General features: G+C 60.1%; 181 protein-coding genes, 3 tRNA genes, 1 other RNA gene and 1 pseudogene (1 of these 186 cut by a window edge). 111 read left to right on the forward strand and 75 right to left on the reverse strand.

Translation table 11 applies throughout. From position 1 onward, the window contains the following. Window positions 1–7, forward strand: partial view of a carbohydrate-binding protein gene (locus RAC79_RS09430; protein ID WP_174040101.1) — the 3' end only. Its footprint begins 791 nt before the window's first position; only the last 7 of its 798 coding nucleotides appear in the window; its start codon lies off the left edge, out of view; the stop codon is at window positions 5–7. 56 nt (window positions 8–63) lie between these two features. On the opposite strand, the gene RAC79_RS09435 is transcribed toward RAC79_RS09430, so the two are convergent. From RAC79_RS09435 to RAC79_RS09465, 7 genes are all read right to left on the reverse strand, one after another. Further along, window positions 64–816: a FadR/GntR family transcriptional regulator gene (locus RAC79_RS09435; protein WP_174040100.1), complete on the reverse strand. Its 753-nt coding sequence runs from the start codon at window positions 814–816 to the stop codon at window positions 64–66. Window positions 817–960: 144 nt separating this feature from the next. Next, window positions 961–1,971 (reverse strand): 2-hydroxyacid dehydrogenase, encoded by a 1,011-nt coding sequence (locus RAC79_RS09440; RefSeq protein WP_374996986.1) that lies wholly within the window; start codon window positions 1,969–1,971, stop codon window positions 961–963. Between the two features lie 60 nt (window positions 1,972–2,031). Then, window positions 2,032–3,654 (reverse strand): ABC-F family ATP-binding cassette domain-containing protein, encoded by a 1,623-nt coding sequence (locus RAC79_RS09445; protein ID WP_078052130.1) that lies wholly within the window; start codon window positions 3,652–3,654, stop codon window positions 2,032–2,034. 124 nt (window positions 3,655–3,778) lie between these two features. Continuing rightward, the gene (locus tag RAC79_RS09450; protein WP_174040098.1) at window positions 3,779–5,017 is read right to left on the reverse strand and encodes a TadE/TadG family type IV pilus assembly protein; all 1,239 of its coding nucleotides are present in this window, start codon (window positions 5,015–5,017) and stop codon (window positions 3,779–3,781) included. Between the two features lie 167 nt (window positions 5,018–5,184). Continuing rightward, a complete protein-coding gene (locus RAC79_RS09455; RefSeq protein ID WP_065656595.1) occupies window positions 5,185–6,063 on the reverse strand; it encodes a transglutaminase family protein in 879 nt (292 codons plus the stop codon). A 4-nt stretch (window positions 6,064–6,067) separates the two neighbouring features. After that, complete coding sequence (locus RAC79_RS09460; RefSeq protein ID WP_078052125.1) at window positions 6,068–8,473, reverse strand: circularly permuted type 2 ATP-grasp protein; 2,406 nt, start codon at window positions 8,471–8,473, stop codon at window positions 6,068–6,070. 1 nt (window position 8,474) lies between these two features. Further along, complete coding sequence (locus RAC79_RS09465) at window positions 8,475–11,801, reverse strand: DUF2126 domain-containing protein (protein WP_174040097.1); 3,327 nt, start codon at window positions 11,799–11,801, stop codon at window positions 8,475–8,477. Between the two features lie 292 nt (window positions 11,802–12,093). On the opposite strand from RAC79_RS09465, the gene RAC79_RS09470 reads away from it, so the two are divergent. Beyond that, window positions 12,094–13,902: an ABC transporter ATP-binding protein/permease gene (locus tag RAC79_RS09470; RefSeq protein WP_174040096.1), complete on the forward strand. Its 1,809-nt coding sequence runs from the start codon at window positions 12,094–12,096 to the stop codon at window positions 13,900–13,902. Window positions 13,903–13,932: 30 nt separating this feature from the next. On the opposite strand, the gene RAC79_RS09475 is transcribed toward RAC79_RS09470, so the two are convergent. Beyond that, window positions 13,933–14,127: a hypothetical protein gene (locus RAC79_RS09475; protein WP_003519634.1), complete on the reverse strand. Its 195-nt coding sequence runs from the start codon at window positions 14,125–14,127 to the stop codon at window positions 13,933–13,935. A 173-nt stretch (window positions 14,128–14,300) separates the two neighbouring features. Here RAC79_RS09475 and RAC79_RS09480 point away from each other — a divergent pair, with 173 nt between their 5' ends. From RAC79_RS09480 to RAC79_RS09495, 4 genes are all read left to right on the forward strand, one after another. Further along, window positions 14,301–14,690, forward strand: a complete 390-nt coding sequence (locus tag RAC79_RS09480) for an acyl-CoA thioesterase (protein WP_035260778.1) — start codon at window positions 14,301–14,303, stop codon at window positions 14,688–14,690. A gap of 173 nt (window positions 14,691–14,863) precedes the next feature. Beyond that, the gene (locus RAC79_RS09485; RefSeq protein ID WP_142845532.1) at window positions 14,864–17,107 is read left to right on the forward strand and encodes a polysaccharide deacetylase family protein; all 2,244 of its coding nucleotides are present in this window, start codon (window positions 14,864–14,866) and stop codon (window positions 17,105–17,107) included. Between the two features lie 233 nt (window positions 17,108–17,340). After that, on the forward strand, window positions 17,341–18,381 hold the full coding sequence (locus RAC79_RS09490; protein ID WP_142846625.1) for a four-carbon acid sugar kinase family protein: 1,041 nt from the start codon (window positions 17,341–17,343) through the stop codon (window positions 18,379–18,381). 4 nt (window positions 18,382–18,385) lie between these two features. Beyond that, window positions 18,386–19,093 carry a FadR/GntR family transcriptional regulator gene (locus RAC79_RS09495; RefSeq protein WP_035260774.1) on the forward strand — a complete coding sequence of 236 codons (708 nt, stop codon included), beginning with the start codon at window positions 18,386–18,388 and terminating at the stop codon, window positions 19,091–19,093. Window positions 19,094–19,138: 45 nt separating this feature from the next. Here RAC79_RS09495 and RAC79_RS09500 read toward each other — a convergent pair whose 3' ends face one another. The 3 genes from RAC79_RS09500 to RAC79_RS09510 are packed head-to-tail and all read right to left on the reverse strand — an operon-like array spanning window position 19,139 to window position 22,412. Continuing rightward, the gene (locus tag RAC79_RS09500; protein ID WP_174040095.1) at window positions 19,139–20,266 is read right to left on the reverse strand and encodes an iron-containing alcohol dehydrogenase; all 1,128 of its coding nucleotides are present in this window, start codon (window positions 20,264–20,266) and stop codon (window positions 19,139–19,141) included. After that, window positions 20,263–21,219 (reverse strand): 4-hydroxythreonine-4-phosphate dehydrogenase PdxA, encoded by a 957-nt coding sequence (pdxA, locus tag RAC79_RS09505; protein ID WP_078052116.1) that lies wholly within the window; start codon window positions 21,217–21,219, stop codon window positions 20,263–20,265. The genes RAC79_RS09500 and pdxA overlap by 4 nt, the downstream gene beginning before the upstream one ends. Beyond that, window positions 21,216–22,412: an exo-alpha-sialidase gene (locus RAC79_RS09510; protein ID WP_174040094.1), complete on the reverse strand. Its 1,197-nt coding sequence runs from the start codon at window positions 22,410–22,412 to the stop codon at window positions 21,216–21,218. Before RAC79_RS09510 ends, pdxA begins: the two co-directional genes overlap by 4 nt. Before the next feature lie 322 nt (window positions 22,413–22,734). Between RAC79_RS09510 and RAC79_RS09515 the strand changes: the two genes are divergently transcribed. The 7 genes and pseudogenes from RAC79_RS09515 to RAC79_RS09545 all read left to right on the forward strand — a co-directional run. Further along, entirely contained in the window at window positions 22,735–24,243 is a 1,509-nt protein-coding gene (locus RAC79_RS09515) for an ABC transporter substrate-binding protein (RefSeq protein WP_174040093.1), read from the forward strand. Between the two features lie 76 nt (window positions 24,244–24,319). After that, window positions 24,320–25,234 carry an ABC transporter permease gene (locus RAC79_RS09520; RefSeq protein WP_035262398.1) on the forward strand — a complete coding sequence of 305 codons (915 nt, stop codon included), beginning with the start codon at window positions 24,320–24,322 and terminating at the stop codon, window positions 25,232–25,234. 15 nt (window positions 25,235–25,249) lie between these two features. Next, window positions 25,250–26,173, forward strand: a complete 924-nt coding sequence (locus RAC79_RS09525) for an ABC transporter permease (protein ID WP_065656588.1) — start codon at window positions 25,250–25,252, stop codon at window positions 26,171–26,173. Then, a complete protein-coding gene (locus RAC79_RS09530) occupies window positions 26,166–27,809 on the forward strand; it encodes an ABC transporter ATP-binding protein (protein WP_374996987.1) in 1,644 nt (547 codons plus the stop codon). Before RAC79_RS09525 ends, RAC79_RS09530 begins: the two co-directional genes overlap by 8 nt. After that, window positions 27,806–28,687 (forward strand): dihydrodipicolinate synthase family protein, encoded by an 882-nt coding sequence (locus RAC79_RS09535; protein ID WP_174040091.1) that lies wholly within the window; start codon window positions 27,806–27,808, stop codon window positions 28,685–28,687. The genes RAC79_RS09530 and RAC79_RS09535 overlap by 4 nt, the downstream gene beginning before the upstream one ends. A gap of 197 nt (window positions 28,688–28,884) precedes the next feature. Then, a tRNA-Ser gene (locus RAC79_RS09540) sits at window positions 28,885–28,974 on the forward strand. 407 nt (window positions 28,975–29,381) lie between these two features. Beyond that, window positions 29,382–29,825 (forward strand): annotated as a pseudogene (locus RAC79_RS09545) (site-specific integrase); the annotation flags it as partial. A gap of 22 nt (window positions 29,826–29,847) precedes the next feature. Here the strand turns inward: RAC79_RS09545 and RAC79_RS09550 are convergent. Genes RAC79_RS09550 through RAC79_RS09575 form a run of 6 tightly spaced genes read right to left on the reverse strand, consistent with a single transcriptional unit; the run spans window position 29,848 to window position 35,908 of the window. Then, window positions 29,848–30,522, reverse strand: a complete 675-nt coding sequence (locus tag RAC79_RS09550; RefSeq protein WP_174040090.1) for a flavin reductase family protein — start codon at window positions 30,520–30,522, stop codon at window positions 29,848–29,850. 1 nt (window position 30,523) lies between these two features. Continuing rightward, window positions 30,524–31,948, reverse strand: coding sequence for a Xaa-Pro peptidase family protein (locus RAC79_RS09555; protein ID WP_174040089.1), 1,425 nt, complete (start codon window positions 31,946–31,948; stop codon window positions 30,524–30,526). Between the two features lie 31 nt (window positions 31,949–31,979). After that, window positions 31,980–32,801 carry an ABC transporter permease gene (locus RAC79_RS09560; protein ID WP_142845390.1) on the reverse strand — a complete coding sequence of 274 codons (822 nt, stop codon included), beginning with the start codon at window positions 32,799–32,801 and terminating at the stop codon, window positions 31,980–31,982. Beyond that, complete coding sequence (locus RAC79_RS09565) at window positions 32,794–33,621, reverse strand: ABC transporter permease (protein WP_142845389.1); 828 nt, start codon at window positions 33,619–33,621, stop codon at window positions 32,794–32,796. Before RAC79_RS09565 ends, RAC79_RS09560 begins: the two co-directional genes overlap by 8 nt. A 9-nt stretch (window positions 33,622–33,630) precedes the next feature. Next, on the reverse strand, window positions 33,631–34,671 hold the full coding sequence (locus RAC79_RS09570; protein ID WP_142845388.1) for an extracellular solute-binding protein: 1,041 nt from the start codon (window positions 34,669–34,671) through the stop codon (window positions 33,631–33,633). A 19-nt stretch (window positions 34,672–34,690) separates the two neighbouring features. Beyond that, window positions 34,691–35,908, reverse strand: coding sequence for an ABC transporter ATP-binding protein (locus RAC79_RS09575; RefSeq protein WP_374996988.1), 1,218 nt, complete (start codon window positions 35,906–35,908; stop codon window positions 34,691–34,693). Window positions 35,909–36,438: 530 nt separating this feature from the next. Between RAC79_RS09575 and RAC79_RS09580 the strand changes: the two genes are divergently transcribed. The 4 genes from RAC79_RS09580 to RAC79_RS09595 all read left to right on the forward strand — a co-directional run bounded on the left by RAC79_RS09580 (window position 36,439) and on the right by RAC79_RS09595 (window position 40,370). Next, complete coding sequence (locus tag RAC79_RS09580; RefSeq protein WP_142845386.1) at window positions 36,439–37,374, forward strand: ABC transporter substrate-binding protein; 936 nt, start codon at window positions 36,439–36,441, stop codon at window positions 37,372–37,374. Window positions 37,375–37,377: 3 nt separating this feature from the next. Then, window positions 37,378–38,232, forward strand: a complete 855-nt coding sequence (locus RAC79_RS09585) for an amino acid ABC transporter permease (protein ID WP_174040088.1) — start codon at window positions 37,378–37,380, stop codon at window positions 38,230–38,232. Window positions 38,233–38,335: 103 nt separating this feature from the next. Continuing rightward, window positions 38,336–39,466 carry a sugar phosphate isomerase/epimerase family protein gene (locus RAC79_RS09590; RefSeq protein WP_174040087.1) on the forward strand — a complete coding sequence of 377 codons (1,131 nt, stop codon included), beginning with the start codon at window positions 38,336–38,338 and terminating at the stop codon, window positions 39,464–39,466. Between the two features lie 154 nt (window positions 39,467–39,620). Continuing rightward, on the forward strand, window positions 39,621–40,370 hold the full coding sequence (locus RAC79_RS09595; RefSeq protein ID WP_065656697.1) for a GntR family transcriptional regulator: 750 nt from the start codon (window positions 39,621–39,623) through the stop codon (window positions 40,368–40,370). A gap of 271 nt (window positions 40,371–40,641) precedes the next feature. Here the strand turns inward: RAC79_RS09595 and soxG are convergent, their stop codons facing one another. The 4 genes from soxG to RAC79_RS09615 form a co-directional block, all read right to left on the reverse strand. Continuing rightward, on the reverse strand, window positions 40,642–41,190 hold the full coding sequence (gene soxG / locus RAC79_RS09600) for a sarcosine oxidase subunit gamma family protein (protein WP_174040086.1): 549 nt from the start codon (window positions 41,188–41,190) through the stop codon (window positions 40,642–40,644). Further along, window positions 41,183–44,146: a sarcosine oxidase subunit alpha gene (locus RAC79_RS09605; RefSeq protein WP_174040085.1), complete on the reverse strand. Its 2,964-nt coding sequence runs from the start codon at window positions 44,144–44,146 to the stop codon at window positions 41,183–41,185. The genes soxG and RAC79_RS09605 overlap by 8 nt, the downstream gene beginning before the upstream one ends. Further along, a complete protein-coding gene (locus tag RAC79_RS09610) occupies window positions 44,143–44,418 on the reverse strand; it encodes a sarcosine oxidase subunit delta (protein ID WP_125144996.1) in 276 nt (91 codons plus the stop codon). Before RAC79_RS09610 ends, RAC79_RS09605 begins: the two co-directional genes overlap by 4 nt. 77 nt (window positions 44,419–44,495) lie before the next feature. After that, the gene (locus RAC79_RS09615; RefSeq protein WP_174040084.1) at window positions 44,496–45,746 is read right to left on the reverse strand and encodes a sarcosine oxidase subunit beta family protein; all 1,251 of its coding nucleotides are present in this window, start codon (window positions 45,744–45,746) and stop codon (window positions 44,496–44,498) included. Window positions 45,747–45,835: 89 nt separating this feature from the next. Here RAC79_RS09615 and RAC79_RS09620 point away from each other — a divergent pair, with 89 nt between their 5' ends. The 8 genes from RAC79_RS09620 (at window position 45,836) to RAC79_RS09655 (ending at window position 53,905) form a co-directional block, all read left to right on the forward strand. Beyond that, the gene (locus RAC79_RS09620) at window positions 45,836–46,810 is read left to right on the forward strand and encodes a GlxA family transcriptional regulator (protein WP_174040083.1); all 975 of its coding nucleotides are present in this window, start codon (window positions 45,836–45,838) and stop codon (window positions 46,808–46,810) included. A 34-nt stretch (window positions 46,811–46,844) separates the two neighbouring features. Next, window positions 46,845–47,525, forward strand: coding sequence for an XRE family transcriptional regulator (locus RAC79_RS09625; RefSeq protein WP_003519605.1), 681 nt, complete (start codon window positions 46,845–46,847; stop codon window positions 47,523–47,525). Between the two features lie 96 nt (window positions 47,526–47,621). Then, on the forward strand, window positions 47,622–48,527 hold the full coding sequence (locus RAC79_RS09630; protein WP_174040082.1) for a glutamine amidotransferase family protein: 906 nt from the start codon (window positions 47,622–47,624) through the stop codon (window positions 48,525–48,527). 36 nt (window positions 48,528–48,563) lie between these two features. Then, entirely contained in the window at window positions 48,564–49,250 is a 687-nt protein-coding gene (locus RAC79_RS09635; RefSeq protein ID WP_174040081.1) for a GXGXG domain-containing protein, read from the forward strand. Between the two features lie 16 nt (window positions 49,251–49,266). Continuing rightward, complete coding sequence (locus RAC79_RS09640; RefSeq protein WP_078052083.1) at window positions 49,267–50,595, forward strand: FMN-binding glutamate synthase family protein; 1,329 nt, start codon at window positions 49,267–49,269, stop codon at window positions 50,593–50,595. Window positions 50,596–50,681: 86 nt separating this feature from the next. Next, window positions 50,682–51,989, forward strand: a complete 1,308-nt coding sequence (gene glnT, locus RAC79_RS09645) for a type III glutamate--ammonia ligase (RefSeq protein ID WP_078052224.1) — start codon at window positions 50,682–50,684, stop codon at window positions 51,987–51,989. A gap of 189 nt (window positions 51,990–52,178) precedes the next feature. Continuing rightward, the gene (purU, locus tag RAC79_RS09650) at window positions 52,179–53,063 is read left to right on the forward strand and encodes a formyltetrahydrofolate deformylase (protein ID WP_142845379.1); all 885 of its coding nucleotides are present in this window, start codon (window positions 52,179–52,181) and stop codon (window positions 53,061–53,063) included. 143 nt (window positions 53,064–53,206) lie between these two features. Beyond that, complete coding sequence (locus RAC79_RS09655) at window positions 53,207–53,905, forward strand: GntR family transcriptional regulator (protein WP_059757796.1); 699 nt, start codon at window positions 53,207–53,209, stop codon at window positions 53,903–53,905. Window positions 53,906–53,947: 42 nt separating this feature from the next. On the opposite strand, the gene hutH is transcribed toward RAC79_RS09655, so the two are convergent. From hutH to RAC79_RS09680, 5 genes are all read right to left on the reverse strand, one after another. Further along, window positions 53,948–55,456: a histidine ammonia-lyase gene (gene hutH, locus RAC79_RS09660; protein WP_142845378.1), complete on the reverse strand. Its 1,509-nt coding sequence runs from the start codon at window positions 55,454–55,456 to the stop codon at window positions 53,948–53,950. Beyond that, window positions 55,449–56,279: a glycine betaine/L-proline ABC transporter ATP-binding protein gene (locus RAC79_RS09665; RefSeq protein WP_003519594.1), complete on the reverse strand. Its 831-nt coding sequence runs from the start codon at window positions 56,277–56,279 to the stop codon at window positions 55,449–55,451. Before RAC79_RS09665 ends, hutH begins: the two co-directional genes overlap by 8 nt. Next, window positions 56,272–57,129, reverse strand: coding sequence for a proline/glycine betaine ABC transporter permease (locus tag RAC79_RS09670; protein WP_137453595.1), 858 nt, complete (start codon window positions 57,127–57,129; stop codon window positions 56,272–56,274). The genes RAC79_RS09665 and RAC79_RS09670 overlap by 8 nt, the downstream gene beginning before the upstream one ends. 95 nt (window positions 57,130–57,224) lie before the next feature. After that, window positions 57,225–58,262, reverse strand: coding sequence for an ABC transporter substrate-binding protein (locus RAC79_RS09675; RefSeq protein WP_142845377.1), 1,038 nt, complete (start codon window positions 58,260–58,262; stop codon window positions 57,225–57,227). A 101-nt stretch (window positions 58,263–58,363) separates the two neighbouring features. Continuing rightward, on the reverse strand, window positions 58,364–58,705 hold the full coding sequence (locus RAC79_RS09680) for a hypothetical protein (RefSeq protein WP_142845400.1): 342 nt from the start codon (window positions 58,703–58,705) through the stop codon (window positions 58,364–58,366). Between the two features lie 130 nt (window positions 58,706–58,835). Between RAC79_RS09680 and hutC the strand changes: the two genes are divergently transcribed. The 12 genes from hutC to RAC79_RS09740 all read left to right on the forward strand — a co-directional run bounded on the left by hutC (window position 58,836) and on the right by RAC79_RS09740 (window position 70,425). After that, window positions 58,836–59,576, forward strand: coding sequence for a histidine utilization repressor (gene hutC, locus RAC79_RS09685; RefSeq protein ID WP_065656553.1), 741 nt, complete (start codon window positions 58,836–58,838; stop codon window positions 59,574–59,576). Between the two features lie 277 nt (window positions 59,577–59,853). After that, window positions 59,854–60,456: an amino acid synthesis family protein gene (locus RAC79_RS09690; protein ID WP_080857506.1), complete on the forward strand. Its 603-nt coding sequence runs from the start codon at window positions 59,854–59,856 to the stop codon at window positions 60,454–60,456. Between the two features lie 11 nt (window positions 60,457–60,467). After that, window positions 60,468–61,313, forward strand: a complete 846-nt coding sequence (locus RAC79_RS09695) for an alpha/beta fold hydrolase (RefSeq protein ID WP_374996989.1) — start codon at window positions 60,468–60,470, stop codon at window positions 61,311–61,313. Continuing rightward, complete coding sequence (locus tag RAC79_RS09700; protein ID WP_142780790.1) at window positions 61,310–62,248, forward strand: flavin reductase family protein; 939 nt, start codon at window positions 61,310–61,312, stop codon at window positions 62,246–62,248. The genes RAC79_RS09695 and RAC79_RS09700 overlap by 4 nt, the downstream gene beginning before the upstream one ends. After that, window positions 62,245–63,285, forward strand: coding sequence for an LLM class flavin-dependent oxidoreductase (locus RAC79_RS09705; protein WP_142780789.1), 1,041 nt, complete (start codon window positions 62,245–62,247; stop codon window positions 63,283–63,285). Before RAC79_RS09700 ends, RAC79_RS09705 begins: the two co-directional genes overlap by 4 nt. Window positions 63,286–63,289: 4 nt before the next feature. Continuing rightward, window positions 63,290–64,756: an aldehyde dehydrogenase gene (locus tag RAC79_RS09710; RefSeq protein ID WP_174040075.1), complete on the forward strand. Its 1,467-nt coding sequence runs from the start codon at window positions 63,290–63,292 to the stop codon at window positions 64,754–64,756. 4 nt (window positions 64,757–64,760) lie between these two features. After that, window positions 64,761–65,075 carry an NIPSNAP family protein gene (locus tag RAC79_RS09715; RefSeq protein WP_020813480.1) on the forward strand — a complete coding sequence of 105 codons (315 nt, stop codon included), beginning with the start codon at window positions 64,761–64,763 and terminating at the stop codon, window positions 65,073–65,075. A 57-nt stretch (window positions 65,076–65,132) separates the two neighbouring features. Continuing rightward, the gene (locus tag RAC79_RS09720) at window positions 65,133–66,143 is read left to right on the forward strand and encodes an ABC transporter substrate-binding protein (protein WP_078052073.1); all 1,011 of its coding nucleotides are present in this window, start codon (window positions 65,133–65,135) and stop codon (window positions 66,141–66,143) included. 108 nt (window positions 66,144–66,251) lie between these two features. Then, complete coding sequence (locus RAC79_RS09725) at window positions 66,252–67,079, forward strand: ABC transporter permease (protein WP_244926187.1); 828 nt, start codon at window positions 66,252–66,254, stop codon at window positions 67,077–67,079. Window position 67,080: 1 nt separating this feature from the next. Further along, window positions 67,081–67,881 (forward strand): ABC transporter permease, encoded by an 801-nt coding sequence (locus RAC79_RS09730; protein WP_174040073.1) that lies wholly within the window; start codon window positions 67,081–67,083, stop codon window positions 67,879–67,881. Continuing rightward, the gene (locus RAC79_RS09735) at window positions 67,878–68,960 is read left to right on the forward strand and encodes an ABC transporter ATP-binding protein (protein ID WP_125144979.1); all 1,083 of its coding nucleotides are present in this window, start codon (window positions 67,878–67,880) and stop codon (window positions 68,958–68,960) included. Before RAC79_RS09730 ends, RAC79_RS09735 begins: the two co-directional genes overlap by 4 nt. A gap of 10 nt (window positions 68,961–68,970) precedes the next feature. Next, window positions 68,971–70,425, forward strand: coding sequence for an NAD-dependent succinate-semialdehyde dehydrogenase (locus RAC79_RS09740; RefSeq protein ID WP_125144978.1), 1,455 nt, complete (start codon window positions 68,971–68,973; stop codon window positions 70,423–70,425). Window positions 70,426–70,448: 23 nt separating this feature from the next. On the opposite strand, the gene RAC79_RS09745 is transcribed toward RAC79_RS09740, so the two are convergent. Continuing rightward, window positions 70,449–71,063 carry a TetR/AcrR family transcriptional regulator gene (locus tag RAC79_RS09745; RefSeq protein WP_078052068.1) on the reverse strand — a complete coding sequence of 205 codons (615 nt, stop codon included), beginning with the start codon at window positions 71,061–71,063 and terminating at the stop codon, window positions 70,449–70,451. 303 nt (window positions 71,064–71,366) lie between these two features. Between RAC79_RS09745 and RAC79_RS09750 the strand changes: the two genes are divergently transcribed. The 4 genes from RAC79_RS09750 (at window position 71,367) to RAC79_RS09765 (ending at window position 77,510) form a co-directional block, all read left to right on the forward strand. After that, window positions 71,367–72,443 carry an efflux RND transporter periplasmic adaptor subunit gene (locus tag RAC79_RS09750; protein ID WP_174040071.1) on the forward strand — a complete coding sequence of 359 codons (1,077 nt, stop codon included), beginning with the start codon at window positions 71,367–71,369 and terminating at the stop codon, window positions 72,441–72,443. After that, complete coding sequence (locus tag RAC79_RS09755) at window positions 72,443–73,528, forward strand: efflux RND transporter periplasmic adaptor subunit (RefSeq protein ID WP_174037026.1); 1,086 nt, start codon at window positions 72,443–72,445, stop codon at window positions 73,526–73,528. Before RAC79_RS09750 ends, RAC79_RS09755 begins: the two co-directional genes overlap by 1 nt. Then, on the forward strand, window positions 73,525–76,596 hold the full coding sequence (locus RAC79_RS09760) for an efflux RND transporter permease subunit (RefSeq protein WP_174040070.1): 3,072 nt from the start codon (window positions 73,525–73,527) through the stop codon (window positions 76,594–76,596). Before RAC79_RS09755 ends, RAC79_RS09760 begins: the two co-directional genes overlap by 4 nt. A 197-nt stretch (window positions 76,597–76,793) precedes the next feature. Then, on the forward strand, window positions 76,794–77,510 hold the full coding sequence (locus RAC79_RS09765; RefSeq protein ID WP_065656538.1) for a FadR/GntR family transcriptional regulator: 717 nt from the start codon (window positions 76,794–76,796) through the stop codon (window positions 77,508–77,510). Here RAC79_RS09765 and RAC79_RS09770 read toward each other — a convergent pair. Further along, a complete protein-coding gene (locus RAC79_RS09770) occupies window positions 77,479–78,906 on the reverse strand; it encodes an aspartate ammonia-lyase (protein ID WP_336509893.1) in 1,428 nt (475 codons plus the stop codon). The two genes, RAC79_RS09765 and RAC79_RS09770, sit on opposite strands and share 32 nt — an antisense overlap. Window positions 78,907–79,180: 274 nt before the next feature. On the opposite strand from RAC79_RS09770, the gene RAC79_RS09775 reads away from it, so the two are divergent. The 9 genes from RAC79_RS09775 (at window position 79,181) to RAC79_RS09815 (ending at window position 90,261) form a co-directional block, all read left to right on the forward strand. Beyond that, window positions 79,181–80,632: an amino acid permease gene (locus RAC79_RS09775; RefSeq protein WP_078052064.1), complete on the forward strand. Its 1,452-nt coding sequence runs from the start codon at window positions 79,181–79,183 to the stop codon at window positions 80,630–80,632. Then, complete coding sequence (locus RAC79_RS09780) at window positions 80,629–81,582, forward strand: asparaginase (RefSeq protein ID WP_174040069.1); 954 nt, start codon at window positions 80,629–80,631, stop codon at window positions 81,580–81,582. The genes RAC79_RS09775 and RAC79_RS09780 overlap by 4 nt, the downstream gene beginning before the upstream one ends. A 375-nt stretch (window positions 81,583–81,957) precedes the next feature. After that, window positions 81,958–82,047 carry a K(+)-transporting ATPase subunit F gene (kdpF, locus tag RAC79_RS09785; protein ID WP_003506089.1) on the forward strand — a complete coding sequence of 30 codons (90 nt, stop codon included), beginning with the start codon at window positions 81,958–81,960 and terminating at the stop codon, window positions 82,045–82,047. Between the two features lie 135 nt (window positions 82,048–82,182). Beyond that, window positions 82,183–83,886 (forward strand): potassium-transporting ATPase subunit KdpA, encoded by a 1,704-nt coding sequence (kdpA, locus tag RAC79_RS09790; protein ID WP_142845366.1) that lies wholly within the window; start codon window positions 82,183–82,185, stop codon window positions 83,884–83,886. Between the two features lie 9 nt (window positions 83,887–83,895). After that, window positions 83,896–84,057, forward strand: a complete 162-nt coding sequence (locus RAC79_RS09795; protein ID WP_162856846.1) for a hypothetical protein — start codon at window positions 83,896–83,898, stop codon at window positions 84,055–84,057. A 44-nt stretch (window positions 84,058–84,101) separates the two neighbouring features. Further along, a complete protein-coding gene (kdpB, locus tag RAC79_RS09800) occupies window positions 84,102–86,186 on the forward strand; it encodes a potassium-transporting ATPase subunit KdpB (RefSeq protein WP_374996990.1) in 2,085 nt (694 codons plus the stop codon). 12 nt (window positions 86,187–86,198) lie between these two features. Then, window positions 86,199–86,765 carry a potassium-transporting ATPase subunit KdpC gene (gene kdpC / locus RAC79_RS09805; protein WP_374996991.1) on the forward strand — a complete coding sequence of 189 codons (567 nt, stop codon included), beginning with the start codon at window positions 86,199–86,201 and terminating at the stop codon, window positions 86,763–86,765. 55 nt (window positions 86,766–86,820) lie between these two features. Further along, window positions 86,821–89,523 (forward strand): sensor histidine kinase KdpD, encoded by a 2,703-nt coding sequence (locus RAC79_RS09810; protein WP_174040066.1) that lies wholly within the window; start codon window positions 86,821–86,823, stop codon window positions 89,521–89,523. A gap of 48 nt (window positions 89,524–89,571) precedes the next feature. Beyond that, on the forward strand, window positions 89,572–90,261 hold the full coding sequence (locus tag RAC79_RS09815) for a response regulator transcription factor (RefSeq protein ID WP_078052059.1): 690 nt from the start codon (window positions 89,572–89,574) through the stop codon (window positions 90,259–90,261). Between the two features lie 30 nt (window positions 90,262–90,291). Here RAC79_RS09815 and RAC79_RS09820 read toward each other — a convergent pair whose 3' ends face one another. Next, window positions 90,292–91,344, reverse strand: a complete 1,053-nt coding sequence (locus RAC79_RS09820; protein WP_080857488.1) for a low specificity L-threonine aldolase — start codon at window positions 91,342–91,344, stop codon at window positions 90,292–90,294. 373 nt (window positions 91,345–91,717) lie between these two features. On the opposite strand from RAC79_RS09820, the gene gltB reads away from it, so the two are divergent. Genes gltB through RAC79_RS09835 form a run of 3 tightly spaced genes read left to right on the forward strand, consistent with a single transcriptional unit; the run spans window position 91,718 to window position 98,100 of the window. Beyond that, a complete protein-coding gene (gene gltB / locus RAC79_RS09825) occupies window positions 91,718–96,463 on the forward strand; it encodes a glutamate synthase large subunit (protein ID WP_065656529.1) in 4,746 nt (1,581 codons plus the stop codon). An 8-nt stretch (window positions 96,464–96,471) separates the two neighbouring features. Further along, on the forward strand, window positions 96,472–96,630 hold the full coding sequence (locus RAC79_RS09830) for a hypothetical protein (RefSeq protein ID WP_003519555.1): 159 nt from the start codon (window positions 96,472–96,474) through the stop codon (window positions 96,628–96,630). Window positions 96,631–96,645: 15 nt separating this feature from the next. Beyond that, window positions 96,646–98,100: a glutamate synthase subunit beta gene (locus RAC79_RS09835; protein ID WP_065656528.1), complete on the forward strand. Its 1,455-nt coding sequence runs from the start codon at window positions 96,646–96,648 to the stop codon at window positions 98,098–98,100. 73 nt (window positions 98,101–98,173) lie between these two features. Here the strand turns inward: RAC79_RS09835 and RAC79_RS09840 are convergent, their stop codons facing one another. The 4 genes from RAC79_RS09840 to RAC79_RS09855 all read right to left on the reverse strand — a co-directional run bounded on the left by RAC79_RS09840 (window position 98,174) and on the right by RAC79_RS09855 (window position 102,970). Next, on the reverse strand, window positions 98,174–99,529 hold the full coding sequence (locus tag RAC79_RS09840) for a HAMP domain-containing sensor histidine kinase (RefSeq protein ID WP_174037018.1): 1,356 nt from the start codon (window positions 99,527–99,529) through the stop codon (window positions 98,174–98,176). Then, complete coding sequence (locus RAC79_RS09845; protein WP_174040065.1) at window positions 99,526–100,200, reverse strand: response regulator transcription factor; 675 nt, start codon at window positions 100,198–100,200, stop codon at window positions 99,526–99,528. The genes RAC79_RS09840 and RAC79_RS09845 overlap by 4 nt, the downstream gene beginning before the upstream one ends. A gap of 247 nt (window positions 100,201–100,447) precedes the next feature. After that, window positions 100,448–101,683, reverse strand: a complete 1,236-nt coding sequence (locus tag RAC79_RS09850; protein WP_065656525.1) for an SGNH family hydrolase — start codon at window positions 101,681–101,683, stop codon at window positions 100,448–100,450. A 63-nt stretch (window positions 101,684–101,746) separates the two neighbouring features. Next, window positions 101,747–102,970, reverse strand: a complete 1,224-nt coding sequence (locus RAC79_RS09855; protein WP_078052054.1) for a lytic murein transglycosylase — start codon at window positions 102,968–102,970, stop codon at window positions 101,747–101,749. A gap of 195 nt (window positions 102,971–103,165) precedes the next feature. Here RAC79_RS09855 and galU point away from each other — a divergent pair, with 195 nt between their 5' ends. Continuing rightward, complete coding sequence (gene galU / locus RAC79_RS09860) at window positions 103,166–104,053, forward strand: UTP--glucose-1-phosphate uridylyltransferase GalU (RefSeq protein WP_065656524.1); 888 nt, start codon at window positions 103,166–103,168, stop codon at window positions 104,051–104,053. A 59-nt stretch (window positions 104,054–104,112) separates the two neighbouring features. Here the strand turns inward: galU and uppP are convergent, their stop codons facing one another. Continuing rightward, a complete protein-coding gene (uppP, locus tag RAC79_RS09865; RefSeq protein WP_174040064.1) occupies window positions 104,113–105,618 on the reverse strand; it encodes a polysaccharide biosynthesis protein UppP in 1,506 nt (501 codons plus the stop codon). Window positions 105,619–106,039: 421 nt separating this feature from the next. On the opposite strand from uppP, the gene RAC79_RS09870 reads away from it, so the two are divergent. Further along, window positions 106,040–106,405 carry a PAS domain-containing protein gene (locus tag RAC79_RS09870; protein WP_065656522.1) on the forward strand — a complete coding sequence of 122 codons (366 nt, stop codon included), beginning with the start codon at window positions 106,040–106,042 and terminating at the stop codon, window positions 106,403–106,405. A 112-nt stretch (window positions 106,406–106,517) separates the two neighbouring features. After that, a complete protein-coding gene (locus tag RAC79_RS09875; protein WP_174040063.1) occupies window positions 106,518–107,513 on the forward strand; it encodes an SIS domain-containing protein in 996 nt (331 codons plus the stop codon). A gap of 36 nt (window positions 107,514–107,549) precedes the next feature. On the opposite strand, the gene RAC79_RS09880 is transcribed toward RAC79_RS09875, so the two are convergent. The 6 genes from RAC79_RS09880 to RAC79_RS09905 all read right to left on the reverse strand — a co-directional run bounded on the left by RAC79_RS09880 (window position 107,550) and on the right by RAC79_RS09905 (window position 114,622). Beyond that, window positions 107,550–108,014, reverse strand: coding sequence for an NfeD family protein (locus RAC79_RS09880; RefSeq protein WP_078052223.1), 465 nt, complete (start codon window positions 108,012–108,014; stop codon window positions 107,550–107,552). A gap of 2 nt (window positions 108,015–108,016) precedes the next feature. After that, window positions 108,017–109,066, reverse strand: a complete 1,050-nt coding sequence (locus tag RAC79_RS09885; protein WP_065656520.1) for an SPFH domain-containing protein — start codon at window positions 109,064–109,066, stop codon at window positions 108,017–108,019. Between the two features lie 57 nt (window positions 109,067–109,123). Further along, a complete protein-coding gene (gene hemH / locus RAC79_RS09890) occupies window positions 109,124–110,158 on the reverse strand; it encodes a ferrochelatase (RefSeq protein ID WP_142845355.1) in 1,035 nt (344 codons plus the stop codon). A 354-nt stretch (window positions 110,159–110,512) separates the two neighbouring features. Continuing rightward, window positions 110,513–112,438, reverse strand: a complete 1,926-nt coding sequence (locus tag RAC79_RS09895; RefSeq protein ID WP_174040062.1) for a 5'-nucleotidase C-terminal domain-containing protein — start codon at window positions 112,436–112,438, stop codon at window positions 110,513–110,515. A gap of 214 nt (window positions 112,439–112,652) precedes the next feature. Further along, window positions 112,653–113,027, reverse strand: a complete 375-nt coding sequence (gene omp10 / locus RAC79_RS09900) for an outer membrane lipoprotein Omp10 (RefSeq protein WP_003506132.1) — start codon at window positions 113,025–113,027, stop codon at window positions 112,653–112,655. Between the two features lie 149 nt (window positions 113,028–113,176). Then, entirely contained in the window at window positions 113,177–114,622 is a 1,446-nt protein-coding gene (locus tag RAC79_RS09905; protein ID WP_125144962.1) for a homospermidine synthase, read from the reverse strand. Between the two features lie 258 nt (window positions 114,623–114,880). On the opposite strand from RAC79_RS09905, the gene RAC79_RS09910 reads away from it, so the two are divergent. Continuing rightward, entirely contained in the window at window positions 114,881–115,789 is a 909-nt protein-coding gene (locus RAC79_RS09910) for a GGDEF domain-containing protein (RefSeq protein WP_174040061.1), read from the forward strand. On the opposite strand, the gene RAC79_RS09915 is transcribed toward RAC79_RS09910, so the two are convergent. Both RAC79_RS09915 and RAC79_RS09920 read right to left on the reverse strand, forming a co-directional pair. After that, window positions 115,786–116,421: an aminotransferase class IV family protein gene (locus RAC79_RS09915; protein ID WP_065656515.1), complete on the reverse strand. Its 636-nt coding sequence runs from the start codon at window positions 116,419–116,421 to the stop codon at window positions 115,786–115,788. The genes RAC79_RS09910 and RAC79_RS09915 overlap by 4 nt on opposite strands. Window positions 116,422–116,519: 98 nt before the next feature. Beyond that, window positions 116,520–118,370, reverse strand: a complete 1,851-nt coding sequence (locus RAC79_RS09920; protein ID WP_174040060.1) for a M3 family oligoendopeptidase — start codon at window positions 118,368–118,370, stop codon at window positions 116,520–116,522. 169 nt (window positions 118,371–118,539) lie between these two features. Here RAC79_RS09920 and RAC79_RS09925 point away from each other — a divergent pair, with 169 nt between their 5' ends. Both RAC79_RS09925 and RAC79_RS09930 read left to right on the forward strand, forming a co-directional pair. After that, window positions 118,540–120,087, forward strand: coding sequence for a sigma-54 dependent transcriptional regulator (locus RAC79_RS09925; protein WP_174040059.1), 1,548 nt, complete (start codon window positions 118,540–118,542; stop codon window positions 120,085–120,087). A 175-nt stretch (window positions 120,088–120,262) separates the two neighbouring features. Continuing rightward, window positions 120,263–122,167, forward strand: coding sequence for a DUF882 domain-containing protein (locus RAC79_RS09930; RefSeq protein WP_174040058.1), 1,905 nt, complete (start codon window positions 120,263–120,265; stop codon window positions 122,165–122,167). 84 nt (window positions 122,168–122,251) lie between these two features. Here the strand turns inward: RAC79_RS09930 and pyk are convergent, their stop codons facing one another. Next, a complete protein-coding gene (gene pyk / locus RAC79_RS09935; RefSeq protein WP_174040057.1) occupies window positions 122,252–123,691 on the reverse strand; it encodes a pyruvate kinase in 1,440 nt (479 codons plus the stop codon). Continuing rightward, the gene (locus RAC79_RS09940; protein ID WP_020012242.1) at window positions 123,691–124,077 is read right to left on the reverse strand and encodes a DUF1036 domain-containing protein; all 387 of its coding nucleotides are present in this window, start codon (window positions 124,075–124,077) and stop codon (window positions 123,691–123,693) included. The genes pyk and RAC79_RS09940 overlap by 1 nt, the downstream gene beginning before the upstream one ends. 291 nt (window positions 124,078–124,368) lie before the next feature. Here RAC79_RS09940 and RAC79_RS09945 point away from each other — a divergent pair, with 291 nt between their 5' ends. The 3 genes from RAC79_RS09945 to RAC79_RS09955 all read left to right on the forward strand — a co-directional run bounded on the left by RAC79_RS09945 (window position 124,369) and on the right by RAC79_RS09955 (window position 125,883). Beyond that, window positions 124,369–125,157 carry an N-formylglutamate amidohydrolase gene (locus RAC79_RS09945; protein ID WP_065656510.1) on the forward strand — a complete coding sequence of 263 codons (789 nt, stop codon included), beginning with the start codon at window positions 124,369–124,371 and terminating at the stop codon, window positions 125,155–125,157. A gap of 15 nt (window positions 125,158–125,172) precedes the next feature. Beyond that, window positions 125,173–125,478 (forward strand): DUF1244 domain-containing protein, encoded by a 306-nt coding sequence (locus RAC79_RS09950; RefSeq protein ID WP_080857481.1) that lies wholly within the window; start codon window positions 125,173–125,175, stop codon window positions 125,476–125,478. A gap of 147 nt (window positions 125,479–125,625) precedes the next feature. Then, window positions 125,626–125,883, forward strand: coding sequence for a DUF2312 domain-containing protein (locus RAC79_RS09955; RefSeq protein ID WP_026364047.1), 258 nt, complete (start codon window positions 125,626–125,628; stop codon window positions 125,881–125,883). Between the two features lie 42 nt (window positions 125,884–125,925). Here RAC79_RS09955 and RAC79_RS09960 read toward each other — a convergent pair whose 3' ends face one another. From RAC79_RS09960 to RAC79_RS09985, 6 genes are all read right to left on the reverse strand, one after another. Next, window positions 125,926–126,495: a hypothetical protein gene (locus tag RAC79_RS09960; protein ID WP_065656509.1), complete on the reverse strand. Its 570-nt coding sequence runs from the start codon at window positions 126,493–126,495 to the stop codon at window positions 125,926–125,928. A 46-nt stretch (window positions 126,496–126,541) separates the two neighbouring features. Next, the gene (locus RAC79_RS09965) at window positions 126,542–127,159 is read right to left on the reverse strand and encodes a tetratricopeptide repeat protein (RefSeq protein WP_078052044.1); all 618 of its coding nucleotides are present in this window, start codon (window positions 127,157–127,159) and stop codon (window positions 126,542–126,544) included. A 101-nt stretch (window positions 127,160–127,260) separates the two neighbouring features. After that, entirely contained in the window at window positions 127,261–127,386 is a 126-nt protein-coding gene (ykgO, locus tag RAC79_RS09970) for a type B 50S ribosomal protein L36 (protein WP_003497670.1), read from the reverse strand. A gap of 147 nt (window positions 127,387–127,533) precedes the next feature. After that, on the reverse strand, window positions 127,534–128,610 hold the full coding sequence (locus tag RAC79_RS09975; RefSeq protein ID WP_142845351.1) for a 5-(carboxyamino)imidazole ribonucleotide synthase: 1,077 nt from the start codon (window positions 128,608–128,610) through the stop codon (window positions 127,534–127,536). Between the two features lie 11 nt (window positions 128,611–128,621). Next, on the reverse strand, window positions 128,622–129,122 hold the full coding sequence (gene purE, locus RAC79_RS09980; protein ID WP_065656506.1) for a 5-(carboxyamino)imidazole ribonucleotide mutase: 501 nt from the start codon (window positions 129,120–129,122) through the stop codon (window positions 128,622–128,624). A gap of 15 nt (window positions 129,123–129,137) precedes the next feature. Next, window positions 129,138–129,341, reverse strand: a complete 204-nt coding sequence (locus tag RAC79_RS09985) for a YdcH family protein (protein ID WP_003497661.1) — start codon at window positions 129,339–129,341, stop codon at window positions 129,138–129,140. A 234-nt stretch (window positions 129,342–129,575) separates the two neighbouring features. Here RAC79_RS09985 and RAC79_RS09990 point away from each other — a divergent pair, with 234 nt between their 5' ends. After that, window positions 129,576–129,752 (forward strand): YdcH family protein, encoded by a 177-nt coding sequence (locus RAC79_RS09990; protein WP_003506164.1) that lies wholly within the window; start codon window positions 129,576–129,578, stop codon window positions 129,750–129,752. A 103-nt stretch (window positions 129,753–129,855) separates the two neighbouring features. Here the strand turns inward: RAC79_RS09990 and RAC79_RS09995 are convergent, their stop codons facing one another. Further along, window positions 129,856–130,620: a sulfite exporter TauE/SafE family protein gene (locus RAC79_RS09995; protein WP_065656505.1), complete on the reverse strand. Its 765-nt coding sequence runs from the start codon at window positions 130,618–130,620 to the stop codon at window positions 129,856–129,858. A gap of 104 nt (window positions 130,621–130,724) precedes the next feature. Here RAC79_RS09995 and RAC79_RS10000 point away from each other — a divergent pair, with 104 nt between their 5' ends. From RAC79_RS10000 to RAC79_RS10025, 6 genes are all read left to right on the forward strand, one after another. Continuing rightward, window positions 130,725–131,378 (forward strand): thiamine phosphate synthase, encoded by a 654-nt coding sequence (locus tag RAC79_RS10000; protein ID WP_065656695.1) that lies wholly within the window; start codon window positions 130,725–130,727, stop codon window positions 131,376–131,378. A gap of 8 nt (window positions 131,379–131,386) precedes the next feature. Further along, a complete protein-coding gene (locus RAC79_RS10005) occupies window positions 131,387–132,487 on the forward strand; it encodes a tetratricopeptide repeat protein (RefSeq protein WP_035262893.1) in 1,101 nt (366 codons plus the stop codon). 164 nt (window positions 132,488–132,651) lie between these two features. Then, window positions 132,652–133,452 (forward strand): inositol monophosphatase family protein, encoded by an 801-nt coding sequence (locus RAC79_RS10010; protein ID WP_003520360.1) that lies wholly within the window; start codon window positions 132,652–132,654, stop codon window positions 133,450–133,452. Window positions 133,453–133,653: 201 nt separating this feature from the next. Then, window positions 133,654–134,670 carry a flagellar motor protein MotA gene (locus RAC79_RS10015; RefSeq protein WP_374996992.1) on the forward strand — a complete coding sequence of 339 codons (1,017 nt, stop codon included), beginning with the start codon at window positions 133,654–133,656 and terminating at the stop codon, window positions 134,668–134,670. A 2-nt stretch (window positions 134,671–134,672) separates the two neighbouring features. Continuing rightward, entirely contained in the window at window positions 134,673–135,704 is a 1,032-nt protein-coding gene (locus RAC79_RS10020; RefSeq protein ID WP_003520358.1) for a peptidoglycan -binding protein, read from the forward strand. Window positions 135,705–135,793: 89 nt separating this feature from the next. Beyond that, window positions 135,794–137,440: an FAD-binding dehydrogenase gene (locus RAC79_RS10025; RefSeq protein ID WP_174040056.1), complete on the forward strand. Its 1,647-nt coding sequence runs from the start codon at window positions 135,794–135,796 to the stop codon at window positions 137,438–137,440. 1 nt (window position 137,441) lies between these two features. Here the strand turns inward: RAC79_RS10025 and RAC79_RS10030 are convergent, their stop codons facing one another. After that, window positions 137,442–139,241 carry an ABC transporter transmembrane domain-containing protein gene (locus RAC79_RS10030; protein WP_142845349.1) on the reverse strand — a complete coding sequence of 600 codons (1,800 nt, stop codon included), beginning with the start codon at window positions 139,239–139,241 and terminating at the stop codon, window positions 137,442–137,444. 260 nt (window positions 139,242–139,501) lie between these two features. Between RAC79_RS10030 and rpmE the strand changes: the two genes are divergently transcribed. Continuing rightward, a complete protein-coding gene (rpmE, locus tag RAC79_RS10035; protein WP_003497640.1) occupies window positions 139,502–139,723 on the forward strand; it encodes a 50S ribosomal protein L31 in 222 nt (73 codons plus the stop codon). A 157-nt stretch (window positions 139,724–139,880) separates the two neighbouring features. Here rpmE and RAC79_RS10040 read toward each other — a convergent pair whose 3' ends face one another. From RAC79_RS10040 to RAC79_RS10050, 3 genes are all read right to left on the reverse strand, one after another. Beyond that, complete coding sequence (locus RAC79_RS10040) at window positions 139,881–140,396, reverse strand: DUF1465 family protein (RefSeq protein ID WP_003506184.1); 516 nt, start codon at window positions 140,394–140,396, stop codon at window positions 139,881–139,883. 404 nt (window positions 140,397–140,800) lie between these two features. Then, entirely contained in the window at window positions 140,801–140,992 is a 192-nt protein-coding gene (locus RAC79_RS10045) for a DUF1192 domain-containing protein (RefSeq protein WP_003506186.1), read from the reverse strand. Further along, a complete protein-coding gene (locus tag RAC79_RS10050; RefSeq protein ID WP_035262904.1) occupies window positions 140,989–142,278 on the reverse strand; it encodes an MFS transporter in 1,290 nt (429 codons plus the stop codon). Before RAC79_RS10050 ends, RAC79_RS10045 begins: the two co-directional genes overlap by 4 nt. 137 nt (window positions 142,279–142,415) lie before the next feature. Here RAC79_RS10050 and RAC79_RS10055 point away from each other — a divergent pair, with 137 nt between their 5' ends. Then, the gene (locus RAC79_RS10055) at window positions 142,416–142,571 is read left to right on the forward strand and encodes a hypothetical protein (RefSeq protein WP_003520354.1); all 156 of its coding nucleotides are present in this window, start codon (window positions 142,416–142,418) and stop codon (window positions 142,569–142,571) included. Between the two features lie 29 nt (window positions 142,572–142,600). On the opposite strand, the gene RAC79_RS10060 is transcribed toward RAC79_RS10055, so the two are convergent. Continuing rightward, window positions 142,601–143,086 (reverse strand): Lrp/AsnC family transcriptional regulator, encoded by a 486-nt coding sequence (locus tag RAC79_RS10060; protein ID WP_065656502.1) that lies wholly within the window; start codon window positions 143,084–143,086, stop codon window positions 142,601–142,603. Window positions 143,087–143,247: 161 nt separating this feature from the next. Between RAC79_RS10060 and RAC79_RS10065 the strand changes: the two genes are divergently transcribed. Together RAC79_RS10065 and RAC79_RS10070 are read left to right on the forward strand one after the other, a co-directional pair. Further along, a complete protein-coding gene (locus RAC79_RS10065; RefSeq protein ID WP_162934194.1) occupies window positions 143,248–143,814 on the forward strand; it encodes a DNA-binding protein in 567 nt (188 codons plus the stop codon). Beyond that, the gene (locus RAC79_RS10070; RefSeq protein ID WP_162934193.1) at window positions 143,801–144,199 is read left to right on the forward strand and encodes a PPC domain-containing DNA-binding protein; all 399 of its coding nucleotides are present in this window, start codon (window positions 143,801–143,803) and stop codon (window positions 144,197–144,199) included. The genes RAC79_RS10065 and RAC79_RS10070 overlap by 14 nt, the downstream gene beginning before the upstream one ends. A gap of 47 nt (window positions 144,200–144,246) precedes the next feature. Here the strand turns inward: RAC79_RS10070 and RAC79_RS10075 are convergent, their stop codons facing one another. The 13 genes from RAC79_RS10075 to tkt form a co-directional block, all read right to left on the reverse strand. Further along, a complete protein-coding gene (locus RAC79_RS10075) occupies window positions 144,247–145,140 on the reverse strand; it encodes a PCC domain-containing protein (RefSeq protein WP_174040055.1) in 894 nt (297 codons plus the stop codon). Further along, window positions 145,137–145,916 carry an SDR family NAD(P)-dependent oxidoreductase gene (locus RAC79_RS10080; protein ID WP_174040054.1) on the reverse strand — a complete coding sequence of 260 codons (780 nt, stop codon included), beginning with the start codon at window positions 145,914–145,916 and terminating at the stop codon, window positions 145,137–145,139. Before RAC79_RS10080 ends, RAC79_RS10075 begins: the two co-directional genes overlap by 4 nt. Before the next feature lie 31 nt (window positions 145,917–145,947). Then, window positions 145,948–147,573, reverse strand: a complete 1,626-nt coding sequence (locus RAC79_RS10085) for an acyl-CoA synthetase (protein ID WP_174040053.1) — start codon at window positions 147,571–147,573, stop codon at window positions 145,948–145,950. Further along, on the reverse strand, window positions 147,570–148,739 hold the full coding sequence (locus tag RAC79_RS10090) for an acetyl-CoA acetyltransferase (protein WP_142845344.1): 1,170 nt from the start codon (window positions 148,737–148,739) through the stop codon (window positions 147,570–147,572). Before RAC79_RS10090 ends, RAC79_RS10085 begins: the two co-directional genes overlap by 4 nt. Next, a complete protein-coding gene (locus tag RAC79_RS10095; RefSeq protein WP_065656496.1) occupies window positions 148,736–149,593 on the reverse strand; it encodes an IclR family transcriptional regulator in 858 nt (285 codons plus the stop codon). The genes RAC79_RS10090 and RAC79_RS10095 overlap by 4 nt, the downstream gene beginning before the upstream one ends. Window position 149,594: 1 nt before the next feature. Continuing rightward, entirely contained in the window at window positions 149,595–150,398 is an 804-nt protein-coding gene (locus RAC79_RS10100) for an SDR family NAD(P)-dependent oxidoreductase (protein WP_161987910.1), read from the reverse strand. A gap of 107 nt (window positions 150,399–150,505) precedes the next feature. Then, window positions 150,506–151,516 (reverse strand): TRAP transporter substrate-binding protein, encoded by a 1,011-nt coding sequence (locus tag RAC79_RS10105; protein ID WP_003520342.1) that lies wholly within the window; start codon window positions 151,514–151,516, stop codon window positions 150,506–150,508. Window positions 151,517–151,582: 66 nt separating this feature from the next. Continuing rightward, on the reverse strand, window positions 151,583–153,460 hold the full coding sequence (locus RAC79_RS10110) for a TRAP transporter large permease subunit (protein WP_174040052.1): 1,878 nt from the start codon (window positions 153,458–153,460) through the stop codon (window positions 151,583–151,585). Between the two features lie 621 nt (window positions 153,461–154,081). Beyond that, complete coding sequence (locus RAC79_RS10115) at window positions 154,082–155,107, reverse strand: class I fructose-bisphosphate aldolase (RefSeq protein WP_003523197.1); 1,026 nt, start codon at window positions 155,105–155,107, stop codon at window positions 154,082–154,084. A 191-nt stretch (window positions 155,108–155,298) separates the two neighbouring features. Further along, window positions 155,299–156,501, reverse strand: a complete 1,203-nt coding sequence (locus RAC79_RS10120) for a phosphoglycerate kinase (RefSeq protein ID WP_174040051.1) — start codon at window positions 156,499–156,501, stop codon at window positions 155,299–155,301. A gap of 67 nt (window positions 156,502–156,568) precedes the next feature. Further along, the gene (locus RAC79_RS10125; RefSeq protein WP_174040050.1) at window positions 156,569–158,434 is read right to left on the reverse strand and encodes a potassium/proton antiporter; all 1,866 of its coding nucleotides are present in this window, start codon (window positions 158,432–158,434) and stop codon (window positions 156,569–156,571) included. A gap of 329 nt (window positions 158,435–158,763) precedes the next feature. After that, window positions 158,764–159,774, reverse strand: a complete 1,011-nt coding sequence (gap, locus tag RAC79_RS10130) for a type I glyceraldehyde-3-phosphate dehydrogenase (RefSeq protein ID WP_059755800.1) — start codon at window positions 159,772–159,774, stop codon at window positions 158,764–158,766. Window positions 159,775–159,836: 62 nt separating this feature from the next. Then, window positions 159,837–161,819 carry a transketolase gene (tkt, locus tag RAC79_RS10135; protein ID WP_374996993.1) on the reverse strand — a complete coding sequence of 661 codons (1,983 nt, stop codon included), beginning with the start codon at window positions 161,817–161,819 and terminating at the stop codon, window positions 159,837–159,839. A 325-nt stretch (window positions 161,820–162,144) separates the two neighbouring features. Between tkt and RAC79_RS10140 the strand changes: the two genes are divergently transcribed. From RAC79_RS10140 to RAC79_RS10170, 7 genes are all read left to right on the forward strand, one after another. Continuing rightward, window positions 162,145–162,417 carry a DUF4164 domain-containing protein gene (locus RAC79_RS10140; RefSeq protein WP_035263131.1) on the forward strand — a complete coding sequence of 91 codons (273 nt, stop codon included), beginning with the start codon at window positions 162,145–162,147 and terminating at the stop codon, window positions 162,415–162,417. Between the two features lie 10 nt (window positions 162,418–162,427). Further along, the gene (locus RAC79_RS10145; protein WP_125144944.1) at window positions 162,428–162,805 is read left to right on the forward strand and encodes a cell division protein ZapA; all 378 of its coding nucleotides are present in this window, start codon (window positions 162,428–162,430) and stop codon (window positions 162,803–162,805) included. Between the two features lie 79 nt (window positions 162,806–162,884). Then, window positions 162,885–163,043: non-coding RNA, 6S RNA (ssrS, locus tag RAC79_RS10150), on the forward strand. A 230-nt stretch (window positions 163,044–163,273) separates the two neighbouring features. After that, on the forward strand, window positions 163,274–164,536 hold the full coding sequence (locus tag RAC79_RS10155) for a hemolysin family protein (RefSeq protein ID WP_020812224.1): 1,263 nt from the start codon (window positions 163,274–163,276) through the stop codon (window positions 164,534–164,536). Continuing rightward, the gene (locus RAC79_RS10160) at window positions 164,536–165,153 is read left to right on the forward strand and encodes a 5-formyltetrahydrofolate cyclo-ligase (protein WP_174040049.1); all 618 of its coding nucleotides are present in this window, start codon (window positions 164,536–164,538) and stop codon (window positions 165,151–165,153) included. The genes RAC79_RS10155 and RAC79_RS10160 overlap by 1 nt, the downstream gene beginning before the upstream one ends. Window positions 165,154–165,327: 174 nt before the next feature. Continuing rightward, window positions 165,328–166,152, forward strand: coding sequence for a TIGR00282 family metallophosphoesterase (locus RAC79_RS10165; RefSeq protein ID WP_003523211.1), 825 nt, complete (start codon window positions 165,328–165,330; stop codon window positions 166,150–166,152). Between the two features lie 114 nt (window positions 166,153–166,266). After that, window positions 166,267–167,109 (forward strand): MBL fold metallo-hydrolase, encoded by an 843-nt coding sequence (locus RAC79_RS10170; protein ID WP_174040048.1) that lies wholly within the window; start codon window positions 166,267–166,269, stop codon window positions 167,107–167,109. A gap of 38 nt (window positions 167,110–167,147) precedes the next feature. Here RAC79_RS10170 and RAC79_RS10175 read toward each other — a convergent pair whose 3' ends face one another. Then, complete coding sequence (locus RAC79_RS10175; protein WP_065656489.1) at window positions 167,148–167,651, reverse strand: pyridoxamine 5'-phosphate oxidase family protein; 504 nt, start codon at window positions 167,649–167,651, stop codon at window positions 167,148–167,150. Between the two features lie 194 nt (window positions 167,652–167,845). Here RAC79_RS10175 and RAC79_RS10180 point away from each other — a divergent pair, with 194 nt between their 5' ends. Next, window positions 167,846–168,592 carry a YebC/PmpR family DNA-binding transcriptional regulator gene (locus RAC79_RS10180; protein WP_003523214.1) on the forward strand — a complete coding sequence of 249 codons (747 nt, stop codon included), beginning with the start codon at window positions 167,846–167,848 and terminating at the stop codon, window positions 168,590–168,592. A 54-nt stretch (window positions 168,593–168,646) separates the two neighbouring features. On the opposite strand, the gene RAC79_RS10185 is transcribed toward RAC79_RS10180, so the two are convergent. Both RAC79_RS10185 and RAC79_RS10190 read right to left on the reverse strand, forming a co-directional pair. Continuing rightward, a complete protein-coding gene (locus RAC79_RS10185) occupies window positions 168,647–169,648 on the reverse strand; it encodes an LLM class flavin-dependent oxidoreductase (protein WP_174040046.1) in 1,002 nt (333 codons plus the stop codon). 130 nt (window positions 169,649–169,778) lie between these two features. After that, window positions 169,779–172,088 carry a methyl-accepting chemotaxis protein gene (locus tag RAC79_RS10190; RefSeq protein WP_142845398.1) on the reverse strand — a complete coding sequence of 770 codons (2,310 nt, stop codon included), beginning with the start codon at window positions 172,086–172,088 and terminating at the stop codon, window positions 169,779–169,781. A gap of 247 nt (window positions 172,089–172,335) precedes the next feature. On the opposite strand from RAC79_RS10190, the gene ruvC reads away from it, so the two are divergent. The 24 genes from ruvC (at window position 172,336) to RAC79_RS10310 (ending at window position 196,671) form a co-directional block, all read left to right on the forward strand. Then, window positions 172,336–172,848, forward strand: coding sequence for a crossover junction endodeoxyribonuclease RuvC (gene ruvC / locus RAC79_RS10195; protein ID WP_003523217.1), 513 nt, complete (start codon window positions 172,336–172,338; stop codon window positions 172,846–172,848). Between the two features lie 32 nt (window positions 172,849–172,880). Continuing rightward, window positions 172,881–173,498 carry a Holliday junction branch migration protein RuvA gene (gene ruvA, locus RAC79_RS10200; RefSeq protein WP_003523218.1) on the forward strand — a complete coding sequence of 206 codons (618 nt, stop codon included), beginning with the start codon at window positions 172,881–172,883 and terminating at the stop codon, window positions 173,496–173,498. A gap of 125 nt (window positions 173,499–173,623) precedes the next feature. After that, a complete protein-coding gene (ruvB, locus tag RAC79_RS10205) occupies window positions 173,624–174,664 on the forward strand; it encodes a Holliday junction branch migration DNA helicase RuvB (protein ID WP_031234297.1) in 1,041 nt (346 codons plus the stop codon). Window positions 174,665–174,716: 52 nt separating this feature from the next. Beyond that, window positions 174,717–174,935: a DUF2945 domain-containing protein gene (locus tag RAC79_RS10210; RefSeq protein ID WP_080629651.1), complete on the forward strand. Its 219-nt coding sequence runs from the start codon at window positions 174,717–174,719 to the stop codon at window positions 174,933–174,935. Between the two features lie 36 nt (window positions 174,936–174,971). Next, entirely contained in the window at window positions 174,972–175,553 is a 582-nt protein-coding gene (locus RAC79_RS10215; RefSeq protein ID WP_142845339.1) for a DinB family protein, read from the forward strand. After that, entirely contained in the window at window positions 175,550–176,074 is a 525-nt protein-coding gene (locus tag RAC79_RS10220; protein WP_078052024.1) for an NUDIX hydrolase, read from the forward strand. Before RAC79_RS10215 ends, RAC79_RS10220 begins: the two co-directional genes overlap by 4 nt. After that, window positions 176,071–176,607, forward strand: coding sequence for an NUDIX hydrolase (locus RAC79_RS10225; RefSeq protein ID WP_020812214.1), 537 nt, complete (start codon window positions 176,071–176,073; stop codon window positions 176,605–176,607). Before RAC79_RS10220 ends, RAC79_RS10225 begins: the two co-directional genes overlap by 4 nt. Then, window positions 176,604–177,044 (forward strand): tol-pal system-associated acyl-CoA thioesterase, encoded by a 441-nt coding sequence (gene ybgC, locus RAC79_RS10230; protein ID WP_065656478.1) that lies wholly within the window; start codon window positions 176,604–176,606, stop codon window positions 177,042–177,044. The genes RAC79_RS10225 and ybgC overlap by 4 nt, the downstream gene beginning before the upstream one ends. Window positions 177,045–177,305: 261 nt before the next feature. Next, complete coding sequence (gene tolQ, locus RAC79_RS10235) at window positions 177,306–178,025, forward strand: protein TolQ (protein WP_003523238.1); 720 nt, start codon at window positions 177,306–177,308, stop codon at window positions 178,023–178,025. Window positions 178,026–178,077: 52 nt separating this feature from the next. Next, window positions 178,078–178,536, forward strand: coding sequence for a protein TolR (gene tolR / locus RAC79_RS10240; protein WP_003523240.1), 459 nt, complete (start codon window positions 178,078–178,080; stop codon window positions 178,534–178,536). A gap of 9 nt (window positions 178,537–178,545) precedes the next feature. Further along, a complete protein-coding gene (locus RAC79_RS10245) occupies window positions 178,546–179,715 on the forward strand; it encodes a cell envelope integrity protein TolA (protein ID WP_003523241.1) in 1,170 nt (389 codons plus the stop codon). A 20-nt stretch (window positions 179,716–179,735) separates the two neighbouring features. Then, window positions 179,736–181,043 carry a Tol-Pal system beta propeller repeat protein TolB gene (gene tolB, locus RAC79_RS10250; protein WP_003523242.1) on the forward strand — a complete coding sequence of 436 codons (1,308 nt, stop codon included), beginning with the start codon at window positions 179,736–179,738 and terminating at the stop codon, window positions 181,041–181,043. A 210-nt stretch (window positions 181,044–181,253) separates the two neighbouring features. Beyond that, on the forward strand, window positions 181,254–181,787 hold the full coding sequence (pal, locus tag RAC79_RS10255) for a peptidoglycan-associated lipoprotein Pal (protein WP_003506243.1): 534 nt from the start codon (window positions 181,254–181,256) through the stop codon (window positions 181,785–181,787). 158 nt (window positions 181,788–181,945) lie between these two features. Beyond that, window positions 181,946–182,962, forward strand: coding sequence for a tol-pal system protein YbgF (gene ybgF / locus RAC79_RS10260; protein WP_161987909.1), 1,017 nt, complete (start codon window positions 181,946–181,948; stop codon window positions 182,960–182,962). Between the two features lie 27 nt (window positions 182,963–182,989). After that, complete coding sequence (gene tilS / locus RAC79_RS10265; RefSeq protein WP_174040044.1) at window positions 182,990–184,327, forward strand: tRNA lysidine(34) synthetase TilS; 1,338 nt, start codon at window positions 182,990–182,992, stop codon at window positions 184,325–184,327. Between the two features lie 154 nt (window positions 184,328–184,481). Beyond that, a complete protein-coding gene (gene ftsH, locus RAC79_RS10270) occupies window positions 184,482–186,446 on the forward strand; it encodes an ATP-dependent zinc metalloprotease FtsH (RefSeq protein ID WP_080819500.1) in 1,965 nt (654 codons plus the stop codon). A 189-nt stretch (window positions 186,447–186,635) separates the two neighbouring features. Continuing rightward, entirely contained in the window at window positions 186,636–187,988 is a 1,353-nt protein-coding gene (gene glmM / locus RAC79_RS10275; protein ID WP_003523248.1) for a phosphoglucosamine mutase, read from the forward strand. A 186-nt stretch (window positions 187,989–188,174) separates the two neighbouring features. Then, window positions 188,175–189,023 (forward strand): outer membrane protein, encoded by an 849-nt coding sequence (locus RAC79_RS10280; protein ID WP_065656474.1) that lies wholly within the window; start codon window positions 188,175–188,177, stop codon window positions 189,021–189,023. Window positions 189,024–189,235: 212 nt separating this feature from the next. After that, a complete protein-coding gene (locus RAC79_RS10285) occupies window positions 189,236–190,414 on the forward strand; it encodes a phosphoserine transaminase (protein WP_174040043.1) in 1,179 nt (392 codons plus the stop codon). Window positions 190,415–190,497: 83 nt separating this feature from the next. After that, complete coding sequence (gene serA, locus RAC79_RS10290) at window positions 190,498–192,093, forward strand: phosphoglycerate dehydrogenase (protein WP_174040042.1); 1,596 nt, start codon at window positions 190,498–190,500, stop codon at window positions 192,091–192,093. Between the two features lie 224 nt (window positions 192,094–192,317). Then, on the forward strand, window positions 192,318–193,391 hold the full coding sequence (locus tag RAC79_RS10295; RefSeq protein WP_125144934.1) for a Tim44 domain-containing protein: 1,074 nt from the start codon (window positions 192,318–192,320) through the stop codon (window positions 193,389–193,391). Between the two features lie 474 nt (window positions 193,392–193,865). Beyond that, window positions 193,866–195,056: an OpgC family protein gene (locus RAC79_RS10300; protein WP_080854269.1), complete on the forward strand. Its 1,191-nt coding sequence runs from the start codon at window positions 193,866–193,868 to the stop codon at window positions 195,054–195,056. A gap of 206 nt (window positions 195,057–195,262) precedes the next feature. Next, window positions 195,263–196,459: a tRNA 2-thiouridine(34) synthase MnmA gene (gene mnmA, locus RAC79_RS10305; protein ID WP_035239631.1), complete on the forward strand. Its 1,197-nt coding sequence runs from the start codon at window positions 195,263–195,265 to the stop codon at window positions 196,457–196,459. A gap of 135 nt (window positions 196,460–196,594) precedes the next feature. Beyond that, window positions 196,595–196,671 (forward strand) — tRNA-Met (locus RAC79_RS10310). A gap of 807 nt (window positions 196,672–197,478) precedes the next feature. Here the strand turns inward: RAC79_RS10310 and RAC79_RS10315 are convergent. Next, window positions 197,479–197,553, reverse strand: a tRNA-Gly gene (locus tag RAC79_RS10315). Between the two features lie 253 nt (window positions 197,554–197,806). On the opposite strand from RAC79_RS10315, the gene RAC79_RS10320 reads away from it, so the two are divergent. The 6 genes from RAC79_RS10320 (at window position 197,807) to pbpC (ending at window position 207,929) form a co-directional block, all read left to right on the forward strand. After that, on the forward strand, window positions 197,807–198,316 hold the full coding sequence (locus RAC79_RS10320) for a prolyl-tRNA synthetase associated domain-containing protein (protein ID WP_142845333.1): 510 nt from the start codon (window positions 197,807–197,809) through the stop codon (window positions 198,314–198,316). Between the two features lie 54 nt (window positions 198,317–198,370). After that, window positions 198,371–199,339 carry a thioredoxin gene (trxA, locus tag RAC79_RS10325; RefSeq protein ID WP_035261692.1) on the forward strand — a complete coding sequence of 323 codons (969 nt, stop codon included), beginning with the start codon at window positions 198,371–198,373 and terminating at the stop codon, window positions 199,337–199,339. Window positions 199,340–199,408: 69 nt separating this feature from the next. Next, window positions 199,409–200,080 carry an LON peptidase substrate-binding domain-containing protein gene (locus RAC79_RS10330; protein WP_161987908.1) on the forward strand — a complete coding sequence of 224 codons (672 nt, stop codon included), beginning with the start codon at window positions 199,409–199,411 and terminating at the stop codon, window positions 200,078–200,080. A 10-nt stretch (window positions 200,081–200,090) separates the two neighbouring features. Next, window positions 200,091–200,279: a Trm112 family protein gene (locus tag RAC79_RS10335; protein WP_003523265.1), complete on the forward strand. Its 189-nt coding sequence runs from the start codon at window positions 200,091–200,093 to the stop codon at window positions 200,277–200,279. 118 nt (window positions 200,280–200,397) lie between these two features. Further along, window positions 200,398–205,854, forward strand: a complete 5,457-nt coding sequence (locus RAC79_RS10340; RefSeq protein ID WP_174040041.1) for an alpha-2-macroglobulin family protein — start codon at window positions 200,398–200,400, stop codon at window positions 205,852–205,854. Next, complete coding sequence (gene pbpC, locus RAC79_RS10345) at window positions 205,851–207,929, forward strand: penicillin-binding protein 1C (RefSeq protein ID WP_374996994.1); 2,079 nt, start codon at window positions 205,851–205,853, stop codon at window positions 207,927–207,929. The genes RAC79_RS10340 and pbpC overlap by 4 nt, the downstream gene beginning before the upstream one ends. A gap of 149 nt (window positions 207,930–208,078) precedes the next feature. Here the strand turns inward: pbpC and RAC79_RS10350 are convergent, their stop codons facing one another. Continuing rightward, complete coding sequence (locus tag RAC79_RS10350) at window positions 208,079–208,375, reverse strand: hypothetical protein (RefSeq protein WP_142845331.1); 297 nt, start codon at window positions 208,373–208,375, stop codon at window positions 208,079–208,081. A 403-nt stretch (window positions 208,376–208,778) separates the two neighbouring features. Beyond that, complete coding sequence (locus tag RAC79_RS10355; protein ID WP_142845330.1) at window positions 208,779–209,159, reverse strand: hypothetical protein; 381 nt, start codon at window positions 209,157–209,159, stop codon at window positions 208,779–208,781. Between the last annotated feature and the right edge of the window lie 172 nt (window positions 209,160–209,331).

Raw genomic sequence — 209,331 nt, forward strand, 5'->3', positions numbered from 1 at the left:
ACCGTAGCGCCTGATCGCGGCTTACTGAGCGCAAAGCGACGACCCGGTTTTACTGAAAACCCTTTAGCTGTGCGCGATGCCGCGCATGTCGCGCATCATGTCGCGGTAGCGGTGCTGGCTACCGCGCAGATGCGCCTGCATCGCCAGCTTCGCGGCCTGTTCGTTCCGGTCCGATATGGCGATGACGATGGCTTCATGTTCCTTGTGGATCAATCGCCGGTAAGCTGTCTGGTCGTTCTCGCCGGTTTCGGAAACCACGCGCGATTGTGGAATCACGGCCTGACCGTGCAGCTCAAGGAACTGTGTGAAAAGCGTATTGTTGGTGGCCGCCGCAATGGCAAGATGCAGCGCCAGATCCGCCTCGCGAATGGAGCGGTTCTCCTCGATACACTGCAGAAGCCGGGCGTGACAGTCGAAAATCGCTTCCTCCTGCGAAGGCGAACGGCGGAGGGCGGCGAGCCCTGCCGCTTCGATTTCGAGCGGCGTCCTGATTTCCAGCACCTCCAGATCGGAAGAGAGCCGGGCGCGGTCGATACCGGGTGTGGGTGACGCGTCTTTTTCACGCTTCAGCACGAAAATGCCCGCCCCCTGACGCACCTCCACCAGCCCGTCGCAGCGTAGCGCCGTCACCGCCTCGCGCACCACGGTGCGGCTGACGCCATGGGTTTCCGTCATCTCGATTTCGCTGGGCAGGCGGTCGCCGGGTCCATATTGCCCGGAGGCAATCGCGTTTCTCAGGCTGAGGCTAACTCTGCTGACCAGAGAACCGGAGGATTTGCTGCGCTGTTTTTGCTGTTCAGGCACGTCGGTCACCATGCATTAAAATCGAGGCAGGCGTGAAGCCTGTCAAATATGTATGAAGAATTTCAGTAAAACTCAATGATCATACCAATTTTACCCGCCTTCGTGCAGAGGACGCGCAGAATGGTATTAAAAATCTCCGGCTTCTGACCGGAGTCACTAGGCCGGGCCGGCAAACTGCTCCGTGGAAACGGCATGTAGCGCCCTGCCGGTCCTGAAAAAGCTTTCGATATTGCCGATCGTGGTGTCCGCGATGTTCCTGAGGGCCTCCTGCGTGAAGAAGCCCTGATGGCCGGTGACCAGAACATTGGGGAAGGTCAGCAGCCGCGCGAAAACATCGTCGCGCAGCACGTCGTTGGAAAGATCCTCGAAAAAGAGATCGGCCTCTTCTTCATAGACATCGATGCCGAGACTGCCGATTGTGCCGTCTTTCAGACCCGCAATCGCCGCCTGCGTGTCGATGATGGCGCCGCGGCTGGTATTGACGAGCATCACGCCCTTTTTCAAAAGCGGCAGCGTCTCCCGGCGAATGAGGTGACGGGTCTCCGGTGTAAGCGGGCACATCAGCGCCAGAATGTCCGATGTTCGAAACAGTTCCTCGCGCGTGACGTAGACCATGCCCAATGCCTCGCAATCCGGATTTGGGCGGACGTCATAGCCAACGAGACGGCAGCCGAAGCCGGCCGCAATGCGCGCGAAAATCGCCCCGATCTTGCCCGTGCCGATAATGCCGACCGTCTTGCCGTGAAGGTCGAAGCCAAGCAGGCCATCTAGGGCGAAGTTTCCTTCGCGGACACGGTTATAGGCGCGATGGATCTTGCGGTTGAGCGACAGGATGAGCGCCATGGTGTGTTCGGCGACCGCATAGGGCGAATAGGCCGGCACGCGCGCAACGGTCAGGCCGAGCTTTTCGGCCGTGGCTAGATCGACCTGATTGAAACCGGCGCAGCGCAGGGCGATGAGCCGAACACCCATTTCCGCAAGCTTTTCAAGCACTGGCCGCGACAGGTCGTCATTTACAAAGGCGCAGATGGCCGCCGCTCCCTCCGCCAGCGCCACTGTCTCGAGAGACAGGCGTGCTTCGCAATATTGCATCCGCATGCCAGCGTGAGCGGCAGCGTCAAGGAACTGCCTGTCATAGGGTTTGGCGCTGTAGACCACGATCCGCATCTGTTTCTCCAGTCTCCAAACGAAAGCTGCCGTTACAGTGCGACGCGTCCGGCAGGTGGCTTAGCTGCGAAGGCCCGGTGCTTCCTGTCCCGTGCTTTCGACATATTCGGTATAGCCGCCGCCATATTGGTGGATACCATCGGGCGTCAGTTCCAGCACCCGGTTGGAAAGCGCGGCGAGGAAATGGCGGTCGTGCGAAACGAACAGCATCGTGCCCTCATAATCCGACAGGGCCTTGATCAGCATTTCCTTGGTGTCGAGATCGAGATGGTTGGTCGGCTCGTCCAGCACGAGGAAGTTCGGCGGATCGAACAGCATGGCGGCCATGACGAGACGGGCCTTTTCACCGCCGGAAAGAACACGGCAGCGTTTTTCCACGTCGTCGCCGGAAAAGCCGAAACAGCCGGCAAGGGCGCGCAACGGCGCCTGCCCCGCCTTCGGAAAACGCTCCTCCAGCCATTCGAGAATGGTGCTGTCGCCATCCAGAACATCCATGGCGTGCTGGGCGAAATAGCCGAGCTTGACGCTGGCGCCGAGCGTGACATTGCCGGAATCCGGTTCCGTCGTGCCGGTCACCAGCTTCAGCAGCGTCGATTTTCCAGCGCCGTTGACGCCCATGATGCACCAGCGTTCCTTGCGCCGCACCATGAAATCGAGCTCGCCATAGATCGTGCGGCTGCCATAGGCCTTGTTCACCTTCTTTAGCGCCACGACATCCTCGCCTGAGCGAGGAGCGGGGGCAAATTCGAAAGCCACCGTCTGACGCCGTTTTGGCGGCTCGACGCGGTCGATCTTCTCGAGTTTCTTCACGCGGCTCTGCACCTGCGAGGCGTGCGAAGCGCGGGCCTTGAAGCGTTCGATGAACTTGATTTCCTTGGCAAGCATGGCCTGCTGGCGTTCGAACTGCGCCTGCTGCTGCTTTTCGTTCTGCGCGCGCTGCTGTTCGTAAAAGCCGTAATCGCCGGAATAGGTGGTGAGATTGCCGGCATCGATTTCGATGATCTTGGTGACGATGCGGTTCATGAATTCGCGGTCATGCGACGTCATCAGCAAAGCGCCGTCGTAGTTTTTCAGGAAATCCTCGAGCCAGATCAGGCTTTCGAGATCGAGATGGTTCGACGGTTCGTCGAGGAGCATCACGTCCGGGCGCATCAACAGGATACGCGCAAGCGCCACGCGCATCTTCCAGCCGCCGGAAAGCTTGGAAACATCGCCGTCCATCATCTCCTGGCTGAAGCTCAACCCGTCCAGCACTTCGCGCGCACGGCCTTCCAGCGCGTAGCCGTCCAGTTCCTCATAACGCGCCTGCACTTCGCCGTAACGTTCGATGATGGTGTCCATCTCGTCCATCCGGTCGGGATCGGACATGGCGGCTTCCAGTTCCCGAAGCTCCGCCGCCACTTCGCTGACCGGGCCTGCCCCTTCCATGACTTCCGCGACGGCCGAGCGGCCGGACATTTCACCGACATCCTGATCGAAATAACCGACCGTCATGCCCTTTTCGACGACGACCTGGCCCTCGTCGGGCTGCTCTTCGCCGGTGATCATCCGGAACAGCGTGGTCTTGCCGGCGCCATTCGGACCGACAAGGCCGATCTTCTCACCGCGATTGAGCGCGGCGGAGGCCTCGATATAGAGAATGCGGTGACTGTTCGACTTGCTGATGTTTTCGATGCGGATCATGACAGGGCCTGTGAATGGGAGCGGCCCTCCTATGCCACGGGCCGCCGCCGCTGTCACCTGCCGCACACGTCTTGTCAGCCATGCAGCCGACAAGACGCTCCGGAGCAGCCCTCCGGAAACAGAGTTAGTTGGTGAGCGTGGCTATGCTGCCGGCAGCCTTGCGGGCGATTTCGCCAAAGGCTGTGACGATCTGCTCCATGTTTTCCGGCGCGTAATAATTGTCGAGGCTGGATGCGCAATATTGCAACAGCGACTTGCCCTTGTCCGGCGCCATGAAGGCGACGCTGAAAATCTTGATCCCGTCTTTCTTGGCGGTCTCGCAGGTGGTGCGCACGGACTGGTCGATGCTGGAATTCCACGAGGCGCTGTTGCCCGTCATTTCACCGTCGGTCATGAGAACAATGTAGCGCTCGAACGATTCACTGCCTTTGTCCTTGTGTGCTTTCGCTTCGTCAGTGTTGGATTTTTTAAGGGCGTTATAGGCGGCGTTCAGGCTGCTGCGGGCATCCGTGCCGCCGGAGGGAAATTCCGGGATCTGTTTGTTGACATAGCTGGCGACACTGCCCGTACCCCAGCTGATGGGCTGAGCAGCATATGTCTCGTGCGTATAGACCGAGGCACCGGTGCGGACGAGTTCTGAACCGCCGTTGGCCGTGTAGGTCGGATCAGCCTTGTTCAATGTTGCGACGAGGAACCCGACGGCGGTTTTGAGCGACGTGGCCTTGTTGACATAGCAGGGACTGGATGTGGCCTTCGCTTCGCTGGTACCCCAATTGTCAGCCGTATAAACCGGGCACGATTTTTTCGCGGTATTGATGGTATCCGTCTTGAATGACATCGAACCGGAACGATCAAGCGCCAGATACATGGAGATCGGTGCGCCCTTGTTGACGGTGCTCTTTGCGGTGCCCGTTACCGAAAGATCGAGTGTTTTTGCGCCAATGAACCCGAGCAGCGGATTGAGCTGTATGCGGTGGTTGATCGTAGTTTCAACAGTATAGGTCTTGCCGCGGGCATTTTCCGTCTTCGTGATATTGGTCGGAGAATTCTGCTCCAGTTCCTTTTTCTCTTCCTCGGTCAGGTTCTTTTCCATCTGGGCCGCGATGAAGTTCTTGGCGATTTCCTTGATCTGCTCGTCCGTCAGGTCGCCCATTTTCAAACGGGCCTCGGTCGCTGCTGCAAGGGCTGCAGAATCCGCGGTATTCTGCATATCCGCTTTCACCTGCATCACATTGGCCAACTCCATGCCGGCGCCGGCAAAACCCAGCAACACCGGCAGCAGAATGGCCGTCATCATGCCGAAATTCCCGCTGGTATCGGCAAGAAAACGGCGCTTCGGTTTTTGATGTGCAGAGGCGGTCATGACGGGCTCACGGATTAGAATATTCGACTGAGCACAGAGAAGCCGCAAACGATGTAAAATCCGCTAACGTGATCGGTTCAATTTTACGCAGCGATCAAATTGGAGCAGTTTTCGAAGTATTTTCAAGAATTGTTGGCGCGATGGCCGCAATAATACACATCGTGTCATTATTGGACGGGGATGACATCGACGGCCTGTTTTATCTGCTGGTTGCCATAGCTCTTCAAGACACCGATCACAGGGGCGACATCGGAATAGTCCCGGCCGTAACCGACGACGATATGGTCGCTTCCGGCGACGATGTCGTTGGTGGGATCGAGTTCCAGATAACCGGCGGCTTCTCCGCACCAGACCCGAACCCAGGCATGCATTGCATCGGCGCCTTCAAGCCGTTCCTTGCCCGGTGGCGGAATGGTGCGCAGGAAACCGCTGACATAACCGGCGGGAATGCCGAGGCTGCGCAGCGCCATGATCATGATGTGCGAAAAATCCTGGCACACGCCGCGCTTCAGCTTGAAGGCTTCCGATGGCGTCGTATCGACGGTCGTCGCCTCACCATCATAGGTAAAGTCCTTATGGATGCGTTTGCACAGAGAGCGCGCGATTTCGCGAATGGTCATTCCCGGTTTCAACAATTCCCGGGCATAGGCGGATATTGCCGCATCCATTCCGATCCTTGGGCTTGCGCCGATGAAGTGGTGCGGCGACTGGAAATCGAGCGACCAGACATCGGCCAGGTCCTGCGGCAGGCGGGAAAGCTCGGGCGAAAAATCCGCCGTCAGCGCCGGCGCCTCCACCATCACGCGGGCCTGCATACGGATATCCAGCTTTTCATGCGGCGCGCGCAGATGCACTGACGTGGCCGATTGATGAAAGAAGTCCTCGAAGGTGGCACGTTCTTCCGGCACCGGCGAAACATCGATGGAGCCGGCGACAAGCCGCTGCCGGCCGGGGATGGAGAGCGGCAGGACACGGATGATGTGGCGCGCGCCGTGGGCCAGCGTGTCGTAGGTGTAACCCATATGCAGGGAAAGATCGTAAAGCATAGGATTATCCGAGATAGGTCCGGGCCAGAACATCGGAGAGATGTTCCATGTCGGTTTCGAGCTGGCGATAGATCGCGCCGTTCATGTTTTCCGGCGTCATCACCGCAAGTCCGGAATGCAGACGCATCGCCTCGCGGTAGAAGGGCGACATCTGGCCGTTGACGAAGGCATTCGGCAGTTGCTCCACCTCGGTGCGGATCTCGTTCAGCTGGAACAGGATCGAGCGGGGATTGAGCGGGTCGAGCGCCAGAAGATCGGTCACGGTCAGGCCGGCCGTATTGACGTTGTAGCGGCGGCGATGGGTCATGACACTGTCGCCTATTTCGAGCAGCATGTCATAGGAGCCGTCAGGTGCGTCCGGGCCGGTCATATGGCCGAGAAGACGCGTCATATGCAGGCCGCGCTCCAGGTAGCGGCCGATCGACAGGAAACGCCAGCCGGTGAAGCGATACATGTTTTCGTGCACGAGACCGGCAAAGCCCGCAAGCTTGCGCAGCAGGATCGTCATGGCATGGGTAGCGTCGTCGCCGGGGGCCACTTTCGCGTGGAAACGGCGGGCGGTCTTGGCAAGGTCGTTCAGCGCCAGCCACCCGTCAGGCGAAAAGCGGTCGCGGATATTGCTGGCGGAATAAAGCGCGCTGTTGATGTTGTTCAGCAGGCTTTCCGGCACGGCATCGTTCATCTCCACATCGAGCGCTTCGAGATAGCGTGTCACATGCGCGAGCAGAGGCTGGCGCGGATCAGCGGATTCGGCATAACGCCCGTGCCAGGCGCGCAGGATGCGCAGGGCGCCTTCCGAACGCTCGATATAACGGCCGAGCCAGAAGAGATTGTCGGCTGCGCGGCTCGGCAGGCTGCCCGGCATATTGCGGGTAAAGCTTTCTTCCGCCGGCAGTAGCGTGGTGCGTTCCACCGGCTTGTCGCTGACGATCCATACATCCGCAGCGCTTCCGCCCGATTGCATGGCGATGGCGGAGACATCGTTGCTGCTGCCGATACGGGCAAAGCCGCCGGGCATGATCTGCCAGCCATCCTGGGTGCGCGCGGCAAAAACGCGAAGGCTCATCGGGCGCGGCACGAGCTTGTTGTCGATATAGGCCGGGGTTGTCGAAAGCGTCACCACTTCCTGTCCCACCAGCCTGTGGCCGTCGGAGGCAAGCCAGTCGCTGATCGATTCCTTCGCCGTTTCGCGCAGCGACGAGCCGAGCACGGATTGACCGTTATCGTCGAAGAAGGGAAGCCGGGAATAAGCCGGGCCGATGACCATGCCTTCGATATTGCCGGCGACATGGCGGCGTTCCGATTCCTGCCCGCACCACCAGGTGGCAATCGATGGCAGTTTCAGCTCCTCGCCCAGAATGTGGCGGCAGATGCGCGGCATGAAGGCGAGCAGCGCCCGCGTCTCGAGAATGCCGCTGCCGAGCGCATTGACGACGGTGAGCGCCTCATTGCGCAGCGCCTGCACCATGCCCGGCGTGCCGATATGGGATTGCTGGTTCAGTTCCAGCGGATCGGAATAGGAGGCGTCGAGACGCCGCCAGAGAACGCCAACCGGTTTCAGCCCCGCTACGGTTCTGACCATGACGCGGCCGTTGACGACAGTGAGGTCTTCGCCTTCCAGCAGCATGAAGCCGAGATAACGTGCGATATAGGCGTGTTCGAAATAGGTTTCGTTGGCGGGGCCGGGCGTCAACACGGCGATCCGGTCGTCGGGGTGCTTTCTTTGCGCCTGCAGCGTGTCGCGGAAAGCGCCGAAGAACGAGGCCAGACGGTGCACATGGGTTTCGGCATAGATATCGGAAAGTGCACGGGTGGTGGCCACCCGGTTTTCGAGTGCGAAACCCGCACCGGAAGGCGCCTGCGTCCGGTCGGCCAGCACCCACCAGTTGCCGTCAGGTCCGCGCCCGATCTCGAAGGAACAGAAATGCAGATAATGGCCGCTTGCTGGTTTCACGCCGACCATGGGCCGCAGATATTCCGGATTGGAGGCGATCAGGGCCGGGGGTACGAAACCTTCCTTGACCAGCCGGTTTTCGCCGTAAAAATCGGCGACCATGGCTTCCAGAAGATTGGCGCGCTGTTTCAGCCCCTCGGAAAGAACCGCCCACTCCCTGTCGTCGATCAGGACCGGAATATGGGAGATTGGCCAGTTTCTTTCACTGCTGCCCTTGCCGTAATCGCGGTAGAACACGCCGGCATCGCGCAGATAGCGGTCAGTGCGGGCAAAGCGTTCGTGCAATTCCCGTTCCGACATGCGCGACAGGGCGTCGAGCAGGGTCTTCCAGACCGGCCTGACCTTGCCGTTGGTATCGAGCATTTCGTCGGCAACGCCCGGCAAGGGGGAATATTCAAGCCCGCGCGGTTGCGCGCTCGTTTCCGTCTTGCGTTCCGTTGCCGGGGCTTTGGACAATTTACACTCCGTAAGGCCGACGCAGATCGAGCGTCAGCGGAAATTCTGGCGACATGGTTTCCGCCTGTAGCGGATATTGCCCTGCCGTATGTCCCCATGGTTCGAAACGGGCGAGGCGGCGTGCCTCGGCCTCATTGCCGTTGACGGGAAAGGTCTCGTAATTGCGCCCGCCCGGATGAGCAACATGGTAGATGCATCCGCCGATCGATCGCCTCGACCATGTATCATAAATGTCAAAGGTCAAGGGTGAATTGACGGGCAGAACGGGATGCAGGCCGGAAGCGGGCTGCCATGCCTTGAAGCGAACGCCGGCGACCGCGACACTGCGGTTTTCGGTCGGGGTCAGCGGCACGGCGCGGCCGTTGCAGGCAACCGCGTAACGGGCGGGGTTGGAGGTTTCCAGCCGCACCTGCAGGCGCTCGACGGAGCTGTCGACATAACGCACGGTTCCGCCGATGGCGCCCTGTTCGCCCATCACATGCCAGGGCTCCAGGGCCTGGCGCAATTCCAGCTTCGCGCCCTCATATTCCACTTCCCCGAAGAAGGGGAAACGGAATTCCTGCTGGGCGGTGAACCATTCCGGCTTGAGGTCGAAACCGTTTTCCCTGAGGTCGGCAAGCACGTCGAGGAAATCCGCCCAGATATAATGCGGCAGCATGAAGCGGTCGGCGAGCGCCGTGCCCCAGCGCACGAATTTGCCGGCGGCCGGGTTTTTCCAGAAACGGGCGATGAGGGCGCGCACCAGCAATTGCTGGGCGAGCGACATGCGCGCGTTGGGCGGCATTTCGAAACCGCGGAATTCCACAAGGCCAAGGCGGCCGGTCGGCCCGTCAGGGGAAAACAGCTTGTCGATGCAGATTTCGGCGCGATGGGTATTGCCCGTCACATCCGTCAGAAGATTGCGGAACAGCCGGTCGACCAGCCATGGCAGGGGCGGCACGCCTTCTCCGGGGGCAGGCACCTGCGCAAGCGCGATCTCCAGCTCGTAGAGACTGTCGTGGCGGGCTTCGTCGATACGCGGCGCCTGGCTCGTCGGGCCGATGAAGAGGCCTGAGAAGAGATAGGAGAGCGAGGGGTGCCGCTGCCAGTGCAGAACGAGGCTTTTGAGAAGATCGGGCCGGCGCAGGAAGGGGCTGTCATTGGGGTTGGCGCCGCCCACGACCACATGGTTGCCGCCGCCGGTGCCGGTGTGGCGGCCGTCGATCATGAACTTGTCGGCGCCGAGACGCGACTGACGCGCTTCCTCATAAACAGCCGTGGTGATGTCGACGCAATCCTTCCAGCCCGCGGCGGGATGGATGTTGACCTCGATGACGCCGGGATCGGGTGCGACCCGGATGACATTGACGCGCTCGTCATGCGGCGGCGCATAACCCTCGATATGGACGGGCAAGCCAAGATCGGCGGCTGCCGCTTCCGCTGCTGCAATCAGTTCGAGATAGTCCTCGATGCGCTCGACCGGCGGCATGAAGACGCAAAGCCTTCCGTCACGCGGTTCCACCGACATGGCGGTGCGCACCGCGCCGCCGATTTCGCCGAGCGTCTGTTCGATGCGCTCCTGCCCTGCGGCCTCGCTGGCATGGAAGGAGGCTTCGGGCATGGCGCGGCCCGATGGCGTCAGCACATCTGGAAGCGGACCGCGGGGGATCGAAGGATCGGCTTCATGAATATAGGGATAGGCGGATGGCGGCACATAGGGCAGGGTACCAAGCGGCAGGCGATAACCCACCGGGCTGTCACCCGGAACGAGGAATATTTTACCGCGCCGCGTCTTCCATTTTTCGCTGATCCAGCGTTTGCCGGCGGCGCGCGCATTCCACGCCTGAACGGGAAGAATATAACCGGTCGGTGTCGTCAGTCCCCGTTCGAAGACGCGGGCCATGCGGTTTCGCTCCTCCGGGTCTTTCAGCTTGGAATTGGACGGGTCGACATTGTCGGGAAGGCTGCCTTCCTTGATGATCCATTCGGCCGGATCCTCATAGGCCGGCAGCACCAGCTCAGGCTCGATGCCGAGATGGGAGGCTATGCCGCCCAGCAGTTTTTGCGCATCTTCCGCCTTGACGCCCGTATTTGCGCCATCCTCGGCGATCAGCGCCGGGTTCTGCCAGATCGGCAGGCCGTCCTTGCGCCAATAGAGCGAGAAGGTCCAGCGCGGCAGGCTTTCGCCCGGATACCATTTCCCCTGCCCGTAATGTAGAAAGCCGCCCGGTGCGAAACGCTCACGCAGGCGGCGGATCAGGGCATCGGCCTTTTCACGCTTTGTCGGCCCGACCGCGCCGGTGTTCCATTCGTCGGATTCGAAATCGTCGATGGAAACGAAGGTCGGTTCTCCGCCCATGGTCAGCCGGACATCATGGCTGTTCAGAACGTCATCGACCTCCTGACCGAGCGCGTTGAGTTCCTCCCAGCTTTCATCCGAAAAGGGTTTGGTGATGCGCGGCGTTTCGGCAACCCGCCGGACCTGCATGTCGAAGGCGAATTCCGTGTTGGCATGGCCGTAATAACCGCCTGAAATCGGCGCCGCATTGCGGTAATGCGGCGTTGCCGCCAGCGGAATATGGCTCTCGCCCGTCAGAAGTCCCGAGGTGGGGTCAAGGCCGATCCAGCCCGCGCCGGGCATATAGACTTCGGCCCAGGCATGCAGATCGGTAAAATCCACTTCGGTGCCGGATGGGCCATCCAGCGCTTTGAGATCGGGGGTGAGCTGAATGAGATATCCCGACACGAAACGGGCGGCGAGGCCAAGATGCCGCAGAACCTGCACGAGCAGCCAGCTGGTATCGCGGCAGGACCCCTTGCCGGAAGCAAGCGTCTCCTCCGGCGTCTGGACGCCCGGTTCCATGCGGATGACGTAACCGATCTCCTGTTGCAGGCGGGCATTGAGGCCAACGACCATATCCACCGTCTGCTGCCCCGGCGTGCGGTCGACGGTGGCCATAAAGGCGGCAAGCAGCGGGCCTGTCGGCTCCGGCTTCATGTAGATGGAGAGATCGTCGCGCAATTCCTGCGGATAGTCGAAGGGCCACTTTGTCGCCTCTTCCTCCACAAAGAAATCGAACGGATTGTAAACCGTCATATCGGCGACAAGATCGACCTCGATCTTAAATTCCGTCGCGGGCTCGGGAAAAACGAAGCGGGCGAGGTAATTGCCGTAGGGATCCTGCTGAAGGTTCACGAAGTGATTGGAGGGCGAAACCTTGAGCGAATGGCTGATAACACGGGTTCTGGAGTGCGAGGCGGGCTTTAATCTTATGATCTGTGGTCCAAGGCGAACCGGATTGTCGTATTTATAATGCGTCAGATGATAGATGCTCGCTTTGATCGCCATTAATCTGCCTTGCCCGGTTTTCCGGCTTATGCGGTTTGTCCGCCCCTCTGAAATTATTCGGATTTTGTGCAATGCAGGAAAAGAAAGCAAGGATCATTTCCGGGGGCAGCCGCATTGTTGGTCGAGGTCGCGATATTTGCCCGCGGTAAGAATTGTCCGGGCTTTTCAATCATCGCCGCTGAGATTTCGCCGGGATTGTGGACAAGGTCGAACGGCGTGTTATTGCTTGGCAATGAAAGGCGCAGAATCGCGACCCGCTTTCTTTGCCGACTGACGTTTCGGAATGGAATGAATGGCAACAACGGTGACCGACGATCAGCGCAAAAGCGCGGCTAATCTTTCGGGTTTCGATCTCGATTTCCCGGCGCAGCTGCGCATGATGGGGCGTGCCTTCTGGACCTCGCCGGTGCGCACCCGGCTGATCTTGCTGTCGATAGCGCTGCTCACGGTGATATTGCTCACCGCCTATGGGCAGATCAGGCTCAATGAATGGAACGCGCCGTTTTACAACGCGCTGGAGCGGCGCGATCTTGCCGCCTTCATTCACCAGCTGGAGGTCTTCGCCATCATCGCGGGGCTGTTGCTTCTCCTCAACGTCATCCAGACCTGGCTGAACCAGATGACGGCGCTGAACATGCGCGAGGGCCTTGCCAAGGATATGGTGGATCAATGGCTGAAACCGGGACGGGCCGCGCGTCTTGCCGGTTTCGGCACGATTGCGATCAACCCCGACCAGCGCCTGCATGACGATGTCCGCAATCTGGCTGAAAGCAGCACGGCGCTTTCCATCGGTCTCGTCAATGCGACGATCCTGCTCGTCAGCTTTATCGGCGTCCTCTGGTCTCTCTCGGCCGGCTTCGCCATCACCATCAACGGCGATACCTATGCGATCCCCGGCTATATGGTCTGGGCGGCGATCCTTTACGCCGGTTCGGCTTCCCTCCTCAGCAATCTCGTCGGTTATCGGCTTGTCGGGCTGAATGCCGAGCGTTATTCCAAAGAGGCGGAGCTTCGCTTCTCACTGATGCGGGCCAGCGAAAATCTTGCCGCCATTGCCCTTGCACGTGGCGAAAAGAACGAAAGGCGGCGGATAGGCATCGATATTGATGCGGTGCTCGGCGTCATTCGCGGGCTCGCTATGGCGCTAACGCATCTGACATGGGTTTCGGCAGGATATGGCTGGCTGGCGGTGGTGGCGCCGATCCTGATCGCGGCTCCGGTTTATTTCTCCGGCAACCTCACCTTCGGCGGGCTGATGATGGCTGTCGGTGCGTTCAACCAGGTCAACACGGCACTGCGCTGGTACATTGACAATTTCGGGCCGATCGCCAGCTGGAAGGCGACGTTGCAGCGCGTTTCGGTGTTCCGTAACGCCCTTATCCAGATGGACAGCGTCGAACAGCACGGCCTGGCGATCGATCTGCAACGCAGCGCGGAGAATGAAAAAATCCGTCTCCAGTCGGTGGTGATCTGCCGCGATGCGGGTGGGCAGGATCTGGATCGCGGCTTCCAGCTGCGCGAGAGCGAAGTCGAGATCGGGCCGGGCGAACGGCTGATGATCAATGGCGAGCAGGGCGTGAACCGAAGGCTGCTGTTTGCGGCCATGGCGGGCCTGTGGCCCTGGGGGCAGGGCAGGATTGAGATGCCCGAGCAGTCCGACACGCTTTTCATCGCCCAGCACGGCTATCTGCCGGCGGGATCGCTGCGTGAAATTCTCGCCTATCCGCGCGCGCCCCAGCGTTTCGCCGATGCGGATTATGTCTCGGCGCTCACAGCCTGCGGGCTTGGCGAGATGGCATCGCGTCTCGAGGAAAACATTCGCTGGGATAAAAAACTGGATTCGGATGAGCAGGCCAGCATTCGGGTTGCCAATGCCCTGCTGCTGAAGCCGAAATTCGTCGTTATCGACGATTTGCTCGAAGGGCTGGAAAAACAGACGCAGGATACGCTGGCGGAAGTTCTGAACGGGATCGAGGGTGCGGCGATCGTCTATATCGGCCGGTCGGAAACATTCCTGTCGGTGCTCGCCCCGGCTGTGGCGCATCTCGACCACACCGCGCAGAAGGAAAATATCTCCAGGCCCGGGAGTGCTCCGCAATAGGGCATTGGATATCGGGCTGGTCCGAGCGGACTAGAGCCGCAAATGCCATTTGTCCGAATCGAGCCGCTGCTGTTTGGCAAGGCTTATGGTGGTGTCCGGCTCTACCTGAGAACGCAGGGCAAGGGTGCCGGTCGCCAGGCTGATGGCGACGACGCTGGCGACCGCCAGGACGATACGGTCGTAGCGCTGCTGTATTGTGTTGTTTCCACTCCAGTCGTAGGCCATTCGGATGCCCTCGCGTTTTTTGGAATCGTGCCTCATCATGGTTAACCGAAGATTACGATGGCTCTGTGATTCCTTGCTGTTTTGGAAGGGCTGCCGCGACAAATCGGCTATTGGCGGATGGGGCGCGGTTGTTTAAGTCCGGCAGCGGGAGGCTTGTGAAAGGACTTTGAGATATGGACCAGCAACCGCCCGCCGATATGGAACTCACGCTCAGAACGCTTGCGATGCCCGCCGATGCCAACCCCGCCGGCGATATTTTTGGCGGCTGGGTCATGTCGCAGATGGACCTTGCCGCTTTCGTCCGCGCCAATGATGTGGCCGGCGGCCGCACTGTCACCGTCGCAGTCAATGAGATCGTCTTCAAGAAGCCGGTCAAGATCGGCGACACATTGTGTGTCTATACCAAAATCGAAAAGATCGGCCGCACCTCCGTCACGTTGAAGATCGAGGCCTGGACCCGCAGGCACTATCAGGATTCACGCGAGAAGGTGACGGAGGCCGTTTTCATCATGGTCGCGGTGGACGACAACGGCGATCCGCGTCCCGTCCGCAAGGAGGCGTGAGGCGGCATCCTCATTTTCTTTTCAAAGCAATTCCGAAGCGCCTGCAAAAGATTAAAAGCATCGGCGTTTCGGATTTTTCGCAATTCGATGTCGGTCCGCTCAATACTTTAGAAATATCCAATTTATTTATCAATTTTTGCGATCAAGATATGGAATAGGACGGGGATCAGGCTTTGACCATTCCAGGTGTTGTTATTGTCGGCGGCGCTCACGGTACGCTCGCCCTTGCCCGAAGCCTCGGCGCCCTGAATGTGCCCGTTTATTACCTCACCCACGATTCTCCTTTGCCGGGTTGGTCGCGTTTCGTGCGGAAAACAATCCGCTGGGCCGGCCCGCATGATGCCGGGGCACTGCCGTTCCTGCGTCAAATGGCCGACAAGCATGGTTTGAAGGGCTGTCTGCTGGTGCCGTCCGGCGATGGAGAGGTCCAGCTTGTTGCGCAGCATCGTGAGGAACTGTCCTCGCTCTACAAAATCATCCTGCCGGATTGGACTGCGCTGCAATGGCTCTGCGAAAAGCCGCTGCTTTACCAGCGCGCCGCAGAACTTGGCGTCAGTATTCCGCGAACCTATGCGCTGGCATCGGCCGCTGACATCGATACGCTGGACATATTGTTTCCCGTCATTCTCAAGCCGAATATGGGCGGTGGCGATACCACCATCGCCAGAGCGAAAGTCATTCGCGCCGATGACCGACATGCTCTGAAAACGGCTTTTGCCGATGCGAGTGGAGAGATCGGCGCTGGCAATGTCGTCGTACAGGAACTCATTCCGGGTGGGGGAGAAAGCCAGTTCTCCTACGCCGCGCTCTGGCTGAACGGAGAGCCGGTAGCGGAATTCACTGCCCGGCGCGCTCGGCAATATCCTGTCGATTTCGGCTATACCAGCACCAGCGTCGAGGTCGTCGACAACGGGCAGGCGGTGGATGCGGCCCGAAAAATACTGAAATCGGCCGGTCATAGCGGGCTGGTCGAGGCGGAATTCAAGCTCGACGGCCGGGACGGAAAACTGAAGCTTCTCGATGTCAATCCACGCCCATGGTCATGGTTTGGCCTTTGCTCTGCAGCGGGCATCGACCTTGGCGCCCTGCTATGGCGGGTCGCCAATGGCGAGCCGGTCGGCCAGCCCGGCAATGCGCGGCAGGGCGTTTCCTGGTCCTATCTTGTCCGCGATTCCGTTGCCGCCTTCACATTGGCCCGAAGGGGGCAGGCGAAAATCGGCGACTATTTCGCTTCTCTTCGCAATATCCGCAGCTGGGCCGCCTTTGCGCCGAACGATCCCTTGCCGGGCCTGATCGATCTGCCGTTGACGGTCTCGAGAGTCGTGAGAAAACGCCTTCTTCCCAGCCTGACATCAGGACAATCGGGGAGAATTTTCTTTCAGCCGATAAAACGCCTTGTGAAATATGGAGCCATAAGGGCGGGGCTGGAGGTGAGTTCTCTCCCGGCCGTCCGTTCGGCATTTCCGTCTTTTGCCGGCCGTGGTGTGATCTTCACGCTTCATCATGTGCGCCCCGGAGGCGCTGTTTCGGCTTTCGCACCCAATGTGCAATTGTCCGTCACGCCGCAATTTCTGGAAGAGGCGATACAGGCCGCACTCGAATGCGGTCTCGTTCCCGTGCATCTGCACGATCTGCCGGCTCTGCTTGCCGATAATCACGAGGGCCGGTCGTTCTGCGCCTTCACGCTTGATGACGGCTATCGAAACAATGCCGACTATGCCGCGCCGATCTTCCGTAAATATGCCGTTCCCTACACGATTTTCATCACGCCGGGTTTTGTGGAGCGAACACGCAGCCTCTGGTGGGAAACCGCCGCTGCCCTGACGCAGAAAGCCGCGTCGTTCGAATTCGATTTCGGGGCGGGGCCGGAGCATGTGGCATGCGCCAGCCCTTCGCAGAAAGCGGAGGCATTCATGCGGCTTGAAGATTTTGTCCAGAACTTTTCCGAAGACGAGGCGGTGGAAAGGATCGATCATGTCGCGAGGCAGCATGGCGTCGATCCCATCGCGATCGTGGACGAACTTGTCATGGATGAAGATGAGCTCAGGGCGCTGGCGAAGGACCCTCTGGTGCATTTCGGCGCGCATACCATGACGCATGTGAATATGCGTAAGGTCGATGCGGCGCGTCTGGCTTATGAGATCGCGGAATCGACGCGCCGGGTGGAAGCCTATGCCGACCATCGGCCACGGTCCTTTTCCTATCCCTATGGCTGGGTAAAGGCCGTGGGAGAACGGGAAGCGAAAGCGGTTCAAGATGCAGGATTTTCCGCGGCAGTGACCACGCAGGCGGGCGTTATCGGTCCCCACAGCCTTGAAAAGCCGACGCAGTTACCGCGTGTATCGCTGAATGGACGCTTTCAGAAAAAGCGCTTCGTCAAGGCGCTCATCTCGGGCCTGCCCTTCCGGTTCATCTAGCGACGTTGTTCGTTCGCAATCTCTCGGCCGTCTCGCCATATATGGCTGCGGCCCGCGTTTGGCGTTCTATTTGCCGTTTCCGATTTCCTATTTCGTTCTTTGAGCCTCTTTGCGGCCGAATTGGCCAATCCGAAAAGATGCGCCATAATTTTTGTTATTCACATCTATTTATCTATTGATTATAAATAAATTTATCGACGTAAAACATTACAACTTTTATGAAGGCCTCACCCGTGCTGCTGATTTTTGCCGATGATCTGACCGGAGCGCTCGACGCCGCCGCTCCCTTTGCCGGGCGCGGGCTGGCGACCGAGGTTGCGATCGGGCTTGACGGTGTGCGTGCGGCGCTGGCGGATGCGCCCGCCGTCCTTAGCGTCAATCTCGGCTGCCGCGATGGCGAAGCGGATGAAGCCCGGCGTCGCACGCAGGAACTGTTGGGGCTGGCTCCCGCCGATGCTGTCCTTTTCAAGAAGATCGATTCCCGCCTGAAAGGGCATATTGCGGCGGAAATGGATGCGATTTCCTATCGGCACGCGCTTGTCGCGCCCGCCATTCCGGATTTCGGACGTGTCGTTACTGGCGGAGCCGTTTCCGGCTTTGGCGTCGAAGCTGCCATTCCGGTTCATGAAAGGCTGGGCGGACATGCCGGCCGCTGCACGATACCCGACACGCGATCACAGGGCGATATCAGGGAAGCTCTCGCCGCTGCGCAGGCAGAAGGGGCCGATCTTCTGGTTGGCGCGCGTGGGCTTGCCGAGGCGCTGGCTGAAGCGATGACGGCGCAGGCTGTTCCTGAAGCGGCGATCATTCCACCCGGCAGGGGGCTTTTTGTCATCGGGTCCCGCGATCCGATCACGGTGGAGCAGATCGACGTTCTCAAAAGCGTTGGACCTGTCTCGATCATAGAGGCGCCGAATGGCGTCATGCCCCGCCACACCGATGACGGTGCCGCTCTGACGCTGGTTCAAGCGACGCAGGGTATGGAAAATCTGTCGCCACTTGCGGTTTCAGACCGGTTGGCGGAGGGCGTCGTGCCGCATCTTACCGCGAGCGCCGCCAGGCTGCTGTTATCGGGCGGAGCCACGGCAGAGGCCGTGCTGCGGGCCATGGGCGTTTCGCGCCTGCGTCTTGCCGGCGAATGCCTGCCGGGTCTCGGGGTCGGCTGGTCCGGAGATCAATGCATCATTGCGAAATCCGGCGGTTTTGGGCAAGCTGACACGTTGAAACGGATAGCGAAAATGATGCTTGGCGACAATGACGCTGGAGAGAGCTGACCAGATGGGGCTGATGAAAGAAACGGCGCGCAAGGCACTTCCGGACATTATTTTCGAGAGAATGCACCGGGCGATCAAATCCGGGGCCTACAAGCCGGATGAGCGGCTGCCGACAGAGCATGAACTCGCCATGGAATTCGAAGTGTCGCGACCTGTCGTGCGCGAGGCGTTACGGCGGCTGCGCGAGCAGGGGTTCATTTATTCCCGCAGGGGCTCCGGCAGCTATGTCAGGGCTTTTGGCCTGCGCGAGCCGCTTGGCTTCGGGCAGCTTGAAAACGTTGCTGATCTTCTCAACTGTTACGAATTCAGGCTGACGCTGGAGCCGGCTGCGGCGGCCGCGGCAGCCTTGCGGCACGATGGCGAGAGACTTGCGGCGATCCGGAAGGCGCTCGAACTGATGCGGGATGCGACCAATCGCCAGTCCCACCGTGAGGATGCCGATTATCAGTTCCACCTCGCCATCGCGCGGGCGGCGCGAAACAGCTATTTCTCCACCGCGATGGAAGCGCTCAAGGACCATATTGCAATGGGAATGAAGTTCCACGGCATGTCGGTGAAGCGGGAGGCATCCGGCCTGACGCGTGTTTTCGCCGAGCATGAGGCAATCGCAAAGGCGATTGCCGATGGGGACGCAGAGGCGGCGCGCCAGTTGATGCTCCAGCACCTGACCGGATCGCGCGACCGCCTGTTCGAGTCTTCGCACGCGGATTAAGCGGGCGGCCGAAGACCGATGCGCGTCCGCGCACCGGATTTTTGCTTAGAAGGCGTGGCGGTAAATGCCGAGCACGTCCTCGACGCTCATATCGACGGGATTATTGTCCATTAGCCGACGGATGGCATGCGCATCCTCGGCATATCGGGGAAGATCGGCCTCAGTCGCGCCATGCCGTGCGAGTGACATTTCGATGCCGAGCCCGGCACAGAAATCCGTTGCCGCCTTGCGCAGATCGTCCGGCGAAAGGTGCTCGCGAAGCCCGAGCGCTCCCGCCACTTCCGCCGTCTTCGCCGAAACCGCAGGCTGGTTGAAGGCCAGAACGTGCGGAAACACGATGGCGTTTGCCAGCCCGTGCGGCAGGTTGAGAAGCGTGCCGAGCGGATAGGCGATGGCGTGGCCGGCCGCCGTATTGACGGGGCCGAGGCAGATGCCGCCATAATAGGAGGCGAGCATCATGCCTTCCCGCGCTTCGGTATCCGCACCGTCGCGAACGGCGCGCGCCAGATATTTACCGACCAGTGCAAAGCCCATGCGCGCGAAACCGTCGATCATCGGATGGGCCTTGCGGTTGGTGAAGGCTTCGACGCAATGGGCCATGGCATCCACCCCGGTTGCCGCCGTAACGGCTGATGGGACGGAATAGGTGAGTTCCGGATCGAGCACGGCGAAATCCGCGATCAGATAAGGGCTTTCGACCGCGATCTTGTTGCCTTTCACCGGGTCTGTGATGAGCGAACGGATGCCGGCTTCCGAGCCGGTGCCGGCAGTGGTGGCGATCTGCACCAGCCGTGTGTCGCGCCCGGCAACCCTGTTCGGCCCGGCCACGTCTTCAAGCGACTGGTTGGAATTCCAGAGAGCAGCGACCAGCTTCGCCACATCCATTACCGAACCGCCGCCGAGGCCGATGACGAGATCTGGCCTGGCAGCGCGTGCTGCGGCAAGGGCGGCTTCCAGCGTTGTTGTGTCCGGCTCGCCGGGAATGGCGTCGAAGATCGTGAAAGGGCCCTGCAATTGCAGCCGTTCGGCAAATTTCGCCGTCAGCGGTGTGGCGATAATCAGGGTCGATGCGGTTTTTCCCGCCCAGGTGCCGATCTGTGAAATGGTGCCGGCGCCGACGGCGAGCCGTCTTGGCTGGTGGAGGAGAATGGGAGCTGTCGACATGGTGCTCATTCCTTCCGTTCCTTGCCCGCCACCAGCTTGCGCGCATAGGCGATGGCCGCATTCATGTTGCCGTGATTGGCGATGCCCTTGCCGGCGATATCGAAAGCCGTGCCGTGATCGACGGAGGTACGGTCTATCGGCAGATCGACAGAGACATTGACGGCGGTGTCGAAGGCGACAAGCTTGATCGGGATATGGCCTTGATCGTGATATTGCGCGACGACGAGATCGAAAGCGCCGGAATAGGCCCGGTGGAACACGGTATCGGCGGAAATCGGCCCCTGCACCTCGATGCCTTCGGCGCGGGCGGCAGCGACCGCTGGCGCAATCCGGTCGTCATCTTCGGTGCCGAACAGGCCGTTTTCACCGCAATGCGGGTTGATGCCGGCAACCGCGATGCGCGGCCGCTCGTAGCCGATGCGCTTCAGATGCGCGTTGCCGGCTCGGATGGTTGCCAGCACCCGCTCCGTCGTCGCCCGGCGAATGGCCTCCTGCAGGGAAACATGGGTGGAAACGTGAATGACCTTCAACCGTTCGGAGGCGAGCAGCATATAGGCGGCCGAGGAGCCGGTGAGGCTTCGCAACATGCCGGTGTGCCCGTCATAATGATGACCGGCGAGATTCAGGGCTTCCTTGTTGATCGGCGCGGTGACGATGCAGCCGATTGCGCCCGCTTCGGCATCGCGAACGGCCTTTTCGATGAAACGGAACGCGGAGTCTCCGGCCACTGGCGACAATGTACCCCAAGGCAGCGGCGCGCCTTCCACAGGCAGGTCGACCACATATTGAGTGAGATCGATATCAACACCGAGCGCATCCCGCGCCGCTTCCAGCGTGGCGAGGTTGCCGTAAATCCGCGTCGCCGCACGATCCGGGGCGGACATTTCGGCGAGCGCCCGCACCGTGATCTCGGGGCCGACGCCGCAGGGGTCGCCCATAGTGATGCCAATGATGTTGCTCATTTTTGTCTCCCGTCGTTCTCGTCAGCCCAGCCGGGCGCCAGCCGGACATATTTGATTGCGCGGCGATGATAGGTGTAGCTCGCATGCAGCGTACCGTCCGGCGCTTCCAGAAGCCACGGATAGGACATTTCCAGATTGCGCCCATCGGTCGAATCGTTCGAAAGGCAGGTGCCCGGTCCGTCTTCGATCAGTATCCGGGTGGTAAAACTGCGCCCGTCATCGTCGGACAGGCAGATAGAAACCGGCGCGCGCGGCACGCCCCAGACCGGTACACAGCCGCCGCTCGGATCGGCATCCGGCCTGTCGTCTTCCTCTCCCAGCTCGTCATAAAGCGAGGCGCGGCGGTCGCTCGACTGCGCGGCGTTGACGGGGTTGCAGATCATAGCCAGCCTGCCATCGTTGAGACTGATCACGGCAATGGAGGAATTATTGTTGGGCACATCGGTCGGCTTTGGCTTTGACCACGAGCGGCCGCCATCGGTGCTTTCGGTGCGATAGACGAAATCGGCCTGACGGCGGCGGAAGAAGGCGGCGTAGCGCCCGTCCGTCACCGCGACCGGGCTCATATGCACGCAGCCGGTCGATTCCTCCAGCTCCTGCAATTGCCAAGTCGCGCCATTGTCCGTGGATATGCCGAGCGCTGCCGTATCATGGCTGCCGTTCCATTTCTGGCCGGGGCGCTGGACGCAGCGGAAGATCGGCAGCAGCCAAGCGCCGTCATCGCGGATGCGCAGCGGTGCGCGGATGAAACAGCCCTGCGGGAGATCGAGAAAACGGCCTTCCTCGGAAATAAGCTTTTCCGGTGCAGTCGCGTCTCGGTGGATGCGCGCCATGCGAATGCGGCATTCATCCTGATTGCCGGAGGGCTGGGCTGTGTGAAACAGCCAGAGAACGCCATCTGGCGCAGTGAAGAGGACCGGGTTCTGTTCGGAATGAGCGGGGTCGTGGCTCAGGCGCTGCGGCGGTCCCCAGCGGGTTGCACCCGCTGTCAGCACGGATGCGAAAATCGAAATATCCGATTTTCCTTCCAGCGTGCCGCCGAACCATGCGCAGAGCAGGGTGCCGTCATCCAGAAGGTGCAGGAAGCTCGCATGGTTCTGGATCATGGGTGACGGCAGGAACGCTTCCTGCCGGTCTTCCGACACGGCATGGATGGCTCCGGTCATGGCTTGAGCGATGTCATCAGGGGTCATCGTGGTCTCCTCTTGTTCCGATGAAAATGACATATTAAAAAAGTTGTCAAGTTTATTTGATGAAAAAAGAGGATCAATCGTTTTTGGATTTCTGAACTAAATCTTTGTTTTTAAATAAAAAAAATAATGAATTTGGTTTGAATAAAAATTGCCTTCGAAAAATAAATTGACAAAAAATGCGATAACGTCGATGCTCTGTTTACGGGTGGAGGAGACAATCATCCGCAAGCCATGCTCCTCAATGCAGGAGATGGGGATTTTCAGATGCCCCTTGCGGCGCGCCGCCATGTTGCTGAATTTCTGAATCTGGGAGGAGAACGGAATGAAGAAGTCATTGATTGCGGGCGCCCTTGTCTTGGGTTCCCTCAGCGCCGCGGTTTCGCCGGCGCTCGCGGAATCGGGGCCGATCAAGATCGTGCTGGCGGAAGAGGCGGACCTGCTGGAGCCCTGCATGGCCACCCGCTCCAATATCGGCCGCATCATCATGGAAAATGTCAGCGAGACGCTGACCGAGCTCGATGTTCGCGGCAATAAGGGCGTTCAGCCGCGCCTCGCCGAGAAGTGGGAGCAGAATGCCGATGGAAGCTGGCGTTTCCACCTGCGTGAAGGCGTGAAGTTTTCCGACGGCACGGCATTCGATGCCAAGGACGTCAAGCACAGCTTCGAACGCATCATGAGCGACAAGAACGCCTGCGAGTCCCGCCGTTATTTCGGCGGCATGACGGTGACCCCGTCTATCGTCGATGACCACACGATAGACTTCAAGACCGACCCGGCGCAGCCCATTCTGCCGCTCCTCATGTCGCTCGTCACCATCGTTCCCGAAGAAACCAAGATGGAATTCATCCGCGAGCCTGTCGGCACCGGGCCTTACAAGCTGACCAACTGGACGCCGGGCCAACAGATTGTCCTCACCGCACGCGACGATTATTGGGGCGCCAAGCCGCAGGTGACGGAAGCGACCTATCTTTTCCGCGCCGATCCTTCGGTTCGCGCCGCCATGGTGCAGACCGGCGAAGCCGATCTTTCACCTTCCATTTCGCAGCTCGACGCTACCAATACGAAGACCGACTTCTCCTATCTCGACAGCGAGACGGTCTATATGCGTCTCGATCACAATATTGCGCCGCTGAACGATGTGCGGGTGCGCCGCGCACTCAACCTTGCCATCGACCGGCAGGCCTTCCTCGGCACGCTGGTTCCGGAAGGTGCCGTGCTGGCCACCGCTCTCGTTCCGCCGACCACGCTTGGCTGGAACCCCGACGTCAAGGTCTTCCCCTATGACCCCGAGGGCGCAAAAAAGCTGCTCGAGGAAGCCAAGGCTGCCGGTGTGAAGGTGGATACGCCGATCACCATCATCGCGCGTACCGCGAATTTCCCCAACGTCACCGAGATCATGGAAGCGATCCAGCAGCAATTGCAGGATGTCGGCTTCAAGATCGACCTGAAATTCGTGGAAGTGGCCGAGCACGAAAGCTATTACTCCAAGCCCTTCAAGGAAGGCCGCGGACCGCAGATCGTCGCCGCCATGCACGACAACTCAAAGGGCGACCCGTCCTTCACCATGTTCTTCAAATATGCCACCAAGGGCACGCAGTCCGGCTTCTCGGACAAGAAGGTGGACGATCTGATCGAACGTGCGTCCGCAGCCGTGGGTGACGAACGCGCCAAGCTCTGGTCGGAACTGATCGCTTATCTGCATGACGATGTGGTGGCGGATGTGCTGCTGTTCCACATGGTTGGCTTCTCCCGCGTCTCGGAACGGCTGGACTTCAAGCCCACCATCGCCACCAACTCGATGCTGCAGCTTTCGGAAATCGGCATCAAATAAGACCCCGCGTCTTGTCAATTGAGAAGCGGCGGCGCGGCGAAAGCTTCGTCGCCGCATTGAAAAACCGGAGGCAACCATGCTGAGCTTCATCCGAAAACGTTCCGTTGCAAGCCTGATCTCCCTGATCGGCCTCATCGTCATGGTTTTTTTCCTGTCGCGCCTGACGGGGGACCCGGCCGCACTGTTTCTGCCGGTGGAGGCTTCGGAAGAGTTGAAGCAGCAGTTCCGGGCGTTGCACGGGCTGAATGATCCGCTGATGGTGCAGTTTTTGCGTTATGCGGGCGATGTAATGACTGGGGATCTCGGAGAATCGCTCAGAAAAGCCCGCCCAGCGCTGGATGTGGTGCTGGAGGCTTTCGTCTGGACGCTGTGGCTCGCGGTCATCACCATGTCGCTCGTTACCACCGCCGCCATCGTCATCGGTTCGCTTGCGGCTTTCCGATCCGGCGGCTTCTTCGACCGCATGGCCTCGAGCATCTCGCTCATCGGTGCATCCGTGCCGGATTTCTGGCTGGCGATTGTCGCTATCGTCGTATTCTCGGTCAATCTCGCCTGGCTGCCCACGTCGGGAACGGGCTCCGTGCTGCACTGGATATTGCCGATTGCGGTCCTGTTTGTGCGCCCCTTCGGCATTATCGTGCAGGTAGTGCGCGGCTCGATGATCGGCGCTTTGTCCTCGGCCTATGTCAAAACGGCGCGCGCCAAGGGCGTGAAATCGGGTCCGATCATCTTCATTCACGCTTTGCGAAACGCCATGCTGCCGGTCATCACCGTGATTGGCGACCAGGCAGCAAGCCTTCTCAATGGTGCTGTCATCGTCGAAACCATTTTCGGTTTTCCCGGTGTCGGCAAGCTGATGATCGATTCCATTCTGCAGCGCGATTTCAACGTCGTGCTCGCTGCCATTCTCGTGACCGCGCTGGCGATCTTCCTGATGAATCTTCTGATCGATATCGCCTATGCGCTCCTCGATCCGCGTATCCGGCACTGAGGAGGCCGTTCAGCCATGAGCCTTTCCAGCGCCGACACCGAAATCATCGCCGAGCCGTCCTTCGCAAGACGCATGCTGCGCATGTTGTGGGCGGATAAATTCGCGCTCTGCGCCGCGATCTTCCTCATCATCGTTGTTATCCTCGCTTTTGTCGGCCCTGCCTGGCTTGGCGATCTGGCGACGAAACAGAACCTGCGCGGGCGCAACCTCGCCCCGTTCGACTGGCAGCGCGAGTGGTATTTCTGGCTGGGGGCGGATGCGCTCGGCCGCTCGCTTCTCGCGCGCATTGTCGCCGCCACGCAAAACACGATGATGATCGCCGCCGGCGCGGTGCTTCTTTCCGCCATCACCGGCACCGTGCTCGGGTTGATCGCCGGTTTTTCCTCCAACCGTGTCGGCCAGATCATCATGCGGCTTGCGGATGTGATCATGTCGTTCCCGTCGCTCTTGATCGCGGTCATCGTGCTTTATCTGCTCGGTTCCTCCATTCTCAACCTGATGCTGGTTCTCGCCATCACCCGCATTCCCGTTTACATCCGCACCACGCGGGCAGAGGTGCTGGAGGTGCGCGAACGCATGTTCGTGCAGGCGGCAAGGGTCATGGGCGCATCGGGCAAACGCATCCTGTTCCGCCACATCCTGCCCGTCGTGTTGCCGACGCTGACGACGCTCGCCACGCTCGATTTCGCCTATGTGATGCTGGCGGAAAGCGCGCTGTCCTTCCTTGGCATCGGCATTCAGCCGCCGGAAATCACCTGGGGCCTGATGATTTCGCAGGGGCGGCAATATCTCACCAATGCCTGGTGGCTGTCCTTCTGGCCGGGGCTTGCCATCATCCTCACCACCCTGTCGCTCAACCTGCTTTCCAACTGGCTGCGCATCGCGCTTGATCCCGTGCAGCGCTGGCGGCTGGAAATGAAAGGCAGCAAGCATGGCTGACCATCTTCTCGACGTGCGCAACCTTTCCGTGGAGTTCCACACCGCAAGCGGTGTCGTCCATGCGGTAAAGGATGTCTCCTACCATCTCGACCGTGGCGAAACGCTGGCCATCCTCGGCGAAAGCGGCTCGGGCAAGTCGGTATCGTCCTCGGCTATCATGAACCTCATCGACATGCCGCCCGGACATATCAGCAGCGGCCAGATATTGCTTGACGGTCAGGACCTACTGACCATGCCGGCCGAAGCGCGCCGCGAGATCAACGGCCGGCGTATCGCCATGATCTTTCAGGACCCGCTCAGCCATCTCAATCCGGTCTATACCGTCGGCTGGCAGATCCGTGAGGCGATGACCACCCACGGCATGGACAAGGCAAAGGCCGAAGCGGAGGCGAGGCGGCTTGTCGCCCGCGTCGGCATTCCCGACCCGGACGGGGCCTTGAAGAAATATCCGCATGAATTTTCGGGTGGCCAGCGCCAGCGCGTCATGATCGCCATGGCGCTGGCTCTTCGGCCCGATCTCCTGATCGCGGATGAACCGACCACCGCGCTTGACGTGACGGTGCAGGCCGAGGTGCTTTCGCTGCTCAAGGAATTGCAGCGGGAAACCGGCATGGCCGTGCTCATCATCACCCATGATCTCGGCGTCGTTGCCGAAATCGCCGACCGGGTGGTGGTGATGGAAAAGGGTGTTCTGGTCGAGGCCGGCACGGTGCGCGAGGTTTATCGCAATCCGCAGCATCCCTATACCCGCAAGCTCATCAGTGCAGCACCCGGCAGGGGCGACATGCACGAGTCGCAGGCGACGGGCGAAGCGCTGCTCAGCGTGCGTGATGTGCGCAAGCGTTACGGCGCCTTCGAGGCGCTGAAGGGCATTTCCTTCGACCTCATGGAAGGCGAAACCATCGCGGTCGTCGGCGAAAGCGGTTCCGGCAAATCGACGTTGGCGCGTATTCTACTTCGCCTTGACGAGCCGGATGCGGGCAGCGCCTTGTGGAAGGGTCGCGACCTCTTCAAGCTTCCGCCTGCCGAACTCTTCGCGCTCCGGCGCGATTTGCAGATGGTGTTTCAGGATCCCACCCAGTCGCTCAATCCGCGCATGACGGTGTTTCAGCTGATTTCCGAGGCCTGGGTCATCCATCCGGAGATCTTGCCCAGGGCAAGATGGCGTGAGCGGGTCGCCGAATTGCTGCATCAGGTGGGTCTCTCGCCGGAACATATGCGCCGTTATCCGCATCAGTTCTCCGGCGGTCAGCGGCAGAGGATCGCGATTGCCCGCGCATTGGCGCTGGAACCGAAGCTCATCATCTGCGACGAGGCGGTCTCGGCGCTCGATGTTTCGGTTCAGGCGCAGGTTATCGCACTGCTGGACAAGCTGCGCCGCGAAATGGGCCTCTCCTTCATCTTCATTGCGCATGATTTGCCGGTGGTTCGGGATTTTGCCGATCACGTCATGGTCATGCAGCGTGGAGAGGTGGTGGAGTTCGGCACGGTTCGGCAGGTTTTCGAAGCGCCGCGCGAGGCCTATACCCGTGCCCTTCTATCCGCGAGCCTCGATCCCGACCCCGATATGCAATCTCAGCGTCATCCGGCCGTTGCCGGTGACGCCATCGGAAATTCAAGCGGAGTTCTTTCATGAGCAAGCAAGCTTTCGTCGCGCTCGTCACCTGTTTCAACGAGGACGAAACCATCAACTATGAGGCAACCCGTGCGCAGGTGCGCCGCCAGGTGGCGGCCGGCAACAACATCATGTGTGCCGGCACAAATGGCGATTTTACCGCGCTGACGCATGCGGAAAAAATCCGGCTGACGGAAGAGGTGGTGGACGAAGTTGCCGGCCGTGCCAAGGTGATCGTGAATGCGGGTATGCCCGCCACATTCGAAACCCTGCAACTTGCCAAAGCCTTCGACCGCATCGGCGTCGACGGTATCGCCGTCATCACGCCCTTCTTCATCGCCTGCACGCAGGATGGCCTGATCCGCCATTTCTCCACCGTGGCTGACGCCGTTGAAACGCCGGTCTATCTCTATGACATTCCCGCCCGCACCCAGAACCACATAGAGCCGGAAACCGCCCGCAAACTTGCTGCCCATGGCAATATTGCCGGCATCAAGGATTCCGGCGGCGCTCAGCAGACGCTCGAAGCCTATCTTCAGGTGGCAAAGGAGATGCCCGGCTTCGAGGTTTATTCCGGCCCGGATCACCTCGTTCTCTGGTCGTTGCAGAACGGGGCGGCAGGCTGCATTTCCGGCCTCGGCAACGCGCTGCCGGATGTGCTCGCCGGCATTCTCAATGCTTTCAACGCCGGTGATATCACCGAGGCCGAACGCCAGCAGGCAATCTACGCCGACTTTCGCACCGATCTCTACGCCCTCGGCTTCGCACCGGCCATGGTTAAACGCTCACTTTATCTCCAGGACCCATCCGTCGGCGCCAGCCGCCAACCGGCCCTTCTGCCGGATAAAGAGCAGGATGAAAAAATCCTGGAAATCTTGCGGCGTTATCAACGGATCTGACGCTGCTATCGAATGTGACGCGCACCCCTGCGGATAGTGCGCGTTATCTTAAAAATATCGGCGAAAACAGCCAGAAGCCGATGCATTTCCCCAGCCTCACCCATGACGAATAATTTGTGACACAAACACGAAATTCCCCTTGTCAGCCCGGCCATTGATGTTTAAGAGAAGCGCGCAACGCAAGCGTTCGCGCATGCGGAGAGGTGGCAGAGTGGTCGAATGCACCGCACTCGAAATGCGGCATACCTGCAAGGGTATCGTGGGTTCGAATCCCACCCTCTCCGCCATAATTTGCCTTGGGTGACAAGGTTTCTCTCTCAATGTTAGATTAGTTGTATTCACTTAATTTGTGACACGCCTCATTTCGAGCGGTAGGGCCACATTGTCGGCACTGCGCCAATGATGCTGTAGGTTGGACTGAACATTGCAGGCCCGGCTAGGCATTCGAGATGAGCGCCCGCCGGTGTGCGTTAGCGCTTTTGACTTACAACGGATAGGTTACCCTCTGTGGGCCGCACCAGAGAAGACCCGGTCAGCCCAAAAACAAGCGATTCGATCTCTTCCCATGGTAGATTAATATCATTCGCAATATCGCGCTTCGTGAGGCCCTTGGACCAAAGCGTAGTGAAAACTTTTGCTAAGAGTGTAGAGGTTTCGCGGTCAACTCCAAGCGGCTCGGTACGCGTGATCGACAATGAATGTTGGAGATCACGGTGGCGACAATCGGAAACTCAGAGGGCGCTGCCAAGCACAAGTGCGAAGGCGCGGTATGAAGCCCCGCTGCAAGAGCTTCGTCACCAAACTCGAAGCCGAAAAGTGGGCACGCGACCTCGAAGCACAGGTTGATAGGTGCGGAACTGCACCGGACACAAAAATACTCGAAAGCGCCGCGCTCGGGCAGTTGCTCGAACGATATCAGCGAGAAGTGTCGCCCCTGAAACGCGGGGCCGTCCAAGAGATACAGCGCATCGACGTTTTGCGCCGCCATGATCTCGCCTACCGGACGATGGTTGGCCTGAGCCAGCAGGACATTGCGTCGTTCCGTGACGAGCGGCTTCAGAACGTAGCTCCATCTACGACTGTTCGAGAGCTTGCGATCCTTAGCCACGTTCTCGAGGTCGCAATCCGCGATTGGGGCTGCCGCTTCCTGATCCGCGCCTTTACTCAGCCGCGTCGGTCTTACAAATCTTCCGGCTCTCCCATTCTTGCGGACTCAGCGTCTTGATGTCGAACTGGTCGCGGGTGCGGGTATAGGTATGCCCGCCCATGCGGCCAACGGCGTCTATCATTTGCTGGTCGATATGCAGGTTGGATGTGTTGACGGCGCCGCTGCGCACGAAGACGCCGACGACTTCACCGAGGATGATCTCGCGGGCGGGACCTACCTGCAAGGTGGTGTGGCGACGGCACTCAAGTGCTGCGGGTGCTGCGAGAATGCGTGGGCTGCACACCATCTCGCCCGGCACGGTTTCGAGACCCGCCTCTTCCATCTCGTTGATGCCAGGACCAAATTTGATGGCGCAGATCTCCATCTGGTCCACGAGTGCGTTGTCGCAGATATGCACGGTGAATTCACCGGTCTCGCGGATGTTGCGGGCCGTATCCTTGAAGCGCATGTCGGCGTAATTTTCCACGCCGATCGCAACGATTGCCGGATCATGGGTCAGCACATTGAAGAAGCTGAACGGCCCGGCATTGGGGCGACCGTCTCTGTCGACGGTTGTTACAAGCGCGATCGGGCGCGGGATAACGGTGCCGATCAGGATCTTGTAGCGCTCGCGCTCGGTGAGCCTGGAGAAATCGAAATGGGTGTGCGCTCGGGTCGTATCGGTCATCTCAGGCCTCGGCAGCAATGCGGTGGGTTTCAAGCGGAGTGTGGCGCGACAGGTTTTCGAACCCGTTCTTGGTCACGACATACATGTCACCGACATTGCAGCCGGCCGACAGTGGCTCAAGCCACTGTGTGTGGAGCACGAAGATCATTCCCTCCTCCATCAGATCGTAGTTATGGGAGGATATATTGAAGCTGTTCTGGCCGCCGGCCATGCCGACCGAATGGCCGAGATTGGGGTTATGCGGGCCATGTGTCGCCGGATAGACATGCATGAGCGTGCGGCCCTGCGCCTCCCAGTCGATGTTCTTGACATATTGGCGCGGGATAAGCCTCGCGCTGCCGTCATCCATCGGTGCCCAGTTGTAAGGCATGGTCCGGGCTTCCGGCGACGCCAGCATGCCGCGCTCGATCATGGGCTCGAAGGCCGCATTGTTCACGTCGCGCATCAGGGCACCGGGGCGGATCAGCTTTTCCGCCCGCTTGACACCTTCGGTACAGGCGGCGAGCACCTCTTCCTGGCGCCTGGTGATCTCGCCAACGGCGATCATCCTTGCAGTCTGAGCGGTGTAACCCCGATAGGTGACGTTGGAGACATAGAGATTGATCAGGTCTCCCGGTCGCACGACATGGCCATAGGGCTTGCCGCAATGGGTGCCAAATTCGTTGATGCCGATCTGGTAACCGTCACCGGTCTCACCGCCGAAGGAAAGCTGCGCCTGGGTGAAGGCCGCGTAGATCTCGTGGTCGGTCACGCCGGGTTTCGCTACGTGATAGGCCGCCTGAGTGGCGATGCTGACCAATTGGGCGGCCGCCCGAAACATCTCGATCTCGCGTGGCGAGCGGACCTTTTGCATGCGGTCGAGAATGGCATTGTCGGCAACGAATTTCACGCCTGGCATCAATGCGTCGAGGCCTGCCCAGAAGGTGAGCGAGGTGCGGTCGCCAATGCGGCCGATCTGCGCTTTCGATAGCCCCATGCCTGCCAGCAGTTCGGCACATTTTTCGGCGGTCTTGATGACGCTGTCGCCCGGACGGTCAGCATATTCCCGCCCAATCGGGCCAATCTGCCAGATGTCCTCAACAAGAACCGGCTCGCCTCCCGGTGGCAGGAGGACGGACTGGGTAAAGAAGGACAAAAGCACCATCGGTTTGTCGGCATCCGTCGGAATGATCAGCACGCCTTCGCGCATCCAGTCGCAGATATAGCGCAGATAGTGGTTCGACGTGTGAAACCAGCCCACACCACCCGTGTGGACAATCAGGGCGTCATGCCCAGCCTCCACCGCCTGGCGGCGGATACGCCGCAGACGTTCCTCGAATTCCTCGACGGGTAAGGGCAAGGGCGCTGCGAAATCAAAATCCGGCTGAAAGTCGGCGAGCAGCGAGCCGATGCGATAGGCTCCTGTTCTGGTGGCGGTCATGTTCATGGGCTATTCCTTCCAATATTGTTCTTGTTCGTCAGGCCTGTCGCGTAGGCGCCAGCACCCGCCTTGCCACCAGCATCACCACCAGCGTCAGGCCGATCAGCAGGCCGGACATTGCCGCAACGCGCACGTCGAGCGACTCCTCGATCAGCGCAAACATCCTGAGCGGCAGCACTGTCGTCTGTGCATCGGCAAGGAAAAGCGAGACGGAAACATTGTCGAGCGACTGGATGAAGACGAGGAATGCGCCGGCGAGAATGCCGGGTGTCAGCAAGGGCAGGATCACGCGCCTCAGCGTCGTGAACCATGTGGCTCCCATCACTGTCGACGCTTCCGCCAGCGAGGGATTGATACCTTGTGCGACGACCGAGGCGGCGCGGTACATCAAAGGCCCGAAAACCACCACATGGCCGACGACCGTCAGCCAGAGCGAAGGCTGCAAGCCAACGAAATTGGCGACGATCAGCGCCGCCAGACCATAAACGAGGCTCGGCAAGACCAGCGGGGCGAGAAGCAACGGCTCGATCGTGTTGACCGACCGACGCTGCAGCCGAGCCATGCCGATCGTGGCGGGCACGGCGAAGAGAAGCGAGCCGAGAACGGCAAGGCCTGCGATCTTCAGCGAGTTGCCGGCGGCAATATGCTCCGTCCCGGAGCGGATAGGATCGAGCAACGCCTCATACCAGCGCAGCGAGAACCCTTCCGGGGGGTATTTGAGCGTCTGCCCGGACGTGAACGACATGGTGATCGCGATGACGATCGGGGCTACAAGATAGATCAGGCTCAGGCCACCAAAACCGAAGACGAATGCCTTGTAGAGAATGGCGGGGACCGGGTTTTCGGATTTTCTAGGCATGGCCGACAAGCCTCCGGTGACGGGAAATCATGGTCATGCCGACGAGAAGAATGCCGGTCGACATGAGGAGCACGACGGCGATGGCAGACGCCATCGGCCAGTCGAACAGCGTGCCGACCTCTCGATAGATCAATTGCGGCACATAGACGTTGCGCGCGCCGCCAATCACCGCCTGGGTGACAAAGGAAGCACTGGTGCTGGCAAAGACGAGAATCCAGCCCGCCAGAAGTCCAGGCAGCATCATCGGCAACAGGACCGTGACGAGAATGCGCCACGGCCCCGCGCCCGAAACCTGCGCAGCCTCGGTATAGGTGACTGGGATGCGCGACAGGATCGCCACCAGCGGAAGGATGATCAGAGGCAGGTCGATCTGGCACATGGCCATCACCAAGCCGAGTTCCGTCGACATGAGCGTGAAGGGACGGTCAGTCAGCCCAAGCGCCACGAATGTCTCGCTGATCGGTCCCTGCCGCCCGAGAATGACGATCCAGGCAAAGGTCCGAACCACATTGCTGGTCAACATCGGGATCAGCGTCAGGAAAATGATGATCTGGCGTGCGGTCTTGCCGCTGTGCCAGTAGAACAGCGCGATCGGCACACCGAGCAGCGTCGTGGTGACGATGGTCTGTATCCCGAGCTTGGCGGTGTTGACGAGAACGCGATAGTTGAACGCATCGCCAAGAAAGCGCCCGTAATTGTGCAGGGACAGGCCGTCGGGTCCAATGAAGCTGAACCCGACAAGGACGGCGAGCGGCGTCGCGAAGAACGCCACCGACAGCAGAAGCATCGGGATAACGTAGGGGAAGCCGCTCGCTTTCATGGTGCTACCTCAACCGGCGACGAGGGCGTCGAACTGGCGGATCCATTCCGGCCGGTTCTTGTTGATGGCAGCCCAGTCAGGATAAACGAGAGAGGCAAGCTGCTCGCGCTTCACATAGGCCTCGATGCCCGGCGTCAGCTCGACCTGCCTGTTCGTCGGGAACATTTCCTGCGGCGGCATCTTCAGCTTGTCCTGCGCGGCCTTGGAAATCGCGGCATCCATATAGGCATAGGCCGCGTCAACGTTCTTGGCGCCCTTGGTCAAATGAATGTTGACTGGCACTGCGGGCGAACCCGTTTCCGGCTGAACGAATTCGGCCTTCAGCCCCATCGCCTTCAACTTCGCGACATTGCCGGTCGAGCACATGAAGACTGCAATTTCACCCTGCTGGAACAGCGTCATCTGGTGGTTCGTGCTGGCCACTACGCCCTTGATTTGCTCCGGGTGTTCCTTGAACAGCTTGAAGACGGCATCCATGTCGGTTGGACCCGAGCCGTAAATCTTGGCGATTTCGGTGTAGGCCATCACGCCCGTGTTGGAGGCGAAGCCGGTCCACGATACAAGCCCTTTGTAAGCCGGGTTTTCAAAGAGATCGCGGTAGCCCTTCGGCGCCGGGACGAGATCGGGGTTATAGGCAATGCCGTTGACCTCGACCGTGACGGTTGGGCCATATTCGCCCTGGAAGGCCGGATCGAGCATTCCCCAATTTTTGAGCTTCGACGGGTCGATCTTCTGGATGAGGTCGTTCTCGACGGCGATGGCCATCTGACCGGGTGACATCAGAAGCGTGTCGTAAGGCGGGTTGCCGGGGCTTGCCATGACCTTGGCGAGTTGGTCCTGTGCCATTGCCGGGGCGACGGTCAGATCGAAACCGGCCTCCTTCACGAGCGGCGTCAGCACCGTGCGATAGCCGTCTTCCCAATTGCCTGGGAAGGTCGCGGCAATCGCCGTGCCACCAGCCGCACGGGCTGCGAAAGGAACGGTCGCTGCCACGGCCGCACCGGCGGCAAGCAGTCCGAAACGGCGTCTTGTGATGTCGAAGTCTTGCATCTGTTCACCTCTGTTGTTGTTATTCACGGAATGCTTCCGGTTCGCTCGGAAAGGCGTGACACCTCATGGTGTCTATCTCGGCAAAGAGCTGTGCTCCCGGCTCGGGAATGAAGGTCGAAGGCCCGCGGACCTCCGAGGAACGAAGGTTTGTCCCGTCTTCGAGAAGGAGATCATGGACAAGGGTAGGCCCAAGCGGCACTGACACGGTCAGTCGCGCCGGCAGGGCCGAGGCGCTCGGCGTGGCGCAGAGACGCACATCTTCGGGTCGGAAGGTGATCGTGACCTTGGAGCCGGTGGTGAAATTCAGACGACGCGGGAGGACGAAGGCCGTGCCATTTGCCAGCGAGATCGTGGTTGCTTCCGTCTCCACGCGGTCCACCGTTCCATGCAACACATTGGCCTGACCGATGAAGGTATTGACGAAGAGGGTCCTCGGCCGGTCATAAACGGCCATCGGCGTATCAATCTGCTCGACATTGCCCTTGTTCATTAGCACCAAGCGTCCAGCGAGGCTCTGCGCCTCCTCCTGGTCGTGCGTGACGATCAGCGTGGTGATGCCAAGCGTCTTCTGCAGATGGAGAAGCTCAACCTGCAGGTCGAAACGCAGTGCACGGTCCAAGGCACCGAACGGTTCGTCGAGAAGCAGAAGCGAAGGCCGTCCGGCAATGGCACGGGCCACCGCGACGCGTTGCTGCTGACCACCGGAGAGCTCACGTGGCAGCCGATGACCAAACCCTTTCAACTGTACGAGCGAGAGCATCTCCTCGACCCGTTCGCGCCGCTCGGAGCGCCCAACCTTCTGGCAAGCCAGCGGATAGGCGATGTTTTCGGCGACCGTCAGGTGTGGAAACAGCGCATAGTTCTGGAAGACCATGCCGATACCGCGCGCACGCGCCGAAACATTGGCAAGGTCCTCGCCACCGAGCTGGATCACGCCGCTTTTCGGCTGGATCAGCCCTGCGATAGCGCGCAGCACCGTGGATTTGCCGCAGCCGCTCGGGCCCAGTAGCGCAACGATCTCACCGGCTTCTATCTCGAAAGAGATGTTGCTGATCGCATTCTGTCCGCCGTAGCTATGGGTCAGGCCACGAACGCTAAGCTGCTTGCCTTCTGCTGCATTCGAGGTCTGCGACATGAATGTCCCCTTGGGTTGCGCCTGCATGGCCGAGGGCGTCGCGCTTGTCGGTCTCAGGCGGAGGTGTGGTCGATCGGCAATTTTGAGTTCGCTTTGGGTCATGGAAACAGCAGTTGCAATTGGTGTGCCAATTGCGCCTTCCATATTCCGGATAAACTGTCAAAGGACTGATTATATTTATTTATTTTTGATTTGTTCATTTTCGTAAGTTCATAATCACATAAAAACGAATTTTCGTGTGAATTCATTAATTGTGCATTCGTGATCGGCGACGGTGATTTGTTGTGCAGGTTTCTGGGTTGCAAGCCATCGAGCCGCGTCAGTTTGCGGCCTTTCGCGAGGATGGCAGTAACGGGACACGCCTGACAGACGATACTATTGTATAATTAAATCAATAATTTAACGATTTTGTTCGTGAGCAAAATGCTCAGGATTAATCGATGGATTATTTTTTCATCAGAATTTGCGAAACTTTATGCGAAAATAAAGTCGCATCGTTATGCGATCTGAGTATTAAAAAAATAAGCAATTAAAAACAGTCATATAGGATCTGATACGTCGAACTGGCATGCTGATTGCTTCGTCCAATCTGAAAATTCACGACGACAGATAATGTGAAGAAGGGGTTCCGCATGCATAGTTTCAAGAAGACTCTCACAGCCGCCCTGGCAGGCGTCGCTCTAGCTCTCCTCGCCTCAACCGCGCAGGCTGCAGAGGGTACGCCCGTGAAGATGGTGCCAGAGGCGGATGTGGCCAAACTTCCAGGCGTCGCCTTCAATCAGCAATTGGCAGATCGCTTGCCCGCCGCGATCAAGGAAAAGAAGGAGCTGAAGGTTGCGACGGATCTGACGCCGCCGATCAGCTTCCAGGACGAGGCCGGCAAGCTGATTGGCATCGATGCCGACCTCGCGGCAGCGCTCGGCGTCATTCTGGGCGTCGATGTGCAGATGACCAATGTCGGCGCGGGCGCAGCCATCGTTCCCGCCGTGCTCTCCAAGCGGTTCGACATGACGCTTTCCGGCATCAATGACGATGTGGAACTGGAAAAGCAGGTCGACGTGATCGACTACATGTATGACGCAACAACCATCATGACGGTCAAGGGCAATCCGCTCGGCATCAAGAACATGGAAGACCTCTGCGGCAAGAAGGTTGCCGTGCCGGTCGGAACCTTCCAGAACAGGCTCGTCGTTGCTGCTTCGGCAAAATGCAAGACCGCGCCCATCGAGATCATGTCCATCCCGAAAATGCCTGACGTCCTGCAGGCCGTGCGAACGGGCCGCGCCGATGCGACCGTCAATGGTTATGCAACGAGCGTCTACACCACCGAAAAGCAGACCGGCAAAGGAGTCGGTTTGCAAGCCTTGCCCGATGTCCGCCTCGCCGTCGGTTATCTTGGCATGCTGGTCTCGAAGGATAATCCAGAGCTCCGGGATGCCTTGATTGCCTCGCTCCAGCACATGGTCGACAGCGGTGCCTATCAGGCCATCATGGAGAAATGGAGCCTTGGCCCGCTTGCCGTGAAGACCGTCAAGTTCAACGATGCTGCCTCCATGCCGGTGGATTGAGCCATGGCACTCTTTGCTCAACCGATCAGTATGACCATCGTGCCTCCAGTCCGCAAGCCGATACGCTGGGGGCAGGTCGCAACCGGTAGTATTGCGATCCTTGTGCTGGCCCTCATGGTCCTGGCTGTCGGGCGAAATCAGAGCGTCCAATGGAGCGAGATCCCGCGCTACATGATCGACCCCGTCATTCTTGGCGGCGTCGTTCTGACGCTCGAATTGACGGCCGGCGCCATGGTCGCCGGCATCGTCATCGGTTGCCTCATCGCCATTATGGCGACGAGCCAGAACCTCGTTCTCAAGGCGATCGCCGTCGCCTTTGTCTGGTGGTTCCGCGGCGTACCGCTGATCGTCCAGATATTCTTCTGGTTCAACATCGCGCTCTTCGTCCCCGAGATCGGATTCGGTTCCTGGTCGGTTTCGGTAAACGACATCGTCACGCCCGCCTTGGCCGGCTTCCTGGCGCTTGGTCTGCACGAGGCGGCGAACATGAGCGAGATCATTCGTGGTGGCTTGACTGCCGTGGATCGGGGACAGCGCGAAGCCGCATCGTCTCTGGGCCTCAGACCATCACAGACTCTGCGAACGGTGGTCCTCCCTCAGGCAATAAGGCTGATCGTCCCGCCGACCGGAAACCAGGCGATCGGCATGCTGAAGGCGAGTGCCATCGTTTCAGTCATCGGGATGCAGGATTTGTTGACACAGGCGCAGGCCATCTATGCCCGCAACTTCCTCGTCATCGAGCTCCTGTGCGTTGCCTCGCTTTGGTATCTCGGGATCACCACGATTGCGTCCATCGGCCAGCACTATCTGGAACGGAAGCTCGCGCCAAAAGGCCGCTCGAACAGAGGCAAAAATTGAGCATGGGGGGCGCCAGCGCGCAGACAATGATGCCAGAAAATCAACCAACCAAGGGATCGTCACCGCAGCGAATCCCATCAGGAAACACCAAGGAGAGACTATTATGAGACTGGGTATCGATAGCCAGAAGCTTCCCGAGTTCGTGAAACGCGGGCCGCTCGCAAGCCTTGACCTTGTCAAGGAGCTTGGCCTTGCGGGCCTGTTCTTCCCGACAATTCTCGACATGAGCCCGACGCTCGACAAGGGTGCCCTTCGCGATATCCGCGAGAAGGCCGATGAACTGGGGCTCTACCTCGAAAGTGGCCTCGGCAAGATCAATCCCTATTGCAGTGCCGAGGCTCCGGAGTTCCGGGCGATCGGCGATGGCGACGTCATTCTGGGCTTTACCCGAATGATCGAGGCAAGCGTTTCCATCGGCTGCCGCGAGCTATGGATCTCGCCGGGCAATTTCAAATCGGAGTATCGTGGCAGGCTGGCAAATGACCGCTTCCGCACCGACGTCACCTGGGAAGAGCAGTTGCTCGCAATCGAGAAGGTCTTGCTGAAGCTTGCTCCCGTAGCGCGCGCCAATGGTGTCCATCTCAATATGGAAACCCATGACGAGATTACGTCCTTCGAAATCCTCAGGCTGATCGAAAAGGTCGGTGAGGATTGCATGGGCGTTGTCTTCGACACGGCGAACGGCCTGCAGCGCGGGGAACATCCGGTTTACGCCGCAAAACGCGTCGCGCCATACGTTCGCCAGACCCATATCAAGGACGCCTATGTGGGCCGCGCTCCGGGCGGCCTCGATTTCCAGACCCGCCCCGTCGGTCGCGGGATCGTTGATTTTGCCACGATCATTCCAATCCTGGCCGTTGCGAACCCTGATCTCAATCTCTCATTGGAGGTTGCCGCCTCCGTCGAAGACAAGCCGCGCAAGGCCAATCCACGTCAGTGCATCGAGATCGACGACCCTGCGTGGCGCGCTGCCCACCCGGACCTCGATGCCGAAGAGCTCGACGCCTATCTTTCCCTCATCAGCGCCTTTGAAAAACGTGTTGCTGCCGGCGAGATCCCGGATTGGGAGACCTATGAGGCGACCAACTACGGCTATCCGTCCTATGAAAAGCAGGCCTATGGCTTCGACGCGGCCATCATCTTCATCCGAAATTCGGCCAGGCATATCGAGACAATCTGCGCCGATAATGGCATCGATCTTTCCCCATCCGTGGCGAAACGGCAGGCGGCCTGATTTCGACTTACGCGATGACGGTGGAGATCTCTGCCGTCATCGTGCAAAACCCAAGATCAAGTGGATTTCCAGCGCGTATCAATGTACGCAACAATATGTGTATGGATGTGATCAGATCGAGCGACCGGCCGCTCGAATGCATGCGGAGCAGGACATGAAGAAGACTCGTCGGCAGACCCCAAAATCCGCCCCCAAGGCGCCGAGCGCAGCCGAAGCGGCAGAAAATGCCAATGACGACGTCTCTGAGCGCATTCGCACGACCCTTGCCACTGCCATCGGCGAAGGCGCGCTGAAACCCGGCACCAAAATCCTCGAAGATGCCATTGCCGACCATTTCGGCGTCAGCCGCACCGTTGTCCGTGGCGCTCTCGGCGTGCTGGAAAGCGACCATCTGCTCGAGCGCAAGCGCAACCGCGGCACCTTCGTCGCAGAGCCGGGCATCGAAGAAGCCAAGGCTTTGTTCGAGGCGCGCCGCAAGATCGAACATGCGATCCTCGACCTCGTAATGTCCCGTGCCACCACCGAACAACTGGATGCGCTGGAAAAGTTGACCGACGAGGAAGAGCACATCCACCACCACGGCGACGAAAAGTCGAAGACGGTGCTTTCCGGAAAATTCCATATTGTTCTGGCGGAGCTTGGCGGCAATGCCGTCATGACCGAAATGCTATCCAAGATCGTCGCGCGCCTTTCCCTCGTCATGGCGCTCTATGAAGAAGACAAGAAGGACGACTGTGGCGCCGACCACCACCGCCTGATCGTTACGGCGCTGAAGGCGAAAGACCTGGCGAAGGCACAGGAGTTGATGGACCACCATCTCGCCGACATCGAGGGGCGCGTTAGGCTGACTGAAGGACAGGGCGATCGGCACACGTTCCTCGCCGTGTTGGAGAACTTTTCATGATGCGCCCAGATAAGAACAAGCCATAGGTATTTCGTTGCGCCCGCCGTGCGACGCGGCGTCAGAAGAGCGGAAATAATTTCCTGCGTGCAGGTGCAGCTCTCTCCGGAAGAGTGAGACGCTGGCTCTCGGGTAAACAAAAGCGTTTCCTGCCGAGAAGGCGTCATAAAAGCGATTCAGTTGCAAACGCCGTTTGCATAAGTTTGGTAATCAGGCACAGCAGATGACGCCATCTGTTTTAGTGGCACCATCGAGCAACGCCTGACCGACGCGATTACTGGAATTCGAGGCTCATCCGGGCAAGATCGTCCCACAGGCTTTCGGCAAAACCGCGCAGCACGATGACTTCGAAGACCTGTCCGTCAAGCCGGGTGAGGTGGGCGGCGATGTGGCCGATCAGCGTCGCGGCGGAATGTCCCACCGGGAATGCTGCGAAAGACAGGTCGACCGCCGTGCCTTTGGCCAGAACCCGCTCGGCCATCTTGCCTTCGATGCGGATGCGAACGCGTCCCTGGCTCTGGTCGACACCCGTTGCCAAAGGCTCGAGCGCTGCAAGAAGCGCCTTCATATCAGCGTGAGACAGGGGGTGTTCACCGACGATGAACAATTGGCCCGGTGAGACCGCGCGTATATCGCCTGTGGCAAGGTCGCGAAGGCGGGCTTCCAAATCTGCTGCGCCGGGTGCGGCCAGAACGTGGATGATCGTGCCTTCCGGCAGGGGACAGAGCTTGATGGCGGTGGAGGCAATCGCTCGCTTTGCGCCCAGCACCGGGCGGAGCGTCGGCCGGAAGTCAGACTGGAGATCAGACTTGAAATCAGACATGGAGTTTCTCGTTTTGAGGATCGACAAAAACCGGGTTGCAAAGGCGGGCTTGGGTAAATTCGTTGCGCAGACCGTTCCAGACCATGATTTCCTCGCCATGCCGCGCAGGGCCATTCTTGACGAGGGCGAGACCGATGGTCGAACCCAGATGCGGTGAGAAGGCGCTGGAGGTCACATAACCCTGATCGTTCTCCAGCGTTGCCGTGGCATTCTTCGCAAGAATATGCGAGCCGGTGCGGAAGGACTGTTTTGGATCAAGCGGCACGACGCCGACGAGGCTCGGGCGGTCGGTGTCGGAAAGCCCCTCGCGCTCCAGCATCCGTCGGCCAATGAAATCGGTCTTCGTGGTGGAGACCATTTTGCCGAAGCCGAGATCGGCGGGCACCACCGTGCCGTTGATTTCATTGTGAGTGACGTGGCCCTTTTCGATGCGCAGCACGCCAAGCGCCTCGACGCCATAGGGCATGATATTCTCCGGCTCGCCGGCTTCCATCAGGGCATCGGCGACGCTCTCGCCGTAGCCGGCCGGGACGGCAAGCTCGTAGGCCAGTTCGCCGGAGAAGGAAATCCGGAACAGGCGTCCATGCAGTTGCCCGCCAAACAAGGAGACTTCCCGGGCTGCAACGAAGGGAAAGGCCTCGTCGGAAATATCTTCATCGACGATCCTCTGAAGAATGGCGCGCGCCTTCGGCCCGGCAATCGCCATCTGCGCCCATTGATCGGTGACGGAGGCAAGCCGCACGTCGAGATCCGGCCAGAGCGCCTGCGCGCAGAATTCAAGATGGTTCATGACGCCCGCCGCATAGGCGGTGGTGGTCGTCATGAAGAAGCGGTTTTCCTCCAGCCGGCTGGTGGTGCCGTCGTCGTAGATCATGCCGTCCTCACGCAGCATCAGGCCATAACGCGCCTTGCCGACCGGCAGTTTGAGGAAAGCGTTGCAATAAACCCGGTTCAGGAATTCGGCGGCGTCGCGGCCGCAAATCTCGATCTTGCCGAGCATCGACACATCGCAGAGCCCGGCATACTTGCGCACATTCAGAACCTCACGGTCGACGCTTTCCCGCCAGCCCCTTTCGCCTTCGCGCGGAAACCAGGAGGAGCGATACCAAAGCCCGGTTTCGACGAAGACGGCCCCGTTTTTCTCGGCCCAACCATGCAGCGGCGATTTGCGCACCGGTTGGAAATGCTGGCCATGATAGGCCCCAGTCAACGCGCCGAAGGAGACGGGCGTATAAAACGGCCGGAACGTCGTGGTGCCGACATCCGCCGGGGAGACGCCGCGCGCTTCGGCCAACAGCCCGATGGCGTTGACATTCGAAAGCTTGCCCTGATCCGTCGCCATGCCGTTCGTGGTGTAGCGTTTGGCGAGTTCGACATGGCCATAACCTTCACGGATGGCGAGGCCGAGATCCTTGCGGTGAACGTCGTTCTGATAATCGACAAAGGCTTTCGCTTTGATGCCGGGGATGGACCATAGCGGTTTTGCAGGCGGGGCTACGATATCGTTTTCCACCGCGCCGAATGTCGGTGCAGCTGATGCAAAGCCGAGCTCTTGCGCCAAGGCCGCGCCCTTCCGCGCGCCATCCTCAAGGCAGGCGGCGATACCGTTTATTGCGGAAACCGCGCCGGCGAGTTCCAGCCCCTTGAGATTGCCGGGCGCCAGGAAAGCGGCATCGTCTTCCGACCAGACCGGCTTGCCGCCGCGATGGCAGGCGAGATGGATGATGGGGCTGAAGCCGCCCGACATGGCCAGCGCATCGACATTCAGGTTCTCAGCCTGGCCATTCGCATAAATCTCGATGGCGGAAAGCGACTTGCCGCCCTTGGCATTGGAGACGACACCACCTTTGATGACGCGCGCTTTGCCTTCGTAGCCCGGATTGCCCTGCTCACGGCTGTCGATGATGGCGGCCAGAGCGACGCCCTGCGCCTCCAGATCGCGGGCGAGCGCATAACCGCTGTCATTGGTGGTGAAAATTGCCGTCGCCGTGCCGGGGCTGACGGCATATCGATTGAGATAGCTGCGCATGGCGCCCGCCATCATCACGCCGGGAACATCGTTGCCGCCGAAGACCAGCGGTCGTTCTTCCGCGCCAGTGGCAAGCAGCGCCCGCTTGGCGACGATGCGCCACAGGCGCTCCACGGGCACATGGGCTTTCGGATCTGGCAGATGTTTCTGCACCCGCTCCACCGCGCCGAAGACATTGCCGTCATACCAGCCGAAAGCCGTGGTTCGCGTCAGCACCGTCACATTCGGCAGGGTTTCGAGCTCGGCAACGCATTGCGCTGCGAAATCCGGAGCGCTCTTGCCGCCGATGGCTGCCGTTTCGGAAAGAAGCCCACCGCCCGCCACGGAATGTTCATCGACAATGATGACGCGCGCGCCGGCGCGTCCTGCGGCAAGCGCTGCCGCCAGACCCGCCGCGCCGGAGCCGATCACCAGCAGGTCGCAATGCGCCCAGCATTTGTCATAGGCATCCGGATCCGCCTCGTAGCTCGCCTTGCCGAGGCCGGCGGCTTTGCGGATGAAGGGCTCATAAACCTTTTCCCAGAAGGCGGCAGGCCACATGAAAGTCTTGTAGTAGAACCCCGCACCGAGGAAGGGAGACAGAAGGCCGGTCAAGGCGCCGATATCGAAATCGAGAGAGGGCCAGCGGTTCTGGCTGTTGGCTTCCAGCCCGGCATAAAGCTCCTGCATGGTGGCGCGGGTGTTCGGCTCCGTGCGCCCGCCGCGGCCAATGGTTATCAGCGCGTTCGGCTCGGCTGCACCCGCCGTCAATATGCCGCGCGGGCGGTGGTATTTGAAACTGCGACCGACGAGTTTCTGGCCGTTGGCGAGCAGGGCGGAGGCGAGGCTGTCGCCTTCAAAGCCTGACATCGGCTTGCCGTCGAAGGTGAAGGAAAGCGGTTTGGAACGGTCGATCAGACCGCCGGTCTTCAGGCGGTTGGCACTCATGCGTTTGTCACTTTCGTCTTGTCGGCGGCGTCGCGGCAGGCGGATATCTCATGGGTGGCGGTATCGCGGGCGACGACCAGCCAGCGGCGGCAGCCGGATGTGTGATGCCAATATTCCTCATAGGCTCCGCGCGGATTGTCGCGCAGATATACATAATCGAACCATTCCTCCGCGCCGGCATCGGCGGCGGGCCTTTGAAGGGCTGCGCCCTTGATGATGAATTCTTCCCTGGGTCTTGGCCCGCAATGCGGGCAGGGCACGAGACTTGCCATTTCAGATGTCCTTGATCCGCCAGATAGCGGGATGGCGAAAACTGTGAGCGGTTTTCGCCTGAAATCCCGCTACAGATTTAGTGAAGGTTAGGCTGGGCGCCCTGGCCCTTTTCATCGATGAGATAACCGCGCCGGAAGCGATCCAGCCGGAAGGCCGTTGCCGTTTCCTGCGGTGCGCCGCGCGCCAGAAGATGGGCGAAGCAGAAACCGGAAGCGGGCGTCGCCTTGAAGCCGCCATAACACCAGCCGGAATTCAGGTAGAGATTGTCGATCGGGGTCTGGTCGATGATCGGCGAACCATCCATCGACATATCCATGATGCCGCCCCAGGACCGCAGCACCCGGACGCGCGAGAGCGCTGGTATCATCGCCTTGCCTGCCTCCGCGACATGTTCGACCGTCGCCAGATTGCCGCGCTGGGCATAGGAGTTGTAGCCGTCTATGTCGCCGCCGAAGACGAGGCCACCCTTGTCCGATTGCGAGACGTAAAAATGGCCGGCCCCGAAGGTGACGACGCCATCGATGAAGGGCTTCAGCCCTTCAGACACGAAAGCCTGCAGCACATGGCTTTCGATCGGCAGTTTCAGCCCGGCCATGGCGGCCACCTGCGAGGAATTGCCGGCTGCCGCGAGCGCCAGCTTGCCGCAGCCGATGAAGCCCTTGGCGGTCTCCACACCCACGACCCTCCCGTTTTCGCGGCGAATGCCGGTTACCTCGCAGCCCTGAATGATATCGACACCGCGGCTGTCTGCGCCGCGCGCATAACCCCAGGCGACGGCATCGTGACGCACAGTGCCGCCGCGTCTTTGCAGCAGGCCGCCCTGCACCGGAAAGCGGGCATTGTCGAAATCGAGAAACGGCAGCATGGCCTTCACTGCGGCGCGATCCAGCAATTCGGCATCGACGCCGTGCAGCCGCATGGCGTTGCCGCGCCTTGTATAGGCATCGCGCTGTGCGTCCGAATGATAGAGGTTCAGCACGCCGCGCTGGGAAACCATGGCGTTGAAATTGAAATCCTGCTCCAGCCCTTCCCACAGCTTCATCGAAAGCTCGTAGAAGGGATTGTTACCCGGCAGCAGATAATTGGAGCGAATGATCGTGGTGTTACGGCCGACATTACCGGAGCCGATGTAGTTTTTTTCCAGCACCGCGACATTGGTGACGCCGAATTCTTTCGCAAGATAATAGGCCGTCGCCAACCCGTGTCCGCCGCCGCCAACGATGATGACGTCATAATGCGGTTTCGGAGACACCTCCCGCCAGGCGGGTTTCCACGCCTTGTTGCCGAAAAGGCCGTTCTTGAAAATGGAAAAGGCGGAATAGCGCATCTGCGTACCTCGAACGATATCGCGCAAGCTTACCGGCGTCGTTCGAAAGGGAATTGCAAATAAGGGACATAATGATTTAAAAAAGAGACATGACGACCATCGAGCAGAAGAATGTCCAGCGCATTGGTTTCATCCTGGTTCCGAATTTCGCGCTGATGTCTTACGCCTCGGCGGCGGAGCCATTGCGCGCCGCCAATCTGATCGCCGGAACCGATCTCTACGATGTGGTTCAGCTTTCTTTCGATGGCGAGGCTGTCAGAAGTTCTTCCGGCATCATTGTCGGCTGCGAGGCACTCGCCACCGCAGGCGGGAGATGCCACACGATCTTCGTCTGCGCAGGGGGCGGGCCGCAGGACTGGACCGTTGCGGAAAATTCCTACGGCACGTTAAGGCGGCTGGCGCGGCAGGGTGTCCGGATCGGGGGCATTTCCAGCGGCGCTTATGTGCTGGCGGCGGCGGGATTGCTGGAAAACCGCGATTTCACCATTCACTGGGAGCATGCGCCGGTGCTGAAAGAGGCCTTCGACCATCTGACGCCCCGGCAGGCGCGGTTTGTTTTCGACGGGGACCGCATCACCTGCGCCGGCGGCGTCGCGCCCCTCGACATGATGCATGCGATGATTTCGCAGAGAATGGGCGCTCATTTCGCACGGCGTGTCAGCGACTGGTATCTGCACACGGCCGTGGCCGAACCCGGCGCGCCGCAAAGGGGTTCCGCCGCCGAGCGTCATGGCACCAACCATCCGGCCCTGCTGGCCGTGCTGGAAAAAATGGAAACGACCATTGAAAGCCCGCTCGACCGGCAGACCATGGCGAAACTGGCGGGAACCAGCGCGCGCCACCTCGACCGGCTTTTCGCAACCCATCTGAAAACGACATTTCTGGAAACATACCGCGCGATCCGTCTCGATCACGCCCGGCGGCTGCTGGAGCAAAGCCCGCTCTCCATTGCCGAAGTGGCCTTCGCCACCGGCTTCTCGAGCGCCGGGCATTTTTCCGGAAGCTTCAAGGCCCGGTTCGGCCACACCCCAAATACACTGCGGCAAAGATTTCCTCCGAATTAAAATAGTTTTCCTGTAAGGAAGGGAAAACACGATAATGCCGGAGGACACCATGGCGAAGGATACCACCAAGACCGAAACTGCGCAGTTCCTGTCGCAGGATCCCCATGCCATCCGCGAGCCAAGGGTCAATAATCTGGAAATGGCGATTGGCCATGAGGTGCGCGCCTATCGCAAGAAACTCGGTATCACGGTCACCGATCTTGCATCGGCCACCGGCGTTTCCGTGGGCATGCTTTCCAAGATCGAAAACGGCAATATCTCGCCGTCGCTCACCACGCTGCAGACGCTCTCAAAGGCGCTGGGCGTGCCGATCACGGCCTTCTTTCGCGGTTTCGAGGAACCGCGCAGCGCCACCTTCGTCAAGGCGGGGCAGGGCGTGAATATCGAGCGCAGGGGCACTCGCGCCGGTCATCAATACAGCCTGCTCGGCCATATCGACAACAATACCAGCGGCGTAACCGTCGAGCCCTATCTCATCACGCTGACCAAGGATTCGGACGTGTTCCCGACCTTCCAGCATGAGGGGATGGAGTTTCTATACATGCTGGAAGGCGAGGTGGTTTACCGCCACGGCGAGCAGCTTTTCACCATGCAGGCCGGCGACAGCCTGTTTTTCGACGCCGATGCGCCGCATGGGCCGGAGGAATTGGTGAAGCTTCCCGCCCGTTATCTGTCGATCATTTCATATCCGCAGAGGCGGCTGGGCAACGATTGATAATTTGCCTTAGAAGAAAAAAATATTCCTGATAGTTGACGGAATGGAATTCCATATGTTAGCCCTTCATTCAGAAACGAATGGAGGTGCCTGTCGATGTGCGGCATTGTTGGACTATTCCTGAAAGACAAAAGCCTTGAACCGCAGCTGGGTGCGCTGCTTTCGGACATGCTCGTCACCATGACCGATCGCGGCCCGGATTCGGCCGGTATCGCGATCTACGGAAGCGCTGCCGATGGCCGCGCGAAAGTAACGATCCAGTCGGCCGATCCCGCCGCCGATTTTTCCGGCCTGGCCGAAGCGCTGAAGGAAAGCGGCGTCGATGCCGTGGTCACGGTGAAAAGCACTCATGCTGTTCTCGATATTCCCGCCGAGAAGCTGGATGGTATCCGCGCGGTTCTATCCGCAATCCGCCCGAATGTGCGCGTGATGGGTTCCGGCGACAGCGTCGAAATCTACAAGGAAACCGGTCTTCCGAAGGATGTCGTCACCCGTTTTGACGTGTGTTCCATGGCCGGCACCCATGGCATCGGCCACACCCGCATGGCGACGGAATCGGCGGTGACGACGCTTGGCGCGCATCCCTTTTCCACCGGTGCAGACCAGTGCCTGGTGCATAATGGCTCGCTTTCCAACCATAATAATCTGCGCCGCGAACTGGTGCGTGAAGGCATGACGTTCGAGACCCAGAACGACTCGGAAGTCGCCGCCGCCTATCTCACCGCGGAAATGGCCAAGGGCAAGGATCTGGGCGAGGCGCTGACCGGCGCGCTCGACGATCTCGATGGTTTCTTCACTTTCGTCGTCGGCACCAAATCCGGTTTCGGCGTGGTGCGTGATCCCATCGCCTGCAAGCCTGCTGTCATGGCCGAGACCGACCAATATGTCGCTTTCGGCTCTGAGTATCGCGCTCTGGTCAATCTGCCCGGCATTGAAAATGCCCGCGTCTGGGAGCCGGAACCGGCGACCGTCTATTTCTGGGACCATGAAAAGGCCGCCTGAGACCCGTGATCGGCGCCTGTTTTGAAAGTCATATCCATGCCAGTTTTCGATCTCTCCCACACGCCGCTGCGTGAACTCAACAAGGCGCTCCACGGTCTTTCCTCGGGCGCGAACGACACCGAATTCGAAGTCGTCAATCCGCGCGGCCACCATGCCGTGGCGGTCGGCATCGACAGCCCCGTCACCGTCGATGTGCACGGTTCGGTCGGTTATTATTGCGCCGGCATGAATGATGGCGGCACCGTCACCGTGCACGGCTCGGCCGGGCCGGGTGTCGCTGAGAACATGATGTCCGGCACGGTCGTCATCGAGGGCGACGCCTCGCAATATGCCGGCGCCACCGGCCGCGGCGGGCTTCTGGTCATCAAGGGCAATGCCGCATCCCGCTGCGGCATTTCCATGAAGGGCATCGATATCGTCGTGAAGGGCAATATCGGCCACATGTCGGCCTTCATGGGCCAGTCCGGCCACCTCGTCGTCTGCGGCGATGCGGGCGATGCGCTTGGCGATTCCCTTTATGAGGCGAAGCTTTTCGTGCGCGGTTCGGTGAAGAGCCTGGGTGCCGATTGCATCGAGAAGGAGATGCGGCCCGAACATCTCGAAAAGCTCGCTGAACTTCTCGACAAAGCCGGTGTCACGGATGTCGGCCCCGGTGAGTTCAAGCGCTACGGCTCGGCACGCACGCTCTACAATTTCAACATCGACAACGCCGACGCGTATTGAGGCGAGGGACATTCCGATGAGCTATCACAACCCCTTCACCCCGCCGCGCAAATCCGCAACTTTCGATGACCATACACTGGCGGAAATCCGCCGCGCGGCTGCGACCGGCATCTATGATATTCGCGGCGCGGGCACCAAGCGCAAGGTGCCGCATTTCGACGATCTCCTGTTTCTCGGCGCGTCCATCTCGCGTTATCCGCTCGAAGGTTATCGCGAGAAATGCGATACGACAGTTACGCTCGGTACGCGCTTCGCGAAGAAGCCGATCACGTTGAAAACGCCGATCACCATTGCCGGCATGAGCTTCGGCGCTCTGTCAGGCAACGCCAAGGAAGCGCTCGGCCGGGGCGCGACCATCGCCGGCACCTCAACCACGACCGGCGATGGCGGCATGACGGATGAGGAGCGCGGCCACAGCCAGACGCTGGTTTACCAGTACCTGCCCTCCCGTTACGGCATGAACCCGAAGGATCTGCGCCGTGCGGACGCCATCGAGGTCGTCGTCGGCCAGGGCGCGAAACCGGGCGGCGGCGGCATGTTGCTGGGCCAGAAGATTTCCGATCGCGTCGCCAATATGCGCAACCTTCCGAAGGGCATCGACCAGCGTTCCGCCTGCCGCCATCCCGATTGGACCGGCCCGGATGATCTCGAAATCAAGATCCTCGAACTGCGCGAAATTACCGACTGGGAAAAGCCGATCTATATCAAGGTTGGCGGCGCACGGCCCTATTACGACACGGCGCTGGCGGTGAAGGCCGGTGCGGATGTGGTGGTGCTGGACGGCATGCAGGGTGGCACGGCGGCCACGCAGGATGTCTTCATCGAAAATGTCGGCATGCCAACGCTCGCCTGCATTCGCCCCGCCGTGCAGGCGCTTCAGGATCTCGGCATGCACCGCAAGGTGCAGCTCATCGTCTCCGGCGGTATCCGTTCGGGTGCGGATGTCGCCAAGGCGCTGGCGCTGGGTGCCGATGCGGTCGCTATAGGCACTGCGGCGCTGGTGGCGCTGGGCGACAATGATCCGAAATGGGAAGACGAATACCAGAAACTCGGCACCACGGCTGGCGCTTACGATGACTGGCACGAGGGCAAAGACCCCGCCGGCATCACCACGCAGGATCCGGAGCTTGCCGCTCGCCTCGATCCCGTGGCCGCCGGCCGCCGTCTTGCCAATTACCTGAAGGTCATGACGCTCGAGGCGCAGACCATCGCGCGTGCCTGCGGCAAGAACCATCTCCACAATCTGGAGCCGGAAGATCTGGTGGCGCTGACGATGGAGGCTGCCGCCATGGCGCAGGTTCCGCTGGCGGGAACGAACTGGTTCCCCGGGAAAGGCAGCTTTTAAGCCATAAAGAACGGACGGGCGCATTTGGGAGGATGTGCCCGTCTTTTTTCGATGAAGTGTCTGATATTCAAAAAAAGGGGAATGACGTGACACTGGACCTCTCCAAATTTGCTGCCGAAAAGGGCATCAAATATTTCATGATCAGTTATACCGATCTGTTCGGCGGCCAGCGCGCCAAGCTGGTTCCTGCAGAAGCGATTGCCGATATGCAGAAGGATGGCGCAGGTTTTGCGGGCTTCGCCACCTGGTTCGATCTGACGCCCGCCCATCCCGATCTTTTTGCCGTGCCCGACGCTTCCTCGGTCATCCAGCTTCCGTGGAAAAAGGATGTCGCCTGGGTCGCTGCCGATTGCGTGATGGAAGGCCAGCCGGTGGAGCAGGCGCCGCGCGTGGTGCTGAAAAAGCTCATCGCTGAGGCGGCGAGCGAAGGGCTCAGGGTCAAGACCGGCGTGGAGCCGGAATTTTTCCTGATTTCGCCTGATGGTGCGAAAATCTCCGACGAATACGACACGGCGGAAAAGCCCTGCTACGACCAGCAGGCGGTGATGCGCCGTTATGATGTCATTGCCGAGATTTGCGATTACATGCTGGAGCTGGGCTGGAAGCCCTACCAGAATGACCATGAGGACGCGAACGGCCAGTTCGAGATGAACTGGGAATATGACGATGCGCTGCAGACCGCAGACAAACATTCCTTCTTCAAATTCATGGTCAAATCCGTCGCCGAAAAGCACGGGCTGCGCGCCACCTTCATGCCGAAGCCGTTCAAGGGCCTGACCGGCAATGGCTGCCATGCCCATATTTCGGTCTGGGACCTCGACGGCAAGGTCAATGCCTTTGCCGACAGGGAAATGCCGTTCGGTCTGTCGGCCAAGGGCAAGACGTTTCTCGGCGGCATCATGAAACATGCGTCGGCGCTTGCGGCCGTCACCAATCCGACGGTCAATTCCTATAAACGTATCAACGCGCCGCGCACCATTTCCGGCGCGACCTGGGCGCCGAATACGGTGACCTGGACCGGCAATAACCGCACCCATATGGTGCGCGTGCCCGGGCCGGGGCGGTTCGAACTGCGCCTGCCGGATGGCGCCGTGAACCCCTATCTGCTGCAGGCCATCATCATCGCCGCCGGCCTTTCCGGTGTCCGCTCCAAGGCCGATCCCGGTCCGCACTACGATATCGATATGTATCGCGAGGGCCACAAGGTCACGGACGCACCGAAGCTGCCGCTCAACCTTCTCGATGCGCTGCGCGAATATGAGAAGGATGCGGAATTGCAGCAGGCTCTCGGCACTGAATTCTCCAAGGCCTATCTGAAGCTCAAGCAGGGTGAGTGGAACAGCTATTGCTCGCAATTCACCGCCTGGGAGCATCAGACCACCCTCGACGTCTGAGCCCGATTTTCCCCGCCGCCCTTGCGGCTTTTCCCCGCGCTGATCAAGAGCGCGGGGTTTTTCACTAAAGCGCGTCGCGTCCAATCTGCTTCATGCCACGCGCTTTTGATCTTTGTTTTTAATCATGTCTCCCAAAACCGCTGCACACTTTTGGGAGACATGCTTTATCGATGACAGAAAGAGTGCCAGATGACGAACTTCGTCCTGACCGTGACATGCAAATCCACCCGCGGCATCGTCGCCGCCCTTTCAGGCTTTCTCGCTGAGAAGGGGTGCAACATCGTCGACAGTTCGCAATTCGACGATCTCGGCACCGGTCGTTTTTTCATACGTGTGGGTTTCATTTCCGAGGAGGGTGCGACACGCGACGCCTTGATGGCCGGGCTTGCTCCGATCTCGGAAAAGTTCGGCATGGAGGTGGCGCTGCACGACCAGGCAGAGCGGATGAAGGTTCTTTTGATGGTGTCGCGCTTCGGCCATTGCCTCAATGACCTGCTCTACCGCTGGCGCATCGGGGCGCTGCCGATCGATATTGTCGGCGTCGTCTCGAACCATTTCGATTATCAGAAGGTCGTCGTCAATCACGACATTCCGTTCCACCACATTCCGGTGACGAAAGAGAACAAACCGCAGGCCGAAGCCCGGATCATGGAGATCGTGGAAAGCTCGGCTACGGAACTCATCGTGCTGGCGCGTTACATGCAGGTGCTTTCCGACAGGATGTGCGAGGCGATGTCAGGCAGGATCATCAATATCCACCACTCCTTCCTGCCGTCCTTCAAGGGGGCCAACCCTTACAAGCAGGCCTATCAGCGCGGTGTGAAGCTGATCGGCGCGACGGCGCATTATGTGACTGCCGATCTGGATGAGGGACCGATCATCGAGCAGGATACCGTGCGCATCACCCATGCCCAGTCGGCCGAGGATTACGTGTCGCTTGGCCGCGACGTGGAGGCGCAGGTGCTGGCGCGTGCCATACACGCCCATATTCACCGTCGCGTATTCCTGAACGGCAGCCGAACCGTTGTGTTTCCCCCAGGTCCCGGCTCTTACGCTTCGGAAAGAATGGGATGAGCATTCTGCGTGAGCCGTGCTGATGTTGCCATAAAGAGAGCACGGCGCTAAATAAGTTGGTACGCCATAATACAAACGCCATTTCTCGCTCTTGTTCGTAACCGCGTTGCGACGAAACGGGAGGTGTCAAACGAGGTGATACCATGACAGATGCTTCCCACGGAACTGCCATTCGCGTTGAGCGCCCGACAAAGACGCTGAGGGAACTCGCGCTCGACAAGGTCCGTGACGCCATCGTGAACGGTTATTTCCGCCCGGGCGACCGTCTGGTGGAGCGCGATCTCTGCGCCCAGCTCGGCGTTTCCCGCACCATCGTTCGTGAGGTCCTGCGGCATCTGGAATCCGAGGGGCTGGTGGCGAATTTGCCGAACAAGGGCCCGATGGTCGCAATGCTCGATCTCGATGAGGCGAAGCAGATTTATGAAATTCGCGGTGCGCTGGAGGGAATGGCGGCACGCCTTTGTGCGGAGCGCCGCGATCCTGCCATCGTGGAAGCGCTCGAAGCTTCGCTCAGTCATATCCGCGAAAGCTATGTCGAAAGGGATATGCCGGGCGTTCTGGCGCATACCTCGTCCTTTTATCAGACGCTGTTCAGCAAGATCGACCGGCATGTCGCCTGGGGCGTCGTCAACCTGCTGACGGTGCGGATCAACCATCTTCGTTCGATGACGATCAAGACGAAAAGCCGCGATACCGAAGGTCCGGCGCAAATGGAAAAGATCGTCGAGGCCATCCGGCAGGGGGATGGAGACGCCGCTTACAAGGCGGCTCTGGACCATGTCGCGAGCGCAAGCGCGATTGCGGAAGCTGTTCTCATCGCCCAGAAGACCGGCAAAGAGTAACCTCTTCCGCCTCGTGTGCGGCTAAAATTTCCGGCGCAGTATCTAGTCTGCGTCGGCAACTATCCCCGCAAGCGTGGTTTGCAGCATTTCCCGAACGGCAGCTACCGGATCGTTGAGCGGCTGGTCGTCGCGGTAAAATGGCACCGCCGTCCGGACACGGCGGTAAAGCGTATCGGTGCCGGGCGCACGGCCGCCTTCGTCTGGCTGCATGTCGTAAGCCTGCGCGGCGCTCATGATCTCGATTGCGAGAATGGTTTCCAGATTGCCGATAATCGAAAGCGTCTTATCGGCGGCGGCGGTAGCATGTGTCAGTATATCCTCCTGCAAGGCGGAGGTGATGCCGCCATCGAGGCTGGCGGGGGCGGCGAGGCGGCGGTTTTCCGCGGCAAGTGCTGCGGCCGTGTACTGGATGATCATGAAACCGGAACAGACACCATCGTTTTCCGCCAGAAAGGCGGGCAGCCCGCTGACAAGCGGGTTGACGAGCCGGTCGATACGCCGCTCGGAAATCGCCGCAAGTTCGGCCGCGGCCGTCGCCAGCCCATCCATGGCAAGCCCGAGCGCCGCACCGACGGCATGGGCCTGGGAATGGACCTCGGGCGCTTGCGGCGTGCCGCCGACGACCGGGTTGTCCGTAACACTCGCGAGCTCGCGGTCTACGACGTCCGCGATCTGCGCGACGCTGTCGCGAACGGCGCCGTGCACCTGCGGCACGGCGCGCAGGCTGAGCGGATCCTGCGTGCGCGATCCGGCCGACCGGGCAAGAAGCGGGCTTGCCGCCAGAAGCTGGCGCAGGTTTGCGCCGACGGTCTGGATGCCGGGTGAGCTGCGCAGTGCCAGCGGCCCTGCGGCGAAGGGATCGGCCTGCGCACCAAGGTTTTCATAGCTCATCGCCGCTGCCGCATCGGCCCAGCCAAGGAGCGAAGTCGTGCGGGCGAGCGCGAGGCTGGCGAGGCCGGTGGCGCAGGGTGTGCCGTTGACGAGGCTCAGCCCCTCCTTCGCCTGCAGAACCATGGGTTCGAGGCCGAGCTTTTCGAGACCCTGCCTGCCGCTGATGAGTTCGCCGCCGTGGCGGGCCCGGCCTTCGCCGATCAGCACCAGCCCTATCGCCGCGGCATGGGTGAGGTAACCCACCGAGCCCTTTGACGGAATGACAGGAAGAATATCGGCATTCAGCAGGGCCAGCAGCGCTTCGACCGTTTTGACCTGCACGCCGGAATAACCATGCGCGAAGTTGTTGATCTGGGCGGCCATGATGGCGCGCGTTTCTTCGCGCCCGAGCGGTTCTCCGACGCCGCAGGAGTGGCTGAGCAGGATGTTGCGGGAGAGGGCCTGCTGCTGCGGGATGTCGACGATCACATCGCAGAGCGCGCCGACACCGGTATTGATGCCGTAACCGCGCACCCGTTTTTCGACGAGTGCATCGACGATGGCGCGGGCTTCGGCAATGCGCCGCCACGCTTTGTCCGACAGGGAAAGCGTCGCGCCCTTTGCAACAGCGGCGATCTCTTGCCAGGTGAGGGCACGATCGATGGTGATCGTATCAGCCATGCTGGCCTTCTCCCGCACCCGTGCGGCGCTCCACGAAACGGGCGACATAGTCGTTTGCGGGGCTGTTGAGGATCTGGTCCGGCGTTCCCACCTGCACCAGCTTGCCGTCCTTCAGGATCGCGATCTGCGCGCCGATACGGAGCGCCTCGTCGAGATCGTGGGTGATGAAAACAATGGTCTTGTGCAGGTTCTTTTCGAGCTGCAGCAACTGGTCCTGCATATCAGCGCGGATCAGCGGATCGAGCGCCGAAAAGGCCTCGTCCATCAGGATGACGTCAGTATCGGCGGCCAGCGCGCGGGCGAGGCCGACACGCTGCTTCATACCGCCGGAAAGCTGGTGCGGAAACTTGTCCTCATAGCCAGAAAGGCCGACGGTCTCGATCCATTTCATGCCGATGGGCCGCGCATCGGCCTTGGTCAGCCCGCGCACACGCTGGCCATAAACGACGTTCTGCAACACGGTGCGGTGCGGCATCAGGCCGAAATTCTGGAACACCATGCTGACGCGCCGGTTGCGGAAGTCGCGCAGGTCCTTCGGTTTCAGCGCAAGAACATTGTCGTCGCCGACAAGAATCTCGCCGCTTGTCGGTTCGATAAGGCGGTTGATGTGGCGCACCAGCGTCGACTTACCGGAACCGGAGAGGCCCATGATCACGAAAATGCGGCCGCCCGCTATATCGAGGCTGACATTGTCGAGCCCGACGCTGCATCCCGTCTTTGCCAGGATGTCACTTTTCTCCGCGCCCTGCTGCGCCATGGCGAGCGCGGCCTTCCAGTTGCCGCCGAAGATCTTGGACACGTTGCGGATATGGATATCAGTCATTGCCCATTTCCTTCCGGCTGGATCGGCCAAAACCCTGGGTGATACGATCGAGCACGATTGCGAGAATAACGATGCCGAGGCCCGCTTCGAGGCCCTTGCCGACATCGAGCGTCTGGATGCCGTTCAGCACCTGCTCACCAAGGCCGCGCGCGCCGATCATCGAGGCGACGACGACCATGGAGAGCGCCATCATGATCGTCTGGTTGAGGCCGGCCATGATCGTGGGCGTGGCGAGCGGCAATTCGACGCCGAAGAGGATTTGTCGCGGGCTGCCGCCAAATGCGGTTGCCGCCTCCACCACTTCGCGGTCCACCTGCCGAATGCCGAGATCGGTCAGGCGGATCAGCGGCGGCACGGCGTAAACGATGGTGGCAAGCACGGCCGGGACCTTGCCGAGGCCGAAAAGCATGATGGCGGGAATGAGATAGACGAAGCTCGGCATGGTCTGCATGACGTCGAGCACCGGCAGGGTGATGCGCCTTGCCCATTCGCTTTTGGCAAGCAGGATGCCCATGGGCACGCCGATGACGATTGAGATGAGGCTGGCAATCAGCATCAGCGCCAGCGTCTGCATCGTCAGGTCCCAGAGACCGAGTGCGCCGACGATGAAAAGCATCACCGCCACCATGAGGACGAGCGAAATCTTCTTCGCCGCGAACCAGGCGAGCACCAGGAAGACTAGAAAAATGACCCACCACGGCAGACCGCGCAGCACCCATTCCACGAAAAGGATCGCCTGCAGGATCGTCTGCGAGATCGCCTTGAAAACGGAGCCGTAATTCACCACCAGCGAACGCACGATCTCATTAATCGGGCCTCGGATGGAAATATGAAAAACTTCGGGAAACATTGGTGTCGTCCTCGCGCCTGCCGACCCCATGTCCGGTAGCCGGCCCCTGTCCTGACGGGAAAATGCGCGCCGGAAGCCCGGCGCGCCTGCGATGTTTACTTGACGGCGGCTTCGATACGCGCCTTGGCGTCCGCAGAAACCCAGCTACCCCAGATATCGGCCTTGGTCTGAAGGAAGGTTTTGGCAGCGGCTGTCGCGTCGACCTGCTTGTCGGTCATATAGGCAAGGCTGGAGTTGATCTCCGCCAGCGGGAATGTCGCCTTTTCAAGGATCGCGATAATTTCCGGCGCTTCCTTCGCAAAGGTGCTGTTCACGCCATAGGCCACCTCAACGGAAGGGAAGGCGCAACCGGCGTCGCGCTTTCCATCGGCGCTCGTCAGTTCCTTCCAGCAGGCGTCGCTATAGGCCGGCTCCTGCAGCTGGACCAGCTTGTATTTGCCCATGATTGCCGTTGGGCTCCAGTAATAGAACAGCATCGGCTCGCCCTGGAGATAGGCGGCGGCAATTGCGGCGTCGAGAGCGGTGCCTGTGCCGGGGCGGAAGTTCACATAGTTTGCTTCCAGCTTGTAGGCCTGCAGCTTGGCGGTGTTGACGCCTTCGCAGGTCCAGCCCGAGGGGCAATTGAGGAAGCGGCCCTTGGTCGGCTCTTCCGGATCCTTGAACAGTTCGACGATCTTCGGGTCGGAAAGCTGGTCGACGCTCTTCAGGTCCGGCGCCTTGGCTTCGATGCCTTTTGCCGGGTCGCCCTTGACCAGATATTCCGGCACGAACCAGCCTTCGGCGGCGCCGACGAAGGTCTTGCCGACCGATGTTACCTGACCGGCTTCCGCGGCCTTGTTCCAGACGTCGGAGCGGCCGATCCATTCTTCAGCGAAGATCTGCACATCGTTATTGGCGGTCGCCTGTTCCAGCGTCACGGAGTTGCCGGGAATGGAATCGACCTTGCAATCATAGCCCTTGGAGAGGATTTCCTTCATGACTTCGGTGATGAAAGCGCCGCTTTCCCAGTCGATGCCGGCGAAGGTGATGGTCTTTCCAGCGGCGCAATAGCCTTCCGCTTTCGCGGACCCGGCATAGGCTCCCATGATGAGCGCGGTGGTGGCCAGCGCGATTTTCAGCTTTGAATTCAGCATTGCATTCCCCTTTTGGTTTGATGATTGGCAAGTTGCTGGCATGCGTTTTGTGGCTTCAGCCGGGCGTGCCCTGGGCAGATGTCCACCCCTCAGCCCGGCGGTCATTGGTGCATTTCATGTCCCGTCGAAATCGGCGGGCGGGCGCTCGTCGAATCAATATGGAATTCGATGTTCACCTTGGAGCGGCGTGTCGGAAGTTCACTATACAACTTTGAGAAATTCATATGCTTCCCGCGCATTGGCCATTCCGAGTCGAAGGCGTATGCGGTTGGCGGGTTCTGGCAAGGGCGGTCTTTCAGCGCATATTGCGCGACCGAGCCGTCGAGCATAGCTTCGGCATCGGTATGGCAGCTCCTGCCGTTGCGCTGGGCGGGCATTCGAATATCGCCCCGACTATCGGCGGGAGACTTGCGGCCGCTGGAGATTGAGTCTTCGCTTGCCATTATTTTCCCCTCAAGTTGTATATGTAACTTCACATATTTGCGAAAGACAAGCAAGATAGGATGTGATAATTTTGTGCTTGCGCGGATTCTGGCTGCGTTTTGTGCAGTCGCCCGATTTTTAGGAGTTTCAATGCTGCCCGTCACCGAAAACGAGTTTCCTGTCTCGGGCGATCGCTCCTCCCTGCCGCTGTATGAGCGGGTGAAAGAACAGATCAAGGAAAAGATCGCCAGCGGTGAGTGGTTGACCAACCACAGGATACCCTCCGAAAACGAGATCGTCGACATGCTGGGTATCAGTCGCATGACGGCAAACCGCGCCCTGAGGGAGCTGGCAACCGAGGGGGTAATCGTTCGCGTGCAGGGGCGCGGGTCTTTTGTTGCCCCGAAAAAGCGAAGCGCCGGCATGATGGGCGTGCGCAACATCGCCGACGAGATCAAGGAGCGCGGTTCGACGCATCGGCCTAGCCTGATCCTCGCCCAGACGGAAGTTTGTGGTCCCGATCTCGCAACCGCGCTGGAGATCGCCGTGGGAGCGAAGGTTTTTCACTCTATCATCGTGCATCACGAAGACGATGTGCCAATCCAGCTCGAAGATCGCTTCGTTAATGCGGAGATCGCTCCGGATTATCTGATGCAGGATTTCAATACGCTCACCCCGAATGCTTATCTCACGGCGGCGGCACCGATTTCTCGGACCGAGCAATTCATCGAGGCGGCATCGCCCCAGCCCTGGGAATGCAAATTGATGGCCATCAGCCGAAACGAGCCCTGCCTTCTCGTGCGCCGCAGAACCTGGTCGTCGAGCCGCGCCGTCACGTCCGTACGGCTGCTCTATCCCGGTTCTCGATATCGGCTTGAAAGTCAGGAATAGAGGCCGCCGGCCTCAGTTGCCCTGATCTTCCGGAACATGAGCGCCATATAAGGCGGCCACTTGCGCATCCAGCCCGGCTGATGACGTCCCGGTCAAATCTGCCCCATTTTCCCGCCTCCAATCGTTGCTTGCCAAGTGCAATCGGTTGCCCATAGCGCTCGACTTGTCGGCGACGACAATCCTCAAAATTCAACTGCTCGCCCTTGCGAGATTACGGTACTTGACAGTCATATATTATGGCATACCATAAGCCATCATATTTACGGAGAGAGCGCTGATGTCCATCCAGATCCGCAAGACCCTGCTGCAGGTCGAAACGACGTTGATTGAGGGGGGCAAGGCTGCCGCAGCGCCGTTGAAGCTGTTCGCCGCCATTGCGGTCGTTAAGAATCCTTGGGCGGGCAAAGGTTTCGTGGTCGATCTGAAGCCGGAAATTCACGCAGGCGCGCCGGTACTTGGCGAATTGCTGACGAAGATGATCCTTGACGCTGTCGGTTCCGGCGAGGCGGTGGAGGCCTATGGCAAGGCGGCCGTCGTGGGGCTGGATGGTGAGATCGAACATGCTTCCGCGCTCATCCATACGCTGCGCTTCGGCAATCACTATCGTCAGGCGGTTGGCGCCAAATCCTACCTCGCTTTCTGCAATACGCGCGGCCCCGGCAATGCGCCGATCATGATCCCGCTGATGGACAAGAATGATGAGGGCCGCCGTTCGCATTATCTGACGATCCAGACTGCCATTCCCGATGCCCCGGCTGCGGACGAGATCGTGGTCGCGCTCGGTGCTTCCGTTGGCGGCCGGCCGCATCATCGCATCGGCGACCGTTATCAGGATCTGAAGGATCTCGGCCAGGATGTCGCCAATCCGGCCGGCGTTTGAGGCGAACGCCAATGCAAAGGGTCGCCGACACGTCACGGGTCAACGGTGCAAAGACAGGCGCCGCCACGCTCCCCCGGAAAACGACCGGAGGCGGGGCCGCCTATTTCGAAGCCGGCGCGGGCGAGAATCTGATCCTCATCCACGGTGTTGGAATGCGGCTCGAAGCCTGGACGCCGCAGATCGAGGTGTTTTCGAGGACGCACCGCGTCATCGCGGTCGACATGCCCGGCCACGGCGGCAGCGAACGTCTTGCGGCCGGCAGCACTCTTGAGGATTTCGTCGGCTGGTTCGGCCGGTTTCTCGACGACATGCGGATAGAGCGCGCCAATGTCGCCGGGCATTCCATGGGTGCGCTGATTTCCGGCGGGGCAGCCGCGACGCTTGGAGATCGCATAGCGCGTGTCGGGTATCTGAACGGTGTTTATCGCCGCGACCCCGTTGCGAAGGCGGCGGTGCTCGCTCGCGCGGCGGCGATCCGCACCACGGGCGTGGACAAGGAGGGCCCCTTGCTGCGCTGGTTTGGCGATGATCTGAAAAGCCAGCACGCGCGGGAATTGACGCGAGGCTGGCTGGAAATGGTCGATCCGGAAGCTTACGCGGTCGCCTATACCGCCTTTGCGGGCGGGGACGAGACCTATGCCGACCGCTGGTCCTCGGTCACCTGCCCGGCGCTTTTTCTGACCGGTTCGGACGATCCGAACTCCACGCCCCTGATGGCGGAACAGATGGCGGCGATCACGCCGCGCGGTTATGCCCGCATCGTCGAGGCGCACCGGCATATGGTCAATCTGACCGCACCCGAAACCGTCAATGCATTGATGGCCGAATGGCTGGCTTTAGAGGAGGAGCCGCAATGACCGTTGCAACCCTTGATCCGCGCGCCCTGCGCGACGCATTCGGCGCCTTCGTGACGGGGGTGACGATCGTTACCACCCGCGACGAAGCCGGAAAGCCGGTGGGTTTCACCGCAAATTCCTTCACCTCCGTCTCGCTCGATCCGCCGCTGCTGTTGATCTGCCTTGCTCGCAGCTCACGCAATTTCGCGACGATGACGGGTGCGAAAAATTTCGCCGTCAATATTCTGTCGGAAGGTCAGAAGGATCTGTCCAATACGTTCGCCCGGCCGGTGGAAGATCGTTTCGCCGCCGCCATCTGGTCGGATGCGCCGGCAGGCTCACCGGTCTTTACCGATGTTGCGGCCTGGTTCGAATGTTCGATGCAGGAGGTTATCGAGGCCGGAGACCACGTCATTTTGCTCGGTCGCATCGACGCTTTCGAGAATAGCGGTCTGAACGGCCTCGGTTATGCGCGCGGCGGTTACTTCACGCCGATGCTGGCCGCAAAGGCACTTTCGGCTGCGGCAGAGGGTGAAATCGCTGTCGGCGCGGTTCTTGAGCGTCGTGGCGAGATTTACCTCGTCGGCGAGGATGTGCTGTCGCTGCCCGGCTGCGTCGTGGCGGGCGGCGATCCGGTCGCGGCGCTAACGGCGCGGCTGGAAGAGCTCACCGGACTGACGGTCAGAACGGGTTTTCTTTACTCGGTTTATGAAAACAAGGCGGATGGGCGTCAGCACATCGTCTACCACGCGCTTGCGGATGGGGACGATGCGCCGCGCCAGGGCCGTTTTCTGTTGCCCGGCGCGCTGGCTTCGGCAAAGTTCGATTCCGGCGCGACGGCGGACATTGTCAACCGGTTCGCGCTGGAAAGTTCAATCGGCAATTTCGGTGTCTATGTCGGTAACGAGACTGCCGGTAGGGTCCATCCCATCTCGATGAAGGCGGCAAACCCATGAAATTCTCCCTCTTCGTCCATATGGAACGGCTGGACGCCTCGCAGGATCACAAGACGCTCTACGAGGAGTTCGTGAGGCTTTGCGAAATCGCCGATCGCGGCGGCATGCATGCCATCTGGACCGGCGAACATCACGGCATGGATTTCACCATTGCCCCGAACCCGTTCGTGACGATCGCCGATCTTGCCCGGCGCACCAGGACGGCGCGTCTCGGCACTGGTACGGTGATTGCGCCCTTCTGGCACCCGATCAAGCTTGCAGGCGAAGCCGCGATGACCGACCTCATCTGCGACGGCCGTCTCGATATCGGCATCGCGCGCGGTGCTTACTCGTTTGAATATGAGCGGCTGCTTCCGGGCCTCGATGCCTGGGGGGCTGGCCAGCGCATGCGCGAGCTGATCCCGGCTGTCAAAGGTGTGTGGGCGGGGGACTATGCGCATGACGGCGAGTTCTACAAATTTCCGGCCACCACCTCCGCTCCCAAGCCATTGCAGCAGCCCTTCCCGCCGATCTGGGTGGCGGCGCGCGATCCGAATTCGCATGAATTCGCTGTCGCCAATGATTGCAACGTGCAGGTGACGCCACTCTGGCAGGGCGATGACGAGGTGGAAACCCTGATGGGCCGCTTCAACGATGCCTGCGCCAAGAACCCGGAAAAACAGCGGCCGAAAATCATGTTGCTTCGCCACACCTATGTCGGTTCCGATGAAGCCGATATCGCCCAGGCGGCGCATGAGATGAGCGTCTATTACAATTATTTCTTCGCCTGGTTCAAAAACGAAAAACCGATCCATCAGGGTCTGATCGAGCGTATTGCGCCCGAAGACATCGCCGCCAACGCGATGCTTTCCACCGATGTCATGCGAAAGAACAATGTCGTCGGCAATGCCGATGAGGTGATTAGCCGGCTTAAAGCTTACGAGGCTATGGGCTATGACGAATATTCCTTCTGGATCGATACGGGCATGAGCTTCGAGCGTAAGAAGGCCTCGCTGGAGCGCTTCCTTTCCGATGTCATGCCGGCTTTCGGGGAGTAACGCGATGCGCAGTTTCCAGTGCTATATCGACGGACGTTTCGAAGATGGTGAGGCGCGTTTCGCAAGTCTCGATCCCGCAAGCGGCACTGCATGGGCCGAAATGCCGGAAAGCCGCGAGGCCGATGTCGGCCGTGCGGTCGAGGCCGCGCATCGGGCGCTTTACGGAGATGCAGGCTGGCCGAAACTGACGGCGACACAGCGCGGCAAGCTGCTCTACCGGCTCGCCGATCTGGTCACTGAGAATGCGAAGAGGCTCGCCGAACTCGAAACCCGCGATACCGGCAAGATCATCCGTGAGACCTCCGCGCAGATTGCCTACGTCGCGGATTATTATCGTTATTATGCGGGTCTGGCCGACAAGATCGAGGGCGCCTATCTGCCGATCGACAAGCCGGATATGGATGTCTGGCTGCGGCGCGAACCCGTGGGCGTCGTGGCGGCCATCGTGCCGTGGAACAGCCAGCTGTTTCTCGCCGCCGTCAAGATCGGCCCGGCACTCGCGGCCGGCTGCACCATTGTCGTCAAGGCCTCGGAAGATGGGCCTGCACCCCTTCTGGAATTCGCCCGGCTGGTGCATGAGGCCGGTTTTCCCGCCGGTGTGGTCAATATCGTCTCCGGCTTCGGCGCGTCCTGCGGCACGGCGCTCACCACCCATCCGAAAGTGGCCCATATCGCCTTTACCGGCGGTCCGGAAACGGCGCGTCATATCGTGCGTAATTCGGCTGAAAACCTCGCTTCCACCTCGCTGGAACTCGGCGGCAAATCGCCGATCCTCGTTTTTGCCGATGCCGATCTCGAAAGTGCCGCCAATGCGCAGGTGGCGGGAATTTTCGCCGCGACCGGCCAGAGCTGCGTCGCCGGCTCGCGGCTGATCGTCGAAAGAAGCGTCAAGGATCGGTTCCTCGAGATTCTGAAGGCGAAGGCTGAGGCGATCCGCATCGGCTCGCCGCTGGATATGGCGACGGAAGTAGGCCCGCTGGCGACGGAGCGCCAAAGGAAGCACATCGTTTCGCTGGTTTCCGCCTCCGTGGATGCGGGCGCCAAGGTTATTACAGGCGGTGCGCCGGTAGACGGCGACGGTTATTTCTATCGGCCAACCATTCTCGATTGCGACGGCATTCGTTCGCCATCGATGGAGAAAGAGTTCTTCGGTCCCGTCCTCTCGGTCGTTTCCTTTGAAACCGAAGCGGAAGCCATCGCGCTGGCCAATGACACGGTCTATGGGCTTGCCTCAGGTGTCTTCACGCAGAACCTGACGCGCGCCCACCGTTTGATGAAAGCGATCCGGGCCGGCATCGTCTGGGTGAATACCTATCGTGCGGTTTCGCCGATTGCGCCTTTCGGCGGATTCGGCCTGTCGGGCGACGGTCGCGAAGGCGGGCTTGCGGCGGCGCTCGATTACACGCGCACCAAGACCATATGGTTGCGCACCTCCGATGACCCGATCCCCGATCCCTTCGTGATGCGGTGAGCCCATGTTTTACGAAATCCGCACCTATCGGCTGAAGAACGGCGCCATTCCCGCCTACCTCAAGGTGGTCGAGGAGGAGGGTATCGAAATCCAGAAGAGCCATCTCGGCGAGCTGGTGGGTTACTTTTTCTCCGAGATCGGCCCGATCAATGAGATCGTCCATATCTGGGCCTTTTCGAGCCTGGATGACCGCGAGGAACGGCGCGCACGGCTGATGGCCGATCCGCGCTGGTTGTCCTTCCTTCCGAAAATCCGCGACCTCATCGAAGTCGCCGAAAACAAGATCATGAAACCGGCGCGGTTTTCACCGCTGGGGTGAAATGCGCCGGTCGCGACGTGCATACCAACAAGAAGCTCTAAAACGGAGTAAGGGAACATGAAATTGAAACTGGTATTGACGACATGCGCCGCTCTTTTTGCCCTTGGTGCATCTGCTGAGGCGAATGATCTGGTTTTCTCCAGCTGGGGAGGAACCACGCAGGACGCCCAGAAGGCGGCCTGGGCTGAAAAATTCATGGTGTCGACCGGCATTAACGTGGTGCAGGACGGCCCGACGGACTACGGCAAATTGAAAGCCATGGTCGAGGCGAACGGCGTGACCTGGGATGTGGTCGATGTCGAGGGCGATTATGCCGCGCAGGCCGGCCCGAAAGGCCTGTTGGAGAAGCTCGATTTTACCGTCATCGACAAGACCAAGCTCGATCCGCGCTTCGTGACGGACTACTCCGTCGGCAGCTTTTATTATTCCTTCGTCATCGGCTGCAATGTCGATGCCGTGGCCGCCTGCCCGAAGAGCTGGGCGGATCTGTTCGACACTGCGAAATTTCCCGGTAAACGAACCTTCTATAAATGGTCGGCACCGGGCGTGATCGAAGCCGCCCTTCTGGCCGATGGTGTGGCCGCCGACAAGCTTTATCCGCTCGATCTCGACCGCGCTTTCAAGAAGCTCGATACGATCAAATCCGATATCATCTGGTGGTCCGGCGGTGCGCAGTCGCAGCAGTTGATTGCATCTGCGGAAGCGCCCTTCGGCAGCGTCTGGAACGGCCGCATGACGGCGCTTGAAAAAAGCGGCGTGAAGGTGGAAACCTCCTGGGAGCAGAACATCACCGCGGCGGATTCCCTCGTCGTTCCCAAGGGAACGAAAAACAGGGATGCGGCGATGAAGTTCATCGCGCTCGCCACTTCTGCGCAGGCGCAGGCGGATATGGCGACCGCGACGGGTTATGCGCCGGTCAATATCGAATCCGCCAAGCTGATGGATCCGGAAACCGCCAAGACCCTGCCGGACCAGCAGACGGCAAGCCAGGTCAATGCCGATATGAACTACTGGGCGCAGCATCGCGACGAGATCGGCGAGCGCTGGTACGCCTGGCAGGCGAAGTAAGATAACGGCGCGGGCCGCGACAGGCGCCCGCGCGATTTTCCACGTCCGGGAGGTTTGGGCATGGTCTCGCTTACCGATGAAACAGTCAGCCCGAAAGAAAAGGTGCGGATGCCTTTCCGGCCCGGCAACTTTACGGCCACCCTGCCGGCGCTTGTCCTGCTTGTCCTGTTCTTCGTCGTTCCGGTTCTGATCCTGCTGTCGCGCAGCGTCACCGAACCCGTCCTCGGATTCGGCAACTATGCCGCCCTGCTGGGAAGCTCCACCTATCTGAAGATCTTCTTCAATACCTTCGCGGTGTCGGCGCTGGTAACGGTCGTGTCGCTGGCGATCGGCTTTCCCGTCGCCTGGGCGCTCGCCATCATGCCGGCGCGGCTCGCTTCCATCGTCTTTGCCATATTGCTCCTGTCGATGTGGACCAATCTTCTGGCGCGCACCTATGCGTGGATGGTGCTGTTGCAGCGCACGGGCGTGGTGAACAAGACGCTGATGGGGCTCGGCATCATCGATCAGCCTCTGGCGCTGGTCAACAATCTTACCGGGGTTACGATAGGCATGACCTATATCATGCTGCCCTTCATCATCATTCCGCTCTATGGCGTCATCCGCAAGATCGATCCGGCCATTCTTCAGGCGGCGGCCTTGTGCGGGGCGACACGCTTTCAGGCGCTGACCCGCATCCTCATTCCGCTGGCAGCGCCCGGCATGATTTCCGGCGCGCTGATGGTCTTTGTCATGTCGCTTGGGTATTTCGTCACCCCGGCGCTCCTCGGCGGCACGGCGAACATGATGCTGGCCGAACTCATAGCGCAATTCGTCCAGTCGCTCGTCAACTGGGGCATGGGCGGGGCGGCCGCACTGGTGCTGCTGGTGGTGACGCTGACGCTTTACGCCATCCAGCTCAAATTTTTCGGTGCGGCCGGGGCAGGGGGGCGCTGACATGCTTTTGAACTATAACAGCCTCGGCCTCTGGAAATGGCTGCTCCTCCTGATCACGGTGCTGACGATGGCATTTCTCGTTCTGCCCATCGTTTTCATCGCAGCGCTGTCCTTCGGCTCGTCGCAATGGCTGATCTTTCCGCCGCCCGGCTGGACATTGAAATGGTATGCGGATTTCTTCGCCGATCCGCGATGGCTGGAGGCCGCCTGGACGAGCCTGCGCATCGCCCTCATGGTCACGGTGCTGTCCGTGCTGATCGGTCTTGTCGCTTCCTTCGGGCTGGTGCGCGGCCGTTTCATTGGGCGTAACACGCTTCGCGCGCTGTTCATGACGCCGATGATCCTGCCTGTCGTGGTGCTGGCGGTGGCGCTTTACGCCTTTTTCCTGAAACTTGGCCTTGCCGGCACGACCGCCGGTTTCGTTATTGCCCATCTCGTCGTGGCGCTGCCCTTTTCCATTCTGGCGTTGACCGGCGCGCTCGAGGGTTTCGACAAATCGATTGAGGATGCGGCGGTGCTGTGCGGCGCAAGCCCGTTGCAGGCGAAAATCCGCATCACGCTTCCCGCCATCAGCCACGGCCTGTTTTCGGCGGCGATCTTCTCCTTCCTAACCTCGTGGGATGAGGTGGTGCTGGCGATCTTCATGGCAAGCCCGACATTGCAGACGCTGCCGGTGAAAATCTGGGCAACGCTGCGTCAGGATCTGACGCCCGTGATTGCGGCCGCCTCCACGCTTCTCATCGCGGTGACCATCATTCTCATGCTGCTTGTCGCGGCTGTGCGAAAAGGACTGAAAACATGACCAAACCGCTCCTGCAGATTCGCGGCATCCGCAAGCAATACGGACCGGTCGTCGCCGTTCAGGACGTCAATCTCGACGTGCAGCCGGGTGAGTTCATGACATTTCTCGGGCCGTCCGGTTCGGGCAAGAGCACGACGCTTTATATCCTTGCCGGTTTCGAGCAGCCGACATCGGGCGATATTTTGCTGAACGGCGAAAGCCTGCTGTCGACGCCGTCGCACAAGCGCAATATCGGCATGGTCTTCCAGCGCTACACCCTGTTTCCGCATCTGTCGGTTGGCGAGAACATCGCCTTTCCGCTGAAGGTCCGCCGCAAGAGCAAGGCGGAAATCGATGCGAAGGTGAAGGAAATGCTGCGGCTTGTCCGTCTCGAAGGTTTCGAAGACAGAAAACCGGCGCAAATGTCGGGCGGCCAGCAGCAACGTGTGGCGTTGGCGAGGGCGCTTGCCTATGACCCACCGGTGCTCTTGATGGATGAGCCGTTGTCGGCGCTCGACAAGAAGCTGCGCGAAGAAATCCAGTTCGAAATCCGCCGTATTCACCAGCAGACGGAAGTGACGATCCTCTACGTTACCCACGATCAGGAAGAAGCCTTGCGTCTTTCCGACCGGATCGCCGTGTTTTCCAAGGGGGTTATCGACCAGATCGGCACGGGACCGGAGCTTTACGCTCACCCGGCGACCCGTTTCGTGGCTGAATTTATCGGGGACAGCGACTTCATCGCCTGCGATCTCCTCGCCGCCTCGGGCGGCAGGGCGACGGTGTCGCTCGGTCGGGATATCGTTTTCGATCACATTCCGGTGCATGGCGAAGCCGCGCCGGGAAAGAAAGCGGCGCTGATGCTGCGCCCGGAGCGGCTGCAGCTCAGCCGCAGCCGGCCGGTCGCCGCCGCCGGTTTCCAGGCCACGGTCAGCGACATCACTTTCCTCGGCAACAATGTCCATGTGGTGGCCCATACCGGCTCGGGTGAGCCGCTTGCGGTTCGCCTGCCTTTCGGGCATGAGGCGATTTCTGGCCTCAGCCGTGGCGACCTCGTGCATCTCGCCTTCGATCCGGCCTCGGCGCAGGTCTTCTGTTGAGGGATGGGCCATGAATCTGAATGATCCCACACTCTTCGGCGAGAAAGTGCCGGTGGCTGGCCGCTGGGTTGGTTGCGATGGCCGTGAAACGGCGGCGATCCTCAATCCCGCGACCGGTGAGATCGTCGGACGGGTTCCAGAACTCGGTGCGAAGGAAACGAGAGAAGCAATCGCTTCCGCCGTGATCGCCCAGAAGGAGTGGGCCCGCCGCACCGCCGGCGAGCGTGCGACTATCCTGAAGGAATGGTTCCGGCTCGTCCTGGAAAACCGTGACGATCTCGGCATGATACTGACGCTGGAACAGGGCAAGCCGCTCGCGGAAGCAAAAGGTGAGATCGCCTATGGTGCGAGCTTCATCGAATGGTTTGCGGAGGAGGCGCGGCGAATCCATGGCGAGACAGTGCCCGGCCACCAGCCGGACAAACGCATTCTGGTTCTTCGCCAGCCCGTGGGCGTCGTTGCGGCCATCACGCCATGGAATTTCCCCAATGCCATGATCACTCGCAAGGTCGGCCCGGCGCTGGCCGCCGGCTGTGCGGTGGTGCTGAAACCGGCGCCGCAAACGCCGTTTTCTGCCATTGCCCTTGCCATCCTTGCCGAGCGCGCCGGCCTGCCACTTGCGCTTTTCAGCATTTTGACGGGGCCAGCCGCAGAGATAGGCGGGGAGATGACGGCAAGCCCGGACATCCGCCTTCTGACCTTTACCGGCTCGACGCGTACGGGCGAACATCTTTACCGGCAATGTGCGCCGACGATCAAGAAGCTGGGGCTGGAACTCGGCGGCAATGCGCCCTTCATCGTCTTCGATGACGCCGATCTCGATGCAGCTGTCGAGGGCGCGATCCTCGCCAAATTCCGCAACAATGGTCAGACCTGCGTTTGCGCCAACCGTCTTTATGTGCAGAGCGGCGTCTATGATGCTTTCGCTGGAAAATTCGCAGGGGCCGTCGCGCAATTGAAGGTCGGTAACGGGTTGGAGAGGGCAAGCATTCTCGGGCCTCTCATCGACGCAAACGCCGTTGCCAAAGTGGAAGCCCATATTGCCGATGCGCTTTCGAAAGGCGCCGAGATCGCCACGGGCGGCAGGAGACACGCGTTGGGCGGCAATTTCTTCGAGCCGACGATCCTGCGCAATGTCGATGCCGGCATGCAGGTGGCGCGTGAGGAAACCTTCGGGCCGCTTGCGCCTCTCTTCCGCTTCGAGGATGAGGCGGATGTGATTGCGCAGGCGAACAATACCGATTTCGGCCTCGCATCCTATTTTTATGCGCGCGATCTGTCGCGGGTCTTCCGGGTTGCCGAGGCGCTCGAATATGGCATGGTCGGCGTCAATACGGGGGCTATTTCCACCGCCGAGGCGCCTTTCGGTGGTGTCAAGATGTCTGGTCTCGGCCGGGAAGGGTCACGTCACGGCATCGAGGAATATACCGAGCTCAAATATGTCTGCATCGGTGGCGTCGGCTGAGGCCGGGCCGCGAAAAATAATGCCTATGCCAGCAGCCCACGCATGATCAGATCGAGATGAATTTTCAGGACAGCCTGTCTGTCCAGAATGCGCCGGTCGTTGAAAATCAGCCGAAACACCAATGTTCCGACCATGGGTGACATCACCACTTTGGCGAGTTCGGGAGGATTGGCCCTGAACCTTTTTTTCGCGACGCCTTCCTCGAGGACCGTATCGATGCGCGTAAAGACCGGTGCCATCAACGTGTCATGGTGCTGGTCGATGAGATCGGGAAATTTTGCGCCTTCCGCAAGGATCAGGCGGAACAGTTCCCGCATCTTCTTGTTGTCGACGAGGGAATCGAACAGGAATTCCAGCAGCAGACGAAGCTCCTCGACCGGGTCGTCGGATGTATGCGTATAGGCATTGAACGCCTCCTGGAACGGCAGGGAGGCGTGCTTCACCATCGCTTCGAAGAGCGCTTCCTTGGTTTCGAAATAGACGTAGACCGTCCCTTTCGTCACCCCCACCCGTTCCGCGATGTCTTCCACCCGCGTCGCGGTAAATCCCCTTTTGGTGAATTCCTCGAATGCGGCATCGAGAATTTGCAACGGACGTTGTATCTTCTGTTCAGCACGTGTCAGTTTTGCTTTCGCCATGGCCCCGGATCCTTCTTTATTTTCGACGCGTGCCCTTCTGTCCGTCGCGATTGGCGGAAATGAGAGATGGGTTTGCCTATAGCACCGGCGCAAAAACCGGAACGATTTTTGTGAAGGCGCGCGCATGCTTCACTATGCCGGAACATTGCCAATGCGCCCGCAGGTATGAGCCGGACGACGAGAATGATCATTCGGGAACCCGTGCCGATACTCCGGACAGCTCCCCGATCAGCGGCATAAGAATTTCATTGACTATTCAGTCAGTCAAATATTATAGGATGAGGCGAAGATCAAGAGGTCACCATGAGAACTATTCTTATCGCGGCGGCGCTTGGCGGTATTTTCGCCCTGTCGTCCTGCAGCAATGAAGAGCCGCCCGCCGAAAAGCCGCTCCGCACCGTCGATGTGGTCGCGGCTGAGAAAAAACCCGTTGATCGCGGTAGCGTCATCACGGGCGAAGTAAAGGCGCGGGTCCAGACGGACCTGTCCTTCCGGGTCAGCGGCAAGATCACCGAGCGGCTGGTGGATGTGGGCGCGCGGGTGAAGACCGGGCAATTGCTTGCCCGCATGGATCCCGAAGAGCAGAAGGCCGATCTCGATGTCGCCCTGGCCAACCTGCAATCAGCGGAAGCGCAGCAGACGCAGGCGCAATTGACGTTCGACCGTCAGCAAAGTCTTTTCAAGACGCAGGTGACCTCGCGTTCGGCGGTAGACAAGGCTCAGGAAACCCTTCTCACGACGCAAGGGGCGGTGAGATCGGCGCAGGCGCAGCTCGATACGGCGCGCGATGCCCTGTCCTATACGGAACTCAGGGCGGATGCGGATGGCGTTATCACCGCGCGCAATGTCGAAGTCGGCCAGGTGGCGCAGGCCGCCCAGCTCGTCTTCACGCTGGCGCATGACGGGCCGCGCGATGCGGTTTTCGATGTTTATGAATCCCTGTTCCTCGAGCGTGATATCGACAATCTTGTCAATGTCAACCTCCTGTCGGACCCCGCCCGCAGCGTTGCGGCGCCGGTGCGGGAGATTTCTCCGACGATCGACCCGGACAATGGAACGATCAGGGTCAAGGTCGGCCTGAACGGCGATATGACCATGCCGCTCGGTGCGCCCGTATCCGGCCATTTCCGCTTCAAACAGGTCGATGCGATTGAGCTTCCGTGGTCGGCGATGACGTCGCAGGATGGCTTACCCGCCGTCTGGGTGGTCGATCCGCAATCTTCGGAAATCGCCATGCGGCGTGTTGAGGTCGCTGACTACGAGACGGGTCAATTCGTCATCACGCAGGGGCTTAATCCCGGCGATCTCGTCGTCACCGTCGGCACCAAATTTCTCCGCGCCGGTGAAAAGGTCGCCTATGAAAAGGGGCAGGCACAATAATGTCCAGTATATACAAAAGCTTGTTTTTGGTGGCTGTGGCGATTGCGGTTTCCTCCTGCGAGGACAAGCAGGAAGCCGCCGCCGAGGCGCCGCGCCCGGTGCTTTCCGTCGTCGTGGAACAGAAGCCGGCCGATGCCCTGCGTCTGACCGGCACGGTGGAATCGCGCATTCAGACCGATCTCGGCTTTCGCGTGCTCGGGCGCATTATCGCCCGCAATGTCGATGTGGCCGATCTGGTGAAGAAGGGCGACGTGGTTGCGTCAATCGATCCGCTCGCGCTCGAGCTTGCGGTGAAGAGCGCGCAATCCGACCTCTCCAATGCGGAAGCGCAGCTGGCCAATGCAGTGACGACCGAGCAGCGCCAGCGCGTGTTGGCGGAAGCCCGCAGCGGCACGGAAGCGGCACTGGAAGAGGCCGAGCAGGCCACCCGCACCGCCAATGCGTCCGTCGCCAAGGCCCGCGCCAATCTGGACAAGGCCGAGGAGCAGCTGGGTTATGCGCAGCTGCATGCGGAATTTGACGGTGTGGTGACGGCAACTTCGGGCGAAATCGGTCAGGTCGTCTCGGCCGGGCAAACGGTCGTGACGATTGCCCGCCCGGAAGTGCGCGATGTGGTGGTCGATGTTCCGCAATTTGCGGCGCAGCGTCTGGAGATCGGCTCCGCCTTCGAGATCGCCCTTCAGCTCGACCCGAAAATTCGCACCACCGGTGTGGTGCGCGAGATTGCTCCGGAAGCCGAAACGGCGACGCGCACGCGCCGCACGAAGATCAGCCTGCAGGATGCGCCGCCGGCATTCCGGCTCGGTTCCGTCGTCACGGCCTCGGTGCTTGCCGCATCCGAACCGCAGATCATGCTTCCGTCATCTGCCCTGCTGAAAACCGACAATGGATGGGGTGTCTGGATCGTCAATGCCGATACGGCAACGGTAACGCTCCGCCCGGTCACGATAGAGGGTGAGCCAGCCGAAGGCGGCAGCGTGCGCATCACCGGCGGCGTCAAGCCCGGCGAACGTGTTGCCAGCGCCGGCGTTCACAAGCTCAAGGATGGACAGGCCATCAGGATCGATCAGGAGGTCCGTCAGTGAAGAAATTCAATCTCTCCGACTGGGCGCTCGAACACCGTTCGCTCGTCTGGTACTTCATGCTGGTTTTCGTTCTTGCCGGCGTTTTCTCCTATCTCAACCTCGGTCGCGAGGAAGATCCGAACTTCACCATCAAGACCATGGTGATCAGCGCGCAATGGCCCGGCGCTTCCGCCGAAGAAGTGGCGCGGCAGGTGACCGACAGGATCGAGAAGAAACTCGAGGAACTCGACAATCTCGATCATCTGCGCAGCCAGACGGTGGCCGGCCGCACGACGATCTTTGTGGAGCTGGTGCCGGAAACCAAGGCGCGCAACGTGGAGCCGACCTGGGTGCGGGTGCGCAACATGATCGGCGACATCAAGGGCGATTTCCCCTCGGGCGTTGTCGGTCCCTTCTTCAACGACCGCTTCGGCGATGTTTATGGCAATATCTACGCCTTCACCAGCGACGGTCTCAGCCAGCGGCAATTGCGCGATCTGGTGGAGGATGCGCGTGCGAAGGTGCTGACCGTCGACAATATCGGCAAGGTCGATGTCATCGGCGCGCAGGACGAGACGATCTATCTGGAGTTTTCCACGCGTCAGATCGCGGCGCTCGGCATCGACCAGCAGTCGATCATCAAGACGCTGCAAGCCCAGAACGCCGTTACGCAATCCGGCTTCGTCAATGCCGGGCCTGAGCGCGTGGCGCTGCGCGTCAGCGGCCAGTTCACCTCGGAAGACAGCCTGCGGTCCATCAATCTGCGGGTCAACAACCGGTTTTTCCCGCTGACGGAAGTGGCGACGATCCGGCGCGGTTATGTCGATCCGCCGTCCTCGCTGTTCCGCTTTAACGGCCAGCCGGCCATCGGCCTTGCGATCGGCATGAAAACCGGCGCCAACCTGCTGCACTTCGGCGAGGCGCTGGATGCGCAGATGAAGCGGGTGGTTGCGGATCTGCCTGTTGGCGTCGATGTGCATCGCGTGTCCGATCAGCCGGCCGTGGTCGATGAGGCGGTCTCGGGCTTCACCTCGGCGCTGTTCGAGGCCATCGCCATCGTTCTCGTCATCAGCTTCATCAGCCTTGGCCTCAGGGCCGGCATGGTGGTTGCCGTTTCCATTCCGCTCGTGCTGGCGATTACCTTCGTCTACATGGAATATACCGGCATTTCCTTGCAGCGTATCTCTCTGGGCGCCCTCATCATCGCGCTCGGGCTTCTCGTCGACGATGCGATGATCGCCGTTGAGATGATGGTTGCGCGGCTTGAGGTCGGTGACGATCTCAGGAAAGCGGCGACCTATGTTTACACCTCCACCGCTTTCCCGATGCTGACCGGTACGCTGGTCACCGTTGCCGGCTTCATTCCGGTCGGCCTCAACAACAGTGCGGCGGGTGAATTCACCTTCACGCTTTTTGTGGTGATCGCCGTTTCACTGATCGTGTCATGGATCGTCGCGGTCCTGTTCACGCCGCTGCTCGGCGTGACGATCCTGCCGAAGACGATGAAATCGCATCATGAGAAAAAGGGCCGCTTTGCCTCTGCCTTTTCCTGGCTTCTCGGCCGGGCGCTGCGCTGGCGCTGGGTGACGATCATCCTCACCATTGCGCTGTTCGGCCTTTCCGTCGGCGGCATGGGCCTTGTGCAGCAGCAGTTCTTCCCGTCATCCGACCGTGTGGAGCTGATCGTTGACTGGAACCTGCCGCAGAACAGTTCGATTGCCGAGACCAACCGGCAGATGGCGCAGTTCGAGCAGGAAATGCTGGCCAAGAATCCGGATATCGACCATTGGACAACCTATGTTGGCGAAGGCGCGCCGCGTTTCATCCTGTCCTTCGACGTGCAGACGCCTGATGTCACCTTCGGTCAGACGGTCATCGTCACCAAGGGGCTGGATGTGCGTGACAAGGTGCGCGCCGAGCTGCAGGACTATCTGAACAAGACTTTTATCGGCACCGACGCCTTCGTGAAACTGCTCGATATCGGTCCGCCGGTCGGAAAGCCGGTGCAATATCGCCTCAGCGGTCCGGATATCCAGAAGGTGCGCGAGCTCGGGCAGCAATTGTCGGGCATCGTCGGCGAACACCGGCTGCTTTCCAACATGGTCATGGACTGGAACGAGCCGACGCGCGTGGTGAAAGTGGATGTTCTGCAGGACAAGGCCCGCCAACTCGGCGTCTCGTCGGAAGACATCGCTAATGCCATGAACAGCATTGTCGAAGGCTCCACCGTCACGCAGGTGAGGGACGATATCTACCTCGTTAACGTGGTGGCGCGGGCGCAGCTTTCGGAGCGCGGCTCCATCGAGACCTTGCAGAACCTGCAATTGCCGGCAACCAACGGCAAGGCCGTGCCGCTCTCGGCAATCGCCAACTTCCGTTATGAGCTGGAGCAGCCGACCATCTGGCGTCGCGACCGGATCCCCACTGTCACCGTCAAGGCTGCCATTATCGGTCCAACGCAGCCAGCAACGATTGTGGAGCAGCTGAAGCCGAACATCGAGGCGTTCCAGAAAACGCTTCCCGTCGGCTATACGCTGGAGACGGGCGGCTCGGTGGAATCCAGCGCGGATTCGCAAGCGCCGATCGTCGCTGTCGTCCCCATGATGCTGTTTGCGATGGCGACCATCCTGATGATCCAGTTGCAGAGTTTCAGCCGGCTGTTCCTGGTCTTTGCCGTGGCGCCGACAGCCCTGATCGGCGTCGTGGTGGCGCTGCTCTTCTCCAATGCGCCGATGGGTTTCGTCGCCATTCTCGGCGTGCTGGCGCTGATCGGTATCCTGATCCGCAACTCGGTCATCCTCGTCGTGCAGATCGAGCATCTGAGAAGCGAAGGGGTCTCGGCATGGCGTGCCGTCATCGAGGCGACCGAACACCGCATGCGGCCGATCATGCTGACGGCGGCGGCGGCCACACTTGCCCTCATCCCCATCTCCCGGGAAATCTTCTGGGGGCCAATGGCCTATGCGATGATGGGCGGCATTGTGGTGGGTACGGCGCTTACCCTGCTCTTCCTGCCGGCGCTCTATGTCGCGTGGTTCCGCATCCCGCGTGAGGACGACAAGCCGGAGGCAGCGGAAATAAAGGCGTAATATCTGACGCGGAGCGAGGGTGCGGCGATACTGCACCCTCGCTCCAACAAAAATATCCGCCGTCGTTGTTCCGGCGGGCAGGATAATGTTAGGAAGGTCGGCTTGGCCGCGAGAGCGGCGGCCGTCCTTTGCGTTTGGGCGGTTGTCTGGTTTTGCGTTGATATTGCGAACATATTGAGAGTGCGGAGGGTTTAAAGATGGGCGGGTTGTCGGATTGGCTGTCGGATGCGCAGCCGATCAATCGCAAGAATGCCGCAGAAGCGGTGTTCGATGATATCCGTTCCGCCATCACCTCGGGGCAGCTTGCGGTCGGCACCCGGCTGCCTTCCGAAGCCCATCTGGCCGCCCGATATGGCGTCAGCCGGCCGATCATTCGCGAGGCTTTGCGGTCGCTCCAGACCCTGGGGCTGACACAGACCCGCACCGGAAGCGGCACCTATGTGATGACGCCGACCCCGCCTTCCGAATTGAATTACGGCGCCTATTCCGCCCGCGATCTGATCGAGGCCCGCCCCTTCATCGAAGTTCCTGCGGCGGGTTGGGCGGCGTTGAGGCGCACGAATGCCCAGCTGGAAGTCCTGCTCGACCTCTGTGATCGGATGGAAGCCGAAGAAAGGCCGCATCCCTGGGTGCTGCTGGATGGGCAATTCCATTGCGCCATTGCGGAAGCTTCGGCCAACAGGCTGTTTGCCAAGGTGGTGGCCGATGCCCGTGAGGCCCTTTCCCAACAGTCAGAGATGGTCAACCTGATGGCCGGCCGACGCGTTGCCTCGAATTTCGAGCACCGCCGGATCGTCGAGGCGATCCGGCGGGGTTCAGCGCCTGAGGCGCGGGAGGCGATGGAGCTTCACCTTGGGCAGGTGAAGCAGGTGGTGACCACGATTATTGGCGAAGATCGGCTTCGCCAGCCGTGACGGCGGGCAGGTTTGCAAGGTGTCGCGGGCTCAGCGCTTGCTGCAATTGCGCATCGGTGAGATAACCGCGTTCCAGAACCACCTGCGGCACGGTGCGGCCACTGGCAAGCGCCTCCTTCGCCACCTCTGTCGCCGCATAATAACCGATCAATGGGTTGAGCGCGGTGGCGAGACCGATGGATTCTTCCACGCGCTGCGCCATGATCGCCGGATTGGCGACGATGCCGTCGACGCAGCGTTCCGCCAGCGTGCGGCAGGCGGCGCTGAGCTGGCTGATGCTCTGTGAAAGCGCGCGCACGATGATTGGCTCGAAAGCGTTCAACTGCAACTGCCCGGCTTCAGCGGCCATGGTGATGGTGATGTCATTGCCGATCACCGCATAGGCCACCTGATTGACCACTTCCGGAATGACCGGATTGATCTTACCTGGCATGATGCTGGAACCCGCCTGAACGGAGGGCAGGGTGATTTCGCCAATCCCGGCGCGCGGGCCGGAAGAGAGGAGGCGAAGATCGTTGCAGGTCTTCGACAGCTTCACGGCGACGCGTTTCAGCACACCGGAGAGATGCACGAAGGCGCCGGGGTCCTGTGTGGCTTCGATGAGGTCTGCCGCCGTCACCAGCGGTCGTCCGGTCAGTTCCGCCAAGTGCTGGCAGGCAAGCTCGGCATAACCGCGCGGCGCATTCAGCCCGGTGCCGATGGCGGTGGCGCCGAGATTGATCTCGTGCAGAAGTGCTGCGGATTCGATGAGGCGCGCCTGATCTTCTCCCAGCATCACCACGAAGGTGCGGAATTCCTGGCCGAGCGTCATCGGCACGGCGTCCTGCAATTGCGTGCGGCCGATCTTGATGAAGCCGGCGAATTCCTGCGCCTTGCGGTCGAAGGCATCCTTCAGCACGCCCATGGAAGCGGCCAGATCGTCAATGGCCTCGATCAGGCCGACATTGATCGCGGTCGGATAGGCGTCGTTGGTCGACTGGCTGAGATTGACATGGTCATTGGGGTGAAGGCGGGCATAATCGCCTTTTTCGTGTCCGAGCAGTTCGAGCGCACGGTTGGCGATGACCTCATTGGCGTTCATGTTGGTGGAAGTGCCGGCGCCGCCCTGAATTTCATCCACCACGAACTGCTCATGCAGCGCGCCGGCGCGAATATCGCGGCAGGCCTCGGCGATGGCTTCCATGCGTTCTGTGTCCAGAAGGCCGAGCTCGTGGTTTGCGCGTGCCGCCGCCTCCTTCACATAGGCCAGTCCCCGGACGAGATAGGGGTTGTGGCCGATGGTCACCCCGGTGATCTTGAAGTTTTCCACAGCGCGTGCCGTGTGCACGCCCCAATAGACATCCGCCGGAATTTCCTTGGTCCCGAGCAAATCATGCTCCTTGCGCGTCACGCTCACTTTTTCCTCCACTGGCTTTTAAGCATCGCTATATCTGTAAAGCTGTCTTACAGATTTTTTGACCTTAATTGGGGTGGAGGAGAAGGTCAATCATATCGAATACGCTTGACGAACGGCATTATCTGCCATTATGAGGGGCGAAAAATCTGTCATGCAGCTTTACAGCGCGCATGAGCATGCATGCTGGCCATATTCCAGCGCGGACTGTGCCAGTTTCATTTTCATTTCCGGCTTATCGCCGACTGCAAGCACTTTATCGGGAGGATAAATATCCATGCATTCTGGGAAAACGGCGTCAGCCGATCGTGAGGTCTTCGTCGAAGAAGACCTCGGTTACCACAAGGCCCTCAAACCGCGTCAGATTCAGATGATCGCCATTGGCGGCGCCATCGGCACCGGGCTTTTCCTCGGTGCGGGCGGTCGTCTGGCACAGGCAGGCCCGGCGCTGGTGTTTGTTTATGCACTCTGCGGCTTCTTCGCTTTTCTGGTGCTGCGCGCGCTCGGCGAACTGATCATGCACCGTCCGAGCTCCGGTTCCTTCGTGTCCTATGCCCGTGAGTTCTACGGCGAGAAGATGGCCTTCGCGGCCGGCTGGATGTACTGGCTGAACTGGGCCATGACCTCGGTGGCGGATGTGACCGCCGTTGCTCTCTACATGAATTTCTTCAAGCAATATGTTCCGTGGCTTGCGGGTATCGATCAGTGGGTCTTCGCGATGACGGCGCTTCTGGTCGTGCTGGCCATGAACATGCTGTCGGTGAAGGTCTTTGGTGAGCTCGAATTCTGGTTCAGCCTCATCAAGGTGCTGGCGCTTGCGATCTTCCTCGTGGTCGGCATTTATTTCGTCATTTTCGGCACCCCCATCGAAGGCCATGTCACCGGCTTTAGCATCATCACCGATAATGGCGGTTTCTTCCCGAACGGTATTTTGCCAGCCTTCGTCATCATACAGGGCGTCGTCTTCGCTTATGCCTCCATCGAACTGATCGGCACGGCGGCAGGCGAGACGGAAGACCCGCGCAAGGTCATGCCCCGCGCCATCCGGGCCGTGGTCCTGCGTCTCGTGGTCTTTTATGTCGGTTCGGTGCTGCTGTTCGCGCTGCTTCTGCCCTATACCGCCTACAAGGCCGGCGAGAGCCCCTTCGTCACCTTCTTCGGTTCCATCGGCGTGCAGGGCGCTGACGTGATCATGAACCTCGTGGTTCTGACCGCCGTGCTGTCCTCGCTCAATGCCGGGCTTTATTCCACCGGCCGCATCCTGCACTCGATGGCGGTTTCCGGCTCGGCGCCGGCAGCACTTGCGAAGATGAACAAGAACGGCGTGCCCTATGGCGGCATCGCGGTGACCGCCGTCGTCACCGTTCTCGGTGTGGCGCTGAACGCCGTCGTTCCCGCTTCGGCCTTCGAGATCGCGCTCAACCTCTCAGCGCTTGGCATCATCTGCGCATGGGCCGTCATCGTGCTCTGCCAGTTGAAGCTCTGGCAGCTTTCCAAGCGTGGTGAACTCGTGCGTCCGGATTTCCGCATGTTCGGCGCGCCGTACACCGGCATTCTCACGCTCATCTTCCTGTTCGGCGTGTTGGTGCTGATGGCCTTCGATTATCCTGTCGGCTCCTGGACCATCGCCTCGCTGCTGGTCATCATCCCGGCGCTCGTCATCGGCTGGTATCTCTTGCGTGACCGCATCTACCGTCTCGCGGACGAACGTGCGGGAGCATCACAGTGAGCGGGCAGGACGCAACGCCTCTGGTGGCGGTCATCGCCACCGGCGGCACCATCGCCAGCCGGCGTGGTGCCGATGGCGTGAGCACGCCCAGCCTTTCGGGTGAGGACCTGCTGGCGCTGGTTCCGCAGATCAACGCCCGGCTGAAGCCGGTCGACCTGATGGCGAAGGATTCCTCCAGCCTGACACTGGCAGACATGCAGCGCATCAGCGATGCTGTGGGCGCCGAGCTCGATGATCCCGCCGTTGCCGGCATCGTGGTTCTGCATGGCACCGATGCCATGGAAGAATCCTCGCTGCTCGTGCATTTGCAGCGGGCCATCACAAAGCCGGTGGTCTTCACCGGCGCACAGTTTACGGCAGACCATAAGGACGCGGACGGGCCGGCCAATCTGGCCCGGGCCATAGAAACAGCGCTCGATCAGGCGAATGCCGCAAAAGGCGTGCTCCTCTCCTTCGGCGGCCGCTGTCTGCCGGCCTGGGGGCTTTATAAGCTGAGCGCGGATGAGGCGGATGCCTTCCGCTCCGCCCGGCCGCTGGCTGCTGCCGCAATGCTGCGGCTTTCCGCCCCGGTAACCGATCAGCGCGTCGATATCGTCGCCATTCATCCCGGCTGTGACGCGACCCATATCGATGCAAGTCTGCAGGCGGGCGCGCAAGGCATCGTTCTTGCCGCACTCGGTTCCGGCAACGCCAATCCGCGTATCGCCGAAGCCGTGAAGCGCTGCGCCGAACGCGGCGTTCCCGTCATCGTTTCCAGCCGCGTGCCGGAAGGGCGGCTGGTGGCGACTTATGGCGGCGGCGGCGGCGGGCATGATCTTGTCGCGGCGGGCGCCGTGCATTCATCCACGCTTCGCCCGGGCCAGGCCCGCATTTTGCTGGCAGCGCTGCTGGCCGGTAAAAGCCCGGCGGAAACCATCGTTTCCGCTTTCGGTGATAGCCCGCTCTCTTAGAGCACTTCCAGAAAAAGTGGACCCCGGTTTTCCGTCCGGAAATGCGTCAAAACTCTAAGTAGCGGCAGCGATGCCCGCGACCGGCGGGCATCGAAATTCCTATAAGATTCCTATTTTATTGCCTCTGTGGCCGTCTCGAACCTTTATGCGGTTCGGGTGCATTCTTCTGTGCGTGAAGGGATGGTGTTCCCTTCTCAGCCAGAAAGAGTGAAAAGCGACGTCCCACATGACGGCGCTTTTCTTCCTGTCCGGCTCCTCGAATAAAAAGGAGTCCCATCGATGATGGATGTTGTTCTGATCGGCGCAGCCACGGTGTTTTTCGCCCTCTGCTTTGCCTATACGCGCGCCTGCGACCGGCTTTAGACGGAGGCTGCGATGACATTCGACTATATCTTGAGCGGCGCCGTCACGGTCTTTATCGCCGCCTATCTCACCTATGCTCTCATTCGCCCCGAACGTTTCTGATCGGGAAGCGGCGGTTCGCGCGGCGGAGAGAAAAATGGAATCGGATCCGCCGCTCTCTCTTTCTGTCCGAGCATCGGATTTTCCGAAAACCGCATGACACTTTTCGGTCCGATGCTTTATTGAAAGTTCAATACCATGACCCTCACTGGATGGTTTCAGATTCTGCTTTTTTGCGGGATCATTTTTGCGCTGGTGAAGCCGCTCGGCTTCTATATGGCGCGTGTCTTTAATGGCGAGCGCACCCTGCTGTCGCCGGTTCTCGCACCCGTCGAGCGCGGCCTTTATGCCCTTGCCGGGACAAGCGAACGTGAGGAGCAGCACTGGACGACCTATGCGTTCTCCATGCTTCTCTTCAACCTGCTTGGTTTTGCCCTGCTTTATGCCCTGATGCGCTTTCAGGCGGTGCTGCCCTATAATCCGCAGGCAATGGCGGCCGTGGGACCGGAATTGTCCTTCAATACGGCGGTCAGCTTCGTCACCAACACCAACTGGCAGAATTATGGCGGCGAAAGCACCCTGTCCTATCTGACCCAGATGGCGGGTCTCACCGTGCAGAACTTCGTCTCCGCCGCAACAGGCATGGCCATCGCCATCGGCCTGATCCGCGCATTTTCCCGCGCTTCCGGCAAGGCGATCGGCAATTTCTGGGTGGATATGGTTCGCTCGACCCTCTACGTGCTTTTACCCCTCTGCATCGTGCTGACCCTCGTTTACGTCTGGCTCGGCGTGCCGCAGACGCTCGGCGCCTATGTGAATGCGCAGACGCTGGAAGGCGCGCAGCAGACGATTGCCGTCGGCCCCGTCGCGTCACAGCTGGCAATCAAGATGCTGGGCACCAATGGCGGCGGTTTCTTCAACGCCAATTCGGCGCATCCCTTCGAGAACCCGGATGCCATTTCCAACATGATCCAGATGGTGTCGATCTTCGCCATTGGCGCCGCCTTTACCAACGTCTTCGGCCGCATGGTCGGTAACCAGCGCCAGGGTTGGGCGATCCTCGCCGCCATGGGCGTGCTGTTCATCGCCGGCGTCGCCGTCACCTATTGGGCGGAAGCGGCCGGAAACCCGCTGATGCACAGCTTCGGTCTTGCCGGCGGCAATATGGAGGGCAAGGAGGTCCGTTTCGGCGTGGCGCTCTCGTCGCTCTTTGCGGTCATCACCACCGCCGCCTCCTGCGGCGCGGTCAATGCCATGCATGGCAGCTTCACGGCGCTGGGTGGTCTTATCCCACTCATTAACATGCAGCTGGGCGAGGTGATCGTCGGCGGTGTCGGCGCGGGTTTTTACGGCATTCTGCTCTTCATCGTCATCGCCATCTTTGTGGCGGGGCTGATGGTCGGGCGCACGCCGGAATATCTCGGCAAGAAGATCGAGGCCAAGGAAATGAAGATGGCGGTTCTGGCCATTCTCTGCCTCCCGCTCGCCATGCTCGTCTTCACGGCAACGGCCACCGTGCTGCCCTCGGCGGTCGCATCGATCGGCACCGCGGGGCCGCACGGCTTCTCCGAAATCCTCTATGCCTATACCTCGGCGGCCGCCAATAACGGCTCCGCCTTCGGCGGCCTCACAGGCAACACCACCTGGTACAACATCACGCTTGGCTTTGGCATGCTGATGGGCCGTTTTCTGGTCATCATTCCGGCACTCGCCATTGCCGGTTCGCTGGTCACCAAGAAGACCGTTCCGGCCTCGGCTGGCACCTTCCCGACGGATGGCCCGCTTTTCGTCGGCCTGCTTGTCGGCACGATCCTGATTGTCGGCGGCCTTACCTTCCTGCCTGCACTGGCGCTCGGCCCCGTTGCCGAACATCTGGTGATGGCGGCAGGCCAGCTCTTCTGAGGTGACACCATGAACGACAAGTCCCGAAATAACTGCATCGTCTCCGCTCGCAAAGGTGCTCCCGTCAAAGGCAGCGCCACGCCCGGCGGCTGGTGCGCTTCCAATCTCATTCTCGCGATGATGGCGACTCTCGTCGCCGCCGTTGTCGCTCTCGAAGTTATCACGGGCTGATCGACCTTTATCGGTCGCCCCGTTTCAAACGCTGGAGCCTCTTCATGAGCCAGTCCAAACAAGCGAGCATCCTCGATTCTCGCATTCTCGTGCCGGCCATTGCCGCCGCATTCAAAAAGCTCAACCCACGCACGCTGGCGCGCAACCCGGTCATGTTCGTGGTCGCGACGGTGTCAGTGCTGACAACGGTGCTGTTCATCCGCGACCTCATCATGGGCGGCACCAATCTTGGTTTCTCCTTCCAGATCAATCTCTGGCTCTGGTTCACCGTATTGTTCGCCAATTTCGCGGAAGCCGTCGCCGAAGGGCGCGGCAAGGCGCAGGCGGATTCACTGCGCCGGACCCGCACCGAAACCCAGGCGAAACTGCTCACCGGCGATGACCGCAGCCAGTACAAGATGGTGGCGGGTACCAGCCTGAAGGTGAACGATGTCGTTCTCGTCGAGGCGGGCGATATCATCCCCTCCGACGGCGAAGTCATCGAAGGTGTCGCCTCCGTCAACGAGGCGGCAATCACCGGCGAATCCGCCCCCGTCATCCGCGAATCCGGCGGTGATCGCTCGGCCGTTACCGGCGGCACGCAGGTGCTGTCGGACTGGATCAGGGTTCGCATCACCGCCGCCGCCGGTTCCACCTTCCTCGACCGGATGATTTCGCTGGTCGAAGGCGCTGAACGCCAGAAGACGCCGAACGAGATCGCGCTCAACATTCTGCTCGCGGGCATGACGCTGATCTTCGTGCTGGCCACCGCGACCATTCCAAGCTTCGCGGCCTATGCCGGCGGTTCGATCCCGATCATCGTGCTGGTGGCTCTGTTCGTAACGCTCATCCCGACTACCATCGGCGCGCTTCTGTCCGCCATCGGCATTGCCGGCATGGACAGACTGGTTCGTTTCAACGTGCTGGCCATGTCCGGCCGCGCCGTCGAGGCTGCCGGCGATGTCGATACGCTGCTGCTCGACAAGACCGGCACCATCACCCTCGGCAACCGGCAGGCGACCGAGTTTCGTCCCGTTGCCGGCGTTTCCGAGCAGGAACTGGCCGATGCGGCGCAGCTTGCCTCCCTGGCCGACGAAACGCCGGAAGGCCGTTCCATCGTGGTTCTCGCCAAGGAAAAATACGGCATCCGCGCCCGCGACATGCAGAAACTGCACGCGAATTTCGTACCATTCACCGCCCAGACCCGCATGAGCGGTGTCGATTTCGAAGGTTCCTCCATTCGCAAGGGTGCTGTCGACGCCGTTCTAGCCTACGTTAACGGTGGCGCTCCGCAACAGGGCAATGTGGCGCTTGCCGTCAAAACCGAAACGGACGCCGCACGCGGCATCCGGACAATTGCGGAAGAGATCGCCAAGACCGGCGGCACGCCGCTCGCCGTCGTGCGCGATGGCAAGCTGCTCGGCGTCGTGCAGCTGAAGGACATCGTCAAGGGCGGCATTCGCGAGCGTTTCGCAGAGCTTCGCCGCATGGGCATCCGCACGGTGATGATCACCGGCGACAACCCGATGACGGCGGCAGCGATTGCGGCCGAAGCCGGCGTCGATGATTTCCTTGCCCAGGCGACACCGGAAAACAAGCTGGAGCTTATCCGCGAGGAACAGGGCAAGGGCAAGCTCGTCGCCATGTGCGGTGACGGCACCAACGACGCGCCGGCGCTGGCGCAGGCCGATGTCGGCGTTGCCATGAACACCGGTACGGTGGCGGCACGCGAGGCGGGCAATATGGTCGATCTCGACAGCGATCCGACCAAGCTCATCGAGATCGTGAAAATCGGCAAGCAATTGCTGATGACGCGCGGCGCGCTGACGACGTTCTCCATCGCCAACGATATCGCCAAATATTTCGCCATTATCCCGGCAATGTTCCTGGCGCTCTATCCGCAGCTTGGCGTTCTGAATGTGATGGGGCTTTCGACACCGCAGAGCGCCATCCTGTCGGCCATCATCTTCAACGCGCTCATCATCATCGCGCTCATCCCGCTCTCGCTGAAGGGCGTCAAATATCGGCCGATCGGCGCGGGTGCGCTGCTGTCGCGCAATCTGGTCATCTATGGCCTCGGCGGCATCATCGTTCCCTTCATCGGCATCAAGGTCATCGACCTCGCCGTCACGGCGCTCGGTCTCGCCTGAGGAGTAAAGACAATGTTCAAACAGCTTCGTCCCGCACTGGTGCTCATCCTCGCCACCACCGCCATCACCGGCCTTGCCTATCCTCTGGGCATGACGGGTCTCGCGCAGGCGATCTTCCCTTTTCAGGCCAATGGCAGCCTCATCGAAAAGAATGGTGCTGTTGCAGGTTCGCAATTGATCGGGCAGTCCTTTGCCAGTGAGAAATATTTCCACGGCAGGCCATCGGCTGCCGGTGACGGTTACAATGCCGCTTCGTCGTCCGGCTCCAATCTCGGTCCGACGAGCGCCAAGCTTATCGACCGGGTGAAACAGGATTACGAGGCCGCAAAAGCCGAAAATCCGACGGCCGAGGTTCCGGTCGATCTGGTGACGGCCTCGGGCAGCGGCCTTGATCCGCATGTTTCGCCGGAGGCTGCTTATTTTCAGGTTCCCCGAGTCGCCAAAGCAAGGGGCGTGGATGAGGCATCCCTGCGTGCCATCGTGGAGCGCCATGTCGAAGGACCGGAACTCGGATTTATGGGAGAGCCGGTCGTGAATGTGCTGGCGCTCAACATGGCTCTTGACGCAGCCGGTTCATGAACTGAAATGGCTATGGCTTGTTCGCAAGCCATAGCCTCGACCACTGGTGGGTTAAATGCCTGACGACAATCGCGATATGCCGAGCCGACCGTCGCCCGATGCGCTGCTGGAAAACGCCCGGCGCGAGGCGCGTGGCCGGCTGAAGATTTTTTTGGGAGCAGCGCCCGGCGTCGGCAAGACCTATGAAATGCTGATGTCCGGCCGTGCGAAGCTGGCGGATGGGGTGGATGCCGTCATCGGCGTCGTGGAAACCCATGGCCGCCGGGAAACCGAAACGCTGGTGCAGGGTTTCGAGATCATCGCGCGCCGGCGTATCGATTATCGCGGTCAGGTGCTCGAAGAGATGGATCTCGATGCCATTCTCGCCCGCCGTCCCGCTCTGGTTCTGGTCGATGAACTGGCGCACACCAATGCCGCCGGCAGCCGCCACCCCAAGCGCTACATGGATGTTCAGGAAATTCTGGCGCAAGGCATCGACGTCTATACGACGCTGAACATCCAGCATGTCGAAAGCCTGAACGACGTCGTTGCGCAGATCACCCGCATCCGCGTTCGCGAAACGGTGCCCGACAGCATTATCGACCGGGCCGACGATGTCGAAATCATCGATATTACGCCAGACGATCTGATCAAGCGGCTGCAGGATGGCAAGGTTTACCTGCCCCGCACCGCCCGGCGCGCCATCGAGAATTATTTCTCGCGCGGCAATCTGACGGCGTTGCGAGAGCTTGCGCTGCGGCGCACCGCGCAACGGGTGGATGAGCAGTTGCTCAACCACATGCAGTCCCATGCCATTTCCGGCCCATGGGCGGCGGGCGACAGGGTTCTGGTTTGCCTGGACCACGGCGGCAATGGCCCGGGTCTGGTGCGTTATGCCCGCCGGCAGGCGGATCGTCTGCGTGCGCCCTGGACGGCGCTGCATCTCGATACGCCGCGTTCGCAGCAATTGTCGGAGGCGGAGAAGGACCGGCTGGCCGGCACGATGCGGCTTGCCCAGCAGCTTGGCGGCGAGACGGTGACCCTGCCGGCGCTCGACCTGACACGGGAGATCATCTCCTATGCCAACGCCAATAATTTCACCCACATCATCATCGGCCGCCCGCGAAAATCCTGGTGGCAGCGGATTTTTCAGCGCTCGCTGACGCATGATCTGATCGACCATGCGGGCGATATCAGCGTTCACGTCATTTCCGGCGATAAAAAAGAAGAGAAGCTGGGCCAGACCGCAAAGCCAGCCTCGGCGCAATCGCATGGTTCCATACGGCCTTATCTTAACAGCACCCTGTTCGTCGGTTTGGCGATCGTGGCCGGCATCGTGCTCGACCAGACGCTCGATGTCAGAAATCTGGCGCTCGTGTTCCTGATGGCGGTTCTCGCCGCCGCCGTGCGCGGCGGGCTGGGGCCAGCGCTTTATGCTTCCCTGCTCGGCGCTTTTGCATTCAATTTTTTCTTCCTTGAGCCGCGTTACACCCTGACCGTTCGCGATCCGGAAAGTGTCGTGGCGCTGCTGTTTTATCTCGGTGTGGCGCTTGTCGCCTCCAATCTTACCGCAGCCGTGCAACGGCAGGCCGCCGCCGCGCGGGCAAGGGCGCGGACGACGGAAGATTTATATCTGTTCTCGAAGAAGCTTTCGGTGACTGGAACGCTGGACGATGTCCTGTGGGCGGCCGCTTTCCAGATGGCCTCGATGCTGAAGGTGCGGATCGTTCTGCTTTTACCTGAAAATAATACGATCACGGTCAAGGCGGGATATCCGCCGGACGATACGCTGGTGGATGCCGATATTGCCGCCGCGCAATGGGCCTGGGAACATAACAAGGCGGCGGGCAGGGGCGCGGATACCCTTCCCGGCGCCAAACGGCTTTATCTGCCCCTGCGCACCGGCAGCGGCGCCGTCGGCGTGGTGGGGCTGGACGATGACCGGCTCGGCCCGCTTCTGACGCCCGAACAGCAGCGACTGTTCGATGCCCTGGCCGATCAGGCAGCACTTGCCATCGAGCGAATCCAGCTCGTCTCGGATGTCGACCGGGCAAGGCTTGCGGCGGAAACCGACCGGCTGCGCACCGCGCTGCTGACATCCATTTCCCATGATCTCAAGACGCCGCTTGCGGCCATTCTGGGCTCGGCGGGAACGTTGAAGGATTTCGCCGAGGACATCCCGCCGGATGCCCGCGCCGAACTGCTTTCGACGATCATCGAGGAATCCGAGCGGCTGAACCGCTTCATCTCCAATCTTCTTGATATGACGCGGATCGGGTCGGGAGCGATGGAGCCGAATTACGGTCTGCATTTCGTGGGCGATATGGTCGGAACCGCACTTTCGCGCGCAGCGAAAATCGTCGTCAGGCATGAGATCGTTCTGGATATTCCCTCCGACCTGCCGATGCTGAAGGTCGACCCCGTGCTTTTCGAACAGGTTCTGTTCAATCTCATCGACAATGCCGCCAAATACGCTCCCGAACACACAGCCATCGAGATTCGCGGTTGGCGGCAGGGCAAAAATATCTTCCTCTCCGTGGCCGATGCGGGGCCGGGTATTCCGCCCGACGATACGGAGCGGGTGTTTGACAGTTTCTACCGGGTGCGCAAGGCGGACCATGTGCAGGCCGGAACGGGCCTGGGGCTATCCATCTGCAAGGGGTTTATCGAGGCCATGGGTGGTTCGATCCGCGCGGAAAACAGGTCGGGCCGCACCGGTGCGCAGTTTACCGTCAGTCTGCCGGTTCCCGCCGATGCGCCGATGATAGACCATGATTAAGGCGCGATTGCCGGCGACAAGCAGCTATGCCGCTGAGGGAGATCGAGAATGACCAATTCCGCCGTTCGTATTCTGATCGTCGACGACGAACCGCCGATCCGCAAGCTTTTGCGCGTAGGGCTGTCGACCCAGGAATATGCGGTGAGCGAGGCGATGAATGCGAAGGTCGCCATGCAGCTGGTCAGTGAGGACAAGCCCGATCTCGTCGTTCTCGATCTCGGCCTGCCGGATATGTCGGGTCATGATCTTCTGGCGAAATGGCGCGGCGAAGGGCTGGCGCTGCCGGTCATCATTCTCTCCAGCCGCACGGATGAGGCGGGTATCGTCAGGGCGCTGGAACTGGGGGCGGATGACTATATCACCAAGCCTTTCGGCATGAACGAACTCGTCGCCCGCATCCGCGTCGCCCTGCGCCATCGTCTGCAAAGCCAGGGGGAGAGGCCGGTGTTCCAGACCGGAGATCTTTCCGTCGATCTGGTCCGGCGCATCGTCAAGGTGGAGGACCGGGAAGTGAAGCTCTCGCCCAAGGAGTATGACATTCTGCGGGTTCTGGTGCAGCATGCCGGCAAGGTGCTGACGCACCGTTTTCTGCTGGAGCATGTATGGGACGAACTGACCGATGTGCAATATTTGCGGGTCTATGTGCGCCAGCTTCGCCAGAAGATCGAAAAAATCCCGGATCAGCCGCGCTATATTCTGACGGAAACCGGGGTCGGTTACCGGCTGCAGGAGGTATGAGGGCGCCGCAAGGCGACGCCCTCCGATAGTTTAAACGGCAGCGCAGATCGACAGGAATTCGTCGACATCGGCCTCGGTCGTCGCAAAGCTGGTGACCATACGGATCAGCACTTCGTCCTTGCCGACCTTTTCCGGCATGTCGCGCGGCTCCAGCCAGTCATAGAACTTCGCACCCTTTGCCGTGGCGGCTTCTGCGGCAGCCTTCGGCAGAATGGCGAAAACTTCATTGGCCTGGGTCGGCCAAGCGAGGCGGGCGCTGTTCAGCGAGCCGAAGCCGGCGCGCAGCCGGTTGGCCATGGCATTGGCATGGCTTGCGAGACCGAGCCACAGGTCGTCCTGCAAATAGGCTTCGAATTGCGCGGCGATGAAACGCGATTTCGAGAAAAGTTGAGCGGTGCGCTTGCGCAGGAAGGAGAAATCCCGGGCGAGCGAAGGATCGAAAAACACGATTGCTTCCGCACACCAGCAGCCATTTTTCGTGCCGCCGAAAGACAGCACGTCGACGCCGCGTTTCCAGGTCATTTCGGCGGGCGTGGTGCCGAGGGCGGCCAGCGCATTGGCGAAACGCGCGCCATCCATATGCAGCGGCAGGCCGTTATCCTTGGCGATTTTGGCGATGGCGTCGATTTCATCGAGCGTGTAGACCGTGCCGGCCTCGGTCGCCTGCGTCATGGTGATGGCTGCGGCGCGGCCGTGATGCACGGCATCCTGCGGATAACGCGCAATGCGCTCGATGAGGTTCTCCGGCAGCATCTTGCCGTTCGGTCCCTCGACGGCGACCATGCGCATGCCGGAAAAGAAATCCGGCGCGCCGCATTCGTCCTCGATCACATGCGCTTCGGAGTGACAGAAGGTCAGGCCGCCGGCGCGGGCGATGCTGGCCAGCGAAAGCGAATTGGCCGCCGTGCCGGTGGCGACGAAAAACACCGCGACCTCGCGCTCGAAAATCTCGTTGAAGCGCTTTTCGATGGAGAGATCGAGTTCGCTGGTGCCGTAGGCGGCGGCAAAGCGCGTGGATTCCCGCGAAAGCCGTTCGTTGACGGCAGGGTGGGCGCCGGCCCAATTGTCTGAAGCAAAAAACATCTCTGAAGGCTTTCCGATGGCTGGGGTTCTGGTTTGGGAATGCGTGGCGCGATGAACGGCAAAGTTCTATGATCTAAGATTGCGATTGGCAAATCCGGCAATGAAAGCAATGGCTCCGCGGGTCTTGCGATAAGAAAGTTTCGCGCAATAGGTCAGTATCGAAACTTCGCTGCAAAATGGGGCTTTCACTAATTGGATTCGCACCCTTGCTAAATTCGCCTGTTTCTGCCAAAATCCTCTTGAATTGAGACAGCTTTGCTGTCCTAAATTTGGTCGAGCCGGATTGAATGCGGATTTTGCGGGAAGCGAAAATTCGTGGTCGAGCCGGATCTTCGCATGAAACCATGCAAGTAATTTTGCAGGAGGGACAAAAATGACGAACAAGCCGCAGGCGGAAATCGCCGCCGCCACCCTGACCACAGACTGTCCCACCGCGGCTGCGGCCGCACCCGTTTCTGCGAAAGCGCGTTTCGCGGGCGGTTTGCCGGAAAGGCAGGGTCTTTACGATCCGGCCAATGAACATGATGCCTGCGGCGTCGGCTTCGTTGCCCATATGAAGGGCGCCAAGTCGCACCAGATCGTCAAGGACGGCCTGTTCATCCTTGAAAACCTGACGCATCGCGGCGCCGTCGGCGCAGATCCGCTGATGGGCGATGGTGCTGGCATTCTCGTGCAGATTCCCGACCGCTTCTTCCGCGAGGAAATGGCCGCGCAGGGCGTTACCCTGCCGAAGGCCGGCGAATATGCCGTCGGCCACATCTTTATGCCGCGCGATCCTTCCCGCATCGAGCACTACAAGAAGGTCATCGTCGACGTCATCGGCGAAGAGGGGCAGCAGTTCCTTGGCTTCCGCGATGTGCCGGTCGACAATTCCTCGCTCTCCAAGGCGCCGGATATCGCAGCGACCGAACCGCACCACGTGCAGGTCTTCATCGGCGCCGGCCGCGATGCCGCGAGCAATGCCGATTTCGAGCGCAAGCTGTTCCTGATCCGCAAGGTACTGTCCAACCGCATCTATGACGAAGGCGGCGGCAAGGAAACGCAGGATTTCTATCCCGTTTCGCTGTCGTCTTCGACCATCGTCTACAAGGGCATGTTCCTCGCCTATCAGGTGGGCGCCTATTACAAGGATCTGGCCGATCCGCGCTTCGAATCCGCCGTCGCCCTCGTGCATCAGCGTTTTTCCACCAACACCTTCCCGTCCTGGAAGCTGGCGCACCCCTACCGCATGGTTGCCCATAACGGCGAAATCAACACGCTGCGCGGCAACGTCAACTGGATGGCGGCGCGTCAGGCGTCGGTTTCCTCCGTGCTGTTCGGCGACGATATCTCCAAGCTCTGGCCGATCTCCTATGAGGGCCAGTCGGATACCGCCTGCTTCGACAACGCGCTCGAATTCCTCGTGCGCGGCGGCTACTCCATGGCCCATGCCGTGATGATGCTGATCCCGGAGGCCTGGGCCGGCAACCAGTCCATGTCGGCCGAACGCAAGGCGTTCTACGAATATCACGCAGCGCTGATGGAGCCGTGGGACGGCCCGGCCGCCGTCGCCTTCACCGATGGCAAGCAGATCGGCGCAACGCTCGACCGCAACGGCCTGCGCCCCGCGCGTTACCTTGTCACCGATGACGACCGTATCATCATGGCGTCGGAAGCAGGCACGCTGCCGGTGCCGGAAGAGCGCATCGTCAAGAAGTGGCGCTTGCAGCCCGGCAAGATGCTGCTGATCGACATGGAAAAGGGCTCCATCGTTTCCGACGAGGAAGTCAAGCACGAGCTTGCCGCCAAGCACCCCTATCGCACCTGGCTCGACCGCACGCAGCTCATCCTCGAAGAGCTGAAGCCGGTTGAACCGCGCGCGCTGCGCCGCGACGTGTCGCTGCTCGACCGTCAGCAGGCCTTCGGCTACACCAGCGAAGATACCAAGCTCCTGATGTCGCCGATGGCGACGACCGGTCAGGAAGCCATCGGCTCGATGGGCACCGATACGCCGATCTCGGCCATGTCGGAAAAGTCGAAGCTGCTCTACACCTATTTCAAGCAGAACTTCGCGCAGGTGACCAACCCGCCGATCGACCCGATCCGCGAAGAGCTTGTCATGAGCCTCGTGTCCTTCATCGGTCCGCGCCCGAACATTCTCGACCATGAAGGTGCGGCCCGCGCCAAGCGTCTGGAAGTGCGCCAGCCGATCCTGACCAATGGCGATCTGGAAAAGATCCGCTCCATCGGCCACACGGAAGACCGTTTCGACACCAAGACGCTCGACTTCACCTATGATGTGGAGCGCGGCGCCGAAGGCATGCCTGAAATGCTCGACCGCCTGTGCGAGCGTGCGGAATCGGCCGTTCGCGGCGGTTACAACATCATCGTTCTTTCCGACCGCCAGCTCGGGCCGGACCGCATTGCGATCCCCGCCCTTCTGGCGACGGCCGCCGTGCACCATCACCTGATCCGCAAGGGTCTGCGCACCTCGGTCGGCCTCGTCGTGGAAACCGGTGAACCGCGCGAAATCCACCATTTCTGCCTGCTGGCCGGTTATGGTGCCGAGGCGATCAACCCCTATCTCGCCTTCGACACGCTGCTCGACATGCACAAGCACGGCGCCTTCCCGAAGGAAGTCTCCGACGATGAAGTGGTCTATCGCTACATCAAGGCGGTGGGTAAGGGCATCCTCAAGGTCATGTCCAAGATGGGCATTTCCACCTACCAGTCCTATTGCGGCGCACAGATCTTCGACGCCATCGGCCTTTCCTCGGAATTCGTCGAGAAGTATTTCTTCGGCACCGCCACCTCCATCGAAGGTGTCGGCCTGACGGAGATTGCCGAAGAAACCGTGGCACGTCACACAGCGGCCTTTGGCAAGGACCCGATCCTCGCCAACACGCTCGATATTGGCGGCGAATACGCCTATCGCATGCGCGGCGAAAGCCACGCCTGGACGCCGGATGCCGTCGCCTCGCTGCAGCACGCCGTGCGTGGCAACAGCCAGGATCGCTACCGCGAATTCGCCGGCATGGTGAATGAGACGGCGCTGCGCATGAACACCATTCGCGGCCTGTTCAAGGTCAAGTCGGCGGAAGCACTCGGTCGCAAGCCGGTCTCCATCGATGAGGTCGAGCCGGCGGCTGATATCGTCAAGCGGTTCTCGACCGGGGCGATGTCCTTCGGCTCGATCAGCCGCGAGGCGCATACCACGCTTGCGATTGCCATGAACCGTATCGGCGGCAAGTCCAACACGGGTGAGGGCGGCGAAGAATCCGACCGTTACATGCCGCTGTTGAACGGTAAGCCGAACCCGGAACGCTCCGCCATCAAGCAGATCGCTTCCGGACGTTTCGGCGTGACGACCGAATATCTCGTCAATGCCGATATGCTGCAGATCAAGGTGGCGCAGGGTGCCAAGCCCGGCGAAGGCGGCCAGCTGCCCGGCCATAAGGTGGATGCGACCGTTGCCAAGACGCGTCATTCGACGCCGGGCGTCGGCCTCATCTCGCCGCCGCCGCATCACGATATCTACTCCATCGAAGATCTGGCGCAGCTGATCTACGACCTGAAAAACGTCAACCCGGAAGCCGATGTTTCGGTGAAGCTGGTGTCTGAAGTGGGCGTCGGCACGGTTGCGGCCGGTGTCGCCAAGGCGCGCGCCGACCATATCACCGTTGCCGGTTTCGATGGCGGCACGGGCGCTTCGCCGCTCACCTCGCTGAAGCACGCCGGTTCCCCATGGGAAATCGGTCTTGCCGAAACCCAGCAGACGCTGGTGCTGAACGGTCTTCGCTCGCGCGTTGCCCTGCAGGTGGATGGCGGTCTGAAGACCGGCCGCGACGTCATCATCGGCGCGCTGCTCGGTGCGGATGAATTCGGCTTCGCCACCGCGCCGCTGATCGCGGCCGGCTGCATCATGATGCGCAAGTGCCATCTCAACACCTGCCCTGTCGGCGTTGCCACGCAGGACCCGGTTCTGCGCAAGCGCTTCAAGGGCACGCCGGAACACGTCATCAACTATTTCTTCTTCGTGGCCGAAGAAGTGCGCGAAATCCTCGCTTCGCTTGGCGTTACCAGGCTGGACGAGATCATCGGCGCTTCCGAGCTGCTGGAGAAGGATGAGATGCTGGCGCACTGGAAGGCCAAGGGGCTGGATTTCAGCCGCATCTTCCACAAGGTCGAAGCTCCGAAGGAAGCGACCTTCTGGACCGAGCGCCAGAAGCATCCGATCGATGACATTCTCGACCGCAAGCTGATCGAGAAGTCCCTGCCGTCGCTCGAAAACCGCGAGCCCGTGGTCTTCGAAGTGCCGATCAAGAACGTCGACCGTTCCGCCGGCGCCATGCTGTCGGGCGCGCTTGCCAAGCGCTGGGGTCACAAGGGCCTGAAGGACGACACGATCCACGTCACTCTCAAGGGAACGGCGGGCCAGTCCTTCGGCGCTTTCCTCGCCCGTGGCATCACCTTCGATCTGGTGGGTGACGGCAACGACTATGTCGGCAAGGGCCTTTCGGGTGGCCGCATCATCGTGCGTCCGCCGGAAAACACCCGTATCGTCGCGGAAAACTCGATCATCGTCGGTAATACCGTTCTTTACGGTGCGATCACCGGCGAGTGTTATTTCCGTGGCGTGGCTGGCGAGCGTTTCGCGGTGCGTAACTCCGGCGCGGTCGCGGTTGTCGAAGGTGTCGGCGACCACGGTTGCGAATATATGACCGGCGGCATCGTCGTCGTTCTCGGTGAAACGGGCCGTAACTTCGCGGCCGGCATGTCCGGCGGCGTGGCCTATGTTCTCGACGAGAAGGGTGATTTCGCCACCCGCTGCAACATGGCCATGGTCGAGCTGGAGCCGGTTCCGGAAGAGGACGACATGCTGGAGAAGCTGCACCATCACGGCGGCGACCTCATGCACAAGGGACGCGTGGACGTTTCCGAGGACATGACGCGCCACGACGAGGAGCGTCTCTACCAGCTGATCTCGAACCACTTCCATTACACGAACTCGTCGCGCGCCAAGGATATACTCGACCGCTGGAGCGAGTTCCGTCCGAAATTCCGCAAGGTCATGCCGGTCGAATACCGCCGTGCGCTTGAGGAAATGGAGCGCATGCGCATGGGCGTGGCGGCGGAGTAATCCCCCGCGTGAGGATACTACACCAACTGGTCTCGCTGATGATCGCGGTCGCCGTTCCCACGGCGATCACCTGGACGAGCGGCGAGACCGGATTTGAGTTCATCGTGCTGGGGGCGGCTTTTGGTTTCGCTTACTGGTACTGGGGCCCGACAGGCGCTCCGCTTTGATGTGAGGACATAAACGTGGGCAAGGTTACAGGTTTTCTGGAGATCGACCGGCAGGTGGGCAAGTATCAGCCCGCATCGGATCGTATTCGCCATTTCCGCGAATTCACCATTCCGATGTCGGATGCCGAGGTGCAGAAGCAGGCGGCGCGCTGCATGGATTGCGGCATTCCCTATTGTCACGGCCCGACGGGCTGTCCCGTGCACAACCAGATCCCCGACTGGAACGATCTGGTCTATAACAACAATTGGGAAGAGGCGATCCGCAACCTCCACTCCACCAACAACTTCCCGGAATTTACCGGCCGCGTCTGTCCCGCGCCTTGTGAGGAGGCTTGCACGCTGAATCTCGAGGATGCGCCGGTCGCCATCAAGACCGTCGAGCAGGCGATTGCCGACAAGGCCTATGAGTTGGGCTTCATCGTGCCGAAGCCTGCGACGATCCACACCGGCAAGAAGGTGGCCATCATCGGTTCCGGTCCTTCGGGCATGGCGGCTGCGCAGCAGCTCGGCCGCGCCGGCCACGAGGTCCATGTCTATGAGCGCGAATCCAAGCCCGGCGGCCTGTTGCGTTACGGCATCCCGGACTTCAAGATGGAGAAGAACTTCATCGACCGCCGTGTCGAGCAGATCAAGGGTGAAGGCGTCACCTTCCATTGCGGCGTCAATGTCGGCGTCGATGTGACGGTTGAGGCGCTTCTGGCCGACCACGATGCCGTGCTTTATTGCGGCGGTTCGGAAACCCCGCGCCCGGCCGGTATCGGTGGCGCCGATCTGCATGGCGTCTACGATGCCATGCCCTATCTCGTGCAGCAGAACCGCCGCGTCGGTCGCGAAAATATCGACAGCGTCGGCTGGCCGGCCGATCCGATTCTTGCCGGCGGCAAGCATGTCGTCGTTGTCGGCGGCGGCGATACCGCATCCGACTGCGTCGGTACGGCTTTCCGTCAGGGTGCGGTGAAGGTCACGCAGCTCGACATCCGCCCGATGCCGCCGGAAAAGGAAGACAAGCTGGCCGTCTGGCCCTTCTGGGCGACCAAGATGCGCACCTCGTCCTCGCAGGCCGAAGGCGCCATCCGCGAGTTCCAGGTGGCGACGCTCGAATTCGTCGGCGAAGACGGCGTGTTGACCGGCGTGAAGTGCTGTCAGGTGGATGACCGCCGCAAGCCGATTGCCGGCACGGAATTCATCATCAAGGCCGATCTCGCCTTCATCGCCATCGGCTTTTCCGGTCCCTTCACGGACAGCGTGCTGAAGGAAATGGAAGGCAAGCTGACGCTCAACACCGACCGTCGCGGCTCCACCAACGTGATCGCCAACGAAACGGACTACAAAACCTCGGTCGACAAGCTGTGGGCGGCGGGCGACGTACGCCGTGGCCAATCACTGGTGGTCTGGGCGATCCGCGAAGGCCGCCAGGCGGCGCGCGCGATCGATGAAGCGCTGATGGGTGCGACCGTTCTGCCGCGCTGAACTGGCGAAATCGATAAGAAGCGGAAGGGCCTGTTGCGTGCGCGACAGGCCTTTTTGTTAGACTGCGGCGTCGTCAGCAATAGGGAAGAGCGATGCGGAAGCAGGCGCCGCCGGTGGAGGAATCGCTGATGGTGATCTCGCCGCCGTGATAACGGACGATCTCCTGCACGAGATTGAGCCCAAGCCCGGTGCCGCGATCCTTCGGCCTCAGCCGGTGAAACGCATCAAAGACGAGTTCCCGTTCCGCCTCGGGAATACCATTTCCTTCATCGGCTATCTCGATCACCCGGTTTGAGGCCACTCTTATGGTGATGGTTCCGCGATTGCCGCCATGTTCAATGGCGTTCTGCACGATGTTCATTAAAGCGCGCTGCAGCGAGGCATCATCGGCAAGTGCAAGGATCGGTTCCTCTTCCGGCTCGAAGGACAGATTATATCCCTGTGAGATCGCAAGCGGGGCCATATCGGCGACGACGGACCTGCACAGGCCGACGATATCAAGCGGAACCAGCGGTGCTTTCTGCCCGCCAAGGCGCTGCAAATCAAGCAATTGTTCGGCCAGCACGGCGATGCGGCTGGCATCCGCCAATATTCTGCTGCGGGCCGGGCCGTCCAGCAGCGTTTCAACGCGGGTCTGGAGAATGGCGACGGGGGTTCGCAATTCATGGGCGGCATCGAGAATGAAGCGCTTGTGCCGTTCGTAACCATCGTCCAGCCGCTTCAACGCGCCGTTGACGGCATGCACGAGCGGCTGCACCTCCCGTGGAATATCGCCATCCGGCAATCGGTATCCGCGCCTGTCGATATCGATGGTTTCCGCCGCGCGGGCAATGGTGGAAAGGGCGCGAAATTCCCGGCGGATGATCCAGGGGATGGTCACGACCGTCACGATGGACATGAGAATGAGGACAGGCATGATCAATATGTTCGAGAACAAAAAAACGGGGAAGGTCATGCTGAACGGTCCGCCTTTGCCGATCATGACGAATTCTCCGGCCGGCCCCGAAGCGCGGCGAACAATGGCGATGCGCACCACGGCGAGGTAGGAATAGGACAGCGCCGCGTCGCGCACGTCGGAGACCCTGATGTCGCTCAGCTGCTGATCCATGTTGCTGAATGCCTCGGGCACCTGCCCGCCCTGCACGATCTCCCCTTTTTCGCTGACCGCGACGAACCAGAAATCGGAGGTATTGCTGCGCAGGTTGATGAATTCGGGCGTTTCTTGGAGAACCAGCCGATTGTCCTCATTCCGTATGATCGCGTTGGCGGTTATCTGGGCCGCCTCCGGGCTGAGCAGCGCGCTGCCTGCGCCGCCGCTCGACATATAGGTGACAATGGCGGCGGTGACGAAGAACAGGCTGCCGATCTGGAACAGCAGCAGTTGAATGGTGAGCCGGCGCTTGAGCGATTTTCTTCTGGCCAGCTTCACGAGGTTGCCCTCAGCAGGTAACCGACGCCGCGAATGCCGTGGACCTCAAGGCCCGCATCCGCGGCCGCCAATTTGCGGCGCAGGCGGGAGATATGGGAATCGAGTGCATTGGACTGGATCTCATCGTCGAAATTATAAACGGCTTCCTCAAGCAATGAGCGCAGCACCGTTCTGCCCTGTCGCCGCAACAGGGCCTCGAGGATCAGCAGTTCGCGTCTGGTCAGCGGAAGGAATTCACCCTTGATATGCACCTCGCGGGTTTCGAAACAAAATTCCAGCCTGCCCAGTTTTGCCGTCATCGTCACGGCGCTCGCCGGCCGGCGCATCAGGGCGCGAATGCGTGCAAGCAGTTCCTCGACGGCAAATGGCTTGGCCAGATAATCGTCCGCACCGAGGTTCAGGCCATTCACCCGATCCACAAGCGCGCCCTGCGCGGTGAGCACGATGACGGGCGGGGTGACGGGCAGGAGCCGCAAGTCTTCGATAAGCTGGATGCCGTCACCATCGGGCAATTGCCGGTCGAGCACGACAAGGTCGTGGACGCCGTCCATGATGGCGTGACGGGCAAGATCGAGCGTGCCGACCTTATCCACGATAATATCGAACCGGTGGAGCGCGGCGGACAGGGCTGCTGCCATTTCGCGTTCGTCTTCAACAAGCAGCAGGCGCATGAATTCATCTCGGTATTGTCCGGCGTACCGTCCGGAAAGGGGCGCGGCGAAAGGCAAAAAACGACGGCGCCGCTGACGCTACAAACAAGCGAGGCGTCGCCGTCAAATGGATGTCGCCATGCAAAAAGGGGACCGGGGATGGTGGATGGCCAACCCCGCATTCCTGCAAAGCTGTACCTATCCTGTCATGCGCGGATTGCCTAAACATTACGCCCGCTGCGGGGCGGTCAGGCAGCTGCGAAAGCGTCTATTGTTTTGCCTGTGTGGTATCGGGCGCCACACGATAGTCATCGATGCGGCCTGCCGGTGCATCGGCCATTTCGCCCCGCTTGGTCAACCTCTCGCGTGGCGATTCCACCACGGATACGCGTGTCGTTCCGGCGGTCAAAGGAGCATCGCCCAGCAGCTTGTCGCCGCCATCGAGATTGGGGTCGGTGAGACTGATAGGCTGGGTGCGTACCTGCCCGGCATCGATGCCGAGCGCGGGCAGGGAGGTGAGCGCCGGCAGATTGCTGCCGTCCAGTTTCACGAGGTCCGGCCCGGCGCTATCGAGGTGCCGGCGCACGAATTTTTCGACGTAAAATGCAAGCTTACGTTTGCCGGCCTGGGTCATGCCGATGCCATCAGCCTCGCGCAGGCGCGCCTGCTGGCCGTTCATGTCGTAGCCGGTGATGACGAATTTTCCCGCCTCATCGACGAAACCGTCCCAGACGTCCACGAATTCGCCACCATATTTCTCGACATGGCTGCGATAAAGCCGGTTGAAACCGACGAGATCGGCCGAAAGCGACGGCGACTGGAAGGCGGGCAGGCCAACCCACAAGAGCGGCACCTTTGGGCGTCCGGCAAGGGCCAGAAGCTCGTCGATCCGCCGCTCATATTCCTTGAACCAGACCTCCGTACCGAATTTTTCCCTGATATCGCCGATCTGCATCTGCTGGCGATCGTTCGATCCCATCATGATGACGATGGTGGCTGGTTTGGTCTCGCTGATGAATTGCGGCAGGTTGGTGAACCAGTCGTAGTAATCGGTACGGACGAGGCCGGAAGAACCATTGGCACGCACATCGACGGCGATTGCAGGCGAACTGGCGAAGGCATTGACCAGTTCTTCACCCATGCCGCCGGCGAGAAAATCGCCGATGACCAGAACGCGCCGCGCATTTTCAAGCTTGGCGGCTGGCTCCGGCTTTGCGGTTCGCATCTGCACCACCGAGGGCGCTTTTCTGGCGGGTTGCGGGCGGGTGACCGATCTTTCGCGCGGAGCAGACGGAAAGTCGCGACGGTTGCGGGGCTGGTATTCGCGCCCGGATCCGCCATCGCGGCCCACCGGTCTGCCGAAGAGCATTTCAAACAGGGTGCGCCGTTGCTCCTGCGCGAAGCTTTCGAAAGGAACGAGCGGCACGGTAAGGACAGCGCAAAGAAGGACGGCGCAGAAACGCCAGCCGGTTCTTCCGTTCTTCGCCGCAGGTTTCCTACTCATGACATCAACCTCTCCGGATGCATCGGCGGCGCTCACGCCGCCGCCGAATTCACCGGCACATTATCAATTGCGCAGGGCTCTCAGCAACCGCTGCGACGGCTGGCCGTCGGTTTCCATACCCATGCGCGACTGGATGGCGCTGATGGCGGCTTTCGAACCGGAGCCGAAGTTCCCATCCACCTCGCCGTCATAATAGCCGAGCTCCTTCATGCGGGTCTGCAGCTCGAATTTTTCACGAATGTCCAGCGTCCCATCGGGGCGCGGCCATTTCTGCTGCATGCCGCCATAACCGGCGATCTCATCCGCAAGCAGGCCGACGGCGAGCGCATAGCTGTCGGAGGCGTTGTATTTCTTGATGGTGAAGAAGTTTTTCATCATCAGGAAGCCGGGGCCGTTTGCTCCGCCCTGCAATTTCAGCATGGCGCGATCGGAACCGCGCGTGAAGTTCTTGCCGTTCGGGCGGGCAAAGCCGAGCTTCGTCCATTCCGCAATGGTCTTCGTTTGCCCTTCATAACGGGCGCCGCCACGCGGAACGGCGGTTTCATAACCCCAGGTCCGGCCGGGCTCCCAGCCGTTTTTGGAAAGAAGATTGGCAGCGGTGGCTAGTGCGTCCGGAACGGAGTGCCAGATGTCGCGCTTGCCGTTGCCATCCGCATCCACCGCATAAAGCAGGTAGCTGGTGGGAATGAACTGGGTGTGACCCATCGCGCCCGCCCAGGAGCCTGTCAGCTGTTTCGGCGTGACATCGCCCGCCTGAAGAATCTTCAGAGCGGCGATCAATTGCGTGCGCGCGAATTTGGCGCGTTTGGGATCGGAATAGGCGAGCGTTGCCAGCGCCTGCGGGATGTTGTGCAGCCGTTCCGGCTTTTCGAGAACCGCGCCGTAATTCGATTCCATCGACCAGATGGCGAGAATGATGTGCTTGTCGACATTGAAGTTACGCTCGATCCAGTTGAGGGTCGTTGCGTGCTTCATCTTCATCTCGCGGCCGATCCGCACCGTGTACGGATTGACGCGGGAATCGAGATAATCCCAGATCTGCGTGGTGAATTCCGGCTGGAAGGTGGCCTTGCGCAGCGCGTCGGGATCCGGCTCGCTGACACCGGCAAAGGCCTTCTGATAGGTCGCCTTGCTAATGCCTTCTTTCGCGGCTGTTGCATAGAACTGGTTGATCCACTGACGGAATCCCTGATCGGCGCGGGCCGAAACGGGCGCCAGCGAGATTGCCAGGCCTGCAACCAGCATGCAGCCGAATTTGCGGACATCTGAAAGGATCATCTTTGTCATCGTCTGTCTTTCGTTCTCTCGAATGTCATTTCGATTGCGAAAACGCATCGGGCGTCATCATGGATAACAAAAGAACGTCAACAAATTCTTTACCATTAATAGATGGTAGCGTCACCCTTTACAAAACGTTGTTATTTTTGAAATAACAACAGCGTGCGGGGATTGTGATCAAGTTTTATCTCTCAGGAGGGATATGTGGTAGAACAGAAGAAAATTCGGAAGGCCGTATTTCCGGTCGCAGGTCTCGGCACGCGTTTCCTGCCCGCAACCAAGGCGGTTCCGAAAGAAATGCTCACCGTCGTCGACAAGCCGGTCATTCAATACGTTGTCGATGAGGCGGCGGAAGCGGGCATCGAACATTTTGTATTTGTCACCGGCCGCGGCAAGGCGGTGATCGAAGATTATTTTGATATTCAATTTGAACTTGAACAGATGCTGCGCGAGCGCAACAAGAATGCCGAGCTGACATTGCTGGCCGGCCTTCTGCCCAAAGCGGGTACTGCAAGCTTCACGCGCCAGCAGGTGCCGCTCGGTCTTGGCCATGCGGTCTGGTGCGCCCGTGATATCGTCGGTGACGAGCCTTTCGCCGTGCTCTTGCCCGATATGATCATGCATTCGCAGAAAAGCTGCCTCAAGGGCATGGTCGAACTTTACGACCAGACCCAGGGCAACGTCATCGCGGTGCAGGAATGCGCTCCCGACCAGACGCATAAATACGGTATCGTCGGCGTGGGTGATGCCGTGGGTGAAGGTTTCAAGATCACTGAAATGGTCGAAAAGCCTGCCAAGGGTACGGCGCCGTCGAATTTCTATATCAACGGCCGTTATATTCTTCAGCCCGAGATTTTCGACATTCTCGAAAATCAGGAGCGTGGCGCCGGCAACGAAATCCAGCTGACGGACGGCATGCTGACGCTTGCCAAGTCGCAGCAGTTCTCCGGATATCATTTCCGTGGCCAGACCTTCGATTGCGGCGCCAAGGATGGTTTCATTCTTGCCAACGTCGCCTTCGCGCTGGAGCGTGGCGATATTCGCCCTGCGATCGAAGAGCCGATCAAGGCCCTGATCAACGGGCTGAAGTAATTCACCAGAACAACAACGGAATCCCGGCCTCAGCGCCGGGATTTCTTTTTGGCCGAAGCCTATCGCTTGAGGACAAGTCCTGCGCCGACGCGCAGCTCGCTGCTGTCATAAACCGGTGTCCACTGATAGCTGACGTCCGCCGTCAGGTCGAGATAGCGGTTCAGTCCCCAGGTCAGGCCGGCGCCAGCGGTATATTCAACGGCATTTTCCATGTCGGAAGAGGGGAATGTGCGATGCACGATCTGTCCCGTCAGGCGGGCAACGAGGTTGCTGCGCAATTCGTGGGTCAGGCCGGCATCCAGCCGATAGGAAACCCAGCCACCATGCGGTCCGCCGGCAAAGTCCTCTATCGTCGTGCGCAGGCCGAGATTGACATTGGTGCCCCGCTGAGGTGACCAGTTAAGTTCGCCATCCAGCGTCAATGCGCCTATCGAGGCGAGGCGATCGTCGTCATATTGCTTGCGCAGATAGCCGATGGCGGCCTCGCCACGTGTCTTCTCGCCAAGATCGACTTCCGCGCCGACCTTCGCCCCATAGGCATTGGAGGAGCGGGCATAGCCCGAATTGTCGAGACGCCTGTCATATTTGGTCGTCCCGGCATTCAGTTCGAGGAAGGGGATGAGTGCCGGCGACAATTCATAACCGATGCGTCCGCGCAGGTTCGCGCCGTTCTGGTCGCGGTCACTGAGGCTGATCGGCCGGCCGTCGACGCCTTTCGCATCCGTATAGACCGTGCGCGAGAGATCGAGCGCCGCCAGGCCGCGCAGCTTGCCGAAATCCCGCTCTATCGATGCGCTGGTGGTGAAGCGGTGTTCGCCGCCCTGCACGGCAGCGCCGGTGAGAGCATTAGGGTCCGTCGTGTCTTCGCGGCTGAATTCGTAACCGGCCTTGAGATTGGCCGTCGTTTCTTCGCCGAGATCAAGGCGCAGATCGGCCTCTACCCTTGCCCGGGGTTCTTCGCCGTCCTTGTCGCTGCCGAAGTTCCTCTCCCAGGCGCCGTCGCCGGTTACCGTTAAAGCGTGACGGGACCAGTCGCTGGTGAGCGTACCGCGTATGCCTGTCGTCAGATAATTGCGTCTGGAAGGGCCGCCAGTATTCGTCTGCTTTTCCGTATTGATCGTCTGGCTGATCGAGGGCCGCAGCAGGAATGTGCCGAGCCGGATGCCGGGCGTCTGGCCGGGTTCGGTGGCTATCCGTGGATTTTCGCCACCGTCCACCGTCGGCTCATAGGGGTTTTCGCCTTCGGCATAGGGTTGGCCCGCTTCGTCCTGCTGTTCGTAAATCGGATCGCCGGGATTGTTGGACGGACGCCAGAGTTGCGGTGCCGGCGTGGGTGTAGCTGTGGCCGGGACAGCGCCCGTGCCAGTGCTCACCCCATTGTCCGTCGCCGGTGTGGGGGAAGCTGCTCCGTCGACGGCAGAAGCGCTGCCCGGCAATACAGGTATGGCTGTCGTTGCAGTCTGCGCGAAGGTGCTTCCCTGTGGGGAAAAAATCGTGCAGGCGAGCAGCAGGGTTGCTGCTTTCCGCGACGTCGGCAGACGTGTGGCGGTGCCCTTCACGCTCATTCCTTTTCACCCGGCGAGTTTGGCCGATGCCGGATCGAAGGGCCAACAAGACATCTCCTCAGGCCCGATGAGTGACAGGCCGATGAAATGACGTGAAGAAACCAGGGACCAGACAGGCGACGCAAGTTTTAACATCGCTTTAACAATAGGTTTTTTATGGTTAACAGTTGATAAAGATCGCCGGGATTTCAGTGTTATGGCAGGCGAGGGAAAAGCAGAGACACCCCATCGCTCAATCGGGCGGCTCGATTTCACTCACCTCGGTTACTGGAGAAGAATAGTCATAAATGCAAAAAAATTCTAATATGAGAAGATTAAAACGTTTCAATTTGGCACGGAATTGCCCTATAGTTTACAGCGGCTGATCGTCTATTGCGCAGCAAGTGGTATTGAATTTTATTTTGTGTGACAGCGCCGTTTCATGAATCCCGTTTTGAACGCCAAGCAGGTCGGTTTTTATTGTTGGGATATTACCAATGACCGTTTCTACCTAGATGAAGTATGTGCTGAACTCTTCGGGATTCCGCTGCGGGAGGCGATGCAGGGCATCAGCATTTTTCAGATGCTTGAAAAAGTGGACCTCGATCATCGAAACCATGTGATCGAAACGGCGTTGACCACCCTGAAGGCCGCGAGTTTTTATAATCAGGAATATGCCGTGCGCCGCAGCGACGGCTCGGTCTCATGGGTAAGGACGCTCGGGCGATATCTGGTCGACGAGGAAAACATCCCTTTCAAGCGGCTTGGAACGATGGAGGAGATTTCTCCGCCGGACCGGCGTCATTGATGACATGTCGTCGGACTGAAACCGTCGAACATTTTTGGACGACATCGACTAAAACCCGGCGCTCACCGGCTGGAGAGTGGACTTATTCCGGCTGAAAGAGTAACAGTCGGCCATGATTACGCGCGCCGTCAAACTGGTCGAAGACAATGCCATCGAATCCGCCGTGCGGACGATTTCGATGGAGCGGGCTGGCCTTGCCGCCCTTGAGGATGCTCTGAGGAACGGTCTTTCAGACCCCTTCTGCAAGGCGATCGAGACCATCGGCCAGTCGAATGGCCGTCTCATCATTACCGGGGTCGGTAAAAGCGGCCACATAGGCGCGAAGCTTGCCGCCACCTTCGCCTCCACCGGGACGCCCGCCTTTTTTGTGCATGCGGCGGAGGCCAATCACGGCGATCTCGGCATGATCGGCGGCGATGATGTGGTGCTGGCCATTTCCAAGGGCGGCGAAAGCGCGGAACTGCGCAGCATCATCAACTATTCGCGCCGTTTCTCCATTCCGTTGATAGCGCTCACCTGCTCGGAAAATTCATCGCTGGCACAGGCTTCCGATATCGTGCTGCTGGTTCCCAATGAGCAGGAAGCCTGCCCGCTCGGCCTTGCGCCCACGACCTCTACGTTGATGCAGCTTGCGCTGGGCGATGCCCTTGCCGTTGCGCTGCTGGAGGCGCGCAATTTCACCGCGGGCGATTTCAAGGTGTTTCATCCCGGCGGCAAGCTGGGGGCGAGCCTTACGCTGGTCAGCGATATCATGCATACCGGTGATCGTGTGCCGCTGGTCAACAAGGGAACGGCCATGCCGGAAGCGGTCGGGGTTCTCTCCCGCAAGCATTTCGGCTGCGTCGGTATTCTGGACGAGGATGGCCGCCTTTGCGGCATCGTCACCGAAGGCGATATGGCGCGCAACCTGTCGCGCAACCTCGCCGAATTGACGGTCGATGACATCATGACCCGCACGCCGAAGACCGTCAAAAAATCGGTGCTGGCGACCAGCGCACTGGCGACGCTGGAAAAATTCCACATTGGTGCGCTGATTGTCATCGATGATGACAACCGGCCCATCGGGCTGGTGCATTTCCACGATCTCTTGAGAATTGGCGTGGCTTGAAGCAAGCGCCGATCCTGAAAAAATGCTCCTGAAAACCTATCGGTCCAACGGCTCGATTGTCAGCGTGCGTCCGCGCGCGGAAGCAATTCTCACACGGGTGCCGGCCGGCAGGTCTTCGCCGTTGACCGGCCACCAGGTATCGTCCAGCCTGATCCGGCCACGCCCTTCGACAATCGGCTCCTGAAGGGTCGCGGTGCGGCCGACAAGGCTTGCCTCACGCTGGTTGAGGAAGGGCTCGTCGCTTGCCGCCCGGTTCCTGCCGAAATATTTCCGGCCGAGCAGGGCGAAGACGACGGAAAGCGCGGCAAACAGCACCAGCTGCAATTGCCAGGCCCAGAATGCCGTATCCCATAAAAGCAGCGAGACCGCGCCGATGACCAGCGCGGCGAGGCCGATCCAGATCAGGAATACGCCGGGAGCGATGAGTTCGGCGGCCAGAAGCACGAAGGCGACAATCCACCAGCTCCATGGCCCCAGCTCAGTGGCAAGCCGTTGCAACATCATCACTTCTCCGATGAAGCGCCGAAGGGATTACCGGGGATCGTGACGTTGATGCTCTGGCCGGAGGGCCGCGTCGGCGGCACGGAACGGGGCGCTGTGGAGGCGGCGGGCGCAGTCGGCGCATCGCCCCTGTCACCGAAAACCTCTTTCGCAATCGTGCCGATACCGCCGAGGGAACCGATCAGCGCCGAAGCCTCCATCGGCATCAGCACGATCTTGGAATTCTTCGCCGTGCCGATCTCCGCCAGAGCCTCGGTATATTTCTGGGCGACGAAATAGTTGATGGCGTGGACATTGCCGGCGGCGATGGCTTCCGAGACCATGCGGGTGGCATTGGCTTCGGCCTCGGCCAGACGCTCGCGCGCCTCGGCATCGCGGAATGCCGCTTCGCGCTGGCCTTCCGCCTCCAGAATGGCGGATTGCTTTGCGCCTTCCGCGCGCAGGATCTGGGCATTGCGGGCGCCTTCGGCTTCCAGCACCTGCGCGCGTTTTTCACGCTCGGCCTTCATCTGCCGCGCCATGGAATCGACGAGATCCTTCGGCGGTGCGATGTCCTTGATTTCGATGCGGGTGACCTTGATGCCCCATGGTCCCACCGCCTCGTCCACCACGCGCAGCAGGCGGTCGTTGATGGCGTCGCGGTTCGACAGCAATTCGTCGAGGTCCATCGAGCCCATCACCGAACGGATATTGGTCATGGTGAGGTTTTCGATGGCCATTTCCAGATTGGCGATCTGATAGGCGGCCTGCGCGGCATTGAGGACCTGATAGAAAGTGACGGCGTCGGCGGAGACGCTGGCATTGTCGCGGGTGATGACTTCCTGTGTCGGTATATGAAGGACCTGCTCCATCACGTTCATTTTCGAACCGATGGTTTCGAAGAACGGCACGATGAGGTTCAGGCCCGGCTCGAGTGTGCGGGTGTAGCGCCCGAACCGTTCAACCGTGTAACGATGCCCCTGGGGGACGGTCTTGATGCCGGCAAACAGCACCAGAATAACGAGAACCACCGCTGCCATGACGACGATGTCGAAACCGCCCAATGCAATCATCACTTTTCCTCCTGATCGGAACCGTCCGGGTTTTACCCCGGCATCGTTATGGCAAGATTACACCCATCCTTGCAACTCCCGCCGCACAACCTTTTCGAGAACATTCATGCCCTCGGCGCTGTCGTTCAGGCAGGGAATATGGGTAAATTTCTCTCCGCCATTATGCAGGAAAATCTCGCCCGCTTCACCGGCGATTTCTTCCAGTGTCTCAAGACAATCCGAAACGAAGCCGGGATTCATTACGGCGATGCGCTTGATGCCTTCCGAGGCCAGCTTTTCCACGGTCTTGTCGGTATAGGGCTGCAACCATTCTTCCGGTCCGAAACGCGACTGGAAGGTGATCATGAAATTTTTCTCTGTCCGCCCCAGCGCCTCGCGCAGCAGCCGTGCGGTTTTCTGGCAGTGACAATAATAGGGATCGCCCTTTTTGAAATAGGATTGCGGAATGCCGTGGAAAGAGGTGATCAGCATTTCCGGCTCCCAGTCCAGCGTCGCCAGATGGTTTTTGACCGAGGCGGCGAGCGCCTCGATATAGGCCGGATCGTCGTGATAGGGCGGCACGGTGCGGATGGCGGGCTGCCAGCGCAGCTTCATCAAATGCTCGAAAGCCTTGTCGTTCACGGTTGCCGTGGTCGATGCGGCATATTGCGGGTAAAGCGGGAAAAGCAGGATTTTTTCGCAACCCTGTTCCTTCAGCGCGTCGATCTTGGAGGCGATGGAGGGCTGGCCGTAACGCATGCCCCAGTCGACCGCGACATTGGGCAGGTCCTTCAGCGCTTCTGCCAGCAGCTCGCCCTGGCTGCGAGTATAGGTGCGCAGATAGCTTTCATTGCGCTCGCGGTTCCAGATCTCCTCATAGGCCTTGCCGACTTTCTGCGGGCGCTTGTTGAGAACAATGCCGTAAAGGATCGGATACCAGTAGAGACGCGACCATTCGATTACCCGCTTGTCGCTCAGGAATTCCGCCAGATAACGGCGCATCGGCCAATAGTCCGTACCGTCAGGCGTGCCGAGGTTGACGAGCAGGACGCCGACCTTGCCAAATGCCGTGCGGGGATGGTTTGCGGGGAGTGCGGATAGTTCTGTCGCCATGAATGACACCCTGAAACTCGGACTGGTTGTGTGAGGAGCGGTTCCGTTTCGGACAAGGGCGGAAACGCTCCATCTTCTGTTTATGCGCGCCGAACGCAAACCGCGACGGGGTTGGGCCGGCAATGCCCGAGCTATACGCTCGTGCCGCCAATTTGTTCATGTGTTCTAGACGAAATTTTTCAGGATTAAACCACCGGCGGAGGCTATTTCCGGGGCGGGGGGCGCTGCAGGATGTCCTTTGCCAAAATTTGATCTGTAAAGATTTGTTTTTAAAAGGAAAATAAGAAGCCGGCCCCGATCTGCGAGGGCCGGCTTCGTGTCTGCGGCAAATTGCCCTGCCTGTTCCCATCCGGCTTATTGAGCCGGCAGTTCCAGCTCCTCGCCGATCTCGATGTGGTTCGGATGCTTTAGCGTGTTTGCCTTGGCAATCCTGCTCCAGAGAGCGCCGTCGCCATATTTCTCGGCTGCGATCTTCCAGAGCGAGTCGCCCTTTTCAACGACATATTTGCTGGCGGCGGCAGCGGCTGCGGCGGGCGTCGCCGTGGCCGGAGCCGTGGCGGCCGGTGCCGTGGCAGCAGGTGCTGCGGGAGCGGGTGCAGCGGTCGGCGCAGGTGCGGTTGCGGCCGGCGCAGGTGCCGCAGGCTTTGCCGGAGCGACATAACCGGCAGGCGTCACTTCGCTGATACGGCCATCCGTGTAGGGCTTATAGGGGCTGTTGGCGGTGATATAGGCCGCAACGGCTTCCTCGAGGTTGGGGCCGAAGTCATAGGCGTTGATGGCCTTGGTCGCAAAGACCTTGAAGCCGTCGCCGCCGGTACGCACGTAATTATTGGCCGCGACGATATATGTCTTGGCGGGATCGAGAGGCACGAAAGCGTCGCCTTCCTTGACCTCGACCGAAACGACCCGGCCGCCGGCAGGCTTCGAGCGGTCGAAGGAATATTTCAGGCCGGAGACCTGCATAAAACGACCAGCACCGTCGTCGATCTGGCTGACGCCGTTTTCGAGGGCGGCGCGAATATCCTCACCCTTCAGCTGGAAGGTTGCGACGGTGTTCTGGAACGGCAGAACCGTCAGCACTTCGCCCATGGAGACATCGCCGGCATCGATGGAGGAGCGCAGGCCGCCGCTATTGGCGAAAGCGATGGTCACGCCCTGATCCTTGACGCGGGCGAGCGTTGCATCCGCCACCAGATTGCCCATGGAGCATTCCTTCACGCGGCAAACCTTGCGGTCTCCCTCGATCGGGCCTTCCGAGGAGCCGACGACCTTCGACTTCAGAGCCTCGATCGGCGCCTTCAGCTCATCGATGCGCTTCAGCGTGGCTTCATCGGGCTTGAAGGAGGAGTCGATGAGGATTGGATCGCCCTTGCTTTCCTTGACCACGCCACTGTCATCGAAGACCACTTTGAGGTCGCCCAGATATTTGCTGTACTGCCCGGCCTGAACGACCGGAACCTTATAGCCGCCGGGATTGTCGACGAGGGTGGGATAGGGGCCTTCGGCCTTCTGGTCGGTGTTGGAAAGCAGCGTATGTGTGTGGCCGCCGACCACGACGTCGACGTCAGGGATTTTGGCGATGAATTCGAGATCGCGCGGATAGCCGACATGGGTCAGCGCGATGATCTTGTCGACGCCGTCCTGCTTCAGCTTCTGCACCTGCTCGCTGATTTTCGCGACATCTTCGGCGATGGTGATATTGGGGCCGGGCGTTGCCAGTTCCGCCGTGTCGTTCGCGACCGCGCCGACAATACCGATTTTCTGTCCGCCGACTTCGAGCACGATGGACGGCTTGACGCGGTCGCCGATTTTCGAGGCGGCGGTGGCCACCACATTGGCGGTCACGACGGGGAACTGCACCTTGTCTAGGAAGCCGGCAAGCCCGTCCTCGCTGTCGTCGAACTCATGGTTGCCGACGGTCATGGCGTCGAACTTCATGGCGTTCAGCACTTCCGCTTCCACCGTGCCCTTGTAGGTGGTGTAGAACAGCGATCCCTGGAAATTGTCGCCGGCATTGAGCAGCAGAACGTTCTTGCCTTCAGCCTTCAGGGCATCACGGGTCTGATTGATTGCGGTCAGAAGACGGGCGGCGCCGCCGAAGCATTCGTTTTTGCCTTCTTCTTCAGCCGAGCAGGTCGAGTCGAACTTGTTGATCGATTCGATACGGGAGTGAAAATCGTTGATGTGAAGAATGTTGAGCTCGTAATCGGCCAGAGCCGCTCCGGCCGAAAGCGTTATCGCCGAAACGCTCAGCATGCCCAGTCCCAAAATTTTCTTCATGGTCCCTCTCTCCTGTTCAAAGCGGAAGCCCGGGGGTCGATCATCCTCCGGCCGTGCTCATTTTCTAATCTGAAATCATGTCAGTCTTTCAAAGCGCGATGTTTCCATTTAGCGGCAATCGTCGCAAGCGAAATTATGACAGGCGCACAATAAACGAAAACGCACGCCTGAGGCGTGCGTTCCAGAAGATCATCTCTTTGAAAAGGTGACGTTATCAGCCTTGGCGCGTCAGCGAGAACTGGCTGTTCGTGTCCGTCGTGCAGTTCAATTGTGACGGGGAGACGAGGGCGCAGTTGACGCGCGACTGCGTGTTGCGCACCAGCGAGGTCATGTTGATTTCGTAAAGCGTCGGCGAGATCGTGACATAGGTGCCGGAGGCCAGAAGCGTGTTGGTATCGGTCGAACGGGTGGAGAAGGCGCCGTTCTGGAATGTCGATACGATGCCGTTGCGGTCGATCCAGCGGCCGTCGACGGCCGGGCCGCGGGAAAGCGAAGGCGCCATCGAGGTCTGCTGGGAGGGACCCGGCGCGACGCATGAAGACACCGCGATGGCGGCTGAAAGCAAAGCAGCGCTTGTCTTGAAGTTCATGGGCCTGTTCTCCTGCGATTCGATGAAACCTTCTGTGCTTCGACCATGCCGCGAAGCGTTGCTTATTTCAAGGCAACGTTGTTCGCTCTCCCCGGTTCCTGATGTCGTGCAGGAAAGCCCGTGCGTGACAAATATGAGACTCCGCCCCGTCAGCGCACGAGGATGTTGCGAAACTGCCAGGGATCGGACGTATCGATATTGTCGGGAAACAGGCCGGGGCGGCCATCGGTCGGCTTCCAGTCGGTATAATGTCCCTCGACGGGCCCGAGATAGGGGCGCTGCACCTCAAGGCAACGGCGGTAATCCATTTCATCCGCCTCGACGATACCGGCTTGCGGATTTTCGATCGCCCAGACCATGCCCGCGAGCACAGCGGAGCTGACCTGCAATCCGGTCGCATTCTGGTTGGGGGCGAGTGAGCGTGCTTCCTGCAGGCTCAACCGCGAGCCATACCAATAGGCATTCCTGTCATGGCCATAAAGAAGAACGCCGAGTTCATCGGCGCCGTCGACAAGCTCGTCTTCGCCGAGCACATGCTGGATCGGCTGGGGGGTGCCGCCATTGCCGAAAAGCTCATGCAGGGAAAGAATGGCGTCATTGCAGGGATGGTAGGCATAATGGCAGGTTGGCCGATAGGTCACGTCGCCATCATCGTTGCGGACGGTGAAATAGTCGGAAATCGAAATCGCTTCGTTATGCGTGACGAGAAATCCGTATTGCGGCCCAAGGCCCGGACACCATGTCCGCACCCGCGTATTGGCGCCGGGCTGATCGAGATAGATCGCCGCCTTGCTTCCCTTTTTCTGCTTTTTTGCGTTTTTCGGCATCCAGTTTTCATGCGTTCCCCAGCCGAGTTCGGCCGGCTGAAAACCTTCCGCGATAAAACCTTCGACCGACCATGTGTTCCAGAAAGCGCCGAAGGGCTTCGGTTCCTTCGCCCGCTGGGTGTCGCGTTCGGCCACGTGAACGCCCTTGACGCCAAGCCGCTTCATCAGCTTTGCCCAGCCATCGCGGTCATGCGGCTGCGGCTCCTCGATGTCGAGGCCGGTATCTTTGGCGAGATTGACGAGTGCCTGTTTCACGAACCAGGACACCATGCCCGGATTGGCGCCGCATGTGGAAACCGCCGTCGTGCCGCCCGGCTTGCGCGCCCTCTCCTTCAACATGGTTTCGCGCAGCGAATAATTGGTTCTGGCCGCATTATCGGCATCGGCGTCGAAATAAAAACCGGGCCAGGGTTCGACGACCGTGTCGATGTAAAGCATGCCATGTTTGCGACAAATCCGCATCAGATCGACGGAGGCGGCATCGACCGAAAGATTGACGCAGAAGCCCTGGCCCTGAACGCCCTTGAGGAGCGGCTTGAGAATCTCGCGGTAGTTTTCCTTGGTCAGATGCGTCTGGATATGGCGGATATTCCTCTCGGCCAGAAAGGCGGCGATGTCTTCGCGCGGGTCGATGACGACGAGCCGGGTCCTGTCGAAATTGAAATGACGTTCGATCAACGGAAGAGTGCCGCGCCCGATGGAGCCGAAGCCGATCATGATGATGGGGCCGTCAATATCGCCGTAAATCGGGTGGTTTTTATCCGTCATTCGTCAATTTTCCTTTTTTAGCCAATAAGTAAGCTAGATCATAAAAGCGTGCCACAATAAAGGGCAGGTGGATGACGGACATATGACGATGGCGACGGCAAGGCGGGCGCGCGCACCCTTTCCACCGCATTCTGCCTCTTCGCATTTTAGATAGTGCGTTTATAATTAAGTTCTTCTTTTCCTCTCTATGTCCAAAGGCTTGGGGGCTTTGGCCGGATGACGACGGGGGAATTTTCGCCATCACGGGAGAGTTGCCTGTTGAATAATCTTATCGAGCGTGTCGCAGCGCTTCAGAGTGCCACCCCCGTTCTTATTGCGCTTTACGATTCCGAGGACCGGTTGCGCCATGCCAATCCGTCGTTTCGGGAAAGCTTTCAGCTCGCCGCCGGCGATTTCCCGACCTGGGCGGATATCATGCGGCTGAACCATCGGCTGCGCACCGGTGTCGTCGTCCGCAACAATGATTTCGAGGGATGGCTGCTGTCGGCGCAGTCCCGGCGCGGCAAGCTGCCTTACCGCGCCTTTGAGATGGATATGCATGACGGCCGCTGGTTCTGGATGACGGAAACGGTGCAGCAGGATGGCTGGATGCTGTGCGTTGCAAGCGACGTCACCGAATTGCGCCAGGGCTACAGAACGCTGCGGCAGGACCGGGATCTGGCAGTCCGCGCCTCGCAGACGGATGAATTGACGGGAACGGCAAACCGCCGTTTCGTCTTCGCCACGCTGGCTTTGCAGGTGGAGCGGGTTGCCAAGGGGCTGGAAACGCCTTTTTGCCTGTGCACGCTCGATATCGATTTCTTCAAGCAGATCAACGACCGTTTCGGTCATAAATGCGGGGACGCGGTGCTTCGCGATTTCGTCGGCATCGCCCATTCCGTCATCCGGCGGGTGGATTGTTTCGGCAGGATCGGCGGTGAGGAATTCATGCTCATCCTGCCGCGCAGCACGGTGGCCGAGGGCCGGGAGATCGTCGAACGGCTGCTGCAGAAGGTGCGCCTTTCGAGGCCCCTCGCCGAATTCCCGGATTTTTCCTATAGCTGTTCAGCCGGGCTGACGGTCTATCGCGCGCCCGAAAGCGCCGACGATGTTTTCATGCGGGCGGATCAGGCTCTTTATGCGGCCAAGGAAAAAGGCCGCGACCGGCTTCTGTCGGTGACTGTTTAAACGAGTTCCGCCGCAATCAACCCATGCAGCGAATTGCCGACGAAGAGTTTCCGGCCGGCAATGTCTTCCGGTTTCAGCGCCTGTCCGCGTGCCCTGCGTTCGCGGATCAGATCAGCGCGCAGCACACCCGGCAGAATGCCGCTGTCGAGCGGCGGCGTCAGCAATTGCCCATCCGGCATTTCGACGAAAATGCTGGTCGATGATCCCTCGCACAACTCACCGCGCTCGTTGAGCAGCAGCACCTCGTCGGCCTCCCCGGCTGAAAATTCGGCCCGGGCGGCATCATAGGGCTCGCGGCGTGAGGACTTGTGGCGATAGAAGGTATCGGTGGAGTCAAGCGTGGTCTGCCGGGCGATGCGGACCCGCCAGACGGCATCCTGCCGCAAGGGCTGGAAGTCGGCGGTTTCGACGTCGAGTTCGCCCTTGTAGTTCATGACCAGCCTGACGCAGAGCGGCTTTTCGCCGCCCACCTTCTTTTCCAGCACCTGAACCGCATTGACCGGCGCGCGAAAACCGAGCGCGTCGGCGGAGCGCAGCAATCGGCGCATATGCTGGTCGATGCGCTGAAAGCCGGTCTGCGGCTCCCAGCGCAGGGTTTCCCTCAAGGTCAGATCGGCGGGTTTGCGTTTCATTGCCTGTGCTCGTCGCCCGAATTGTTGCCGGTGTCTCCGCCGGCAATATCAACCGGCAAAGCTTGTCCGAAATAGGATAGCCCTGCCGGCGGAAGAGATTAAGCCTGTTTGTTATCCAGCGCTTCCAGCTCGTCGATCAGCCCCTCGATCATCGAAAGCCCCTTGTCCCAGAAAGAGGGATCGGTCGCATCGAGGCCGAAGGGTTTCAGAAGCTCCGAATGATGCTTGGTGCCGCCCGCCTTCAGAAGCTCGAAATATTTCTCCTGAAAACCCGTCTCGGCCTTCTGGTAAACCGCATAGAGCGAGTTTACCAGGCAGTCGCCGAAGGCATAGGCATAAACATAAAACGGCGAGTGAATGAAATGGGGGATGTAGGTCCACCATGTCTCGTAGCCCTCGGAAATCCGGATTGCCGGACCAAGGCTCTCGGCCTGAACGGACAGCCACAATTCACCGATCTGCTCGGAGGTCAGTTCTCCCTGTTTGCGGGCGGTGTGCAGCTTGCGCTCGAATTCATAAAAAGCGATCTGGCGCACGACCGTGTTGATCATGTCCTCGACCTTGCGGGCGAGCATGGCCTTGCGTTCCCGGACATCTTTCGTGTCGTCGAGCAGCTTGCGGAAGGTCAGCATTTCCCCGAAGACGGAGGCGGTCTCGGCAAGCGTCAGCGGCGTCGCGCACATCAAGGCGCCCTGTTCGCCGGCCAGAACCTGATGAACGCCGTGGCCAAGCTCATGGGCAAGCGTCATCACGTCGCGCGGTTTACCGAGATAGTTGACGAGCACGTAAGGATGGGCCGAGGGCACGGTCGGATGCGCGAAGGCGCCGGGCGCCTTGCCGGGCCGGGCCGGCGCGTCGATCCATTCTTCATCGAAGAAACGGCGGGCAATATCGGCCATCTCGGGGGCGAAATTGCCATAGGCGGAAAGCACGGTGTCCTTTGCCTCATCCCAGGGAATGATCGTGTTCGATGTATCGGGAAGCGGCGCGTTGCGGTCCCAATAATTCATCTGCTCCATGCCGAGCCATTTCGCCTTCATGGCGTAATAACGATGGGAGAGGCGCGGATAGGCCTTCTTGACCGCCGCCGCCAAGGCATCGACCACCTCGCGCTCGACGCGGTTGGCGAGATGACGGCTATCGGCAATATCCTCGAATTTGCGCCAGCGGTCGGAAATATCCTTGTCCTTGGCAAGCGTGTTGGTGATGAGCGTGAAGACGCGCAGATTGTCCTTGAAGGTGGCGCTCAGCGCCTGAGCCGCTTTCTTTCGGGTTTCCGGCTCCGGCTCCTGCAGCATGTTGAGCGTCACTTCCAGCGGCAGACTCGCGCCGTCAATGTCGAAACGCAGATCGGCCATCGTCTCGTCGAACAGGCGGTTGAAGGCCGCTGCGCTGGTCATCGATTTTTCAAGGAACAGCTGCTCCAGCTGGTCGTCGAGCTGGTGCGGCTTGTCCTTGCGCAAATCCACCAGCCATGGGCGGTAGTGACCCGCTACGGCATCATTCGCCATGCAGGCGTCCATCGTGGCGTCATCGATGCGGTTGAGCTCAAGGGTGAAGAACAGGAGGTGAGAGGAAATATCCGTCAGCTTCGCCTGGGCATCGCCGTAGAGCTTGCCGTTTGCCGGGTTCGACGTATCGGAAAAATAGGTTAGCCCGGCGAAGGAGCCGATGCGGCCGATGAGATCGTCCAGCGCTTCATATTCCCTGAGCGCGGCGCCGATGCCGTTTTCGCCCGTCGCCTTCGCAGCTGCTTCAAGCTTGCCCTTCCATTTCTTCTCGAAAGCCGCCGCCATCGACGCCGCCTTGTCGAGATCGCCCTTGTATTCCGGCGAATCGCCCGACGGATAGAGGTCCGAGAGCTTCCAGCCGGGCAGGTCGCCAAGCGCCGGACCGGTGGTTTCGGCAAGGGAGAAGACGGGTTGCGGGGTAGGGCGGTTGAGGGTCATCGAACGTGTCCTTCTGATTATGCGTGCGAAGCATATGGGGACCTTGTTTCCCGCGGCAATGGATAAAATGCAAGCAATTCTCAAAACTGGATGTTCAAGTCTCCCATGCCAGAGTGCGGAATAAGGGACCGCATGAAGCAGGTCCATAAACCGGAAACCGGAGCTAAAAATGACCGCGCATGTTCTCGTGATAGACGATGATCCCGTCCAGCGCCGCCTGCTCAAAAATGCGGTGGAACGTTATGGGCATCTCGCCTTGCTCGCCGAAAACGGCAAGGCGGGGCTGGAACTGCTCAAGCAATATAGCGGCGAGATCAATGTCATCGTCCTCGACCTCATGATGCCTGAAATGGACGGGCTTACCTTTCTCAAAGCTATCGGCGAACTCGGCACCGATGTTCCCGTCATTGTCCAGACGGGGCAGGGCGGCATCGATACCGTTGTGCAGGCCATGCGCGCCGGCGCTTTCGATTTTGTCGTCAAGCCGGTTTCGCCGGAAAGGATCGGCGCCGCCATCTCCAATGCGCTCAAGCTCGACAGGAGAGAGGCAAAGGCCCGCACGGGCCGGCGCGGACGGAGCAATGCAGTGAATTTTACCGATATCGTTTCCGCAAGCCCCGCAATGCTGAGGGTCATCGAACTCGCGCAGCGCGCCGCCCAGTCCAGCATTCCCGTGGTGCTGGAAGGCGAATCCGGTGTGGGCAAGGAAATGGTCGCCCGCGCCATCCAGTCGGCCGGAGACAGGGCGAGCAAGCCGTTCATCACCGTCAATTGCGGCGCCATTCCCCATAATCTCGTGGAAAGCATCCTCTTCGGCCACGAAAAGGGAGCCTTCACAGGCGCGACGGAAAAACATGTCGGCAAATTCATGGAGGCGGATGGCGGCACGCTGTTCCTCGATGAAATCGGCGATCTGCCGCTGGACGTGCAGGTGAAGCTGCTCCGCGCGGTCCAGCAGGGCGAAATCGAAACCGTCGGCTCCGCACGGGTGCAGAAGGTGAATGTGCGGCTGATCTCCGCCACCAACAAGAACCTCATCGAAGAGGTGAAGGAAGGCCGTTTCCGCGAAGACCTTTATTATCGCCTCAACGTCTTCCCGATCACCATTCCGGCGCTGCGCCGCCGCAAGGAAGATATTCCCCATCTGGCGCGGGTTTTCGCCGAGCGCTTTTCGGCGGAACAGAAATTGCCCAATCCCGTCGGTCTCAATGCCAGCGCGCTGGCGCTGCTGACGGCCTATGACTGGCCGGGCAATATCCGCCAGCTCGAAAACGCTGTCTTCCGTGCGGTAGTGCTCTCGCAGGGCGAGGAACTGTCGGATTCCGATTTTCCGCAGATCGCGCTTCAGCTGCCGGAATTTTCGACCGGTGACGATGCGGACGATGTCATCCGCACACCATCGGGAGCGTCTCTGAAACTTGCGGCCTATTCACCGGCCCCGCCACCGGTCGCTGAAAACCACGCTGTCATCGAGGAGCCGTCGGATTTTTCCACCACCATCTACCGGGGTGGAAACCTGATCTCCAGCATGGATGAATCGGGCAATATCCGCAAACTGGCCGAGATCGAGGAGGAGCTCATCCGTTTCGCCCTGCGCTTCTATCGCGGGCAGATGAGTCAGGTCGCCAGAAAGCTTGGTATCGGCCGTTCGACTCTTTACCGAAAGCTGAAAGATTATGGCATCGATCCCGACGATCCCCTTCGAGATGCAGCCTGAGCGCACAACCCCCGTATTCGAGGGCAGATCGTAAATTCGTTAACTTCTGAGCAAGGATATCCGCTTACCGTCTATAAACCTCTTGTTAGTGGCTGATTCACTATGTAGAGGAAGGTTGTATGTGTGTGGCAATTTTGCCATCGTGTCACCGTATTTGACGTTCATTTGAGGCAATGTGACAGAAATTGTCTTCCAGGCGGGGATCGAATTGCCATATCTGCATCGGAATAACGCGCTTTCGACAAAGATCGCGCGCGGCTTGATCAAGGATATATGCACGAAGCTGTCGGCGCGCGCTGTCACCTTTGCCTGCCTGATGCTCGCCGCAATGCCTTTCGTAGGTGTTTCGGCGACGGAAGCCGCCGCCGAGACGCGAAGCCTCAAACTGTATTATATCCATACACGCGAGAAGGCGGTCATCACCTTCAAGCGCAATGGAAAATATGACCAGAAAGGTCTGCAGGAGCTGAACCGCTTCCTGCGCGACTGGCGGCGCAACCAGCCGACACGCATGGACCCGCGCCTTTTCGATCTCGTCTGGGAAGTTTATCGCCGCAGCGGCGCGACCGACTATATCAACGTCGTTTCGGCTTTCCGCTCGCCGGAAACCAACGGTTTGCTGCGCACACGCACCAAGGGTGTCGCGGAAAAAAGCCAGCATATGCTCGGCAAGGCCATGGATTTTTATATCCCCGGTGTGAAGCTTGCCCGTCTTCGTGAAATCGGCATGCAGATGCAGATCGGTGGCGTCGGTTTCTATCCGACGTCGGGCTCTCCCTTCGTGCACATGGATGTCGGCGGCGTTCGCGCCTGGCCGCGCATGAGCCGCCAGGAACTCGTCCGCATCTTCCCGAACGGCAATACGCTGCATCTTCCTTCCGACGGCAAGCCGCTTCCCGGTTATGAGCAGGCGCTCGCCGATTACAAGAAGCGCGTCAGCTCCTCCTCCATTCAGGTTGCTTCCAGTGCCGGTGCCGGCCCTGCCTCATCTGGCGGCGGCAAGCGCAAGACGTTGCTGCAGGCCCTCTTTGGCGGCGGTGACGAGGATGAAGATCCCGATAGCATCGCAGCGCCGGAGCCCGCAGAACGCCCGGCCGTCGCCCGTCCGGCGGCTCCGCAGCAGGCGGCTCCCGAGCCTGAACCCACCATTGCAGTTGCTTCGGCACAGGCGCTTCCCGGCGTGAACGATGCGCCGCTGCCAACGGCTCGACCTGCCTTCGGTAACCAGCCGCCGGCCAATACCGGCCTTGCGACTGCGCTTTATTCGCCGGCCCGCAATGCCGCACAGGATGCCCTGCAGGCAGCGACCACGCCGACTCCGGCTTCCGCGCCGGCCGAGCGCCAGCAATTTGCCGATCTGGCTGAAGTATCCGTGCCGGTGCCCACACTTCTTGGGCCCCGTGGCATGAAAGGTGATGCGGAAGGATCGATCCTGACGGCGTCCGCAGATGGTGCGACACCGGCTGCGACCGGCGAACTCGCTTCTGTTCCGGTTCCTGCCAATCGTCCGGCCGTGGCGGAAGCCCTGCTGGCGGCGGCCAATGCCGATCCAGAAGGTGAGGACGATCTCGCCGAGGCGCAGGAGGATACGCTTTCACCGACGGTTGTTGCGGCTCTTGAACAGAGCGGTCAGGCCGCCCGGTCGCAGGTCCAGTCGGCTGCCATGCCGACAGCCGCGCCATTCCCGGCCGCCGTCAACCATAAGGTTACCGTCGCACCCGCCGAAACGGCCAAGGCCGAACCGCAGGCTGGCTTCGGTGATGCTTTCGACCTGAAACCTGCCATCAATGGCGGCCTCAGCGCCGGCATGCCGACAAAGGGTTCGCGCCCGAGCAGGCAGGATGCCGCCGTTTCCCAGCAGGCCATGGTGGGCGGTGGACGCCTGACGCAGGATCTGATTTCGGATTGGGCGCTCAACCAGAACAAGGGTACGACTGGACGCTCGGTAAAGGCGCCGCGTGTTGTCGCCAACCGCATGCTCAGCAACGACATGTCGGCTTCCGCCACCTCGGCGAGCTTCAAGCCTGGTGCAGTGGCCATCGAATCCAGCCGCTTCAGCACGCCGGTGAAGATGCACTGAGCCTGTTTTCATAAGTAAGACGGCCGAGAGGCCAACAAAAAACCCGCCGTTACCGGCGGGTTTTTTATGCGGGATATTGAAGCTTTAGACGCCGCTCTGGCCATCAGAGCCGATATAGGCGATGCGGACCATATTGGTCGCGCCGGGGGTGCCGAGCGGTACGCCTGCGGAGATGATGATACGATCGCCCGGCTTGCCGAAACCTTCGGAAACCACGATGCGACAAGCGCGGTTCACCATGTCATCGAGGTCGCTGGCATCGCCCGTGACGACGCAGTGCAGGCCCCAGACGACCGACAGGCGGCGTGCGGTCTGGATGATCGGCGACAGCGCGATGATCGGAACCTGCGGCCGTTCGCGCGCGGCGCGCAGGCCGGTCGTGCCCGAGGACGTATAGGTGACGATTGCCGCAAGCTTCAGGGTTTCGGCGATCTGGCGCGCGGCAAGCGAAATGGCGTCGGCGCCGGTCGGTTCCGGCTGGGCGCGCTGCGCATAGATGATATTGGAATAATAGGGGTCCTGCTCCACCGTGCTGGCAATGGAGGCCATGGTGGAAACCGCTTCGACCGGGTAGTCGCCGGAGGCAGATTCAGCAGAAAGCATGATGGCGTCTGCGCCTTCGAAGACGGCGGTGGCGACGTCGGAGACTTCGGCGCGGGTCGGCACAGGCGCAGTGATCATCGATTCCAGCATCTGCGTGGCGACCACGACCGGCTTGCCGGCGCGGCGGCAGGCGCGGGTCAGCTGCTTCTGGATGCCCGGAACGGCTTCCAGCGGCATTTCGACGCCGAGATCGCCACGGGCGACCATCAGCGCGTCGGAAAGCTCGATGATTTCTTCGATGCGCTCGACAGCCTGCGGCTTTTCGATCTTGGACATCAGGCCGACGCGGCCGCGTGCGATCTTGCGAACTTCCGCAAGGTCTTCCGGACGCTGGACGAAGGAAAGCGCTACCCAGTCGACTTCGCCGGTGGCGAGAACGGCGTCGAGATCGACACGGTCCTTGTCGGTCAGAACGCCGACGCCGAGCAGCGTATCGGGCAGGCTGATGCCCTTGCGGTCGGAAATGCGTGTACCGGAAATGACGGTGGTGACGATGCTCTTCCCGTCGCTCTTTTCAGCGCGCAGATGCAGCTTGCCGTCGTCGATCAGCAGGCGATGGCCCGGCTTGACCGCCTCGAGAATTTCCGGATGGGGAAGGAAAACGCGGGTGTTGTCACCAGGCGTGTCGTTATTGTCCAGCGTGAAGCTCTGGCCCGGAACGAGTTCGACCTTGCTTTCGGCGAATTTTCCGACGCGCAGCTTGGGACCCTGCAGGTCGGCCAGAATGCCGATGGGGCGGCCGGTACGGCTCTCGACAGAACGGATACGCTGAATGAGCGTCCGCATCACGTCGTGGCTCGCATGGCTCATGTTGATCCGGAAAAGATCTGCGCCAGCAAGATGCAGCTTCTCGATCATCGCCTCTTCGGAAGAGGCTGGGCCGAGAGTTGCAAGAATTTTGACTTTGCGGTTACGCTTCATCAGTTTTGATTTCCCTGTGTGCCTGGCGTATCGGAGAGCTGGACCATCCAGCTGCCCTGTCTGCCCGTGTCATATTCCTTGAAACCCATTCTCTGGAAGCTGCGGGCAAAACAATCGTCCACGCCGTTGATCTTGAACTCGTTTTCCGCCACGCACATGTTGACGTCACCGGTCCAGCGGCCGCCATGGGCGGCATCTTCGGCATAGAGATAATAATAACGTGACTGCAGCTCACCCTCGATCAGCGTCGCGCAGGTCGAGGAGGGGACCTGCCACCAGCCTTCGCTGACCCAGCCCTCCTGTGCCCTGTAGCCGATTGCGACCCCCACGAGGTTCTGCGTGCTGTTGCACACGCGAAAATCCGCATGCGCGGGCGCCGCGATCATGAACGGGGTCAGAAACAATGCCGCTGCGGAAAAAAGACGGGCGATATGCCGAAAGTGGCGAGGAAGAGCGAGAGATGACTGAGTCACGGCTTCCATCCGGATTCCATGGTTATAATGAACACACTTCTTGGCGTGGCCGCCCAAGAAAGTCAACGCGATTTTAATCGATTATATTGTTCGTGGGATCGTGAGTGCGATAAGGTAGATGGCTGTTCTTTCGCCGCAACTTGCGCCCGGCCTCAAGCCATGCCATCAAGCTTCTCTCCTCAATCCTGCCCCAGAAAATCATCGATGAACGACTTCATACCCTATGAAATCATAGAAGGCGATTATGACAAAGGCATGGTTCTTCTGGCGGACCATGCCATGAACCTCCTGCCGGCACACTACGGCAAACTTGGCCTTCCGCAAACCGCTTTTCATCGCCATATCGCATTTGATATCGGTATAGAGGGGCTGACGCGCTCACTTGCCGCGCGCCTTGGCGTGCCGGCGGTGCTCGGGCGGTTTTCCCGGCTGCTGATCGATCCGAATCGCGGCGAGGATGATCCCACTCTCATCATGAAGATTTCGGACGGGGCGATCATCCCTGGCAATCATCCGATTTCGGATGAGGAATGGCAAAGGCGGATCGAGATTTTCCATCGGCCCTATCACAATGCCGTGGATCGTGTGCTGACCGGCGTGGCCGAGGCCTCGGAAGAAGCGCCGCTGGTTCTGTCGCTGCATTCCTACACGCCGTTCTGGAAGGAAACGCCGCGGCCATGGCATGCGGCGGTTCTGTGGGATACGGATCATCGTGCGGTCGATCCGCTTCTGGCGCATCTGCGGGCCACGGGCGACATCCTCGTCGGTGACAACGAACCCTATGACGGAGCGCTCAAGGGTGACACCATGTATCGCCATTGCATGATGAAGGGCATACCGCATGCGCTTCTCGAGGTTCGGCAGGATCTGATCGCGAATGAAGAGGGGATCGCCGAATGGTCGGACCGGCTCGCTCCCATTTTCGCCGCAATGAACGACGATCCCGTCCTGCATGAATATCAGCAGTTCGCCTCCCGCACCGGTCCCTACTGAGCCTGGAGTTTTGCCATGACGACTGAGAACGACAATCGGCAGGTCGAATTCGAGGCGGCGGCATTTCGCCGTCTCGTGCAGCACCTTCGCGAACGCCACGACGTGCAGAACATCGACCTGATGAATCTCGCCGGCTTTTGCCGCAACTGCCTTTCCAACTGGTACCGGGAAGCGGCCGAGGAGGCCGGCGTTCCCCTCAGCAAGGAAGAGTCCCGGGAAATCGTCTACGGCATGCCCTATGAGGACTGGAAGGAAAAATATCAGGCGGAGGCGAGTGATGCCCAGAAAGCCGCCTTTGAGCAGAACAGGCCCAGGGAATAACCCCGATCGACGGAAACGACTTGACGCGAGGCCTTTCAGTGGGCAGTTCACAGGCCGGAATTCTGCTGCCCGCCGGCAGCGACCGGCGAAGGCTTCGCCCGGATATAATGAACAAGGCTCGCATGCGGGCCGCCAATGAAGGATGACATGATGGACGATACCAGCACCACCGAAACCGTCGCCGCCGCAGAACTGCGCCAGATTATTGAACGGATTGAACGTCTGGAAGAAGAAAAGGCTGCCATTCAGGGCGATATCAAGGATGTCATCGGTGAGGCCAAAGGCCGTGGTTACGATACCAAAGCGATCCGCACCATTATCCGCTTGCGCAAAAAGGACGCCAACGAGCGTATCGAGGAAGAAACCATTCTTCAGACGTATATGGCTGCGCTCGGCATGGAATGATCAACAGCTAGCTGTGGGGCGACTTCCGGGTGCGCCCTGCGGCTAAATCTTATTTTCCAACACGTCCTTGTTGGCGATAAGAAGCTCCAGGATTTTTTCACTTACGAATTTGTGCTCTTTTGACAATTCGGCTTGGCGCTTTTCCGCGGATCGCGAAATCTCTGCAAACATAACGACTGTAAACAGAAACTCCTCGAAACCGCCTGACCGGGTCACTTCGGATGTGGCGCGTTCCGTCGTGAGAGTACGAAACAAATTGCGCTTCTCTTCGTCCGAAACGTGGAATACCAGTTTGTGCGCAAACCTATTCCGTAAGTTATTGACGGCCCTTAGAACATTGCCGAATTCATCACGAAAATATCCCAGCGCCTGACATAGGCTGAGCTTCTCAGCGAACGATCTGTGGCCGTTGAAATATGAGGCGGGATGATCGAGATGCATGTTCAAAACTTCAGTGACGATGTGATCCAGATAGATATGGGCGACGATGAGTTTCCCCCAATCCTCAGTCACGGAAATTCGATCTATGAACTCGCTTATATCGAAACTCGGATTGTCTCCGATGGAGTTTAAAAGACTTTCGGCTGCTTTAAATTCACTCTGCTCTGCCAAAATAAAGCCCTGCTAAGTCCAATAAATAAAATCAGTGGTATCGAATTCAGCCGCGCGTGCCGGCCAGCTTTTCCGAAAGGTCGACGGCCTCCTTGCGGGCGTCCTTGTCTGCGGGGTAGAGCGCCAGATAACGTTCCCAAGCCTTCAACGCCAGCTCGTCGCGGCCCGAGGCTTCGAGGATGTTGGCAAGGCTTGCCAGCGCCGGGAAATAGCGCGGCTCCCTTTCCAGCGTCAGGTTGATATCCGCCATCGCCTTGCGGGTGTCGCCATCGGCAAAATGCACCATGGCGCGGCGATAGGGCGCCTGCACATAGTCCGGATCGAGCAGAATGACCTGGTCGAGAAAATCGTAAGCGGCGGCGTTGCGCTTTTCGTCGGCGGCTTCGCCCGCCCATTGCATCAGCAGGTTGACCGTTGCGCTGCCGGAATCATTCCATTCGGAGGCGATCTGGTTAGCAATGCTGCGCGCCTTGACCGCATTCCGTTCTTTTTTCAGCGATGCGAAAAGCGTGTCGATCGTCTTGGCGGGTGAAGGTGAGTCCGCGACAGCAGGCGGTTGCCCGTCTGCCGCGTGGGCAATGGCAGCCATTCCCGAAAGCGGGAGGCTTGAAAACAGGAAGCCCTGGGCGAGGATGATAGCCGTGCAAAAACGATTTGGGCGCATGGGTTAAAGCTTAACCCGACTGCGCCCAATATCAAATGCAAACTTCTGCTCTGTCAACAAAGTGATCCGCGAGCTTGATCGCGAACCGCAGTCGCAGTCAATCAGCCCTGACGAGCCTTGAAGCGCGGGTTCTGCTTGTTGATGATGTAGACGCGGCCCTTGCGGCGAACCAGGCGGTTATCGCGATGACGGGCCTTAAGCGCTTTAAGCGAATTCTTGATCTTCATTTTACTGGTCCGCAGTTTTGCACGGTTTCTGCCGTGCTTATTCAAACAATCAAAAGCGCGCAACGGGGCGCGCTCTTTTCGGTTGGCAGGCAGATACCCGTTTGAGCCCTGCCTGTCAACACTTGCCCGTGTCTTTGCCTTAAAAGACTAGGCTTTTCCTGTGCGCAAAAGCTCGGTCACATGGCCCATCTTGCGGCCCGGCCGTGCTTCCGTCTTGCCGTAGAGATGCACGAGACAGTCTTTTTTCGACAGCCATGCCGGTACATCGTCGATGTCGTCGCCGATGAGGTTGGTCATGACGCAATCCGAATGGCGATCCGTGCTGCCGGGAGTAAGGCCCGATACGGCCCGGATATGCTGTTCGAATTGCGAGATTACGCAGGCCGCCTCCGTCCAGTGGCCGGTATTGTGAACGCGCGGCGCCATTTCATTGGCGACCAGCGAACCATCCGGCAGGACGAAGAATTCGATGCCGATGACGCCGACATAATCCAGCGCAGCCAGAAGCTTTTCCGCCGATTGCACGGCAACTTCCCTCGCGGCGTCGGAAAGTGCGGCCGGAACGGTGGACGTGTGTAGAATGCCGTTCAGATGAACGTTCTCGGCCGGATCGTAGCAGGTGACGGTTCCATCCAGGAAACGCGCGGCGATAATCGAAATTTCCCGCTCGAAGGAGATGAAGCTCTCGAGAATCAGCGGCACGCCGCCGAGCGCCGCAAAAGCGCCTGCGAGGTCTTCTCCACCGCGGAAAAGACGCTGGCCCTTGCCGTCATAACCCATGCGGCGGGTTTTCAGCACGCCCTTGCCGCCGAAGGCGGCCAATGCGGCCTCCAGCTCTTCCTGGTTGTCCACAGCACGGAAATCAGCAGTCGGGATGCCGCAGCCATTGAGGAAGCGCTTTTCCGTCAACCGGTCCTGCGAGGCGCTGAGCGCTTTCGGAGGCGGATAGACGGGAACGGAGAGGCTGAGCTTTTCGGCGGCCGCAACAGGCACGTTCTCGAATTCGTAGGTCACGACATCGCAACGGCTTGCGAGTTCCGCAAGCGCGTTTTCGTCGTCATATTCCGCCACGATCTGCTCGTTGCAGGCCTGCGCAGCCGGACAATCGGCCTGCGGTTCGAGTACGATGGTACGGTGGTTGAGGCGGGCTGCGGCCATCGCCAGCATACGCCCGAGCTGCCCGCCACCGATGATGCCGATGGTCAGGTTGGTCGTCTTTGCCATCACTTTTGTCGTCACTGGGTGCTGTCCATTGGATATTCCGCGACAGCCGCCGACTGGCGCGCACGCCAGGCATCCAGCCGGTCGGCGAGGTCGTCGTCGCTCAGCGCCAGAACCGCGGCGGCAAGAAGGGCCGCATTGATCGCGCCTGCCTTGCCGATGGCGAGCGTGCCAACCGGAATTCCGGCGGGCATCTGCACGATGGAATAGAGGCTGTCCTGACCGGACATGGTCTTGGACTGCACCGGAACGCCGAAGACCGGAAGCGGCGTCATCGAGGCCGTCATGCCCGGCAGGTGGGCGGCGCCGCCCGCACCGGCGATGATGACCTTGAAGCCTTCGTCCTTCGCGCTATTGGCGAAGTCATAAAGCCGGTCCGGGGTGCGGTGGGCGGAAATGATGCGGGCTTCGTATTCGATGTCGAGCGCATCCAGCGTATCGGCGGCGTTCTTCATGGTCTCCCAGTCGGACTGGCTGCCCATGATGATGGCGACGGGGGGCGTTTCTGCTGTCACGTAATGTCTCCGGGCTCAGGCGATGATATCGGGAATGACCTGGTCTTCGAGCTGGGTCATCTTGTCCTTGACGGCCAGCTTCTTCTTTTTCATGCGCTGTATTCTCAGCGCATCGCAGCTGGTCTGGATCATCGCGTTGATCGCCGCGTCATAATCCTCATGCTCCTGGCGCAGCCGCGCCAGCGTGAGCCTGATGTCCGCCTGGTCCTGATCGGGCATCTCGTCATCCCCATTTTATGCCAGCCGGATCGGCTCCGGCGCGTCTGTGATCGTTCACGAGCCTCTATCATCAAATCGCGGTAACGGGAAGTTATCCCTTGCGACCAAATTGCCCACTTATTGCCTTCATTTCGCCTTCGACAAGCGGCGCGATCCGTGTCACATTGCCGTCGTAAACCTGAAACTCCAGCGATGGAGAGCTGGAGGTAGGTTCAAAAAGGAAGGACGTGCCGCATGACCATTCAGGCTCATATTGCATCGCTCGAAAAGAAACACGGTGCTCTGGAGGAGGAGCTCGAAAGTATTCTTGCTTCCCCGTCGTCTGACGATAGAGAGATCGCGGACCTTAAACGTCGAAAACTGCGCCTGAAGGATGAACTGCAGAGGCTCAAGGCCTCGACAAGACATTGATTTATGCCATTCCGTCGGCCCTCGATGAATGAGGGGTCGACGGTCTGAGCCTTTCGAGCTCTGGCGGCGAAAACCTGCTGCCAGAGCTTTTTTATTGTCGGATTTAGAACGGCAGTCCGTCCCATAGCAGTTTAAGCGCCGCAATCAGCGCCATGGCATACATGAGTGGGTAAAACACGGCCGGTTTCAGATATTTCACCACCCTGGCGCCAGCAAGCGTCGCCAGCATCGCCACCGGCAGCAGGCTTGCCGATGTCTTGAGGTTGGTGGCGTCCAGCGCGCCGAGCGCGAAATAGGGAATGAGCTTGATCGCATTCATGATGGCGAAGAAGCGCACGCTCATGCCGGTATAGGTCTTTGGATCGAGCTTCAGCGGCAGAACATAGATCTGAAAGGGCGGACCGCCCGCATGAGCCACGAAACTCGCATAACCCGACAGGCTGGACCAGAGGGTTGCAGCAGCCGGTCTTTGCGGCTTGGCCGGGATTTCCTGGCCTTTGCGGCTTTTGAAGCTCTCATGGAAGTAACGCAGCACGAACAGGATCGTGACAGAGGCGACGACGAGACGCATGGCGTCCGCGGAAATGAGGCTCGAGGTCGCCCAGCCGAGCGCGATACCGGCGATTGCGCCCGGCAGCATGATGAGGAGCGTTTCCCGGTGGTTGTAATGCCGCCAGGCAAAAAGCGCCACGATATCCATGACGATCAGGATCGGCAGGAAGATGGCCGCCGCCTGCACTGGCGATACGGCAAGCGCCATCAGCGGCACGCCCATAAGGGCCAGAGCACCGCCCAGCCCGCCCTTGGAAAGACCGACGAGCACGACTGCGGGGATGGCGACGAGATAAAAATGAAAATCGGTGAGCATGGATGGACAGTTGATCCTTTCGCCGGTCCGGTTTATCGGATTTGTCATATGAAAACGAGTGCAGATTGCGCGGTAAGCGTCTTCTGTCTGAAATGGACGAACCGATGACCCTAGTTGAAGATCGTTGCCGCCTTGTCCTGATCGTTCCGCAATCGGACGACGCGCAAAAGCAGGCGACAGAGGTGGAAGATGCATTGCGGGGCGGCGATGTCGCTTCCGTCATCATTCCGCAATATGGTCTGGATGACGCCGCTTTCCAGAAACGCGCCGAACTGATCGTGCCGCTTGTCCAGAAGGCAGGTGCGGCAGCGCTCATCGCCGGCGACAGCCGCGTTGCCGGTCGCGTGAAGGCGGATGGCCTGCATGTGGTTGGCAATGGCGAGGCGCTTGCCGAGGCCGTGGAAAAATTCACCCCGAAGCTCATCGTCGGCGGCGGCAATGCGGATGACCGTCACAAGGCGCTGGAGCAGGGCGAGGCCAATCCGGATTATGTGTTTTTCGGCAAGCTCGAAGGCGACATCAAGCCGGAAGCGCACCCCAAAAACCTGGCGCTCGGCGAGTGGTGGGCCTCGATGATCGAAATCCCGGCCATCGTCATGGGTGGTACCGATGTGTCCTCGGTGGTGGCCGTGGCCGAAACCGGTGTGGAGTTCGTGGCAATGCGCAGCGGCGTTTTCGATAACGCCACCGGCGCTGCCCAGGCCGTTTCTGAAATCAACGCCCTGCTTGACGAAAAAGCGCCACGGTTTGACGGTTGATACAGGCGATGATCATGCGCTCGGTTCACCTCTGCCTTTCCGTTTCGCTGCTGGCGCTCGCTTTCGGCGCGCCGGCGGGTGTCGCTTTTGCCCAGTCCGGGCCGCAGAGCGAAAGCAATGCGCTGTCCCGCCAGCTGGAAAATGAGGCTCAGCCGACCCGTCAGGGCCGGGTGCAATCCGAAGAGCAGAAGGACTTGCAGCCGTCGGCAGGCGTGAATGTCTATCAGCGCATGGGCGCGGAATTGCCGGCGCTGCCGCCTGAAAAGGAATTCAAGGGCCGGGTGGACGAAGCTTACGGGCATTTCCAGCGCGGCGAATATGTGCAGGCGCTCGACAAGGCGCTGAACCGCGCGCAGAACGGTGACGCAGCCGCCCAGACGCTGGTGGCGGAAATGATGTCGCGTGGTCTGGGCATCGCCCGTGACGAGAAGACAGCTGCTTTCTGGTACCAGCAGGCGGCTCAGGGTGGCGATCCCGTCGCCATGTTCAAATTCGCGCTGATCCTGATGGAAGGCAAATTCGTCACCCGCGACAAGGCGAAGGCCGACGATTTCATGCGCCGTGCGGCGGAAGCTGGCAACGCCTCTGCCCAGTTCAACTGGGGTCAGATACTGGTTTCGGAAAATCCCGGCGCCAAGGGTCTGCTGATGGCTTTGCCGTTCTATGAGAAATCCGCCGAACAGGGCATTGCCGATGCGCAATATGCGGTGTCGCAGATTTACTGGTCGCTCAAGGATGTGCCGGCCGAGAAGAAGGCAAAGGCGCGGGACTGGCTGACACGGGCCGCGAAGGCGGGCTACGATACCGCGCAGGTCGATCTCGGCATCTGGCTGGTCAATGGTTTCGGCGGTGAGCGCAATCTGGATGAGGGCTTCCGCTGGCTCTATGGTGCGGCACAGCGCGGAAATGTCGTGGCGCAGAACAAGGTGGCGCATCTTTACATTCAGGCGCTCGGCACCCGGCCCGATCCGGTCGAAGCGGCCAAATGGTATGTGCTTTCCCGCCGCGCCGGGCTGAAGGACCCGTCGCTCGAGGACTTTTATCTCGGCATCACCGACGAGCAGCAGAAGAAGGCGATTGAGGCCGCAAATCGTTTCCGCCCGACGTGATGGAAGGGTAGCCTTGCCACGCTGGCGTTGACCCATCGGCTTTTTGCCTTGAATTTCCGCGCGTTTTGTGGTCTTGAACCGCAAACTTTCAATTCAAGAAAATAATGACGTGCCTGCCCGGTGAGCTTCCGGGCGGTTCGCAAGCTTTCCAGGAAACAACATCGATGGCCCGTTCAGCCCTTCTCAATGTCATGGTTCAGGCCGCCATCAAGGCGGGTAAGTCTTTGTCGCGTGACTTCGGTGAAGTGCAGAACCTTCAGGTCTCGGTCAAGGGACCGAGCGATTTCGTCTCGCAGGCGGACCTGAAAGCCGAGAAGATCGTGCGCGACGAGCTGATGAAGGCCCGCCCGACCTACGACTTCCTGGGTGAAGAAGGCGGCGAGGAAAAGGGCACGGACGGCGCACATCGCTGGATCGTCGATCCGCTGGATGGCACCACCAACTTCCTGCACGGCATTCCGCATTTCGCGGTTTCCATTGCGCTCGAGCGTAACGGTGAAGTCGTCGCCGGTGTGATCTTCAATCCGGCCACCGACGAACTCTACACTGCCGAGCGCGGCGGCGGCGCGTTCCTCAACGATCGCCGCATCCGCGTCGCTGCGCGCAAGGCGCTGACCGATTGCGTCATCGGTTGCGGCGTGCCGCATCTTGGCCGCGGCAATCACGGCAAGTTCCTGGTCGAACTTCGCCACGTCATGGGGGAGGCAGCCGGCATCCGCCGCATGGGTGCGGCGTCGCTCGATCTCGCCTACGTTGCCGCTGGCCGTCTAGATGGTTACTGGGAAGCCGATCTTTCGCCATGGGACATGGCGGCAGGCTTGGTGCTGATTCGTGAAGCCGGCGGTTTCGCCTCCGACATCAAGGGCGGCACGGATATCTTCGGCAGCAGCTCCGTCGCTGCCGGCAACGAATATATCCACAAGGCGCTCGTTGAGGTCGCCAACCGTCCCATTCCGGGCCGCTGATTGGTTTTCGGCGGAAAACCTGCCGTTTTCCGCAAGTTTTAGACGCCCGGTGAATATTCGCCGGGCGTTTTTGTTTTCCGTCCTCCGGTTCCAGGCTGTTTTCGTGAAACGCCTGTGACGAAAGACCGGCTTTTCGCTTCAAATCGTCGCAATTTTCAAATAGCTTCCGCTGGATAGCTGACCAAAGGGAATGCGAACGTTATGGCGGATTCGGAGCTGCTCGATCTTGGCGTCGAGAAACCGGTGACCACACGGCAATACAGCCACAAGCTGTCCAGCCCGACACCGTTTCTCTGGACGATGGTTCTGTTTCTGGTCCTCGTGGGCTTTCTGGCGGCCATTCTTTACCGGCAGGCCCACACCGCCTTCATGACCAATCCGGGGCTCAACGGCTTCATTCTCGGCGTGCTGGCCATCGGCATTATTCTGGTGTTTACACAGACGATGAGCCTGCGTTCCGAAGTGCGCTGGTTCAATGGCTTTCGCGCTGCCGGCAGCGTCGAAAAGGTCGGCCGTGCGCCCAAGCTGCTTGCGCCGATGAGCACGCTGATCGGCAAGCGTGGCGAAGTCCGGCTTTCTGCCGTTACGCAGCGGACGATCCTCGATTCCATCGCGACGCGCCTTGACGAGACGCGTGACACATCGCGTTATCTCGTCGGCCTGCTGGTGTTTCTCGGCCTGCTCGGCACCTTCTGGGGCCTGATCGGCACCATTGGCGCCATCAGCAATGTCATCCAGTCGCTCGATCCAAGCGCCGGCGACAGCAACGATATTCTCGGCTCCCTCAAGGCAGGCCTGACTGCGCCGCTGGCGGGCATGGGAACGGCCTTTTCCTCGTCGCTGCTCGGTCTTTCGGGGTCGCTGATTCTCGGCTTCCTCGATCTTCAGGCCGGCCGCGCCCAGAACCGTTTTTATACCCAGCTCGAAAACTGGCTTTCCTCGGTGACGGATACCACGGAAGGGCCGCGGGAGTTCAAGGGCGAACCCGGCGCCGTGGTCAGCACCGAGCGCTCGCTTGCGGCCATGACCAGCCTTGCCGAAGGCATTCAGGGCCTGGTCAAGAACATGCGCAGCGAACAGCAGATGTTGCGTGACTGGATCGAAGCGCAGCAGGAAGAATCGAAATCGCTCCGCCGCACGCTCGACCGGCTGTCGGCGCGGATCGACAGCGACACGAAATCTTCCGGACGCACCCGGCACGATAACGGGAGCGAGTAGCCATGGCGCTTGCGCGCAACCGCCGCCGCGACAGGGGTGTGGATTATTGGCCGGGTTTCGTCGACGCGCTTTCGACGCTGCTCATGGCCATCATGTTTCTGCTCACGGTCTTCGTGCTGGCGCAATTCGTTCTGTCGCGGGAAATCACCGGCAAGGACGAGGTGCTGACACGTCTCAACAGCCAGATTGCCGAACTGACCGAACTTCTGGCCATGGAAAAAGGCAACAAGCAGGATATTGAGGACGCACTCGCGAGCCTGCAATCCACCCTTGCCGCATCCGAAAACGAGCGCTCGCGCCTGCAGGCGCTTCTCGATGCGGGATCTGGCAGCAATGCGAATGCCAATGCCCGGATCGGTAGCCTGACCGGTGAGCTGGACGAGCAGCGGCAGGCCAATTCCCGTGCCTCCGCACAGATCGAATTGCTCAACCAGCAGATTGCAGCGCTGAGAGCGCAGATCGCCTCGGTCGAAGCCGCGCTTCAGGCCTCGGAAGCCAAGGATGCCTCTTCTCAGGTCAAGATCGCCGATCTCGGTCGCCGTCTCAATGTCGCGCTGGCGCAGCGGGTGCAGGAACTAAACCGGTATCGCTCCGATTTCTTCGGGCGGCTTCGCGAAATCCTGTCGGACCGCGAAAACATCCGCATCGTCGGCGACCGGTTTGTCTTCCAGTCCGAAGTGCTCTTCCCCTCCGGCGGCAATGAACTCAACCCGGAAGGGCAGGCGGAGATGGAGAAGCTTGCTGTCGCGCTGCTCGATCTTGCCAAGGAGATTCCGGCGGAGATCAACTGGGTGCTGCGCGTGGATGGCCATACGGATAATGTTCAGCTTTCCGGTTCCGGGCGTTATCGGGACAATTGGGAGCTTTCCTCGGCCCGCGCCACCTCGGTTGTGAAATTCCTGATCTCCAAGGGCGTGCCGGCAAACCGGCTGGTCGCCGCCGGTTTCGGCGAATATCAGCCGATTGCCGAAGGCGATACGCCGGAAGCACGGCAGCAGAACCGCCGTATCGAACTCAAGCTTACTGAGCGCTGAAATCGCGGACCGCGTCATCGCGGTTGCCTTCTGATGAAAGTAAATTTACGTTCGCGTAAAAGTAATTCCGTCATATCTGGGAGGGGCTGATGGAAGGCTATGATGTGATCGTTGTCGGCGCGGGGCTTGCCGGGCTGGTGGCGGCAACCGAGGCGGCTGAGCGGGGTTTCAGCGTCTGCGTCGTGGATCAGGAGGGCGAGCAGAACCTTGGTGGGCAGGCCTTCTGGTCGCTGGGTGGACTGTTTTTCATCGATAGTCCCGAACAGCGCCGGATGCGGGTGCGAGACAGTCTCGATCTTGCAAGACAGGACTGGTTCGGTTCGGCCGGTTTCAACCGTCCGGAGGATTATTGGCCGCGCCGCTGGGCGGAGGCTTATCTCGATTTTGCTGCCGGTGAGAAACGCGAATGGCTGCACCGCATGGGCATGCGCTGGTTTCCCGTTGTCGGCTGGGCCGAACGCGGCGGCAGCCTTGCCCACGGCCATGGCAATTCCGTTCCGCGTTTCCATGTAACCTGGGGCACGGGTCCGGGCGTACTTGCACCCTTCGTAAAAAAGGCGAAGGCCATGGCGGCAACCGGCCGGCTAACCTTTCGCTTTCGCCACCGGGTTGATCGTCTGGAGATCACCGACGGCCGGGTGACCGGTGTTTCAGGCGCTGTTCTTGCACCCGACCAGGTGCAGCGCGGGCAGGAGAGCAGCCGGGAAGAGCAGGGCGATTTTGTCTTCTCCGCTGCTGCGGTCATCGTCAGTTCTGGCGGCATCGGCGGCAATCAGGAACTGGTGCGGCGCAACTGGCCGGTGGAACGGCTGGGCGAGCCTCCTGCCAGCATGGTTTGCGGTGTTCCCGCGCATGTGGATGGCCGCATGATCGCCATTACGGAAACCGCCGGTGGAGCCGTCATCAACCGTGACCGCATGTGGCATTATACCGAGGGCGTGAAGAACCTCGATCCGATCTGGCCGGGTCACGGCATCCGCATCTTGCCTGGCCCCTCGTCCTTCTGGTGCGATGCGGATGGAAACCGCCTTGCCGCCCCGGCCATGCCGGGTTTCGATACGCTCGGCACGCTAAAAATGCTGGGTGAACGCGGCAGCGGCCATAGCTGGTTCATTCTGACCAAGGCGATCATCAAGAAGGAATTTGCGCTTTCAGGCTCGGAACAGAATCCGGATCTGACCGGCAAGGATATAAGGCTGCTGCTCAAAAGACTGGGCAAGGAACCGCCGGGACCGGTGCGTGCCTTCATGGAGCGCGGCGAAGATTTCGCCGTCCGGGATAGGCTCGAAGAACTCGTGACGGCGATGAATGCCATCAGCGGCGACGACCGGCTGCATATAGACCATATCCGTCATCAGATAGAGGCGCGCGACCGCGAAATCGAAAACGGTTTCAGCAAGGATGCGCAGGTAACGGCCATCCACGGCGCGCGCCGTTATCTCGGCGACCGGCTGATGCGGACGGCAAAACCGCACCGGCTGCTTGATCCGGCAATGGGGCCGCTGATCGCCGTGCGGCTGCATGTGCTGACGCGCAAGACGCTTGGTGGCCTCCATACCGATCTTGAGGGGCGGGTGCTGGATGCCGCCGGTGCGCCGGTTCCGGGCCTTTATGCCGCCGGAGAAGTGGCGGGTTTCGGCGGCGGCGGCATGCATGGCTATAATGCGCTGGAGGGCACGTTCCTTGGCGGCTGCCTGTTTTCCGGCCGCGTTGCGGGGCGCAAAGTGCTGGCGTGATCTAGGCCTGGGCGCGCAATTCGTCCGGCCCGGTCTGGAATTGCAGCCGGGCAAGCCGCGCATAAAGGCCATTCTGGCGAATGAGGCTCTGATGCGTGCCCTCTTCGATGATGCGGCCCTCATCCATCACCAGAATACGGTCAGCCTTCAGCACAGTGGCGAGGCGATGGGCGATGACGATGGTGGTGCGGGTTTTCATCAACTCATCGAGCGCCTTCTGCACCAGCGTTTCGCTTTCCGCATCCAGCGCCGAGGTGGCTTCGTCGAGCAGCAGGATTGGCGCATTGCGCAGAATGGCGCGGGCAATGGCGATGCGCTGGCGCTGGCCGCCGGAAAGCGTCACGCCGCGCTCGCCCACCTGCGTATCATATCCTTCGGTGAGACGTTCGATGAAGCTGTCGGCCTGTGCGGCGATGGCGGCGGCCCGCACCTCCTCGCGTGTCGCGTCAGGTCGGCCAAAGGCGATATTATCGTGGATGGAGGAGGCGAATATCGCCACATCCTGCGGAACGATGGACAGGCGCGCGCGCAGATCGGCAAGGGTGACGTCGCGAATATCCGTGCCATCGACGGTGATGCGGCCCTGCTGCGGATCGTAAAAGCGCATCAGCAGCGAAAAGACCGTGCTCTTGCCGGCACCGGAAGGCCCGACGATGGCGACGGTTTCGCCGGCGCTGACCTTGAAGGAGAGGCTGGAAACGATCGGCCGTTCTGTCGCGAGTGGATAAACGAAATCGACATTCTCGAATTCCGCCTCGCCGCGCGGCGGTTGCGGCATGGCGACGGGCGATATGGGTTCCGCGACGGGCGAGTGCTCGTTCAGCAGTTCGGAGAGCCGTTCTGCCGCACCGCCCGCCTGCGCCAGTTCGCCCCATACTTCCGAGAGCTGACCGAGACCGCTTGCCGCGATGACCGAATAAAGCACGAACTGGCCGAGCGTACCGGCCGTCATAGTGCCCGAGAGCACGCTTTGCGCGCCATACCAGAGAATGCCGACGACGCTGCCGAAGACGAGCGCAATGGCAACGGCGGTGAGGATGGAGCGGGCGCCGATGGCGGCGCGTGCGCCCTGATAGGCGGCTTCCACGGAGGCTCCATAACGGGCATTCGCCAGCACCTCGGCATTAAAGGACTGCACGGTGCGGCTCGCCGCAATCGTCTCGGAAGCATAGGCGGCGGAATTGGCCAATGTGTCCTGCGTGGTGCGGGAGCGGGCGCGAACCGAGCGTCCGAAGGCGATCAGCGGAAAAACGATGAAGGGAATGGCAAGCAGCGCAAGGCCGGAAAGGCCGGGGCTGGTATAGATCATCATCGCCACCGCTCCGCAGCACATGATGATATTGCGCAGCGCTACCGAGGCGGACGAGCCAAAAGCCGAGCGAATCTGCACGGTATCGGCGGTCAGCCGCGAGGTCAGCTCGCCGGATCGATTGCTATCGAAAAACTGCTGCGACAAGGTGGTGAGGTGGGCAAAGACATCGCGGCGCAGATCGGCGACGACCCTTTCACCGATGGTCATGACGTAATAATAACGCATGGCGCTGGCGAGCGCGAGGACTACCGCAATCGCCAGAAGCATGGCGAAATAGCTGTTGATCATGCCGCCGTCCGGCGTCTGGAAACCGTGATCGATAATGCGGCGAACGGCAAGCGGCAGGGCGAGTGTCGTGGCGGAAGAAAGCACGAGAGCGAAAAGGGCAGCCGCCATCAGGCCGCGGTAACGCCGGAGATAGGGAAACAGGCCAAGAAGCGGCTTCAGGCTTCGTTGTTTCGCCGCTTTCTGCTCGTCAATGTCTGCCACGTCCTCTATGCTCCTCATTCCCTGCCGTTTTGGGCCTTTTGCGGGTGAATTTCCCGCGTGCGGCAAAATTCCCGCCCCTTTGGCCATCTCCCTTCACAAGGGGATTGCAGGCTCTTGTTATCTGGGCGACCTTCATGTATAGGCTCCGCATCGAATTGGGAAGCCATAGCCCATCTGGTCTATGGCTTCATTTATTGAAATGGCTCAGTTGACGCAATTGCGGCAAATGGACCGCACGTCACTTAACCAGGAAGATTGTCATGAAGGCTGATATCCATCCCGATTATCACACGATCAAGGTGGTCATGACCGATGGCACCGAATACGAAACCCGCTCCACCTGGGGTTCGGAAGGCGCCGTCATGAACCTTGAAATCGACCCCAAGTCCCATCCGGCATGGACGGGCGGCAACCAGCAGCTTATGGACCGCGGTGGTCGCGTTTCCAAGTTCAACAAGCGTTTCGGCGGCCTCGGCCTCTGATCCTCTTGCGGACGGATCGTTTAAAAAAAAGCCCGGTTTTGCCGGGCTTTTTTGTTGCCATTTTTCGGCGATGGCGCTCGCGCCCCCGTAGCACGCAAAAGAAAAAAGCAGGCCGGTGAGCCTGCTTTTCAAATTGTCCGGATAAGGTCGTCTTTTCTCAGTTGATCGAGAAAGCCGTGCGCAGGAGGTTGAGCTGCGCCTGCACGCTGTTTTCATTGTCCGGCACCTTGGCGGCTTCGGACGGGCGATAGATTTCGCGGTCGAGCAGGGCGATGCGGTTCTGGAGACGCAGCGAGCGCTCGATGAGGTCGCGGAAGGATTCCGGCAGGTCGTTCCAGCCGGGCGCATTGCGGTCGACGTTGAAGCTGTCGAGTCGCACCTTGTTCTTTTCGCTCAGAACCTGATCGCGCGTCATTTCACCGTTGTTGACGGCGCGCTGCAGAAGCAGCCAGGAGGCCATCTGCATCAGGCGGGTGGTGAGGCGCATCGATTCCGCCGCATAAAGCACCGAGGCCATGCGCGGCAGCACCTTGGAGGCGGCGCGGCCGGCGCCGTCGAGATAACTTGCCGTTTCCTCAACCAAGGTCATGCCTTCGGTATAGAGGGTCTTGAACTGGTTGGAAGCAGCTGCGCGACCCGCAAAGCTTATGGTATTTAAAACCTGTTCCGACATTTTCTTTAAATCCCTGCTCACGCACCACACTGTCAGGCAACGACGACGCGGATATTTTGTTCCGGCCTTTAGTGTTTTCAGGATGGTATCTTTACCTGAAATGCGCAAGGCAATTATTAAAGAAGGGTTAATACCCACAGTTTTACGGAAACCGGCCAGCGGCAAAAAAAGAGCCGCGAAAGCGGCTCTCAAGGTAAAACAGGGAGAAAAATCAGACCAATTCGCCGTATGGAGAAGATGCCTGAGGTCCAGAAGAACTGGACATGTATAGTAATCTCTCAGAAAGCTTAATTTTTGGTTAATGGTAAACGAAAGACTGCCCCGTAATATTCATTTTCGGGCGCTGGCTGAGCCTTAGCTTACGGCAGCGGAAGTGCAGTCGTGTACCTATTCTGCAGTGCGCGTCAGGATCGGAAGAGATTTTCCGCCGCCTGCCTTCCGGCGGATTTCCGTGTCCTCTCCTCTTCGAGTCGGGTGATTTCGGCTTGCAGAAGATCGATACGGCTGCTCAGTTCGTCCACGGAAAGAAGGCTGAGATCGCCACCGATCTCATGCGCTGCCGGTTTTTGCGGACGGTCATCGTCAAAGAGGCTCATATGCCTGCTCCTTTTTCCACATAGTCGCCATCGTCGCCTGGATATTGCGGCGCGCGCGGGTCAAGCGCAATACTTTCCGGCGTGACGAGCGGCGAGGGTGTCGTTGGCATCATCGTCGAGAAATTGTCTTTTTCCTCGGTTGAAAGTGCTGCGCGCCGGCGGCTTCTGATGATGGCATAGGCGGTGATGAGCAGATGGGCCACAGCCGTGACCAGAAACAGCGCATAGGGGCCGAAATGGGTCATGATCGCGCCGCCGAGCGTCGGGCCGATGATGGTGCCGATGCCGTAAAGCAGCAGCAGACCACCGGAAACCTTGACGAAGTCTTCCGATGCGGCGAAGTCGTTGGCATGTGCCACGGCGATGGGATAGAGCGCGTTGGCGGCGGCGCCATAAATGGCGATCATCGAAATCAGCACATAAACATCATGCGGTTGGACCACCGCGACAGCCAGGCCCGCGACCGCGCCAAGCCCGGCCAAGCCCGCCAGCACATAGCGGCGGTCTATCCGGTCTGAAAGCCGGCCTGCGGGAAATTGCGCCAGCGCACCGACGAAAATCGTGACGGACACCATGATGGCGATCATGGTCGGGTCCAGTCCTGCCCGCGCACCGAAGACGGCGCCGAGCGTACCGTAAGCGCCGTTGGCAATGCCGATCATCAGAATGCCGATGAAGGAAACCGGTGAGTTGCGGTAAAGGGCCGGCAGATCCAGCTTCACCTTCTGCAACGGCTGTGGGCTCGCCGCTTTCGAAAGCGTGGCCGGCAGAATGGCGATGCAATAGATGATGCCGCAGATCATGAACAGCGAGGTATTGCTGATATCCCCCATCGGCACGATCATCTGCCCCGCCACGACGCCGAGCAGCGTGATGGCGATATAAAGCGAGAAGATCATGCCACGACTTTCATTGGTGGCGCGCTCGTTCAGCCAGCTTTCGATGATCATCGAGGTTCCGGCCGTGCAGAAACCGGTTAGCGCGCGCAGCGCGATCCATGAGGTGTCGTCGATGATAAGGCCGGTCATCAGCACCGTCAGGCACACCAGCGCCACGAAGGACCCGAATGCCCGCACATGCCCGGCGCGGCGCACGATGGCAGGCGCGACAAAGCAACCGACGACGAATCCCGCCGCCCAGGAGGTGCCCAGAAAGCCAAGAATTTCGTTGGAGTAACCTTCCGCCGAACCACGCACCGGCAGCACGAGGCCCTGAAGGCCGTTGCCGAGAAAAAGAAACAGAGTGCTGGATAAAAGAGCGAATACGGGTAGAAGATTTCTGCTCATGAAAACACTCTCATGCGTTCGGACGGACGGTCGGACAGGTCATAGGACGGGCGTTACCCGAATGAGTTGCACTCTTCTGGTGAACGGTAAAAATGTCCAGCCTGTGACGATGCAGAAATAAAGAAAAGGCTCAATAAATGACAAAGGCGATCGGCCTTTTTTTACTGCTGGCCATGGTGGTCCAGATCATCCGGCCGCTCGGTCTGCCGGGCCTGAAAAAAAGAGGCGATTGCTGGAAGATCGCGGTTGCCGCCTTTGTCATCTGGTCGGTGACGCTGCTTCTGCGCCCGTAAGGAAAAACCGCCGCGGAGGCAGGCTCCTTTCAGGCGGGTGGCGGCTCCGCATCGGGCACGACCGATAAAGTATGCTTGAGGCATTTAAGTGCGAAACAGGAGCGGGAATGGCGCACACCCTCGATCTTGTAGAGCTTGCGGCGCAGAAACTGCTCGTAGCCCGCGGTTCCCGCCACCGCCACCTTGATGAGATAATCATATTCGCCGGTTGTCAGATAGGCTTCCAGCACTTCGGGAAGAGCGGCCATGGCCTTACCGAAACGTTCCAGAACTTCATCGTCGTGACGTTCCAGCATGACCTCGATGATCACCGTCTCGGTCAGTCCAAGATGGGCCTGATCGAGAATGGCGGTATAGCCGCGAATGACCCCTTCGTCTTCCAGCCGCTTGACGCGCTGCCAGCAAGGGCTGGGCGACAGCCCCACCTTTTCCGATAGTTCCGTATTGCTCAGCCTGCCGTTCTCCAGCAGGGCTCGCAATATTTTGCGGTCAATTCTGTCCAGCGGCTTCGTCATGCCGGTCTCCCTGAAATGTATCGCAAAAAAATCTGCCGTCCGTGGGGCCGCTCGCGAAAGAAGTGTTTTCCGGAGGGCACTTTGGCGACGCCATTCGAAAGCACCTTTGGCTGGTCTTTAAGTACCGTACTGCAAGGTACAGGCAGCAGGGAGGAGCAGGCATGGCACCCACACGGCAACAGCATTTTCCAAGGCCGAGAACGCTGATACACCCCGGTATTTCTTCGCCGGTGCGTATCAACAGCCTGCGCTCGCCATCTGCGCGCCATATGCGGCTGTTCATCGCGCCGGGGTGCAGCCTTTACGATGGAATCGTGCGGTCTTTGGCCGAAAACGGCATTGAAAATGCCTCTTTGACCATTCTCGGCGGTTATTTCGACATTCTGTCCTATTGCGTGGCTCCACCCGATCCCTCCGGCAGGGCGGTCATCGCCTATACGAAACCCATCGATGCCGGGGCGGCCTGGCTGGTTTTCGGCAACGCCACGCTGGGGCGGAGCATGAAGGGCGAGCCGATCGTGCACTGCCATGCCGCCATGCGGACCGCGGCGGGTGTGGTCAAAGGGGGCCATTTGCTGACGGAATCCTGTATCGTCGGAGAAGGCGGCATTTCCGCCCTTGTGACCTCGCTCGACAGTTTTGTGCTGCAGCAGTCCTTCGATCCCGAAACCAATATTCCCCTTCTTCAACCCAGGAACCGCACGGAGCCCGCCGATGAACACGCATAACACTGTCGAATCCGGCTCCATGGGCCGCGTGGCCTATGCCCGCATTGCGCCCAATGAAGATCTCGTGCTCGGCGTCGAGAAACTGTGTCTGGCCGAAGGTTTCCGTAATGCCTTCGTGCGCGGCGCGCTGGGCAGTCTGGTGGATGCGTGTCTCGGCACCCGCAGCGGCGCGTTTTTGCAGATAAGCGGTCCTGCCGTTGAAATCGTTTCGATTGCCGGTGAAGTGCGCGCCCAGACGGATGGCTCCCTGCGCGCCGCGCTGACCGGCGTTGTCGCCGATACCGATGGCGCGGTTTATGGCGGTCCCTTCATCGCCGGCGCCAACCCGGTGTGCATGACCTTTGAGGTGACGCTGGAAGAATGGTTGCCTGCGGAAAAGCCGTAGGCGGCGTGAGGTACGGTAAGGCGGGCGGTGGAGTTGCACGGCGCAACTCATGCAGCCGCCCCCTGTCTTTCGGTCAGAAGCAGCTCGAAAGTGACGCAGACCGGGTTTTTGCCGCGCACCAGCCGCCCGCCGCTGATCCCCGTGGTAAGATCGACCATCGCAATATCCAGCATTGCCCGTTCGCCACCCGTGGCGGAGGGGTGGATGCGGCCATTGCGGATGAGGATTTCGCTGGCATAGGCGGTGAGACTTGTTCCGTCTTCATAATCCGCACCGATCAGGCTGCCGATACCATTGACCTCGGCCTCCCTCAGGTCGAACTGTCTGCAGGCGGCTTCAAGCGCCGTGCAGATATCGGTATTGGGCCGCACGGTGCACAACAGCGCCCGGAGCCCTGCATCTTTCCGGTTGCGCGGTTGGGCGATGGGCGTGAAGAGGGGGAAATTGGTTTCCTCGTCCTTCTGCACGTCCAGAATTGCGCCATCCAGCGCCAGCGCCTCAAGCGGTGTTTCCCCAACAAATTCGGACTCCAAAGGCAGCAGGTGGCCCATGGAGAGAACGCCTTCGGCACTTTTCCACGAACCATGGCAGTGCAGGAACGGCTGACCGTCGCGCCGCCCCATATGCAGGCCGGCATCGATGATCGTGCCTCCCGGCATGGAGAATGTTTCGCTATACCAGGCGGCATGGGCGTCATCGGGTGCGGCGGCGGGCATCACATAGTGCAACCGCTTCATCGGCACATTTTTCAGTCTGACATAACCGCCATCGAAACCCTGTTCGACAAAGGCCTCTGCAATCGCCTCGTTGACGCAGACACCGGGTCTGGCATTCAGCCTGACCGGATGGGCGTGGCAGCCGACGACGCGGAAGCGTTCGGGTGTTGCCGGCCCCGGATGGACGATGCTGCGCGGAAGCCCCTCCGGGGGCATTATCGTCATACCGCAAGCCCTGCGGTAATGAAGCCGCCATCCACGGCCAGCACCTGTCCGTTGATGTAGCTCGCGTCGTCCGACACAAGGAAAGCCACGGCAGAGGCGATCTCGTCCGTCCTGCCATAGCGGTGCATGGGAACGCGGCTGTGCCACTGGCTGCGAACATTCTCCGTATGAACCGCCTGGGTGAGGGGGGTATCGACGGGGCCGGGCGCAATCGCATTGACGCGAATGCCCGATTGCCCCAGCTCGTTTGCCATAACCATCGTCAGAAGATTGACGCCGCCTTTTGAAGCGCCATAGGCGCTGCGACCACGATTGCCGCACATGCCGGAAACCGAGCTGATATTGACGATCGAACCGGAAATTGCGCGGTCCAGCCAATAACGCGCGGCGGTGCGGGCCACGGCGAAACTGCCGACGAGATTGACGTCAACGATACGACGGAATTCTTCCACGCTGGTATCGACGGAAAGCTTGTCGATACCGATGCCGGCGCTGTTGACGACGGCCACCAGATCAACGGCATGATCGGCGCCGCCTGCCGTCAAGGCGGCGAAAGCCTCTTCTATCGACGTCTCATCCGCCACATTGCAGACGATGCCGCGCGAAGCATCGATGCCGAGTTTTTCGCAGGCCGCATCCAGCGCCTCACGCTTGAGATCCAAAAGCCATGGCTGCCAGCCGCGCGCCATCAACAGCTGCGCCGTGGAAAAGCCGATACCCGATGCGCCGCCGGTGATGGCGACAGCGCCTTTCATCTCTCTCGTCTGCTGTGTCATACCGTCTCCTCCCGGTTATGCGTTACGGCCTTCAGCCAGTCAGTTTTTCCTCAAAAACCGGCATCTGGCCGCGCTTTTCCAGCTCCTCGCGGATCATCTTCTTGGTGATCTTGCCATAGGCGGATTTCGGCATGGCATCCCAGAACACAATGGCTTTCGGCAGCTTGTAACGGGCCATCTTGCCGTCGAGATAGGCTTTCAGGTCGATGCCGGCGATATCCGCGCCCTCCCGCGCCACGCAGACGGCGACGCCGACCTCGCCCCACACCGCATCCGGCACGCCCAGAACCGCTGTCTCGCTGATATCCGGATGCATGAGGATTTTCTCCTCGATCTCACGCGGATAGATGTTCGAGCCGCCGGAAATATACATGTCGGAGGCGCGGCCGGTGATGTAGACGAAACCGTTCTCGTCGCGGTGACCAAGATCGCCGGTGCGGAACCAGCCGTTGCGGAAGGCTTTGGCATTGGCATCGGGATTATCGTAATAACCCGCGAAAACAGCAGGGCCGATAACGCAGATTTCGCCGGTTTCACCGGCCTGAAGCTCCTCGCCCGCATCGTTCTGGATTTGCACTTCCATGCCGGTGCGATCAAAACCGCAGGTGCCGATCCGCGCCTCCGGGCCGTCTTCGGCATTGTGGAAGGAAGGCGGCAGCACGGTGATGTTGCCGGTCACTTCGCCAAGGCCGAAATATTGCACCAGCACCGGGCCGAGCTTGGCGAGCGCCCGTTTCTGATCGGCGCGATACATGGGCGCACCGGCATAGATGACATAGCGTAGCGAGGAATGATCGAAACGATCCACGGAAGGGTCTTCGATCAGCATTTTCAGAATGGTCGGCACGGTAAAGGCATTGGTGACGCGCCATTTCTCGATCAGCGCCCACACCGCGGTCACATCGAGTTTTTCCGCAGCCGGAAGCACCGTTTTTGCCCCATGCGCCACCTGCACCAGCTGGTGAATGCCCGCGCCGTGCGAAAGCGGTGCAACGACGATGGAAGCGTCGCCCGGTCCGGTGCCGGGCATCAGATCGCAAAGATGGTTGGTGATGACGAAGGCCATCTGGCCATGGGTCAGCACCGCAGCCTTGGGCCGACCCGTCGTGCCGGAGGTGAAGAAGAACCAGCAGGGATCGTCCCGATCCACCGCCTCGCTTTTTACTTTCTGGCCCAGATGGCGGGCCACGATAGTATCGTAGTCCTCGCCAAATTCGGCCGGGCCAATGGCGATGGTGAAATCGATCGCGGTTGCTTCGCGGCTCGCCCTTGCATGCTCGGGAAAAGCGCTGGCGCAGATCATGCCGCGTGCGCCGCTGGCTTTTGCCAGATAGGCCACCTCATCGGGCGACTGGCGATAATTGGTCGGCACCCACACCGCGCCCACGCGGAAGCAGGCGAACATGGATTCGAACATCTGGTTGTTGTTGGAAGACTGCACCAGAATGCGGTCACCTTTCCTGACGCCGAATTCTGTTACCAGCGCCTGCGCCATGGCATCGACGCGGGCGTCCATTTCAGCCCATGTCCAGCTCTTGTCACCCCATACGAAGCCGATGTCGGCGGGGTTGCGGCGCGCTGCCTGGGTCAGGAAATGCGAGAGATTCATGACCCGCGTGGTCGAAGGCGCAACCCCGCCCGGAGGATGTATCGTCATTTCACGCGCTCCATGATCGAGACATAGTTGGCAACCGCAGTTCCCCCCATGTTGAAAACACCGGCGAGCGAGGCGCCGGGGATCTGCATGTCGCCCGCTTCGCCCATCAATTGCATCGCCGCCATGACATGCATGGAGACCCCGGTTGCCCCAACCGGATGCCCCTTGGATTTCAGCCCGCCGGAGGGGTTGATCGGCAGGCGACCGGTTTTCAGGGCCGTGCCTTCGCGCACCACCCGGTGGCCTTCACCGGGCTTCGCCAATCCCATCGCCTCATATTCGATGAGTTCGGCAATGGTGAAGCAATCATGGGTTTCGACGAAGGAGAGGTCGTCGAGCGTCGCGCCTGCGAGTTCCAGCGAACCTGCCCAGGCGCGGCGCGCGCCCTCGAAGGCCAGCGGATCGCGGCGGCTGAGCGCCAGAATGTCATTGACATGCTTGCGGCCCCGGAAACCGATGGCCCGGTTGAGTGTCGCTGCGGTTTCCTCGTCGGCCAGAATGATGGCGGCGGCGCCATCGGAAATCAGCGAGCAGTCGGTGCGGCGAAGCGGGCCTGCGACGTAAGGGTTCTTATCCGATACTGTGTTGCAGAAATCGAAGCCGAAATCCTTGCGCATATGGGCGTAGGGATTGACCGCGCCATTGGCGTGGTTCTTGGCGGCGATCATCGCCAGTTCTTCCGAGCGATCGCCATAGCGCTGGAAATAGGCCTCGGCGATGCGGCCGAACTGGCCGGCAAAGCCGCCGGAAATATCGGCTTCTTCGGTACGGTAGCAGGCGGACAGCAGGATTTCACCCACCTCGGCGGTTGGCAGCGCCGTCATTTTTTCCGCGCCGACAACGAGCGCGATGCGTCCACGCCCGGCCTCGATGAAATCCATGGCGCTGTAAAGGGCGGCCGATCCCGTCGAGCAGGCATTCTCGAAACGCACGGCGGGCGTGTAGGCGAGGCGCTCATCGCCCATGGCCACCAGCGCGCCCTGAAAATCCTGTTTCGAGAAACCGTTATTCATGACGCCAACGAAAATGCCGCCTATATCGCCGACATCGACGCCGGCATGGTCTATGGCGGGCGCCACGACGGAAGCCATCAGTTGCTCGGTATTTTCAAGGGCCGATTTGCCGAAAGGCGAATGCGCCCAGCCGACGATCTGCGCTTTGCTCATTTGCTCGTTCTCCTTGTTTGCCGTTTCGCATCGCCTTCGCCACGCGTGCGGGCGCGGCTTGCCATCATTTCCGCAATGCGTGTTTCGATGCGGGTCACTTCCTCGCGCAGCACCGCCGCCAGTTCCGGCTGGCGCTCCGGCCGCATGCGGCTGTCGACGGCGGCAATGCTCAACGCTCCCGCCACCGCGCCATCCGGTGTTCGGATGGCAACGCCGATACCCCAGGAATTCGAGAGGATCAGACCCGGATTGAGCGAATAACCATTGGTTCGCGTCAATTCGACATCGCGGCGCAGTCCGTCCAGCGTGATGCCGGGATAGTTCGCGGCAATCAGCCCGCTATTGGCGGCAATGACGCTTTCCACCTCGGCATCGGGCAGGGCCGCGAGCATGGCGAGCGATCCCGCCCCAATGCCCAGCGGGTGCTCGAAACCGGCCTGAAGCGCGTGGGTGCGCACCGGCCAGGTGCCTTCCTCGCGATAAAGGCACAGCGCAAACGTGTCGCGACGCACGGAAAGGAAGCTCGAATCCTCTGTGCGGCGGGAAATCCGCGTCAGACTGTCCTGGGCCATCTGCAGCAAGCCGAAGCGGCGCGATGACAGGCTGCCGAGCACATAGGCTTCCTCGCCCAGATAATAACGCCGCGTTTCCTCATCCTGCTCCACCAGGCCTGCGCGGATCAGCGCCAGCAGCAGGCGGCGGGCCGTGGGCTTGTTCAGCCCGCTTTCGGTGACGATGACCGAAAGCGCCACACCGCGTTCGGCATGACGCCCCACCATGGAGAGCAGCCCCAGCGCCCGGTCTACCGCGCGCGCGCCTGTCAGGTCGTTTTCCATCGGGATCATCGTGGCCATATCAGGAAAACGCTCCCACCGCACAGCTTTGCCCGCCATCGACCGGCAGGCAGATGCCGGTGATGAACTTGGCTTCATCGGATGCCAGAAAGACTGCCGCGCGGGCGATATCGAAGGCATCGCCCATGCGGCCGACCGGGACTGCGGCATTGCGCGCCGCCACCATATCCTCGACGGAGGCATATTGATTGCTGATCTGTTTGTAGATCAGCGGCGTATCGATCATTCCGGGCAGAACGCAATTGGCGCGAATGCCCTGGCGGGCATATTGCATTGCCAGCGCCACGGTTGCCTGGTTTACGGCGGCTTTCATGGCGTAATAGGCAAAATAGGGATAACCGGTCCAGCGAATGGAGGCGAGCGAGGAGATGTTGACGATGGCCCCACCGCCCTGCGCCAGCATCACCGGCAGTACCGCCTTGGCGGTGCGATAAACGGAGCCGATATTGAGATCGACCGAGGCTCGAAAACGTTCCTCGTCCAGCTCTACCGGGCCGCCCATATGGGTCACGCCGACATTGTTGTGCAGAATATCGATGCCGCCGAAGATCTCGCAGGTCCGCGCAACCGTAGCCGATACGGAATCGAGTTCCGTGACATCGGCAGCAACCGCAATCGCCTCGAAACCTTCGCCGCGAATGATCTGCGCGGTTTCCTCGGCCGCGTCAGCGGAAAGGTCGACACAGGCTACGCGCGCGCCTTCGCGGGCAAATTGCACGGCCGCAGCCTTGCCATTGCCGAAACCCGGACCAGATGATCCTGCGCCAAAAACTATGGCGCGTTTTCCCGTCAGGCGACCTGTCAAAACAGTCTCCATTACAATCGTCAGAAATAGTCGGGTCGGCCCCGCTAGAGCGTTTTCACTTTTCCTGGAAATGCTCTCAAAGCGGGGCCAATTATTCAGCGGACCGATCAGGTCAGGCTGGCGCCAACGGCCTTTTCGAGAATGGCCCAGGCTTCATCGCCATATTTGCCCTTCCATTCGGAATAGAAACCGGCTTCCTTGAGAGTTGCGCGGAAGAGTGAGGCGTCGGTGTCGTTGAAGGTCATGCCCTTGGCAATCAGGTCTTCCTTCACCGAGGCATTGAGTTTCGCCACATCGGCCCGCTCGTCCTTACCGGCCTGATTGAGGTTCTTGGCGACGATGGCGCGCAGGTCATCCGGCAGGCGCTCCCAGGCGCGCTTGTTCGCCAGGAACCAGAAGCCGTCCCACATATGGTTGGTGACCGAGCAGAATTTCTGCACTTCGAACAGCTTGGCGGTGGAAATGATCGCCAGCGGGTTTTCCTGGCCATCGACAACGCCGGTCTGCAAGGCGGTGTAGACTTCAGCGAAATTGATCGAGGCTGGGGCCGACTTGAAGGCCTTGAACATCGAGGTCCAGAGCGGGCTTACCGGCACGCGGATCTTGAAGCTTTCGAGATCGGCCGGCGTGGCGATGGGCTTCGAAGCGCTGGTGATCTGGCGGAAACCGTTATCCCAGATGGTGTCCATGGCAACGAGGTTCTGTTTGGCGATTTCGCCGCGGACATATTTGCCGAGATCGCCGTCCATGGCCGCCCAAACCGAATCGTAGTTCGGGAAGGCGAAGCCGATGCCGCTGATGGATGCATTCGGCACCAGCGTCGACAGGATCAGTGGCGAAAGCGTAAAGAATTCAACGCCGCCCGAGCGTACCTGGCTCAACACATCGGTATCGGCACCCAACTGGCTGCTGGGGAAGATGTTGATATTCACCTGGCCGTCGGTTTCCTTGGCGATACGGTCAGCCGCTTCCTTGGCGCGGATGTTCATGGGATGCGCGGCGGGCAGGTTGTTGGCATATTTATAATTGAATTGCGCAGCGCGGGCGCGCGACACAAAAGCGGTGGCAAGAACGGCAGAGCCGGCGCCGGCCAACACGGTACGTCTGTTGATATTCATTGCTTTCTCCTCCCAAAATAAAAGCATGTGTCATTCATCGGCGTGGCGGGTGGACCCGCCACGGTCTCAGAGCAGAATTGTCGAGAAGCCCGGAATTGCCGCAATCAGCAGCAGACCGATGACCATGGCTGCAAGATAGGGCCAGATGGCGCCCATGGCCTCATCAGGCGAAACATTGCCTATCTTGCAGGCGATATAGAAACCGATGCCGATGGGCGGCGCCATCAGGCCGATATTCATGGCGACCACCACCACCATCGAATAATGGATGTCGTTGATGCCAAGCGTGCGGGCAATGGGGAACATGATCGGTGCGAGCAATACGATTGCCGGCAGCCCTTCCAGCACGCAGCCGAGGATCATGAAAATCAGGATCGACACGACCATATAGGTCATCCAGCCGCCCGGCAGATCGGTGATCATCGCGGTCAGCTGGAAGGCAAAGCCGCTCTGTGTCAGCCCCCAGGCCATGGCCGAGGCGCAGCCGAGGATCAGCAGGATCGCCCCGGAAAGGGCGGCCGTCTCCACCAGCATGGAATAAAGCTTTTTGAGGCTGATGCCGCCATAAAGCACCGCACCGATAATAATCGCATAGAGCACGGCAATGGTGGAAACCTCGGTTGCCGTCGCCACGCCGCCGCCGACGAGGCTGCGGATGAGGAAGGGCAGAACCAGCGCCGGTGCTGCAATCAGGGCCGCCTTGCCGACCAGCGGCCACGGGGTGCGTTTTGCGCCTTCCATGTTTTCATGCCGCGCCTTCCAGCGGGCCAGAACGGCCAGCACCAGAAGCAGCACCATGGCGATCATGAAGCCGGAAGTGAACAGGCCGGCAATCGACACGCCCGCCGCCGAACCGAGAACGATCAGCACGATGGAGGGCGGAACCGTATCCGCCATGGCGGCGCCGGTGGCGAGCAGCGCAATCATTTCCTTGGGCTTGTGGCCACGGCGCTTCATTTCCGGAAACAGCGCCGGTGCAACCGTCGCCATATCCGAAACCTTGGAGCCGGAAATGCCGGAGACCAGAAACAGCGAGCCGAGCAGCACATAGGACATGCCGGCGCGAATATGCCCGAACATCGAGGATAGCAGCTCGACAATCGCCCTGCCCATGCCGGTGGCATCGAGCACACAGCCCAGCAGCACGAAAACCGGAACCGACAGCAGAATGATGCCCGACATGCCCTCGTCAATGCGCCCGATCATCACGATGGTCGGAACCCAGGTGGTAAAGGTCAGGTAGGCGAGGGTTCCAAGGCCAAAACAGAAGGCGATCGGTACGCCCAGCACCAGAAACACCGCCACGAACAGGCCGAGGAAGATCGCCAGATTGAAATTGCCGAAAGTTTCGAGCGTCGGCGATGCCAGATAGAGCAGGCCGGAGACGACCGCGACGGTGACAACGGCTGCGATGATGTCCCGCAGATTTTCCCTGCGGAAGAGATTGTTGAGGACCAGCAGCAGCATCAGACAGGCGCCAACCGGCAAGGCCGCGGCGCGGAAGGACATTGGAATATTCAGCGCTGCCGAGGTGACGACCCATTCCTCGATGGCATATTCTATCGCCGGCTTGATAATCGCCGCAAGAAATGTCGCTACCAGCACCAAAGCGAGCGAGTTGACATAGCCCAGAATGCGCTGCGGAAACATGTTGAGAAACAGCGTCAGGCGCAGGTGCTCGCTGCGGTCGATGGCAATTGCCGCACCCAGCATGGCAAACCACAGGAAGCTCAACGACGCCGTTTCATCGATCCAGACGATTGGCAAATGCAGGGCATAGCGCGATGTCACGCCCAGCAGAAGCAGGCCGATCATCACCGCCAGCAGCACCGCCGCGACAGCCTCGATGGGTCGCATGAACCATGAGCCTGTTACCGGCCCGGTATGCAAAAGCTCTCCATCGAGCACAAATACGTCGTCATTCGCGTTTGCGGTCATGGTCATCGGGGCCTCCTCTCCCACAGAACAACCTTCGCAATGGACTGCGGCAGACAAAGAGAGTTATCCGCGCCCACGCCAATATCATGGCCGACGCATCAGGATATATCTGTCGTTGCCAGACCGGCCAGACCCCTCCAAAAGCCTGAAACTAGCGGTATATTGCCTCCACAATATGGACCGTCAAAAATCTATGCATTCGGGATACACAGGAAAAGTGGCAAAATCAACTGTATAAATGCAGTATTGCGCGGTTTTCATTGTATGCTTATAGGTCCACATAGTGGATCATACTATAATTGATTGAAATTTATTTGTGATGTAACGAGCGCGCAGCAATTTCCGGGGCTTTTCGGAAGCCCGTCGAGACGAAGCGCTTATGATGCCGGGCGAGCCGGATGGTCTGGCGTTACGCGCTGGAGAAGTCGGGGAGCGTATCTGCTGCCTATTGCTGCAATGACGGTTATGAAGTCGCCAGGTTGCATGACTCAAAACGGTTGAGAATTATCAGTCAGGTAAATGAAAGACGATTGGGTCCGGGTGACGGAATACGGATGATCTTGCTTTATCAAACGAAGCAGCCGCCCGGTGGGGCGGCTGCTGTTTATCTGATGGTCTCTGTCAGCCTCAGGCTGCCTTTTCGAGTTCCTGCTTCCAGTTACCCTTGGCGGCGAGGCTGTTCATCGCGGCGCGGTGCGTGAAGGCGCGCTGGCCGGCGGCGACATTTTCCTGCTTGCCGCCCCATGTCTTGAGGGCCGTATCCTGAAGCGCGCGGCCGTAGGAATAGGTCAGCGACCAGGGCAGGTCGTAGCCGGCATTCATGGCGGAGAGATGCGCCGTTGCCTCTTCGGAGGACTGGCCGCCGGAAAGGAAGGCGATGCCCGGAACGGCGGAAGGCACGGTTGCCTTCAGAACCTTCACGGTCTTTTCCGCCACTTCCTCGACGGAAGCCTTGCGGGCCTTCTTGCCGTCGATGATCATGTTCGGCTTGAGGATCATGCCTTCAAGGTTCACGCGGGCGTCGAACAGGTCCGCAAAAACGGTCTGGAGAACCCACTGCGTGACTTCCGCACAGCGGTCGATGTCATGCGTGCCCGGCTCGCCGTCCATCAGCACTTCGGGTTCCACGATCGGAACGATATCCGCCTGCTGGCAGAGAGCGGCGTAACGGGCGAGCGACTGGGAGTTTGCCTTGATCGAACCCCAGCTCGGACGCTGCTCACCGATGGTGATGACGCCGCGCCATTTGGCGAAACGCGCGCCGGCTTCATGATACTTGCGCAGGCGCTCGTAAAGACCGTCGAGGCCTTCGGTGATGAATTCATGCGGGTGGAAAGCCATCGGCTTGGCGCCGATATCCACCTTGATGCCTGGCAGGCTGCCGGCCGCCTTGATGATATCCACGAAAGGCGTGCCGTCGGCGGCCTTCTGGAACAGGGTCTCTTCATAAAGGATGACGCCGGAGATGTATTTCTTCATGGCGTCGTCGGAACGGAACAGCATCTCGCGATAATCGCGGCGGGCGGTCTCGGTGGACTCCAGATTGATGCTGTCGAAACGCTTTTTGATCGTTCCCGTGGATTCGTCGGCGGCGAGCAGGCCCTTGCCGTCGGCGACCATTTTGATTGCGATGTCTTCGAGACGTTCGGTCATTTGCTATTCTCCCAAGGCACAATAAATTTCCGATAACAGAAGTTCCAGGGCAGGGAAATGGCACGCTAACTCATTGAAACGATTGAAATGATTTCAATCGTTTGAAACTTTTCATCCCGGTGCCGCTTACCAAAAAGCAAGGCCGGACAAGCATGGCTTGTCCGGCCTTGTGTCAGGCAAGTAGGGTGAGTTTACTTGGCGGCGGTCAGGATGGCAACGCCCGGCAATTCCTTGCCTTCCATCCATTCGAGGAAGGCGCCGCCGGCCGTCGAAACATAGGAGAAATCCTGAGAAACGCCGGCATGGTTGAGCGCGGCAACGGTGTCGCCGCCGCCGGCGACGGAGACGAGCTTGCCGGCCTTGGTGCATTCCGCCGCGTGTTTTGCAGCGGCAACGGTCGCCGCGTCGAAGGGCTCGATTTCGAAAGCGCCGAGCGGACCGTTCCAGACCAGCGTTTCGGCGCGGGAAATCCAGGCCTTGATGCTTTCAACCGATTTTGGGCCGACATCGAGAACCATGGCATCAGCGGGAATGGCGTTGATGTCGACGATTTCATTGGCCGCACCGGCCTTGAATTCGCGGGCGACGACGCCGTCCTCCGGCAGCACGATGGCGCAGCCGGATGTCGCTGCCTCGATCATGATCTGCTTTGCGGTCTCGGCGAGATCATGCTCGCAAAGCGATTTGCCGACCTGCGCGCCGCGGGCGGCGAGGAAGGTGTTGGCCATGCCGCCGCCGATGACGAGGGCGTCGACCTTCTTGACGAGGTTCATCAGCAGATCGATCTTGCTCGAAACCTTGGCGCCACCGACGATGGCGACGACCGGACGGACTGGCTGGCCGAGGCCCTTTTCCAGGGCCTCAAGCTCGGCCTGCATGGTGCGGCCGGCATAGGCGGGCAGGTGGCGCGCCAGGCCCTCGGTGGAGGCATGGGCGCGGTGGGCGGCGGAGAAGGCGTCGTTCACATAGATATCGCCATTGGCTGCCAGAGCTTCGACGAAGGCCGGATCGTTCTTTTCTTCGCCCTTGTGGAAACGGGTATTTTCCAGAAGCAGGATATCGCCATCGTTCAGTTTAGCGACGGCGTCCGCCGCCGGTGCGCCGATGCAGTCGGTCGCGAAGGAAACGGCGTGATCCAATACTTCCTCGACGGCGGGTACGATCTGGGAAAGCGACATGTCGGCCACCGGTTCGCCCTTCGGGCGGCCGAAATGGGCAAGCAGAATGACTTTCGCGCCCTTGGAGGACAGTTCCAGAATGGTCGGCGCAACGCGTTCGATACGGGTTGCGTCCGTCACCTTGCCATCTGCGACCGGCACGTTGAGATCAACGCGGATGAGAACGCGCTTTCCGGCAATGTCGTTGAGGTCGTCGAGGGTCTTGAAAGCGGGCATAGGTCGATCCTGATTTGTTGCGAGTTCGGCACGGACCATACTATGCCTGATTGACGACGCAAGCCGGTCAGGCCTCATTTTCTCTCACTGTATTCGCAGCGGCGGGGGCGCTTTCTTCAACGCTGGCGGAGCGTGGCTGGCGCTTCTCTGCCAGATGGTTGCGGACACGGTTGAGGATTTCCGAAAAGCTGATGAAGATCGGCAGGCTGGTCGCCGGTTCCACCGGTTCTAGGGAGATGCCCACACCGGTTATCGCCTCGTGTTCGTCCAGTGTGCGAACGATCAGCACGATGGAGCCGAGGCGCACGCGGTCGGCATAATCTGCCTTTCCGGCAAGGCGCGCTTCGATGAGTTCCGCGACGCTCATCGCCTGTTCGGCGGGCGAAAGCAGGCCGGGGCCATAGGCTGCGTCTAGTTCCTTCGCCGGACGGGCCGGCGAGATCGCGAAGGTGCCGAAGAAATCGGCGTCGTCATCGGCAACCGGCAGGGCGCTCGCAAACAGCCGGTCGATCAGACGGGAATAGCCGGGTGCGATGAAGAGGTAGACGAGATCGTTCTCGCGCAGCCGCCCGGCATATTGATAGCGGATCGATTTGCCGTCGCGCACCACCAGCGAGGGCATGGCCCAGCGCGGAATACGTTCGCCCTGCATGATGGCGCTGCCCTTGGCGACCCGGTAGGAGATCAGTTCATGATTGGCGGTGCCGGGCAGGTCGACTTCCAGCTTGTCCACCTCACCCATGCGCGGCGGCACGATCAGCCCGAGCCTTGTCGCCACCGGCTTGATGGTCCAGCCCTGCACCAGCAGCGACACCAGCACGATGATGAAGGCGGCGTTGAAATAGACCTGCGCATCGTCAAGGCCGCCGAGAATGGGCATGATGGCGAGCAGGATGGAAACCGCGCCGCGCAGGCCCACCCAGGCGACGAAGGAGGTTTCCTGCTGGGTATAGTTGAAGGGCATCAGGCTGAGCCAGACCGCGAGCGGGCGGGCGACGAAGATCAGGAACAGCGCAAGCAGCACGGCGGGGATGGCGATGGCCGGAAATTGCGACGGGGTGGCGAGCAGGCCGAGCATCAGGAACATGATGATCTGGGCAAGCCAGGTCAGCCCCTCATGGAAACGGCGGATGGTTTCCTTGGCGAAAATCCGGCGGTTGCCGGCAACAATGCCTGCCACATAGACCGCCAGAAAACCGCTGCCGCCAATTGTGCCGGTGAAGGAAAAGACGAGCAGCGCCAGCGCCAGCACGAAGATGGGCGCAAGCCCCCGGTCGGCGGCGAAACGGTTGACGACGGTGGCGATCATGACGCCGCCGAGCAGGCCGAAAATCACGCCAAGGCCCATCTGCTCGATGAAAAGCAGCAGAAAGCCGCTATCGATGCCGGCCAGCCCCTGGCCCTTGGCGATGATTTCGACCAGGGCAATGGTGAGGAAGATCGCCATCGGATCGTTGGTGCCGGATTCGACTTCCAGCGTCGAGCGCACCTGATCGCGGATATGGATGCCGCCGATGCGCAGCAGGAAGAACACGGCCGCCGCATCGGTGGAAGCGACGATGGCGCCGAGTAGCAGGCCTTCCAGCCAGGAAAGCCCGAGCAGGAGAGCTGCCGCGCCGGCAAAAAAGACGGATGTGAGGATGACGCCGATTGTGGCGAGAGCGACGGCGGGTGCCGCCGAAAGCCGGAAGGACTGGATGGACGTGCCGAACCCGGAATCGAACAGGATGACGGCAAGCACCAGCGAGCCGAGCATATAGGCCAGCGGATTGTTGGTGAATTCGATGCCGAGGCCGTCCACACCGGCCCCAAGGCCGATCATCAGGAAAAGCAGCAGCAGCGGCGCGCCGAAGCGGAAGGCGATAAGGCTCGAAAAGGCGGCGACGAGAACGAGAACGGTTGCGACCAGCAACAGAAGATAAAATGATTCCACGTCCACCGCCTCATTCAAACCGCGTTGATAGACCGCAACCCGTGGCGCAATGAATGCTCTGCGCGTCTGCAGTCAATGCCCCACGGGTTGCGGTCTGTCAGCGCTGTTTCGGGTGGCGTTGAAAGGCGACGCAAGGCGGGGTGTATCGAATGATACGGCAGGGCCGAAGTGCATTGCGCACGACCGTTATCCCTGTGTTTCTTGTCCGTCCCAAAGTGGACCAGACAAAGGCAGGAAATTGAAAACTTGGAGGCACCTCATAGGAAAATCGAAATAAAAAATCCGGCGAGATTGCTCCCGCCGGACCTGCATCCATTAATGCGTCTTCGTTAGATGGTCTTCGCGAAGGCGACGGCCGTGTCCGACATGCGGTTGGAGAAGCCCCACTCGTTGTCGTACCAGGACAGGACGCGCACGAAATTGCCTTCCATGACCTTGGTCTGGTCGTTGGCGAAGATCGACGAATGGCTGTCGTGGTTGAAATCGCGGGAAACAAGCGGCTCGTCCGTGTAGCCGAGGATGCCCTTCAGCTTGCCATTGGCGGCAGACTTGATCGCTTCGTTGATTTCCTCAACCGTGGTGGCGCGCTTGGCAATGAACTTGAAGTCCACGACCGAAACGTTCGGGGTCGGAACGCGGATCGACGTGCCGTCCAGCTTGCCCTTGAGGTGCGGCAGAACGAGGCCAACGGCCTTGGCAGCGCCCGTCGAGGTCGGGATCATGGACAGGGCTGCGGCGCGGGCGCGGTACAGGTCCTTGTGCATGGTGTCCAGCGTCGGCTGGTCGCCGGTGTAGGAGTGGATCGTCGTCATGAAGCCATGGTCGATGCCAACGACGTCATCGAGAACCTTCACGACCGGCACGAGGCAGTTGGTGGTGCAGGACGCGTTGGAAATGACCAGATGGTCCTTCGTCAGCTGGTCGTCGTTGACGCCGAAAACGACGGTGAGGTCAGCGCCGTCAGCCGGAGCCGAAACGATGACGCGCTTTGCGCCGGCCGTCAGGTGAGCGGCAGCCTTGTCGCGGGCGGTGAAGATGCCCGTGCATTCCAGGGCGATGTCAACGCCGAGTTCCTTGTGCGGCAGCGTTGCCGGATCGCGAACGGCCGTCACCTTGATCGGCTTGCCGCCGCCAACGATGATCGTGTCGCCTTCGACCTTCACATCGGCCGGGAACTTGCCGTGGATCGAATCGTAGCGCAGCAGGTGTGCGTTGGTCTCAACCGGGCCGAGGTCGTTGATGGCAACGACTTCGATATCGGTGCGGCCGGATTCGACGATGGCACGCAGGACGTTGCGGCCGATGCGGCCGAAGCCGTTAATGGCAACTTTTACAGTCATTTACAGTCTCCCGAACAAGAATGGGCGTGGTCTTTGCTGAATGGTGAGGGCCTGGGAAGCCCTCACGCAAGTTTTGCCTCGACTGCGGCGACGACGGCTTCCGCCGTGATGCCGAAGTGCTTGAAGAGATCCTTCGCCGGTGCGGACGCTCCAAAGGAGTGCATGCCGACGAATGCGCCGTCGGAGCCGATGAAATAATCCCAGCCCTGGCGGATGGCGGCTTCGACCGCGATCTTCACCGGAGCCTTGCCGATGATGGCGTTGCGATAGGTTTCCGGCTGTTCCTTGAAGAGCTCGAAGCAGGGAACGGAAACGACGCGGGCGGAAACGCCCTTGTCCTTCAATGTTGCGGCGGCTTTCAGAGCCACTTCGACTTCCGAACCGGACGCGAAGATCGAAACCTTGGCGTCGCTGGCGGAGACGAGTTCGTAGGCACCGTAAGCAGAGAGGTTCTTCTCTTCACATTCCTTGCGCGAGGGCGCAAGGTTCTGGCGGGTAAGCGCCAGTGCGGAAGGACGATGCTTCTGTTCCAGCGCGAGCTGCCAGCATTCCGCCGTCTCGGTTTCATCCGCCGGGCGGAAGACGAGCAGGTTCGGAATGGCGCGCAGGGCTGCGATCTGCTCCACCGGCTGGTGGGTCGGGCCGTCTTCGCCGACGCCGATGGAATCATGCGTCAGAACGTGGACGACGCGGATGCCCATGAGGGCAGCCAGACGGATCGATGGACGGCAGTAGTCCGAGAAGATCAGGAAGCCACCGGCATAAGGAATGAGACCGCCATGCAGAGCGATGCCGTTCATGGCTGCTGCCATGCCGTGTTCGCGGATGCCGTAATGCAGGTAACGGCCGGAGAAGTCCGTCGGCGTGATGGACTTCATCTGGCTGGTCTTGGTGTTGTTGGACGGCGTCAGGTCAGCCGAACCGCCGACCATTTCCGGCAGGACGCCGTTGATGACTTCGAGCGAATCTTCCGAAGCCTTGCGGGTGGCGACCGTCGGGTTGTTCTCGATGATCTTCTTCTTGAAGGCATCGATGGCGCTGTCGAAATTGCCGGGCAGGTCGCCGGCGAAGCGGCGCTTGAATTCGGCCTTCTTGCCGGCTTCAGCGGCTTCAAGGCGGGCTTCCCAATCCTGGCGTGTCTTGGTGGAGCGCAGGCCGGCGAGACGCCATGCATCGAGCACATCTTCCGGAACGACGAAGGCTTCGGCTTCCCAGTTCAGGTGCTTGCGGGTGGCGGCGATTTCTTCGGCGCCGAGCGGGTTGCCGTGAACCTTGTGGGTGCCCTGCTTGTTGGGCGCGCCGAAGCCGATCACGGTCTTGCAGGCGATGAAGGTCGGGCGGTCGGATTTCTGCGCGGCTTCGATGGCGGCGGCAATCGCGTCCGGATCGTGGCCATCGACGCGGATGGTGTTCCAGTGAACGGCCTGGAAGCGGGCGATCTGGTCGGTGCTGTCGGAGAGGCCGACTTCGCCGTCGATGGTGATGTTGTTGTCATCCCAGAACAGAACAAGCTTGTTGAGCTTCAGGTGGCCGGCAAGCGCGATGGCTTCGTGGCTGATGCCTTCCATGAGGCAGCCGTCGCCGCACAGGACATAGGTGAAGTGGTTCTGCAGGTCGGAGCCGAATTCCTCTTCCAGCTTGCGCTCGGCAATCGCCATGCCGACGGCGTTGGCGATGCCCTGGCCGAGCGGGCCGGTTGTGGTTTCGATGCCGGTCGCGTGGCCATATTCGGGGTGGCCGGCGGTCTTGGAACCGAACTGACGGAAGCGCTTGATCTCGTCGATCGTCATGTCCTCGTAGCCCGTCAAATAGAGCAGCGAGTAAAGAAGCATCGAGCCATGACCTGCCGACAGCACGAAGCGGTCGCGATCCGCCCAGAGCGGCGCCTTGGGATCGAATTTCAGGTAACGGGTGAAGAGAACGGTGGCGACATCAGCGGCGCCCATCGGCAGACCGGGATGGCCGGAATTGGCCTTCTCCACTGCATCCATGGCAAGAAATCGGATCGCATTTGCCATCCGGTTGTGTTTGTCGCGAGAAATCATGGCTTTTCCGTCTGTTTCCGGGTGAAAGGAGATAGTTTTACGCAACTATCCAAAAAGCGGGTTGATCCATAGCAGGTGAGGCCGGCAAGTCAATAAATCCACGGGCGTTTGCGGTTCGCTGAGGGAGAAAAAATCGTTTAGAAAATCGGGCATCCTGACAAAATCCGTGCGATAGGCGTTGCCGCCTCTTCGTTCATCCACAGAGCAAAACGTCTCAATGCACTGGTTTGATTGACGGGATGGTAAATCGGGTAATAACCTCGTGATTGTTGAAAAGGACTGAAACCGGACGATTCGGCCGGTGGCGTGCGAGTTGGAAAAAACGATGTCGGCTGACAAGACCGTACAATCTGCGCTGACGGAGCTGAATGCTGCCATCACAAATCTCGAAAATGCCATCGATATGCGTATCGAGCGGCAAAGGGAGACGGGCGAGATCGATAACGAGGTCAAGCGGGTCCATGTCGACCGCGCGAGGCTCGCGCATGAGCTGGATCAGGCCGAGTTTCGTGCCAATCGTCTTGAAGAAGTCAATCGCGAGGTTTCCCGCCGGCTGGTGACGGCGATGGAGACGATCCGCGCGGTGCTGGATCGATAGGAGCGGGCTCATGGCGCAAGTCACAGTTATGATCGACGGCAAGGCCTATCGCATGGCGTGCGAGGCGGGGCAGGAAGACCATCTGACCGATCTCGCAACGAGGTTCGACCGGTATGTCGGGCACCTCAAGAGCCAGTTCGGCGAAATCGGCGATCTTCGCCTGACCGTTATGGCGGGCATCATGGTGATGGACGAGCTTTCCGAACTCAATCGCAAGATCGAGAAGCTGGAAAGAGAGGTCGCCTCCCTTTCCCGCAACCGCGACGGCATGGCCGAGCACCGGGCGAAATCAGACGAGATGGTAGCGCTCGCCATCGGAGATCTGGCCGACCGCCTGAACGGGATCACCGAAAAACTGCTGGCGCGGCCGAAGCCCGCCGCGCATTGATGGCCTAAAGGGTTCTGAGGCGGCAAAATTTCGCGCGCTGCCCTCTGGCGGTTTTCTCCGATCCATCCTATATCTTCTATGCGTTCTGCGCTTCCCGACAGGAACCACAATCCCTGGGGCCATACTCGATCCAAAGGGAGCTGTCCCTGGCCAGTCCCGTGGGGCTGGACACACGGTGCCCACCTACTTTTGTAGGCGCCCAGGATCGTAAATCTCCATCGGTCGCCGTGGATCGCGCTTGAAGTTTCGGATCAACCTCCGGGGCTTCCCTGTATCCTTGATATATTCGACAGTCATTTTTCATAACTGCCGGACGCGGCTTTTTTATATTGCCGTCATTGCAATGGCGGAACAATTCCCTATTATCCGGATTGGTATGTCTGTCATGCCCTTTAAAAAAGGGCGCTGCGGTCAAAACCGCGACGTGCCGTTCAACAGCCCAAAGAGCTAAACTTGTTTACTGAAATTATGATCGTGGTCCTGCTCACCGTATTGAACGGTGTGCTTGCCATGTCCGAGCTTGCCGTTGTCTCCTCCAGACCGGCGAGGCTCAAAGTGCTTGCCACACAAGGCAGCAAGGGCGCCACAATGGCGCTCAGCCTTTCCGAAAATCCCGGACGCTTTCTTTCCACGGTGCAGATCGGCATCACGCTGGTCGGCGTCCTTTCCGGCGCTTTTTCCGGCGCCACGCTCGGCGCCCGCTTCACGGCGTGGCTTCTGGAGCAGGGCGTTCCCGACCGTGCCGCCGATGCGCTCGGCGTCGGCTCGGTGGTCGTGGCCATCACCTATCTGTCGCTGATCGTCGGCGAACTGGTGCCCAAGCAGATTGCGCTGCGCGATCCCGAAAAGGTCGCCGCCCGCGTTGCCCCCACCATGATGCTGCTGTCCAAGGTCGGCGCGCCGCTGGTGTGGCTGCTCGACCGGTCGGGCAAGGCCGTTCTGGCGCTTCTAGGCCATAGCGGTGAATCCAACGCTTCGGTCACTGACGATGAAATCCGCACGGTTCTGGCCGAAGCTCACAGCGCCGGTGTGATCGAGACCGAGGAATCGGCGATGATCACCAGCGTCATGCGCCTTGCCGACCGCAATGCGCGCGGCCTGATGACGCCGCGACGCGATGTGGAAGTGGTCGATATCGAAGACAGCGCCGAAGAAATCCGCGAGCAGCTTCGCCAGACGCAGCGTTCGCGCCTGCCGGTGCGCAACGGCGCTTCGGATGAAATTCTCGGTGTGCTTTTCGCCAAGGACGCTTTCGATGCGCTGGCTTCCGGCAAGGAACTCAACATTCGCGAGCTTCTGCGGGAAGTGCCGGTCGTATCGGATCTGACGAGCGCGGTGGACGTCATCCAGTCGCTGCGCCGTTCCACCGTGCATATGGTGCTGGTCTACGACGAATACGGCCATTTCGAAGGCATCATCAGCTCCGGCGACGTGCTGGAAGCCATCACCGGTGCGTTCCAGGAAGATGACGATGAGGAGCCGGCCATGGTCGAGCGCGAGGACGGTTCGTTCCTCGTCGCCGGCTGGATGCCCGCCGATGAGTTCGCTTATCGCATGGGTTTCCAGATTGACGAGGATGCCGAGTTCGAGACCGTTGCCGGTCTGGTTCTGGACGAGTTCCGCCGCCTGCCGGAACTGGGCGAACATGTCACCCGCAATGGCTGGCGTTTCGAGGTCATCGATCTCGATGGCCACCGCATCGACAAGGTTCTCGTGAGCCGGGCCGCCTGATGCCCGGTGACGTTGCCGAAAAAGCAAGGCTGCGCGGCGAAAGGCTCGCCGCGCGCGATGCGCTGACGCTGGCGGAGCGCCACCAGAAGAGCCAGTCCATAACGGCCCGTGGCGCCTCCGATATCCCCTTTGCACCGGGCACCGTAATTTCCGGTTTCATGCCGATCCGCTCCGAGGCCGATACCCGGCCGCTGATGGAAGCGTTGCGGACAAGGGGCGGGCGTCTTGTCCTGCCGGTTGTGCTGGATCGTGAAACCATCGTCTTCCGCGCCTTTGAGCCGGATACGCAGCTGGTGAAGACCGGCTTCGGCACGACCGGCCCGGGTGAGGATGCGGAGGTTCTCGATCCGGATATTCTGCTCGTACCTCTCTCCGTCTTTGATGGCAAAGGTCAGCGGGTCGGTTATGGCGCGGGCCATTATGACCGCGCCATTGCGCGATTGCACGCCAGGGGTCGTCAGCCTGTGCTCATCGGCGTCGCCTTCGATTGTCAGGAAGTGCCGTCCGTGCCGGCGGAGCCGCATGATGTGTCGCTTCACGCCATTCTGACGGAAAGTGGCCTGCGCTGGTTTTCCGCCCCATTGTCGATCTCCGATAGTGGGCAAAAGGCGCTTTAGCACTTTTTAAAAGATGGATTTCCGGTTAGAGGGTCTCCACTTTCCCTTGAATGGCGAAGCCCCCCTAACTCTTTGTTTCGTCGTATTTGCGGACGGGAAACCGGGTTCCACTTTTCCTGGAAATGCACTAGAGGGGACGAAATATAGAAACATGCGCAAGATCGGGGCGGGTGAATGAGGCTTCTTTTTCTCGGAGATATGGTTGGCAAGACCGGACGCACGGCTGTCTGGGAGCGGTTGCCGGGGCTGATTTCCGACCTGAAGCTGGATTTCGTCATCGTCAACGGTGAAAACGCTGCCGGCGGTTTCGGGATCACCGAGGATATCTATCTCGAGACCATCAATGCCGGCGCCGATGTGGTGACGACCGGCAACCACGTCTGGGACCAGAAGGAAGCGGTTTCCTTCTGTGAGCGCCACGACCAGTTCCTGCGGCCCGCCAATTATCCGGATGGTACGCCGGGCAAGGGTTCGGGCATTTTTTATGCCCGCAACGGCGCGCGCATACTGGTTGCCAACATCATGGGCCGGGTGTTCATGCATCCGGAACTGGACGATCCCTTCAAGTCGGCGGAAAACATTCTTGCCGCCTGCCCGCTGAAAGAACAGGCCGACGCCATTATTTTCGATTTCCACGCGGAAGCGACCAGCGAAAAACAGTGTTTCGGCCATTTCGTCGATGGCCGCGCGAGCTTCGTTGTCGGCACCCACACCCATGTTCCGACCGCCGACGCGCAGATATTGAATGGCGGAACCGCTTACATGTCGGATGCCGGCATGTGCGGCGATTATGACAGCTCGCTTGGCATGGAGAAGGAAGAGCCGATCAACCGCTTCATTTCCAAAATGCCGAAGGGCCGTTTCGAGGCCGCCAGCGGACCTGCGACGATCTGCGGTGTCGGCGTTGAAATTTCCGACCGAACCGGACTGGCGGAAAAGATTGCGCCGCTGCGCATCGGGCCACGGCTTTCGGAAACCCTGCCGTCCTTCTGGGTTTAATCTTCCCCCGAAGCGTTCACAATGACGAGAGGGTGAGCCTTCCGTTGCTCTTGTAACTGGACGCTCGCCAAAACCTGTCCCATCCTCTCAGCTTCGCAAGTTCAGGGGAGTGGCATGATGCTGCGCGTGCTAATGCTTGCAATAACAGGGCTGATCGCCTGTTCGGGAGCGGCCTTCTCCCAGACGGCGAGCCGTCCTCCCGTCAGCCAGTGCCAAGCGATCGCCCGCAACATTCCGGGCGTCATGTTCGCGAGCTTCAATCCGCCGGGTGTTCAGCTGGCGCAGGCGACGGCAAAGGAAGAGGTGAAGATCAGCTTCATCGGCCATTCCACCTATCTCATCGAAAGCCCCGGCGGTGTGACCATCGCCACCGATTATAATGGCGTCTATCGTCCGCCCGTCACGCCGACGGTGGTGACGATGAACCGGGCGCATTCGACGCATTTTACCCTCAGTCCGGACCCGGCCATTCAATATGTGCTGCATGGCTGGAGCGATACGCCGGGAGAAAAGGCCGAGCACAAGGTTCTGGTGGGCGATGTCTATATCCGCAATGTCGCAACCGACATCCGCAACCGCTGGGGCGATTACGAATCCTTTCAGGAGAACGGCAATTCCATCTTCATCTTCGAGGTTGCCGGGCTGTGCATCGGCCATCTCGGGCATCTGCATCACGAGTTGACGGATACGCATTATGCCGAGATCGGCCGTCTGGATGTGTTGATGGTGCCGGTGGATGGCGGGCTGACCATGGGGGCAGACAGCATGAGCCGGGTGGTCAAGCGCCTGCGCTCCGCGCTGATCCTGCCGATGCACCGCACCGGCCCGCCACTGGAGCAGTTTCTGACGATGTTCGGCGAGAGTTTCCGCGTTGCCTATGCGACCGATCCGGTGATCCGGGTTTCGATGAGAAACCTTCCCCGCCAGCCGCAGATACTGGTGCCAAAAGGCATGTAGCATGGCGACGGGCGGGGAAGGCCGGGGGGAGCCATTTATCAGGCAAAAGTGAGGTGCTGGCGGACGCCGACATCAGGCGTCTTGTCATCCGACATGTTCGCCTTGGCGATTTCCCAGCCGAATTTCAGCGTGCTGTCCGTCGAAGCCCAGATATCGGCATCGTCTACATGCAACGCCAGCATGATCAGTTGCGGGTCGCTTTTGCCATGTTCGTACCATGCGGCGGTGACCGAGTTCCAATATTCGTCGATCTTGGTTTTGTCGTCGCGTGCTTCGAGGATGCCTGAAAGGCAGGCGTGGTAGTCATGGTCCTTGCCCACCACGCAGAAATGCGCCCGGGAGCCGGATTTCAGCGATTTCACCAGATCGGTGTCTTTTTTGGAGAAAAACCAGACGGTGTTGGTCTTGGGGTCAGCATGAGGCGCCATCGGCTGCATGTGGTTGTGCAGTCCTTCGAGACCGAGCATGCCGGCATGGACGGAATTGATCTCGTCCCAGAGCTGGCGGGCCGGTGCTTCTCGTGCTTCAGTCAGGCTGACCATATGTTTTCTCCTTCGGGTCTCATGTTGCGACGGAGGAAAAATGTCCTGTTCCGCCGCGTTCATGATCAGAACGAAGAGCGGATAAATCGGTTCCTTCCGTTGTTGCAGCAAGAGAAAGCGCTTGCGGGGTTGAATGGCGCGGCTATCGCACTTATAAGGCCCGCAATCTCCAAATTACGACAATCAGGTTTTCCATGGCTGGTCATTCACAGTTCAAGAACATCATGCACCGCAAGGGCAAGCAGGACTCCGTACGGTCCAAAATGTTTTCCAAGCTTGCGCGCGAAATCACCGTTGCGGCAAAGACGGGCATGCCCGACCCGAACATGAACCCGCGCCTGCGTCTGGCAATCCAGAACGCCAAGGCCCAGTCCATGCCGAAGGACAACATCGAGCGTGCGATCAAGAAGGCGTCCGGCGCCGATGGCGAAAACTATGACGAAGTCCGTTACGAAGGTTACGGCCCGGGCGGCGTCGCCGTCATCGTCGAGGCCCTGACGGACAACCGCAACCGCACCGCCTCCAACGTTCGCTCCATTTTCACCAAGGCCGGCGGCGCTCTCGGCGAAACCGGTTCGGTCTCCTTCTCCTTCGATCGGGTTGGCGAAATCTCCTACAAGGCTGAAGTCGGCGATGCCGACAAGGTCATGGAAGCCGCCATCGAAGCCGGCGCCGACGACGTCGAATCTTCCGAAGACGGCCACACCATCATCTGCGGTTTCGAAGCGATGAACGAGGTTTCCAAGGCGCTGGAAGGCGTGCTGGGCGAAGCCGAAAGCGTCAAGGCCATCTGGAAGCCGCAGAACACGGTGCCGGTGGATGAAGAAAAGGCGCAGTCGCTGATGAAGCTCATCGACAATCTCGAAGACGATGACGACGTGCAGAACGTCTACTCCAACTTCGAAGTGTCTGAAGAAATTCTCGCCAAGCTTTCCGCCTGACGTCTCATGTTTCAAAGAAAGCCCCGGCAGCGATCCGCTCCGGGGCTTTTTTGTTTAGGCAGCCTTCTTTATGGAGGTTCGCACGTCAGCAAAAATCTCCACGGATCGCAGTCGCTTTTCGATGTCATGGATCGGCATGGAAACGATCAGCTCATCCGCCTGCGTTTCCGCCAGGAAACCGTCGAGATGGCGCTGGATCGTCTCAGGCGAGCCCACGGCTGCGAAACGCAGCGTGTGTTCGACAGAGAAACGCTCCATCTCGTTCCAGTAATCGTCCATGCTGTGCACCGGCTTCGGAAACTGCGTGCGCACGTTGCGGCGCAGGTTGACGAATTGCTGCTGCGACGAGGTGAAGAGATGCTGCGCCTCCTCGTCCGTATCGGCGCCGACCCCCATCACACCCACCATCACATAGGGCTTGTCCAGTACTTCGGAGGGCTGGAAGCGCTCGCGATAGATATGGATCGCTTCCATCAGCATGTCAGGGGCAAAATGCGAGGCGAAGGAATAGGGCAGGCCGAGGGCTGCGGCGAGATGCGCGCTATAGGTGCTGGAGCCGAGCAGCCAGAGAGGTACATTCGAATTCATGCCGGGCACGGCGAGAATAGCCTGATCCTGCTGCGGCGGACCAAGGTAACGCTGGAGTTCGACTATATCGTGCGGGAAGTTTTCCGCGCCGGCATCGAGATTGCGGCGCAGCGCCCTTGCCGTGCGCATGTCGGTTCCGGGAGCACGGCCAAGACCGAGATCGACACGGCCGGGAAGCAGCGCCGCAAGCGTGCCGAACTGCTCGGCGATGACGAGCGGGGAATGGTTGGGCAGCATGATGCCGCCGGAGCCGACGCGGATATGTTTCGTGGCCGCGCCTACATGGGCGATGACGAGCGATGTTGCAGCACTGGCAATGCCCGGCATGCCGTGGTGCTCCGCCAGCCAGATGCGGTTATAGCCGTGTTCTTCGGCCTTGATCGCCATTCGGCGGGAATTTTCAAGCGCCTCGCTGACGCTCTCGCCTTCGCCGATGGGCGAAAGGTCGAGAATGGAAAAGGGGATCATCCGACGCTCCTGCGAAATTTAAATCTTTGCTGCGGATGTAAGGCGCGTGTCCAGATTTACCAGTGAAGTCGCGCAGAATTGAAGGATGGTTCAAAAAAATTGGGGCCTCCGAAGAGGCCCCTTTGCTTTTTCAGCCTGCCCGCCGAATTTGTCGGGCATTGTGATCGCCCGCCGCATCCCGGTCGGAAGCCAGCGTGAATTGTCCAAGCCTGCCGTCCATTTCGCCCGCTTCGGAGGCGAGATTGTGAATGGCGGCCGTCGTTTCTTCCACCATGGCGGCATTCTGCTGGGTCATGGTGTCAAGGCTGGCGACGGTGCTGTTGATTTCCGAGAGCGTGTTCGCTTCCTCGCGGGTGGAGTCCATGATCTCCTCGATGCGCGTGCTGATGGTCTGCACATGCTTGCCGATGCCGGACAGCGACGTGCCTGCTTTTTCCACCAGCGCCACGCCGGCGGAAACCTCGTCGGTGGAACGTTTCAGCAGGCTGGTGATCTCCTTTGCGGCCGCTGCCGAACGCTGCGCCAGTTCGCGCACCTCCTGCGCCACGACCGCAAAGCCCTTGCCGGCTTCGCCCGCACGGGCTGCCTCAACGCCGGCATTGAGGGCGAGAAGATTGGTCTGAAAGGCGATTTCATCGATGACGCCGATGATCTGGTTGATCTGGCGTGACGAGGTCTGGATCGCCTCCATGGCGGCGATGGTCTGCTCCATCACGCGGCTGGATGCCGTGGCCTCCGCGCTGGCGTCGCGGGCTATCCGCGTTGCCTGTTCGGCGCGTTCGATCTGGTCGCGGACGGCTTCGGTGATCGCCTTGATGGCGCTTGCCGTTTCGGTGATGGAAGCTGCCTGTCGCTCGGTACGTTCGGCGAGCTGGTCGGCACCCACCCGCATCTCCTCGGAACCGCCACGAACGGCGGCGGAGTTGCCGCCGATGGCCTGCATGGTTTCGCTGAGCCGGGAAAGTGCAGTGTTGAAGTTATGGCGCAGGCTTTCGAGATCGTCGGGGAAGACGGTTTCGATACGATAGGCGAGGTTGCCGTTCGCCAGCCGGTCCAGACCTTGATCCAGGGAATGCACGACCATCTGCAGGGTGCCGGCCTCGGCCTCCCGTTCCGCAAGATGCGCGCGGCGGGCCGTTTCGGCTTCCTCCCGCGTGCGCGATGCGGTTTCTTCCATCTCCCGCTGCAGGATGAGCTTTTCGCGGAAACTGCCAAGCGCCTGCGCCATGCGGCCGATCTCGTCCTTCCGGTCCTGATTGCCGATCTCCGCATCGAGACGGCCTGCGGCCACTTCGCCGGTCAATCCTGCAAGCTTTTCCAGCGGTGCGAACAGGCGTCGCGCAAAGAAGGCCGTCGCCGCGCACATGGCCGCCAGAACGCAAAGGCCGATCACGGCGAGCGTGCCGGCAATCGAAACCGAGCCCGCATTCAATTCGCTGCGCAGCATGCTTTCCACCGCGAGATATTTTTCCCCGGCAAAGGAGAATGGGCAGGCATAGGCATTGGCCTCGCCATCGGCACGGTCGATCTTGGCAATCGTCATGCCCGTCGTATTCAGCGCTTGTACATGGAAGCCATAGATTGCCGGATCGAGGCCGACCAGCCTGTTGCCCTCCACGCCGATAACCTTGCCATCGGCGGAAACGATCGCGGACTGTTCGGAACTGCCGGCCGTCACACCCTTCGTGAGGATCTGGCTGAAGACCTCTTCCTTGACCCGGAAGAGGACGATGCCCTTGAAAGCGCCGAACTTGACGACGGGAACGCCGAAATAAATGCCGGCCTCTTTCGTGGCGGCATCGATGCGCAGGCCGGAGAAGCTGGTCTGGGCCACGTCGTTCACGGCCTTTTCGGCATTTGCGGCGCCGCGTGCGAAGGCCGCGCCGAGGCCGCTTTCCGCCCAGGCGCTACCGGTGACGGTTTCCCCGAAAGCCGATCCTTTCAGGTAAGAGTAATAGACCGTGCCTGCGGGATCGATGAAGAGAACGTCGCTAAACGGCGTTCCCTGCAGATAACCGCCAATATCCGTCTGGGTTTTTTCATGGGTGGAATAATAAAAGCCGCTCGGGCTTTCCGGCTTGATTAGCTTTTCCTTTTCGCCGAAGGGGTTTTCCGTGACGAAGACGCGCTGCAGTTCCGCCTTCGCGTCACCGGAGTTTTTCTGCACGGTCGCCCAGCCGCTGCGCATGGAAACGACAGCCATCTGAAGGGATTCGATCTTGGCGATGGAATCCGCCTGCGTTTTCAGCTGCTCAAGACGCTCCTGAAGCATGTCGCCGCGAAAGACGAGAATGCTCTCCATGGATTTCGACGCCTGTTCTTCCAGAACGCCGCTGCTGCTCTGGTAGCCGAGAAGCGTCAGAGCCCCGGTCGAGATCGCCATCAGCGCCAGGAAAATCGCCAGCACTTTGGTGGATATGGAATGAAAACGGTTCAGCATGGCCGATGCAGCCCCCAATGCCCGTATCAGTTCCCGCGCCATGCATGTGGCGCCACCGGATGGCTGATATGGCTCAGATATTATGCTGCGGATCATCATGTCCGCAGCTCCCCTTTTTTATTTTGTGGGGGGAACAATGCGGTACGCGATTTAAGCAGAGGTAAATGCTGCACTGCAAATTTGATGAATGTTGTCGTTTTGTTCACTTATCGCTGGCAGGGTCGCAGCCGGAAAGATAAGGTGCCTCATGCAAAAGACGATTCGAATCATCGGCATTGACCCCGGATTAAGGCGCACCGGCTGGGGGGTGATCGACACCCTCGGCAACAGCCTGCGGTTTGTCGCCTCCGGCACGGTGACGTCGGACGGCGATATGGATCTGGCCTCGCGGCTCTGCCAGCTACATGACGGGCTGGCGGATATCGTGCACAGCCACCAGCCCGACGAGGCGGCGGTGGAGCAGACCTTCGTGAACAAGGATGCGGTTGCGACCCTGAAACTCGGCCAGGCGCGCGGCATCGCCATGCTGGTTCCGGCGCGCGCAGGGTTGCCGGTCTTCGAATATGCGCCGAACGCGGTGAAGAAAGCCGTCATCGGTGTCGGGCACGGCGAAAAGCAGCAAATTCACATGATGCTGAAAATCCTGATGCCGAAGGCCGAATTCAAGGGTAACGATGCGGCGGACGCGCTCGCCATCGCAATCTGCCACGCCCATAATCGCGGCGGTGACAGGATGCGGCGACTGCTGGCGGCCGGTTGAATATTTAAAGTCTCATTGCAGCGGGCGGCATCATGATCGGAAAACTGAAGGGCAGCATCGAGGAAATCGGCGCGGACTATGTGCTGGTGGATGTGCACGGCGTCTGTTACGTCGCCTATTGTTCGGCGCGCACGCTGTCGAAAATCGGCTCCGTGGGGGAGGCGGTGGTGCTGTTCATCGAAACCTATGTGCGTGAGGACCAGCTGAAGCTCTTCGGTTTTCTCTCGGCGCTGGAGCGGGAATGGTTCAACCTGCTGCAGAGCGTGCAGGGCGTGGGCTCGAAAGTGGCCTTGGCCGTTCTTTCCACGCTGTCACCCTCCGAACTGGCCAATGCCATTGCGCTACAGGACAAAACGATGATCTCGCGCGCGCCCGGTGTCGGGCCGAAGGTGGCGGTGCGTCTTGTGACCGAGCTTCGCAACAAGGCTCCGGCCTTTGCGGGAGAGGCTTCCGCCTCAATCGGCCTCAAGCAGGAGCTTGGCGAAGGCGTCGCATCCGCGCCGGTAGCGGATGCCGTCTCCGCGCTCACCAATCTCGGCTACTCGCGCGACCAGGCCGCCAACGCGGTTGCCGCGGCGCTGAAGAACGGCGGGGAGGGCGGCGACAGCGCCAAGCTGATCCGGCTCGGGCTGAAAGAGCTTTCGCGGTAGGCTGGGCGCGGTACACATGCTGGTCGGGCGCGATGTTGAATTTCGTGAAGCGCCTTGGCGTGACAGTCATGATATAGCGGCGAAGACCACCTCATGAATTCGTTTAGAACAATGGAATGCCCTGAATGAGCGATGCGGACAGACTGATTTCGGCGGACAAGCGCGGTGAGGACATCGACACCACCCTGCGCCCGCAGTCGCTGGACGATTTTACCGGCCAGGCGGAGGCCCGCGCCAATCTCAAGGTATTTATCGAGGCGGCCAAGAACCGTGGCGAAGCGCTGGATCACGTGTTGTTCGTCGGCCCGCCCGGTCTCGGCAAGACCACGCTGGCGCAGATCATGGCCAAGGAACTTGGCGTCAACTTCAAATCCACCTCCGGCCCCGTCATCGCCAAGGCAGGCGATCTCGCCGCGCTTTTGACCAATCTCGAGGAGCGCGACGTTCTCTTCATCGACGAAATTCACCGTCTCAACCCGGCGGTGGAAGAAATTCTCTATCCGGCAATGGAGGATTTCCAGCTCGACCTCATCATCGGTGAAGGACCGGCGGCCCGTTCGGTGAAGATCGATCTTTCCAAATTCACCCTTGTCGCCGCGACGACCCGTCTTGGGCTTTTGACGACGCCGCTGCGTGACCGCTTCGGCATCCCCGTCCGGTTGGCTTTCTACACTGTGGATGAGCTGGAACTGATCGTCCGGCGCGGCGCACGGCTGATGGGGTTGAACATGACCGACGAGGGCGCGCGCGAGGTGGCAAGGCGTGCCCGCGGCACGCCGCGTATCGCCGGACGGCTACTGCGCCGCGTGCGCGATTTCGCCGAGGTGGCGCGGGCGGAAGCCGTTACCCGCGAGATCGCCGATGAGGCCTTGACCCGGCTTCTGGTCGACAAAATGGGTCTCGACCAGCTCGACATGCGGTATCTCACCATGATCGCGGTCAATTTCGGCGGAGGCCCGGTTGGCATCGAAACCATCGCCGCCGGCCTTTCGGAGCCGCGCGACGCGATCGAGGATATTATCGAACCCTATATGATTCAGCAGGGCTTCATCCAGCGCACGCCGCGCGGTCGCATTCTGACCGGCACGGCCTGGAAACATCTGGGCATGCAGCCACCCAAGGATCTTGAGGCGGCGCAGTTCCGGCTGACCCTGGAGGAGGATTGAGGGAACAAGCCCGGCGTGCCGGCATTTGATCGTCTTTGGCACGGAGATGATCATGTCGGTGTATCGCAAGGGCACGAAGGTCCGGTGGAACTGGGGCAGTGGCACCGGTGAAGGTAAAATTGTCGAGACTTTCACGGATGATGTCGAACGCACCATCGCCGGCTCCAGAATAAAGCGGAAGGCGAGCAGGCAGGAGCCTGCCTATCTGATCGAACAGGAAGACGGCGCCAGGGTTCTGAAAAGCAGATCGGAGCTTGAGCGCGTCGATTGAACGACGCCGCCCTTCGGCGGCAATGGAGGAGCCTTCATGTCTTACGATCCGCTGCGGGTCTTCCGCAAACTCGCGCGCAACAACCGGCTGGCCAATTTTCGGCTGCATCAGGCCTGTCTTCAGCTTTCGCAGGAAGCGTTCGTCGCCTCCCGCGTGAGTTTCTTTCCAACGCTGCGGGCGACGCTGAACCACATCTACACCGTCGACCGTTTTTATATCGATGCCCTGCAAGGCGGCACGCTCGGCCTTGCGGCCTTTGCTGAAGAAGAGCCTTTCGCCACCATGGCGGATCTGCGTGTCGACCAGACGGAGTTGGACGAGGTGCTGATCGCATTTGTCGACAGCCTCGATGAAGACGGCCTTGTGGCTAACGTCAATGTTCACCGCGGTGCGCGTATACAGCATGATCGCTGCGACGATATCCTGTCGCATCTCTTCCAGCACCAGACGCATCATCGCGGGCAGGCGCATGCGATGTTGTCCGGCACCGCGCTCAAGCCGCCGCAACTGGATGAATTCATTGTGGGAGATGACGCAAAGGCGAGAAAAGATGAGATGGATGCGCTAGGGTGGACAGAAACCGATTTGATGTTTCCAGCCCGCAGGTCAGCGCCATGACACACGATACCAAGCAGGACACCCGCATCCGCATCAAGTTCAAGCCGAAGCGCATTTTTCAGATGCGGGTCGCGGGACTGGCGTTTCGCGATGGCCACGTGCTCGTGCACCGGGCGTCGCATGAAAAATTCTGGACCTTTCCGGGCGGCCGCGCCGAAATGGGCGAACGCTCCGAAGAAACGCTGGCGCGCGAAATGGTGGAAGAGCTTGGCGTCGAGGCCAAGATCGGGCGGCTTCTCTGGGCGGTCGAAAATTTCTTCCACTACGAAGGCAAGGACTGGCACGAACTCGGGTTTTATTACCTGATGGACCTGCCGGAGACGCTGGCCTTTCATCCGACCGATATCATTCACCGCGTTCAGGACGGCGATAACGAGCTGGAGTTCCGCTGGGTCGCCGCAACCCGTCAGGCATTGACCGAGCTTGATATTCCGCCCTATTTCATCGCCGACGAAATAGAGCACCTGCCGAAGGCCACGAGACACCTCGTCTGGCATGACGGCGATCTGGACGATAAATGACCTCTGCCCCTGAACGTCACATGATCCGGCTGGACCGGAAACCGCAGCTTTTCAGCATGCGCGTGGCGGCGCTGATCTTTCAGAACGGCCATGTTCTCGTCCAGCGCGGTGCGAAGGACAGTTACTGGGCCTTGCCCGGCGGCCGTGCCGAAATCGGCGAAAGCTCGCAGGAAACCATCATCCGCGAGATCGGCGAGGAGCTTGACCGGGATTGTTCGGTCGAACGTCTTCTCTGGTCGGCCGAGAATTTTTTCGCCTATGACGATTTTGCGGCGCATGAACTCGGATTTTATTATCTCGTTTCGCTTCGCCAGCCCCTGCCGTTCCATGAAAGCGATATCGTGCATCGGGTGCTGGATGGTGTCGAGGTGGAGTTCCGCTGGCTGCCCGCGCAGCCTTCAGCACTTCTGAAGAGCGATCTGAGGCCCCGTTTCATCGCGGAGCGTATCGAAGCGCTGCCGCAACGGCATGAGCATCTTATTGTCCGCGAAGGACGCCGCGATGCAGTTGAAATTCCCAAGGAGATAGTATGAGCGAGCTTGTGGTTTCGCTTTCGGGTGAGCTTATCGAACATGGCCACCGCCTGACGCAGCGTGTCTATTACGAGGACACGGATTTCTCCGGCCTCGTTTATCACGCCCGCTACCTGCATTTTCTCGAACGTGGCCGCACCGATTACCTGCGCTGCCTCGGCTGCGAGCAAAGCGCGCTTCTGACCGCTGACGAAGAAGGTCTGGTCTTCGTCGTGCATCGCATGGAGATCGATTTCAAAAGCCCGGCGCGGATGGATGACGTCTTGACGATCACGACTATCACCGAGAAGGCCGGCGGCGCGAAAATGGTGCTCAATCAGGAAATCCGGCGCGGCGAAACACTGCTGGTCGCCGCCAAGGTCATCATCGCCGTCATCAACGCCAATGGTCGCCCAAGGCGTCTTCCGGAGACAGTGGCGGAAAAATTCCTGAAGTAATTGGCGGTTCCATCCAGTAAATCCATCTGGCGTGGCCCGGTTGTAACACTCCTTTAACCATAATGGTGTCTTACTTTAGCAACTGGCATTTGTGCGGCGCACGCCTTCCTTTCACCAAATTTATTGGCAAGTAAGGCTTACTGGCAAGTATCGGGGTATGGCTAAGGGGTTGGCGGCTGTTGCCGCAGGACTTCGAGCGTTAACACGCGTTTGAATCGCCCGGTCCCGTACCGGGCGTTTGGATTCGGGGATTGGATATTTATGGAACAGGCAGGTTTGGCAGCGGCGACGCACGATGTAAGTCTCTGGGCACTGTTTATGCAGGCGGGCCTCATCGTGAAGCTCGTGATGATCGGACTTATCGCCGCCTCGGTCTGGACGTGGGCGATCGTCTTTGACAAATATGTGAGCTTCGGCAAGGCAAGACGCCAGTTCGACCAGTTCGAACAGGTCTTCTGGTCGGGCCAGTCGCTCGAAGAGCTTTATCGCACGCTGGCGGAACGCCAGAACGGCGGTCTTGCGGCGATTTTCGTTTCCGCCATGCGCGAATGGAAGAAATCCTTCGAGCGCGGCGCACGCTCGCCCATCGGTCTGCAGATGCGCATCGACCGGGCGATGGACGTGACCATGGCGCGTGAAAGCGAACAATACGAGGCGCGCCTCGGTTCGCTCGCCACCATCGGTTCGGCCGGTCCCTTCATCGGTCTCTTCGGTACGGTTGTGGGTATCATGACCTCGTTCCAGGCGATTGCCGGTTCGAAGTCCACCAACCTTGCGGTCGTGGCGCCGGGTATCGCCGAAGCGCTTCTGGCAACGGCCATCGGTCTTGTCGCGGCTATTCCCGCCGTTATCGCCTACAACAAGTTCACGGCCGACGCGCACAAGCTTTCCGCCCGCATGGAAGGTTTCGCCGATGAGTTCTCCGCGATCCTGTCGCGCCAGATCGATGAAAAACTTCAGACGCGGCAGGCCGCCCAGTAAGCGGCCGCATGCTGTGCAGTAATTTGCCGCAAGGCAAAATGGAGTAAATGATATGGGTATGTCAGCAGGTGGCAGCGGCGGCGGTTCCGGTGGACGCCGGGGGCGCGGCGGACGACGCAGGGGCGGCGCGATCAGCGAGATCAACGTGACGCCGCTGGTCGACGTCATGCTCGTGCTGCTCATCATCTTCATGGTGGCAGCGCCGATGATGACGGTCGGCGTGCCGATCGATCTGCCGCAGACATCCGCCAATGCGCTGAACTCGGACACGCAGCCGATCACCATTTCCGTCAACGCCAATGGCCAGATCCATTTGCAGGAAACGGAAATTCAGGCGGCAGAAGTGGCCGACAAGCTGCAGGCAATCGCCACGACAGGTTATAACGAGCGCATCTTCGTGCGCGCGGATTCCGTTGCCGCATACGGCGTCGTCGCCGATGTGATGGCGCGCATCCAGGCGGCGGGCTTCAAGAATATCGGCCTTGTGACCCAGCAGAAACAGGACAATTGACGTAAAACGATGAAGGGCAGCCTTACCACATCCGCGATCGTGCATGCGTCGCTTCTGGCTTTCGCCCTCGTTTCCCTGGGCTCGCCGGAGCCGCTTGACGTGTCGCAGGCCGAGGCTCTGCCGGTGGAACTGGTGCCCATCGAGGAGCTGAGCCAGATCCAGCAGGGGGACAAGAACGCGCCGAAAGCGGAAAAGTCGGCCCCCGTTCCGACCACGCGTCCGGATATCGTCGAGAACGCCCAGAACGTCGGCAACAACACGGTCGATCTTGACGCGCCGCCGACGCCGACCACCAAGCCGAACGACAATATCAGCGCTGCCGCTCCGCCAAAGCAGGAAAAGCCGCAACCCGTCGTCGACACCAAGGCGAACGAGGTGAAGGAAATCGTCAAGGAAGAAACCTCGGCTCCGAAGCCGCAGGAAATGGCCGCCTTGCCGCAGACCAAGCCCGAGATCGCGCCGCAGCCGAAGACGGAGCCGCCGCCGCAGGAAACGAAGGCCGAAGAGCCGCCGCCCGCGCAGCAGGAACCGGCCGAAATTCCCGTGCCGCAGAACGTGCCGCGCCCGAATTCCCGTCCCGAGCCGCCGAAGCCGGAAGAGCCGAAGCAGGCCGAGACCAAGCCTGCCGAGCAGAAGCCCGCGGAAAAACCGGCCGAGACCAAGCCCGATCAGGCGAAGTCCACCGACAAGCCTTCCGACAAGAAGCCCGGCGAGAAGAAGCAGGAGACTGCGAAATCGGCTTCCTCGAAGGAAAGCGATTTTAACGCTGACGATATCGCTGCGCTTTTGAACAAGCAGGCGCCTTCGGGTGGCGGCGCCAAGCGCTCCACCCAGCAGGCCTCGCTTGGCGGCAAGAAAACGACGGGCGGTTCGACGCTCAGCCAGACGGAAATGGATGCGCTGCGTGGCGCGATCCAGAAGAACTGGCAGATCATTCCCGGCATGGCGGATGCCTCGGACGTTCGCGTTCGGGTCACCATGAAGCTCGACCGTGATGGAACCATCATCGGTCGGCCCGAGATCGAGGCGACCGGCGGTTCCGAAGGAACGCGCCGTGCTCTTTCCGGCGGAGCCTATCGCGCCATCATGCGTTCTGCTCCGTTCACCAACCTTCCTGCCGACAAATATGACGCATGGAACGAAGTTGTCGTGAACTTCGATCCCAGTGAATTGCTATGAATGCTGAAAGGCCTGGCAACATGAAGATATTTTCGCCGATCCGGCTGGTGCTCGCTGTCGCGGCCCTCATGTCGGTTTTCTCCGCACCGGCTTTTGCGCGGGTGGAAATCAACATCAACAAGGGCAATGTCGAGCCGCTGCCCATCGCCATCACCGACTTCATGTCGAGCGACGGCATCGGCGCGCAGGTTTCCGCGGTCATTGCCGCCGACCTGCAGCGTTCCGGCCTTTTTGCGCCGGTCAACAAGAACGCCTTCATCGAAAAGATCAGCAATCCGGATCAGCAGCCGCGTTTCGAGGACTGGAAGGTCATCAACGCCCAGGCGCTCGTGACTGGCCGTGTCACGCGTGAAAGCGATGGCCGCCTGCGCGCCGAATTCCGCCTGTGGGATACGTTCGCCAACCAGCAGATGACTGGCCAGCAGTTCTTTACCCAGCCGGAAAACTGGCGCCGCGTCGCCCACATCATCGCTGATGCCATCTATGAGCGGATCACCGGTGAAAAGGGCTACTTCGACACCCGCGTCGTTTTCGTCTCTGAAAGCGGCCCGAAGACGGCCCGCAAGCGCCAGCTGTCGATCATGGACCAGGATGGTTTCAACGTCCGCAATCTCACCAACTCGAACGACATTGTCCTGACGCCGCGTTTCTCGCCGAACCGTCAGGAAGTGACCTACATGTCCTTCGAAGGCCAGCAGCCGCGCGTCTACCTGCTGCAGCTGGAAACCGGACAGCGCGAAGTTGTCGGCAATTTCCCCGGCATGACCTTCTCGCCGCGCTTCTCTCCGGATGGCCAGAAGGTCATCATGAGTCTGCAGCAGGATGGCAACGCCAATATCTACACGATGGACCTGCGCTCTCGCACCACGACACGGCTGACGAACACGTCGGCGATCGATACGGCGCCGTCCTATTCGCCCGACGGTCAGCGCGTCGCCTTCGAAAGCGACCGCGGCGGCCGCCAGCAGATTTACGTCATGAATGCCGATGGTTCCGGCCAGCAGCGCGTTTCCTTCGGCGATGGTTCCTATTCCACGCCGGTCTGGTCGCCGCGCGGCGATCTGATCGCCTTCACCAAGCAGTCGGGCGGCAAGTTCTCGATCGGCGTGATGAAGACCGACGGTTCGGGCGAGCGCATCCTGACCAGCGGTTTCCACAATGAAGGCCCGACCTGGGCGCCGAACGGCCGCGTGCTGATGTTCTTCCGTCAGAACGCCGGTGCGGGCGGTCCGCAGCTCTATTCGATCGACCTGACGGGCTACAACGAACAGCTCATCAAGACGCCGACTTTCGCTTCGGATCCAGCATGGTCGCCGCTTCTGGACTGATATGACTGCCATGACGGCGCCGGTTCATGCCGGCGCCGTCATGTTTTACTTGATACCATGGGGAAGTGCGCCTCTTTCTTGCCGCAAAGTGTTGTGAGGGAGCAAAAAAATGGGACATTTCCTTTCTGTTAACCATAAGCGTTTGCCGGCTATTAACCGCGATCAGTTAGTGTCCGGCAACGTTATTGAAATCCTAAGGAGAGACCGGCGATGAGCCGTACACACATTTCGGCACTCAGCCCCATGCAGAAACTGGCCCGTAACCCGGCTGTCATCGCCATGACGCTCGCGCTCGCTCTCGCAGGCTGCGCGAACAAGAAGAACATGCCGAACAGCGCCGGTGAACTTGGCCTTGGTGGCGCGGGCTCCGCAACGCCGGGCTCCCAGCAGGACTTCACGGTCAATGTCGGCGACCGCATCTTCTTCGACACCGACTCGACCTCTATCCGCGCTGACGCCCAGCAGACCCTGCAGCGCCAGGCTCAGTGGCTCGCCCGTTACCCGAACTACGCCATCACCGTTGAAGGCCATGCCGACGAACGCGGCACGCGCGAATACAACCTGGCGCTTGGCGCCCGTCGTGCGGCTGCAACCCGCGACTTCCTGGCTTCCCAGGGCGTTCCGGCTAACCGCATGAAGACGATCTCCTACGGCAAGGAAAAGCCGGTCGCCGTTTGCGACGACATCTCCTGCTGGTCGCAGAACCGCCGCGCCGTGACGGTTCTCGGTGGCGCGGGCATGTGATTGCCTGACGTTATTGTGATCTTGAATGAAAGGCGGTCTTTGGGCCGCCTTTTGTTTTTTTCATAGTTTGGCCGAAGTTAAGTTGCTTTTTCGGTTGATATGGAAAAAATCCGGCTTGCGCCATTCCGGTGCAAATCAGTTAGGGCAGGACGAATGAGATGAAGAAACTTGTCGTGGCGGGAATGCTGGGGCTTGCAGCCTGCACCGGCTTGAGCGGCATCGCCGTTTCGGGTCCGCTGTTCGGTGCGGGGGGTAGCTTCGGCACGATCAACTCTCAGCAGCCCCCGGTCGTCCGGGTTCAGGCCAATGAAGCCTATCGGGTTCAGCAGCTTGAAGAACAGATCCGGCAACTCAACGGCCGTATCGAGGAAATGAGCTTCCAGCTTCTGCAGATGCAGGAAACGATCCGCAAGGCGCAGGAAGACAATGAGTTCCGCTTCCAGGAACTGGAGAGCGGTAATGCCGGCGGCAAGGGTGCAAGCCCGACCGCTGCGCCGAAAAAGAAGGCGGAAGCCAGTCCGGTCAATCCGGCCTCACCGCCGACCGACGACGTTGCAACGATCATCGAAACGCCACCCGAGGGTGGCGCTTCCGTTTCTTCGTCTGCTCCCTCCACCGCTCCGACAGGCGCACCGGGAGAGACGACGCTCGGCTCCATCGAGCTTGATTCCAAGGGAATGCCGGTTGGCGGCACGTTGAATCAAGGCGCTAATAATTCCTCTGCCAGCCTTCCGGGCGTCAGCACGGGCAATAGCCAACGCAAGACGGATCCGGTGAATACGGCGGCGCTTACCAGCGAAGGCGATATTTATCAGGCCGCTTACGGCCATGTTCTTTCCGGTGACTACAAGCTGGCGGAACAGGGGTTCCAGCAATATCTGCAGGGTTATCCCAAGGGCACGAAGGCCGCCGATGCGAGCTTCTGGCTGGGCGAAGCGCAATATTCCCAGGGCAAGTTCAATGAGGCCGCAAAGACCTTCCTGAACGGCCATCAGGCCTATGGCAAATCGCCGAAGGCGCCGGAAATGCTGATGAAGCTCGGCATGTCGCTTGCCGCTCTCGACAATACCGAAACCGCCTGCGCCACGCTGCGCGAGGTGCCGAAGCGTTATCCCAATGCTTCCAAGACTGTGCTGAGCAAGGTTGCCAGCGAACAGAAACGGCTGAGCTGCTGATTTTTCCCTGCCGTGGCGGGTATTTCCATGCCGGTTGATGCCCGCATTCTGAACGAAAAGACTGTTGCGCCGCTCGCGGCGGCAAGGTCTTTTGTCAAAAATCTCCACACACCAGCCCATATGCTCGTCGCAATCTCCGGAGGCAGTGATTCCACCGGTCTGTTGCTGGCCTTGCATGAGGCAATGGCGGAGACGGATCGGGATGGCTTGCGCCTTTCCGCTGTCACCATAGACCATGCGCTGAGAGCGGAATCCGCCGATGAGGCGCGCAAGGTGGCGATGCTCTGCGCCGAGCTAGGCATCCCCCACGTTACCCGCCGATGGGACGGCATCAAACCGGCCTCGGGCCTTTCCGAAGCCTCCCGGCTTGCCCGCTACCGCCTGATTGCCGAGGTCGCCCGCGAGACGGGCGCCGATCTTGTCGTGACGGGACATACGGTCGGCGACCAGCGCGAAACCGTGGCGATGCGCGCTGCCCGCAGCGGCGGCTCTGACAATCTCGGTCTCTCCGGCATGGCGGATGCGGTCTTATACGATGGCCGCCACTGGATCATGCGGCCGTTCCTGATGTGTGAGAGGCAGGCGATCCGTGGCTATGTGTCCTCCCGCTCGCGCGGTTGGTTTGACGATCCGAGCAATGAAAATACCCGATATGAAAGGGTGCGTGTACGGCAGGCGCTTCCCGTCTCTCCTGTCCGGATCGATGTGGAAACCTCTCTCAAAAGGCAGGCGCTTTCCGAAACAACGGCTGCTTTTCTGCGGGGGCATACACAGGTTTTCCATGCTGCGCTCGCCAGATTGGCCGGCGATGGCGTCAATCCCGATCTTCCCGAGTTCCGGCATGGGTTGGCGGCGCTGATCGCAACCCTTGGGGGGAGGGCATATTTTCCGGCCGCAAGCAGCATGGCGCGCGTTCTGCTGTTTCTCAAAACGGCTGAACTTGGGCGACTGACGGTCGGTCGCGTCCTGCTCGATCGCCGGCGGGACGGGCTTTATATGTTCCGTGAGCAGCGAAATCTGCCGGAGCTTGATATTGGCGCACATGAACAGAGACTGTGGGACAATCGTTTCCTCGTGAAGAACGGATCGGCTTTTCCAGTCCACGTCAAAGCGCGCAGGGCGAGCGATGCTGCGGAAGCGGCTTCGCTTTTTCCGTCGGTACCGGCCGGGGTGGCGAAACAGGCGATTGCGGGGCTGCCGCAAATTGCCGCAGCGGCCGATGAGCCGGGTTCGCGGGCCGAGGCCGTAACCGTCACGCCGAGGCTCGCACCTTTCGATCTGTTCCTGTCGCGTTTCGACCTTGAGTTGGCGAATGCAATCGCCAATTTATTCGGCCGCCCGGCTTACCCACAGCCCCCGGTTTAAATCCGGCCTCTTTTTCGTGAATTGCCTTGGAATAGTTTTTACACCAAAACGCATCAGATAACGCCGTTCGCCTTGGCAACGGGAGATGTCGTCCTTATGTTAGGGGCACATTATAGCGGGCAGCAAATTTGTCCGTGTGAGTTCGGGGAGTTCGATGAACCCAAATTTCAGAAATTTCGCCTTATGGGCCGTGATTGCCCTCTTGCTGATCGCATTGTTCAGCATGTTCCAGACATCGCCGACGCAAACGGGTTCTCGGGAAATTCCGTATTCCCAGTTTCTTCGCGATGTGGATTCCGGGCGAGTTCGCGACGTGACCGTCACCGGTAACCGGGTTCTCGGAACCTATACCGAAAACGGCACGGCCTTTCAGACCTATTCCCCCGTCATCGATGACAGTCTGATGGAGCGCTTGCAGAGCAAGAACGTGACCATCGTGGCGCGTCCCGAAAGCGACGGTTCCTCCGGTTTCCTGAGCTATCTCGGCACGCTTTTGCCGATGTTCCTCATTCTCGGCGTCTGGCTGTTTTTCATGCGGCAGATGCAGGGCGGCTCGCGTGGTGCGATGGGCTTTGGCAAATCCAAGGCCAAGCTGCTGACGGAAGCCCATGGCCGCGTGACGTTCGATGACGTTGCAGGCGTGGACGAAGCCAAGCAGGACCTCGAGGAAATCGTGGAATTCCTGCGTGATCCCCAGAAGTTCCAGCGCCTCGGCGGTAAAATCCCGCGCGGCGTGCTGCTGGTCGGCCCTCCGGGTACCGGTAAGACGCTTCTCGCGCGTTCCGTCGCCGGCGAAGCCAACGTGCCGTTCTTCACCATTTCCGGTTCGGATTTCGTGGAAATGTTCGTCGGCGTCGGCGCAAGCCGTGTGCGTGACATGTTCGAGCAGGCCAAGAAGAACGCGCCCTGCATCATCTTCATCGATGAAATCGACGCCGTCGGTCGCCATCGTGGCGCCGGTCTTGGCGGCGGTAACGACGAACGCGAGCAGACGCTGAACCAGCTGCTGGTCGAGATGGACGGTTTCGAGGCGAATGAAGGCATCATCCTCATCGCCGCCACCAACCGCCCCGACGTTCTCGACCCCGCACTTCTGCGTCCCGGTCGTTTCGACCGTCAGGTCGTTGTGCCGAACCCGGATATTGTCGGCCGCGAGCGCATCCTCAAGGTGCATATCCGCAACGTGCCGCTGGCGCCGAATGTCGACCTTAAGGTTCTGGCCCGTGGTACCCCCGGTTTTTCGGGTGCGGACCTGATGAACCTCGTCAACGAAGCTGCCCTCATGGCTGCCCGCCGCAACAAGCGCGTGGTCACCATGCAGGAATTCGAAGACGCCAAGGACAAGATCATGATGGGTGCGGAGCGCCGCTCTTCCGCCATGACCGAGGCCGAAAAGAAGCTGACCGCCTATCATGAAGCTGGTCATGCCATCACCGCGCTGAAGGTTGCCGTGGCCGATCCGTTGCATAAGGCGACGATCATCCCGCGTGGCCGCGCGCTCGGCATGGTCATGCAGCTGCCGGAAGGCGACCGTTACTCCATGAGCTACAAGTGGATGGTATCGCGCCTCGTCATCATGATGGGTGGCCGCGTTGCCGAAGAGCTGACCTTCGGCAAGGAAAACATCACCTCCGGCGCGTCTTCGGATATCGAGCAGGCCACCAAGCTTGCCCGCGCCATGGTCACGCAATGGGGCTTCTCCGATGCTCTTGGCCAGGTGTCCTATGGTGAAAACCAGCAGGAAGTCTTCCTCGGCCATTCCGTCTCGCAGTCGAAGAACGTCTCCGAGGCGACGGCCCAGACTATCGACACGGAAGTTCGTCGCCTGATCGACGAGGCTTACGGCGAGGCCCGCCGCATCCTGACGGAAAACCACGATGGTTTCGTTGCGATTGCCGAGGGTCTGCTTGAATACGAAACCCTGACCGGCGACGAGATCAAGGCCCTGCTGAAGGGCGAGAAGCCCGCCCGCGATCTGGGTGACGATTCTCCGGGCAGCCGTGGTTCGGCAGTGCCGAAGGCAGGCACCAAGAAGGATGGCCCCAGTGAAGTGAAGGGTGACGGCGAAGCAAAGGGCGACGGCGAGGCCGAAGGCGGCATGGAGCCGCAGCCGCATTGATCGTTCGCGCAAGCTAAAAATTGTAAAAGGCCATCCGGGTTTCCGGGTGGCCTTTTCATTTTGGTAACAAGATATAAGCCATTTTTGCGCTAATTTACGTGCTGTTTATCGTGGTTTGTGGCATCTAGCCAAAAACGCTTCCGGCTGTTTCAGCTTTTGCCGGAATGCTGGAAAAGATTTGGAGTTCAAATGGCACGCCGTTATTTCGGAACCGATGGTATCCGCGGACAATCGAACGTCTTTCCCATGACGCCTGATCTGGCGATGCGGGTGGGCATTGCCGTCGGGACGATTTTCCGCCGTGGCCATCATCGCCATCGCGTCGTCATCGGCAAGGATACGCGTCTTTCCGGTTATATGCTGGAAAACGCTCTGGTTGCCGGCTTCACCGCAGCCGGCCTTGATGTATTCCTCCTTGGCCCCATCCCGACGCCGGCCGTCGCCATGCTGACCCGCTCGCTGCGCGCCGATATCGGCGTCATGATCTCGGCCTCTCACAACCCATTTTCCGATAACGGCATCAAGCTTTTCGGACCGGATGGTTACAAGCTTTCCGATGAGCTGGAACTGGAGATTGAAGACCTTCTCGACAAGGATATCTATGCGCAGCTGGCCAAGCCGAGCGAGATTGGTCGCGCCAAGCGTGTGGATGGCGACATCTATCGTTATATCGAATTCGTCAAGCGTACCCTGCCGCGTGATGTGACCCTGAGCGGACTGCGGATCGCCATCGACTGCGCCAATGGCGCGGCCTACAAGGTGGCGCCCGCTGCGCTCTGGGAACTCGGCGCGGAAGTCGTCACCATCGGCAATGAGCCGAACGGCATCAATATCAATCTGGAATGCGGCTCCACCCACCCGGAAGCGCTGCAGAAGAAGGTGCATGAAGTACGGGCCGATATCGGCATCGCGCTCGATGGCGATGCGGATCGCGTCATCATCGTTGATGAGCGCGGCGAGATCGTCGATGGCGACCAGCTGATGGCCGTCATCGCCGATAGCTGGGCTGCCGACAACACGCTGCGCGGTGGCGGTATCGTGGCGACCGTCATGTCGAATCTCGGGCTGGAACGCTTCCTGGGCGACAAGGGCCTCACCCTCGCCCGTACCAAGGTGGGCGACCGTTATGTCGTCGAACACATGCGTAACCACAATTTCAACGTCGGCGGCGAGCAGTCCGGCCATATCGTGCTGTCGGACTACGGTACGACGGGCGATGGTCTTGTCGCGGCCTTGCAGGTTCTCGCCAAGGTCAAGCGCTCCGGCCTCACGGTCAGCGAAGTCTGCCGCAAGTTCGAGCCGGTGCCGCAGCTTTTGAAGAATGTCCGTATCTCCGGCGGCAAGCCGCTGGAAAACCCTGTTGTGCAGCAGGCAATTGCGGATGCGGAAAGCGCATTGGCCAATAATGGCCGCCTCGTTATTCGCCCCTCCGGTACGGAGCCGCTGATCCGCGTCATGGCGGAAGGCGACGACAGTGCGAAGGTGGAGCAGATCGTCAATGATCTCGTCGGCGTCATCGCCAATGCCCGCTCGGCGGCGTGAGCCTTCGAGACAGTAACGCCCAAAAAGCCGGCTCTGCAGCCGGCTTTTTCTTTGAGTATTTCCTAATAAATATAGTGAATGATCGTGGTTAATCGGGACTTAACCATTTTACGTCAATCTCCATGACTGAACAGTTCACTGGCATCTGCTGCCGAAACCGCACGTGCCTCTTCTGGAGTGGAAGTCATGAAAAACGCCCTGGCCGGATTTCTGGCCGTCCTGCTGACCGGTACCAGCGCTATCGCTGCCGATCTTTATCAAGCCGAGCCCGCACCGGCCTATGTCGATGCACCCGAGGTTACTGTTACCCAGGCGAGCGGCTGGTATCTGCGCGGCGACGTCGGTTATTCCTTCAACAAGCTACGCGGTGCTCACTATTATCAGGGTGGTCCGGGTGGTTATCTCGCGGATTTCGATACCGCGACGATCAAGGACAGCTATGTCATCGGCGCCGGCGTCGGTTATCAGTTCAACAACTATTTCCGCAGTGACGTGACCTTCGACTATATGGGTAAGTCGGATTTCCGCGGTTCCACGAGCGGCGGTTGCGGTGTTTCGCCCTCAGGTGGATGCGTCTCTACCGATCTTAGTTCGCTCAGAGCCTATACGCTCATGGCGAACGCCTATGTCGATCTTGGCACCTATGGCCGCGTCACGCCGTATGTCGGCGGTGGTATCGGCGGCTCCTATGTCAAATGGGACAAGCTGCGCAATACCTCGTGCAGCACCAATGGTCTCGGTTGCGACCCGACCACCGAACATGGCGGCAAGGGCAAGTGGCGTTTCGCTTACGCCCTGATGGCTGGTGCCTCCATCGATGTCACCTGTAACCTGAAGGCCGACATCGGCTACCGTTTCCGCCATATCAACAAGGGCGATATGTTCGGGTACGAAAACAATGGCGGTCCGGGCCGTGACAAGGGCCTTTATTCGCATGAAGTGCGCGTCGGCGGCCGTTATGTCTTCAATGGCTGCGATACCGCACAATACATGCCGCCCGCCGATATTCCTCTGCAGCCTGCCGTTTATAAATAAACGTCACGCCCAGCTGGTAGTTTCAGACCGTCCGCATCCTCCGGGTGCGGGCGGTTTTGTTTTACCGGCATCTGACACGGGGCATGACGCATATGGACCAAAATTCTTCTGCGTAGCGACATATTCCGCTTGACTGGGATCGGCCAGAGGAATAGCAACGGCGTCAGGACACTCCACCCTAACGTGGAGCGCCTATCTGGAAGGGTAGTCAAATGACAGATATCGTGAAGCCGGACGTCCGTCCGGGCAATACGCATTTTTCCTCTGGTCCCTGCTCGAAGCGTCCCGGTTGGTCGCTAGATGCTCTCTCTGATGCGCCGCTCGGTCGCTCGCATCGCGCCAAGGTTGGCAAAGCCAAGCTGAAGCAGGCCATCGATCTCACCCGTGAAGTTTTGAACGTTCCTGCCGATTATCGCATCGGTATCGTTCCCGCATCCGACACCGGCGCCGTTGAAATGGCGCTCTGGTCGCTGCTCGGTGAACGCGGCGTCGATATGCTCGCCTGGGAAAGCTTCGGCGCAGGCTGGGTCACCGACGTCGTCAAGCAGCTGAAGCTGAAGGACGTCCGCAAATTCGAGGCCGATTATGGCCTGCTGCCGAACCTTGCCGAAGTCGATTTCGACCGCGATGTGGTTTTCACCTGGAACGGCACCACCTCCGGCGTTCGCGTTCCCAATGCCGATTTCATCCCGGCTGACCGCAAGGGTCTGACCATCTGCGACGCCACTTCGGCGGCCTTCGCACAGGACATGGATTTTACGAAACTCGACGTCGTCACCTTCTCCTGGCAGAAGGTTCTGGGCGGTGAGGGCGGCCATGGCGTCATCATTCTTTCGCCCCGGGCTGTCGAGCGTCTCTTGAGCTACGCGCCGGCATGGCCTCTGCCGAAAATCTTCCGCATGGTTTCCGGCGGCAAGCTGATCGAAGGCATCTTCACCGGCGAAACCATCAACACGCCGTCCATGCTCTGCGTTGAAGACTATATCGATGCGCTGCTGTGGGCGAAGAACCTCGGCGGCCTCAAGGCGCTGATCGGCCGTGCCGATGCCAATGCCAAGGTCATTTACGACTTCATCGAGAAGAATAACTGGATCGCCAACCTGGCCGTCAAGCCGGAAACCCGCTCCAACACCTCCGTTTGCCTGAAGATCGTTGATCCCGAGGTACAGGCGCTGGATGCCGCCGCACAGGCCGATTTCGCCAAGGGCGTTGTCGCCCTGCTCGAAAAGGAAAATGTCGCCCTCGATATCGGCGCTTACCGTGACGCCCCGTCCGGCCTGCGCATATGGGCCGGCGCCACCATCGAGACGGCGGATATGGAAGCCGTCATGCCCTGGCTCGCCTGGGCCTACCAGACGCAGAAGGCAGCCCTTTCCAAGGCTGCCGCCTGATTTTTGTACCGGCCCTGCGCTGATGCAGGGCCGCACATTCCCCGCTTTCAAAACTGCACCGCTTTTCAAGGAGCCCGTGAACCATGGCACCTCGCGTACTCGTATCCGACGAACTGTCGGAAACCGCCGTCCAGATCTTCCGCGATCGTGGCGTCGAAGTCGATTTCCAGCCGAAGCTCGGCAAGGACAAGGACAAGCTTGCCGAAATCATCGGCAACTACGATGGTCTCGCCATCCGCTCCGCCACCAAGGCAACCGAAAAGCTGATCGAGGCTGCGACCAACCTCAAGGTCATCGGCCGCGCCGGCATCGGCGTCGACAATGTCGATATTCCGGCCGCCTCGCGCCGCGGTATCATCGTCATGAACACGCCTTTCGGCAACTCCATCACAACGGCAGAACATGCGATTGCGCTGATGTTCGCAGTTGCCCGCCAGCTTCCGGCAGCCGACAGCTCCACGCAGGCCGGCAAGTGGGAAAAGTCGAAATTCATGGGTGTCGAAATTACCGGCAAGACGCTCGGCGTAATCGGCGCCGGCAACATCGGCTCCATCGTCTGCTCGCGTGCACTCGGCCTCAAGATGCATGTTCTGGCCTATGACCCCTTCCTGTCTCCGGAACGCGCGCAGGAAATGGGCGTCACCAAGGTTGAGCTGGAAGAGCTTCTGGCCCAGGCCGATTTCATCACCCTGCATGTGCCGATGACCGACAAGACACGCGGCATCCTCAATGCCGAAAACCTCGCCAAGACCAAGAAGGGCGTTCGTATCGTCAACTGCGCCCGTGGCGGTCTGGTGGATGAAGCGGCACTTGCCGATGCCATCAAGTCCGGCCATGTCGCCGGCGCCGGTTTCGACGTGTTCGAAGTCGAGCCAGCCACCGAGAGCCCGCTTTTCGGCCTGCCGAACGTCGTCTGCACGCCGCATCTTGGCGCTTCGACCACGGAAGCGCAGGAAAACGTTGCCCTTCAGGTTGCCGAGCAGATGTCGGATTACCTCGTCAAGGGTGCGGTTTCCAACGCCATCAACATGCCGTCCATCACGGCTGAGGAAGCACCCCGCCTGAAGCCCTTCATCCGTCTGGCGGATGTTCTCGGCTCTTTCGTCGGTCAGGTGCAGGAAAGCGCCACCAAGGAAATCGAAATCCTTTATGACGGCGCAACCGCCAGCATGAACACGAAGGCATTGACCAGTGCATTGCTGGCCGGCCTGATCCGCAGCCAGGTTGCGGACGTGAACATGGTTTCGGCCCCGGTCATGATCAAGGAAAAGGGCATCATCCTCTCCGAGGTCAAGCGCGACAAGACCGGCGTTTACGACGGCTACATCAAGCTGACGGTCAAGACGGAAAACCAGATCCGCTCGGTTGCCGGCACGGTGTTCTCGGATGGCAAGCCGCGCTTCATCCAGATCAAGAACATCAACATGGATGCCGATGTCGGATCGCACATGATCTACATCACCAACACCGACGTTCCCGGCATGATCGGCTTCATGGGCACCACGCTCGGCGAGGCTGGCGTTAACATCGCCAACTTCCAGCTCGGCCGTGAAAAGGAAGGCGGCGACGCCATCGCGCTGCTGTATGTCGACGGCCCGGTTTCCGAAACCGTGCTGGACAAGCTGCGCGCCAACCCGGCAATCCGCCAGGTCAAGCCGCTGACCTTCAACGTCGACTGATCTTATCGTTCCTCCCAAGGGGACAATAAGGCCCGGCGCAGGGGAAACCCTGTGCCGGGTTTTTCGTTTTTCCAGTGTCTGTTTCGTCGCAAAATACGGGCGACTATCGCATTGGTTGCATATCACAAAAAATTTAAGCCGAGTGGTCTAAAAATGATGATCATGAGTTGCTATATCGCCTGCTGACATGCCGCTCATGGGAGGGCGGCCAACAGGAGATAACGATGTTTGCTGCCTTTCGGCGCTTCAAGGGTTTGTTCGCAGTCGCCGCGCTTGGTATCGCGGTGTCTTTCGTGGCGGTTGATATGGCAGAAGCGCGTCGCGCCAGCGGCGGTTTCGGCAGCCGCGGCACGCGGACCTATTCCGCTCCGCCTTCGACCAGCACTGCACCCGGCCAGACCGCGCCTATCAACCGCAGCATGACGCCCAACACTAATCAGGCAGCGCCGAGTGCTGCTCAGCCGGCCCGTCCGGGCGCGCAGGCGCCGCAGCAGAATCGCGGCCTGTTCGGCGGCATGATGGGTGGTTTGATGGGCGGCCTGTTGATGGGCGGTCTGTTCGGCATGCTGATGGGCGGCGGTTTTGGCGGTATGGCCGGTTTCTTCGGCATGCTGATGCAGGTACTGCTTATCGGTGGTCTGGTGATGCTCGCCATGCGTTTCTTCGCCTCGCGCCGCAAGGGCCAGCCCGCTTATGGCTCGGCCGGCGGGTCGCAGCGCACGGATCATTCCGGTTCCTCCTATAATGGCGGTTCGCAGGCGGGTTCTGCCGCTTCCTCGTTCAAGATTCCGAAGATCGGCGCGCTGGCCGGCGCTGCGGGCGGTGTGGCCGCCACTGCCGCAACGGCAAAGCCTGCGCCTCATGCCAACGCCATGTCGGAAGGCGATGAAATCGGCATCACCCAGGGCGATCTCGAAACTTTCCAGAAAATGCTGGAAGACGTGCAGGCCGCCTATGCCGCCGAGGATTACGGCACATTGCGCAAGCTGACGACGCCGGAAGCCATGTCTTACCTCGCAGAAGAACTGAGCGACAACGCCACCAGCGGCGTGAAAAACGACGTGCGCGATGTGACGCTGCTACAGGGCGATGTTGCCGAAGCATGGCACGAAGAGGGCCAGGACTATGCAACGGTGGCGATGCGCTACTCCGCCATTGACGTGATGCGCGACCGCACCTCCGGCAAGGTGATCGAAGGCGACGAGCACCAGCCTTCTGAAGCGGTGGAAATGTGGACCTTCGTTCGCCGCCCCGGAAACGACAACTGGCAGGTGGCCGCTATTCAGGCCGCTGCCTGACGAATCGGAGCGTGTTTAACGGATAAAGGCCCGGCGGTTTGGCGACCGCCGGGCCTTTGTTCGTCTCGCTTCCAGAGGGCATGGTCACGCCGAGGCTCGCTCCGCAAAAGGGGCGGAAAGATGCGGTCAAAAAAACGACTGATAAATCTAACGGGTGATATCTCCACCGCTCATCGGCGGTGAATTCCGTTTCGCCCTGCTATGCAACGCTTTGAGCGCTGCCTGTCGCGGCATGTTGCCCGCGCATGGCTCATCCGCTTCACGGAATTGCCTTTTTTTATTCATCCGGCGTTCAGTCCCTGCATCCTAACCAGAATGCATACACGTCAATGTGACTTTTTGTGCCGGTTCTAAACCGCTTTGGAAAGGGAACCTCAGGCGCAAAACAGCGTTGACAATCCAATCCCCGGCCCCTCCCAAGCCGGGCTGGGTGGCTGGGCAATGCAGGCCCTGCGAGAACGGAGAGCTATCGAGATGAAACGCTTTGACCTGATCGACGGGATGCGTGGTTACTTCCTCGTCTTCATGCTGATCAACCATCTGGTGTTTGCCGGCGGCTTCTGGCTGGTGGAAATCAATCACCGGCAGTTTGCCTTTGTCGAGGACGCGCAGGGCTTCGTGTTCCTGTCCGGCCTGCTGATCGGGATGGTCTATGCGCGCAAGATGATGAAATACGGCTATGATGCCGGTAAACAGATGATCTGGAACCGGGCGCTGGAGCTTTATCGTTACGCGATGGGTCTCGTCATCGCCGTGCTGTTCTTCCGCATGGTCATCCCGCATGCACCCTATATCTGGTACAACTGGCTCGGCATGACGTCGTTCGATGATCCGTTGCGACTGGCGGCGATCGCGACATTCCTGTTCCAGCCGACCTTCATGGATATTCTGCCGCAATATATCGTCTACATGATCTTTGCGCCGGTGCTGGTGAAGCTCTGCCTGGATGGCAAGTGGGCCTATGTCATGGCCGGCTCCCTGCTGGTCTGGATGGCCGGTCAGCTCGGCCTGCAGCAGATCGTGACGACCCCGCTCAACGAACTCGTGAAGGGTGCGGACGAGCAGGGCATTCGCGTCAGCTTCAACCTGCTCGGCTGGCAGCTCGTATTCTATTCAGCGCTGGTGATGGGCGCGATGACGGCGCAGAACCGCATTCCGTGGAAGGCGATCTTCTCGCCTGAGCATACGTGGCTGCCGAAAGCGGCGCTCGTCATCTGCCTGTTCTTCATGCCGCTGCGCATCGCCACAGCCTGGGGCCTGATGCCGGAATTCATGATGGGCAAATTCTCCACCATGGAAATCCGCGCCGATTTCGGTCCGGTCTATCTCATCAACTTCCTCGCCGTCGGCGTCGGCCTGACCTGGCTGGTGATCGCAGGTCCGAAGCATCATCGTCCGCTCGTGCGCTCCATCGCCGAGGGCGTCATCTGGGTGCTGTCGCTGAAGTTCCTGCAATTGCTCGGCCGCCATTCGCTTCAGGTCTATGTCTGGCACGTGGCCATCGTCTATGGTGTCTATTATCTCGATGGCCGCACAGCGGAACTGTCGCAGCTCAACAAGACCCTGATCGCCTTCACGGCTATCGGATTGCTGGCCCTGCCAGCCCTGTGGCGGGAGCGCGACAAGTGGTTCGGCAGCAGCGGCCAGAAGACGGCCGGCGCCTGAGGGCCGGTCCCAGCCCGAATCTGACGGCTTTGCGGGGCGGTTTTCCGCCCCGTACTTGCGTGCGCGGCCATTCCTTTCTATATGCAGCCCTTAAATCCGCAGGATGACGAGACAGGACGGCCCGATTGACGGCCAGGTTTCTCGCGGCGGATGACCGACAGGCGGCGGGGCCTTTACCCCCGTTATGACTGACGATGGGAAAAAACGTGAATACGCTCGATTTTGACAAGAGGCCGGAAGATACCCGGATCGTTGTCGCCATGTCCGGTGGCGTCGATTCTTCGGTGGTGGCCGGTATCCTCAAGCGCGAGGGCTATGATGTCCTCGGCATTACCCTCCAGCTTTATGACCACGGAGCTGCCGTGCACCGCGCCGGCTCCTGTTGCGCGGGGCAGGATATAGACGATGCGCGCCGGGTCTGCGAAACGCTCGGCATTCCCCATTATGTGCTGGATTACGAAGCGCGGTTCCGCGAAACCGTCATCAACCCCTTTGCCGAAGCCTATGCGATGGGTGAAACGCCGATCCCCTGCGTGGCCTGCAACCAGACGGTAAAATTCGCCGATCTGCTCGCCACCGCGCAGGAACTGGGCGCCGATGCGCTGGCGACCGGTCATTATATTCGTTCGCGTCCCAATCCCGTTTCCGGTCAGCCGGGGCGGCGTGCGCTTTATCGGCCGATCGATAGCGACCGTGACCAGAGCTGGTTCCTGTTCGCCACGACGCAGGAGCAGATCGATTATCTGCGCTTTCCGCTCGGTGGCCTCTCCAAGGCCGAGACGCGCGCTCTGGCGGAAGATATGGGGCTGGTCGTCGCCAAGAAGGCTGACAGCCAGGACATCTGTTTCGTGCCGCAGGGCAAATATACCGATATCATCAACAAGCTGAAGCCGAATGCAGCATTGGCGGGCGATATCGTCCATCTCGACGGGCGTGTGCTCGGCCGCCACGATGGTATCGTGCATTACACGATCGGCCAACGCCGCGGCATTGGTGTCGCGACGGGGGAGCCGCTTTATGTCGTGCATCTCGATGCACGCGGCCGCCGGGTCATCGTTGGCCCGCGCGAAGCGCTGGAAACTCGCCGGGTCTATCTGCGTGACATGAACTGGCTGGGTGACGGCGAGCTGACGAGCGATGCCGGGCAGGGCTTTGCCTGTTTCGCCAAGGTGCGCTCCACCCGCCCGCCGACGGAGGCGATGCTGCATGCGGACGAAAACGGTATCTATGTGGACCTGATGACCGGAGAGGCCGGTGTCGCTCCCGGTCAGGCCTGCGTGCTTTATTCCGCACCGGGGGCCGATGCCCGCGTTTACGGCGGCGGTTTCATCGAACGGTCGGAACGCTCGGCGGAAGCCGAGGCGTCGCTGAAGGCGCTTCTGGAAAAGCCGGTTGCCGCCTGAAACCATTCGCTTTTTGCAGCGATGCGGAAAGCGAATTTTTTGCGCATCTTGCGCTTGACACTTTGGGGAGCGGCACCTTATAAGCCGCTCATCCTGATGGAACGGCCGGTCACATGACTGTCACGTTTCCCCTGTGGCGGGGTAGCTCAGGTGGTTAGAGCAGCGGAATCATAATCCGCGTGTCGGGGGTTCAAGTCCCTCTCCCGCTACCACTTTCCTTCATGCGAAAAATCCAAACCGAACGATTATGCGCCCATGTTTCATTGATTTTCCGAGCCGGAGAAACAATGGATCCGATGGTGCCTGCCGGTAAGTTATGCCCAAAAAAAGGGAAACCCGCTTACTGCCAAAACGCAGCCAGCGGGCCTCAACCTTTACCCCCTCCCACAAGGGCGGCTGCACAAAAGCACATTGAATGAATTATGGCAAGATCAAGGCGACCATATTGTTGCGGTTGATGGCCCGGTTCGCCAGTTTAGTGGCGGATGGCAGAGCGTGACCTGTTCCGTGTGCCGTTCGTAAGGGGAGCGATAGGACACGATATTTTCGGTGCAGCGCATTTCCGCGGAATTGGAATAGGTATTTTCGATCCGCTGCGGTCGATAATGTGCTTTGTGCGGTGAAACCCGTTCCTCACGATAAACCGTCATATCGGCGGCAGGCGATATGCCGGGTATCGACAAGGTCGCGACTGCGGCAATCAAGAGAATTCTTCCAGGATGTGCGGACATGGCTCTTCCCCACGTTGAACAACGCAGGAGAACGTGCTGTGCACATAAGCTGTTCCAGCGACACCGGCAAAAAAATGCCCGCTCATGGCGGGCAATCAGAGGGGAACTGAGGTTAGGAGCCTCGGGTCTGAAACGGACATCTTCGTCATAAGTTCCACTTGCGGAATAATTTCCGTCGCACCTTGCCGACAAGGGCTGCGCAGGCCGAGTTTCAAGCCGCACGACACGGAACGATGCGACACGCGCGAACGACGATACTTTGATGATGATTCTATCTTTAGGGAAGTTTGGAGCGGGCGAAGGGATTTGAACCCTCGACCCCAACCTTGGCAAGGTTGTGCTCTACCCCTGAGCTACACCCGCTCAAATCCACCGGTCCGGGGTAGTTCGCTGAACCGTGGGCCGCCAAGCGGCGACGGGCGCTATATCGCTCAATCGATTTTGGAATGCAACAGGGAAATGACAAAAACGCGAAAATTTCTTTGAGAAATGCGACAAGCGGCGGAAATGATTGAGAATTTTTCATCCCGCGGTTTTTTCCTGCGTTGCCAAGCGTCGGTTGCCCGCTTAATCAGGAAACAAGGATAGTGGAATCGGCAGAGGCAGGTGGCAGGATATGGCGGAAAATTCCCGAAAGACGGCATCGGAGCTGTTCGAGTTTCTCGACGGACTCGGCATTTCCCACACCACGAAGCAGCATGAACCGGTGTTTACCGTCGCCGAATCCCAGTCGCTGCGCGACCTCATTCCCGGCGGCCATACAAAGAACCTCTTTGTAAAGGACAAGAAGGATCAGTATTTCGTTCTGACCGTTGAGGAAAATGCGGTCGTCGATCTGAAAAGCGTTCACAAGACCATCGGTGCGGCAAGCCGCGTGTCCTTTGGCAAACCGGAAAAGATGCTTGAATATCTGGGCGTCGCGCCGGGCTCGGTGACGGTGTTCGGAGCCATCAACGACACCGACAGGCAGGTCACCTTCGTGCTCGACAGCGGGCTTCTGGAAAACGAGCTGGTCAATGGCCATCCGCTTTCCAACGACCAGACGACAACGATCGCGTCCACGGATCTCATTCGCTTTCTCGAGGCAACCGGACATGCGCCGCTTGTCTTGAAAGTCACCGAGTGAGATACGATCTTTGCTTCAAATAAGACATATGACAGAGGTTTACGGGAGACCGGCATGAGCGGCGAAAATAATCCTTACGGCGGTTCCTATAGCGGGCAGATGACCGCAAGCGCCCATCATAATGGCGAGCTGAACGGTGCGGCCTCCGGCCACATCAAGGACACCACGACGGCGGGTTTCTCCAGGGACGTTCTTGAGGAATCGCGCCGCCAGCCGGTTCTGGTGGATTTCTGGGCGCCCTGGTGTGGTCCGTGCAAGCAGCTGACGCCGGTGCTCGAGAAGGTCATCAACGAGGCGAATGGCCGCGTGAAGCTCGTGAAGCTGAATATTGACGACCACCCGTCGATCCCCGGCCAGCTCGGCATCCAGTCCATTCCGGCAATCGTCGCCTTTGCCGACGGCCGGCCGGTGGATGGCTTCATGGGTGCCGTGCCGGAAAGCCAGATCAAGCAGTTCATTGAGAAGATCGCCGGGCCTGACGCGGGCGATCCCAAGGCCGAGATCGAGGCTGTTCTGACGGAAGCGAAGCAGCTTCTGGCGGATGGCGATTTCAACGGCGCGGCGCAGCTTTTCGGCGCCGTCATGCAGGCCGATCCGGAAAATCCGGCAGCGATTGCCGGTATCGCGGAATGCATGATCGCCGCCGGTCAATATGAGCGGGCAAGCGAACTGCTCTCTTCGCTGCCCGCGGAACTCAATGAGGATGCGGGTATTCAGCTCGTTTCGAAAAAGATCGCGCAATATGAGGAAGCCCGTAAAATCGGCGACCCCGTGGCGCTGGAGCGCGAGCTTGCGCTCGATCCCGATCGTCACGAGGCGCGGGTGAAGCTTGCCAAGGTGCTGAATGCTCAAGGCCGGCGCGATGAGGCTGCGGACCATCTGCTTTACGTCATGCGCAAGGACCGGACCTTCGACGATGACGGCGCGCGCCGCCAGCTTCTGGAGTTTTTCGAGGCCTGGGGCTTCAAGGATCCGGCAACCGTTGCCGGCCGCAGGAAGCTTTCGGCGATACTGTTTTCGTAATGCGGGCATATCCCGGCCGTGGCGGTTGATCCGCCGGCCGGGCAGCAGTGAACAGGGGGCTTGATTCCCATGCATGTCGGAAATGCGAGATATGTGAAGAACGACGATCTGCCGGAAACCGTGCCGGTCTTTCCATTGCCGGGCGCGCTGCTTCTACCGGAAGGCCATCTTCCGCTCAATATTTTCGAGCCTCGATATCTCGCCATGATCGACCGGGCTTTGGCCGGCCATCGCATCATCGGCATGGTGCAGCCCGCGCTGCATGTCATCGAGGCGGGGCTTGAGGGCGGTCCGCTTAGCGCGGTCGGCTGCCTCGGCCGCATCACGTCCTTTTCCGAAACCGGCGATGGCCGTTATATCATTTCGCTCACCGGCGTGTGCCGTTTCCGCCTGCTGGAAGAGGTGGAGGCGGGCAAACCCTATCGCAGCTTCCGGCATGCGCCCTTCATCGCCGATCTTTCCGGCGAGTATGACGAGGATGCGGTGGACCGCGAAAACCTGCTCCGGGTATTCCGCTCGTTTCTGGATGCCAACCAGCTGGAGGCGGATTGGGAAAGCGTGGAAAGGGCGGGCAATCGCGTTCTCGTCAATTCGCTTTCCATGATGTCTCCCTTTGGACCGGCTGAAAAACAGGCGCTGCTGGAAGCGCCGGACCTGAAGACGCGGGCCGAAACATTGATCGCCATCACCGAGATCGTTCTTGCCCAGGGATCGGGCGAGGGCGGCAACGTGCTACAATAGGATCGCCGCCATGGACGACAGGATGAGCAATGTCGATCCCAAGCTGCTGGAGCTTCTGGTCTGCCCTTTGACGAAAGGGCGTCTTGCCTATGACCGCGCCCGCAATGAACTCATCTCCGAAAGCGCGAGGCTCGCTTATCCGATCCGCGATGGCGTGCCGATCATGCTGATTTCCGAAGCGCGCAAAATAGAAGACTAAGCTTCCCGCTTATCCGCCTTCGCACATTGCGTGTCGCGAATTGACGAAGATGCGTTGACAACCATGCGTGGATTTGACCAGAGTCCCGCCCGACATGTCTGTTGCGGGGAGAAAACTGATGTCGTTGCGCGCGCTCGTCCGGATTTCGCTGGTTGCGGTCTCAACCGCCCTGTTTTTTCCGCCAGCCATGGCGGCGGAACCCTCCCGCAAGGTCGTTACGACCCAAAATGGCGATTATTTCGGCTTCGATCTCAGGACGGAGCAAAATGTCTCACTGGAGCAATGCGGCGAGATTTGCGTCGGCGATACCGCCTGCAAGGCCTTTACCTACAATCCCAAGGTGAAATGGTGCTTCCTCAAATCGGATTTCAATCAGCTGAACGCCTTCCCCGGCGCGGTTGCCGGCAAGATCGTGGAAGTGGCCGCGGAAGCCGATATCGGCGCGCCGCAGCGCCTGTCCTTCGTGATCGACAGCCTGCAGCAGGAAGCGCGCCGGCTGAAATCCGGCCTTGCGGCAAATGAGGGTGAGGGCGAACAGGGCCTGGAAGCCCTCGTGGAAACGGCGCGCCAGCAGGCAGCCGCCGGCAATATTCCCGATGCGGTCACGACCTATAAACAGGCCCTTGCGATCACACCTGACGATGGGGCGCTCTGGGCGGAACTGTCGGAAAAGGCCGCGCAGGTCACCGATAATTATTCGATAGCGGGACAAGCCGCTTCCGCTGCCATCAATGCCTATCAGCTCAGCCGCACGGTCAGCGCTCGTACTGAGGCCCTGAACCGGCTGGCGAAGGCTTTTGAGCGAACCCAGAATTATCGCGCGGCACTCAATGCCTATAAGGAAAGCCTTGCGCTTACCGACAATGCGCAGACCAAGGCGGCCTATGCCGATCTGCGCACGCGGCAGGGTTTCCGCGTCATCAACAATACCGTGGATACCGATAGCATCAGCCCGCGCGCCTGCGTGCAGTTTTCCGAGCCGCTGGTGAAGAACGGCGTCGATTACTCCTCCTTCATCACGCTGGATGGGGCAGCGCCCAAGGCCATCGAGGCGAAGGGCAGCGAGATTTGCGTGGAAGGCCTGACCCATGGCCAGCGTTACAAGATCGCGTTTCGCGCCGGCCTGCCGTCTTCGGTGGAAGAGCCTCTGGAAAAGCAGGTCGATCTCGATATATACGTGCGTGACCGTGCCGCCAGCGTGCGCTTCACCGGCGAGAATTTCGTGCTGCCGGGCACGGCGCGCCGCGGCATTCCAATCGTCTCTGTCAATGCCGACAAAGCCGACCTGAAGCTTTATCGCGTCGGCGACCGCAACATCACCTCGCTTCTTTCAAACTCGCAGTTTCTGACGCAGATGGACGGCTACAACGCCGACCGTATCGAAAACGAAATTGGCGAGCTTGTCTGGCAGGGCTCAATCGATATCCAGCCCGATCTCAACAAGGATGTGGTGACGAGCTTCCCGGTGGATGAGGCCCTGCCCGAGCGCAAGCCCGGCATCTATGTGCTGACCGCCGTACCGCCGGGCACCGCGCCGGAAACCTGGGATTCGCGCGCCACGCAATGGTTCCTCGTATCCGATACCGGCATAACCACCTATGCCGGAACCGATGGGCTGAATGTCTTTGTCCGTGCACTTGGCAGCGCCAAGCCGCTGGCAGATGTGGATTTGCAGCTGCTCGCCAAGAATAACGAGGTGCTGGGCACTGCGAAGACCGATGCGGACGGCCGCGCGGTGTTCTCAGCCGGCCTAATGCGCGGCACGGCGGCGCAGGCGCCTGCGATTCTGACGGCGCGCAACGGCGACAACGACTATGTGTTCCTCGACATGACCCGCGCCGGCTTCGATCTTTCGGATCGCGGCGTGACGGGCCGTGCAGCCCCCGGCGCCATCGACGTGTTCAGCTGGACGGAACGCGGCATCTACCGCGCCGGCGAGACCGTGCATGCCGCAGCCCTTGCCCGCGATGTCGACGGCAAGGCAATCGAGGATCTGCCGCTCACTTTCATCTTCTCGCGCCCGGATGGTGTCGAGGACCGGCGTTTCGTCAGCGACGGCAAGGCGCTCGGCGGCCATGCGGTCGATCTGCCGTTGCAGGCAAATGCCATGCGCGGCACCTGGACGCTGCGCATCCATACCGATCCGAAGACGGCTGCCATCAGCGAAAAGAGCTTCCTCGTCGATGATTTCGTGCCTGACCGCACAGAGTTCGACCTCTCGAGCAAGGCAAAACAGATCGACCCTGGCGCGGAAACGGCAATCGATGTCGATGGCCGTTACCTCTATGGCGCGCCCGCAGCCGGCCTGACGCTGGAGGGCGAGGTCGCCATCAAACCGACGCGCACCAGCGCCGATTTCGAAGGTTATTTCTTCGGTCTGGCCGATGAGGAAAGCGAAGAGGAAAACCGCACCACGCTTGCCGATCTGCCGGCGCTGGACGAAGAGGGCAAGGCGAGCTTCAATATCGATCTGACCGACCTTCCCTCCACAACGCAGCTTCTTTCCGCCAACATCACCGTGCGCATGCGCGAGGCCGGCGGCCGCGCCGTGGAGCGCTCCCTGACGCTACCCATCAAGGCTGAAGCGCCGGTCATCGGTATCAAACCGCAATTTTCCGGCGATCTCGCCCAGAATTCCGTTGGCCGTTTCCACATCATCGGCGTCAATGCTGACGGTGCCAAACAGGCGATGAGCGGCCTCAACTGGAAGCTCATCAAGGTCGAGCGGAACTATCAATGGTATCGTCAGGGCAATTCCTGGCGTTACGAGCCGGTGGAATATACCAAGCAGCAGGAAGCCGGCAGCTTGTCCGTCGATGCCAATGGCGGCGAGATTTCCGTGCCTGTCACCTGGGGTCGCTATCGGCTGGAAGTGGAGGGCGCCGGCAATGGCGCGCCTGTCTCCAGCGTTGAGTTCGATGCCGGTTTTTATGTCGAGGCAAGCTCGACGGAAACGCCGGATGCGCTGGAAATCGCTCTCGACAAGCAGAGCTACAAGATCGGCGATACGGCCAAACTCAAGGTTTCCTCGCGTTTTGCCGGCGAGTTGATGGTGACTTCCGGTTCGGAAAAGCTGATTGCCGTGCAGAATGCCGAGATCGGCGAGGATGGCGGCGAGATCGACATTCCCGTCACCGAGGAATGGGGTGCGGGCGCTTATGTGACAGCCACGCTATTTCGTCCCGGCGACGCGCAGGAAAGCCGTATGCCGATGCGCGCCATCGGCATCAAATGGCTCGCCGTCGATCCGGCCGAGCGCAAACTTGCCGTCACGCTTGGCGCGCCGCAGAAAACGCTGCCGCGCCAGCCGCTTGAAATTCCGATCACCGTCGCCGGTGCCGGCGTGGGCGAAAAGGCCTATGTCATCGTTGCGGCAGTCGATGTCGGCATATTGAACCTTACCCGCTATGAGCCGCCAAAGCCGGATGAATGGTATTTCGGCCAGCGTCGGCTGGGGCTGGAAATCCGCGACCTCTATGGCCGCCTGATCGACGGTTCGCTCGGCGCCACCGGCCGGTTGCGCACTGGTGGTGACGGCGGGCAGGCAGCCCTTCAGGGCAGCCCACCCACGGAAAAGCTCGTGGCCTTCTTTGCCGGTCCGGTCGAACTCGACGCAGACGGCAAGGCGACGGTGAGCTTCGATATTCCGCAGTTCAACGGCACGGCCCGTATCATGGCGGTGGCCTGGACGAAGACAGGCGTGGGACATGCCGTCTCCGACGCCATCATTCGCGATCCTGTCGTGGTCACGGCCAGCGCGCCGAAATTCCTCGCTCCCGGCGATGTCTCGCAATTGCGGCTCGATATCGCCAATACCGATGGCGAGCCCGGCGATTACCGGCTGGATGTGACCAGCAATACGGCCTTGACGGTCGATCAGGGTGAGATGTCGCAAACTCTCGCGCTTCAGAAAGGCGGCAAGTCTTCGCTGACGGTCCCGCTTACGGGCGAACAGCCCGGCAATGGCGCGATCACCATCAAGGTTTCCAATGCCGCCGGTCTTTCACTGGAGCAGGTTCTGAACGTTCCGGTGCGTCCGGCCGTTCTGCCCGTCACAACGCGGCGCGAAATCAAGATCGCGCCCAATAGCAGCCTGACGATCAATGGCGATCTTCTGGCCGACAGCATGCTGCTCGGCTCTTCCGTCGCGGTCAATGTCACGCGCTCGCCCGCCTTCGATATTCCGGCGCTGGTGATGATGCTGGACAAATATCCTTACGGCTGCGCCGAACAAACGACGAGCCGCGCTTTGCCGCTGCTTTACGTTTCGGAACTGACAAAGGATAGCGGCCTTGCAGAAGACCCCGATACCCGCAAGCGCGTGCAGGAGGCGATCTACCGCGTGCTGTCCTTCCAGTCGAGTTCGGGCAGCTTCGGCCTCTGGTCGCCGGGTTACGGCGATCTGTGGCTCGACGCCTATATCAGCGACTTCCTGACAAGGGCGCGTGAGCAGAATTACGATGTGCCCGAAGCCGCCATGGTGCAGGCGCTGAACAACCTGCAAAACGGTCTTTCCTATGACAGCAATGTCAAGGATCGCGGCAACGAGATCGCCTATTCGCTTTATGTGCTGGCGCGCAACCGCAAGGCGGCGATCAACGATCTGCGTTATTACGCCGATACGGCGCTTGCCGATTTCGCCACACCGCTTGCCAAGGCGCAGGTTGCCGCTGCCCTTTCGCTTTATGGCGACCAGACCCGTTCGAAGAGTGTGTTCGGCGCTTCGCTCGATATGGCAAGCCGTGCAACCAATGTCAGCTTCGCCCGCGCCGATTATGGCTCGGCCCTGCGTGATGGTGCTGCAACGCTTGCGCTTGCGGCCGAAAGCCGTCCGGTTCCGGCCGTCGTGCCGCAGCTTGCCGGTGCGGTGGCGAAGGAATGGGAAAAGAAGCCCTATACCAGCACCCAGGAACAGGCATGGATGCTGCTGGCCGCCCGCGCCGTGAAAGGCGAGGACAAGGATATCCGTCTCGATGTGAACGGCGATCTGCAGACTGGCGGCTTCGGCAAGCGGATGAGCGGCGATGAACTGCTGGCCGCACCCTTGAAGATCGCCAATGCCTCGGCCGATCCGGTCACGGCCGTCGTCACCACGGTGGCGCCGCCGGCGCAGCCACTTGCCGCAGGCGGTGAAGGCTTCACCATCACCCGCACCTATTATTCCATGGATGGCGAGGAGGTGAACCCGAGCGAGGTGGTCCAGAACGAGCGTTATGTCGTGGTGCTTAATGTGGTGCCGCAGAATAACTGGCAGTCGCGCATTCTGGTGACCGACCTGCTGCCCTCCGGTTTCGAAATCGACAATCCGAGCCTTGTCAATTCGGCTGAGCTTTCGAATTTCGACTGGTTGCCGGAAACGGAAGCGGCGCATACGGAATTCCGCTACGACCGTTTCGTGGCGGCCTTCGATCGCTCGGCCGGCGACAGTTCGGAAATTGCCCTTGCCTATGTGGTCCGCGCCGTTACCCCCGGCACCTACGATCATCCGGCAGCTTCGGTTGAGGATATGTACCGGCCGCAATTTGCCGCCCGCACGGCAACCGGCCGCATGGAGGTGCGCTCGGCAAACCCATGAGGCGACGCAAGGCGATAATTGTCGGCATGATGACGGCCGCGTTGCTTATGGGCGGCGCGGCCTTCGGTCTCGATGCGCTGGACAAGGCCTATCCGCCGCCGCTGGACGCTGCGCAGCAACGATCCTTCGAGGTTCTGGACCGCGACGGCAAGCTGTTGCGCGCTTTTGCGACAGCCGATGGCCGCTGGCGGCTGCAAACCTCAGCCGCCGAAGTCGACCCACAGTTCCTGCGCATGCTGGTGGCCTATGAAGACCAGCGTTTCTACGATCACCACGGCGTCGATCCCTGGGCGCTTTTGCGCTCCGCCTGGCAATTGGCCAGCAACGGCCGGATCGTTTCCGGCGCATCGACGCTTTCCATGCAGGTGGCGCGGCTGATCGAGCCGCGCGCCGACCGGTCTTTTTCGGCGAAATTCCTGCAGGCCGCGCGCGCGCTCCAGATCGAGAGAAGGCTCAGCAAGGCGGAAATCCTCGATCTCTATCTGAATATCGCGCCCTATGGCGGCAATCTCGAAGGCATTCGCGCCGCAAGCCTCGCCTGGTTCGGCAAGGAACCGGGCAGGCTCGATACGGCGGAGGCAGCGCTTTTGGTGGCGCTGCCGCAATTGCCGGAAAAGCGACGCCCGGATCGCTTTCCGGAGGCGGCGAAGCAGGCGCGCGAGCGGGTGCTGCAACGGCTTGCCGTGGAACGCGTGGTGGGTGAGGGGGAAGCGGAACGGTCGGCGCTTGCGAATGTGCCCACCAACCGGCGGGACCTGCCCGCCTATGCGCCACATATGGCCGTCGCCGCACGGGTGAAATTCCCGGATACTGCCGAGGTGCGTTCCACGCTGAAGCTGCCGATCCAGCGGGAGCTGGAGGGTGTTGCCCGCCATGCGGCGGAAAAGCTCGGCGACAGGGTCTCCGTCGCCATCGTCATGGCCGATGCGCAGAGCGGCGATATTCTGGCGGAAGTGGGCTCGGCGGATTATCTCGATACGGCAAGACGCGGTTTCGTGGAGATGAGCCGGGCCGTTCGCTCGCCGGGCTCCACCCTCAAGCCATTCATCTACGGCCTTGCCTTCGAAGACGGTCTTGTCGGGCAGGAAACCATCATCGAGGATCGCCCGGCCGACTTTTCCGGTTACAGGCCGCGCAATTTCGACATGCATTATCAGGGCGATGTCAGCATCCGGCAAGCGCTGCAACTGTCGCTCAACGTGCCTGCCGTCAAGCTGCTGGATGCCGTTAGCCCCTCGGCGCTGATGGTGCGGTTCCGGCGGGTGGGCGTCAAACTCGTGCTTCCCGCCAATGAAGCGCCCGGGCTTGCCATCGCCCTTGGCGGCGCGGGTGTTTCGCTGGTCGATCTGGTGCAGCTTTATGCGGGGCTTGCCGGCGGCGGCGATCCCGTGCGGCTTGGAGACGGCGTCCGCTCGGACCCGGAACGGCTGGAGGGGGACCGGTTATTCTCCGATGCCGCGATCTGGAACATCTCCGACATCCTGTCCGGCGTGCTGCCGCCGCTCGGCATGAAACAGCGCGGCATCGCCTACAAGACCGGCACCAGCTATGGCTATCGCGATGCCTGGTCGGTGGGGTATGACGGGCGGCATGTGGTCGGCGTCTGGGTCGGCCGGGCCGATAATGGCGCGGTGCCGGGCATTGCCGGTTATGCGACGGCCGCCCCGATCCTGTTCGAGGCTTTCGAAAAATCCGGCGTGGCGATCACGCCGATGCCGGCCGCACCTTCCGGTGTCGCGCGGGTCGCGGTCAATGAACTCCCTGCCAACCAGCGGCGTTTCACCACGACGGCCAGCGGCCTGCTTTCTGCTTCAAGACGTGAAAGCGCCCCGCGCATCGTTTACCCGCCGGAAGGCGCGCGCGTGGAGCTTTCCGGCCAGTCGGGCATCTCGCCGCTGGTACTGAAGTTGCAGGGCGGGCGCGCACCCTTCCGCTGGCTCGCCAATGGTTTGCCCTTGCCGAACGCATCCCATCGCCGCAACAGCGAATGGCGGCCGGAAGGCCAGGGATTTTCCACACTGACGGTTATCGACGCCGACGGCCGCGCCTCGAGCGTGCGGGTTTTCGTCGAATAGCACGGATGTCCAACTCCACAAGGGGTTGCCCCGGGCTTGTGTCAGACAGCGCCTCGAGCGTCTCGTCAGTTCTTTTTCGCCGTCTTGACAAAGATATGTAGCAAGCAATTGTACAAGAGTGACGACGAAGATGATGTGCCTAAGTTCTATTACGCCACATCGAGTGAATGGCGGTGGATCCGCTGCTGAAGCGAAGCCACAACGGCTTGTAGAAATTCCCGGCGCCTGGGATTGGTCGTTGCCGTCAGTGTCACCTGTAGCCGGCTTGTGATGTTGTTCAGAAAGCCAACGTGATTAAAACTATCGGCGGCGATATTGATCTCCACCTCGTCCATGTAATGCGCCAGATGCGGTTCCAATACGAGATTTGCATCCGTCTGGTAGCAGGCAGCCATCTGTTCTCCAAGCGTGGACATCTGCACATATGGACCATATTCGTCGATCATCAAATCTCCTTCCTCTAGCGCAACTAATTTTGACAGGCGCTTCATCATCACAGATAGGAAATAGGAAGCAATTGCCCGCTTTCAACGTTCCCTTTTGAAGCTTTTAATTTCTCGTGTTCGTGAAGGATGTCACTAAGACTCCGGTCGAAGTAGAGACCTGCCAAACGGCTATCAGCCGCGCTGGGCCGCGCTCAATGATTGCGCTCCGTTGATTTGTCGCTGTGACGGTAATTTCCCCTGATTTCATTGAGGAATTTTAGAAGGTATCCCAAAGGTCAGGGCGAATTGCTCCGATAGGTGTGTCCAGAAACTAAAGTGCTGGAACTGCAGGCCATAAAAAAGCCCGCCGAAGCGGGCCTTCCAAACTAAGATTGTATGTGTTCATCGAAAGATGATCTTCGTTTTATTGCCAGTGCGCCACGTCCGATCTCCGATAGAATCTCGAGTTTCTACCGGTCGGTTCATAAATGGGTCGCACTCCCTCGGCCTCGAGTTTTTGACGAAGGATGCCGGGAAAGACACCGGCACGGTCCGACAAAAGAGCGAGACAAATATTTTCGGCGATGAAGGCATCCACGGAATGAGCGAGGATGTATTGTTGCTCACGCCGAGTAGCAGGATTGATCCGGGTTTCCGTCTTTAGATAACCGAGGTGCAGCAGTTCGCTGATCGTGCCTCTTGCCGTCCCGATCCGGCGTTCTGTGTCTCGGACATTGAGGTGTCTATGACTATCGTTTTGAACGTTGCCATTCAACGATGCCACGTCAGGAATAGAGCGGTTCAAGTAGGCTCTGACTTCCTCCCAATCCACAAGGAGGTTGAAGAGAGTAGTTCGACCACCTTTGAAATGAAGGCTTTTCAGAGAACCTTCCAAGCCCAATTTGAGGATGGTCTCGGTTTGGCATGACCTGCCACTGAGAATTTCCTCCAGATTGGATTAGAGTCCGGCCCATCTT

Origin of the sequence: Agrobacterium sp. LR_9 (genome assembly GCF_041954855.1) — a bacterium.
Taxonomy (GTDB): domain Bacteria; phylum Pseudomonadota; class Alphaproteobacteria; order Rhizobiales; family Rhizobiaceae; genus Agrobacterium; species Agrobacterium leguminum.

Bases quoted from the DNA above. Each gene is read 5' to 3' on its own strand.
- RAC79_RS09585 (WP_174040088.1), top strand. From the start codon at position 37,378: ATGGCACTCTTTGCTCAACCGATCAGTATGACCATCGTGCCTCCAGTC.
- RAC79_RS09655 (WP_059757796.1), top strand. From the start codon at position 53,207: ATGACAGATGCTTCCCACGGAACTGCCATTCGCGTTGAGCGCCCGACA.
- tkt (WP_374996993.1), bottom strand. From the start codon at position 161,819: ATGATTTCTCGCGACAAACACAACCGGATGGCAAATGCGATCCGATTT.
- RAC79_RS09975 (WP_142845351.1), bottom strand. From the start codon at position 128,610: ATGGCAAAGACGACCAACCTGACCATCGGCATCATCGGTGGCGGGCAG.
- RAC79_RS09845 (WP_174040065.1), bottom strand. From the start codon at position 100,200: ATGCGCCTGCTGCTTGTTGAAGACGAACGCGAAATGGCAGCAGCCCTG.
- RAC79_RS09745 (WP_078052068.1), bottom strand. From the start codon at position 71,063: ATGGCGAAAGCAAAACTGACACGTGCTGAACAGAAGATACAACGTCCG.
- RAC79_RS10160 (WP_174040049.1), top strand. From the start codon at position 164,536: ATGCCCGGTGACGTTGCCGAAAAAGCAAGGCTGCGCGGCGAAAGGCTC.
- RAC79_RS10180 (WP_003523214.1), top strand. From the start codon at position 167,846: ATGGCTGGTCATTCACAGTTCAAGAACATCATGCACCGCAAGGGCAAG.
- RAC79_RS10050 (WP_035262904.1), bottom strand. From the start codon at position 142,278: ATGAGCAGAAATCTTCTACCCGTATTCGCTCTTTTATCCAGCACTCTG.
- RAC79_RS09635 (WP_174040081.1), top strand. From the start codon at position 48,564: ATGCCAGTTTTCGATCTCTCCCACACGCCGCTGCGTGAACTCAACAAG.
- pal (WP_003506243.1), top strand. From the start codon at position 181,254: ATGAGCCGTACACACATTTCGGCACTCAGCCCCATGCAGAAACTGGCC.
- kdpC (WP_374996991.1), top strand. From the start codon at position 86,199: ATGTTCAAACAGCTTCGTCCCGCACTGGTGCTCATCCTCGCCACCACC.
- soxG (WP_174040086.1), bottom strand. From the start codon at position 41,190: ATGTCTGATTTCAAGTCTGATCTCCAGTCTGACTTCCGGCCGACGCTC.
- RAC79_RS10335 (WP_003523265.1), top strand. From the start codon at position 200,091: ATGGACGACAGGATGAGCAATGTCGATCCCAAGCTGCTGGAGCTTCTG.
- glmM (WP_003523248.1), top strand. From the start codon at position 186,636: ATGGCACGCCGTTATTTCGGAACCGATGGTATCCGCGGACAATCGAAC.
- RAC79_RS10330 (WP_161987908.1), top strand. From the start codon at position 199,409: ATGCATGTCGGAAATGCGAGATATGTGAAGAACGACGATCTGCCGGAA.
- RAC79_RS10155 (WP_020812224.1), top strand. From the start codon at position 163,274: ATGATCGTGGTCCTGCTCACCGTATTGAACGGTGTGCTTGCCATGTCC.
- RAC79_RS10300 (WP_080854269.1), top strand. From the start codon at position 193,866: ATGAAACGCTTTGACCTGATCGACGGGATGCGTGGTTACTTCCTCGTC.
- RAC79_RS09720 (WP_078052073.1), top strand. From the start codon at position 65,133: ATGAAATTGAAACTGGTATTGACGACATGCGCCGCTCTTTTTGCCCTT.
- RAC79_RS09640 (WP_078052083.1), top strand. From the start codon at position 49,267: ATGAGCTATCACAACCCCTTCACCCCGCCGCGCAAATCCGCAACTTTC.
- RAC79_RS09795 (WP_162856846.1), top strand. From the start codon at position 83,896: ATGAACGACAAGTCCCGAAATAACTGCATCGTCTCCGCTCGCAAAGGT.
- RAC79_RS10055 (WP_003520354.1), top strand. From the start codon at position 142,416: ATGACAAAGGCGATCGGCCTTTTTTTACTGCTGGCCATGGTGGTCCAG.
- ruvB (WP_031234297.1), top strand. From the start codon at position 173,624: ATGAGCGATGCGGACAGACTGATTTCGGCGGACAAGCGCGGTGAGGAC.
- RAC79_RS09615 (WP_174040084.1), bottom strand. From the start codon at position 45,746: ATGCGCTATTCCGCCTTTTCCATTTTCAAGAACGGCCTTTTCGGCAAC.
- RAC79_RS09575 (WP_374996988.1), bottom strand. From the start codon at position 35,908: ATGACCCAAAGCGAACTCAAAATTGCCGATCGACCACACCTCCGCCTG.
- RAC79_RS09755 (WP_174037026.1), top strand. From the start codon at position 72,443: ATGTCCAGTATATACAAAAGCTTGTTTTTGGTGGCTGTGGCGATTGCG.
- RAC79_RS09580 (WP_142845386.1), top strand. From the start codon at position 36,439: ATGCATAGTTTCAAGAAGACTCTCACAGCCGCCCTGGCAGGCGTCGCT.
- RAC79_RS09990 (WP_003506164.1), top strand. From the start codon at position 129,576: ATGACCATTCAGGCTCATATTGCATCGCTCGAAAAGAAACACGGTGCT.
- RAC79_RS09445 (WP_078052130.1), bottom strand. From the start codon at position 3,654: ATGATCCGCATCGAAAACATCAGCAAGTCGAACAGTCACCGCATTCTC.
- RAC79_RS10175 (WP_065656489.1), bottom strand. From the start codon at position 167,651: ATGGTCAGCCTGACTGAAGCACGAGAAGCACCGGCCCGCCAGCTCTGG.
- RAC79_RS10080 (WP_174040054.1), bottom strand. From the start codon at position 145,916: ATGACACAGCAGACGAGAGAGATGAAAGGCGCTGTCGCCATCACCGGC.
- RAC79_RS09525 (WP_065656588.1), top strand. From the start codon at position 25,250: ATGAGCCTTTCCAGCGCCGACACCGAAATCATCGCCGAGCCGTCCTTC.
- RAC79_RS09950 (WP_080857481.1), top strand. From the start codon at position 125,173: ATGACGACTGAGAACGACAATCGGCAGGTCGAATTCGAGGCGGCGGCA.
- RAC79_RS09515 (WP_174040093.1), top strand. From the start codon at position 22,735: ATGAAGAAGTCATTGATTGCGGGCGCCCTTGTCTTGGGTTCCCTCAGC.
- RAC79_RS10340 (WP_174040041.1), top strand. From the start codon at position 200,398: ATGTCGTTGCGCGCGCTCGTCCGGATTTCGCTGGTTGCGGTCTCAACC.
- RAC79_RS09810 (WP_174040066.1), top strand. From the start codon at position 86,821: ATGCCTGACGACAATCGCGATATGCCGAGCCGACCGTCGCCCGATGCG.
- ybgC (WP_065656478.1), top strand. From the start codon at position 176,604: ATGAGCGAGCTTGTGGTTTCGCTTTCGGGTGAGCTTATCGAACATGGC.
- RAC79_RS10185 (WP_174040046.1), bottom strand. From the start codon at position 169,648: ATGATCCCCTTTTCCATTCTCGACCTTTCGCCCATCGGCGAAGGCGAG.
- rpmE (WP_003497640.1), top strand. From the start codon at position 139,502: ATGAAGGCTGATATCCATCCCGATTATCACACGATCAAGGTGGTCATG.
- RAC79_RS09705 (WP_142780789.1), top strand. From the start codon at position 62,245: ATGAAATTCTCCCTCTTCGTCCATATGGAACGGCTGGACGCCTCGCAG.
- RAC79_RS09495 (WP_035260774.1), top strand. From the start codon at position 18,386: ATGGGGCTGATGAAAGAAACGGCGCGCAAGGCACTTCCGGACATTATT.
- RAC79_RS09945 (WP_065656510.1), top strand. From the start codon at position 124,369: ATGAACGACTTCATACCCTATGAAATCATAGAAGGCGATTATGACAAA.
- RAC79_RS10095 (WP_065656496.1), bottom strand. From the start codon at position 149,593: ATGGCCACGATGATCCCGATGGAAAACGACCTGACAGGCGCGCGCGCG.
- RAC79_RS09500 (WP_174040095.1), bottom strand. From the start codon at position 20,266: ATGAGCACCATGTCGACAGCTCCCATTCTCCTCCACCAGCCAAGACGG.
- RAC79_RS10245 (WP_003523241.1), top strand. From the start codon at position 178,546: ATGAAGGGCAGCCTTACCACATCCGCGATCGTGCATGCGTCGCTTCTG.
- RAC79_RS10140 (WP_035263131.1), top strand. From the start codon at position 162,145: ATGTCGGCTGACAAGACCGTACAATCTGCGCTGACGGAGCTGAATGCT.
- RAC79_RS09920 (WP_174040060.1), bottom strand. From the start codon at position 118,370: ATGACCCTCAACCGCCCTACCCCGCAACCCGTCTTCTCCCTTGCCGAA.
- RAC79_RS10215 (WP_142845339.1), top strand. From the start codon at position 174,972: ATGTCTTACGATCCGCTGCGGGTCTTCCGCAAACTCGCGCGCAACAAC.
- RAC79_RS10110 (WP_174040052.1), bottom strand. From the start codon at position 153,460: ATGACCATGACCGCAAACGCGAATGACGACGTATTTGTGCTCGATGGA.
- RAC79_RS10025 (WP_174040056.1), top strand. From the start codon at position 135,794: ATGGAAGGCTATGATGTGATCGTTGTCGGCGCGGGGCTTGCCGGGCTG.
- RAC79_RS10065 (WP_162934194.1), top strand. From the start codon at position 143,248: ATGGCACCCACACGGCAACAGCATTTTCCAAGGCCGAGAACGCTGATA.
- tolB (WP_003523242.1), top strand. From the start codon at position 179,736: ATGAAGATATTTTCGCCGATCCGGCTGGTGCTCGCTGTCGCGGCCCTC.
- RAC79_RS09690 (WP_080857506.1), top strand. From the start codon at position 59,854: ATGTCCATCCAGATCCGCAAGACCCTGCTGCAGGTCGAAACGACGTTG.
- trxA (WP_035261692.1), top strand. From the start codon at position 198,371: ATGAGCGGCGAAAATAATCCTTACGGCGGTTCCTATAGCGGGCAGATG.
- RAC79_RS10295 (WP_125144934.1), top strand. From the start codon at position 192,318: ATGTTTGCTGCCTTTCGGCGCTTCAAGGGTTTGTTCGCAGTCGCCGCG.
- RAC79_RS09570 (WP_142845388.1), bottom strand. From the start codon at position 34,671: ATGCAAGACTTCGACATCACAAGACGCCGTTTCGGACTGCTTGCCGCC.
- RAC79_RS09675 (WP_142845377.1), bottom strand. From the start codon at position 58,262: ATGCTGAATTCAAAGCTGAAAATCGCGCTGGCCACCACCGCGCTCATC.
- kdpF (WP_003506089.1), top strand. From the start codon at position 81,958: ATGACATTCGACTATATCTTGAGCGGCGCCGTCACGGTCTTTATCGCC.
- ybgF (WP_161987909.1), top strand. From the start codon at position 181,946: ATGAAGAAACTTGTCGTGGCGGGAATGCTGGGGCTTGCAGCCTGCACC.
- RAC79_RS09765 (WP_065656538.1), top strand. From the start codon at position 76,794: ATGGGCGGGTTGTCGGATTGGCTGTCGGATGCGCAGCCGATCAATCGC.
- RAC79_RS09985 (WP_003497661.1), bottom strand. From the start codon at position 129,341: ATGCCCGATCAGGACCAGGCGGACATCAGGCTCACGCTGGCGCGGCTG.
- tolR (WP_003523240.1), top strand. From the start codon at position 178,078: ATGGGTATGTCAGCAGGTGGCAGCGGCGGCGGTTCCGGTGGACGCCGG.
- RAC79_RS09625 (WP_003519605.1), top strand. From the start codon at position 46,845: ATGCCGGAGGACACCATGGCGAAGGATACCACCAAGACCGAAACTGCG.
- pyk (WP_174040057.1), bottom strand. From the start codon at position 123,691: ATGAAGCGTAACCGCAAAGTCAAAATTCTTGCAACTCTCGGCCCAGCC.
- RAC79_RS09565 (WP_142845389.1), bottom strand. From the start codon at position 33,621: ATGAAAGCGAGCGGCTTCCCCTACGTTATCCCGATGCTTCTGCTGTCG.
- RAC79_RS09530 (WP_374996987.1), top strand. From the start codon at position 26,166: ATGGCTGACCATCTTCTCGACGTGCGCAACCTTTCCGTGGAGTTCCAC.
- purU (WP_142845379.1), top strand. From the start codon at position 52,179: ATGACGAACTTCGTCCTGACCGTGACATGCAAATCCACCCGCGGCATC.
- ruvC (WP_003523217.1), top strand. From the start codon at position 172,336: ATGCAAAAGACGATTCGAATCATCGGCATTGACCCCGGATTAAGGCGC.
- RAC79_RS09815 (WP_078052059.1), top strand. From the start codon at position 89,572: ATGACCAATTCCGCCGTTCGTATTCTGATCGTCGACGACGAACCGCCG.
- RAC79_RS10145 (WP_125144944.1), top strand. From the start codon at position 162,428: ATGGCGCAAGTCACAGTTATGATCGACGGCAAGGCCTATCGCATGGCG.
- RAC79_RS09610 (WP_125144996.1), bottom strand. From the start codon at position 44,418: ATGGCAAGTCTCGTGCCCTGCCCGCATTGCGGGCCAAGACCCAGGGAA.
- RAC79_RS09665 (WP_003519594.1), bottom strand. From the start codon at position 56,279: ATGACTGATATCCATATCCGCAACGTGTCCAAGATCTTCGGCGGCAAC.
- RAC79_RS09455 (WP_065656595.1), bottom strand. From the start codon at position 6,063: ATGCTTTACGATCTTTCCCTGCATATGGGTTACACCTACGACACGCTG.
- RAC79_RS09875 (WP_174040063.1), top strand. From the start codon at position 106,518: ATGATTACGCGCGCCGTCAAACTGGTCGAAGACAATGCCATCGAATCC.
- RAC79_RS09880 (WP_078052223.1), bottom strand. From the start codon at position 108,014: ATGTTGCAACGGCTTGCCACTGAGCTGGGGCCATGGAGCTGGTGGATT.
- RAC79_RS10190 (WP_142845398.1), bottom strand. From the start codon at position 172,088: ATGCTGAACCGTTTTCATTCCATATCCACCAAAGTGCTGGCGATTTTC.
- RAC79_RS09450 (WP_174040098.1), bottom strand. From the start codon at position 5,017: ATGACCGCCTCTGCACATCAAAAACCGAAGCGCCGTTTTCTTGCCGAT.
- RAC79_RS09510 (WP_174040094.1), bottom strand. From the start codon at position 22,412: ATGACCCCTGATGACATCGCTCAAGCCATGACCGGAGCCATCCATGCC.
- RAC79_RS09630 (WP_174040082.1), top strand. From the start codon at position 47,622: ATGTGCGGCATTGTTGGACTATTCCTGAAAGACAAAAGCCTTGAACCG.
- RAC79_RS10115 (WP_003523197.1), bottom strand. From the start codon at position 155,107: ATGACCGAACGTCTCGAAGACATCGCAATCAAAATGGTCGCCGACGGC.
- RAC79_RS09595 (WP_065656697.1), top strand. From the start codon at position 39,621: ATGAAGAAGACTCGTCGGCAGACCCCAAAATCCGCCCCCAAGGCGCCG.
- RAC79_RS09620 (WP_174040083.1), top strand. From the start codon at position 45,836: ATGACGACCATCGAGCAGAAGAATGTCCAGCGCATTGGTTTCATCCTG.
- RAC79_RS10070 (WP_162934193.1), top strand. From the start codon at position 143,801: ATGAACACGCATAACACTGTCGAATCCGGCTCCATGGGCCGCGTGGCC.
- RAC79_RS09550 (WP_174040090.1), bottom strand. From the start codon at position 30,522: ATGACCGATACGACCCGAGCGCACACCCATTTCGATTTCTCCAGGCTC.
- RAC79_RS09740 (WP_125144978.1), top strand. From the start codon at position 68,971: ATGAATCTGAATGATCCCACACTCTTCGGCGAGAAAGTGCCGGTGGCT.
- RAC79_RS09725 (WP_244926187.1), top strand. From the start codon at position 66,252: ATGCCTTTCCGGCCCGGCAACTTTACGGCCACCCTGCCGGCGCTTGTC.
- RAC79_RS09965 (WP_078052044.1), bottom strand. From the start codon at position 127,159: ATGCGCCCAAATCGTTTTTGCACGGCTATCATCCTCGCCCAGGGCTTC.
- hemH (WP_142845355.1), bottom strand. From the start codon at position 110,158: ATGGCGACAGAACTATCCGCACTCCCCGCAAACCATCCCCGCACGGCA.
- pdxA (WP_078052116.1), bottom strand. From the start codon at position 21,219: ATGAGCAACATCATTGGCATCACTATGGGCGACCCCTGCGGCGTCGGC.
- RAC79_RS10010 (WP_003520360.1), top strand. From the start codon at position 132,652: ATGGCCCGTTCAGCCCTTCTCAATGTCATGGTTCAGGCCGCCATCAAG.
- serA (WP_174040042.1), top strand. From the start codon at position 190,498: ATGGCACCTCGCGTACTCGTATCCGACGAACTGTCGGAAACCGCCGTC.
- RAC79_RS09470 (WP_174040096.1), top strand. From the start codon at position 12,094: ATGGCAACAACGGTGACCGACGATCAGCGCAAAAGCGCGGCTAATCTT.
- RAC79_RS10225 (WP_020812214.1), top strand. From the start codon at position 176,071: ATGACCTCTGCCCCTGAACGTCACATGATCCGGCTGGACCGGAAACCG.
- RAC79_RS10015 (WP_374996992.1), top strand. From the start codon at position 133,654: ATGGCGGATTCGGAGCTGCTCGATCTTGGCGTCGAGAAACCGGTGACC.
- RAC79_RS09475 (WP_003519634.1), bottom strand. From the start codon at position 14,127: ATGGCCTACGACTGGAGTGGAAACAACACAATACAGCAGCGCTACGAC.
- RAC79_RS09850 (WP_065656525.1), bottom strand. From the start codon at position 101,683: ATGAGTAGGAAACCTGCGGCGAAGAACGGAAGAACCGGCTGGCGTTTC.
- RAC79_RS10165 (WP_003523211.1), top strand. From the start codon at position 165,328: ATGAGGCTTCTTTTTCTCGGAGATATGGTTGGCAAGACCGGACGCACG.
- RAC79_RS10220 (WP_078052024.1), top strand. From the start codon at position 175,550: ATGACACACGATACCAAGCAGGACACCCGCATCCGCATCAAGTTCAAG.
- RAC79_RS09735 (WP_125144979.1), top strand. From the start codon at position 67,878: ATGACCAAACCGCTCCTGCAGATTCGCGGCATCCGCAAGCAATACGGA.
- RAC79_RS09715 (WP_020813480.1), top strand. From the start codon at position 64,761: ATGTTTTACGAAATCCGCACCTATCGGCTGAAGAACGGCGCCATTCCC.
- RAC79_RS09520 (WP_035262398.1), top strand. From the start codon at position 24,320: ATGCTGAGCTTCATCCGAAAACGTTCCGTTGCAAGCCTGATCTCCCTG.
- tilS (WP_174040044.1), top strand. From the start codon at position 182,990: ATGCCGGTTGATGCCCGCATTCTGAACGAAAAGACTGTTGCGCCGCTC.
- RAC79_RS09605 (WP_174040085.1), bottom strand. From the start codon at position 44,146: ATGAGTGCCAACCGCCTGAAGACCGGCGGTCTGATCGACCGTTCCAAA.
- RAC79_RS09750 (WP_174040071.1), top strand. From the start codon at position 71,367: ATGAGAACTATTCTTATCGCGGCGGCGCTTGGCGGTATTTTCGCCCTG.
- RAC79_RS10280 (WP_065656474.1), top strand. From the start codon at position 188,175: ATGAAAAACGCCCTGGCCGGATTTCTGGCCGTCCTGCTGACCGGTACC.
- RAC79_RS09555 (WP_174040089.1), bottom strand. From the start codon at position 31,948: ATGAACATGACCGCCACCAGAACAGGAGCCTATCGCATCGGCTCGCTG.
- RAC79_RS09955 (WP_026364047.1), top strand. From the start codon at position 125,626: ATGATGGACGATACCAGCACCACCGAAACCGTCGCCGCCGCAGAACTG.
- RAC79_RS09535 (WP_174040091.1), top strand. From the start codon at position 27,806: ATGAGCAAGCAAGCTTTCGTCGCGCTCGTCACCTGTTTCAACGAGGAC.
- ftsH (WP_080819500.1), top strand. From the start codon at position 184,482: ATGAACCCAAATTTCAGAAATTTCGCCTTATGGGCCGTGATTGCCCTC.
- RAC79_RS09730 (WP_174040073.1), top strand. From the start codon at position 67,081: ATGCTTTTGAACTATAACAGCCTCGGCCTCTGGAAATGGCTGCTCCTC.
- RAC79_RS09590 (WP_174040087.1), top strand. From the start codon at position 38,336: ATGAGACTGGGTATCGATAGCCAGAAGCTTCCCGAGTTCGTGAAACGC.
- RAC79_RS10000 (WP_065656695.1), top strand. From the start codon at position 130,725: ATGACCCTAGTTGAAGATCGTTGCCGCCTTGTCCTGATCGTTCCGCAA.
- RAC79_RS09710 (WP_174040075.1), top strand. From the start codon at position 63,290: ATGCGCAGTTTCCAGTGCTATATCGACGGACGTTTCGAAGATGGTGAG.
- RAC79_RS09440 (WP_374996986.1), bottom strand. From the start codon at position 1,971: ATGCGGATCGTGGTCTACAGCGCCAAACCCTATGACAGGCAGTTCCTT.
- RAC79_RS09700 (WP_142780790.1), top strand. From the start codon at position 61,310: ATGACCGTTGCAACCCTTGATCCGCGCGCCCTGCGCGACGCATTCGGC.
- RAC79_RS10040 (WP_003506184.1), bottom strand. From the start codon at position 140,396: ATGTCGGAACAGGTTTTAAATACCATAAGCTTTGCGGGTCGCGCAGCT.
- RAC79_RS09855 (WP_078052054.1), bottom strand. From the start codon at position 102,970: ATGACAAAGATGATCCTTTCAGATGTCCGCAAATTCGGCTGCATGCTG.
- RAC79_RS10285 (WP_174040043.1), top strand. From the start codon at position 189,236: ATGACAGATATCGTGAAGCCGGACGTCCGTCCGGGCAATACGCATTTT.
- RAC79_RS10170 (WP_174040048.1), top strand. From the start codon at position 166,267: ATGATGCTGCGCGTGCTAATGCTTGCAATAACAGGGCTGATCGCCTGT.
- RAC79_RS10020 (WP_003520358.1), top strand. From the start codon at position 134,673: ATGGCGCTTGCGCGCAACCGCCGCCGCGACAGGGGTGTGGATTATTGG.
- hutH (WP_142845378.1), bottom strand. From the start codon at position 55,456: ATGGCTGATACGATCACCATCGATCGTGCCCTCACCTGGCAAGAGATC.
- pbpC (WP_374996994.1), top strand. From the start codon at position 205,851: ATGAGGCGACGCAAGGCGATAATTGTCGGCATGATGACGGCCGCGTTG.
- RAC79_RS10060 (WP_065656502.1), bottom strand. From the start codon at position 143,086: ATGACGAAGCCGCTGGACAGAATTGACCGCAAAATATTGCGAGCCCTG.
- RAC79_RS09925 (WP_174040059.1), top strand. From the start codon at position 118,540: ATGACCGCGCATGTTCTCGTGATAGACGATGATCCCGTCCAGCGCCGC.
- RAC79_RS09995 (WP_065656505.1), bottom strand. From the start codon at position 130,620: ATGCTCACCGATTTTCATTTTTATCTCGTCGCCATCCCCGCAGTCGTG.
- RAC79_RS09885 (WP_065656520.1), bottom strand. From the start codon at position 109,066: ATGATTGCATTGGGCGGTTTCGACATCGTCGTCATGGCAGCGGTGGTT.
- tolQ (WP_003523238.1), top strand. From the start codon at position 177,306: ATGGAACAGGCAGGTTTGGCAGCGGCGACGCACGATGTAAGTCTCTGG.
- RAC79_RS10120 (WP_174040051.1), bottom strand. From the start codon at position 156,501: ATGCCCGCTTTCAAGACCCTCGACGACCTCAACGACATTGCCGGAAAG.
- RAC79_RS10350 (WP_142845331.1), bottom strand. From the start codon at position 208,375: ATGATCGACGAATATGGTCCATATGTGCAGATGTCCACGCTTGGAGAA.
- uppP (WP_174040064.1), bottom strand. From the start codon at position 105,618: ATGAGCGTGAAGGGCACCGCCACACGTCTGCCGACGTCGCGGAAAGCA.
- RAC79_RS10075 (WP_174040055.1), bottom strand. From the start codon at position 145,140: ATGACGATAATGCCCCCGGAGGGGCTTCCGCGCAGCATCGTCCATCCG.
- RAC79_RS09435 (WP_174040100.1), bottom strand. From the start codon at position 816: ATGGTGACCGACGTGCCTGAACAGCAAAAACAGCGCAGCAAATCCTCC.
- RAC79_RS10320 (WP_142845333.1), top strand. From the start codon at position 197,807: ATGGCGGAAAATTCCCGAAAGACGGCATCGGAGCTGTTCGAGTTTCTC.
- RAC79_RS10085 (WP_174040053.1), bottom strand. From the start codon at position 147,573: ATGACGATACATCCTCCGGGCGGGGTTGCGCCTTCGACCACGCGGGTC.
- RAC79_RS10005 (WP_035262893.1), top strand. From the start codon at position 131,387: ATGATCATGCGCTCGGTTCACCTCTGCCTTTCCGTTTCGCTGCTGGCG.
- RAC79_RS09895 (WP_174040062.1), bottom strand. From the start codon at position 112,438: ATGAAGAAAATTTTGGGACTGGGCATGCTGAGCGTTTCGGCGATAACG.
- RAC79_RS10210 (WP_080629651.1), top strand. From the start codon at position 174,717: ATGTCGGTGTATCGCAAGGGCACGAAGGTCCGGTGGAACTGGGGCAGT.
- RAC79_RS10105 (WP_003520342.1), bottom strand. From the start codon at position 151,516: ATGAATATCAACAGACGTACCGTGTTGGCCGGCGCCGGCTCTGCCGTT.
- gltB (WP_065656529.1), top strand. From the start codon at position 91,718: ATGACGAACAAGCCGCAGGCGGAAATCGCCGCCGCCACCCTGACCACA.
- RAC79_RS10045 (WP_003506186.1), bottom strand. From the start codon at position 140,992: ATGAGCCTCTTTGACGATGACCGTCCGCAAAAACCGGCAGCGCATGAG.
- RAC79_RS09670 (WP_137453595.1), bottom strand. From the start codon at position 57,129: ATGTTTCCCGAAGTTTTTCATATTTCCATCCGAGGCCCGATTAATGAG.
- kdpB (WP_374996990.1), top strand. From the start codon at position 84,102: ATGAGCCAGTCCAAACAAGCGAGCATCCTCGATTCTCGCATTCTCGTG.
- RAC79_RS09695 (WP_374996989.1), top strand. From the start codon at position 60,468: ATGCAAAGGGTCGCCGACACGTCACGGGTCAACGGTGCAAAGACAGGC.
- RAC79_RS09680 (WP_142845400.1), bottom strand. From the start codon at position 58,705: ATGGCAAGCGAAGACTCAATCTCCAGCGGCCGCAAGTCTCCCGCCGAT.
- ykgO (WP_003497670.1), bottom strand. From the start codon at position 127,386: ATGAAGATCAAGAATTCGCTTAAAGCGCTTAAGGCCCGTCATCGCGAT.
- RAC79_RS09775 (WP_078052064.1), top strand. From the start codon at position 79,181: ATGCATTCTGGGAAAACGGCGTCAGCCGATCGTGAGGTCTTCGTCGAA.
- RAC79_RS09915 (WP_065656515.1), bottom strand. From the start codon at position 116,421: ATGAAACGCAAACCCGCCGATCTGACCTTGAGGGAAACCCTGCGCTGG.
- RAC79_RS10090 (WP_142845344.1), bottom strand. From the start codon at position 148,739: ATGAGCAAAGCGCAGATCGTCGGCTGGGCGCATTCGCCTTTCGGCAAA.
- kdpA (WP_142845366.1), top strand. From the start codon at position 82,183: ATGACCCTCACTGGATGGTTTCAGATTCTGCTTTTTTGCGGGATCATT.
- omp10 (WP_003506132.1), bottom strand. From the start codon at position 113,027: ATGAACTTCAAGACAAGCGCTGCTTTGCTTTCAGCCGCCATCGCGGTG.
- RAC79_RS09480 (WP_035260778.1), top strand. From the start codon at position 14,301: ATGGACCAGCAACCGCCCGCCGATATGGAACTCACGCTCAGAACGCTT.
- RAC79_RS09560 (WP_142845390.1), bottom strand. From the start codon at position 32,801: ATGCCTAGAAAATCCGAAAACCCGGTCCCCGCCATTCTCTACAAGGCA.
- RAC79_RS09905 (WP_125144962.1), bottom strand. From the start codon at position 114,622: ATGACGGATAAAAACCACCCGATTTACGGCGATATTGACGGCCCCATC.
- RAC79_RS09465 (WP_174040097.1), bottom strand. From the start codon at position 11,801: ATGGCGATCAAAGCGAGCATCTATCATCTGACGCATTATAAATACGAC.
- gap (WP_059755800.1), bottom strand. From the start codon at position 159,774: ATGACTGTAAAAGTTGCCATTAACGGCTTCGGCCGCATCGGCCGCAAC.
- ruvA (WP_003523218.1), top strand. From the start codon at position 172,881: ATGATCGGAAAACTGAAGGGCAGCATCGAGGAAATCGGCGCGGACTAT.
- RAC79_RS09820 (WP_080857488.1), bottom strand. From the start codon at position 91,344: ATGTTTTTTGCTTCAGACAATTGGGCCGGCGCCCACCCTGCCGTCAAC.
- RAC79_RS09940 (WP_020012242.1), bottom strand. From the start codon at position 124,077: ATGATCGCGGCGCCCGCGCATGCGGATTTTCGCGTGTGCAACAGCACG.
- hutC (WP_065656553.1), top strand. From the start codon at position 58,836: ATGCTGCCCGTCACCGAAAACGAGTTTCCTGTCTCGGGCGATCGCTCC.
- RAC79_RS09870 (WP_065656522.1), top strand. From the start codon at position 106,040: ATGAATCCCGTTTTGAACGCCAAGCAGGTCGGTTTTTATTGTTGGGAT.